Source organism: Sphingobium sp. TomTYG73 (assembly GCF_055394245.1).
In genome coordinates this window covers 832,543-1,060,789 of sequence record NZ_AP027339.1, presented here as the reverse complement: position 1 = coordinate 1,060,789, position 228,247 = coordinate 832,543, and the positions used below count along the sequence as shown (strand labels likewise).

Sequence of the window (228,247 nt, the reverse complement as noted above, 5' to 3'; positions counted from 1 at the left end):
TAGAGGTCCTGCGCGGCGTCGACCTGACCGTCGGAGAGGGAGAGATCGTGGCGCTGCTCGGGCCGTCAGGGTCCGGCAAATCGACCCTGTTGCAGGCGGTCGGTCTGTTGGAAGGCGGATTCGACGGGTCCATCCGCATCGATGGTGAGGAAGCTGCGCGCCTCGATAATGACGGACGGACGCGTTTGCGCAGGGATGCATTGGGCTTCGTCTATCAATTCCACCATCTGCTGCCGGATTTCAACGCGGCCGAAAATGTCATCCTCCCCCAGGTTATCCGCGACAAGGAGTTCCATGCGGCACGTGCACGTGCTGAGTCGCTCCTGACATCCTTGGGCCTTGGTCATCGTCTGGATCATCGACCGAGCCAACTTTCTGGTGGCGAGCAGCAACGCGTGGCGGTGGCTCGGGCACTCGCAAACCGGCCTGCCTTGATCCTGGCCGATGAACCCACGGGGAATCTGGATGAACGGACAGCCGATATCGTGCTGGCCGAATTTCTCCGCCTTGTGCGGGAGGAAGGCTCCGCCGCTCTGGTCGCGACCCATAATGAAAGGCTCGCGGAAAAGATGGATCGCGTAGTCCGTCTTCATGAAGGGTTGTTGGAGGAAGCTTCAGGCCTGAACTGAGGCATCTTCACGGACAGTGGCTACCACGATCTGGTCTCGTCCTTGCGCCTTTGCGCGAAGGAGCGCGGCGTCGGCGGTTTGGACGAGTTGTCCGGGTTTGCCATGATCGGGATAGGCGGCGAGCCCGAATGAAGCCGTGATAGGGCCAAGCTCTTGATGGCCATGCTGCACGCGCAGATTTTGAATCCTCGCTTGGACATGCCGCGCACGATCGATCGCCTGATCCAGCGAAAATCCGGGCATCAACAGCACGAACTCTTCACCACCCAAGCGGAAGGCGACACCGTCTTCACGGAGCGAGTCATCGAGCACACCGCCCACGGCCCGCAGCACCGCATCTCCGGCATCATGGCCATATGCGTCATTGAAGCGTTTGAAATGATCGATGTCGATCATGAGGCACGCCAGAGGAGAGCGATCGCGCGTGCTGACCGCCACCGCGTCTTCAAGTGCGGTGTCGAACCGCCTCCTGTTGGCGAGGCCGGTCAACGCATCGACCATCGCCATTTCTCGCAGCGCATCGCGGAGGCGGAGGTTTGCCAGCGCCAGCCCGATATTTTCGGCCAGCATCTCCAGATATTTCTCGGTCCTCTCGATCTGATCGGCTGCGAGGCTGCTGGGCTCTTCGAAATAAAGGAGACCGATGGTCTCACCTTGCGCAGCCAGCGGGATGCAGATGGTCGAAGCCGAACATTGCCCGCCCAGATGTTCGCAAGGAATGTCGATTATGTTCCCCGAAGGCCGGTGCGTCTGGCCGCGACGCAATCCCCAGCAGCTTGAAGGGGGAAACTCCTCGTTTGACCATAGTGGCGACAACCAGTCGCAGGCTTGGCGCATCGCATTTCGGCGTGCGTCGTGGATGTACAGCCTGCCCGCGAAACCAGGTGCGATTTCCGGAGCGAACCGTCGCACGACGTCGATGAGATCGGAGCTGTTGTCGCAACCCTGAAGGCGCTGTGTCATGCGGGAAAGAAGGTCCTGCATGATCCGGTCAGCGTCGCGTTCTTTCTCCAAACGTTGCCGCTCTAGGCCATTTTCGCGGAAGATCCGGATCGCCTGGGCCATATCTCCGATTTCGTCGACATGCGAAAATTCCGGCGGGATTGCTGCAAAATCCTGCGCGGCCAAGCGGGTAACTACATCGCTCAGGCGAACGACGGGGTGCAGGATGCGCTGTTTGAGAATGAAATAGAGAACGCAGAGAAAAACGAGCGCCGTGGCGCCGAGCATGATCTCGGACATGCTTCGCCATTGCCGCGCAGTCGTCGTGGCACGGGCGATCATCGCTTCGGTACGTTGATCGAGCATGTACTGGAACTTGCCAATCTGGGCACCGATGCGGTCGAGTTCGCGGCCATATTCATCGCCGAACAATATTGTCCGGGCAATGTCGTGGTTGCCGGCCTCGACGGCGCGTAAGGCCGCTTCCTGCTCATCGGTGAGAGCGTCGGTCCAATGTAGGGCGTCGCGAAGAGCACGAAGTTCGGCCTCAGTAGCACCCGCGTCACGCAACCTGTCGATACGCTGTTCGACCGAGCGCAGTGCAGCTTTCTCGCGCCGGTATGCAATGACGTGAGCGGGATCGCCGGTAATCGAGAATGCCCGCGCCTGCTCCGTCTGGCGGTAGCTGTCTTCGAGCAACGCGGCCGTGAGCTGATCAAAGACCGCGCGCTGCTCGACCGCGGTGCGTTCCGCCTTTTCGGCGCCTGATGCCATGAGCATCGTCGTGCCGGAAGCGAGCGTCAGGAGTACGGTGGCGCCATAAGCCCAGTTGGTGATCGTGGATAAACGCATATGCGTGCAATTATGTGCGATAAGTTGGAGAATGCTTAATCATGGGGCAAGCGGCCCGGAGATTGCGCCACAACGGTGCAGTTTGCGAGCCGACCGACGCCGCCGTTTATCCACAGCATTTCTCAAGAAGGACTGGCGCCCGAGGTGGTAGCGGCGCTATCAATGCAAAATGCCTCATGCCGGTTTTGTACCCCTTCGCATCTTTTCCTCTTTCACCATGCTGGAAGGCGCGATCGAGCCGAAGAAGATCGCGAAGCAAGCGCGAACGCTGGGCTTTCCGGCAGCAGCGATCACTGACCGCAATGGCCTTTATGGGTCGATGGCTTTTTCAGATGCCTGCAAGGGCGAGGGCGTTCAGCCGATAATCGGAGCCATGCTGGGCATATTGCGGCCGGGGCGCCCTGCCAATGCCGCTGCCGTGCATGATTGGCTGGCGCTTTATGCCCAGGATGAAGCTGGATATGATAATCTTTGTGCGCTGGTTTCGATGGCCCACCTCGACCGTCCGGTCGAAGAAGTTCCCCACGTTACCCTGGATGCGCTGGTTGGCCGGACGGAAGGGCTTATCGCTCTGACCGCTGGGGCGGAGGGAGCGCTTGCTCGATTGTTCGCGGAGGACCAGCCCGACGCCGCGTTTGCCTATGCTGACCGGCTTCAGACCCTCTTTCCGGATCGCCTATATGTCGAAATTTGCCGGAGGCTTGATCCCATCGAAGGCAGGGCGGAAGCTGAATTGCTCGAACTTGCCTATTCGCGTGATCTGCCGCTGATCGCTACCAATCCGACCTGCTTTGCTGAGCCTCACTTTCACGAGGCGCATGATGTGATGCTCTGCATCGCCGACGGGGCCTATGTTGAAACTCCCGACCGGCGGACGAGTTCGCCTGACGCCTGGATGAAACCGGCCGCAGAAATGAAGCGGCTGTTCGAGGATTTACCGGAGGCGCTAGCCAACACGCTTGTAGTCGCCCAACGTTGCGCGGTCGCTGCACCAAAACGCAAGCCTATCTTGCCGAGCCTCGCTGGCGACATCGAAGGCGAAGCACGGATGTTGCGGGAACAGGCAACGGCAGGACTAGAGTGGCGGCTGGAAAAGGCCGGGATCGAGGGAGATGAGGCCCGCCAGCCCTATTTCGACCGGCTGAAGTTCGAAACCGACATCATCATTCAGATGGGTTTCCCCGGCTACTTCCTGATCGTTGCCGACTTCATCAAATGGGCGAAGGAGCAGGATATTCCCGTGGGTCCGGGCCGCGGATCGGGCGCTGGATCGGTGGTTGCCTGGGCGCTCACTATTACCGATCTCGATCCCCTGCAACTGGGGTTGCTGTTCGAACGATTCCTCAACCCCGAACGCGTTTCCATGCCGGACTTCGACATCGACTTTTGCGAAACGCGGCGCGGCGAAGTGATCCGCTATGTTCAGCAGAAATATGGCTCCGACCATGTGGCGCAGATCATCACCTTCGGTAAGTTGAAGGCGCGCGCGGTGCTGAAGGATACCGGACGCGTTCTGCAGATGAGCTATGGCCATGTCGATCGGCTCGCCAAGCTGGTGCCCAATCATCCGACTGACCCCTGGACGCTGGAACGGTCCTTGAACGGCGTGGCTGAGTTCAAGGCCGAATATGACAATGATAATCAGGTCAAAAGGCTGATCGACTATGCGATGAAGCTGGAGGGCTTTCCCCGGCATAGTTCGACCCATGCTGCAGGCGTCGTGATCGGCGATCGGCCCTTGTCACAGCTCGTGCCTCTCTATCGCGATCCGCGGTCGGACATGCCGGTGACCCAGTTCGACATGAAATATGTCGAAGGCGCGGGATTGGTAAAGTTCGACTTCCTGGGTCTCAAAACGCTGTCTGTTCTGCAAAAGGCGGTCCAGCTGCTGGCCGGGCGCGGCGTCGAGATCGATTTGAGCATCCTCAGTTGGGACGATCCGGCAGTCTATGACCTTCTTCAGCGGGGCGACACGGTCGGCGTGTTCCAGCTGGAATCGGAAGGCATGCGCAAGACGCTGGCCGCCGTTCGGCCCACCAATTTCGGCGATATCATCGCGCTCGTTTCGCTCTATCGGCCTGGTCCGATGGACAATATCCCTATGTTCGGGCGCCGTAAAAATGGCCAGGAAGATATTGAATATCCTCATATTCTCCTGAAGCCTATCCTCGAAGAGACATACGGCATCTTCGTTTATCAGGAACAGGTGATGCAGGCCGCCCAGATCTTGGCGGGCTATTCCCTGGGGGACGCTGACCTTCTTCGTCGCGCCATGGGCAAGAAGATCAAGGCGGAAATGGATGCTCAGCGCGCGCGGTTCGTGGAAGGTTGCGCCGGGAGCGAAATTCCGGCCGCCAAAGCCAATGAGCTGTTCGATTTGATCGACAAGTTCGCGGGCTATGGCTTCAACAAGTCCCATGCTGCCGCCTACGCGCTGCTTGCCTATCAGACGGCGTGGTTGAAAGCGCATTATCCGGCGGAATTCTATGCCGCCTCGATGGCGTTCGATATCCATCTCACGGATAAGCTGACCATCTTTGTCGATGACATGCGGCGCATGGGCCTCAGCTGCCTTGCGCCCGACATCAATCGCAGCCTTGCCGACTTCTCCGTTGAACCGATCCAGCATGAGGGTGAGGATGCGCGCCTTGGTTTCGCGGTGCGCTATGCCTTGGGGGGGCTAAAGGGCGTCGGCGAAAAGGCGATGGAGCAGCTGGTTGCCGAGCGGGATGCGGGTGGGTCGTTCAAGTCCCTCGATGACTTTGCAGACCGGATAGAGCCGCGATTATTGAACCGCCGCCAGCTTGAAAGTCTCGCAGCATCAGGCGCGTTCGACGAAATCCATCCCGACCGGGCTGGAGTGCATGCAGCGGCGGATACTATCCTGAGCGTTGCCGCCAGTGCTGCTGAAGCGCGCGAAAGCGGGCAGGGCGGCTTGTTTGGCGACGTCGAGACGCCGCATGCAGACGTCCGAATTCCGCCCCATCAGACTTGGTCCACTGCGGACAGGATGGCGCAGGAAAAGGAAGCCTTTGGCTTCTACTTCTCGGCGCACCCTGTTGATCGCTATCGTCATCTGGCTGAGGCGCGTGGCGCGAGAAGCTACGGAGCGATCTGTGCCGAGCAGGTCGCGGAGGGCGGGCGCGCCAATGCGGTCATGGCCGCGATGGTGGAAGAGGTGCGCTGGCGCGAAACGCGACGCGGTGCGCGCTATGCGGCAGCGACATTCTCCGACAGCAGCGGGCAATTTCAGGCGAGTTGCTTCGATGAAGATGCATGCAAGGCTATCGAGGTTATGGCGCGGGACGGTGATTGCGCCCTGTTGATGGTAGAGCTGGATCGTATGCCGGGCGAGGAAACACCTCGCGTGACGATCAGAGGCGTGGAGCAGTTTAACCAACTCGCCAGCGCATCGCGGATGGAATTGGTCGTGGATGTGCAGGATGCATCAGCTGTCAACGCGTTGGCGGAACTGCTGCTACGCAACAGGGGCGGGCGCAGCGAAGTTTTCCTGCGTACCCCACTGGCGGGCGAAAAGGCTGCGCGGATGTTCGTTGGGGATGATTACCTGATCGGGGCGGATCAGGTGGACGCGATCGCGCTCATTCCGGGCTTGTCCATCCAAAGCTTCGAACGGATGGAGCCGAAAGCGGATGGGTATCGGGCACGGACTCGGCGCTCCGGCTTCAGGCTGGTCGCGGCAACGGCCTGATCAAAAGAGTTGAAGCTGTGGACCTGCGGGCGGACGGAACAGGTCGGTCCTGAGTGTAAGCCTCTCGCCTGAAAAGCCGACGCGTTTTCGCGCTTTGATGAAACGGGTGCGTATCAGGTCGGCCCAAACCCCCTGTCCTCGCATTCTGGTCCCAAAATCAGGATCATTGTCGCGGCCTCTCCTAATTTCACGAATGATTCCCATGACCTTCGCGGCTCGGTCTGGGTAATGTTCTTGGAGCCAAGCGCGGAATAGGGGCGCCACTTCGAAGGGAAGTCGCACCGGAATGAAGGTGGCGTCGCGAGCCCCGGCGGCAGCGACGGTGTCGATTATGGATTCTATCTCATGATCCGTGATGGCGGGAATGATGGGAGAAACGCTGGCGACGACCGGCACGCCCGCTTGCGCCAACTGACGGATAGCCTCCACCCGCCGAAGTGGATGGGCCGCGCGAGGTTCGAGAGTGCGCGCAACCTTTGGATCAAGGGTCGTTACGGAGATCATCACGGCAACGAGCCGGTCGCGCGCCATCTCTTTCAGCAGATCAAGGTCGCGAAGAACCCGGTCGGACTTTGTCGTGATGAAGAGTGGGTGGCGGCATTCAGCTAATATCTCAATAGATTGGCGGGTGATCTTCCAATCCCGTTCGATCGGTTGATAGGGATCGGTATTGGTCCCCATGGCGATTGGGGAGACTCTGTAGGACGGCTTTGACAGTTCGGCGCGGAGCAGGGCGGGCGCATCCGGCTTGGCGAAGAGGCGGGTTTCGAAATCCAGGCCGGGTGACAGATCGTGATAGGCGTGGGTTGGCCGGGCGAAACAGTAGATGCATCCATGTTCGCAGCCTCGATAAGCGTTGATCGATTGGCTAAAGGAGAGATCAGGCGACTTGTTGCGGCTGATGATAGCCCGGGGATGTTCGACGGTGACCTGTGTGCGACGGCGCGGTACGGGGCCATCTATGGCATCTAGCGTATCGAGCCAGTCGCCGTCAGCGATCTGTTCCGCGATATTGAAGCGGTGACTAGCGACATTCAACGTCGCGCCTCGACCCTTTTCAGCAACCATGCTCCATTAGAACATAATAGGAACATTGTAGCAAGGGCCAGTTCGTCAGCGCTCCATCAAGCGGGGCATCAGTTCGACGAAATTGCAGGGGCGATAACGGCTGTCGAGTTGGGTGGAGAGAATGCCGTCCCAAGCATCCTTCACCGCGCCGGTAGAACCTGGCAGTGCGAAGATATAGGTCCCGCGCGAGACGCAGGCGGTGGCTCGCGACTGTATCGTCGAGGTTCCGATTGTCTGGTAGCTGAGCCAGCGGAACAGTTCGCCGAAGCCAGGTATTTCCTTGTCCTGGACCTGGGCGATCGCTTCCGGGGTCACATCGCGACCGGTGACGCCCGTGCCTCCCGTGGAGATGATGCAATCAATCTGTGGATCGTCAATCCAGCTGTGCAGGCGCGCAACGATGGCGGCTCGATCATCTTTTTCGATATAGCGCGCAGCCAATATGTGGCCCGCAGCCTTTATCCGCTCGACCAAGGTGTCGCCGGATCGATCGTCTGCAAGGCCTCTGCTGTCGGACACCGTCAGGACCGCAATTCGCACCGGCAGAAATGGCCGGTCCTCATCGATCGGCATTAGTCAGAGCCGCCCGCGATGCTGGGTGCGGACAGATTGCTGTTCTGGCTCAGCCTGACCATGCGCGTCCCCTTGGCGGTGGGGAAAGTCGGCCACATGCCTTGCGCCATGCCGGTGAGGCAATCGGCGCTGCCCTTCGCCTGGATTTGGTACATCCAGTAGTTGCGCATGACGATGTTCACATAAGCGCGGGTTTCATAATAGGGCAGCGACTCCATGAACAGGAGAGGGTCGCCATTGTCCTTGACCTCGCTGTTCCACCGTTCGACGGGCAGGGGGCCTGCATTATAGGCGGCCATGACCTTGGGCAGCAGCCCGCCGGTGGCGCTCATGTTGCGGAGATTTTCCAGGTAACGCTGGCCATATTCCATGTTGGTCGATGGCACGAAGAGTTGGGCAGGGGAGGAAAGGCCCATGTCGCTGCCGGTGCCAGGCAGGACCTGCATCAGGCCGCGGGCACCTGCACTGCTGACGACGTCGCTACGGAACCCTGATTCCTGAAGTGTGTGGGCATAGATCAATGCGGGATCGACGCGCCATCCTCCATCCGGACGCCAGTCGGGCGTCGGGAAGCGGGCGAAGCTGCCAGGCTGTTTACCCGCCGGACCATTATGCGCGAGCCAAAGCTGGGTGGCGGGAAGGCTGAGAGCGTTGGCCAGCTTCAGCAGCGCGTCATATTGGGCCGCGCCGCCGATCCGTGCCTGATGGCGGATGAACTGGTCGGCCTTCGCGATCTGCCCGATGGACGCAAGAGCAATGGCCGCGCGGACATTCGGGCTGTCCTTGAGCTGTTGCCAATCGGCTGCGCCAAAGTGGGGCGCCATTTTGGCGCCGCCAACCGGTATGCCCAGCGTCTCGCGGGCAAGCAAGCCATAGAAGGTTTCATCGGATCGAGCTGCCGTCTTCAGAAGGCTTTCGACCTTTTCGGCCTGACCGCAGACCATATAGGCGCGGGAAGCCCAATAGGCTCCCGCTGCACGCATGTCGGCATTTCCAGCGAGAGCCGCAACATTGGCGAACGCAGGTGCGGCTGTGGCACAGTCATGCTGGCGCCACGACGCAAGGCCCAGCGTCCAGTGCGCTTGCACCGTCCAGTCGGTGCTCGAACGGGTTTCGAGCGCTCGGTTGGCCATGCGGCGTGCGTCGGCGTCGTTATTCTCGATATAATAGGACCAGGCGACACGCTGGCGCACTTCCGTCACGCCTTCAGGGGTGAGGCCGATTTCCCCGGACGCCAGCAGCGTTTCCGCTCCGACAGGATCATCATTCTTGATGAAAGGCGTGATCTGGCCAACCAGCGCCTGGGCCAGCAGGTCGGTCTTCGTCGTGGCGACATATTCGCGGCGGGGGGCCGAACCCAGCCATACCATCTTTTGGATTTGCGGGAGGGTTGGCAGGATCGTCGCCCCCCGCTTTTGCGCCAGACGCGAAAGTTGATCCGCATTGGGAAGCCAAGCTGCCTTGTTCACCAGGTCGAGCACATCGAACAGCTCAACGCGTGGAGAGTCCTTCGCCACATAGAGGTCGGAGAGAGCAACGAAACGCATCGGATCCTGCGGATCCAAAGCCAGGATCATGGCTTTTGCGTCAGCCCAACTCTGATTCGCCAGTGCGGCGTATATGGCTGAGTAACGCCCCTTGTCGGCCTCATTGATGGACAAGGCGGAGTTGAAGTCGGACCTGAACGCTGCGGTCGACGGCGCTTCATTCGCTTTTGCGGGCATGGCTGCGGCGGCACTCATGGCGGCCAGCGCGAGACAGGAAGATCGGGTGAGCGCGCGAATCACTGATGCATATCCTCGACCAGGCGTTGCAATGTTCGCCAACATTCCGCTTTCGCCGCGGGCTGCCCGAGCAGGAGCCGCGGGTGAAAAGTGGCTGAAGCAGGTACAATGCCGCCATCATGGTTAAAAAAGTGTAAACTTTCCATCCCTTGCTTGTCTTGTACGGGAAGGAATGTGCGGATCGTGCGGTCGCCCAGAAGCAGCAGCTTGCCGGGAGCGGCGAGGGAAACATGGGTGCGCATGCGATCGGCCGCAGCATTCAGATCCGCCGCCTCCACCATGCCGCCGGGTGGGCGCGCGCAAAAGAGGGAAGCGATGTAGACCGTTTCACGCGACAAGCCGATCGCAGAGAGCATGGCGTCGAACAAGCGTCCGGCGCGGTCGGCAAGCAATGTGCCTGCGTCCATGTCGGCCGGATCGGGCATGTCCGTGATCACCATCAGCGGAGATCCAGCTTGTCCCTGCGGCAATATGGGCGTTCCTGCCCAACGGCGCTCGGGTTGCCCCGCATCCTCAGCGAGCCAGGTCGTGAAATCCTGAAGCGATCCGGGCTTCTTCAGTGTGGCGGGAGAGGAGGTAGACGATGGCGGGGTGGCAGCTGGCGTTGGACGCAGCCAATTCACCGGCGTTTCCGTCGTCGCGCCATCAACGCCCGCCATGTCCCACCATGCCAGATAGGCGCTGGCAGCATCGGCCAAGTCTTCCGTTATTCCCCGCATCGTTCTTCTAGGGCCAGAGGTTGACGCCGGGGTCAAGAATCTTCATCGGCAACCAGTGGTAAATCGTTTGAGTAATGCGGCGGCCGGACAGGAGAGGGAAACTATCCGGTCCGTCTCGATGGAGGGATTATGAGCGAACGGGAATCGATGCCCTATGACATCGTCATCGTCGGCGGGGGACCGGCGGGGCTGTCCGCGGCGATCAGGCTGAAGCAGCTGGCCAATGACGCCGGTCAGGAACTGGCGGTGTGCGTTCTGGAAAAAGGGTCCGAGATCGGCGCCCATATTCTGTCGGGCGCGGTGATCGATCCCAAGGCGCTGGATGAATTGCTGCCGGACTGGCGCGACATGGGCTGTTCGCTTGCCGAGGTTCCCGTGCGCGATAACCAGCACTGGTTCCTGACCAAGCGCGGCAAATTGCCCGTGCCCCACATCGCCACGCCGCGATGGATGCACAACAAGGGGACCTATACCGGGTCGCTGGGCAATCTGTGCCGCTGGCTTGCCGAGCAGGCTGAGGGCCTGGGTGTCGAAATATTCCCCGGCTTCGCCGCCGCCGAAATTCTCTACAATGAAGATGGTAGCGTAAAAGGCGTTGCCACCGGCGACATGGGTATCGACCGGGAAGGCAATCGCAAGGGCGATTATCAGCCGGGGCTGGAACTGCACGCCAAATATACCTTCTTCGCGGAAGGCGCGCGCGGCCACCTGACCAAGATCCTCAAGCGCCAGTTCGAACTGGACAAGGATTGTGAACCGCAGGTCTATGGCCTGGGCATGAAGGAATTGTGGGATATCGATCCCGCCAAGCACAAGCCGGGCCTGGTCATCCACACGCAGGCTTGGCCGCTGACTGACGCCTACGGCGGCGGCTTCCTTTATCATCAGGCCAACGGGCAGGTTGCGATCGGCTTCGTGGTTGGCCTCGGATACCGCAACCCCTACCTCTATCCCTTCGAGGAGTTCCAGCGCTGGAAACAGCACCCGGCGATCCGCCAGTATCTGGAGGGCGGGCGCCGCGTGTCCTATGGCGCGCGCGTGATCAATGAAGGTGGTTGGCAGTCGGTGCCGAAGCTGGTGTTCCCTGGCGGGGCGCTGATTGGTTGCTCGGCAGGCTTCGTCAATGTGCCGCGCATCAAGGGCACGCATACGGCGATGAAGTCCGGTATGCTGGCGGCCGAGGCGGCGTTTGAAGCGATTCAGAACGAACGCTCGCGCGATGTCCTGCACGACTATGATGATCGCCTGCGGTCGAGCTGGATCGCGGACGAATTGAAGCTGGTCAAGAATGCCGAGCCGCTGCTGGCCAAGTTCGGCAATACGATCGGCACGTTGCTGGCGGGTGTCGATATGTGGATGCGCACGCTGAAGATCGGCCTGCCTTTCACGATGAAGCACAAGCCGGACAATGAAAAGATCTGGCCCAAGGAGATCGGGCACAAGATCGACTATCCCAAGCCCGATGGGGTGATCAGCTTTGACCGGCTGTCCTCTGTGTTTCTGTCGAACACCAATCATGAGGAGGACCAGCCGGTTCACCTCCAGTTGAAGGACCCGTCCATCCCGATCGCCTACAACCTCCCCATGTATGACGAACCGGCGCAGCGCTATTGCCCGGCAGGGGTCTATGAGGTGGTTGGGCAGGAAGAGGGCAATCCCCGGTTCCAGATCAACGCCCAGAACTGCGTCCACTGCAAGACATGCGACATCAAGGACCCAACGCAGAACATCAACTGGGTCGTGCCCGAAGGCGGCGGGGGGCCGAACTATCCCAACATGTAGGCGCCTGCTCTCTGCGATGTTGCTGCCGATGCTGCTGGCTTCCCCTGCTGGCGCATCGGTGGATCGGTCGAGCGCGCTGCATGCCTATGCGCGGGGCAGGTTGGCCGACAGTGATGGAGCGGCGCGCATTGCGCTTAATAGCTATCGCGCTGCGCTGGCCGGGGATTCGGACAGTGTGGAGGTGGCAAGGCGTTCCTATCTGCATGCTTTGATGAGCGGCGACATGGCTCTGGCCATGCGATCGGCGAGGCTGCTCGACGCCAAAGGCCTGATGCCGAGGGACGGGACGCTCCTGTTCCTTGGCGAAGCTTTGGCCCGAAGGGATTGGAAGGCGGCCGGTCAGATCACGGATCGGGTCGCGGCTGAAGGCAATTTCGGGTTTCTGGCGCCGATAATCCGCAGCTGGATTGCGGTGGGTGAAGGCCGGGTTGCGCCGCCGGAGATCGACCCGGCGGATCGCTATGCTTCCCTCGCGCGGCGATACATTGATGAGCATATCGCGCTCCAGGCGCTTGGCCGTGGAGACATTGCGGATGCTGGCCTGGCGATCAATCGCGCGCTGGGTTTGCGCACGGTCGAACTCGCCGAAATGCGGCTGACCTTCGCGGCGCAGCTTGCGGCTCGGGGCGCAAGAACGGAGGCGATGGCTTTGCTTCCTGATGGGCGGGCCGACTATGCTCTGGCGCGGAAGGATATCGCGCGCAAACGCGGAGTCGGGGAAGCAGGGCGAGCGCTGACGCCAGCGCAGGGGTTCGCCCGGCTGCTTGTGCGTTTGGCTGCCGACATTTCATCTGATGAGAGTACGCGTATGCTGGCGATCAGGCTGGCTCGCATCGCCAGCTTCGCCAATCCCGGCGGCGCTGATGGCAGGCTGGCCCTGGCGCAATTGCTGACCGAGGCCGGGCGCGGGGACCAGGCTGTGTCTGAACTGAACCAGGTCGCGCCAGAAGGTTGGTTTGGATCGCTCAGGCAGGCGGCGATGGTCAATGCACTCGCGGCGTCTGATGACAGCACGGCAGCAATATCGCTCGCCCGCTCCCTGGCTAACGCATCGGGTGCGGATGTGGATCATATGGTGAAGCTGGGGCAGTTGCTGGCGCAAGCGAAGGATTTCACCGGGGCTGCTGACGCTTTCCGGATGGCCGAAGGGCGCTACGGCGCGGACAATGTGCCTTGGGCTCTGTTGCTGATGCAGGGCAGTGCGCTTGAGCAGGCGGGCCGATGGGACGAAGCCCGTGGAGCCCTGGAGCGCGCTGCGAAGATCGCGCCCAATGAGCCGGCGGTGCTGAACTATCTGGGCTACGCTCAGGTCGAGCGGCGGCAGAATGTTACGGCTGCGCTGGAACTTCTGAAGAAGGCGAGCGCCCTGAAACCAGACGACCCGTCCATAACCGATTCTCTTGGGTGGGCGCATTTCGTGACCGGAGATGTGGAAACGGCTGTGCCTGTGCTGGAGCGTGCGGCGGAAGGCGCTCCGGCTGATGTGACCATCAACGAGCATTTGGGCGATGCGCTATGGGCCGCCGGACGCCGTTATGAAGCGCGCTACGCCTGGCGGGCTGCGGCTCTCTTTGCGGAAGGAGAAGTGGCGGCGCGACTTCATGCGAAGGCGAAAACCGGGATGACGCCAGAATATGTCGCGCCCTGAAGCCGCAATGTTGGTGGAAACCGCCTTCGCAAAGGTGAATCTCGCCCTGCACGTGCGAGATCGGCGGCCGGATGGCTATCATGCGCTGGAAAGCCTGTTTGTGTTTGCGAAGGACGGAGACCTCCTCAGCGGAAGTCTAGGCCATGGGGAGGAAATCAGCCTGACGCTGGATGGGCCGTTCGGTAAGGCATTGGGCTCCGGCATAGATAATCTTGTCATAAGAGCCGCCCGGGCGTTGCAGGACTATTTGGGTGAAACGCGCGGCGCTGCGTTGAAGCTGACGAAAAACCTTCCGGTAGCATCGGGCATTGGCGGCGGCTCCGCCGATGCGGCGGCGACGTTGCGATTGCTGAACCGGCTTTGGGACGCGCGAATCCCAGGCGCTGAATTGGAGCGCATCGGCCTGTCCCTGGGTTCGGACGTGCCGGCCTGCGTCGGCAGCGTCACGCAGATGGTGCGCGGTCGGGGCGAAGTGCTCGAGGCCCTGGATGTCCAAGGCTTGGAGGGGACAGCGATGCTCCTGGTCAATCCAGGTGTCGGCGTCTCCACGGCCGATGTCTTCAGTCGATGGGACCGGCTAGATCGAGGCCCCTTAACCGCTGCGACCCTCGACGATGTGATCGCAAGTGCGCGCAATGACCTGGAACCGGCGGCGATCGCGGTAGCGCCTGTCATTGCCGACGTGCTTTCCCTGCTACGGGAGCAAGTGGGTGTCAGGCTGGCTCGGATGTCGGGGTCTGGCGCAACCTGCTTTGCGTTGTTCGATGATCCGGGCGAGCGAGCTGTGGCCGCGCGCACAATATCAGCGATGCAACCCGGCTGGTGGGTAATGGAAACGGAGATCGGCGGAGCGTGAGCGAGGCATTTGCACAGGTGGAAGGCGGCCCCCTCGACCTGCTCATCATCGCGGATCATGCGTCGGCTCACGTGCCTGCCGACATCGATCTGGATATCGATCCTGCCCTGCTGAGCAACCACATCGCCATAGACATCGGAGCGGCCGAGGTCAGCCGGTTACTGGCGGAGCAGTTGGGATGCACCGCGATATTGGGTGGCATTTCCAGGCTTGTGATCGACCTTAATCGTGAGGATGACGCGCCGGGCCTGCTGCCCGTGATGAGCGATGGTCATGTCATTCCGGGCAATCGCCATGCAGACCTTTCCGATCGGATGATCCGCTTTCATCATCCCTATCATCATCAGATCGGCGGACTGCTCGACGGAATGACGTCGCCTTTCATCCTCTCAGTGCACAGCTTCACCCCGCAACTGGCAAGTGACCCTGAAGCAGAACGGCCATGGGACATTGGCGTGCTTTACAATGAAGATGACCGTGCGGCCCGCATCGCCATTCCGATGCTGGAGGAGGCTGGCCTGATTGTCGGCGATCAGCTGCCCTATTCGGGGCGGTTGCTGAACGCGACCATGAACCGTCATGCCGAAGCCAATGGCATACCTTATCTCGGCATCGAGATGCGGCAGGATCTGGTGAGCGACGGCAACGGGCAAAGCCGCTTCGCCAGCATAATTGGCCCCATCGTGCTACAATGCCGCAATAGCCTTGCGTGACTCGTCCCTTTTTGGAAAGGAGGCGCGCAAGAAGGGTAGGTTTTATGTCTCATACATTCGACAAGTCGAAACTCCCGAGCCGCCACGTCTCGGTTGGTCCGGAGCGCGCTCCGCATCGTAGCTATTATTATGCGATGGGCCTGACCGAAGAAGAGATTGGCCGTCCCTTCGTAGGCATTGCTTCGGCCGGCAATGACAGCGCGCCTTGCAACACGACGCTCGACATGCAGGCGGACTTCTGCCGTCAGGGCGTGAATGAGGCAGGCGGCATGCCGCGCCGGTTCAACACCATCACCGTCACCGACGGCATCGCGATGGGCCATCAGGGCATGAAGAGCTCGCTGGCGAGCCGCGAAGTCATCGCGGATTCGGTTGAGCTTTCGGTGCGCGGCCACTGCTATGACGCTCTCGTCACTTTTGCCGGATGCGACAAGTCGTTGCCCGGCATGATGATGGCGATGCTGCGCCTGAATGTGCCGTCGATCTTCGTTTATGGCGGGTCGATCCTGCCGGGCCGTTTTGAAAATCGCGACGTTACCGTCGTCGATGTGTTCGAGGTGGTCGGCAAATATGCAGCGGGCGCTTGTCCGCTGAAGGATGTGATCGCGCTAGAAAAGGTGGCTTGCCCCGGACACGGCGCTTGCGGCGGTCAGTATACGGCGAACACCATGGCCTGTGTGGGTGAGGCGATCGGCCTCTCGCTGCCGAACAGCAACATGGCGCCTGCTCCCTACAAGAGCCGCGAAGAGGTCGCCGTCGCAGCGGGCCGTCAAGTGATGGAACTACTGGCGAAGAACATACGTCCGCGTGATATCTGCACCCGTGAGGCCTTCGAGAATGCGGCCCGCATCGTCGCTGCGACGGGCGGCTCGACCAACGGAGCGCTGCATTTGCCCGCTATGGCGAACGAGTGCGGCATCGATTTCGACCTGTTCGACGTGGCGGAAATCTTCAAGTCGACGCCTTACATCGCTGACCTCAAGCCCGGCGGTAAATATGTCGCCAAGGATATGTACGATGCTGGCGGCATCTACATGCTGATGAAGACCTTGTTCGACAACGGCTTGCTGCATGGCGATTGCATGACCGTCACCGGCAAGACGATCGCCGAGAATATCGAGGAAGTGACCTGGAATCCTGACCAGAAGGTCATTTATGACGTCAAGTCGCCGATCACGCCGACCGGCGGGGTCGTGGGCTTGAAGGGGTCGCTTGCTCCCAATGGCGCGATCGTGAAGGTGGCGGGCATGCACCGCCTCCAGTTCGAAGGGCCTGCTCGCGTTTTCGATTGTGAGGAAGACGCTTTTGCGGCGGTCGAAGCGCGCGACATCGCCGAAGGATCGGTTATCGTCATCCGTTACGAAGGTCCCAAGGGCGGTCCCGGCATGCGCGAGATGCTGTCGACCACTGCCGCGCTGTACGGCCAGGGCATGGGCGAGAAGGTGGCGTTGATCACCGACGGGCGCTTCTCCGGCGCGACGCGCGGCTTCTGCATTGGCCATGTGGGGCCGGAAGCTGCCGAGGGCGGTCCGATCGCGCTGGTCGAGAATGGCGACGTCATCGCTATCGACGCCGAAGCAGGCACGATCGACCTCAAGGTTTCCGAGTCCGTGCTGGCCGAGCGACAGAAAAACTGGAAGCCTCGCCAGAATGATTATCAATCAGGCGCGCTCTGGCGCTATGCACAGAATGTGGGACCGGCTTACAAGGGGGCAGTGACGCATCCCGGAGCGAAGACCGAAACCCATGTCTATGCGGATATCTGAACAGATCGCCGGGGCGGGGCTCCTGTGCCTCGCTCTGGCAGGCTGTGATCAGGGCGAAGGGGCGCAGAGCCCCTTTGCGAACTCTGCATCGGAAAAGAGGGCTCTTGCGGACTGCGCGATCGGTGCCGACGCCAAATGGGCGCGTACTTGCGTGGTCGAACAGGACGGAGAGCTTCTAATCATCCGCCATCCCGATGGTGGGTTCCGCCGTTTTCATATTCTGGACGGCAGGCGGGGTCTGGCATCGGCTGATGGTGCGGAGGCCGCGAAGATCGCCGTAATTAGCGACGCTTTTATCGAAGTAAGCGCGGGCCAGGATCATTACAGACTGCCAGCGACTGTTACTCCGGCAAATATGCCATGATCGGGACGTCCATCCTGACCGCCGCCCAGATGCGGCAAGCCGAACAGGCCGTGTTCGCTAGTGGTATCCCAGAATATGAACTCATGGAGCGCGCGGGGGCTGCGGCGGCAGAGGTCATCTGGCGCGCGGGCGGTCGGCGGGACCTTCTGGTGCTGTGTGGTCCAGGTAATAATGGCGGCGATGGCTTTGTCGTTGCCCGTTTGTTGCGGGCGCGGGGCGTGCCGGTCCGTGTCGCCGCATTGGGGGAGAGCCGCACGGATTCGAGCCGCCGTGCACGGGCAGCATGGAATGGGCCGATCGAGTCCCTCAATGACGCGGGTTCGGCAACCCAGGTTGTCGATGCTCTATTCGGCACGGGGCTTTTGCGTGGGCTGGATACGGTTGTTGCCGAACGGCTGAACAGCCTCACGGAGCGAGCCGGTCTCAGCTACACCATCGACCTGCCGAGTGGGGTCGACACGAACAGTGGTGCGCTGCTGTCCCCGGTGCCGCAATTCGACGTTTGCATTGCGCTGGGGGCGCTCAAGCCTGCTCATGTGCTGCATCCTGCGGCCGGTACGTTCAAGCGGCTGATTTGTGCGGAAATTGGCGTGGGAGATGACGGAGCCGTTCATAGGCTTGCTCCGCCTCGCCTGACAGCGCCGGGAGCAACAGATCATAAATATAGCCGTGGACTGGTCGCCATAGTGGGCGGCAGCATGGTGGGGGCAGGGCGACTTGCTGCCGAGGCTGCGGCGCGCTCCGGCGCAGGCATGGTTCGTCATCTGGTCATGGACACAGCTTCTTCCACTGTGGACGCCATCGTGACGTTGCGGTCTGACGAGCCTGATCAGGTAAAGGCGCAACTTCAGGACGAGAGGTTTGCGGCGGTGTTGGTCGGGCCTGGCTTGGGCCATGATGAGCATGCAGCCGATCGTTTGAAAGCAGTGCTGCAATGCGGTCATCCACTGGTGCTCGACGCTGACGGGCTAACATTGTTGGCAACGGGGCGGGTAGGGCCAGTTCCGCCTTCGTCGATCCTGACCCCACATGAGGGAGAGTTCGTGCGGCTGTTTGGCGATCTGCCCGGCAGCAAGATTGATCGTGCGGCTGAAGCGGCACGGCGCACGGGGGCCATAGTGATCCTCAAAGGACCGGATAGCATCATCGCGGCACCCGATGGCCGCGTTGCTGTAGCAACCGGCGCGTCGTCCTGGCTATCGACCGCCGGGACGGGGGATGTTCTGGCGGGCCTGGCGGCTGGACGGCTTGCGGTAGGGGGAGACCCGTTTCGCGCGGCGAGCGAAGCCGTGTGGCTTCATGGCGAGGCAGCGAGACGTGCAGGAGCGGCGTTTGTTGCGGATGATTTGATCACCCGGTTGCCAGCGGCTATCGCCTCCCGCCTGTGACCGACATCGACAATGATCTTGTAATTCGCATCGCCGCAAAGGGCGATGGCGTAACCGCCGACGGGAGGCACGTGCCGCTCGCGGCGCCGGGAGACAGGCTTGCGGCCGATGGCCGTCTTTCAACTGGTCCCCATCATGTTGAAGCTCCCTGTATTCATTTCCCCGCCTGTGGCGGATGCGAACTGCAGCATGTCGATGAACAAAGCCTCGCTGAGTTCGTCACGGGGCGCGTGACCGGCGCCTTGATGGGACAGGGCCTTACGCTGGCGGCTGGATCATTGCTGCCGCCTCATTTGTCGCCGCCCAGGACACGGCGCCGGACATCCTTACGGGCCGTTCGGGAGGGGCGGCGGATCGCCATCGGTTTTGCTGAATCGGGTAGTCACAAGCTGATCGATCTTGCGATGTGCGAGATATTGGAACCCCGGCTTTTTGCCCTGATCGAGCCGCTGAGAGCGTTGCTGCCCCTGATCCTGCCGGATAGGCGGGCCGCGCATGTTCGCATGACCCTCATCGATCAGGGCGTGGACCTGCTTCTGGAAAATGTTCAGGTTTCCGGCTTGGCGGCGGATGAGGCGTTGCGTGACTTTGCTGCTGTTCACAGCCTGGCGCGATTGACGATCGATGAAGGCGATGGCCCGCAAACGCGCTGGGAGCCTGAGCCGGGCACGATGACATTTGGTGGCGTTGCCGTAGCCTTCCCTCCCTTCGCCTTTCTTCAGGCCACGCCGGATGGGGAAGCGGCTTTGCTGGAGGTCGTGAGAGAGGCTCTGCCTGCAGGCGGTGCGGTTGCCGACCTTTTTAGTGGGCTTGGGACATTCGCCCTGGGGGTCGGTAAGGAGCGTCCGGTTTATGCGGCCGAGGGCGCGCGCGATCTGGTGCTGTCGCTCAAACTGGCGGCCAATCGCGCTCAACGGCGCATGGTTGCCGACCATCGCGATCTGTTCAGGCGTCCGCTGGTTCCTGAAGAATTGAACCGGTTTGCAGCGGTGGTGATCGATCCGCCCCGGGCGGGCGCGCGGGAGCAGGTGATGCAGTTGGCGGCGTCAACAGTGCCGGTGATCGCCTATGTTTCGTGCAACCCGGCAAGCTTTGCCCGCGATGCGGCGCATCTTGTGGCGAGCGGATATGTTTTGGACAAGGTGAGGCCGGTCGGCCAGTTCCGATGGTCGACCCATGTCGAACTGGCGGCGGTCTTTCGCCGATCTTAAAGAAAATCCCTCGCCACATATTTGCGGCGAGGGACAGGCACCCTCTCCAAAGGGGAGCTTGAGCCTTTTAGCCCAGCTTGATGACAGTTGCGCGACGGCGTGCCGGAACCGGATCGGCATAGAGGCTTGCCATAGGCTCGTCCTCCACCTCAATGACCGCTTCTGATGTGAAGCCGTTGAACCCGGTGCGCATCGCCGCGCCATATGCGCCGAGCATGCCGATTTCGATATAGTCGCCCGCAGCCACATCGTCAGGCAGCATGAACGGACCCACCATGTGATCCATGTCGTCGCAGGTCGGGCCGTAGAAGGAGAAGCCGGTCAAATCCGCCTCGCTCTCGTCCTCGCGTAGCAAAGCGACTGGGAAACGCCAGCCGATATGCGCAGCGTCGAACAGCGCGCCATAGGCACCATCGTTGATGTAGAGTTCGGTGCCGCGACGGCGCTCTACCCGCACGATGATGGAGCTATATTCGGCCGAAAGCGCGCGGCCAGGCTCGCACCACAGTTCGGCGGAATAGCTGATCGGCAGGCTCTCAAAGCCGCGATAGATAGCGTCGAAATAAGCTTCCAGCGCAGGTGGTTCCATGCCGGGATAAACGGACGGGAAGCCGCCGCCGACGTCGATGATGTCGACCGTAACCGCCGCATCGACGATCGCCGCGCGGACGCGTTCGATGGCGTCGCTATAGGCTTGCGGGCTCATCGCCTGACTACCGACATGGAAGCAGATGCCGAGCGCATCGGCAGCCTGACGGGTGGCCATCAGCAATTCGCGGGTTTCGCCGAGTTCCGCGCCGAACTTGGACGCGAGGCTCAGTTCCGAATGTTCGGACGAGACGCGCAGGCGGACGCAGAGTTCAAGGTCCGTGGCGTCGTCGGTGGCACGCACAATCTTTTCCAGCTCGTCGATCGTGTCGAGCGAGAAGGTGCGCACGCCATGGACGTGATACGCCTCCGCAATGGCTTCTTCAGCCTTGACGGGGTGCATGAAGCACAGCTTCGCTTGCGGCAGCGTTTCCGCGACGAGGCGAACCTCGGCGATGGACGCAACGTCATAATGCGTGATTCCGCTGTCCCACAAAGTCCGGAGCAGGTCCGGCGAGGGATTGGCCTTTACAGCATAGAGCGAGCGCCCCGGAAACTTCTCAGCGAAGAATCGGGCGGCGCGGGCCGCAGCCTGCGGGCGGATCAGCGTTACCGGTGCTGCCGGTTTGAGGGCGGTCGCTACCCCCAGCGCGCTATGGTGCTTGTGCAACTCAAGGGACCTCCAGTGTAGTTCAGGGCATTAAAAGCTGCCTTGCGGTGGAAGTCCCATGGGGCAGCGGAACGGCGATATATGCGTAGGGGTCCCCCCTGTAAAGCGCATGCGTAAATTTTGTTGCGCGGGCGGGCATGAAGCGTGCGTCAGGAGAGACGGGACTTAAAATCCTCGTATGAAAACTGGCGGATTTGCTTGAGTTCGTCGGTTTGCGAGTTCCACAGCCAGATAGACGGGAGCGGTACACCGTTGAAGGTGTTGGTCTTTACCATCGAGTAGTGGGCTTGGTCGAGGAAGGCGATGCGCCGTCCCGGAGTCGCGCCGCCGGGGACCCGATAGTCGCCGATGATGTCGCCCGCCAGGCAGGAAGGGCCGCCGAGTCGCGTGGCGGGACCGTCCGCCTCTTCATGCAGCATGGCGGGGCGATAGGGCGCCTCTATGACGTCAGGCATGTGGCAGGTGGCTGAAATGTCGGTGATGGCGACGGGCATCCCATTGTCGATGACGTCCAGGATTTCGCCGATCAGGATTCCGGCATCGAGGGCCATTGCCTCGCCAGGTTCGATATAGAGTTCAAGTCCGGTCTGCGCCTTGATCCGCTGGAGAAAGGCGATCAGATCGTCGATCTGATAGTCGGCGCGGGTGACATGATGGCCACCGCCAAAATTCAGCCATTTGAGACCGCCCACATGCGGCATGATGCGGGATTCGATGGCTGCCCATGTGCGTTCGAGGGGCAGGAAATCCTGCTCGCAGAGATTGTGGACATGGAGGCCATCGACGCCTTCGAGATGCTCCGGACGCAGTTGGTCGATCGGAAAACCGAGGCGACTGTGGGGCTGCGAGGGGTCATATTTGGGGACTTCTCCCTCCGCGTGGAGGGGATTTATGCGCAAACCGATGTCGAAGTTCACACCGTTCATTCTGGCATCGTCGATGACGGGTTTGAGCCGCGCGATCTGGCCGGGGCTGTTGAAGATGACGTGGTCGGAGATTTTGAGGATCGCCGCCAGATCGTCTGGCTTATAGGCGGCGCAGTAGGTCGCGACCTCGCCGCCATATTCTTCGCGGCCGAGGCGTGCTTCGTAGATGCCTGAGGCGCAGACGCCGTCGAGATATTCCGCCACTACGGGGCCGAGGGACCACATGGAGAAGGCTTTTAGGGCGCCCAGCACCTTGATGCCCGCGCGGTCGCCTATGTCGCGCAGGATGGACAGGTTCCGGCGGATCGCGGCCTCATCCACCACAAAGGCGGGTGAGGGGACGCGGTGCAGGTCGAAATGCGCGAAGGCGGCGGGGTCGCCGGCTTTGGTTTCCATGTTCAATACTCCGTCATCCCAGCGCAGGCTGGGATCTCAGGTGGTCGGGCACGGCGTGACGGCACGAGACCCCGGATCAAGTCCGGGGTGACGATCCCTTACGGGACCGTCAGAAGTCCAGCGGCGCGGCTAGTTCCTTCACCTGCCAGGGCAGGCCGTGCTTGTTCAGCATGTCCATGAAGGGGTCGGGATCGAACTGTTCGATGTTGAACACGCCTTCGCCCTTCCATGCGCTGGTCAGCATCATAGCAGCGCCGATCATCGCCGGGACGCCGGTGGTGTAGCTGACCGCCTGATTGCCGGTTTCGGCATAGGCGTCCTCATGGTCGCAGACGTTGAGAACATAGACGGTCTTTTGCTTGCCGTCCTTCATGCCGGTCGCGATGTCGCCGATGTTGGTCTTGCCCTTGGTCGTGGAGCCGAGGCTCGACGGTTCGGGGAGAACGGCTTTCAGGAACTGGAGCGGGATGATTTCCTGCCCGTTGTAGGTCACCGGATCGATGCGGGTCATGCCGACATTCTGGAGGACTTCGAGATGCTTGAGATAGGCATCGCCGAAGGTCATCCAGAAGCGGATACGTTTGATTTCCGGGTAGAATTTGGCGAGTGATTCCAGTTCCTCATGATACATGAGGTACATATTCTTTTCGCCGACAGACTCGAAATTGAACGCCTGCTTGTGCTTGAGCGCCGGGCCTTCGACCCACTTGCCGCCTTCCCAGTGGCGCGAGGGCGCAGTGACTTCGCGGATGTTGATTTCCGGGTTGAAGTTGGTGGCGAAATGCTGGCCGTGGTCGCCGCCATTGCAGTCCAGAATGTCGAGCGTGTCGATCCGGTCGAGCAGATGCTTCTTGATGTAGCTGGCGAAGACGCTGGTGACGCCGGGGTCGAAGCCCGAACCCAGCAGCGCCATGATGCCCGCCTCCTTGAAACGGTCCTGATAGGCCCACTGCCAGCCATATTCGAACTTGGGCGTGTCGCGCGGTTCGTAATTGGCGGTGTCGAGATAGTCGGTCTTGGTCGCGAGGCAGGCGTCCATGATCGCGAGGTCCTGATAGGGCAGGGCCAGATTGACGACGAGCTTGGGCTGGACCTTCTCAATGAGGGCGATCGTCTCTTCGACATTGTCGGCATCGACCTGCGCCACGTCGATGGTGACGCCGGTACGCGCCTTCACCGATTCGGCGACCTTTTCGCAACTGACGATGCGGCGACTGGCGAGCGTGATATGGCTGAAAATGTCACTGTTCATCGCCATCTTGTGAACTGCGACAGACCCGACGCCGCCTGCGCCAATGACCAGAACCTTGCTCAATTCCACTGCTCCATGACTGAACCGCGCGCGCCGCGCGAAAGCGCCCATATAGGGGCTGTGCGTGACAGCGCAAAGTCAGTCTGGCAGAAGCGGGAACCTTCATCGAGGGATGGGCCGAACGGATGAGCGATGAACAGCAGGCTTCCGCACTGATCGACGCGCGGATCGCGGAACTTGGCGACTGGCGGGGCGCGATGCTGGCGCGGGTCCGGGGGCTGATTAGAGAGGCTGATCCGGCGGTTGTCGAGGAATGGAAATGGCGCGGCGTTCCGACCTGGAGCGATTCCGGGATCATCTGCACGGGTGAGACTTACAAGGCGGTGGTGAAGCTGACCTTTGCCAAGGGGGCTTCGCTGGATGACCCGGCGGGGCTGTTCAACGCGAGTCTTGAGGGCAATGTCAGGTGCGCGATCGATATCCGCGAGGGTGAGGATATCGATGCGGAGGCGTTCAAGGCGCTGGTGCTTTCGGCGGTTGCGCTGAATGAAGCGAAGCCGCCAAGGGGTAGGAAGAGGGCTTAGGCCACACTTTCATGCGCCTCTGCGCGAGCGGAAATGTGGTGCGCGCGGTGCCGTCCTAGAAGCTGGCGCCGTCGACCTTCTTGATCTTGAGCGCGTCGATATCGACCGAGGGCACGCAGCGCAGGTTGATGGCGCGGGTCGGGCCGTCGGGGGAATTGCCCTCAGCGAAGGACTGCGTGCCGCAGATATTGCAGAAGCGGTGCGTGATCTTGTGCTTGTAGAATTGATAGTCGGTCAGCTTGTCCTCGCCGCTGTCGAGGGTGAACTGGTCGGCGGGAATGAAGGTGAGGAGGAAGCCCTTGCGGCTGCAATGGGAGCAGTTGCAGGACATGGCTTCGGTGGGCCCGTCGGCGGCTACGGTGAAGGTGATTGCGCCGCAGTGGCAGCTTCCGGTGTAAGGCATTATCCGTTCTCCTAAGCTTGCAGGCTAGCGGAGGCGAGCTAAAAGGCGAAGCACCTTTTCCGAGCGGCACTCGCATGAATAGTATCGATTCCCTTCACGGCTTGGTTTGGCATCTTGAATGCATGTCGCTCTCAGGTAGGGAAATCGAGAATTTTCATCCTCCCGCTGATTCGTTTCAAATGCGGATGCATTATTCGCTTTACCTAACTAACTTGATGTCGGCGATCGACATGGTTGCTGAATGGTGCGGTGAGCCTTTTAATAGCGAATTGCTGGATGGTTTGAAGACTCCATCGCTGTCGGGGTCTGACATCCTTGGCTATGTACGCGAACTTAGAAACGGAGTGGTTCATAGAGGTGTAGATCCCACAAATGGAGGCACTCAAATAAGTGGATGTGTTTGGGCGGTATCTCCGCCTACGGTTAAAGATCGCAAAGGCGTTCGAAGTTATTCTGCACCCACGCCGTTGTTGCGCGATCTATTTATACATTGTGAAGTCCGGGCAAAGCCAATTATCAAGCGTTTCATACAACCGAATGTGGAAAGGCTTAATTCGATCTCCCCGGACGCCATGCTTGCCGATATATTCGGTACCATGGAAGCCTTTCCTCACGTGCCGGATTGGGTAACGGAGATGGCGCGTGAGCACATAACAACAGAAATATTAGAAATGGCTCGAACTCATCATTGGGGAAAGCTTGACGATTTGCTCAGGCCATCAGCGGATCAACCGCTCGTTCAAATGTAGATAGGATCAACTCACCAACCGCCGCAACCCCTCCACAGTATCCGCCTCCCCAGCAGGCTTATCCCGCCTAATCCGCGCGATCCTTGGGAAGCGCATGGCGAGGCCGGATTTATGCCGCTTGCTGTCGTGGATGCTGTCGAAGGCGACTTCGAGGACAAGTGACTTTTCCACCTCTCGCACGGGGCCGAAGCGGTTCACCGTGTTCGTGCGCACGAAGCGGTCCAGCCATTTCAGTTCCTCGTCGGTGAAGCCGCTATAGGCTTTGCCGACGGGGAGCAATTCGCCTTCCTCCGTCCAGCAGCCGAAGGTGTAGTCCGAATAGAAGGACGAGCGTTTGCCGTGGCCGCGCTGGGCGTACATCATGACGCAATCGGCGGTCAGGGGATCGCGCTTCCATTTATACCAGAGCGCGGCCTTGCGTCCGGCGACATAGGGGCTGTCGCGGCGCTTGAGCATGACGCCTTCGATGGCTGCGTCGCGGGCGCCTGCGCGGATTTCGGCGAGGGTGTCGAAGTCGGGGGCGGTGATGAGGGCGGAGATGTCGAAGCGGTCGGGGTTGAGGGTCGGGACGAGGGCTTCGAGGCGGGGGCGGCGTTGGTCCCAGGGGAGGGGGCGGAGGTCTTCGTCGGCGTGGAGGAGGATATCGTAGAGGCGGACGAAGGCGGGGTAGTCGGCCATCATCTTGGCGGTCACCGCCTTGCGGCCCAGGCGTTGCTGGAGGGCGTTGAAGCTCGCCGCTTCTCCGCCCTGAAATTCGCCTTTGACGAGGAGTTCGCCGTCGAGGACTGCGTGGGCGGTGAAGGCTTGTGCGATTTCGGGGAAGCTGCCGCTGATGTCGTCTCCGGCGCGGCTGTAGAGGCGGGTCTGCTCGCCCGTGCCGACGATCTGGATGCGGATGCCGTCCCATTTCCATTCGGCGGCAAAGTGGGTCAGGTCCACGCTGTCGGCTTCGAGCGGGTGGGCGAGCATGAAGGGGCGGAAGAAGGGCGTGCCTGCGGGGTCGGGGCGACCGGACCTGCCCTCGGCCCAGTCGAACAGGGCGGTGTAGGGCGGGGAGAGGGCGTGCCAGCATTCCTCCACATCATCGACATCGAGGTTGAAGGCTTGGGCGAAGCCGGTCTTGGCGAGGCGGGCGGAGATGCCGACGCGCAGGCCTCCGGTGGCGAGTTTGAGGAGGGCGAAGCGGCCGGAGGCGTCGAGATGGTCCATCATTTGCGCGAGGGTGTCGGGGGCGGCGGCGCGGCTGACATTGTGGAGGCGATCGACTATGGCGGAGAGGGTGAGGGTGGCGTCGTCTATTTCCGCGGGCTGGTCTTCGGGCTTGGGCCAGAGGAGGGCGACGGTTTCAGCGAGGTCTCCGACATAATCGCGGCTCATTTCGTAGAGGACCGGGTCGGTGCGGGCGCGGATCATTTCGCCGATGGCTGAGGCTTTGACGGCTTTTATGTCGAGATTGCCGGTTAGGGCGGCGAGCGCCCAGCCGCGATCTGGGTCGGGGGCGGTGCGCATGTAGCGGGCGATGAGGTCGAGCTTGCCGTTGCGGGAGCGGGTGTAGACGAGGCCGTCGAGGAGTTGGGAGAAGGCGCGCATTAGCCCTCATCCTCGTCTTCGCGGCCGACCAGTTCGAGGGCGCGGGCGCGCATCTGGTGGGTCATGCACCAGTGGAGCAGAGCTTCTTCGCGGCCGTGAGTGATCCAGGTTTCGGATGGAGCGACTTCGCGGATGGTGCTGGTCAATTCGTCCCAGTCGGCATGGTCGGATATGACGAGCGGCAGTTCGACATTTTTCTGACGCGCGCGCTGGCGCACGCGCATCCAGCCTGACGCCATGGCGGTGATGGGGTCGGGCAGGCGGCGGCTCCAGCGGTCGTTGAGGGCGGAAGGGGGCGAGACGATGAGGTGGCCTCGCATCTCCTTTGCCGGGATGCCCGTCGCGGGGCGGAGTTCGCCAAGGTCGATGCCGAAATCCTGATAGAGCGCGCACATGCGCTCCATCGCGCCGTGGATGTAGATGGGGTCATGATGGCCGCGCGCGCGGACTTCGCAGATCAGGCGTTGGGCTTTGCCAAGTGCATAGGCGCCGACGAGGACGCAGCGGTCGGGATGGGCGTGGAGGGCGGCGAGCAGGCGGTCGACTTCGCTGCCTGTGTCAGGGTGGCGGAAGACGGGCAGGCCGAAGGTCGCTTCGGTTACGAAGATGTCGCAGGGGACTGGTTCGAACGGTTTGCAGGTGGGGTCGGGGCGGCGTTTGTAATCCCCGGTGACGACCACCCTCTCCCCCGCATGTTCAAGCAGGATTTGCGCCGAGCCGAGTACATGGCCTGCGGGAATGTAGGAGATGTCCACCCCGCCCATGCGAATCTGCTCGCCGTAGCCGACGGGCGTCCCGCTCGCCGTGCCGTAGCGCAGCGCCATGATGGCGAGCGTTTCTTGCGTCGCCCAGACATGGCCATGGCCGCCGCGCGCATGATCGGCATGTCCGTGCGTGACGAGCGCACGCTCGGCTGGCTGTGACGGATCGATCCAGGCGTCAGCGGGGCGGACGTATATTCCGGAGGGGTGCGGTTCGATCCAATGGGGCATATCCATCCAAGAAGATGGGAAACGCCCCTATAGTTCCGCAAGAGGTCCGGTTAGGCGGCCTTCTTAAGTTCCAGCTCCAGCCGATCCCAGATTTCGACGAGCGCCTGAACCAGGTCCTGCATCATTTCCACCGTATGTGCGGGGCCGGGCGTGAAGCGCAGCCGCTCGGTGCCGCGCGGGACGGTGGGGTAGTTGATGGGCTGCACATAGGCGCCATATTCGGCGAGCAGGATGTCGCTGATCCGCTTGGCCTTGACTGGATCGCCGACCATCAGCGGGACGATGTGGGTGACGGACGGCATGACCGGCAAGCCCGATTCCGCCATCAAACGCTTGAGCGTAGCAGCGGCGACCTGCTGGCCTTCGCGCTCTTCATTGGACTGCTTGAGGTGGCGGACGCTCGCGAGGACGCCCGCGACGAGGACGGGCGAAAGTGACGTGGTGAAGATGAAACCGGGCGCGTAGCTGCGGATCACATCGACGATCATCTGATCGGCCGTGATATAGCCGCCCATGACGCCGAAAGCCTTGCCCAGCGTGCCTTCGATGATGGTGAGACGATGCGCGACGTCATCGCGTTCGGAAATGCCACCGCCATGCGCGCCGTACATGCCGACCGCATGGACTTCGTCCAGATAGGTGAGCGCGTTGAACTCGTCGGCCAGGTCGCAGATTTCGGCGATGGGGGCGACGTCGCCATCCATCGAATAGACGCTTTCAAAGGCGATCAGCTTGGGAGCGTCGGGATCTTCTGCGGCGAGCAGCTCGCGCAGATGATCGACGTCATTGTGGCGGAAGACGCGCTTTTCACAGCCGGAATTGCGGATGCCCGCGATCATCGACGCGTGGTTCAGCTCGTCGGAAAACACGATGCAACCGGGCAGCAGCTTGGCGAGGGTGGAGAGCGCCGCTTCGTTCGACACATAGCCGGACGTGAAGAGCAGGGCCGCTTCCTTGCCATGCAGATCGGCCAGTTCAGCTTCCAGATCGACATGATAATGGGTGTTGCCGCCGATGTTGCGGGTGCCGCCGGAGCCTGCGCCGACATCGTGCAGCGCCTCTTCCATCGCGGCGACGACCTTGGGATGCTGGCCCATGGCGAGATAGTCGTTGGAGCACCAGACGGTGATGGGCTTCGGGCCATTATGGCCGTGGAAGCAGCGGGCGTTAGGGAAGGCACCCTTGTTCCGCAGAATATCGATGAACACGCGGTAGCGGCCTTCGCTGTGAAGCCGGTCGATCGCCTGCGCGAAGATATGCTTGTAGTTCACGTAACGCCCTAGTCCCTTAGTGGCCCGCATTCCCCTCTTGCGGGCGTTTACCTGCTGCCGCGCGTCATTACCAGCGATAACCGTTCGCAGCGTTAGGGAGAAATACCTATCACGATGATAGAGGAAATTGGGAGTGGACCAAAGGTCTCACCCCTCAAAGCGCTTCCATCTGGGTAAGGCCGAAGTCAGCCAGCGCCGGGGCGAGCGTCGCGACGCTATTGTCGAGGCGCGTGAACACGGCTTTTCCGGACGGGGGGGAGGCTGGCCAATCCTGTCCTTGGGTCAGGTAGGCGATGCGGCGCGCGATGCCCTCCCCGCCGTGGACGAAGGTGAGGGGCCTGGGCGCGGCGGCCGCGAGTTCCGCCTCCACCAGCGGGAAGTGCGTGCAGGCGAGCACCACCGTGTCCATAAGGTCGCCGCCGGGCTGATCGAGAAGGCCAGCAAGAGCGTCGCGGGCGATAGCGGGGTTCAAAGGTTCGCCACGCAGCTTGGCTTCGGCCAGCTGGACAAGGGCGGCAGAACCGTGACGCAGGACGGTGCAGTCTGCTCCGAACTCGGCGGTGAGGCGATCGACATAAGGCTGGCGCACGGTGGCGTCGGTGCCTAGCACGCCGAATACGCGACTTTTGGAAAGAAGCGCGGCTGGTTTGATCGCGGGGACGGTGCCGACGACGGGGATGTCCAGCGCGGCGCGGACAGCGGACAGAGCGATGGTCGAGGCGGTGTTGCAGGCGATCACGGCCAGGCGGGGGCGGAAGCGTTCGACCAAGCGGCCGAGCAGCGCGGGCACGCGGGCGGCGATCTCCGCCTCGCCCTTCGTTCCATAGGGGAAGCCTGCGCTGTCGGCGGCATAGACGATAGGGGCGTTGGGCAACGCTGCGCGTGCTGGCGCGAGGATGGAGAGCCCGCCAACGCCGGAATCGAAGAAGAGCAGGGGGGCTGATGGGGCGACCTTCATTATGGCGCACATGTCGCGGGTGAGGATGAGGCTGTCAATATTGGGGTTTCCTGATCCTCCCTGCGCCGAAGGCGTGGGGAGGGGGACCGGCCGAAGGCTGGTGGAGGGGAAAAAGGCGCGACCTTTGCATTTCCCCTCCACCGCCCGCTTTGCGATCGGTCCCCCTCCCCATGCGCGGCATGGGGAGGATTTGTTTCGGTTGGAGCAGCTTCGCCATTGCCCCCCACGGCGGCAACGCTATGGTCGCGCCGCAATCATTTCGGCGAGATCATGAATCCTCCCTGGCTACTTCCCGCATTCGTCCTGCTGATATCCTATCTGTTGGGGTCCATACCCTTTGGTCTGCTATTGACGCGCATCACGGGTGCCGGAGATTTGCGGCAGATCGGGTCGGGCAATATCGGCGCGACCAATGTGCTGCGAACGGGGCGCAAGGGCTTGGCGGCGGCGACCTTGCTGCTTGACTTGCTGAAGGGTGCGGCGGCCGTACTGATCGGCGCGGCGTTGATAGACAATGGCGGGCCGATGGCCGGCGCGATGGCCTTTATCGGGCATTGCTATCCTGTGTGGCTGCGCTTTGCGGGGGGCAAGGGCGTAGCGACGATGATGGGCGTGGTGACGGCGCTGCACTGGCCTGCGGGAATAGTTTTTGCGCTTGTATGGCTCGCGGCGCTGTTCGGGACGAAATGGTCTTCAGTCGGAGGCATGGCGGCCGGGATCAGCGCCCCGATCGCGATGTGGTTCATGGGCCGGATCGACCTGATACCCGTCACGCTGGCAATGACGCTGATCCTGTTGTGGCGGCACCGGGCCAATATCGCGCGGCTTGCGAAGGGGACCGAACCCAAGATCGGGGCTGCCAGAGAGTGAGTGAGCAGGAGCGGTTCGATCGCCTCCGCCTGATCCGTTCGCCCCGCATCGGGCCGGTTACTTTCCGGCAGTTGATGGCGCGCTTCGGAAAGGCGGGAGATGCTTTGCGGGCGGTGCCGGAGCTTGCCGCAAGAGGCGGCGGGAAGGCGGCAGTGGCGGAGGCAGGCGCCGTCGAGCAGGAGATTGCCCGCAGCCGGGCGCTTGGCGCGCGCTACCTGCTGATGGGGGATCAGGATTATCCGTTTCTGCTGGAGCAGATGGATGGTTCGCCGCCTGCGTTGATTGTGCGCGGCGATGTGGGACTGGCGGGGCGGCAATGCGTGGCCATGGTGGGTGCGCGAAATGCTTCTGCCGCCGCTTGCCGTTTCGCGCGGACGCTGGCGCAGGAATTGGGGCAGCAGGGCGCGGTGGTGGTGTCGGGCCTCGCGAGGGGTATCGATACGGCCGCGCATCAAGGGTCGGTGGGAACCGGAACGATCGCGGTTATCGCCTGCGGCATCGATGTCGTGTTTCCGCCAGAAAATGGCGACTTGCAGGAGCAGGTCGCGAGTGAGGGTTTGCTGGTTACCGAGCATCCTCCCGGTACGCAGCCGCTCGCGCGTCACTTTCCGGCGCGTAATCGCATTATCGCCGGATTGGCCGCAGGGACGGTGGTCGTGGAAGCGGCGCCGAAGTCGGGATCGCTCATCACGGCGCGCCTTGCTGTCGAGGCCGGGCGGGAGGTCATGGCGGTGCCGGGATCGCCAGCCGATCCACGGGCGCAAGGTTGCAATCACCTGATCCGCGAAGGCGCGACGCTGGTGCAGAATGGCGCGGATGTGATCGAGGCAATTGGAGGCATCGACGCGCGCATGGTGCGGCAGGGGCGGCTCGACTTTAGCGGCGCGCCGGTCTCGTCTGATGTGGCGGGCCAGGAGCGGGAGGTCGTTCTGGGACTGCTGGGCCATGCGTCGGTGCCTGTCGATGAAGTCATTCGTCTATCCAGCCTTTCCCCAGCCATTGTTCAGACCGTGCTGCTGGAGTTGGAATTGGCAGGGCGGCTGGAACGTCATGCGGGCGGCAAGGTAAGCCTGTCGTGACGCTCTTGACGCGGGGGGCAACCGCCTTCCAGACTCGCGCGTGTACGTGAGAGAACTCAAAAACCGGGGCATTAATGCAGCTTGTCATCGTTGAATCGCCTGCCAAGGCGAAGACCATCGAGAAATATCTGGGCGGCGATTTCCACGTCCTCGCCAGCTATGGCCATATCCGCGACTTGCCGCCGAAGGACGGGTCGGTGGACCCCGACGCGGGCTTTGCCATGCAGTGGGAGAATTATGGCGACAAGGGCAAGCAGCTCAAGGCCATCACAGATGAGGCCAAGAAGGCGACCCGATTGATTCTCGCGACTGACCCTGATCGCGAAGGGGAAGCGATCAGTTGGCATGTGCAGGAAGTGCTGCGCGCGAAGAAGGCGCTGCCTGCGACCGTGGACCGGGTGACCTTCAACGCGATCACCAAGGCCGCAGTGCTGGACGCGATGGCGAAGCCGCGAGCGCTGGATGAAGATCTGATCGACGCCTATCGGGCGCGGCGGGCGCTGGACTATCTGGTGGGCTTCACGCTGTCGCCGGTATTGTGGCGTAAGCTGCCGGGGGCGAAATCCGCCGGACGCGTGCAGTCGGTGGCGCTGCGTCTGGTGGTTGAGCGTGAGCGTGAGATTGAGAGCTTCGTCGCTCAGGAATATTGGTCGGTCGCGGCTGAAATGGAGCAGGGCGGGCAGGGCTTCACTGCGCGGCTGGTGCGCTGGAAGGGCGAGAAGATTGACCGGCTGACCATCGGCAAGGAGGGCGATGCCATGGCCGCGAAGGCGGACGTGGAGGCCGGGCGCTTCACTGTCGAGAAGGTCGAGACGAAGCCCGTTTCGCGCAATCCTCCCGCGCCGTTCACGACATCGACTTTGCAGCAGGAGGCTGCGCGCAAGCTCGGCTTTTCCGCCAGCCATACGATGCGGATCGCGCAGCAGCTCTATGAGGATGGCGCGATCACCTATATGCGTACCGATGGCGTGCAGATGGACGGCAGCGCCATTTCCGCCGCGCGCAAGGCGATTGCGGAGCGTTATGACGGCGGTTACCTACCGGAGAAACCGCGCCAATATCAGACCAAGGCCAAGAATGCGCAGGAAGCGCACGAAGCCATTCGCCCGACCGAATTTAATCGCGACAAGGTTGGATCGGGCGATCATGCGCGGCTCTATGACCTGATCTTCAAGCGCGCGCTGGCGAGCCAGATGGCTTCGGCGCGGCTGGAGCGGACGGTGATCGATCTGGTCGATGGCACGGGGCAGCATGCGCTGCGCGCGACAGGTCAGGTTGTGATCTTTCCGGGCTTCCTCGCGCTCTACGAAGAAGGGCGCGACGATGCCGAGGATGATGACAGCAAGCTGCTGCCGCGTCTCGTGGCTGGCGACGCGCCTGCCAAGAAGAAGGTGACGGCGGAGCAGCATTTCACCCAGCCGTCGCCGCGTTATTCGGAAGCATCGCTGGTCAAGAAGCTGGAGGAGCTGGGGATCGGGCGGCCTTCCACCTATGCCTCGACTCTGCAGGTTCTCAAGGACCGCGACTATGTGCGGGTGGAGAAGAACCGATTCTTCGCCGAGGAGAGCGGACGGCTGGTGACGGCGTTCCTTGAGCGCTTCTTCGAACGTTATGTCAGCTACGATTTCACGGCGGGCCTTGAGGACGAGCTGGACGAAATTTCTGGCGGCCGAGCGCAATGGCAGGCCGTTTTGGAAGCCTTCTGGCGCGACTTCAAGCCCAAGACCGCTGAGGTCATGGAGCAGAAGCCGTCGGACATCACGGCCGAGCTGGACAAGTTCCTAGAGCCGATGCTGTTCCCGCCGAAGGCTGACGGCAGCAATCCGCGTGCCTGCCCTATATGCGGCGACGGACAGCTGGCTTTGCGTGGCGGACGGTTCGGGGCCTTCATCGCCTGCTCCAACTATCCGGAGTGCAAATTCACGCGCAAGTTCGGGCAGCCGGGCGGCAGCGATGGCGGTGATGACAAGGGGCCGGAGGTGCTGGGGCAGCATCCCGAAACCGGACAGGACATCGTGCGCAAGTCCGGGCGCTTTGGTCCCTATATCGAAATGGGCGAGGGCAAGGAGGCCAAGCGCGGATCGATTCCCAAGGACCTGCCCGATGGCGAGATGACTCTGGATTGGGCGGTGAAGCTATTGAGCCTGCCGCGTGAGGTCGGGCTGCATCCGGAAACGGGCAAGCCGATCGTAGCGAATATCGGACGCTTTGGACCTTATCTGCTGCATGACGGCAAATATGGTCGGCTGTCTTCCACCGCCGAAATTTTCGAGGTGGGGATGAATAGCGCCGTCGCCAAGCTAGCCGATGCGGCGAACAAGGGCGGGCGCGGTGGCGCGTCGCGCGAGCCGTTGAAGGTGCTGGGCAAGCATCCGCGTACCGAGGCCGAGATCAAGTTGATGGCGGGGCGTTATGGTCCTTATGTCACCGACGGCACGACCAATGCGACCTTGCCCAAGACGATCGAGCAGGATGCATTGACGCTGGAGGAAGCGGCGCAGTTGATCGATGCGCGGGCGGCTGCGGCGCCTGCGAAGAAGGGTAAGAAGAAGGCGGCGCCCAAGAAAGCTGTGGCTAAAAAGCCAGCGGCGAAGAAGGCTCCGGCTAAGAGGAAGGCGGCGGCGGAGTAATCCGCCACCGGAATAAGCAGCGTGCTCCTGCCTGCGCAGGAGCACGTGGCTCCAAGACTACTCCACCCAATCCAACCCGATGTCGCGGTAGATGAAGCGGTCGTCTTCCCAATCTTCCTTCACCTTGACGTGGAGGTAGAGGTGGACCTTGACGCCCAGCAGCTGCGCCAGTTCGGCGCGAGCCTTTGAACCGATTTCCTTGAGGCGCTGACCGCCCTTGCCGAGTACGATGGCACGCTGGCTGGAACGGCCGACAAGGATCTGCTGATGGATTTCGACCGAGCCGTCTTCGCGTTCCTTATACTGTTCCGTATCGACTGCGGCCGCGTAAGGCAGTTCGGCGTGGAGCTGGTGATAAAGCTGCTCGCGGGTGATTTCGGCGGCCAGCATGCGGTCGGTTGCGTCGGAGACCTGATCTTCCGGGAAGTGCCAGGGGCCTTCGGGCATGGCATTGGCGAAGGCGGTCTTGAGCTCGGGCAGGCCGTCGCCGGTCGCGGCGCTGATGAAGAATGTCTCTTCGAAGCCAATCCGTTCGTAAAGCTTCTGGGTGTGGACCAGCAGCTTCTCTTTGATAGCGATATCGACCTTGTTGAGGATCAGCCATTTGCGTTCAGGGCGATGTATCAGCGCTTCGATGATCGGCTCCATCTTTGAGCCGAGGCCCGCCTTCCCATCGACAATCAATGCGATCAGGTCAGCGCCTTGCGCGCCGCCCCATGCAGCCTGAACCATCGCGCGATCAAGGCGGCGCTTGGGGGCGAAGATGCCGGGGGTGTCGACCAGGACAATCTGCGTGTCGCCTTCGATAGCGACGCCCATGACGCGGGTGCGGGTCGTCTGCGCCTTGGGGCTGGTGATCGCGACCTTTTGGCCGACCAGTGCGTTGACCAGCGTGGATTTACCAGCGTTGGGGGCGCCGACTATGGCGATGACGCCGCAGCGTTGGTGAGGTTCTGAAACTTCCAAACTATACTCCGTTCGCGCTGAGCTTGTCGAAGCGCCTTACTTATCTTTGTTCGAGTGCGCGAGGATCGAAATGAGATCCCAGTCCTCGCGGATGAGCGCGAGCTTTTTTGCACGGCTCCAGCCCTTGATCTGGCGCTCTGCTTCAATCGCCTCGATACGCGTGCTGAAGTCTTGTGACCAGACCAGTTTAACGGGACGCCGAATTTGGGTGTAGCTTGCGATCCCTCCCGCTTCGTGTTGAGCTACGCGGATTTGTAGATCATCCGTGTGGCCGACATAAAAGCTTCGGTCGGCGCAATGGAGCATGTAGGTGTAGAAGGCCATCTTCGCTCAGAAAGGAAGTAAAGCGCTTCGACAAGCTCAGCGCGAACGGAGGTTGGGGAACATGGGAGAAACAGGACTCAGCCGTTCAGCTTATCCAACAACGCCTTCGCCGCAGCCGTCTCCGCCTCTTGCTTGCTTCCCCCCGTTGCGCTCGCTTCACCTGCGCCCTTGATGCTCACGGTCACCGTGAAGCGCAGCGCATGGTGTGGCCCGGAGCGGTCAGTCATCGCATATTCCGGGGGTTTGCGGCGGTTGGCGGCGGCCCATTCCTGAAGGGTGGACTTGGGATGCTTTGGCGCGCTTTCCTGCGTGTCCACGCGGTCGGCCCAGAGACGACGCACCAGCCCACGGGCATCGTCAATGCCTGCTTCCAGATAAAGCGCGCCGATCAGGGCCTCCATGACGTCACCCAGCACATTGTCGCTGTCGGCCGCGCCGTCGTCGCGGGCTTGTTTACCCAGGATAAGATGCGTGGGGACGCCAGCCGCGCGCGCTACTTCGGCGCACGTCTCACCCGACACCAGCGCGTTGAAGCGGCGCGACAGCTTGCCTTCGGGTTCCCCCGAGAAACGCTCATAAACCCATTCGGAGACGATCAGGCCAAGCACCCGATCGCCGAGAAATTCCAGCCGCTCATAATTGACGGCATTCGCGCTGCCATGGGTAAGCGCCTGACGGAAAGGCGCCTCGTCCTTCGGCGCTCGTCCGATCAGCCCGGCGAGCCAGCCAGACGTGTCGGCCTTTGTCAAAAGCCTTCCCCGATCCGGTTCCAGCGGGCTGCGGTGAACCATGTCCAGGGGAGCAACCAATTGGCGCTGCCATCGGTGGAGAAGACGGAGATCATCGCCTTTCCAACCAGATTTTCCTCGGGCACCAGCCCGATGCCGCCGCCTTCAACCGCCGGGAAGCGGCTGTCCGCGCTGCGATCACGATTGTCGCCCATCATGAACAGATGGCCCTCGGGCACCAGCACCGTGTCGCGGTCGTCGGCGGCGCCGTCCGGCACGAGATCGAGGACGTTGTAGCTTTTGCCGCCGGGCAATGTCTCACGATATTGCGGGTAACGGCACTGACGCCCGCCGCTCGCTGCATCTTCCTCAAACTTCGGGCGGTAACAGGGGGAGGGGCTGCCCTCCTTGGCTGCGGCATCGATCATGTTAGGTGAGACTGGGATGACGAGGTCGGCGACCCTCTGTTTCCGAATGGCCTGACCGTTCAGATAGACCGTGCCCCCGCGTACCGAAATCATGTCGCCGGGCAGGCCGATCACCCGCTTGATATAATCAATCTTCTGGGTAGGCGGCGCCTTGAAAACCACCACATCGCCGCGCTGGGGCGTGGATGCTAGGATGCGGCCGGGGATCAGCGGCAAGTTGAAAGGCAGCGAGTAGTGCGAATAGCCATAGGGCCATTTGGCAACGAGCAGATAGTCGCCGATCAACAGGCGGGGCTGCATCGATTCAGACGGTATATTGAACGGAGAGACGATGAAGCTGCGCAGGACAAAGACGAACACCGCCAGCTTAGCGAGAAACCAAAGGAAGTCCCGCGTTTCGGATTTTGCGCTCATGCTATATTGTCTAGTCCTTCGATCCGCCTTGAAAACAGGCCGTTGCGGCTTTTGCTGCGTTGTAAACCCGCCGTCAAGCATAGCGGGCGATGCATTGGCCGTCACGCTTGGGAAAGAGACGGAAGAATCGACAGGTGCGGCGTCGTCGCTAACCACGGAAAAAAGAGGATTTACCCTTCATGTCCAGCTCTGCACTGGAGGCCATTGCGGCCCTCCCGCAGCCCGAATTGAAGTCCATCTTCACAGCGGACCCGAACCGGCTGAGTAAGTTCACGCTGACCCAGGGGCCTATCCGTTTCGACTGGTCCAAGACGCATCTGACCAGCGATCTGCTGGACGGCTTTCTGAAGCTGGCCGAGGAGAAGGACTTCGCCAAATGGCGTGACGCTTTTTTCGCGGGTGAGCCCATCAATAATAGCGAAGGTCGCGCCGCCGAGCATCCTGCCGAACGGGGCGAAGGCAATGCGGAAAGCGTGTCGCGGGCAAAGATGCTGCATGCCCGCATGCGCGCGCTGATCGACGCGATCGAGGGGGAGGCGCTAGGCCCGATCCGTCACATCCTGCACATCGGCATCGGCGGGTCGGCGCTGGGGCCGGACCTCATCATAGACGCGCTGGGCGGCGACGGCGCGCGCTATGACGTGGCGATCGTGTCCAATGTTGACGGGACCGCGATGGAGCGGGCGATCGCGCGCTTCGATCCGGAAGCGACACTGATCGCCATTGCGTCCAAAACCTTCACCACCACCGAAACCATGCTCAACGCCGCAAGCGCGATCAACTGGCTTGTCGAGGCCGGGGTGGATGATCCCTATGGCAATGTGATTGCGCTGACCGCCAATCCCGACAAGGCGATCGAGTGGGGCGTGGATGAAACGCGAATCCTGCCATTTTCCGAGACGGTGGGTGGGCGTTATTCGCTCTGGTCGTCCATCGGCTTCCCTGCTGCGCTGGCGCTTGGCTGGGACGCGTTTGAAAGCCTGCTGGAAGGCGCGGCGGCCATGGATCGGCATTTCCGGCTGTCCGATCCTGCTCATAACGCTCCCCTGATCGCGGCTTTTGTGGACCAATATTATGCGCGTGTCGTGGGGTGCCAGACGCGCGCGCTTTTCGCCTATGACGAGCGGCTGCGGCTGCTGCCATCCTATCTCCAGCAGCTGGAGATGGAGAGCAACGGCAAGAGCGTGACGCGCGATGGCCAGCCTGTCGATGGGCCGACAGCGCCGATTACATGGGGTGGCGTGGGCACGGACGCGCAGCATGCCGTGTTCCAGCTTCTGCATCAGGGGACTATCGTGGCGCCGGTCGAATTCGTCGCTTCGATCGAGCCTGGCCATGCTCTGGATCCGGCGCATCATCGGGCGCTGCTGGTAAACTGCTTCGCGCAAGGGGCGGCGTTGATGCGGGGGAAGGAGAATGCGGACGATCCCGCACGCGCCTATCCGGGCAATCGGCCGTCCACCACGATCCTGCTGGAGGATGTGACGCCCGATGCGCTGGGCGCGCTGATCGCCTTTTACGAGCATCGTACCTTTGCCAACGCCGTGCTGATGGGGATCAATCCCTTTGATCAATTCGGCGTGGAACTGGGCAAGGAAATGGCCAAGTCGATCGAGGCGGAAGGGGCAAAGGGCTTTGACCCCTCGACCATGGCACTGATCGAGCTGGCGCTGGGTGGCGCGTAAAACCCCAAGATGATTGTAACTCCGCTGGATAGCCGCCATATCCGGCCTCCATCCAGCGGAGAGCAGCATGACCGACTACGATTTCGACCTTTTCGTCATTGGTGCGGGATCGGGAGGGGTTCGTGCGTCGCGCGTGGCAGCGGCGCATGGCGCGAAGGTCGCCGTCGCCGAGGAATATCGGGTCGGCGGCACCTGCGTGATCCGGGGCTGCGTGCCCAAGAAGCTCCTGATCTACGGCGCCCATTTCGCCGAGGATCTGAAGGATGCGCGACGCTTCGGCTGGCATGTCCCCGACTGCGATTTCGATTGGAAAGTCCTGCGCGACAATGTGCTGGCCGATGTCGATCGGTTGGAAGGGCTCTACAGGAACACGCTGGAGAGCCATAAGGTCGAGTTGATCGCGGAACGCGCCACGATCACCGGGCCGCATTCGGTGAAGCTCTCAAGCGGCCGTGAAATCAGCGCCAGATATATCCTGGTCGCGACGGGGGCCTGGCCCGCTATCCCGGAGATGGAAGGAGCGGAACATGGCATCACGTCCAACGAAGCCTTTCATCTGGAGGATGCGCCCAAGCGGATGGTGATTGTCGGCGGCGGCTATATCGCCAATGAATTTGCGGGCATATTCCATCAGCTTGGCAGTCATGTGACCATCGTCAACCGATCATCGACGCTGCTGCGCGGCTATGATGAGCAGATCCGCGATCGGCTGCTCCAGATATCCACGATGAAGGGCATCCAGTTCCGCTTCAATGCGGAGATGGATCGGATCGAGAAGAATGACGATGGCACGCTTTGCATGCATTTCAGCAATGGCGACCCCATCCCCTGCGACACGGTGATGTTTGCGACGGGACGCCAGCCGCACGTCGAGGGCTTGGGCCTTGAAAATGCAGGCGTGGAGCTGGACGACAAGGGTGCGATCAGGGTCGATGAATATAGCCGCACGAGTTGCGAGAGCATCTATGCGGTCGGCGACGTTACGAACCGGCTGCAATTAACGCCGGTCGCCATCCGGGAAGGTCATGCTTTCGCCGACACGGTGTTTGGCGACAATCCCAGGACCGTGGATTATGACTGCGTCCCGTCCGCCGTATTCAGTCATCCGCCCCTGGCTGGCGTAGGATTGACCGAAGCCCAGGCGAAGAACAAGCTGGGGACGGTGAAGGTCTATACTTCAGACTTCCGCCCCATGAAGAACGTTCTTGCGGGCCGGGACGAACGCGCGCTGTACAAGATGGTGGTGGATGCGACCACAAACCGCGTGGTCGGGTTGCACATGATCGGGCCGGATGCGCCGGAGATTCTACAGGCTGCGGCGGTGGCGGTGAAAGCGGGACTGACCAAGCAGCAGTTTGACGACACCGTGGCCCTTCACCCGAGCATGGCCGAAGAACTGGTCCTGCTGAAATAGGTCAGCGGGCCGCCGCGAAGGTCACGACCAGCGCGTCGCGCCACGCGGCTTGCCGTGGATCGATCGGACGGATTTCGGTGACGCCGTGCAGGATGCGGCGGTCGTCTATCAACACCGTATCCCCCGGCCGGGCGAGGGTGAACTCTCCCAGCGCCGTACCATCGGGCGCGCCGATGCGGGTCACGCCTTCGTCCACATTGCGCCGCTCGATCAGCATCACCAGGACCCAGTCCACTCCGTCGCGGTGGAGTCCCTCAGGCGTCGGGCGGCCGATATGGTCCTCGCGCGTTTCGATGCGGAACTGGTGCATTTCGACGTGCCACTCCCGTGCGCTATCGGCTCCGAAGTTTGCCGAGCAAAAAGCAAAGATCGCCTGCGTGACAGGATTGTCGATCGTCTCCTGATGGACAGGGTCGAACCAGCGCTGCACGTCTCCGTTAAGGGGGTTATAGTCGCGGCTCTGAAAATGTGGCTGGTGCGGCTTGCGCGTAAAATGTGCCTGCTCACAGCGAAATGCGGCATGCCGCCGCCGACGATAACGTCCCCCGTCTGCCATGTAGAGATCGGGACCAAGGTCATTCCAGCTATCGGCGAATTGCGCCCAGCATCCTGCATCGGCTTTCAGCATCGCCAGCATATGAGGTCCGGCGATGCGGGCAAAGCCATCGCGCATTAGGTCTGCCTGCAATTCGGCGCCGTGAAAAAGGCCGTGGTCCATAAGTCCGATCTTAAGCAGCCGGAGAAGCCCGCAAAGGGCCAGTTTTCGCAAGCTGGGTGCTGGCGTAGCGGATCAGCCGATCCAGTAAGGCACAATCTGGCGGTTGTCCGGATCGACCCGGATCGGCCGGTCGGCGGGCGGGAAGGCGCGCTGGTCGCAGCTTTGGCGCGGGCAGAGGCGGCAGGTTATGCCGATCGGCGTTGCTGCCCCCTCCATCTCCAACTGTAGCCCGTCGGCATAGACGAAGTTCGCCGCATGGGCGACTTCGCATCCCAAAACAACGGCGTAGCGGCGCGGGGTGCGCGAATAGCTGCCCGAAGGCTTTACCAAACCCTTGGCCATGGACACATAACGCACGCTGTCCGGCGTTTCGCCGAGCTGGACATTGATGCGGTCGGGTATCGCGACGGCTTCATGTACGTTCCACAAGGGGCAGGCGCCACCGAAACGGGCGAATTGCAGGCGGGTGGCGCTGTGCCGCTTGGTGATGTTACCCGCCATGTCGACGCGGCAGAAGAAGAAGGGGATGCCGCGCAGCCCCGGTCGCTGAAGGGTTGAGAGGCGATGGCAGGCCTGTTCAAAACTGACGCCGAAGCGACGGCTGAGGCGATCTATGTCATGGCGGACTTCCCGCGCGGCTTGCCGGAATTGGGCATAGGGCATCAGCAGGGCGCCCGCCGCATAATTGCCCAACCCTATGGCGAGGAGGCGGTCGGCGCCTTCCACCGGCAAGGCGGCCCGGTTCACGACGTCGGCAATCACGGCCTGCCCCTCCAGCATCATTAGCTGATGGGACAGCATGAACTTGCGGCTTTCCGTTGGGAGAGCCGCGTTCACGAACAGGCGGCGATCGTTCGATGAGTAGGCACGCAGGGCGGAATCGGGCGTGTCGGCGATCAGCGTTTCAATGCCGTGGCGGCGGGCGAGAGCCTCCACCAGCATGCCTTCGTCCAGAACTTGCCCGGCCGTGAAGCTGGAGGCCATGTCTTCCGCCAGGCAATCGAGCGCGTGGACATAATTGCCCGCCTCATGAAACCAGTCGCGCGCCGCTTCCCAAGGCAGGCGGGCCTGCACCTCATGATCGTTGGCAATCGCCTCCTCGATCATGTTGATGCGCTCATTCGCGCGCATATGGGCGTTGTAGAGGTCGATGTAGCGGGCTGCGAACTCCGGGAATTGGAGGTGCAGCTTCTCGATCCTTTCCGGCTCCATCAAAGGGCCGGGAAGCTCGGGATGGGCCAGCGCATAGGTGAAGGCGCCGAGCAACTGCTCTTCCTCGCGGCTGTCGAAGCTGGCCCAATCAGTGGGGAAGGCGCTGGCAACGGCAGCCTTTACCTTGGCGGTCAGGGGGCGGTCGTCATTTTCCAGCTGGCTGAGATAAGAGACGGAAATCCCCAGCGCCTGCGCCATGGTCGCCTGGTCCATGCGGTGGTCCAGCCGCAGCTGTCGCAGCCGTGGACCTGCGAAAATACGATTGCCTCTTGCCATGCCTGGCTCATAATTTGCGAAATGGTGATTTGCAAATTGGCAAATTTGCATTTGCGAAAAAGGTGAAAGCAGGGAAAGGGGGCAATATAGCCGACCGTGCCGTCACCGGAGAGATATTCTATATGTCGAAGCTCGCCATCATCGAACAGCTGGAAGCCAAGCGCGAGGCCGCGCGTCTGGGCGGTGGCCAGCGCCGTATCGACGCGCAGCATGCCAAGGGCAAGCTGACCGCGCGGGAGCGTCTGGAAGTCCTGCTGGACGAAGACAGCTTTGAAGAAGTCGACATGTATGTCGAACATAACTGCGTCGACTTCGGTATGGACGAGCAGCATATTCCGGGCGATGGCGTCGTCACCGGATCGGGCACGATCAACGGCCGCTTGGTCTTCGTCTTCAGTCAGGACTTCACCGTTTATGGCGGCGCGGTGTCCGAACGGCACGCGATGAAGATCTGCAAGATCATGGATATGGCGCTGAAGGTCGGCGCGCCCGTGATCGGCCTTAACGACTCCGGCGGCGCACGCATTCAGGAAGGCGTGGCTTCGCTCGCGGGCTATGCCGAAATCTTCCAGCGCAATGTGCTGGCATCCGGCGTGGTGCCGCAGATCAGCGTGATCATGGGGCCGTGCGCGGGCGGCGCCGTCTATTCGCCTGCTATGACCGACTTCATCTTCATGGTGAAGGATTCGAGCTTCATGTTCGTCACCGGCCCTGACGTGGTGAAGACCGTCACCAACGAGATCGTCACGCAGGAAGAGCTGGGCGGCGCGGTGACCCACACGACCAAGTCGGGCGTGGCGGACGTGGCTTTCGAGAATGATATCGAGGCGCTGCTGGCGACTCGCGATTTCGTGGACTTCCTGCCCGCATCGAACCGGGAGCCGGTGCCCGAGCGGCCGAGCGCTGATGCGTGGGACCGCATGGAGGAGAGCCTGGACACGCTCGTCCCGGCCAATGCGAACCAGCCCTATGATATGCATGAGCTGATCCGCAAGGTCGTGGACGAAGGCGACTTTTTCGAGGTTCAGCCTGCCCATGCGGGCAACATTCTCTGCGGTTTCGGACGGATCGAAGGCAAGACGGTTGGGATCATCGCGAACCAGCCGATGGTTCTGGCGGGCGTGCTGGACATCAACTCATCGAAGAAGGCGGGGCGTTTTGTCCGCTTCTGTGACGCGTTCGAAATCCCGATCGTGACCTTCGTCGATGTGCCGGGCTTCCTGCCGGGCACCGCGCAGGAGCATTCGGGCATCATCAAGCATGGCGCAAAGCTGCTGTTCGCCTATGCCGAGGCAACCGTGCCCAAGATCACCGTCATCACGCGCAAGGCCTATGGCGGCGCTTATGACGTTATGTCGTCCAAGCATCTGCGCGGTGACCTCAACTATGCGTGGCCGACTGCGGAAATCGCGGTGATGGGTGCGAAGGGGGCGGTCGAGATCATTTTCCGCGGCAAGACGCCGGAAGAAATCGCGGAAAAGACAAAGGAATATGAAGACCGCTTCGCCAATCCGTTCGTGGCGGCGGGCAAGGGCTTCATCGACGAGGTGATCCAACCGCATTCGACCCGCAAGCGGATCGCGCTGGGCCTGCGCAAGCTGCGCAACAAGAGCCTAGAGAATCCGTGGAAGAAGCACGACAATATTCCGCTTTGATTAGATAAGCGTCATGCCAGCGGAAGCTGGCATCTCGTGCCTCACGAGACCCCAGCTTTCGCTGGGGTGACGAAGTAGGGAAGATGTGATGAAACTCGGTCGCTTGAACCATATCGGCGTGGCGACGCCTTCGTTGGAAGTCTCGCTCGCTTACTATCGCGATGTGATGGGCGCGACGCTGACGCATGAGCCGTTCGACCTGCCCGCGCAGGGGGTGAAGGTATGCTTTGTGGATACGCCGGGGGAGAACGGCACTGAAGGCACCCAGATCGAACTGATCGAACCTTTGGGTGAGAACAGCCCGATCCACGGTTTCATCGCCAAGAACCCGGCGGGTGGGCAGCACCATATGTGTTATGAGGTGCCCGACATTCATGAAGCCAAAGCGTGGTTCGAAGGGCTGGGCAAGAAGGTGCTGGGCGAACCGCGCATCGGGGCGCATGGGACGCTGATCTTCTTCGTTCACCCCAAGGATATGAACGGGGTGCTGACCGAGATCATGGAGACGCCGAAAGAGGCGCATTGAATTCACCCCTCCCGCAAGCGGGAGGGGCAGCGAGACTTGGGTCTGCGCAGCAGGCCCTAGTCGCAGCGGGGTGGGCGAGACAGCCCGCTCCAACTTCGGCTAGGCGGCAAGCCGCCAAGCCTGCGTATCCTCTCCCGCCTGCGGGAGAGGAATAAGGGTAGGGACAAATGACCGACAAGCCGACGCTGGATCAGTGGGCGACCGCCGCCGCCAAGGAAGTGAAGGGCAAAGATTTGAACTGGGAGACCCCGGAAGGGATCACCGTCAAACCGCTCTACACTGCCGAGGACGTGACCGTCGATCCGGGCCTGCCGGGCTTTGCGCCCTTCACCCGTGGTGTTCGCGCATCCATGTATGCGGGGCGCCCCTGGACCGTCCGGCAATATGCGGGTTTTTCGACCGCCGAGGAATCCAACGCCTTCTATCGCCGCAACCTAGCCGCAGGGCAGAAGGGCCTCAGCGTCGCCTTCGATCTCGCCACCCATCGCGGTTATGACAGCGACCATCCGCGCGTCGTCGGCGACGTCGGCAAGGCGGGCGTGGCGATCGATAGCGTCGAGGACATGAAGATCCTTTTCGACGGCATTCCGCTTGACAAGATGTCCGTATCGATGACGATGAACGGCGCGGTGATCCCGATCCTCGCCTTCTTCATCGTCGCCGGTGAAGAGCAGGGCGTCGAGCGCAAGCTGCTCGACGGAACCATTCAGAACGACATTCTGAAGGAGTTCATGGTCCGCAACACCTATATCTACCCGCCCGAACCTTCGATGAGGATTATCTCCGACATTTTCGGCTATACCAGCCGCGAGATGCCCAAGTTCAACAGCATCTCCATCTCCGGCTATCATATGCAGGAAGCCGGGGCGACGCAGGTGCAGGAACTGGCCTTCACCATCGCGGACGGCGCGGAATATGTGCGCTACGGCGTGGCCTCGGGCCTCGACATCGACAAGTTCGCGGGGCGTCTGAGCTTCTTCTTCGCCATCGGCATGAACTTCTTCATGGAGATCGCCAAGCTGCGCGCAGCCCGTGTGCTGTGGCATCGTGTCATGACGAAGCTGGGCGCGCAGGACGAGCGTTCGAAGATGCTGCGCACCCATTGCCAGACATCGGGCGTCTCGCTGACCGAGCAGGACCCCTATAACAACGTCATGCGCACCACCATCGAAGCGATGGCGGCGATGCTGGGCGGCACGCAGTCGCTGCACACCAACGCGCTGGACGAGGCGATTGCACTGCCGACCGACTTTTCGGCCCGCATTGCGCGCAACACGCAGATCGTCATCCAGGAAGAGACCGGCATGTGCAATGTCGTCGATCCGCTGGGTGGCAGCTATTATGTCGAGGCGCTGACCCAGCAACTGGTCGATGCGGCGCAGGAAATCATCGACCGTGTGGAATCCGAAGGCGGCATGGCGAAGGCCGTTGCGGCAGGCTGGCCCAAGGCAATGATCGAGACGGCGGCGGCTGCCCGTCAGGCGCGGGTCGACCGGGGCGAGGATGTCATCGTCGGCGTCAACAAATATCGTTTGGCGAACGAGGACCTGCTCGAAACGCTGGAGGTCGACAACAGCAAGGTCCGCGAAGCGCAGATCACTCGCATCAACCGGGTCAAGGCGGAGCGGGATGAGGCGAAGTGCCAGGCCGCGCTGAAATCGCTGCGTCAGGCGGCTGCGGGTCCGCAGTCGATCGAGAATAACTTGCTTGCCCATGCGGTAGAAGCCGCGCGTGCGCGTGCGACGCTGGGCGAGATTTCGTCCGCCATGGAGGACAGCTTCGATCGTTACGGCACCGTGCCGACGCCGGTGAAGGGCGTCTATGGCAAGCCCTATGCGCAGGACAGCCGCTGGAAACAGGTTCTTGACGGCGTGCAGGCCGTCGAGCGGCGCCTCGGTCGCAAACCGAAACTCCTCATCGCCAAGATGGGACAGGACGGCCACGACCGGGGCGCTAACGTGATCGCGTCCGCTTTTGGGGACATGGGCTTTGACATCGTGTCCGGCCCGCTGTTCCAGACGCCGGAGGAAACAGTGGTGCTGGCGCTGGATAGCGGCGTAGATGTGGTGGGCGCTTCGTCGCTGGCTGCGGGGCACAAGACGCTGATCCCTGAGCTCATCAGGCAGCTGCGCGAAAAGGGCCGCAACGACATCAAGGTGATCGCGGGCGGCGTCATCCCGCCGCAGGACTATGACTATCTCCGTGACGCGGGCGTGCAGGGCATTTATGGACCGGGCTCCAATGTCGTGGAATGCGCCGCCGATGTGCTGCGCCTCCTTGGCCATAACATGCCCCCCGCCGGGCTGGAGGAAGCCGCTTGACCCACACTGCTGCCCGTACCGACTGGACCCGCGACGAAATCGCCGCGCTGTTCGACCTGCCTTTCAACGATTTGATGTTTGAGGCGCAGTCGATCCATCGCGCCAATTTCCCGCGCAATGAGGTGCAGCTCTCGACGCTGCTGTCGATCAAGACTGGCGGTTGCCCGGAAGATTGCGGCTATTGCAGCCAGTCGACCGAAGCGGAAAGCGGCTTGAAAGCTACCAAGCTGATGGACGTGCAGGCGGTGCTACAGTCGGCGGCGCAGGCGAAGGATCATGGTTCGGGCCGTTTCTGCATGGGCGCGGCGTGGCGCAATCCCAAGGAACGGGACATGCCCAAGCTCATCGAAATGGTGAAGGGCGTGCGCCAGATGGGCATGGAAACCTGCATGACGCTGGGGATGTTGTCGTCGGATCAGGCGAAGCAGCTCGCGGATGCGGGGCTGGATTATTACAACCATAATATCGACACCTCGCCGGAAAATTACGCCAACGTCATCACCACCCGGACCTTTGAGGACCGGATCGAGACGCTGGAAAATGTGCGTTCGGCGGGCATCAATGTTTGTTGCGGCGGTATTGTTGGGATGGGCGAGACGAGGGCGGATCGGATCGGCTTTCTCCATGCGCTTGGCGCCATGCCGCACCCCGAAAGCGTGCCGATCAACGCGCTGGTGCCGGTTGCCGGGACCGTGCTGGGCGACATGCTCAAGGACACGCCGCTCGCCAAGATCGATGAGGTCGAGTTCGTTCGCACGGTCGCCGTGGCGCGGATCGTGATGCCGCAGTCGATGGTGCGGCTCTCGGCGGGCCGCGAGAGCATGAGCGAGGCCTGTCAGGCGCTTTGCTTCATGGCGGGCGCGAACAGCATCTTCACCGGCGACAAGCTGCTCACCGCAGCCAATGCCGGGGATGACAAGGATAGCGCGTTGCTTGGGAAGCTCGGGCTGACGCCGATGATGGCGCAGCCGCACGGGCATCTGGAAGCGGCTGAGTAACCGACACACCCACCTGCTCGTCACCCCGGACTTGATCCGGGGTCCCGCTTCTTCTCTGCGTGGAGAGAAGGCAGCGGGATGCCGGATCAAGTCCGGCATGACGGAAGAGGTGAGCTTTGAATTAGCTCGGCCCGCACGGCCGAAAATAGGACTGGGGCAAGGATAGATAATGGCAATCACCAAGATCCTGATCGCGAACCGTGGCGAAATTGCGTGCCGCGTCATCCGCACAGCTCGGAAGATGGGCATCAAGACCGTGGCGGTCTATTCAGACGCCGACGCCCGCGCGCCGCACGTGCTGCTGGCCGATGAAGCGGTGCATATCGGCCCGTCGCCTGCCGCCCAGTCCTATCTGATCGCCGAGAAGATCATTCAGGCCTGCAAGGATACCGGCGCTGATGCAGTCCATCCGGGCTATGGCTTCCTGTCGGAGCGCGAGAGCTTTCGCAAGGCGCTGGACGCCGAGGGCATCATCTTCGTAGGCCCGCCCGCCAATGCCATTGCCGCGATGGGCGACAAGATCGAATCCAAGAAGCTCGCCATGGAAGCGGGCGTCAATGTCGTCCCCGGCTATGTCGGCGTGATCGAGGACACCGAACATGCCGTGAAGATCTCAAACGAGATCGGCTATCCGGTGATGATGAAGGCGTCGGCCGGCGGCGGCGGCAAGGGCATGCGCCTTGCTTATTCGGAACAGGATGTCCGCGAAGGCTTCGAGGCGACCAAGCGCGAGGGGCTGAACAGCTTCGGCGATGACCGCGTTTTCATCGAGAAGTTTATCGAAAGCCCGCGCCATATCGAAATTCAGATATTGGGCGACCAGCACGGCAACATCGTTTACCTCAACGAGCGTGAATGCTCGATCCAGCGCCGCCATCAGAAGGTGGTCGAGGAAGCGCCGTCGCCCTTCGTTTCGCCCGAAATGCGCAAGAAGATGGGCGAGCAATGCGTCGCCTTGGCACGCGCGGTGGGTTATTTCAGCGCGGGCACGGTCGAACTGATCGTGTCGGGCGCGGACAAGACCGGCGACGGCTTCTACTTCCTGGAAATGAACACCCGTTTGCAGGTCGAGCATCCGGTGACCGAAGAGATCACCGGCCTCGACCTGGTCGAGCAGATGATCCGCGTCGCCAATGGCGAGGAGCTCAGCTTCCGTCAGGAAGACGTGAAGATCAACGGCTGGTCGATCGAGAACCGCGTCTATGCCGAAGATCCCTATCGTGGCTTCCTGCCCTCAACGGGCCGCCTGATCCGCTACAATCCGCCCGAAACCGGCGATGGCGTGCGGGTTGATGACGGCGTGGTCGAAGGCGGCGAAGTGTCGATGTTCTACGACCCGATGATTGCCAAGCTGATCACCTGGGCGCCGACCCGTCTGGAAGCGATCGACAAGCAGATCGCGGCGCTCGATCAGTTTGAGATTGAGGGGCCGGGTCACAATATCGATTTCGTCTCGGCGCTGATGCAGCATGAGCGTTTCCGCTCGGGCAACATCACCACCGGCTTCATCGCGGAGGAATATCCGGATGGCTTCACCGGCGCGCCCGCTTCCGAAACGCTGCTGAAGAAGCTTTCGGCGATTGGCGCGTTCGCAGCGATGGCGCAGGCCGATCGTGCCCGCCGCATCGATGGACAGCTTGGCAAGAAGTTGCGCGCTCCCACCAGCTGGCAGGTGAAGATCGGCGAGGCGGTCCATGACGTGGTCATCAACGGGGATGACGTCACCGTGGATGGCGAAGCGATTGACCTTGCGCTGGAATATACGCCGGGTGATCGTCTAATCGAGGCGGAGTTTGGCGAGGAATTGCTGGCGGTGAAGATCGCGCCGGTTCGCTCCGGCTTCGTGCTGACGGCTCATGGCGCAAGCCACAAGCTGCGCATTTTGCCCGCCCATGCAGCGGTCCATGCCAAGCACATGATCGAAAAGATCCCGCCCGATCTGTCCCGCTTCCTGATCTGTCCGATGCCGGGCCTGCTCGTCGCATTGCACGTCAAGGAAGGCGACAAGGTCGAGGCCGGTCAGCCGCTCGCCGTGATCGAGGCGATGAAGATGGAAAATATCCTGCGCGCTGCCAAGGCGGGCGTGGTGAAGAGCGTCTCGGCCGCGCAAGGCGAAAGCCTGCCCGTGGACGCGATCATTCTGGAACTGGAATAGGAATTGGAGTTGGGCGCGGTGGGGATTGTCTCCTTTCCGCGCCCAGATCTTGTTGATGCCCAAACCCCGCGCTGCGTAAGCCGATAGGGGCTGCATCAGGCTCGGTCTTTCAGGGGCCGACGGGCTGTCCGCGATTGCATGACGGGTCCAGCTTTCAAAGGCTGTCACGTCGGCAGTGCCGCTGACCCCGGAGCAAGAAGCCGCGCCCTGGAAAACCTCGACGCCTGTACAGGATGCCGCTATCGCAACGGCGATGACCGCATTTACCGCTCCGCTGCGCCTTCGCCTTGATGGCGGCGCACTTGTGAATAACTGGCGCTGGTTGCAACGGCATAGCGGCGGCGCCGCATGTGGCGCCGCGATCAAGGCGAATGGATACGGCACCGGCGCGGTCGAGGTGATGCGCCGACTGCTTGTCGCGGGTTGTCGAGACTTTTTCGTATCAAACTGGGCTGAAGCGGCGTTGCTGGAGCCGATGCTGCAGGATGGGATCAACCTGTCCGTATTCCACGGCGTGCGCTCCGAGGATATGCAGACGGCGATTGCGTCGCGTGCGCGGCCCGTTCTCTGCACGGCGGATCAGATCGCGCGGTGGAAGGCGGCGGGCCGAGGCGCCTGCGACGTCATGGTCGATACGGGCATGAACCGGCTCGGACTGGATTGGCGGAGTGACGTCGCCGCCGCTCTGGACGGGTTGACGGTCGACACGCTGCTCAGTCACCTGGCGTCGGCCGATGAGGATAGCGGGCTCAGCAAACTGCAACTTGATCGGTTCGGCGCCCTAACAGGTAAAGCTACCGCGCGCCGTTACAGCTTGGCGAACAGCGCGGGCATTTGCTTAGGCCAAGCCTATGCATTTGACCTGACGCGGCCGGGGCTGGCGCTTTATGGGGGTATTCCCAGAACCGAAGCGGCCGGAAACATCGCGCAGGTCGTCTTTCCGCAGGCGCAGGTGCTGCAAAGGCGCCACGTGCCCGCAGGCGATGGGATAGGCTATAACGCGGTCCATATCGCCGAGCGCGACATGGAAATAGCCGTGTTGAACATCGGTTATGCGGACGGCTATTTGCGCTGCTTTTCCGGCCGAGGGATGGTTGGCGCGGGTGACGTTCAACTGCCGGTCGTGGGACGGGTTTCGATGGACCTCGTCGCGGTGGATGTCTCTGCGATGCCGTCAGTGTGGGAAGGGGACTGGCTCGACATCGCCTACGACTTGCCAGCGACCGCTACGCTATCCGGCCTGTCGCAATATGAATTGCTGACCGGCCTCGGTCCCCGTTACGATCGACTCTGGGAATAAGGACGTGGGATAGGCCGCCGAACTCGATCCGGCGGCCCCATTTACCAACTATCTTTCGATGCACATGGCGACGCCCATGCCACCACCGATGCAGAGGGTTGCAAGGCCCTTCTTCGCATCACGCTTCTGCATTTCATAAAGCAGCGTGGTCAGAACGCGCGCGCCCGATGCTCCAATCGGATGGCCGATAGCGATCGCGCCGCCGTTAACATTGACCTTTTCCGGGTCCCATCCCAATTCCTGACCAACCGCCAGCGCCTGGGCCGCGAAAGCCTCATTCGCTTCGATGAGGTCGAGGTCAGCCAGCGACCAACCCGCCTTGGCAAGCGCGTTGCGCGAAGCGGGGGCAGGGCCGATGCCCATGATGGCAGGATCAACCCCACAGGTGGCAAAGCCTGCGATGCGGCCAAGAATGGCAGCGCCCCGCTGGGCCGCATCGGCTGCGGTCATCAGGACCAGTGCAGCAGCGCCGTCATTGATGCCACTGGCATTACCTGCGGTTACGCTGCCGTCCTTCTTGAACGCCGGGCGCAGGCCCTGCATCGCTTCCAGCGTAGCGCCAGCGCGAATATATTCGTCGGCATCAACGATGGTATCACCCTTGCGACCCTTTACGGTCACCGGGACGATCTCGTCCCTGAACCGGCCCGAAGCCCGCGCGGCTTCCGCCTTGTTCTGGCTTGCCACGGCGAACTCATCCTGCGCTTCGCGGCTGATCTGATAGCGTTCCGCCAGATTTTCGGCGGTGACGCCCATGTGGTAGTTGTTGAACGCATCGGTCAGGCCATCATGCGTCATCGTGTCGATGAATGAGACCGGACCCATCTTCGCCCCGCCACGCAGATATTGCGCATGGGGCGCGAGCGACATGCTTTCCTGCCCGCCTGCGATCATGATGCGCGCATCGCCCGCCTTGATCGCCTGCGCCGCGAGCGCGACCGCGCGAAGGCCCGATCCGCACAGCTGGTTAATGCCGATGGCGGTGCGTTCCACAGGTATTCCGGCGTTAACGGCGGCCTGACGCGCGGGGTTCTGCCCCTGCGCCGCACTCAGGACTTGGCCCAATATGACCTCGTCGACTTCCTCAGCGGCTACCCCGGCCTGATTGAGCGCCGCGATGATGGCGGTGCGTCCCAACTCATGCGCAGGCGTGGACCCGAATGCGCCCATGAAACTGCCGACGGCGGTACGCTTTGCAGCGGTGATGACGATGTCTGACAAAGTCCTGTCCTCAATGAAGGGTTTCAGTTCGCAGTTGCAATATCATCAACCTCCATGGGTTGAAAGCCATAGAGACAGCGGGTCCCAGAGCAGGTGACGGGCGTTGCTTCCGACGATCATCCCGACATGGCCGAGTTGCAGTGTAAAACCATCGGCCAGTTCCGGCGCAGCGCTGGCCGGGACGATCCGGTCGGTGGCGGATCGGACGGAGAATGTCGGGCAGCGAAGGCTTTCAGGATCGACCGTCTTGCCATCGACTCGCCATTGCCGGTGGCCAGTGATATTTCGTCCGTAGAAGTTCTCGAACAGCTCTTGGCCTGCTGCGAAGGTTAGGGGTGATCCGCCGTTCGCCCAATCCTCCACGGCCAGGAAAGCGCGCTCCGCTTCAGAGCCTAGCTCCATTCCCGCGAATGCCGCATATTTCCGGATGGTGCGGGCCGGGTCCATTGCCCAGAAGCCCGATTGCAACACTTCCATCGGCACATAACCGAGCTGCTCACTGGTGGCTTTCGCGCCGCGCCAGAGCGACGCGATAAGGTTGCGGTCGGCATCGGGAAAGCCATCAAATTGCCACGGCGCCGCGATGGTGGCGACGGCCTTCACCTCGGCAACCGCCGCCGCGCCCAGCGCAAGGCTGCCCCCCAGGCAATAGCCCACGAGAATGGGCGGGTGGGGGAGCGCTTCCAGCAAAGTAAGAAGGCGCCTCGTCACATGATGCTCAAGGTCAAGGTGCGCGTCCTCGACACGGGGGCTGCCCCAATCGACCAGATAAGCGTCATGTCCTGCTGCGGCCATGTGGCGCAGCATGGATCGCCCTTCCGACAGGTCAAGAACCTGTGGCGGGTTGATTAGCGAAGGGATGAAGACGACGGGCGCACGGCCGTTTTCCGTGCGGTATCGCAGCAATCTGGCACTTCCGGCCGCAGCAAAGACGGTGGGCGCCGGTGGCGGAGACGGCCGGGTGGCGTCCTGATATTTACGCAGACCTTGGAAAGCTGCCCGTCGCAGATCAGGGTCATGTTCCGTTTCCCGCCATAAAATGTCGAGAAAGAGGGGCAACGGCCTAGGGCCATGTTGCGGTGCGGCAACACCTTGTGCTAATGCGGAATGTACAGGTGTGGGAGAGGAATCCATGGCCAAAACCAAGACCGCCAATGAATCAGAGCCGGTCATTATCAAGAAATATGCGAACAGGCGTCTCTATAACACGGAAACGTCCAGTTACATCACTCTTGATCTGCTGTCGCAAATGACTCGTGAGGGGCGCGAGTTCGTGGTGGTGGATGCCAAGACCGGGGAGGACATAACACATAATGTCCTCACGCAAATCATCATGGAGGAAGAGCAGCGGGGCAAGAACATGTTGCCCGTCAACTTCCTGCGGCAGCTGATCGCCATGTATGGCGATTCCATGCAGTCGATGGTGCCGCAATATCTGGAAGAGTCGATGAATGCCTTCCGCAAGAACCAGATGCAGTTCCAGGAAGCGATGAAGGGTGCCTTTGGCGGTGGCCCGCTGGCGGAGATCGCCAAGCGCAACATGCAGATGTTAGAAGCCGCGGCGAATGCCTTCGGCAACGTGCCGGGAATGCCTACCATGCCGGGAATGCCGGGCGCATCGGCGCCTGCGCAGCCTGCCTCCGAAAGCAGCAAGGACGACGAGATCGCGAATTTGAAGGCGCAGCTTTCCGCCCTCAATGCCAAGATCGACAAGCTGGGCTGAGCCCGCGCGTTCGGGGTCGACGGGACGGCGCGCTTCGCCTATGGCGCGCCATCCTTTAAGTCGAAGAACAAGGCCGGACCCGTGAAGCACGCCCTTTCCGTTACCCGCGAACAGGATTTCGCCGCCTGGTATCAGGCCGTCGTCAGCGAAGCCGACATGGCCGAGGAAAGCGGCGTTCGTGGTTGTATGGTCATCCGGCCATGGGGCTACGGCATCTGGGAACGGATGCAGAAGTTACTGGACGATCGGATCAAGGCGACCGGCCACGAAAATTGCTATTTCCCGCTCTTCATCCCGCTTTCCTACTTCGAAAAGGAAGCGGAGCATGTGGACGGCTTTGCCAAGGAAATGGCGGTCGTCACGCACCATCGTCTGATCCAGAAGGACGGCAAGCTGGTGCCCGATCCGGAGGCAAAGCTGGAGGAACCGCTGGTGGTTCGCCCGACTTCCGAAACGGTGATCGGCGCGGCTTTTTCCCGCTGGGTGCAGAGCTGGCGCGACCTGCCGGTGTTGATCAACCAATGGGCCAATGTCGTCCGCTGGGAAATGCGCACGCGCATGTTCCTGCGCACCGCCGAGTTCCTCTGGCAGGAAGGGCATACGGCGCACGCCACCGTCGATGAGGCGATGGAAGAGACGATGAAGATGCTGGAAGTCTATCGCAGCTTCGCCGAAGAATGCGTCGCGCTGCCGGTGGTCGCTGGCGAGAAGCCGGAGAATGAACGGTTCCCCGGTGCTGTCGCGACCTATTCCATCGAAGCGATGATGCAGGACGGCAAGGCGCTTCAGGCGGGCACGTCGCATTTCCTCGGCACGACTTTTTCGCGGGCGCAGAACATCAAGTTCCAGAATGCCGAAGGGCAACAGGAGCTGGCGCAGACGACCAGTTGGGGCATGTCGACGCGCATGATCGGCGGGCTGATCATGGTGCATGGCGACGATGACGGCCTGCGCGTGCCGCCTCGCCTTGCGCCCTATCAGATCGTGGTCGTGCCGATGCTGCGCGATAATGACGAGGATGGCGCGATCCTGGATTATTGCGCCGATCTGGTCGCCGAGTTGAACAAGCAGGACGTATTCCGTGAGCCCGTCCGCGCGCTTCTGGACAAGCGACCCGCCAAAGCAGCGAACAAGCGCTGGGGCTGGGTGAAGAAGGGCGCGCCGATCGTGATCGAGGTGGGCGGCCGCGACGTTGCGGGCGGGAACGTATCGGTTCTGCGCCGCGATCGCCTCTATCGTGAGGACGGGAAGCTCGACAGCCAGATCGTCGCAAAGGGCGATTTTCTGGCCGCTGCGTCCGGCATGCTGGAGGAGATTCAGCAGGCTCTGTTCGCCGATGCGCAGGCCCGGCTGCATGGGAACATCGACAAGTCGATCACGTCGCTGGATGCGCTGAAAGCCTATTTCGCTGCGAGCAAGAAGCAGGGCTGGGCGTTGGTACAATGGTCAAAGCCCACGGGTCCGGCGCTCGACAAGGTGATCGAGTGGCTGAAGGGCGAGAAGCTGACGCTGCGCAACGTGCCACTGGATGCAGATGCTGCTGACGGTGCGTGTATCTTCACCGGCGAGAAGGCGGTGGAGCGGGTGCTGGTCGGACGCAGCTACTAATCAATCTCCCCTCCCGCAGACGGGAGGGGAACAAGGGGTGGGGCCTCCGAAGGAGGCTCGCTACGCTCGCGCCCACCCCCGGCCCTTCAAACGAGTCACGTGCCTCGTTTGAACGCCTTCTGGAGGGGAGTAGTTACAGCACATATTTGCTGAGGTCGGTGTTCCGCGCCACCTCACTAAGCTGCTTCTCGACATAGGCTGCATCGACCACCAGCGTCTCGCCCTGACGATCCTCCGCCTCAAAGCTCACATCCTCCAGCAACTTTTCCATGACCGTCTGGAGGCGACGGGCGCCGATATTCTCGATTTCGCCATTCACCTCGGCGGCGATCTTCGCGACCGCGCGAATGCCGTCGGGCGTGAGGTCGATCGTGACGCCTTCGGTCGCCAACAATGCGCGATATTGCGCAACCAGGCTCGCCTTGGTGTCGGACAGGATCGAAACGAAATCGTCCTCTGTTAGCGCCTTCAGTTCGACACGGATGGGCAGGCGGCCCTGAAGCTCCGGCAGCAGGTCACTGGGCTTCGCCACATGGAAAGCACCCGATGCAATGAACAGGATGTGATCCGTTTTCAGCGGGCCATATTTGGTCGAGACCGTCGTACCTTCGATCAACGGCAGCAGGTCGCGCTGCACGCCTTCGCGGCTGACCGAGCCGCCACGCACGTCGCTGACGGCGATCTTGTCGATCTCATCGAGGAAGACGATGCCATTCTGCTCGGCGCTCGCAATCGCGACGCGGGCGACATCGTCCTGGTCCAGCCGCTTGTCCTGCTCTTCTTCGACCAGCTTGTCCCAGGCCTCGGCTACGCGTAGCTTGCGCCGCTTCTTCTGGGTTTGGCCGAATGCCTTTGACATCATGTCGGACAGGTTGATCATGCCGATCTGGCCGCCCATGCCGGGGATTTCCATCGGCATGGAGGGGCTGTCGGCGACTTCCACCTCAACCTCGACATCATTCATCTGGTCGTTTTCGATCCGCTGGCGGAAGGAGAGGCGGGTCGCCTCGCTCGCTTCCTTGCCGGTGAGGGCATCGAGCAGACGGTTCATCGCCGCCTCGGAAGCAGCTTCACGCACCGCTTCGCGGCGACGGTCCTTCTCCAGGCGCACCGCTTCCTCGACCAGATCGCGCACGATCTGCTCCACATCGCGGCCGACATAGCCGACTTCGGTAAACTTCGTCGCCTCGACCTTCACGAACGGCGCGTCTGCGAGCTTGGCAAGGCGGCGGCTGATCTCGGTCTTGCCGCAGCCGGTGGGGCCGATCATCAGGATATTCTTCGGCGTAACCTCATCGCGCAGATCGGGCGAGAGGCGCTGCCGACGCCAGCGGTTGCGCAGCGCCACGGCAACGGCGCGCTTGGCGTCGGCCTGACCGATGATGTGGGCATCGAGGGCGGAAACAATGGCCTTGGGTGTCAGATTGTCGTTCATCTTCTTCTCACTCCCCTCCCGCAAGCGGGAGGGGCCGGGGGTGGGGGCGATTGCGAAAGCAATCGACTTCAACTTTTAGGGATAGGGAAAATGCCCACCCCAACCCCTCCCGCTTGCGGGAGGGGCTTTACATCAACTCACGCTCGCCAGCTCTTCGATCACAAGCTGATCATTGGTATAGACACAGATGTCCGCCGCCACAGCCATCGCCTTACGCGCAAGTGTCTCTGCATCTTCCTCATACTCAACGAGCGCGCGAGCTGCTGCGAGCGCGAAATTGCCGCCTGATCCGATAGCCGCCACGCCGCCGACCGGCTCCAGCACGTCGCCATTGCCTGTCAGGATCAGCGTCACTTCCTTGTCGGCAACGATCATCATTGCTTCCAGATTGCGGAGATATTTGTCGGTGCGCCAGTCCTTGGCCAACTCCACAGCGGCGCGCATCAACTGCCCATTGTGCCGTTCCAGCTTCGCTTCAAGTCGTTCGAACAGGGTGAAAGCGTCAGCCGTCGCTCCAGCGAAACCGCCGATGACGGAACCATCATGCAAGCGCCGAACCTTCCGAGCATTGGGCTTCATCACCGTCTGGCCCATGGAAACCTGGCCGTCACCGGCCACGATCACCTTCCCATTTTTTCGTACGGACATGATGGTGGTGCCGTGCCAGACGGGCATGGCGGAGGAGCGTTGGTCGTTCATGGCGCGGCATATGGGTGCGAATGGGCTACCGCGCAAGCATAGTAGCGGAGGGCGTCGGATCGTGTCATTTTCTGGACGGGTTTATGACAATCCATTCAGGAACCGATCCCGGTCAATTGACTTTGTGCAGAGCAGCAAAGATCATGTCCGGACGGTGAATGGGAGGAAATTTCACATGTCTCTGAAAGCCAGAGCGCGAGAGAAGGTCGAGCGGGCGGGGATTTCCAACTATACCTTCGACCATGACGTCCTTGTGATGTGCGGGGTCCGCTACACCATCGCGGCATGCAACTGCGGCCAGCCGGATTGCGACGGCGTGAAGCTGGAAAGAAGCGCGGCCATGACTAACCGCGTCCTCCAATAATCGGTGTGAAAGAAGGGCCGACCTATCCTTACATCGCCCTCTCACCGGCCCGTCCGACCGATTCAATGTCCCGGCCAACGCCCTTGACCGTGTTGCAAGCCGCCAAGCTGGTGAGAAGAAGCCCAGTGATCATGAGGGCAATGGTCTGACGCATCGATAGTCACTCCCTTTATCGTTCCCGCCACTAAACTTTCATGCCTAAAAGGCAATGAGTGCAATTTGCAACTCCCCGTCTAAGCTCGTCTTGACAGGAGCCGTGGCCGATGCCAATGGCCGCATCCTCCTTTCAGGGGGCGCGTAGCTCAGCGGTAGAGCACACCCTTCACACGGGTGGGGTCACAGGTTCAATCCCTGTCGCGCCCACCATGATCTGCTCAGGTCATGGTGAGAAAGATTATGTCCCTACATTGATCTTTTCGTCCACTCCGCGTTAACTCGCGGCGATACATCCGGCTGTCTTGGCCGAGGCGAAAGGATAAGGATGTCCTCATTGTTGAAGGGCAGCGTAGCCGCTCTGGCACTGCTGGCCAGTGCTGCCATCCCGGTTTCCGCACAACAGCAACTGACGCTGGAGCGCATCTTCGCCAATCCCGACCTGTCGGGGCCTCAGCCGCGCGCGCTCAAACTTTCGCCGAATGGCACGCTTGTCACGCTGCTCAAGCCCCGCGCGGACGAGAAAGAACGGCTGGACCTTTGGGCGATCGACAGCGCGACCGGGGCTGAGCGCATGCTCGTGGATTCAAGGAAGACCGGCAGCGGCGCCGAACTTTCAGAAGCGGAAAAGATGCAGCGCGAACGGGATCGGTCGGTTGCAGGCAGCACCGGGATCATCAGCTATGACTGGGCTCCCAATGGCAGGAGCATCCTCGTCCCGGTGGATGGCGATCTTTACCTTGCATCGCTCGATGGCCAGGTCTCCCGCCTGACCAACACTCCGAGCAGCGAACTGAATGGCGTGGTCAGTCCCAAGGGTGGCTTTGTCTCCTTCGTGCGCGACGGCAACCTCTTCGTGCAGCCGATCGGTGCGCGGGAGCGGCAGGTGACGCAGGGGGCGAGTGACACGGTCAGTTGGGGCGTGGCCGAGTTCGTGGCGCAGGAGGAAATGGACCGGCGCACCGGCTACTGGTGGTCGCCCGACGACCAGTTGATCGCGGTTGCTCGCGTGGATGAGGGACCGGTAGGTATCGTCACCCGCACGGCGATCGGCGGCGAAGGCACGAAAGTCTATCAGCAGCGTTATCCCGCTGCGGGGAAGCCAAACGCGCTAGTCGACCTTTATATCATGAGGCCGGATGGCAGTGGCCAAGTGAAGGTCGACCTTGGCGATGACAGCGACATCTATCTGGCGCGGGTCGATTGGTCCAAGGACGGTCGGACGCTCTACGTACAACGTCAGACCCGTGACCAGAAGCGGCTCGATCTGCTGGCGGTCGATCCTGCGACGGGCAAGTCCAGGATCGTCCTGACAGAAAGGGCGAAAAGCTGGATCAACCTCAGCAATAATTTTAAGCCGCTGAATGACGGCAGCTTCCTGTGGTGGTCTGAGAAGACGGGGCACGGCCATCTCTACCATGTTCGCGGCGGCAAGTGGATTGCCCTCACGAGCGGTGCGTGGGAAGTGCGGGACGTGGTGGCGGTGGATGAACGGCAGGGCACCGTCTATTTCACCGGCAATCGCGAAACGCCTTTGGAGCAGCAGCTTTACGCAGGGTCCCTGTCGGGCAAGGGGCCGTTGCGGCAGTTGACCAGCAATGGCTGGTGGAACGATGCGGTGATGGACAGCGGCGCAACGCATCTGGTGATCTCTCGCAGCAACACGGACCAGCCCAAGCAGGTCTATCTGGCCGATGGCAGCGGCAAGCGGCTTCGATGGTTGTCGGAAAATGCCATGACCGGGGATCACCCCTACGCCCCTTACCTCGCCAGCCATGCCAAGACGCGCTTTGGCACGATCAAGGCGGCGGACGGATCAACGCTCTATACACGGATCATGACCCCGCCGCTGGAGCCGGGCAAGCAATACCCCGTCTTCATGCTGCATTATGGCGGGCCGGGAGCGGGTAGGGTCGTCACCAATCAGTGGGGATCGCCCGTCTATCAATATCTGGTGGATCGCGGCTGGATCGTCTTTGCAATCGATAACAGGGGCACGCCGGATCGCGGCAAGGCGTTCGAGGATCAATTATATCGTGCAATGGGCACGGTAGAGGTCGACGACCAGCTAAAGGGCGTCGAGTGGTTGAAATCTCAGCCCTATGTCGATCCGCAGCGGATCGCGACCTATGGTTGGTCCTATGGCGGCTATATGTCGGTCAAGCTGCTGGAAAAGGCGCCAGGCCTGTTCTCTGCCGCTATCGCGGGCGCTCCCGTAACTCGCTGGGAGCTTTACGACACGCATTATACTGAGCGGTATCTGGGCAAGCCACAGGATCGCCCAAGCGCCTATCCGGCGTCCGGCGCCATCGACGATGCCGTCAAGATCAAGGACCCGATGCTGCTGATCCACGGCATGTCCGATGACAATGTCGTGTTCGACAACGCCACCGCCTTGATGGCGCGGATGCAGGCAGAAGCCGTGCCGTTCGAGATGATGGTCTATCCCGGCCAGACGCACCGCGTGGGCGGCCCCGGCATCAGCATCCACCTGTGGCGCACGATCGAGGATTTCCTCCGCCGCAACGGAACCGCGCGCGAGGAGCCGCCGCCGGGTAAATAAAGGCTATCGGCCCGCAAAGCCGCTTCATGCTGGACAATTGCCGGGACAACGCTATGGCGCCCACTCCGCATTTTTGCATGGAGTGGAGTCTTTAGTCATGGGTTACAAGGTCGTCGTCGTTGGTGCCACGGGCAATGTGGGCCGCGAAATGCTGACCATTCTCGCCGAGCGCGAGTTCCCGATTGACGAGATCGCGGCGGTCGCATCGTCCCGGTCGCATGGCACCGAAGTTGATTTCGGTGACACCGGCAAGACTCTTAAAGTCAAGAATATCGAGCATTTCGACTTCACGGGCTGGGACATCGCCCTGTTCGCCGCAGGCTCTGGCCCGACGGCTGAATATGCGCCCAAGGCGGCTGCGGCTGGCTGCGTGGTGATCGACAATTCGTCGCTCTACCGCATGGACCCGGACGTGCCGTTGATCGTGCCCGAAGTGAACCCGGACGCGATCGATGGCTACAAGAAGAAGAACATCATCGCGAACCCGAACTGCTCGACCGCGCAGATGGTCGTGGCCTTGAAGCCCCTGCACGACGCCGCGAAGATCAAGCGCGTCGTCGTCGCTACCTACCAGTCCGTTTCCGGTGCTGGCAAAGAGGGCATGGACGAGCTGTTCGAACAGTCGCGCAATATCTTCGTGGGCGACCCGGCCGAGGCGAAGAAGTTCACCAAGCAGATCGCCTTCAACGTGATCCCGCACATCGACGTCTTCCTGGACGATGGTTCGACCAAGGAAGAATGGAAGATGGTCGCGGAAACCAAGAAGATCCTCGATCCCAAGGTGAAGGTGACCGCGACCTGCGTGCGCGTGCCCGTGTTCGTCGGTCACTCCGAAGCGCTGAACATCGAGTTCGAGAACGAGATTTCGGCTGAGCAGGCGCAGAACATCCTTCGTGAAGCGCCGGGCATCATGCTCGTCGATAAGCGTGAGGATGGCGGTTACGTCACTCCCGTCGAGTGCGTGGGCGACTATGCGACCTTCGTCAGCCGCGTCCGCGAGGATTCGACCATCGAAAATGGTCTGAACCTCTGGTGCGTCAGCGACAATCTGCGCAAGGGCGCGGCGCTGAACGCGGTGCAGATCGCCGAACTGCTGGGCCGCCGTCACCTGAAGAAGGGCTGAGGCCAACTGATGACGTCCGGCGCTGGCGCTGTTTGGAAAAGCCTTCCGATAGCGCAGCGCCGGATGATCCTGCTGCTGATCGGCGCCATCGCCGCCGTGCAGATCAATCAGCCATTTCCCGAACTCGCGCCGTTACAGCATGGGCCGACAATCGCGCTCGCCTTGGCTGCGCCATGGCTTCTGCGGCGCTGGCCTCTAAGCAATGGCGCAGTGGCCTGCATCACCCTGTTCCTGCTCCTGCATACATTGGGCGGGCGCTACATCTATTCTTATGTGCCCTATGACGATTGGGCGCGCTCGATGACAGGCCATGATTTTTCCAGCACCCTCGGATGGCGGCGCAATGGCTATGACCGGCTCGTCCATTTCGCCTTTGGCCTGCTTCTGACGCACCCACTGGCGCAGATCGCGCGGCGACGGGGTGGCATGGGATTGGGCTGGAGCCTGGCCTTCGGCTTCGTCACGATCGGATTCATCAGCGCCCTTTACGAAAGCTTCGAATGGCTGCTGACGTTGATGGCGGAAGGAGAAACGGCCGATTGGTATAATGGCCAGCAAGGCGACGTCTGGGACCCGCAGAAGGACATGGCCGCCGCTCAGGTCGGTGCACTAATCGCCCTGCTGATCCTTGGCCTACGCCGCCATCGACAAGGCGACGCCGAGGCCATATCGAGCAACGCCGACACAGTGAGGGAGTTATTATGACCGACCTTGAGCTACAGAAAGTGGAAGTTGAGGGGCTCGGCGGTCTTCCCATTGCGGTCCATATCGCGGGGGAGGGGCGTGACCTCGTCCTCATCCATGGCTATTTCTCCAACGCCTGGACCAATTGGATCCGTTACGGCCATGCCGCGCGGCTTGTGGAGGCTGGCTTCCGGCTGATCATGCCGGACTTGCGCGGACATGGCGAAAGCGGCAAACCGCATGATCCCGCCGCCTATCCGCCCGATGCTTTGACGGACGACAATCTGGCCGTCATCGACCAGCTTGGCCTGACCGATTATGACTTGGGCGGCTATTCGCTGGGTGCGCGGACGACGGTGCGGATGCTGGCGCGCGGCGCGACCCCGCGCCGGGTGATCCTGGCTGGCATGGGACTGCGCGGCCTCGTCAATACGCTCGACAAAGGCGGCTATTATCGCAACGTCCTCACCAATCTCGGCACGTTTGAGCGCGGCACGTCCGAATGGATGACGGAAGCCTTCCTGAAAACGACGAAGGGCGATCCAGTCGCACTACTGCATATCCTGAACACCTTCGTGGACACGTCCGCCGAAACGATCGCGACCTTCACGCAGCCGACCGAAGTCATCTGCGGCGTCGACGATCAGGATAATGGGATTGCGCAGGAGCTTGTCGATACTCTGCCCAATGGCCGCTATGTCGAGATACCCGGCAATCACATGGCTGCGGTCACGAAAAAGGAACTGGGCGAGGCCATGGTGGAGTTCCTGACCCCCTGACCGCCGCGCACGTACCTTACCGGAATGGTGGCTCGTTGAACGCCCGCAGCTTGCGGCTGTGCAGCTTAGGGCCTTCCTGCCGCAGCAGTTCGCACGTCATCAGGCCGATCCGCAGATGTCCCGCGATCGCTTCCTCATAAAAGCGGTTTGCCTGCCCCGGCAGCTTCAGTTCGCCATGGATCGGCTTGTCCGACACGCAAAGCAATGTCCCATAGGGAACCCGGAACCGATAACCCTGCGCGGCGATCGTCGCGGATTCCATGTCGATCCCGACCGCGCGCGACAGGCTGAACCGTAGTGCTGAACTGGAATAGCGTAGCTCCCAATTGCGATCGTCGGTCGTCACCACGGTCCCGGTGCGCAGCCTGCGCTTGAAATCTTCCTCGCTCCTACCGCCGAGCACCGCTTCGGCGGATTTGGCGAGGGCGACCTGAACCTCCGCAATGGCTGGCACCGGAATTTCCGGGGGCAGCATATCATCCAGCACCTTGTCGTCGCGCAGATAGGCATGGGCGAGCACATAGTCGCCGATCCGCTGGCTGGGCCGCAGGCCACCGCAATGACCGATCATCAACCAGGCTTCCGGCCGCAGCACCGCCAGATGATCGCAGATGGTCTTCGCATTGGCAGGACCGACGCCGATATTGACCAGCGTGATCCCGCTGCGATTGGGCGCGATAAGGTGATAGGCGGGCATCTGATGCTTGCGCCATGCGCTGTCCGCGATCATGCGCGCGGGATCAGCCGTCTCCCGCGTCACATAGACGCCGCCTGCCCCCGACAGGGCGGTGTAGGGAGAGCCCTCTCTTTGCAGTTCCGCGCAGGCCCAGGCCACGAATTCGTCGACATAGCGATGATAGTTGGTGAAGAGGATGTATCGCTGAATATGCTCGGCTGGCGTGCCGGTATAATGTTTCAGTCGGGCCAGCGAGAAATCGGTGCGCAGCCCGTCGAACAGCGCCAGCGGCCTTTGCCCTTCCGCATCAGGCGTGAACAGGCCATCGGCGATCTCGTCTCCGATCTCCGCCAACTCGGTTGCGGGGAAATGACGCGCCAGTTCGGTCGGAGGGGTGCCGTCAAGAGCGCTGATGTCCAGCCCATCCAGCACATAGGGAAAGGGGATCTGCTGATCGCTGACCGCTGTTTCGACCTCCACTCCATAATCCCGGACGAGCAAATCAATCTGCTCGGCCAGATAATCGCCGAACATCTCCGGTCGGGTGACCGTGGTTGTATAAAGGCCGGGCTTGGACAGGCGGGCGAAGGATCGCCCCGGCGGCGGGGCGTCGGTTTCGGCATGGTGGGTGATGCGCAGTTCGGGATAACAGAAGCGGCGATCGGACTTTGCCTCTGGCGGAGGCACGCTGCCATCGCGGGCATAGGCCTGCATGGCCTCGCGCAGATTTCCGATAGAGGTCTGGTAGATCCGGTCCAGTTGCGCGACCGCCGCGCTGCCGATGCTTTTCGTCATCGAACCTTGCTACCGCAGATATGTGACGGAAGGAAGGCGGGTAACCGCGCGACGGGGTTATCGTCGCGCGGCAATCGCGTCAGAGCTGCCCCAGCAGATGGTCCGCCGACGAAAGCTTGAACTCGCCCGGTGCCTCGACATTCAGTTCGGTCACCACGCCATCCTTTACGATCATGGAAAAGCGCTGGCCACGCGTGCCCATGCCAAACTTGCTGCCGTCCATCGTCAGGCCCACAGCCTTGACGAAGTCGCCATTGCCATCCGCCAGCATGGTGACCTTATCGTCTGCTCCGGCTGATTTGCCCCATGCGCCCATGACGAACGCGTCATTGACGGCGGTGCAGGCAATCTCGTCCACGCCCTTTTCCTTCAGCGCGTCGGCCTTTTCCACAAAACCGGGGAGGTGCTTGGCCGAGCAGGTCGGCGTAAAGGCGCCGGGAACGGAGAAGAACGCCACCGTCCGCCTCTTGAAAAACTCGTCGGAGGAAACCTGCTCCGGCCCATTTTCCGTCATCTTGGCAAAGGTGGTGGCGGGGATGCGATCCCCTTTTGCGATGGTCATATTCTGTCTCCTGCCGTTGATGGAGCGGGAGGTTGGCGCTTGGCGGTCCTGTGTCAAGGCGCGCTTACGTGTCGCATCGCCCCCGGTGAACGACAGCCCGCCATTGGCAAAGCCGCTGGGCAGCGTATATTCATCCTATGGATCAGCTTCGCTCCTATGCCGGTCAGTTCCTGCTCGCTTTGCCGGGCATGGAAGACATGCGCTTCGATCATTCCGTGATCGCCATTTGCGTCCATGATGAAAATGGCGCTCTCGGCATCGCGGTCAGCGATGAAATCGAGGGCGTGGGGCTGCATGAACTGCTCGAAAGCTTTGACATCAACCCTGCCAATGTCCCCGACATACCCGTGCTTCGCGGTGGGCCGGTCGAACCGCGCCGGGGCTTCGTGCTGCATTCCCTCGATTGGAAAGGGCATGACATGGTGGAGGTCGGGGAGGACTGGGGGCTTTCCGGCTCGCTGGAGATATTGAAGGCGATCGCGGAAGGCACTGGTCCCAGTCGCTACATCGTCGCCCTCGGCTATGCCGGTTGGGGCGCAGGACAACTCGATCAGGAGATGACCGGCGAAAGCTGGTTCCCGGCGACATGCAGCGCGGATATATTGTTCGACGTTCCGGCGGAAAAAAAATGGGCGGCGGCCTATGCCGCTGCCGGAGTCGATGCGTCTCATCTTGTGAGCGGCGCTGGCTCCGCCTGATCAGGTCGCATAATTTGCGAGATATTTTTCCGGTTCAACTGTGTAACGATGGCGCGGAACATAGCTTGTTTCCGCATCGTAACTGAACATTTCCAGGTAAATTCCCGCTAACTGCCTTCATTTACAACGCGGCAAGCGCGCGGGCGCACCTTCATCCTCGGGAAATTGCTCGGGGGTTCAAATCATGAAGAAGTTTGTCGCGGCTATGATTGCCGCAGCGATGCCGCTCGCGCCTGCCAGCGCCGCGCCTTGCTGGAAAAAGGTCGCGGTAGAGGCGGCGCAAATTCGGGATTTTGAGATGATGCTGATGGTGTCGGCGCTGCGTTGCCGCTCCACGGGCAGCAACTTCCTGGCCGACTATAACCGCTTCATCAGGGAAAAGCGTGACGCGCTGACGCAGGTCAATGACGAACTGCGCGAACATTTCCGTTCCGTCGCAGGACCGGTGGGCGCGCTGGGAGCTTATGACAATTACGTAACCAGCCTCGCCAACGTTTATGGCGCCGGAGCCGAAGGGCTCGCCTGCCGCGACCTACAGTCGATCACGGATGCGGCTAACGCGCTACCCGCGACCCGGGCGGCGCTGCTTGAACTGTCGGACGCTGCGGGCATCAATCCGCATCTTTCGGGCGCGCGCTGCGACGTTGTCATGGCGATTGCGGGTCGGGAAGCGGAGCCGTCGGCCGATCTGGGCGAAACGAGGGTCGCGGTCGCCTCTCGACCCGGAGAAGAGTGACATAAAGAAAACTTTATATTGAGTTGCCATCACCGGCGGCGATTGGTAAAGCGCAGACCATCGCCGCCGTTTCGCCATGCGAGCGGCTCCGGCACATTCTAAACCGATGGAGACACGCTCGTGGCCACAGCACCCGCCACCCAGGCGCAGGACTATGTGATCGCCGACATCAACCTTGCCGCGTTCGGCCGCAAGGAAATCGAGATCGCCGAAACCGAAATGCCCGGCCTGATGGCCCTGCGCGACGAGTTTGGCGCTGCCAAGCCGCTGAAGGGCGCGCGCATCACTGGATCGCTGCACATGACGATCCAGACCGCCGTGCTTATCGAGACGCTGGCTGAGCTGGGCGCGGAAATCCGCTGGGCTTCGTGCAACATCTTCTCGACCCAGGACCACGCCGCCGCCGCCATCGCCGCGCGCGGCATCCCCGTCTTCGCCGTCAAGGGCGAGACGCTGGAGGAATATTGGGATTACGTCATCCGCATCTTCGACTGGGGTGATACACCCTGCAACATGATCCTGGACGACGGCGGCGACGCCACCATGTTCGCTCTGTGGGGCGCGCGCGTCGAGGCTGGGGAAGAGCTGTTCACGCCCGGTAACGAGGAAGAGGAAATCTTCGTCGCCACGCTGAAGCGCTTCCTGGCCGATCGTCCGGGCTACCTCACCAAGACCGTTGCCGCGATCAAGGGCGTGTCGGAAGAGACCACCACTGGCGTCCACCGCCTTTATGAGCTGGCGAAGAAGGGCAAGCTTCCCTTCCCGGCGATCAACGTCAACGACAGCGTCACCAAGTCGAAGTTCGACAATCTCTATGGTTGCAAGGAATCGCTGGTCGACGCCATCCGCCGCGCCACCGACGTGATGCTGGCTGGCAAGGTCGCATGCGTCGCGGGCTTCGGCGACGTTGGCAAAGGCTCGGCAGCCTCGCTCCGCAATGGCGGCGCCCGCGTGCTGGTGACCGAGGTGGATCCCATCTGCGCGCTTCAGGCGGCGATGGAAGGCTATGAAGTCGTGACGATGGAAGAGGCCGCCACCCGCGCCGACATCTTCGTCACCGCGACCGGCAATGAAGCCGTCATTACCGTCGATCACATGCGCGCCATGAAGAATATGGCGATCGTGTCCAACATCGGTCACTTCGACAGCGAAATCGAGATTGCCGGTCTTTCGAACATGAAGTGGACCGAAATCAAGCCGCAGGTCGACGAAGTCGAATTCCCCGACGGCAAGAAGATCATCGTCCTTGCCAAGGGCCGCCTGGTGAACCTGGGCTGCGCCACCGGCCATCCGAGCTTCGTCATGTCGTCCAGCTTCACCAACCAGGTGCTGGCGCAGATCGAACTGTGGACCAAGTCGGACCAGTATAAGAACGACGTCTACGTCCTGCCCAAGCATCTGGACGAAAAGGTGGCGGCGCTTCACCTCGAAAAGCTCGGCGTGAAGCTGTCGAAACTGACCCCCAAGCAGGCCGCCTATATCGGCGTGACGCCGGAAGGTCCGTTCAAGCCGGATCATTACCGCTACTAAGCAAACCGGAAAGGGGGAGGCGAAAGTCTCCCCTTTTTTAAGCTTAGCCTCTCGTCATCCCAGCGAAAGCTGGGATCTATTGCCAACGGCGTCCGGCTGAGATGCCAGCTTCCGCTGGGATGACAAAGATGGGGACGTGTCCGTCTTGAAGGATCCGCGCATTTCTTCAAACTCCCCGCTTCACGCTGCTCCCGACTTGGGTTAGTCCCCTGATAATCATGCAAAGGGGTGGCAGGTCGCGATGAGGGGTGAACAGGCGCAATGACGTCATTGACCCCATTTGCCGCAGTCATATTGGGGATCGTGCTGGCCGCGTGGCTGGCCGCCGCGGTGTGGGCGCTTTCGACCGGGCAGCGCATGCGTCGCGAAGGCACGCAAGTGCAGGGCAAGTTCGATCGCCTGTCCAGCCTGCTCGCCTCGGCACCCGCTGCACCCATCATCATTCATGCCGATGGCCGGATCGAGGCCGCCGACCGGCTCGCCAAATGGCTTGGCAAGGACCGGGTGCCCGCATTCGTATCCGAACTGACCGCGCCCGACGGCGGCCTGGAGCCGGAGGACGCGTCGGCCCTCGCGCAGGAAATAGCGGCGGCCCAGCGCGCCGGACGCAGCTTCGCCCTGCCTGTGCGGGGGGAGGGTTCCTCCCGGCTCCTGCTGGTGCGCGGCGCGCCTGCCGGGCCAGTGCTTGCCGAAAGCGGCGGCGTAGTCCTGTGGATATTCGACGCGACCGACAGCCAGTCGGAAATCCAGGCGCTGAAGAGCAAGGTCGAGCAACTGCGCGAAGCCCTGGAAGCGCTCGCGGGCCTTGTGGAAGCCGCGCCGTTTCCAATGTGGCATCGCACCGCCGACATGCGCCTCAGTCTCGTCAACGCAGCCTATGTCCAGGCGGTGGATGGGGCCAATGCGGCAGATGTCATCGCTCAGGGCACGGAGTTGGTCGAGGCGGTGGGCGGCCTCGGCCCTCAGTCATCAGCAGAGCAGGCGCTGACCGAGGATCGGGTGGTCGAACGCATGGTGCCAGCGACCATAGATGGCGAACGCCGCACGATGCGGGTCGTCGATGTGCCGCTTGGCGAGGCCGGCGTCGCCGGTTTCGCAATGGACCAGAATGAGCTTGAACAGGCCCGCGTCGAGCACCGCCGCCTTGAAGCGGCTCAGCGCGACCTTCTCGATCGCCTCTCCGCTGGCGTGGCCCGCTTTGGCCCGGATCGCACCCTGCGTTTCTGGAATCAGCCATTCATGAGTCTGTTCGGGTTGGACCAGGAACATCTGGCGGACCAGCCCGTGTTCGAACGCGTCCTTGATCGCATGCGGGAGGCCCGCCGCCTGCCCGAACATCGCGACTTTCCGGCCTGGCGGGCGGAACGCCGGGACTGGTTCCTCTCCCCCGACCCGCGCGAGGAAAACTGGCTGCTCGCCGACGGCACGCATCTGCGCGTCTATGGTCAGCCATTGCCCGACGGCGGCCTGCTCCTGATATTCGAGGATCGGACGGAGCAGGTCCAGCTTTCCAGCGCGCGCGACACGCTGCTGCGAGTCCGCACGGCGACCTTCGACAATCTGTTCGAGTCGATCGGCGTCTTTTCTTCCGATGGCCGCCTGTCTCTGTGGAACAGCCGTTTCCGCTCGATCTGGGAAATCTCCGAAGATCTTCTGGCGCAACACCCGCGCATCGACGAACTTCTCCGCGCCGTCCAATCCCGCCTCGCCAAGCCGCAGCAAGCCAATCTTGTCCGCGAACTGGTCCGCGCCGCGACAGTGGAGCGCAAGCAGCGCGTCGGCCATGTCGGTTTCGCGGACGGCCGCATCTTCGAATTTGCCGCCATCCCTCTGCCCGACGGCAATGCGCTTTTCACGATGCTGGACGTGACCGACAGCCGCCGTGTCGAGCAGGTGCTGCGCGACCGCAACGAAGCGTTGGAGCAGGCCGATCGGGTCAAGACGGCCTTCGTCACCAATATGAGCTATGAATTGCGCACGCCGCTCACCACCATCGCCGGCTTCGCCGAGATGATGAGCGCGGGCTACGCCGGGGACATGAGCGATTCCGCCAAGGAATATGTCGATGGCATTCTCCAGAGTACCAGCCGCCTGTCGATGTTGATCGACAATGTGCTGGACCTGACACAGGGAGAAGCCGGGACACTTCCGATCGATAGGGTGCCTGTCGATCTCGCCGCCCTCGCAAAGGAAAGCATCGAGCGGATCAAGGCCGAGGCAACGGCCAAGGGCATCGACCTTGCCATCTCCCTGCATGAAACATTGGGGAAGGTGGAAGGCGACAGCCGCCGGATCGGCCAGGCGCTCGACCATCTGCTGGAAAATGCGGTCTGCTACAGCGGACGCGGCGCGCGGGTATTGCTGCACGGCGACGGCAGCAGCGATTCCGCGCGGCTCGTCGTCTCCGACAACGGTCCCGGGATCAGCGTCAAGCGCCGCGCCACGATCTTCGATGCTGCGGCGCGCGCGGAACAGGCACGAAGCGGTGAAAAGGCCGGGATCGGCCTACCGCTCGCCAAGCAATTGGCAGAGGCGCATGGCGGCACCCTCCAGCTCGTGTCAGAGCCGGGGCAGGGCACCATGGCCGTGATCGAGCTACCCCGTGGCTGAGCAGAGCCTGACCATGCCCGACGAAGCGGCGATGCTGGCCCTCGGCCGCCGTCTGGCTGACTTGGCGCGCATCGGTGACGTCATCGCGCTGGAGGGCGGCCTTGGCGCGGGAAAGACGACGCTCGCGCGCGGCATATTGGAGGGGCTTGGCCTTGCAGGCGAGGCGCCAAGCCCCAGCTTCGCGATCGTCCAGCCCTATGATGTGCCGGAGGTGAAGCTGCCCGTCGCCCATGTCGACCTCTATCGCCTTGACGATGCGGAAGAGGCGCGGGAACTGGCTCTGGACGAATATCTGATGGACAGCCTGCTGATCGTCGAATGGCCGGATCGCCTGGGTCCGGATGCATGGCCGCATGCGCTGCGGCTCCACATCGACATCGAACCCGACGGCGCTCGGCGCTTGACAGTGCGCGTGCCGGACGCTTGGACAGAGCGATGGTCGCAGATATGATCCCGCCCGCTTCCGCTCCCGCCTTTCTCTCAGCTGCGGGGTGGGGGCATGCCGCTATTGTCCCGCTGGCGGGTGATGCGTCGTTTCGCCGCTACTTCCGCGTGGTCGATGGCGCGCGCCGTGCCGTCCTGATGGATGCGCCGCCGCCACATGAGGACCCGCGTCCGTTCATCGCCATAGCCGAACATCTGGTTCAGCAGGGTTTTGCTGCCCCGGCGATCCTTGCCCGCGATCTGGAACAAGGTCTGGTGCTCATCGAGGATTTCGGCGACTTGCGGGTCAAGGAACATCTGGACGATGTCCCCGCCGACGAGAAAGGCGTTTATAGCCGCGCAGTCGAACTGCTCGCGGATCTCCATCGCCAGCCTGCCGCCGACCTGCCGCCCTATGACCGCGCGGTCTATCAGCGCGAGGCAGGGCTGCTCACCGAATGGTACTGCCCCGCGATCGGCCTTTCCGTTGATACAGATGCCTATACGCGGGCCTGGGATGCCGTGCTGCCGATCGTGGAGCAATCCGCCAGCCCCACAGTCACAGTGCTGCGCGATTATCATGCCGAAAATATCATGCTGATCGACCGGCCCGAAGTACGCGGGCTTGGCCTTCTTGACTTTCAGGACGCTCTGGCCGGGCATCCCGCTTATGATCTCGTGTCGCTGCTTCAGGACGCTCGGCGCGATGTGCCGCCGGAGGTGGAGGCAGCTATGATCGAGCACTACAAGGCAATCGCAAATCCCCCGGCGGACTTCGATGCTGCCTATGCTGTGCTGGGCGCGCAGCGGAATGCGAAGATCATCGGCATCTTCACGCGCCTTTGGAAGCGGGACGGAAAGCCACGCTACCTGTCCTTCCTGCCGCGCATGTGGGACCTGCTGGAACGCGACCTCGCTCATCCTGCATTGGCACCTGTTGCAGAGTGGTTCGCGGCCAACATCCCAGCGGAAAAGCGCCATCTCGCGCTTCAGGATAACGTCCCCGCATGATCGACACCGCAATGCTGATGGCGGCCGGCCTGGGCAAGCGGATGCGCCCGCTCACCGCCACGCGCCCAAAGCCGCTGGTCAAGGTAGCTGGCAAGCCGCTGATGGACCATGCGCTGGACCGGCTGTCCGCTGGCGGCATCCGCAAGGTCGTGGTCAATGTTCATTACCTCGCCGACACGGTCGAGGCGCACCTGAACGCCCATTCGAACGGCATGCAGGTGCTGATTTCGGACGAACGCCCCAAGCTGCTGGAGACGGGCGGGGGCTTGATCCATGCGCGTTCGCTGCTGGGGGATAAGCCCTTCTTCTGCGCGAACAGCGACAATCTCTGGATCGACGGGCCGCAGGAAACGCTGAGCATGATGCAGCGCCTGTGGGACCCCGATCGCATGGATGCGCTGCTGCTGCTGGTGCCGCTCGCCCGCGCCCATTGCCATACGGGACCGGGCGACTTTCACATGGACGCCTCTGGCCGGTTGAGCCGCCGCAAGACGAGCCATGTGGCGCCCTTCGTCTTTACCGGCGTGCAGATCCTTTCGCCCAGCCTGCTGGTCGATCCGCCATCCGACGTCTTCTCGACCAATATCTTCTGGAACCGCGCTATCGAAGCGGGGCGCCTCTACGGCGTTTCCCATCAGGGCCTCTGGTTCGACGTCGGCACGCCGCGCGCTATTCCTTTTGTGGAATCGATGCTCGCCTATGGGTGACCGCACCCGGCCTGCCTTGTTCAACATCCCAGCTCACCGCGCCTTTTCCGACGCCTTGGCAGCGGGCATAATTGCGCAGCATGGCGGCGACCCGATGGCGCTGGCGCAGGGCATGATCCTGCTACCCACCAACCGCGCGATCCGTGCTGTAAGCGACGCTTTCGTCCGCCGGTCAGGCGGCGGCCTGCTTCTTCCCCGATTGGTCGCGATCGGCGATCCCGATCTTGGCGAACAGGCGGGCGGCGCGCTCGATCCTCTGGCGGAGGGGGAGGCCATTCCCCCCGCGATCGCGCCCATGCGCCGCCAGATGATCCTGGCCCGCATGGTTCAGCAGGCATCCGGCCAGCCAATGGACGCCGCGCAGGCGATCAAGCTCGGCCAGGCGCTCGGCACCGTTCTCGACCAGATGCAGGTGGAGCGGGTGCCCATCACCGCGCTTTCCGAACTCACGCTCTCGGATGAATTGTCGGGCCATTGGCAAAGATCGCTCGATCTATTTTCCATCCTCATTCGCCGCTGGCCAGAAGAATTGGCAAGGCTTGGCCTTATTGATCTGGCTGACCGGCGCAATCGCCTGTTCGATCGTCTCGCCACACGTTGGGCCTCAGAGCCGCCGCCCGGTTTCGTCATCGCCGCTGGCATAGCCACAACCGCCCCCGCTGTTGCCGGTCTGTTGCGACGGATTTCCGTCCTGCCGCGCGGCAGCGTCGTCTTCGCTGGCCTAGACCATGAAATGGACGAAGCCGCATGGGACGCCATCGGTCCTTTCGCGCCGGACCCTGTCACCGGCCGTGCGCCTCCTGCGCATGAAACCCATCCCCAATATGCCATCAAGCGCTTGCTCAATGGAATGAGCGCCACGCGCGATGACGTAGCGCTGTGGCGCTGGGGCAGCGAGCATGATGCGCGTGCCGTCCGCAGCCGCAACATCTCCAACGCCATGCTCCCGCCGCGCTTGACCAGCCGTTGGCGCGATCTCAGGACGGCCGAGCGGTCGCTCGCCGGGGTCGAGGCGCTGGAAGTCGCAACGCCGGGTGAGGAAGCTCAGGCGATCGCCATCGCCCTGCGTGAGGCGGTGGAAACGCCCGGCCGCACCGCCGCGCTGGTCACGCCCGACCGCCAACTTGCCACGCGGGTGTCGGCGCATCTCACGCGATGGGGAATCGCGGCTGACGATTCCGCGGGCCTTCCGCTGTCCCGCTTGCCGCCGGGCACATTGCTCATCGCGCTGGCCCAGGCGGTGGCAGAACGCTTCGCGCCCGTCGCGCTGCTGACACTGCTCAAGCATCCGCTGGTCATGCGCGGTGAAGGGCGGCTTCCATGGCTGGAAGGCGTGCGCGGCCTTGATTTATTACTGCGCGGCCCGCGTCCTCCTGCGGGCCTTCAAGGGATCGACTTACTCCTCGCCGAACGGGAAGGAGAGGATCGCCAGCAGGCGCTGCGAAACCAGACACGGCAATGGTGGTCACAGGCGCGCGCGCTGCTCGAACCGCTGGAGCAAGCCTGCGCCGTCGCCCCGACCTTTGCCGCGCAACTGGCGGCCCTCCGCGAACAAGCCGGAGCATTGACCGGCGATGCCATATGGTCGGGTGTTCAGGGCCACGCCGCCGCCGATCTGTTCGCGGAGTTGGAACAGGCGGCCCCTGAAGGCCCTCAACAGTCTGACATCCGCTCCCTCCCGACCCTGCTCGACAATATGCTAGGCGGTGTTTCGGTGCGCCCGGTTCAGGGCGGCCATCCGCGCATTTCCATATTGGGCCTTATCGAAGCGCAACTGGTTCAGGCCGACCTCATGATCCTGGGCGGCCTCAACGAAGGCACATGGCCCGGCCTGCCGTCGCCCGATCCCTGGCTTGCTCCCCGCATCCGGCGGGAACTCGGCCTGCCGGGCCTGGAAACCCGCATCGGCCGCGCAGCCCATGACTTTGCCAGCGCACTGGGCGCTCCCCATGTCCTCATCACCCGCGCGCGCAGAGGATCGGGCGGTCCCGCCATAGCCTCCCGCTTCTGGTTGCGTCTCAAGGCCATGGCCGGTCCACAATGGAAGAGCGCCGATCGTTACGCGGCGCTGGCACAGGCACTCGACCGCCCAGCGCGGCACCAGCCCAGCCGCCGTCCCGCGCCAGTGCCACCCGCCTCCGTCCGCCCGAAGCTGATCCCCGTAACGGATGTGGACCGCCTAAAGGCTGACCCCTTCGCCTTTTACGCCAAGCGGATATTGCGCCTAAATCGCCTCGACCCGGTCGATGCCGATGCTGGCCCTGCATGGCGCGGTACGGCTGTCCATGAAATCCTTCAGCACTGGGCAGAGGCCGGGCGGCGCGATCCCGCCGATCTGGAAGCCCGCGCCCGCGCGATGTTCGACCGGCCCGATGTCCATCCGCTGCTGAAGGCGCTCTGGCAGCCAAGGTTGATCGAGGCCATCCGCTGGATCGCTGCCGAGGTGGCTGCCGATCAGGCAGCAGGGCGCTCCATCCTGGCGGTGGAGACGGACGGCCGTGCGGAGATCGCTGGCGTGACCCTCACCGGCAAGGCTGACCGCATCGATCGCATGCCGGACGGCTCGCTCGCCATAGTCGATTACAAGACCGGCAAACCGCCCAGCGCCAAGCAGGTCAAGGCGGGCTATTCGCTCCAATTAGGGCTACTGGGCCTCATCGCCGAACAGGGTGGCTTCCCGGCCATTGAGGGCGCAAAAACCGCAGGATGTTTCGAATATTGGTCGCTGGCCAAGAAGAACGACGCCTTCGGCTATCGGGAAAGCCCCGTCGATCCGATGGGGAAGCGAGATAAGATCGTAACGGCCTCCTTCACATCGCTCGTCCACGAATGGTTCGAAAAGATCGCTGGCGATTATCTGACGGGTAACGCCCCCTTCGACGCGCAGGTGAATCCCGAAGTCGCAAACTATGGCGACTATGACCAGCTCATGCGGCTGGAGGAATGGTATGGCCGCGACGATGTCTAGAAAGACCTCCGCGCTTCAACCCCTCGCGGGAGCGCAGGCGCGCGCCGCGTCGCCTGACGCCCATGTGTGGCTGTCGGCTTCGGCAGGCACTGGCAAGACGCATGTGCTGACCGCTCGCGTATTCCGCCTGCTGCTACAGGGCGTGCGGCCCGAAAATATCCTCTGCCTCACCTTCACCAAAGCGGGCGCGGCGGAAATGGCCGACCGCATCCATGATCGCCTCGCCGCCTGGGTCCAGATGGAGGAAGGCGAACTGTTCGAGGATCTGGAGGCGCTACACGAGGATAGCGGCCCGGAAGCACGCGACCGTGCCCGCCGCCTCTTTGCGGAGGTGTTGGAATCCACCGGCGGCGGCCTTCGAATCCAGACCATCCATGGCTTCTGCCAGCAACTGCTGACCGCCTTTCCCCTCGAAGCCGACCTGCCGCCGGGCTTCCGCCCGCTCGACCAGCGGGAGCAGGCGGCGCTCGCCCGCCAGACCCTGGCCGATCTTGCCGTCCGTGCGCAGGATCAGGGCGACGACCGGCTCATGGAAGCGCTACAAGCGATCAGCCTGCGTCTGGGGGAAGGCGGCGCCGAACAATTCCTCCTGCGCTGCGCCGCCCATCTGCCCGCGCTGGAGCAATTGCCGGAAGACATCGCCGCCTCGCTCTATCGCGAACTCGGCCTTCCCGAGGGTGACGTCATCACGCACCTCGCCAGCCAGTGCGAAGACGCGCAGTTCGACATGCGAACCCTCAGCTGGATCGCTCAGGCCAATGCCGATTGGGGCACCGGCCGCGCCCTGGAGCGCTGTGACCGCATAGCCCGATGGAGGGCTCTAAACCCCCGCGACCGCGCGGAGGCTTTGGACGATCTGCACGCCGCTTGGGCGAAGAAGGACGGCGACCTCATTTCGACCAAGGGCTGGGTGCCCCCGGTCGATGGCTATGGAGAGGCAAGCGCGCGCCTTCACTCACGCTGCGCCGAGCTTTTGAATCTCAAAGCGCTCGCCGCCTATGCCGATTTGCTCGCCGAGGGGCTGCATGCAGGCCGCGCCTATGCCCGCGCCTATCATGAGGCGAAGCAGCTTGCCGGCGCCGTGGATTTCAACGACCTCATCGCCCGCACCGCCGACCTTCTGTCCCAACCCGGCATCGCCGACTGGATTCGCTACAAGCTGGATCAGCGCATCGATCACATCATGGTCGATGAAGCGCAGGACACGAACGTCAGCCAATGGCAGATCGTCGGCGCGCTCGCTGCCGAGTTTTTCGCAGGGGAGGGGGCCAAGGGCGATCGCGTCCGCACCATCTTCACCGTCGGCGACTTCAAGCAGGCGATCTTCGGCTTCCAGGGCACCAGCCCTCAGGCGTTCGCCGCCGCGCAAATAGCATTCCAGCGCCATGCGGAAAATGCCGACCATATCTTCCATGACCTGTCGCTCGAACGCAGCTTCCGCTCCACGCCCGCCGTCCTCGACGTAGTGGACCGGACAATCGCGACCTTGAGCGCCGAACGGCTCGGTCTAAACTCGGGCGCCGTCCAGCACATCAGCGCCAACCGCTTCCCCGGCGAAGTCTTACTATGGAAACCAGCCATCGCTGGCCTGTCCGACGACGCGGAAGGAGAGGAGGATTGGGCCGCCGATCAGGAACGCCAGCTCGCCCAGAATATTGCGCGGCAGATTCGCCAATGGATCGACGACGGCATGATGCTCGAAAGCCGTGGCCGCCCGGTCACGGCAGGCGACATCATGATCCTCGTCCGCCGTCGCAGCGAACTAGCCCGCCTGATCGTTGCCCGCCTCTATGAGGAAGGCGTCGCCGTCGCAGGCATCGATCGCCTTCGCCTCAATGCACCGCTTGCCGTGCGCGATCTCCTCGCCGCGCTCCGTTTCGCGGTGCAGCCGGAGGATGATCTCAACCTCGCCTCGCTGCTGGTATCGCCGCTGATAGGCTGGTCGCAGGATGATCTTATGGTCCGCGCCATGAACCGCCGCGTTGGCCTCTGGCAGCATCTCACCCGCACCCAGGACGAAGAGTTGCTCGCCCCGCTTCGCACCCTGCTGAATCGGGCGGACCTCACCACGCCCTACCGCTATCTCGAATCGATCCTGTCCGGCCCGATGGAGGGGCGCCGCCGCCTCATCGAACGGCTCGGTATCGAAGCCGCCGATCCGATCGAAGAACTGCTCAACGCCGCGCTTGCTTTCGAAACGGACGATCACCCCTCCTTGCAGCGTTTCGTGGACTGGTTCGACCGAGGCGAAGTGGAGATCGTCCGCGACGCGGCGGCGCAGGGGGATTCGCTCCGCCTTCTCACCGTCCACGGAGCAAAGGGTTTGCAGGCGCCCGTCGTCATTCTGGCGGACGCCTGCCTTGATCCCGATGCCGGAACACGCAGCGATTCCCTTGAATGGAACGGTCTGCCCATCCTCGCTCCCCGCAAGTCCGAGCGTCTTGGCCCCATCGGGCAGGTTCTTGAGGAAGCCCGCGCCGCCGAACGGGAGGAGCATTGGCGGCTGCTCTATGTCGCACTGACCCGTGCCGAGGAAAGGCTGGTCGTCACCGGCTCGCTAGGCCCGCGCGCCCGAGGCATGCCGCAACCCGAAAGCTGGTTCACGGCCGTCGAGAACGCCATGGCCGCCCTTGGCGCGGAATGGGAGGACGATCATCTGTGGGGCGCGCGACGGCGGTGGCTGGGCGCGGAAACCCTGCCTCCGCGCGCTCTCGAAAAAGCTGCCGCGATTGAAGCGGCGTCGCATGCCGAACCCGCTTGGCTCCGTCGGCCCGCGCCAGAGGAAGCGCGTCCCCCCCGGCCCCTCGCACCTTCCGCTCCGGTAGAGGATGACGTGCCCTATCCCCCGCCCACGCCTGCCATGCGGGCGGCGAGCGAGCGCGGACGTTGGCTGCACGCCTTGTTCGAACGGTTGCCTGATGTTTTGCCCGAACAACGCCGTCAACGCGCCGACCGCTGGCTCGAACAGCAAGGCGCGGCGGATGCATCATTGCGCCATGACGTCATTTCACAGGCTCTTCGCGTGATCGAGGATAGCGACTTCGCGCCGCTCTTCGCCCCCGGCGCCCTTGCTGAAGCGCCTGTCGCCGCGGTCGTCGGCGACATGGTGATCTCCGGCACCGTGGATCGGCTATGCATCGGCCCCGACCGCGTGCAGGTCGTGGATTTCAAAACGGGCCGCATAGCGCCGCTCAGCGTGGAGGAAGTGCCCGCCGCCCATGTCCGCCAGATGGCAGCCTATGCCGCCGCGCTTCAGGTGATCTTCCCCGACCGGCGGATAGAAGCCGCGCTGCTCTACACCAGCGCCCCGCGCCTCATCACGCTTCCGCACGATCTTCTCGCCGCGCACAAGCCGGGCTTTCCCCCCGCGCAGGAGAATTTGCCGCTTTCACCCGTTGAGACGGACGCGTCACCGTCCTAGATATCCGCCCAACTGAAGGAGAAATATAACATGGCTACCAAGGCAGTCACCGACACCAGCTTCCAGGCGGACGTGATCGACGCAGACAAGCCCGTGCTTGTCGATTTCTGGGCAGAATGGTGCGGCCCCTGCAAGATGATCGGCCCGGCCTTGGAAGAAATCTCCGAGGAACTCGCTGACAAGGTCATTATCGCCAAGATCAACATCGACGAAAATCCCGACGCGCCCGGCAAATATGGCGTGCGCGGCATCCCCACGATGATCCTGTTCAAAAATGGCGAAGCAGCCGCCACGAAAGTCGGCGCCGCGCCCAAGAGCGCGCTCAAAGGCTGGATAGAAAGCGTCCTCTAACGCACACCTAACTCCCTCTCCCCTTCAGGGGAGAGGGCTGGGGAGAGGGGAACGCGCAACCTCTCCACCACTCCGGCCCCCAAGCCTTACCGAAACAACACCCCCGCCGCAGCCTCCCACAACCGCGGCGACGAAGCCCCAAGCAATCCCCGTCGCAAATCGCCCACCACATAGGGCGACCCATCCAACCGCTGACAGCATCCGCCAGCTTCGTTCAGGAACAGCGTCCCGGCGGCATGGTCCCACGGCAATGTTCGCGCAAAGACCGAAACATCATTCTGCCCCAGCACCAGCCGAGGATATTGCTCCGCCGCACAGCGCGGAATGTCCACAAGCGCGAACACCCCTTCCGCCCGCCGTTGAATGTCAGCTCGCTCCTCGTCCGACATGAAATAAACCGCCAGCGCCGCTATCGGCAACGGATCGCCGCTCTCCCGCGCCCGGACCTGCTCGCCATCGATATAACTGCCAGCGCCCAGCGTGGCGTGACACAAGCGTCCGGTAAGCGGGTCCAATATCCATCCCGCCAATGTCGTCCCGGCATCTGCCAAAGCGATCATTATGCCGAAGGGCGGCCGCCCCGCTGCGAAATTGCCTGTCCCGTCGATCGGGTCTATGATCCAGTTGAGCCCGTCACCCGCCCGATCCAATATCGCCGGGTCCGCCGCGCAGGCTTCTTCGCCGATGATTCCCGCTTCGGGCAGGATCTGGCTCAGCCCTTCGGCCAGCCTGATCTCGCTTTCCTTGTCGGCAATGGTAACGAAGTCGTCGATGGCCTTCTCGCTGATCTCGTCGGCGCGCAAATTCTGGAAGCGCGGCATGACGATGTCTCGCGCCACCTCACGCATCAACGTGACGACATCGTCATGCAGCTCGATCGGCATCAGCTACGGTAATCCGCGTTGATCGAGATATATCCATGCGTCAGGTCGCAGGTCCAGACCGTCGCGCGGCCCTCGCCAAGGCCAAGGTCCACGCCGATCTGGATATCCTGCCCCTTAAGGTGCGCGGCAACCGGCGCCTCGTCATAGCCTTCCGCCGCGAGCCCGCCCGAGGCCACCTGCGTCACGCCGAACCGGATGGACAGCTTGTCGCGATCAGCCGGTTCGCCCGCCTTGCCGACCGCCATGACCACGCGCCCCCAATTCGCGTCCTCGCCCGCAATAGCGGTCTTCACGAGCGGAGAATTGGCGATGGACAGTGCGATCCGGTGCGCGCTCGCATCGCTCTCCGCGCCTTCGACGCTGATCTCGATGAACTTCGACGCGCCCTCGCCATCGCGCACCACCAGATGCGCCAGTTGCAGGCAAAGGTCGCTCAGCGCCGCCTGAAACGCATCCGCTCCCGCATCGTCCATCGACGCCAACGGGGCGTTGCCCGCCTTGCCCGTGGCAAAGGCCAGCACCGTATCGCTGGTCGACGTATCACTATCGACCGTGATGCAGGAGAAAGTCCGCCGGTTCGCCGCCGACAGCATCTGCTGCAACAGTTTCGGCTCGACCGCTGCGTCGGTAAAGATATAGCCGAGCATCGTCGCCATATCCGGCGCGATCATGCCCGATCCCTTGATGATCCCCACCAGCTCAACGCGCGTCCCGCCAATCATGGCGCTCGTGCGCGCACCCTTGGCATAGGTGTCGGTCGTCCCGATCGTATTCGCCGCCTCTTCCCACTCGCAAGGCGCGGCGGAGAAAGCTGCCTCCAGCCCAGCCTCAGCCTTGTCCACCGGCAAGGGAACACCGATCACCCCAGTCGAAGACACGAACACATCCGAAGGCAGGCACCCAAGATGATTGGCGACCTTCGCCGCGATCGCTTCGACAGCCGCCCGCCCGCGATGGCCGGTGAAGGCATTGGCATTGCCCGCATTCACCACCAGCGCCCGCGCCGACCCGAGCGGAATGGCGTCCCGGCACCATTCGACCTCGGGGGAAGGGCACTTGCTCTGCGTCGTAACGCCAGCAACCGCCGTACCCTCGGCCAGTTCCACATAGGTCAGGTCGCACCGATCCCAATTCTTGTACCGCGCCCTGGCAACGCGCGCGGTCACGCCCGAAATCGCGGGAAGTTCAGGAAAGGCTAAGGGGGCGAGGGGAGAGCGCTGTGTCATGAGCGCGGATTAGCGCATATCATCCGCCCGTCAATCATTGCCTCGATCGAAGCGTTCAGGCCGCTCATCAATTGACTATCCCACAGCCAAACCCTAAATCGCCGCGCATATCCGTGTGCGTTGCTTTAAAAGGGCGCGCGCCCCCCTATTGTCAGGAACTTGCATGTTCGGCGCACTCGCCAAGTCCATCTTCGGATCGTCCAACGAACGTTACGTAAAGTCGTTGGGCAAGATCGTCGAACGCATCGCATCTTTCGAACCCGTCATTTCGGCGATGAGCGACGAGGAACTGACGGCCCAGACGGCCCGATTCCGGGAACGCCTGGCGCAGGGTGAAACGCTCGATGACCTGCTGCCCGAAGCCTTCGCCACGGTTCGTGAGGCCGCCAAGCGCACCCTTCACCAGCGCCACTATGATGTGCAGATGGTCGGCGGCATCGTCCTCCACCGCGGCGAGATCGCCGAAATGCGCACGGGTGAGGGTAAGACGCTGGTCGCGACGCTCGCCACCTATCTGAACGCGCTGGAAGGGAAGGGCGTCCATGTCGTTACCGTCAACGACTATCTCGCCAGCCGCGACTGCGAGTGGATGGGGCAGGTCTATCGTTTCCTCGGCCTGACCACGGGCGTGATTGTGCCGAACCTCAGCGAGGATCAGCGGCGCGAAGCCTATAACGCTGACATCACCTACGCGACGAACAACGAACTCGGCTTCGACTATCTGCGCGACAATATGAAGTACGACCGCGCATCGATGGTGCAGCGGCCCTTCAACTTCGCCATCGTCGATGAGGTGGACTCGATCCTGATCGACGAAGCGCGCACCCCACTGATTATCTCCGGTCCGACCGACGACAAGTCGGAACTCTATGTAGCCGTCGATGCTATCGTGAAGAAGCTGGACGAAGCCGATTATGAGAAGGACGAGAAGCAGCGCACCGTCACCCTGACGGAGGACGGGACGGAAAAGATCGAGCGTCTGCTGGAAGATGCTGGCCTGCTGGAGGGCGCCAACCTCTACGATTTCGAAAACACCGCCGTCGTTCACCACGTCAACCAGGCGCTGCGCGCGGTCGTGATGTTCCGCCGGGACATCGATTACATCGTCAAAGACGGCAAGGTCATCATCATCGATGAGTTCACCGGCCGCATGATGGATGGCCGCCGCTGGTCGGACGGCTTGCACCAGGCGGTGGAAGCCAAGGAAGGGGTGAATATCGAGCCTGAAAACCAGACGCTCGCCTCCATCACTTTCCAGAATTTTTTCCGCATGTACCCGAAGCTCGGCGGCATGACCGGCACGGCCGCGACCGAAGCGACCGAATTCTACGAAATCTACAAGATGAACGTCGTCACCATTCCGACCAACCGGCCGGTTCAGCGTGTCGATGAAGAAGACAGCTTCTACAAGAATCTGGAAGACAAGTTCCGCGGCATTGCAAAGACGATCAAGGTCCATGCCGAAAAGGGCCAGCCCGTCCTTGTCGGCACGGTGTCGATCGAAAAGTCGGAAATGCTGTCCGAATTCCTCAATCAGGAAGGCGTCAAGCACGCCGTCCTCAACGCCCGCTTCCATGAAAGCGAAGCGCACATTGTCGCGCAGGCGGGCCGGAAGGGCGCCGTCACCATCGCGACGAACATGGCGGGTCGCGGCACCGACATCAAATTGGGCGGCAACCTGGAAATGCGCGTCGAGGACGAACTGCGCGACATGCCGGAAGGGCCGGAGCGCGAAGCCGCCATCGCCCGCATCGACGCAGAGATCGAGGCGGAGAAGGCCGAAGTGCTCGCCGCTGGTGGTCTCTTCGTCCTCGCGACCGAACGGCATGAAAGCCGCCGCATCGACAACCAGCTGCGCGGTCGTTCAGGGCGTCAGGGCGACCCCGGCCTCTCGCGCTTCTACCTCAGCCTCGACGATGATCTCATGCGCATCTTCGGCCCGGACACCATGTTCGCCAAGATGATCCGTTCCAATCTTGAGGATGGCGAGGCGCTGCCCCCCTCGAAATGGCTGAGCAAGGCGATCGAAACCGCGCAGAGGAAAGTCGAAGCGCGCAACTACGACATCCGCAAGCAGGTCGTCGAATATGACGACGTCATGAACGACCAGCGCAAGGTCATTTATGAACAGCGCGCCGACATCATGGACGCTGATACCGTTGATGACGTCGTGACGGACATGCGGCACGAAACGGTCAACGACCTTGTCGGCGCATCCTGTCCTCCGGGTACGTATCCCGAACAGTGGGATATCGACCGGCTGAAGGCGCGCACCGCCGAAATCCTTGGGCTTGAACCCGACTTCGACGCATGGCTGACGGAAGATGCCGTCGATCCGGAATTGATCGAGGAACGCCTCAAGGCTCTTGCCGATGAAGCGGTCGCCGAAAAGATTGGCGGGATCGATCCGGAAAACTGGCACATGATCGAAAAATCGATCCTGCTCCAGAGCCTGGACCATCACTGGAAAGAGCATCTGTCGACCCTCGACGCGCTGCGCCAGGTCGTTCACCTGCGCGCCTATGCGCAAAAGACGCCGATCAACGAATATAAGCAGGAAGCCTTCGCCCTGTTTGAGCGCATGCTGAGCAACATCCGTGAGGATGTGACCGGCTCGATCGCGCGCGTGCAGTTCAGGATGGAAGAACCGCTGCCTGAGTTCGACCTGCCCGTGCTTCCCGACTTCATCACCACGCACATCGACCCCTTCTCGGGCGAAGATAATAGCGGCGACATTGACGCGGGCCAGTTGGGTGGCATCACCACCACGCTCCCGCGTCCGCCGGTCGGCAATGCACAGCCCGGCGAGTTCACCAATCTGGATATCAGCCGCAACGCGCCATGCCCGTGCGGCTCCGGTCAGAAATACAAGCACTGCCATGGCGCGCTCGCCTGAGCGCCAACCGCTAGCGGCAGTTCTGGCAGCTTATCGAATCACCGTCATGCCAGCAAACTGGCGCGGCGGGGCTCATATCTGAAACGAGGCGGGCGCGCACGGGGCCTTCTGGAGGGGCGATCCATATCGCCCCCATCCCTCAATCCCGCTTGTCTGCCCCATCTCCGTGCAGCTTGGCCCATAGGTCCGCCGTCCCTGCCTCCTGCGCCTTCGTCACATATTGGGCGGCGACCAGCCAGCCCTTGATCGGGCGTAACGGCAACACTGTCGTCAATATGAGCACCGGGATACCGACGGCGATGTGCACCCATAAAGGCGGCCGCGCCAATATCTCCAACATCACGATAAAGATGACGCCGGGAACGCAGGCGAACAACTGCACGAACACCGCTGGGCCATCCGCCGGGTCCGCAAAGGAATAGTCCAGTCCGCAAACCTCACACCGATCGCGGACGGTAAGAAATCCCTTGAAAATATGCCCGTCGCCGCACCGGGGGCAACGGCCCAGCGCGCCGGTTTCGATCAGCGAACGCCGTGGCGACTTATCCGACGGTTGAACCATATCTGCTTCCCCTGTGCACGTTCCGGGCCTTCGCCTAGCAAGTCCATGTGATGATAGAGGAGCCTAATTCAATTGGCCTTTTTGTCCCACCTGCATATTGCCTCGCTCCAAAGGGCGTCGTCCGCATTGACGTTACGGCATGGCCGCTGGAAAGTTATCACTGGATTGCAGTCGTCAACAATGTCTGTTAAACGCGCCGCGATTTGGATGCCCGACAGCATACAAGTCGCGCCCCCGGCATCCCTTGCCCGGGGGCGCTTTCATTTTTATCGGCTGCAATCCCCCTAGGTTATTGATGCGCAGGCTTTCCGCCTACGGGGTCGCTCGGCACGTCAAAATTTTCCATGGCGTCATGCAGGACCTGATCGGGACAGGAAGCGGCCAGCGCCCTAACCTTGTACCGCAACGCCAATTCCCGATGCGCCGCAACCTCTTCGGCAGGAGCGTGCCTTGCCAAGGCGTCGTTGACCTTGGCAGCTTCTTCCCGCGCGCGCCGGAACAAATAAGGTGCATCCGTTTGCCCAGACATTGCAACCTCCAGATGGTGAGGTGGAAGTGATAGCATGCTGGTTCACAATACTCCTTAACGAGGGTTAAGGCGAGGCGCAGGTGCGATCATCTCCAAAATCGGCCCCAGGATGCGCATACGGCCGAATTCGCGCTCCGTTCCTGCTCCAGATGGCGACCATAGTTTCGCTCTATGAACTTCCGCCCGATCCAGTGTAGATGACAGCATGCAGACGCGCCTTGTCGAATATTTCCTGGCGTTAGAGCGCGAAGGTCATTTCGCGCGCGCCGCCTCCTATTGCAATGTCTCGCAACCCACCTTGTCCGTGGGCATCGCGTCACTGGAAGCGCAGCTGGGAAAGCGGCTGATCCGGCGCGATCGCAAATATGTGGGATTGACCGCGGAGGGTGAGGCTATCCTGCCATGGGCACGGCAATTGATCGCCGCTGCCGAAGCCCTTGGTCACGCGGCGGAAACAGCCCGTGGTCCGCTGAAGGGCGAATTAAGGCTGGGCGCGATCCCGGCTGCCATGCCGGTGATCGGCCATCTCACCGAAGCGATGCTGGAGCGCCATCGGGGCCTTAACATCTCCGTCCGCGCGCTCACTTCGCGGCAGATCGAGCGGGGCCTTGCTGCGTTCGAACTGGACGCCGGCATCACCTATCTCGATTTCGAGCCACCGGCCCACGCCTTGTCAGTGCCCCTTTATACAGAGCGGGCGATCCTCATCGGTGCGGTCGGCTGCGCTCCGATACCCGATCCGCTGGACTGGGCCGATCTTGCGGACCTGCCGCTGTGCCTGTTGCATCAGGGCATGCAGAACAGGCGTATCCTGGACGCGCGTCTGGCTGAACGCGGGCTTGCCCTGCGCCCGGTGGTCACGGCGGACAGCTATGTCGCACTGCTCGGCCTCGTGCAGCAGGGGCGGCTCTGTTCCATCATTCCGGAAAATCATGCGACCTTGCTGGAGGGGCTGGCCTGGGCGCGGACCTATCCGCTGCCCGCCACGGCGGAGGGCAGTCGGGTGGGCGTGATAGTGTCGGATCGCGCACCGATGGGGCCTTTGGCTCAAGCGGTCCTCAGCGTCGCGCGCGACCTGCGCTTGCCCAATGGCTATCGCACCGCTTCATAGAATATCTCTATCATCCATTAGGGGCTTCAATTTGACCCGAGCCGGGTGGCCCGGCACGATGGCGTCTGATCGAAGGCTGCAGGCAGGGCAGGATGGAAGCATTTATCGAAAGCTGGACCGCGCGTCATGGCGCCACGCGCGACCAGTTACTGCCCCTTCTGCATGCGGTGCAGCACGAGGTGGGCTATATCGACGATGCGCAGGTCCCGATAATTGCGCGGGCGTTGAACCTCACCCGCGCGGATGTGCATGGCGTCATCACCTTCTACCATGATTTTCGCCGTGTTCCGCCCGGCCGCCACATTGTGAAGCTCTGCCGCGCGGAAAGCTGCCAATCACGCGGCGGCGCGGCGATCGAACATCAGGCGGCGCAAATTCTGGGCGTCGCCATGGGGGAGACCCGAGTTGACGGCCAGCTAAGCCTGGAGCCTGTCTACTGCCTGGGTCTCTGTGCGATCGGCCCGAACGCGCTGGTGGACGGCCGACCGGTTGCAGGGATCGATGCCAAAGCCCTGGAGCGGATCGCGGCGGAGATGGCGGCATGAGCCGGGTCTTCATCAGCCGGGATATGGCCTCCGTCGCGCTCGGTGCAGACGAAGTGGCGCGCGGCTTCACGCAGGCAGGGTGCGAAGTGGTGCGCACTGGATCGCGCGGCTTGTTTTCCATCGAGCCATTGGTCGAAATGGAGACTGACGGGGGCCGTATCGGCTATGGGCCGGTCGGGACGCAGGATGTCGCGGCGGTACTAGACGGCACGCATCCTGCCAGGCTGGGCAAGGTGGACGATTTGCCCTTCTTCGCTGGTCAGCAACGCTTTACCTTCGCACGGTGCGGCATCATCGATCCGCTGAGCCTTACCGATTATGCGGCCCATGATGGCTGGAAGGGGCTGGAAAAGGCTCGCGCCATGCCTCCGCAGCAAGTGGTCGATGCGGTCAAGGCGTCAGGGCTGCGCGGGCGCGGCGGCGGCGGTTTCCCGACCGGGATCAAATGGCAGACGGTGCTGGATGCGCCGGGCGCGCCTAAGTTCATCGTCTGCAACGCCGATGAAGGTGACAGCGGCACCTTCGCGGATCGGATGCTGATGGAGGGCGATCCCTTCTGCCTGATCGAAGGGATGGCGATCGCCGCCCATGCCGTCGGCGCGGCCCATGGCTATATCTACATCCGCAGCGAATATCCCTACAGCATCGCCACCATGCGCGCGGCGATCGATGCCAGCGCGCATCTCATCACGCCCTTCACGCTGGAGGTGCGCGAGGGCGCGGGCGCCTATGTCTGCGGCGAGGAAACAGCGCTGCTCGACAGTATCGAGGGCAAACGCGGGCAGGTGAGGGCAAAGCCGCCGCTCCCGGCCTTGCAGGGGCTATTTGGTCAGCCGACCGTCATCAACAATGTGCTGTCGCTGGCTGCGGTGCCCTTCATCCTGGCGGAGGGGCCGGATGCCTATGCGACGGTTGGCTTTGGCCGCTCGCGCGGAACCATGCCGGTGCAGCTCGCGGGCAATGTAAAGCATGGCGGCCTTTATGAGATTGGCTTCGGCATAACGCTTGGCGAGTTGGTGAACGACATTGGCGGCGGCACGGCGAGCGGTCGCCCTGTGCGGGCGGTGCAAGTGGGTGGACCACTCGGCGCTTACTTCCCGCCATCGATGTTCCATCTGCCGTTCGATTATGAAGCCTTTGCGCAAGCTGGCGGGCTGATCGGCCATGCCGGCATCACCGTCTTCGATGACAGCGTCGATATGGCGCATATGGCGCGCTTTGCCATGGAGTTCTGTTCGGTCGAAAGCTGCGGCAAATGCACGCCCTGTCGGATCGGATCGACGCGGGGGGTGGAGATCATGGATCGGCTGCTGACCCGCAGGGCGGAGGGGCTGCCTCCAGCGAACCCATCAATTTCGGCAGGACTGAGCAAGGCGCTCTATTCACGAGCGCCCGGTACCATGCAACGCAGCGTGGACGAGGATCTGCAACTGCTGCGCGACCTGGCCGATACGATGAAATATGGCTCGCTCTGCGCGCTGGGTGGGTTCACACCCTATCCGGTGTTGAGCGCGCTCGATCATTTCCCCGAAGACTTTGGCGCGGCTGCGTCTACCAAGGAAGCTGCGGAATGACCTTCACCCGCGAAGCCGATCATGGCACCCCGCCAGCCATAGCCAACGGCAGGTCCGTCACGCTCACAATAGATGGCGAGCGCGTCACCATGCCAGAGGGCACGAGCATCATGCGCGCCGCTTCGCTGACCGGCTGCTCCATTCCCAAACTGTGCGCCACCGACAATCTGGAGAGTTTCGGCTCCTGTCGCCTATGCCTGGTCGAGGTGGAAGGACGCAGCGGCTATCCCGCCTCCTGCACCACGCCCATCGCCGAAGGCATGGTGGTTCGCACCCAAAGCGATCGGCTGAAGCAGCTCCGCCGGGGCGTGATGGAGCTTTACATCTCCGACCATCCACTCGACTGCCTGACCTGCGCCGCCAATGGCGACTGCGAATTGCAGGATCAAGCCGGTGCAGTGGGACTGCGCGAGGTCCGCTACGGCTATGACGGCGCAACCAATATGGGGCAGGCCAAGGACCAGTCGAACCCTTATTTCGACTTCGACCCCAGCAAATGCATAGTCTGCTCCCGCTGCGTGCGCGCCTGTGAAGAGGTGCAGGGCACCTTCGCGCTGACTATCGAGGACAGGGGCTTCGGATCGAAAGTCTCGGCGTCGCAGGGCGAGGATTTCCTCGGCTCCGAATGCGTGTCCTGCGGTGCCTGTGTGCAGGCTTGTCCCACCGCCTCGCTGATTGAAAAGAAAGTGGTTGAGGTCGGCACGCCCGACCGGGCCATCGTCACCACCTGCGCCTATTGCGGCGTCGGCTGCACCTTCCGCGCGGAAATGCGTGGCGAGGAGCTGGTGCGCATGGTGCCGTGGAAAGAGGGCAAGGCCAATCGCGGCCATAGCTGCGTCAAGGGCCGGTTCGCCTGGGGCTATGCCCAGCATCAGGATCGGATACTCAATCCCATGATCCGCGCGTCCGTGGACCAGCCATGGCGCGAGGTGTCGTGGGACGAAGCCATTGCCCACACGGCAGCGGAGTTCCGCCGGATCCAGGCCAAATATGGTACGCGCTCCATCGGCGGCATCACATCAAGCCGCTGCACCAATGAAGAAACCTTCCTCGTCCAGAAGCTCGTCCGCCAGGGTTTCGGCAACAACAATGTCGATACCTGCGCCCGCGTCTGCCACTCGCCGACCGGCTATGGGCTCAGCACGACCTTCGGCACCTCTGCCGGGACGCAGGATTTCGACAGCGTGATGCAGTCCGACGTGATCCTCGTCATCGGCGCCAACCCGACTGACGGCCACCCCGTATTTGCCTCGCGCATGAAGAAGCGGTTGCGGCAGGGCGCCAAGCTGATCGTCATCGACCCGCGCCGCATCGATATGGTGAAGTCCCCCCATGTCGAGGCGGAACATCATCTGCCGCTGCGCCCCGGCACCAACGTCGCCATGCTGACGGCTCTTGCTCATGTCGTCGTGACCGAAAAGCTGTACGACGAACCCTTCATTCGCGCGCGCTGCGATTGGGACGAATTTGCCGAATGGGCCGAGTTCGTGTCACAGCCAGCCCGTTCTCCCGAAGCCATCGAACCGCTGACAGGAGTAAAGGCGCAGGAGGTCCGCGCCGCCGCTCGCCTCTACGCCACCGGAGGCAACGGCGCGATCTATTACGGCCTCGGCGTCACGGAACATAGCCAGGGCAGCTCGACCGTCATGGCGATCGCCAACCTCGCCATGGCGACCGGCAATGTCGGGCGCGAGGGCGTGGGCGTGAACCCGCTGCGAGGACAAAATAATGTGCAGGGCGCCTGTGACATGGGCAGCTTCCCGCACGAATTTTCCGGCTATCGCCACGTTTCCGACGGCGCCACGCGCGCGCTGTTCGAACAAAGCTGGGGCGTGGCGCTGGACCCCGAACCGGGGCTTCGCATCCCCAACATGCTGGATGCGGCGACCGACGGCACCTTCAAGGGCATTTTCATCCAGGGCGAGGACATTCTCCAATCCGACCCCAATACGCATCATGTCGCGGCCGGGCTGGCGGCGATGGAGTGCGTCGTGGTGCAGGACCTCTTCCTCAACGAGACCGCCAATTACGCGCATGTCTTCCTGCCCGGCTCCACCTTCCTGGAAAAGGACGGAACCTTCACCAATGCCGAACGGCGCATTCAGCGCGTGCGCAAGGTGATGGCGCCACTCAACGGCTATGAAGATTGGGAGATCGTGCAACTGGTCGCCAACGCCATGGGACTCGGCTGGACCTACAGCCACCCGTCGCAGATCATGGACGAAATCGCCGCGCTCACCCCGACCTTCGCGGGCGTGCATTATGACCGCCTGAACGCAGAGGGATCGCTGCAATGGCCCGCGAACGACCGGGCTCCTCACGGCACGCCGACCATGCATTTAGACGGTTTCGTGCGCGGCAGGGGCAAGTTCGTCGTCACCGACTATGTGCCGACCGATGAAAAGACCGGCCCACGTTTCCCGCTACTGCTGACCACAGGGCGCATCCTTAGCCAATATAATGTCGGCGCGCAGACCCGCCGCACCGCCAATGCCGCCTGGCATCCCGAAGACCGACTGGAAATCCATCCCAGCGACGCGGAAAACAGGGGCCTTAAGGACGGAAATTGGGTAACGCTCCGCAGCAGGGCAGGGGAAACCACCCTGCGAGCGCTGGTGACCGAACGGGTAGCACCGGGCGTTGTCTATACGACCTTCCACCATCCCGAAACGCAGGCGAACGTCATCACCACCGACTATTCGGACTGGGCCACCAACTGCCCGGAATATAAGGTGACGGCGGTGCAGGTGTCCGCATCCAACGGACCCAGCGACTGGCAGAAAAGCTATGACGCGCAAGCCCGGCGTAGCCGGCGCATCGACATGATCCACGCAGCGGAATGACGGCATGACTGAAGACCACTCGATGATGTCCAATCAGGACCGGCTGGTCTATATGGCCAACCAGATCGCCAGAAACTTCATGACCATGGGCGAAGAGAAAGCGGCGCAGGCAGTCGCTGATCACATCGCCAAATTCTGGGAACCGCGAATGCGGACGCAGATATTCGCTCTGCACGAGAAGGGGGAAGCGACATTCGCTCCGGTTGCCGCCAGGGCGATCACTCTCTTGCGTGCGGGAGGTTCGCCGCCGCCGCAGACGCGAGCTACGGAGCTTAACAGCGTGAACGAAGTCGGTCGCTCCGACACAGGCTGAAGCTCGTATGCAAGCCGTGTTCAAAGGCAATGGAGGTCACCATGCGCCCCAAATTTGGAACAATCGCAGCGACAAAGGATGCAGGAACCGTCCCCCTATGCTGAAGGGAGGCGCTGCTTCGATTTGTGAAAATTAAGGCCCCTCAATCCTTTACTGTCGAATCTTGTGATTATCCAAAAAAACAGAACCTGAATTGTTTAGTTACCAGAGAATCTCGTGAATGGCGTTCAGAAGCGGGGAACCGTTTAGTTCACCCTTTAGTAAGCCGTAGATAATGGCAGCAACGACGCCCCCGACAATGGTAATGCCCCAAGACAATACACCCGGGCCAAGGCGTCCTATCAAACTAGATTTTCGCGTGGTCGGAAAAAGGATGAAATTCGGTACATACTGGCGATGAAAATAGGTAATCAGGGATTGGACAGCGAGTGCGCTTGCCGCAAATGCTAACCTTTGGCTGAATGTCGGCAAACCCGGTAAAGCCGCTAACGCAGCCGCTAAGATGACGATATTAACGGTTAACCCGAATTTGCGGAATTGTGTCGCCAGTTTCCGTTGAAACCCATTAACATGCCTTGAGAGAGCTTCCGCTTTCCCGATGGCCCACGCCTCTTGAACGCTTTGAACGCGGATTATGTTCTCTCCCCAAGCGGTAAGTTCCACCATCGCGTTTCGGTTTAGTCCATACATTTCGGGTTCTTGTACAGAGATCTTGAGATATCGGAGTTCTGGGAGATTATCTAAGATGGCCTCAAACTCGTCCGAATATATGTTCTTCTCATTTCCTTTGTCGTTGAACGTAACCACGGCGCGCTTTTGAGCAAAATCCTTGACTAGTTGGGCGACGAGACTCCGCACGTCGTCGGCATAAAGTCGAATTGCGCCCATAGAGCGGGCAGAGGTATTCATTTGTTCGGGGATTGCACCAACGTTGCTCGCTCGCACTTGAAACGTATGTGGCCAAAGCTGAAAAGTCCCGCCGGTTCCAATTGTAGAGGACCATTCGCCATCCAATCGGCCTTCAGGAGTAAGCGCCCCGACAACAGTTAGTTGGCCTAACTCCACGCCCTCCGGCGCTTCGCCTTGCGGTGTTCCGGCAAGAGTTATGTTCCCCGCCTCGAACTTGCCAGTCACATCGTAGACTGCAACTCCCAATTTGTCGTCATTAAGCCGGATGATGCCTGTTAATGAGTCGTCCTCGCCATTGAGTATGACCGAAACATTGCCGGTGTTGGTTCCTAAGACGCGACCATTCCAGTTTTTCTCGATACCAGCCATGAAATTCCCCCTATCAGGTAAGTTACGGAGGTAAGGCGATTTCGCCAAGCGAAAGGATATTTGCTCGACCTTAATGATGGCGGGTATGTTGGCCACACACCAAATTTATGAGAAACATAATAATATCAATGGATTTTGGCGGACAGGGTGGGATTCGAACCCACGGTGAGCGTAAACCCACGGCGGTTTTCAAGACCGCTGCCTTAAACCACTCGGCCACCTGTCCGTCCGCTCGCTTCCTAGCGAAGCTTTGCGTCATGCCAAGCGTAAAATGACCAAAATCCGCTTTCGACGCGTTCTTGGCATGAATGCAGCGACAAGGGGGATTTCGCCTCCTGCTGTCGCTGTGCCACAAAGGGCTGAGGGAGATTCTCTAATGCGTTCAACCATTCACTCGCTTCTACTGCGTCTTGCCGTCGTCACGGCGGGCAGCTTGATGGCGGGGCCTGGCATGACGCAGGACATGGCTCAGGACGCCGGTTTCCGCAGCTATCTGGAAACGCTTCGGCCAAAGGCGCAGGCGATGGGCATCCGCTCTTCCACGCTGGATTCCGTCTTCCCCACGCTCACGCCGAACCCACGGGTTGTCCAACTGGATCAGAACCAGCCGGGGGGAGGCGCCTATTCCCCCATTCCCAATTTCGAACCCTATCGGCGGCAGCATGTCGATGCCGCGCGCATCAGCCGTGGCCGCACCGCTTATCAGGCGAACCGCGCCCGGCTTGCCCGGATAGAGGCGGAAACCGGCGTGCCTGAGGAAATCATGGTCGCGATCTACGGCCATGAAACCAATTACGGTTCCTATACCGGCGATTTCGACCTCATCCGCTCGCTTGCGACGCTATCCTATGAAGGCCGTCGCCGCACCCTGTTCGAACCGGAATTGCTGGCGACGCTCAAGATGCTGGACAATGGCGTGCCCCGCAGCCGCCTGGTCGGCAGTTGGGCAGGGGCGACGGGCTATCCCCAGTTCCTTCCCAGCGTCTATCTGCGTCTGGCCAAGGATGGCGACGGCGACGGCCGCGCCGATATCTGGAACAGCGAAGCCGATGCGCTGGCCTCCATCGCCAACTATTTCGTCAACGCAGGCTGGCGGCGTGGCCAACCCTGGGGCGTGGCCGTTTCGGTGCCGACCGGGTTCAACCGGGCTAGCGTATCGGCACGGCTTTCGCCTGCCCGCTGTCCCCGCGTATTCAACCGTCACAGCCGCTGGCTGACGATGGCCGAATGGCGCAGCCGGGGCATCGTTCCGGCGGGCGGCAGCTGGCCAGCGGACACGGTGCTGGCGACGCTGCTCGAACCCGATGGTCCGGGCAAGACCGCCTATCTGCTCACCAGCAATTATCGGGCGATCCTCGATTATAATTGCTCGAATTTCTACGCCCTGTCCGTCGGGCTGCTCGCCGACGCCGTCCGGCAATAAGGGCGCAGCCGCGTCACCTGTTGCGCCAGCCCTCTTGAGAATGTGTCTGTCATGGCTAATGACAGGGGCAGGGCATTCTCATCACCCGAATCCATCAGTGCGAAGGCAGTCCTCATGAACAAGTCACTAGCCGCCATCCTCTTCGTCGGATTGCTGGCGCAGCCTCTCACGGCTGCCGCGCCTCCTTACACCAGTGAGGCGCCCATCGCTTACATGAAGGATCTGTCGTCGGGCGCCGTACTGTATGACAAGGGCGGCGAAACGCGCATCCCGCCAGCGTCGATGGCGAAAATGATGACGGCGCACGTCGCCTTCCGCCTGATCCAGAAGGGCGACCTGAAGCTGGACACGAAATTCACCGTCCGCCCCGAAACCTGGAAGCAGTGGCATGGCCCGGCGGCCGGTTCGACCATGTTCCTGTCGGCGGGCGAGCAGGTGTCGGTCGAAAATCTCCTCCACGGCATCGTGACCCTATCCGGCAATGACGCCTGCGTGGTGTTGGCCGAAGGGATCGCCGGAACGGAGCAGGCTTTCGTGGCGCAGATGAATGACGAAGCCAAGCGCCTCGGCCTCAAGAACAGCCATTTCGGCACCAGCAATGGCTGGCCGGATGAAGGCGTCACCTATGTGACTGCGCAGGACCTTGCCCGTCTCGCCGAAGCGACGATCGAGGAGACGCCTGACCTCTACAAGCGCTTCTACGCCACGCGCGCCTTCACCTGGGGCAAGACCATGGGCGGCTCCGACATTGCGCAAGCGAACCGCAACCCGATCCTCGGCAAGGTTGCCGGTGCCGATGGCCTCAAGACCGGCCATACGGAGGAAGCGGGCTTTGGCTTTACCGGCTCGGCCGAACAGGACGGCCGCCGCATCGTCATGGTTGTTGCTGGCCTGCCGACCTACAATGGCCGCGTTTCGGAATCCGTCCGCTTCATGGACTGGGGCTTCAAGGCATGGAAAGCGCAGCCGCTCTTCAAGAAAGGCCAGACCGTCGAAACCGCTGAAGTTCAGCTGGGCAGCGCCACCAGCGTGCCGCTCGTCGCCCCGCAGGACATGGCTGTAACGCTGCCCCGCACCGCGTCGGGCAACATCTCGGTCAAGGTCGCCTATACCGGCCCGATCAAGGCGCCGATCGCCAAGGGGCAGAAGATCGCCGAACTCATCGTCTCCACCCCCGACACCCCGCCGCAGGTCTTGCCTTTGGTGGCAGGTGAGGAAGTGTCCGAAGCGGGCATCTTCGGTCGCCTCTGGAACGGCCTGAAGTCCTTCTTCGGGTGACACGCGGCCGGTTCATCTCTCTGGAGGGCGGGGAGGGCGCCGGTAAATCGACGCAACTCCGCGCCCTAGCCGCCGCTTTGCGGGCGAAGGGCCTGGAAGTCGTCGAAACCCGCGAACCCGGCGGCAGCGAAGGCGCGGAAGCCATCCGCGCGCTTCTTCTCACCGGCGCCGCCGACCGCTGGAGCCCGCGCGCCGAAGCGCTCCTCTTCGCCGCAGCCCGCGCCGATCATATCGAAAAAACCATCCGCCCCGCGCTGGATCGCGGCGCATGGGTGCTGTCCGACCGCTTCCTCGACAGCAGCCGCGCCTATCAGGGCATGGGCGAACTCACCGACGCCGACATTCTGACCCTCCACCGCATCGGCAGCGCCGACTTTCTCCCCGACCGCACCTTCTTCCTGACCCTCCCCGAAGCCGAGGCGCAGCAGCGCGCCTGGTCCCGCGACGGAGACGCCGCCGACCGCATCGGAGGCCGCGACGCAGCCTTCCACGCCAATGTCGCATCCGCCTTCACCCGCTTCGCCGATCAGGACCCCGCCCGCATCCGCACCGTCGATGCATCGGGCCACCCCGAAGCCGTAACCTCGCGCCTCCTCGCAGCGCTCGACGACCTGCTGCCATGACCACCATCCTCGGCCATGACACCCAAGCCGACATGCTGCTCGCCGCCGCGCGCAGCGGCCGCATGCATCATGGCTGGATCCTCGCTGGCCCGCGCGGCATCGGCAAGGCCAGCTTCGCCCGCGCCCTGGCCCTTCGTCTCCTAGCGGAAGCAGCAGGTCCCGCGCCCGAAGGCGAAGGCCTGTCAGTCCCCACCGATCACCCCGTCCGTAAACTGATCGAAGCCGAAGCCCATCCCGACTACGCCGAACTCTACTGCCTGGAAAAGGAAACCGGCACTGCCCGCAACATCTCCGTCGATCAGGTGCGCGGCCTCCAGCGCCTCGTCCAGTCCGCCCCGTCCCTGTCGCAACGCCGCATCGTCGTCATCGACAGCGCCGACGATCTGGAGCGCGGCGCCGCCAACGCCCTCCTCAAGACGCTGGAAGAGCCGCCCGCCGACATGCTCTTCTTCCTCGTCAGCCACGCGCCCGGCCGCCTTTTGCCCACCATCCGCTCGCGCTGCCGCACCCTGCGCTTCGACACGCTCGACGGCGAGGCGATGCGCACCATCCTGCGCCGGGAGCAGCCCGACCTGCCACCCGCAGACATAGAGGCGCTCGCCGCCCTGGGAGAGGGCGCGCCCGGCCGAGCCCTGCGCTACGCGGGCCTAGACGTAACCGACCTGGACCGCATGCTCCGCGCGATCGCAGCCGACGGCGACCCCGGCAACCGACACCGCCTCATCCTCGCGAAGCAGCTCTCGGGCAAAGCCGCACGCCCCCGCTATGAAGCCTTCCTCGAACGCGTCCCCGCCTTCATCGCCGACGCCGCCCGCCAGCGCAGCGGCCCGGCGCTCGGCACAGCGCTGGACCACTGGGAAGCCGCGCGCCAACTCGCCAGCGGCGCCATCATCCTCTCGCTCGACCCCGCAGCCGTCGCTTTCGAACTCGCGGGCCATGTTGCCGCACTCGCCCCGGATCAGCGTTGAAAAGCAGGCTTTGCGCGCGCCTTAACAGCCGCTAGGGAAGGCGCATGTCGCAGCCCTACACCATCACCACCGCCATCAGCTATCCCAACGGCCGCCCCCATATCGGCCACGCCTATGAGGTGATCGCCACCGACGCGATCGCCCGGTTCCAGCGGATGATGGGCCGCGACGTCTTTTTCCAGACCGGCACCGACGAACATGGCCTGAAAATGGATCAGGCCGCCCGCACGCGCGGCATCGAACCGCGCGCCCTTGCTGATGAAATGTCCGGCTATTTCAAGGATATGAACGACAGTCTGAACATCAGCTATGATCGGTTCATCCGCACCAGCGAGCCTGACCATCACCGCGCATCCCAAGCCATCTGGCAGGCGATGGAGGCCAATGGCGACCTCTATCTCGGCCGCTATGAAGGTTGGTACTCCGTCCGCGACGAAGCCTTTTACGACGAAAAGGAACTGGTCGATGGGGAAGGGGGCGAAAAGCTCTCACCCCAGGGCACGCCGGTCGAATGGACCGTCGAGGAAAGCTGGTTCTTCCGCCTGTCCGCCTACCAGCAAATGCTGCTCGACCTCTACAACGGCCAGCCCGACTTCATTCAGCCCGACAGCCGCCGCAACGAAATCATGCGCTTCGTTGAGGGCGGCCTTTCCGACCTCAGCGTCTCGCGCACCAGCTTCGACTGGGGCGTCAAGGTGCCCCGTAGCGACGGCCATGTCATGTATGTCTGGGTTGACGCACTCACCAATTATTTGACCGGCTGCGGCTATCCCGACGACGCCGAGCGCATGGCGCGCTACTGGTCAGAAGGCGGCGACATAACGCACATCATCGGCAAAGATATCGTGCGTTTTCATACTGTTTACTGGCCAGCCTTTCTGATGAGTGCAAAGCTGCCTTTGCCCAAGCAGATCTTCGGTCACGGCTTCCTCCTCAACCGGGGTGAGAAGATGTCGAAGTCGGTCGGCAACGTCGCCGACCCGATGGAATTGGCCGAGCGTTTCGGCGTGGACCAACTCCGCTATTTCCTCCTGTCCGAAGTCACTTTCGGCAATGACGGCAGCTACAGCGCAGAGGCGATCGTCGCCCGGTCGAACAGCGACCTGGCCAACAGCTTCGGCAATCTGGCGCAGCGAACCCTGAGCTTCATCGCCAAGAATCTCGAAGGTCGCTTGCCCGAACCCGCGCCGCAGGATGTCGACAATGATCTGCTAAAAACTATCAGCGACGCCGCACAGACGTTCCAGACCGCCATGGCCGATCTCGCGCCTTCCACGGCTATCGAAGCATGGATGCGGGCGGTATTCGCCTGCAATGCCTATATCGATGCGCAGGCGCCCTGGGCCTTGCGCAAGACTGACCCGGCGCGGATGGAAGCGGTGCTGGCGACGCTCTACGAAGCCATTGCCAACCTCGCCATCATCATTCAGCCCGTGATCCCGGCCAGCGCCACCGCGCTGCTCGACCAGATGGGCGTTCCGCAGACGAGCCGGACCTACGAAGCGATCGGCAGCAACACCTACGCCGATCTCCGCGCCAGCGGGTTCACGCTCGCCGCGCCCAAGCCACTCTTCCCGCGCCTCGAACTCACCGAAGCGGACGCCTGATCCATGCTGATCGACAGCCATTGTCACTTGAATTACAAAGGCTTGATCGAAGATCAGCAGAATGTGCTTGAACGCGCGCGCTCCGCTGGCATCGAACTGATGCTCAACATCGCGACCCGCGAAAGCGAATGGGACGCCGTGCTCGCAACAGCCGAACAGGAACCCGATGTCTACGCAACTGTGGGAATCCATCCCCATGAGGCCGACGAGCATCCCCATATCGACACCGCCAAGCTGATCGAACGCGCTGCCCACCCTCGCGTGGTCGGCATCGGGGAAACCGGCCTCGACTATTATTACGATCATAGCGACCGCGCCCGGCAGCAGAACAGCTTCCGCGCCCATATCGCAGCGTCCCGCGCGACCGGCCTTCCGCTCATTGTCCACACCCGCGATGCCGAGGAGGATACGCTCGCCATCCTGCGCGAGGAAATGGAGCAGGGGGCCTATTCCGGCGTGATCCACTGCTTCACCGCCAGCGGAGCCTTCGCCGATGCAGCCCTGGACCTCGGCTTTTACATCAGCATTTCGGGCATCGTGACCTTCAAGAGCGCGAAGGATCTTCAGGAAACCGCTGCCCGTCTGCCGCTCGACCGGCTGTTGGTTGAAACGGACTCCCCCTTCCTCGCGCCCGTGCCCCACCGTGGCAAGTCCTGCGAACCGGCCTTCGTCGCCGATACCGCGCGCTTCCTGGCAAACCTGCGCGGCGAAAGCGTCGAGCAACTGGCCGCCGCAACCTCAGCCAACTTCCGCACCTTGTTCAGCAAGACCGGAGCAGCGCAAAAGGCATGAGCCTCAAGCTCACTATCCTGGGTTGTGGCACCTCATCGGGCGTCCCCCGGATCGGCAATGACTGGGGCAGCTGCGATCCGAACGAGCCGAAGAACCGGAGGACACGGGTATCGATCCTGGTGGAAAGCCCCACCACGCGCCTCCTGATTGACACGTCGCCAGACATGCGCGCCCAACTGCTGGCCGCCGATGTCATCCATATCGACGCCATTCTCTGGACCCACGACCATGCCGATCACTGTCACGGCATCGATGACGTGCGCCAGCTTTACCACCACCGCCGCACGCCCGTCCCGGGCTATGCCCGCCGTCAGACATTGAAACTCCTGAAGGAACGCTTCGCCTACGCCTTTGAAGGACGGCAGGGCTATCATCCGACCATAGAGCCGCATGTGCTGCCCGATGGCCTGCGCATCGGTGACATCGACATCGCTTGTACAGACCAACCCCATGGCGAGATTTACTCGACCGGTTTTCGCTTCACATCGGGTGGCAGGTCGATAGGATATGCTACTGATTTCCATGATCTTACGGCCGACATGATCAGCCTTTACGACGGGTTGGATGTCTGGGTTGTCGACGCCCTCCGCGAAAAGCCGCATCCGACCCATCCGCATCTGGCCCTTACCCTCGATGGCATCTCGGCCGTCCGTCCCGGCCGCGCCGTCCTTACGCATATGGATCAAAGCATGGACTATGCGGCTCTGTTGAAAACGCTGCCGGACGGCGTGGAACCCGGCTATGACGGCATGTGCATCGAATTGAACGGGGATGGGGGCTGACGGCATGAATGGGGATCAGGCGGCTTCCAGCATCTGGTATGTGCTCGCGCTTGTTCTCGTCGGCTCCGCCTTGCTGGCTCGCCGCATGCCCATGGCTGGCATGCTGCGCCTTGCACTGGTCTGGGTCGCCATATTTGCGGCCCTGCTGGGATTGTTCAAAATTGGTGAGAAAGCCGGACTTTTCTCCGCCCGAATGTCTGGGGCAGGGGCAGGGCCGGTTTCGCAGAAAACGCCGCCAACACCGCCTCCTGCCCGCGCCGAAGGTCAGGCACTTCGCATTCCCATGGCACCTGATGGCCATTTCTGGGTCGAAGGAACGGTCAACGGCACCGCCACCCGTTTCCTCATCGACAGCGGCGCCAGCATAACGGCCCTTTCCGTCCCCTCCGCTCGTGCGGCCGGGCTCAATTTTGACCTGAACGCACCGGGCGTGTCGATGATGACCGCGAACGGCCAGATTGACGCCAAGCGTTCCTCCATCTCCACTTTGGCCATCGGCCCGGTCCGGTCGAGCGATCTGCCCATCGTCATATCACCCGCTTTTGGTGAGGTGAACGTCATAGGGATGAATATGCTGTCCCGGCTCAAAAGCTGGGGCGTCGAAAATGGTGAGATGGTGCTGAATCCATGACGGCATCGCTGGCGCTGCGCGCGCCGACCCAGCGCGAAAGGCTAAAGGCGATCGTCGGTGGGTCCACCGGCAATCTGGTGGAATGGTATGATTGGTACGCCTATTCAGCATTCACCCTCTATTTTGCGCCGCATTTCTTCCCGAGCGAGGATCGCACGGCACAGCTTTTGAGCGCTGCCGGGATATTCGCCGTGGGCTTCCTGATGCGGCCTATCGGCGCCTGGTTGATGGGCATTTATGCCGACCGGCATGGACGCAAAAGCGGTCTCACCCTGTCCGTGGCTCTCATGTGTGCGGGTTCGCTGCTCATTGCGGTGACGCCAGGCTATGATGTGATCGGGATAGGGGCGCCCCTGCTGCTCGTCCTTGCCCGCCTGATGCAGGGTCTTTCGATCGGCGGCGAATATGGTGCCAGCGCGACCTACCTGTCTGAAATGGCGGGACGTGATCGGCGCGGTTTCTTCTCCAGCTTTCAATATGTTACGCTGATCGCCGGGCAGCTTGTGGCAATTTGCGTGCTGCTCATCCTTCAGGGTGTGCTGACCACTGAGCAGCTTGACGATTGGGGGTGGCGGATACCTTTCCTGATTGGCGGCGCTCTCGCCGTGATCGTCTTCTGGCTCCGCCGTGGGCTAAGTGAAACGCAAAGCTTCCATGCAGCGAAAGCCGAAGGAGCGCCGCGATCCGGCTTTGTTGAACTGGTCACGAAGCATCCTCGCGAAACACTGACCGTCATGCTGCTCTCGGCCGGCGGCACGATCGCCTTCTATGCCTATTCCATCTACATGCAGAAATTCCTGGTGAACACGTCGGGCCTCAGCCGGGAAATAGCATCACAGATCAATGGGATAACCTTGTTCTTTTTCATGGCTCTGCAACCGCTCGCAGGCGCGCTCTCCGACCGGATCGGGCGCAAGCCTTTAATGATCGGCTTCGGCATCCTGGGCATGCTGTTCACCTATCCAATATTCGCCACGCTCGCCGTAACTCGCGATCCACTGGTTGCGGGGCTGCTGGTGATGGCAGGCTTGATTATCGTCACCGGCTACACCTCGATCAACGCCGTCGTGAAGGCGGAGCTTTTCCCGGCCCATATCCGTGCCCTTGGCGTCGCGCTGCCATATGCCTTGGCGAACACATTGTTCGGCGGCACGGCCGAATTCGTGGCGCTCTATTTCAAGCAGATCGGCATTGAACAGGCATTTTACATCTATGTAAGCGTCATGATCGCCATATCGCTCATCATCTACATCAAAATGCCTGACACCCGTCGCCACAGCCAAATCCTGGAAGACTGAAACGGGGCGTTCTCGGTATCGCCTGATATGAGGGGGCTCACCTTTCGTGGCAGGTGACTAATTGGCTCATCTGGGTACGCTACGAACGGTCATCCCAAGTCGAATTTAACATAATATATATTATCGTACAAATATCAGTCCGGAAAGGATAGCCTTCCCCCAACCAAAACTCTATCTTCTCGCCACCTCCTTCTTGATTTCAGGACCCCCATGTCATCCAGCACCAAAGCGAGCCCCGCCGACATCATGCCGCTCGCCAACGTCATGGCTCGTCTCCGCGATCCGGACACCGGATGTCCCTGGGACATCCAGCAGGATTTTGCCAGCATCGCGCCCTACACAATCGAGGAAGCCTATGAAGTCGCCGACGCGATTGAGCGCAACGATATGCCCGCGCTCTGCGACGAACTCGGCGACCTCCTTCTACAGGTAGCTTTCCACAGCCGGATGGCCGAACAAGCCGGGCACTTTAATCTCCAGGACGTGATCGACGGCGTCACCGACAAGATGATCCGCCGCCATCCGCACATCTTCGGCGAAGGTGCCGAACGCGAACATGGCCATGCTCAATGGGAAGCGATCAAAGCAGCCGAACGCGCTGCCAGAGAACCCGACAGCAGCGCTCTCGCTGGCGTCGCCAACGCGCTTCCCGCACTACTCCGCGCCGAAAAGCTCCAGAAGCGCGCAGCCCGTACCGGCTTCGACTGGCCCGACACCCAAGGTGTGGTCGCAAAGATCCAGGAGGAATTGCAGGAAGTTCACGACGCCGCATCGCCAGAAGAACATCAGGAGGAGGTTGGCGACCTGTTGTTTGCCGTGGTCAACCTGGCCCGACACCTGAAGGTCGATCCGGAAGCTGCGTTACGGGCCGCAAACGCGAAATTCGAAGCCCGCTTCCGCGTCATGGAACAGGCCGCAGGATCACACTTCCAGAGCTTGGACCTCGATGGAAAGGAAGCTCTTTGGCAGCAAGCCAAATGCGAATTGGCCCGCCGATAACCGATCAAGAGCTCGCGCGTTTGGTGAACCGGGCAAGCGCAGAGTCAGACAGCCGAACTTTAACGACGAGGTCGCTGTCCACCGTTTCGCTAGCTATCACTTCACCCTGCTCGTGCAGCCAGGCAACGGCAGCGCCATCTGCCAACGGCACTCGAAGTTGATGGATTTGCGCCCCAGCAGTCAGTCTGGCGCTGATGCTTCTTTGCAGATCGTCCACGCCCTCGCCGGTCAGAGCGGAAAGGATCACGACATCTCCGCGCCGCTCCGCGATTTCCCGAAGTTGCGCAGCTTCTTCCTCACCCAGCAGATCAAGTTTGTTCCACGCCTCGATAATCGGGGGGACGTCGTCCCCCGCTCCAGCACCCTCTCCCGCCACACCAAGCTCACTCAGCACATCCAGCACATCATCGCGCTGCGCCTCACTATCAGGATGTGCGATGTCGCGGACATGTATGATGAGGTCAGCCGACAGAACCTCTTCCAGCGTCGCGCGAAACGCTGCGATCAACTGCGTGGGAAGATCCGACACAAAACCGACCGTGTCCGACAAGATCGCCTTGTCCAATCCCGGTAATGCGATCTGGCGCATGGTCGGGTCCAGCGTCGCGAACAGCAAATCTTCCGCCATGACATCGGCGCCCGTCATCCGGTTGAAAAGCGTGGACTTGCCAGCATTGGTATAGCCGACGAGCGCGATCACGGGCCAGGGAGCCCGCTGCCGCCGCGCCCGATGCAAGCTGCGGGTACGGGTCACATGGTCAAGTTCACGCCTGATCTTTGCCATGCGATCCCGGATCATCCGCCGGTCAGCCTCAATCTGCGTTTCACCAGGACCACCCAGGAACCCAAAGCCGCCACGCTGCCGTTCAAGATGGGTCCAACTGCGCACCAGCCTGCCCGCCTGATAATCGAGATGGGCCAGTTCGACCTGAAGGCGTCCTTCATTGGTGGCCGCACGTTCGCCGAAGATTTCCAGGATCAACCCCGTTCGGTCGATCACCTTGGCTTCGGTCGCCTTTTCAAGATTGCTCTGCTGAACCGGGCTCAACGCGTTGTCGACAATGACCAGTTCGGCATCTTCCATTCGCGCAAGCGTCGCAATCTGATCGACCTGGCCACTTCCGAACAGCGTTGCGGGCTTCCGATCCCGCACACGAAACGCCTGCGCGGCGCGCACATCAATGCCGATAGCCAGAGCGAGGCCTTTCGCCTCCTCCAGCCGGGCATCACTGTCGCGCCGTTCCACCCCATGAGTTTCAGCGCGCACGACCACGGCCCGCGCGCCGCGCGATACTTCGTCGGCAGAGTCCCTGTTGAAGACGGCCATAAGCGGCTAACGCATCAAGCGCCGACCCGCCTCATCAGAAGGCGGGCCGTACCGAAATAGATTGATCAATTCTCGCCCTCGCCTTCGCCACTCAGGTCGAGCGCATGGAGAGGTTGGACAGTGGAGATGGCATGCTTGTAGACAAGCTGCACCATGCCGTCGCGCTCCAGCAGCATGCAGAAAAGATCGAAAGCAGCGATCTCGCCCTGCAACATCACGCCGTTGACCAGAAACATGGTGACCGGGCTACCGGACTTGCGAACGGCGCTCAGGAATATTTCCTGAAGCAGCTTGGGCTTTGAATTGCCGTCGCTCGCTTTGCGAAGGTCGGTCAGGTCCATCGACTGAGCGGGCATCACTGTGGAAATCGCGTGCTTGTAGACAAGCTGCGATTGCCCGTCGCGCCGCAACAGAACCGAAAAGTTGTCAAACCAGGTGATGATCCCTTGCAACTTAACGCCCTTTACCAGGAACATGGTCACGGGCGTCTTGCTCTTGCGCAGGTTGTTCAGGAATATGTCCTGAAGATTATTGAGTTTTTCTGCCATGGTCTTCACCTTATTGGCGGGACGTTACCCGCTCTTGCACCCCTGGGCAGGGTGTCTTGCCCGCCCCCGCTCACCGGGGGCAATCAGAAAGCTACCGCAATTGCGAAGGGGCGTCCATGCCCCAGATGGGCTATCGTTCATCCCCTTGCATCAATTGTCTTTGCCGTCCGTGATCCCAAGCAGCTTGAGCTTGCGGTGCAATGCAGACCGTTCCATGCCGATGAATGTGGCCGTTCGGGATATGTTGCCGGAAAATCGCCTGATCTGGATACGCAGATATTCACGTTCAAAACTTTCCCGCGCTTCCCGCAACGGCGCCCCCATGATCGCGGACTGACCCATCCCTTCACCCGCGCCATTGCTCGAAAGTTCGCTAGGCAGCATGTCGAGCTCGATCCGGCCAATCCGCTCGCCCGGAGCGAGGATCATCGTTCGTTCGATGACGTTGCGCAGCTGGCGAACGTTGCCGGGCCATTCGTTCGCTTGAAGCGCGGCCATGGCATCACTGGCGATCTCGGGCGACGGCACCCGCCGTTCGGCCGCGAAACGTGCGAGATAATGCTCGACCAGCGGTGGTATGTCATCTCGCCGTTCCGACAAGGAAGGGATGATCAGGGGCACGACGTTGAGGCGATAGAACAAGTCTTCCCGGAACCGCCGTTCCTCAATTTCCGCCGCCAGGTCCCGCGCGGTCGAAGAGATGACGCGTACGTCCACCTTCACCTGCCGTTGCCCGCCCACGCGCGTGAAGCTCTGATCGGTCAGAACCCGCAATATCTTGCCCTGCGTCGTGACGGGCATGTCTGCGATCTCGTCAAGGTAAAGCGTGCCGCCATGCGCCTGCTCAAGATAGCCGGGACGCACAAGGCCGCTGGGGTCTTCGACGCCAAACAGCTCCTCTTCGACCCGGTCGGGGTCCATGCGCGCCGCCGCCACGACGATGAAGGGCGCGTCGGCCCTCCCGCTCCAGCTGTGAAGCATGCGCGCCGCGACTTCCTTGCCGACGCCCGCAGGACCCGAAATCAGAACCCGGCTGCCCGTTCCGGCGACCTTCTTTATCGTCGCTCTCACCGCATTGATCGCGGCTGAAGTGCCCGTCAGTTCGTCATCCTGTCCAAACCGGGCACGCAGGACCTGATTTTCCCGCCGTAATCTCTCGGTCTCGGTGGCGCGTGCGACCAGATGCAACAGCCGGTCGGCTTCGAATGGCTTTTCGATAAAGTCCGCCGCGCCCTTGCGGATCGCGGCCACGGCCGTGTCGATATTGCCATGACCTGAAATCATCAGCACCGGAATGGTCGCGTCGCGCTGCTTGATCACGTCCAGCAATTCAAGACCATCCAGGGTCGATCCCTGTAGCCAGACGTCCAGCAGGACCAGCGAAGGACGCCTGGTATCCAGCGCCTCGATCGCGCTGTCGCTGTTGGCAGCAGTGCGAGTGGTAAAGCCCTCATCCTCAAGCACGCCCGCGACCAGATCACGGATGTCCTCTTCATCATCGACTACCAGAATATCAAGCGCCATTGGCTGTCACTTTTCCCTTGGGCAATGCTACGACCTGCCCTTCTTCCAATTTCTCAAGAGCGGCAGTGGGGAAGCGCAACGTAACGCTCGTCCCTCCGCCTTCCGCATCTTCCAGGCGGATTTCGCCCATATGTTCCTCGACGATCTTCTTGACGATGGCGAGGCCCAGGCCCGTCCCCTTGCTGCGGGTCGTCATATAGGGTTCCAGCACCCTCTCCCGCTCCGGCGGAAGCCCAACCCCATCATCGCTGACGTTGATGAGCAAATTGCCGTCCTCCTGGCCGACCGTCATGCGAACATGACCACGGGCTCCGCCCTCGGCAGGTTCGGGCTTGGGTTCGATAGCCTCCACGGCATTTTTGACGATATTGGTCAGCGCTTGCCCAAGCTGTCGCCGGTCGCAGACAAGTTCCATATCATGAGGCCCACCACGGAATTCAAATTTGACGTCGGGATGCGCGACTTCGTGCAGGAACAAGGCATGACGGGCGATATCCGCAACAGCCTCGCGGCGGAACACAGGTTTGGGCATCCGGGCGAACGAGGAGAATTCATCCACGATCCGCCGCAGATCGCCTACCTGCCTGACGATGGTCCCGGTCAGGCGTGTGAAGGTCGCCTTGTCGCTTGTCACTTCCTCGGCATAGCGGCGCTGCAAGCGCTCTGCCGCGAGCTGGATAGGCGTCAGCGGGTTCTTGATTTCATGCGCGATCCGACGGGCCACGTCGGACCATGCGGCTCGCCGCTGATCGGACAATTGCTGCGTGATGTCGTCGAACGTCAGGATATGGCGCGATGCGTCTTCGGACACTTTGACCGCCAAGGTCCGCATTTCGCCATGCGCGCGCGTCTGCACGATCCCCGCCCCCTCCTCCGAAGCAATGAGAGCCGCCAGTTCCGGCGAAACGGCGCTCAGCGGTCGCCCTACCGGATCATCGCCGTCCTTCACCAGAATAGCGGCGGCCGAACTGTTGAGAAGCAGGATCACCCCTTCCCTGTCCACCGACAACACGCCTGCGGAAACGCCTGACAGGATGGCTTCGATGAAGGCGCGACGTTCATCCAACTGGCTGTTCGCGGCGACGAGCGCGCCTGTCTGCGCCTCCAGCCTCTGGGTCATCCTGTTGAATGCAGATGCGAGCGTTCCGATTTCATCGCGGGACTGCGGGCTGGTGACACGGGCGGACAAATCACCTGCCGTCACCCGCCGGGCGGCGGTCACCAACTCGTTCACTGGGCGAACCATCCAGTCCGCAACCGCCAACGCGATATAGACCGCTATACCGACCAGCAGAAGCGATCCTACGAACAGAGCGACGTTAAATCGCAGCTGAAGCGCGCGTGATTGGGCAGCGAAGATATCGTAGTCGGACAGGACCTTCTGCGCGCGCTCCACATTGCTGAACGCGGTCGAACCGGAATCCCGAGTGGCATAAAGATAGATTTTCGCGCCGGGGTAGAGCAGCGTCACCGCCTGAATCTGGTTTGGCTTTGCTGCAACAACCACATTTTCGCCTGCCTCCAGTCTCTTGATGACATCAGGCGACAGCATTTCTGAGGCAGGTCGGCTATCCGGGTCGACCGTCGCAGCGGTGCGAGCCACGCCATCCTTGCCCACCTCGATGATTGCCGAACGATTGAGTTTTCGCGTGACGACCTGGTAGATATAGCCTTCGGCGAAGCGCGGGCTCGATACTTTCGACTGGCCGAGATAATCCCGCAAGTCGCTCGCCATGGTGACCGTTTCGTCCCCCACCTCGCGAAGATTCTGCTCATAATAGCCGCGCGCGAGGTCGCTGGCATTTTGCAACATCCCGCGCGCGCTGTCCGAAAACCAGAATTGCACGCCATATTGGAACAACAGCGAGGCAAAGATGACGACCAGCAACATCGGGACGCTGGCTACGATCGAGAAGATGGCCACCAACCTGACGTGAAGTTGCCCGTCGCTGCCTATCGCGGACTGGGCGGCGCGGCGCTTCGCGACCCGGCGTCCAAGCAGCACGAGAAGCGCGATCGCCGGAACCAGATTTCCCACCAGCAGCAACGCGACGATCGGCGGCGTAAGCAGCGTGTATGACTGCCCCTGGCCTGACAACAGGAAATAGGTGATGCCCGCCGTTCCAAGGAACAGCATCAGCGTAACGGCCTCCACCAGCGGAGCGAGATGACGTCGAAGGAAGGGCGGAAAATATCTCTTCCATGCCCGACCTCGCGTGGAGAGAGTCACTGCACCTTCCATAGTGGCTTTCTTACAACAACGCCGTGCCTGATCAAACACAGTATTTGGGACAGATTGTCCCTTGGCCGAACACCTGTGTCGTTTCGTCCCGGCTCAGTCCGACACGCGCAGTTGCAGCGGGTCCAAACCATAGTCGGTCAACTTCTTGCGCAATGTGTTACGGTTGATCCCCAGCAACCCGGCCGCCCGGATCTGGTTACCATCCACGCTCGCCAGCGTTTCCTGCAACAGGATCGGTTCGACGACCGCCAGCATATCATCATGCAGATTGCGGTTGGGCTGTCCGATGCCGATCCCCAACTGCCGCTTTGCCCATTCGCGCACGGCCAGGACCAATTGATCGGCGGGCGCGGCATAATCCGGAGGCACAAGGTCCAGCGGCAAGCTGTTGCGCAACACCTCCCCCGCGATCACGGTCTCACGGCTCAGCACCGCCAGCCTCTGCATCAGGTTCTGAAGCTCACGCACATTGCCCGGCCAATGATAGGCCATCAGCAATTGCGCGGCATCGTCCGACAGCGTTTTTCGGGGCAGCCCCTCCTGCGCGGCGCGTTCCAGGAAATGCTTTGCGAGCAGGATCACATCCTCCCGCCGCTCGCGCAACGCAGGCAAGGGGATGGGCACGACATTCAGCCGGTAATAAAGATCTTCCCGGAACCTGTTTTCCTCGATCAGCTTGGGAAGGTCCTTGTTCGTCGCCGCAACGATGCGGACATTCACCCGCACCGGCTTCGATCCACCGACCGTGGTCACCTCACCTGATTGCAAGACTCGCAGCAGGCGCGTCTGCGCCTCCATCGGCATGTCGCCAATCTCGTCTAGGAATAGGGTTCCGCCCTGCGCCTGCTCGAACTTCCCGGCGGTCCGGACATTGGCTCCCGTAAACGCGCCCTTCTCATAACCGAACAGTTCGGCCTCGATCAGTTCGCGTGGAATCGCCGCCATGTTGATGGCGACAAATGGCTTGGTCCGGCGCTGCCCCAGCCCATGGATTGCTTCGGCGACAAGTTCCTTGCCCGTGCCCGACTCTCCCAGCACCAGGATGCTAAGATCGTTGGACAATACCCGCGCGATCGTCCGGTAAACCTCCTGCATGGCAGGGGACCGGCCAACGAGAGGCAGTCCGTCGTGGGGAAGGCCATCTTCCTGATTGCCCTCCTCGGCCTTGTTCATGCCAAGGGCATCACCAACCGCCCGCGCTAATTCATTGAGGTCGAACGGCTTGGGGAGATATTCGAAGGCCCCCTTCTCCGTGGCGCGGATCGCCGTGTTCAATGTGTTCTGTGCCGACAATATGATCACGCTCAGGTCTGGCCTGCGCTCCAGGATCTCCGCGACGCCGTCCAGACCATCGCCATCCGGCAGCATGACGTCAGTTATGAGCACATCCGGCGCGAAACTGTCGATCAGGGCGCTACGCTCCCGAATGGACGACGCGGTCTTTACCTTATGCCCCTGCCGACGCAGCGCTTCCCCGACCACCATGCAAATGGCGGGATCGTCATCGACGACCAATATCGACCCCGTGGTCGTCATGCTCCCATCCCCATGGGAAGCAGGATTCGGAACGTCGATTCGCCCGCGTCTGGATCGCGTGAATATTGGACGAACCCATTCATGTCCCGCACCAGCTTGTCGACCAGCGCCAGCCCCAGCCCCTGCCCATCGCGCTTGCCCGTGATGAAGGGGTTGAAGAGGTGATCTAATATATGTTCCGGCACGCCCGGCCCATTATCGATGACCAGTATCTCGATCGGCAGTACCGCGCTGCCCTTTCCATCGCCCAGCACGACCGACACGCCATGGCGGAACGCGGTTTCAACGCGGATGCAGGGCTCTTCGACTTCATCCAGCGCCTCGGCGGCATTTTTCAGCAGGTTGAGCATGATCTGCACAAGCGCATCGTCATTGATGACGGCAAATGGCAATGATGGATCGTAACGTTTTATGATCCTGATATTTCTTGCAAAACCGGCAGCGGCGATGTTTGCCGCCCGATCGATCATGGGATAGATGTTGCCCGGTCGGCATTCCAGCCTGTGATCGGTCGTGAAATCCTGCATACGGTCGATCAGGGCGGCGATCCGGTCGACCTCATTGCAGATCAGCTGGGTCAGCACGGCGTCGCGTCCATCGTTGCCGGACTCCAGAAGCTGCGCCGCGCCACGGATGCCCGACAGCGGATTCTTGATCTCATGGGCCAATATGGCCGCGGCGCCCATGGCCGATCGCGCGCCGCCTGGGGTGCCACGATGACCTATTTGCCGCGCATGGCTTTGAGCGTGAATCGACACCACCCGCCACCCTTCATGGTCGACAATCGGGGCGATCATCAGATCGACTTCCATCTCAGCCGTTCGCCCCGCATGCACCTTGACGTCATAGGCGGCGATCGGCTTGCTGCTATGCCAAATGTCGAAGCGCGAACTCGCATCCGCCATGCGAACCGTGCGCGTGACGTCACTTCCCACGATCGCGGATCGCGCCATGTTGAGCAGAGTTTCCGCCCGGACATTCGCATCGGCAATGCTGTTGTCCGGCGCTACGATCAATGTCGCCACGGGGAGTGCGATCATCAATTCCGACGGTGATGGTACATCCTGCTGCATCGGGGGCGGCGGGATGGTGCTTAGTGGCATCGTCATGCCGCCTTGCGCGTCTCGATCGCTCCGTCCTGTGCAATCAGCGGTTCGTAAAAGCGCGCCAGCATATCAAGCACCACGTCGCCATCCGGCTCCTGATTGACAGCGTTACGAAACTCCGCCGATCCGGTGAGCCCCTTGGTATACCAACCGATATGCTTGCGAGCCATGTTGACGCCCGTCAGGCCGTCATAATGCTCGATCATCGCACGATAATGCTCTGTTATCAGCTGATATTGCTCGGCTAGCGAAGGATCGGGAAGGCGCTGCCCTGTGCGGAACCAGTGCATCACTTGTCCGATCAGCCAGGGCCGCCCATAAGCGCCCCGGCCAATCATAACGCCGTCCGCGCCGCTCTGCTCCAGCGCCGTTTCCGCATCTTCGATCGAGCAGATGTCTCCGTTGACGATCACGGGCAACGACACTGCATCCTTCACATTCCGCACGAACGCCCAATCGGCGCTACCCTTGTACATCTGGCAACGGGTCCGCCCATGCACAGTGATCATCTTCGCACCCAGATCCTGCGCAATCCGCGCCAGTTCAGGGGCATTCAGGCTGGCATGATCCCACCCCATGCGCATCTTGACGGTCACGGGAACATCGACGGCCTTCACCGTCGCATCGATCAACGCGGCGGCCAGAGGCAGGTCGCGCATCAGAGCGCTACCGGCGTCGCCATTCACCACCTTCTTGACCGGACAACCCATATTGATGTCGATGATCGCCGCGCCACGATCGGCATTCAGCTTCGCCGCTTCGGCCATCTCCTGCGGTGAGCAGCCCGCAAGCTGCATCGACACCGGCTCTTCCACCGGATGCCACGCCGCTTTCTGCAAAGACTGCCGCGTCTCGCGGATCATCGCCGCGCTCGCGATCATCTCCGTCACGTTCAGACCCGATCCGTAACGGCGGACCAAAGTGCGGAACGGCATATCCGTGACGCCAGTCATCGGCGCCAGGATTACGGGCATGTCGATCGTCACCGGACCGACGGAGATGGGGGAAATTATGCGCATCACCAGCTTTGCCTAAAAAACAGGCAGCCCTTAGCGGAAAAGCGGCGATGCGGCAAGCAAGCCGTCTGGCGGAGCGATCCGCCGTTCGCTACACGCGCTGCGATGACAAGGAGCAATCACAGGGTCGCCGCGCTGGTGCTCGCCGCCGGACAGGGCAGTCGCGCCGGGGGCGATACACCCAAGCAATTTCGTCACTTGGGGGGCAAGGCCATCATCGCCCACTCCGTTCAGGCGCTGGCGGCTCATCCGCTAGTCGGTGCGGTCTACTTGGTCGTCGGCGCCGGGCAGGAGGAAACAGTCCGATCCCTGATTGACGAGGATCAGGTCACGTCCATCGTCCAGGGTGCGGACAGCCGCCGCGGATCGGTTCGTGCCGGGCTTGAGGCTATCGCTGCCGCCGGTGGTGCCGACAGGGTGTTGATCCACGATGCTGCCCGCCCTTTCCTGTCCGCTTCCATGATCGATCAACTACTGGCCGCGCTCGACTTCGCGCCGGGCGCCATCCCCGCCCTGCCCGTTGCTGACACATTGGTAAGGTCAGCGGGCGACCTCGCAGGCGACATTGTCGACCGATCAGCGCTGTTCCGCGTGCAAACCCCACAAGCATTTCACTTCGACGCCATCCTCGCCGCGCATCGCGATTGGGACGATGGGCGCGAAGCCACCGATGATGCCCAGATGCTGCGACACGCGGGCCATGACGTCACTCTGGTTCCCGGCGACGAAAGGCTGGAAAAATTGACCTACCCCCAGGATTTCATCCGGGCCGAAGCGCTTCTGGCATCACAGCGAACGACCCGCGTCGGCATGGGCTATGATGTGCACCGGTTCGCTGTGGATGAGGAGCTTTGGCTTTGCGGCGTTCAGGTCCCCCATGAAAAGGGACTGGCGGGGCACAGCGATGCGGATGTTGCGATCCACGCGATCGTCGATGCCATGCTCGGCGCTCTTGCCGAAGGGGACATCGGCAGTCACTTCCCCCCGTCAGATCCACAATGGCGCGGTGCGGCATCCTCCCGATTCCTCGAATATGCCGGGGAACGCGTAACATCCCGGGGCGGCCGCATCGATCATATCGACGTCACGATCATCTGTGAGGCTCCGAAGATCGGCCCCCATCGCGATGCAATGCGCCAGCGCATCAGCGAACTGTTAGCCATCCCCCTTGACCGGGTAAGCGTGAAGGCCACCACCACCGAACGCCTGGGCTTTGCCGGACGCCGCGAAGGCATCGCTGCACAAGCCGTTGCAACCATCTCCCTCCCCGCGCTATTCTGACCCCATGCCAGATCGCATCCTCCCCGCCCCGTTGGTTGACCTCGCCGAGCGAGTCATCATCGCCAATCGCCGCGCTGGCCGCACCATCGCCGTTGCGGAAAGCTGCACCGGCGGTCTTGTGTCCGCTGCTCTTACCGAAATCGCCGGGTCTTCGGAGGTCTTTGAAGCGGGATTCATCACCTATTCCAATGACATGAAGAATGAGCTGCTGAAGGTTTCTCAGGATGTATTGGAAACCTTCGGGGCCGTTTCCATCGCCACCGCTTGGGCAATGGCGCAGGGCGCTCTCACCAAAAGCCACGCCAATGTAGCCGTTGCCATCACGGGCATCGCTGGTCCCGGCGGCGGATCAGAGCAAAAACCGGTGGGCACCGTCGTTTTCGCCCGCGCCGAACGCGGCGGCAACCCGGACAAGGTCGTCGCTGATATGCGACATTTCGAAGATAGCGGCCGGGGCGGCGTGCGCCTTCAGGCGGCGCTTTGCGCGCTTGAGCTTCTGCTGCCTGAGTCGCCGTAAAGTTCAGCCGCTCGCGTTTCGAACGCCCCGATCATCTTGCGCAGCGCCTTGTCGAACATTTGCCCGGCGATCATCTCGAACAGCCGATTCTTGAACTCAAATTCCACCTCGAAATCGACAAGGACGCCGCCCTTCCCGTCATCGCGGAACCGCCACAGGTTGTGCAGATGCTTGAGCGGGCCTTCCAGATAGTCCACGCGCACGAAATCAGGCCGATGCTTGTGCACGCGCGACGTAAAGCTTTCCTTGATGCCTTTGAAGCCGACGATCATGTCAGCGACCATCTCCGAATCACTGTCCTGACGAACGCGTATCGCGCTGATCCACGGCAGGAATTCAGGATAGGACGCCACATTCGAAACAAGGTCGAACATCTGGTCAGGCGTGTAGGGAAGTGGCCTTGTTTCGTGATGCTTCGGCATGTTTTCAGCGCGCTGCCCGTGCCAACTGAGCTTCACGCGCCGCCCGCATCTCGGCGAAGTCCTTGCCCGCATGATAGCTGGAACGGGTCAACGGGCTCGATGCCACCTGCAAAAAGCCCTTGGCGCGCGCGATCCCTGCATAGGCATTGAATGCCGCGGGGGTCACGAACTCCATCACCTTGGCATGCTTTGGCGTAGGTTGCAGATATTGTCCCATGGTCAGGAAATCGATGTCGGCCGAACGCATGTCGTCCATCACCTGATGGACCTCCAGACGCTCTTCACCCAGGCCCAGCATGATCCCCGACTTGGTGAAGATCGACGGGTCCAGCTTCTTCACCGTCTCCAGCAACCGCAGCGACGCGTAGTAGCGGGCACCGGGGCGAATCGTCGGATACAGACGGGGCACCGTCTCAAGGTTGTGATTATAGACATCCGGCCGCGCAGCCACGATCATCTCGACTGCGCGTTCATGCTTGTTCCGGAAGTCCGGGGTCAAAATCTCGATCGTCGTATCCGGAGTCGTCCGCCGCAACGCTTCGATCACCTTCACGAACTGCGAAGCGCCGCCATCAGGCAGATCGTCGCGATCGACGGAGGTGATGACAATATGCTCCAGCCCCATTTCCGCGCAGGCGTCGGCCAGGTTCTGCGGCTCGTTCGGATCAACCTTGCGCGGCATGCCGGTCTTGACGTTGCAGAAGGCGCAGGCCCGCGTGCACACGTCGCCCAGGATCATCACGGTCGCATGCTTTTTGGTCCAGCATTCCCCGATATTCGGGCAAGCCGCCTCTTCGCAGACCGTGGCCAGCCCCTTTTCCCGCATCAGCTTTCGGGTTTCGTTATAGCCCGGGCTCGTCGGCGCCTTCACCCTGATCCAATCGGGCTTGCGCGCACGTTGCGGAGTGGCTTGCACAGGTAGCGGAGCGGTGTCTGTCATGCGCCATCAAATAGCGATGCATGCCCACTCTTGCCAGCCCCCAGATTGTTGGGCAGAGACTTGGGCATGACCGACTTTTCCGACATGCTCGAAGGCTATCGCCGCTTCCGCAACACCGGCTGGACTCAACAGCGTGGCCGATGGGATGAATTGAGCGAAGGGCAGAGCCCTCGCGTCATGGTCATCGCCTGCTCCGACAGCCGAGTCGATCCGGCGCAGATCTTCGACACCAGCCCCGGCGAAATATTCGTGGTCCGCAATGTGGCCGCGCTCGTGCCCCCCTTTGAAACCAATCCGGGCCATCATGGCGTTTCGGCCGCGCTGGAGTTCGCCGTGCAAGTTCTCAAGGTCGGCGAAATCGTCGTCATGGGCCACGGCAAGTGCGGCGGCTGCAAGGCGGCCCTCAGCCAGGAATTGAAGGACGCCCCTCCCGGAGAAGGGGGCTTCATCCATAACTGGATCGACATGCTTGATGGCGCGCGGGAAAAGGTCGTCGAACGCTTCGGCGATGATCACGGCCGCGACGCGCATCGCGCCATGGAGCAGGAAGGGGTCAAGGTCAGCCTTGCCAACCTTCGCACTTTCCCCTGCGTCCGCACCAAGGAACGCAATGGCGAATTGAAGTTGGTCGGCGCATTCTTTGCCATTGCAGACGGGCAGCTTCATCTGCTGGATGAAGTGACCGGAGAATTCCATCCGGCGGCGCTGGAATCGGCCTGATGCCCTCGGCGATCCCCAGCGGCAATGTCGCCCTGTTGATCGACGCAGACAACGCCTCCGCCGACCATTTCGACCCGGTGCTGACTGTTCTCGCAGAGCTGGGAACAGTCAACATCCGCCGCGCCTACGGCAATTGGAGCAAGCCTTCGCTAAAGGGCTGGGCGCGGCAGGCTGTGACCCAGGCCATCGAAACGCAGCAGCAATTCGACCTCACCAAGGGGAAGAATGCGACCGATATGAAGATGACGATCGACGCCATGGACCTGATGGCGGGCGGCCGGGTCACGGGCTTTGGCCTCATGTCGAGCGACAGCGATTTCACGCCTTTGGTGACGCGTATCCGTCAGGAAGGGATCGACGTCTATGGCTTCGGTTCGGACAAGACTCCCGAGGGCTTCCGCCGGGCCTGCACCCGCTTCATCGACGTAGCCGCGCTAGCCCGCTCTCTGACGGCATCGGCGTCCGAAGCGATGCCGGAACCGACGCCGCTCGACGTCTCGACCAAAGCCGCCGCGCCAGCCAGGAATGAATACAAGAAGGTGGATGATGAAGTCATCCGCCTCCTGATAGAAGCCTATGATGCGGCCAAGCGCGATGAGAAAGGCTTCGCCGCGCTGGGACCAGTCGGGCAACGCGTCGGCAACCGATCCAGCTTCGATGTGCGCAATTACGGTTTCAAGCGCCTGTCGGACCTGGTGCAGGCGATCCCCAATTTCATCACGGAAACGCGGGCAGACGGCCAGACCTGGATCAAACGGGTTCACTGACGATGGTCGTCGCCCGGCATCTCATGATCCTTGGTCGGGTGCAGGGGGTGTTTTACCGCAACTGGGCAAAACAGACCGCTACCGAGTTGGGCTTGGCCGGATGGGTCCGCAATCGTCTGGACGGCAGCGTCGAAGCGGTGATCGAAGGCGCCGATGATGCCGTAGAACGGTTCACGGCCTTGGCGGCTGAAGGCCCACCGGCGGCCCAAGTGTTCCGCGTCGACGTGGCCGACATGCCTGTCGAAGGCTTGAAGTCGTTCGAAAAAAAGTCAACCTGTTAGGGCCGATCTACCCTCTCAAACCGTTCGCCCTGAGCTTGTCGAAGGGCTCTACTTCCTTTTAAAGCGCGACCCTTCGGCTGTTTGCAACAAACGCCCAGGTGAGCTGGCCTCGCTTTCCAAATGTGAACCGATTGAGTGACCCAAACAAATTCAAGGAGCCATTCACTCGCCCCTCGACCAAAAAAATGGCCGACCCAATCGGGCCGGCCTGAAAGTTTTAGGAGAGGATGCCTGAAAGGCCTCTCCGATATGTGGTTCGCACCTTCATTGTGCAAGTGCGAAGGGCGAAGATATCGTTGCGCTGAATGCAATCACCCCTCACCCGACGCGCCGCACAACTTCCGTCAGCGCGTGAGTTTCTTGTAAGCCAGGCTGGTCGGCCGGTCGGCGGCATCACCCAGCCTCCGCCGCTTGTCTTCTTCATACATTTCGAAGTTGCCCTCGAACCACTCAACATGGCTGTTGCCTTCGAAAGCAAGAATGTGCGTGGCAAGGCGATCGAGAAAGAAGCGATCGTGGCTGATGACCACGGCGCAGCCCGCGAAGTTTTCGATCGCCTCTTCCAGCGCAGCCAGCGTTTCGACGTCAAGGTCGTTGGTCGGTTCGTCGAGCAGCAGCACGTTGCCGCCCTTCTTCAGCATCTTGGCCATATGCACGCGATTGCGCTCACCGCCAGACAGCTTGCCGACATTCTTCTGCTGGTCCTGCCCCTTGAAGTTGAAGGCGCCGACATAGGCCCGCGTCGACATGTCGTGGCCATTGACCTTCACATAATCAAGGCCGTCCGACACTTCTTCCCAGACGTTCTTTGATGGGTCCAGATGATCACGGCTTTGGTCGACATAGCCCAGGCGGACGGTCGAACCGATGTCGACCTCACCCAAATCCGGCGTCTCCTGACCAGTGAGGATGCGGAACAGCGTGGACTTACCCGCACCGTTCGGCCCGATAACGCCAACGATGCCGCCGGGCGGCAGAGTGAAGGACAGGTCCTCGAACAGCAGCTTGTCGCCATAGGCTTTTGAGATGTTCTTCGCCTCGATGACCTTGCCACCCAGTCGCTCCGGCACCTGGATAACGATCTGCGCCTTGCCGGGCGTGCGGCTTTCCTGGCTGGCGACCAGTTGTTCGAACTTGGCGATACGCGCCTTCGACTTGGTCTGGCGCCCCTTCGGCCCCTGCCGGATCCACTCCAGCTCGTCCTTGATCGCCTTCTGGCGGCCCGATTCCTCGCGCGATTCCTGCTCCAGACGCTTCGACTTCTTTTCAAGATAGGTCGAATAATTGCCCTCGTACGGGAAGTATTTTCCGCGATCGAGTTCCAGAATCCAACCCACGACATTGTCGAGGAAGTAGCGATCGTGGGTGATCATCAGCACCGCACCCGCATATTCCTTGAGGTGGTTTTCCAGCCACTCCACGCTCTCCGCGTCAAGATGGTTGGTCGGTTCGTCGAGCAGCAGAATGTCCGGCTTCTGGATCAGCAGGCGGGTCAGCGCGATACGGCGCTTTTCACCGCCCGACAGGCTCTCCACCGACCAGTCCGACGGCGGGCAGCGCAGGGCCTCCATCGCGATCTCAAGCTGATTGTCGAGCGTCCAGCCATCGACCGCGTCGATCTGCTCCTGCAACTCGCCCATCTCGGCCATCAGAGCGTCGAAATCGGCGTCTTCCGGCGGATCGGCCATGATCATGCTGATCTCGTTGAACCGGTCGAGCTTGTCCGCGACTTCCCGCGCGCCGTCCTTCACATTCTCAAGCACATTCTTGGCGGGGTCGAGTTGCGGCTCCTGCGCCAGATATCCCACGGTGATGTTCTCACCCGGCCATGCCTCACCGCTATAATCCGTGTCGATGCCCGCCATGATCTTGATCAACGTCGATTTACCGACGCCGTTGGGACCGACGATGCCGATCTTGGCACCGCGATAAAATTGCAGGTTGATACCGTTCAGCACCGGCTTTGGCGCGCCGGGGAAGGTCTTGGTCATGTTCTTCATGACGAAGGCGTATTGCGAGGAGGCGGACATGGCTTGAAGACGCTCCGAAGGACGAATGAGGTAAAATCGCGCCGGAGTTAGCGAAGCCCGGCGCCATTGGCAAATGCGGGATGGCTGGGTAAGCCTTCATCCATGCAGAAAATCCGATCGGGCACCTTCGCCGCGCTCCTTCTCGGCAGCATCGCCTCCCCCCTTCCCCTCGCCGCCGCGCCTGCGGATACGACGGCGATTCGAGAGGCGGCGTTGCAGGACAACATAGCCTGGGACTTCATCGAAGGGCTGACGACGGAAGTCGGTCCCCGCCCAGCCGGAACGCCTCAGGAAGCGCGCGCCCGCGAGTGGGCCGTGGCGAAGCTCAAGGCGCTCGGCTTCTCCAATGTGCGATCCGAACCCTATAAGATGCCAGCCTGGGTCCGCGGCCATGACGATGCGCGCATCATCTCCCCCTTCCCACAAAATCTGGCGCTCGCGGCGCTGGGAAATAGCGCGTCCACTTCTGCCAATGGCATCGAAGGCGAAGTCATATATTTCCCCACCCTTTCAGCCCTGCAAGCAGCACCCGACGGCAGTCTGAAAGGCAAGATCACCTTCGTCAGCCACGCCATGGCGGCAACGCAGGATGGCAGTTCCTACAGCCATTTCGGCACCACACGTCGGCAGGGGCCAAGCATTGCATCGAAAAAGGGTGCAGCTGCCATCCTGATACGGTCGATCGGCACGGACAGCCACCGCCTGCCCCACAGCGGCATTCAGATGTGGGCCGATGGCGTGAAGCCGATCCCCGCAGCCGCGCTCAGCACCGTGGACGCAGACCAACTGACGCGCATCCTCTCCAGAGGGCAGCGGGTTCGCCTGCATCTAACCCTCACATCAAAAATGCTGAAGGACCAGCCATCGGGCAATGTCATTGCCGAACTGCCGGGCACGGACCCGACGGCCGGGATCGTCCTTGCCGCCTGTCATATCGATAGCTGGGATCAGGGCACCGGAGCGATAGACGACGCTTCTGGGTGCGGGATCATCACCGCCGCCGCGCTCCATGCCGCAAAGGCTGGCCAGCTCCGTCGCACCATCCGCATATTGATGGCCGGGGCAGAGGAAGTAGGCGGCGACGGAGGCCGCGCCTATTTCACGGCACATGGCAGCGAAAGGCACGCCGTCGCCATGGAGTCCGACTTTGGCGCCGACCGGGTCTGGCGCGTCGATTTTAAATTACCCACAGGGAACGAAGCGCTTTCGGATCGAATTGCCAGCACCCTCTCTCCGCTCGGGATCGCGCCCAGCCGTCTGGCGGCAGGAGGTGGATCCGACATCGAACCGCTGGTCAAGGCAGGAGTCCCCGTCATTGATTTGCAGCAGGACGGCACCCGCTATTTCGACATTCACCACACCGCCGACGACACCTTGGACAAGGTCGATCGCGCTCAATTGCAACAAAATGTCAGCGCCTGGGCGGTTACACTTTTTGCAATGGCCAGCGCCACAGAATCGCTAGCGGTTAAGTGAACTTCTGTAGTAGACAACATTCCGTCGCGTGATTCCGTCGCTTCACCGACGCAGAAAAGCATTGATTTGTGCAGCGCACACGTTAATGCGGGTCGCTCGCGTCGGGCGTGTTACGAATATGCCGACGCGGCAATATGCTATGGGAGCCGTACACAATGAAGAAGATCGCTGTTGTTTTCGCTTCGGCCGGCCTGATGGCCCTCGCCGCTTGCGGTGAGAAGCCGGCCAACGAGACCGCGAACGCTTCGAACGCTGTCGTCGAAAACGTTGTTGAGAACGCTGCTAACGCAGCCGACAACGCTGCGAATGCCGCTAACGCTGCTGACAACGCCGCGAACGCTGCTTCGAACGCTGCAAACGCCGAATAATCTTCGCGTCAGCAAGATTTTTAAGAGGGCGGGCCGTCTAACGGTCCGCCCTTTTTCTATGTGCAAGACTTCAGCGACGCGCAGACATGAAGACCGTAAAGCGCAGAGGGGCACCATTGCTGTCTGAAGCGCGGGGATCGCAAGGCGCTGGAGAGTGCTGCGCGGCTACACATGATGAATGAAGTTTTCCTGAGGGTTGGCCGAGGGTAACTAGGGAGCGTTTGCGAAGGTTGCGGCTATTCTCGGGCGTTTCTCTGCTTTTCAATAATCGTCATCGGTGGCGAGGCCGATAGCTCTTAGAAGAAGTCGGCCTGTCGGAGCCAAGATGAGCGTCCCTCCGGCGACCTTCCCCTCACGGTCGAACTTGGGGACTTGTCCCGGCTTCAGAATAGGCAGGCTGAGAGTTATTAGGCCGAGCCGCTTCAATCCGTCCCGCGCTATCTGGTGAAGGGTTGCAGTATCGCGCGCGTCCTGAGAGTCCGCTAGCGAGACGAAAGGTGTTCTGATGATCGGGTGATGCTTCTCCAGAAACTCATCGTTTCTCCGGTTCTTCTGCAGATAACTCGCCAGCAATATGATTTGATCGTCGTCCAACTCCCCGAGGAGACGCAATAAGCGCTTGCTTTCGATACGCTTCCGTTCGTCGCCTGAGAGGCCATCCGAAACCACACGGGCGATATAATCCAGTCGGTCGTTTGATAGCGCCCGCGCAGATTGGAAGCCGCCTTCCTCAATTAAATCGATGGCTTCGGGAGCCGTTAGTGGCGCATCGCCCCCGCTTTGGACATCCCTAAGACGCTCATCAAGCCGCCCAAGATATTCCTCGATCCGGCTGAGGCGCTGATTGGGGATGAACTGGCCTATTATCTCCGCGAGGATAGAGCCGACGCCCGGGATAGTTCCGATGCCACCTTTTACCAGAGCTGCCACCCGATCGGGCACAGTGTCGCCCAGCCTTGGCATTTCGTCCCGCTCTGCCCCGTCCATCGGCTCCAACCTTTTCGTTCCTATTTTGTTCAGGGTATTTGAAGGAACGGATGGCGTCAATGACGCGCTGACGCGCGGCAAGATGTTCAGGGCGGGAATGTGAGAGATGCGAAGGCGAGCCGCAGCCATACTAAGCCGCCCTACGAGGAACCAAAATTTTATATTAAGGCGTTGAAAACCGGCATTTCATGAAAGTGGTCGGGGAGACAGGATTCGAACCTGCGACCCTCTGCTCCCAAAGCAGATGCGCTACCAGGCTGCGCTACTCCCCGACGTAAGGCGCCTTAGCGGCGAATAACGCGTCCCGTCAATCGGCCATCACCGGAACAGCAGCCACAATATGATGATTACCGGTATCGGAATGCCGATCAGCCACAGCAATATACCCTTGCCCATGATCATTCGCCTCCATCCATCTGCCCTAGGGCTGAAATGGATGAGTGGGTGCCGATGTTCCGGCCCCGTTCGGACTAGCATAGCGGGAAAGGAGATATTGGTGGGCCCGGCAGGACTCGAACCCGCAACCTAGCCGTTATGAGCGGCCAGCTCTAACCGTTGAGCTACAGGCCCCACCTGCCCGACCGGATAAGCAGCATCACGCCGCTTGGCAAGCCTGTCTCGGCACCGGCACTGCTGCCAATAATTGATCCAGCGACGCGGTCCCGATATTACGCCGGGCAAGGTGATCCAGAACCGTGTCCCACCACCGGTAAAAGGCCGCCTGATCTGCCGCATCGCGGACATAGGGCGTATGGCCCGGCTCCAGCGTCGGCGAATGAAAACTGAAGCTCAGCACTGCCGCGCCTTCTTCGATCAGAGCGTCGATCGCCCTTATCGCGTCACGCACCGGCACGCCTTCCGGCGTCAAGGGAATGCGGCTGAACATGCCCGTTCTCGCCAATCCCGATGCCAGGGGGCTGACATTCCGCAAATGCTCATAAAGCCGATCGCCCCCACGCCGCAGCAGGCCGGTGAAGGCGGTCGAAAGCGGCAGTTCCACAAGCGATCGTTCCGGCCCGGCCCAATAGGGATTGATCGGCAGGCCGCGAAAATCGGGTCCATGCTGGCCGCTATAGTCAAACCGGCTTCGCACAGAGCTATCCAGACGAAATCCAGCCTGCTCCAACAATCGCGCACTATTATGGCCCACGCCATAACGCCCCGCGCGATAGGCGACGGGGCGTTGTCCGAAACGCTCGGCAATGCGCTGGCACAGCGCTTCCAGCTTGGCCCGTTCCAACGCTTCGGGAAGGAAACCGGCATAGCTGTTCGCCTCCGTCACCTCCTCCACATGCGGGGGATTGACCCAGGGATGCAGATGAGCGCCCACATCGGCCGCACCGTCCGCGACCCATTGCCCCATCATGCCCGCAGCAGCATCGCTATCGATCACCGGATAATCGGCGACATAGATGGGCTTCACTCCAGCCGCCTGAAAATAGGCTTGGCCGCGCGCCATCCCGGCCAGCGCGGTCACGGCATGACCGTTACGGCTGAATGGCGCGTTCCAGTCAAACTCCTCCTCGGTATCAACGAACAGCATGAACCGCGTCCCGAAATCGGGGGATAGCGTGATCATTTCGTACGGCGTCGGCGCGCGCAGCAGACTGCCGTCATGGGGCAAAGCGTTCATGCCCTCCCCTAGCCCCTCAATGGTTGCGATAGGGTTTCGCGCGGGGATCAGAGGCTCCCTGCCGCGTCCTCCGCAGATGTTATGGCGGGCATCGAAAGCAGGAATCGGTCAGCTTCGATCTGCAACGCGCCGCCGCATCCTGCCGCCAGGCTCCGGATCAGCCGCAATGAAAAGCCAAGGCCCAGTAGCGGCCCGTCGGCCCAGTCGCCATCGGCGGTGTAGCCGGGGTCGAGCAGGCGCTCATCCTCCATCCCGTCCAGGCTCGCGGGTCTGTCGACCGCCAGCATCACGCACCCATGCCCGCCATCCGGCTGGAACCAGCAAGCCCCGCTTAGCGCTTCCCCCGGCGCCGCAACGGAAACGACAGTCCGCATCAGATGCTGCACCATGCGTTCACCCTGCACCGGGTCGATCCGCACCATCGGCAGTGCCCGTGCCAGATTGATGTCGATCTGCGCGCCATTGCCTTCGCCCTGCTCGCGGAACCGGGCGGAAACCTGCGCGATCAGCAACGCCGGATCGACGGCGCTCGGCGCTTCCGCCCCTTCGCCTCGCGATACGCGGGCGGCCAGGTCGAGGTCATCGAACGCCGCCAGCAAATGCCGGGCGTCCAGCGCGATCTTTCCCGCCATCTCGCGATATTCCGGCCCGCTCGGCCCAAACAGCTCCTGCTCGATAATGTCCGCAAAGCCCAGTATGGCGTTCAACGGCGTGCGCAGTTCATGCACCAACTGACGCAGCGAGTCCGCCGAAAGCCCTGCGACAGACACGGGTTCGGCCTGTGGCGGGGCGGCGACTTCATGCAGATAGGGGCGACGAGCCTGACCGCGATAGCCCTGGAATCGGCCTGATCTTGGATCAAAGAATGGCGTTGCGGACAGGCGCCATTCCCCGGCCATCGCGCCGCCGACAACGGTATAGCGCCCATTCTGAAACCCGCTCCGCCGCATGAAAGCGCCCGCGACGCTGCCGTCCGGCCCGCTCGCCCCAACAACAGCCACCTCACCCAGCGACAGCCCCACCAGCGCCGCGCGCGGCCCCTGATCGACCCAGATGATCATGCCCGTGGCGTCAGTCTCGAACGCAAAGGCGTTGACGACCTCCGCCTGCCCGGTGTCAGCCCGCGGAACGACCACGTCGGGCACCCGCCGCGCACTCGTAAAGCGTTCGATCCGGTCCACAAGGTTCCGGATCTGATCATCGCCGACCGGAACGTCATCCGCCGCAACATCGGCAGGCTCCTCGACCGGCGCTTCCTCTACGTCCGCCGAGGGAGGCAACTGCTCGGCAGGCGCCATCATCGCGGGCGTCAGCAGCATGTCGTCCGCCTGCTCGCCGGGTTCCACCGTCAAGTCGCTCGTCAGTACAAGGTCGGCCGCGCCAAATGCTTCCAGCGCCTGCTGCGTCCCGGTTCCCAAATCTCGCCTACCACGCAGCACACCGCGCGCGGTCGGGGTAAGGCGGGGCAGCAGGGCGATCCACGCGTCATCCGGCAGCCGCGCGCGCGACATCGCCGCCGCCGCGATCGCCGGACGATCATTGGCGAAAAATTCCACCAGCGCGGGCGAACGAAGGCGGCCGCCCAGTTCGACCACCGTGGCGATCCGCTGCGTTTCCGACAATTGGGATTGCAGCGCCGCAAGCCGGTCGAGCAGCGCGGCACGTTCCTCATCCGGCAAAGTGCCGCGATCCGCGCGATCATTCTGCGCGAGCAGGTCGACGCACTGACGCCACAGCGTCACCGCGCCCAGGCCGCTTCTATTCTCTGCGGCCAGAACCGTCTGCATCAGATCGTTGAAGCGCACTCTATTCCCCTTGAGGACTTCCAGCGATGCGCAGAACTTCATCGCGGAAGGAAATCATGCCGCAGGAATAAGCCTTCCCGCCGGTTAGGGAAAGGGGGCGGACGTGGCGATTTCGGATCGTCGCATAGTGGGACAATTGCATTGCTCTGAAATATTATTATGATGTTGGGCACGAAATGAGAAAGGAAATAATCAGGCGAATGGCTGGCCCGAATATCGACGACATCGATCTGCACATCCTGGGCGAGCTGCAACAGGACGGCCGGATGACCAATGTGGAACTGGCTCGAAAGGTCGGATTGACCGCCCCGCCCTGCCTGCGCCGTGTCCGCGCGCTTGAGGAAAGCGGTGCGATCAACTCCTATCACGCCGTCGTCAACCCGGCCATGCTGGGCTACACCATCACCGTCTTCGCGATGGTCAGCCTGAAGAGCCAGGCGGAAGCTGACCTGAAAGCCTTTGAGGATCATGTCGCGACCCTACCCGAGGTGCGCGAATGCTACATGCTCAATGGTGAGATCGATTTCATCCTGAAGGTCGTGGCTAAGGACCTCCAGAGCTTCCAGCAGTTTCTCACCTCGAAACTAACGCCCGCGCCAAATGTGGTGAGCGTCAAGACCTCTCTCACCATCCGCATGGCGAAGAACCTGCCGGGCGTCCCGCTGCCGCTTTGATTAGCAAGATGGCGGCGATCGCTCGCCGCCACTAGACCAGCAGCGCTTCTGTGTCGCGCGCTGGCCCTGGATCAATCGCTTAGCTTAGCTCGCAGGCGGAGCCGCCACCGGCTGAAACGCCGTCTTGCGGCTCTGCTGATCGACCCAAACGCTCCAGAATCCAGCGACGTTGGCCCAATTACCCGTCACCTGGGCCAGCGCCGTCTTGGCCCCCGCAAGATCGCCCGAACGCGCGAGAGCTATGCCGAGCCGCGCATTGACCTTCCCCTGATCAACCCCACCCTTCGACAGGGCCAACCGGTACATCTCGACCGCCTGCGGGAACTGGCTGAGCGAGAAATAGCTGTCGGCCACCGCCAACGCCGCCGACCCATCCTTCGCGCCTGCGGCCTTCTTCGCCGCAGCGGGCAGCGCCGCGATTTCCTTGGCGGCCTTTGGCGTCACGCTCTTCATCAGGCTGGCGGTCGCGGCCTGCGTCGTCGTCAGCTTGCCCGCCGAACGCCCCGCTTCGATGATCGCTTTCGCCTCGGCATAATTGCCCGCCTTTTCGGCAAGCTGCGCATAGGCCTGATAGTCCCGCTCGCTCGCCATCGCGCCGTTCGCCGCCTGCAAACGATACAGGTCCAACTGCGACTGCGCGTCGGTGCCGGGCGCCGTCAGATAGTTGGCAAGCGCCGACCGCCATTCCCCCGCCGAACCATAATGGGTCAGCCGCTCGCGATAGAGCGAACCAACCTCCGCCCAATCCCCGGCCGCATAGGCAAGCGAAATCGCCCGATCATACCAGGCCGCCGGAATGGCTTGCCCTGACGCCCGCTGCCGGGCTAGCGCATTCTGCACGAAGGGGCGCGCTTCCTTGGCTTTGTTCTTGCGAAGGTAGATGTCGGCGCGCAGCATCGTCGCGTCGATCCCGTCATAACCCAGCGTCTGGGCATAATCGAGCTGCGCGAACGCATCGTCATAATTGCCAACCACATAGGACAGATAGCCCGCGACGTAGCGCAATCGCGGCGCATCCTCCTTGGGCACGGAATTGGTCTTGAACATGTCCGTCAACGCGATCCGCTGCGCCTGGAAATTCTGCCTGAGCACGGCCAGCTCGAACCGCAGCCCTGCCGCTGCATAGGCCTCATAATCGCTCGTCGGCATCAAGCCGCTGATCTGCGCCTGAGCCGTATTGACGTCACCTGCCTTGATCGCGCTGTCGGCTGCTTGAGCCGCTGCACGAAACCCTTCGCTCATGACGATGACCGGCCCACCGGCCGACTCCTTTTTCGCCGCCGCCGGCGTTGAAAAAGCCGCAACGGCGGTGATCGCAAGAAGGCCTGATTTCAGCATGGATTGTCGCAGCGCGATCATGTCGGCCGTCCCCTTTATATCATGCGCCATCTGGCGCAGGTCCCTGTTATATCGATGATAGGAAAGAAGGTGCGCCCATCACCCGATAGGCGCACCCTGTTTCAAATCAGGCCTTGGTGGCGAGATAGGCCAGCCAGAGATCGGCTATCTTCTTGCGCGTCCCGGCCTGAACCGACTGGAAAGCCGCCTTGGCCGAAGCGACATCGCCGCCCAGTGCCTTGGCGATGCCCATGCGCGTATTCACTTCGTCCGCATCGACGCCGCCCTTCTGCTTGGCGAGGTCGAACATCGCAGCCGCCTTGGCATAATCGCCATAGCCGAGGTAGGCGTCCGCCGTGGCCGCCGCGATCTTGCCAGTGGCAGCCTTGCGGGCATCAGCTTCCGCGGAAGCCAGCGATGCCTTGTCGCCCGCAATCTTCGGCGTTGTGGTCTGGTACAGGTCCGCACCTGCCGTGCCCTTCAGCACGCCCTTGGCGCGGCCCTGATCGATCGCCGACTTTACCTCGCCATAGATGCCGGTCTTTGACGCCATTTCACCATATTCAAGGAAGTCGCCCGCGACCACCAGGCCGCCCGATGCAGCCATCAAGCGGAGAACATCCAGATTCTCGCGTGCCGTGATGTTGGGGTTGGATTGCTGGAACAGGCGGATAAGCGTGCGAAGATTCTCGCCGTTTGGAGCCGCCTGATAAGCCAATGTCGCCCATTCGGTCACTTCGGGCAGGCGCGATGCCGCCGCGCGGCTCACGCCGATCTGATACCATTGGGCTGGCACCTGACCGCCCGCCGCCTTGGTGGCGTCGGCTGCGGCTTTCAGGGCAGCAAGGCCTTTCTGATTGAGCCCGCGAGCAGGTTCAGCGGAAGGATTGGCCGTCCCTGCCTTCCCGAAATAGGCCTGCGCCAGCGTCGCGTTGACCGCTTCAGGCTTGTAACCCGCCTGAGCCGCCGCCTGCGCCCGCTGGATCGCCAGATCATAATTCTTCGCCTGCATCGCCTGATCGGCGGCAACCGCGTTGAATTGTCCAACCTGGTCCGCCGGGGTAAGGCCGCTGTCCAGCATCTGCGCCAGCGCTTCGCCCTGCATCGCGCTGTCCTTGGCGGCGATGGACGCATTCAGCTTGACGGCACCAATCTGATATTTGTCATCGTTCGACTTGGCCTTGCTGTCCGCATCGGCCAGCGCCGCCTTGGCTGCGGCAAAGTCATTCTTCGCCGCCGCCGTCTGCGCTGCCTGCAATGCCTTTATCACATCGGGAGAGACGTTGAGCTTGGGCGCGCCGCCCTTCTTCTCGTCCTTCTTCGCCGCCATCGCGGGCGCGGAAATGGCGCCTCCAGCCAGCGCGAGCGTCAGCGCGAGCGCCACGGGGGATACAAAACGCATGATCATCTTCTCCTCTGCGCCTTGGGGAAAGGCGCCCTTGATTAAGCGCCGATTAGGGGGCGGCGCGTGAATGACGTTTGAACATCGTATATGCAGCAGTTTTCCGCCTGTCAGCCCTTTCTTACAGCTTGATCTGACGCGAGCGCGCGTGCGCGCGAGGGGTGACAGAATTGTTTCGCTCCGCTAGTGCATGAGCAACGAAACAGTTCCATCCAAAAAGAGAATCGCATTGACCGACGAGACTGCCCTCGCCGACCCCTCGGACATCAGCCCCATCTCCATCGTCGATGAGATGAAGGCCAGCTATCTCGACTATGCCATGTCGGTCATCGTCGCCCGCGCCCTGCCGGACGTGCGCGACGGGTTGAAGCCGGTGCATCGCCGCATTCTCTTCTCGGCCCATGAATCGGGCTTCCAGCACAACAAGCCCTACCGCAAGTCGGCCCGCATCGTCGGTGACGTGATCGGTAAATATCACCCGCATGGCGACAGCGCGATCTATGACGCCTTGGCGCGCATGACGCAGGACTGGTCCATGCGCGTGCCGCTGATCGATGGTCAGGGAAACTTCGGTTCCATGGACCCCGATCCGCCAGCGGCCATGCGATACACCGAAGCGCGCCTTGCCAAGGTCACGACCGCGCTCTTGGAGGATCTCGACAAGGACACCGTCGATTTCCAGCCTAACTATGACGCTTCGGAAAGCGAACCGCAGGTCCTGCCCGCCCGCTTCCCCAACCTGCTTGTCAACGGCGCGGGCGGCATCGCGGTCGGCATGGCGACCAACATTCCGCCGCATAATCTGGGCGAAGTGATCCGCGCCTGCCTCGCCTATATCGATAATCCGGCGATCACGATCGATGAACTGATCCAGATCGTTCCCGCCCCTGACTTCCCGACCGCCCCGCTGATCCTGGGCCAATCCGGCGCCCGCAACGCCTATCATACCGGCCGTGGCTCCATCATGATGCGCTCGCGCCATGTGATCGAGGAAGGGCGCGGCGACCGCCGCTCCATCGTTTTGACCGCCATTCCCTATCAGGTCGGCAAGAATGGCCTGGTCGAAAAGATCGCCGAAGCCGCCAAGGACAAGCGGATCGAGGGCATCAGCGATATTCGCGACGAATCGAACCGCCTCGGCGTTCGCATCGTCATGGACCTGAAGCGCGACGCCACACCGGAAGTCGTGCTGAACCAGCTGTGGCGCAACACCCCCGCCCAGTCGAGCTTCCCGGCCAACATGCTCGCCATTCGCGGCGGGCGCCCGGAACTGCTCAACATCCGCGACATTATTGAGGCGTTCGTCCGCTTCCGCGAAGAGGTCATCACCCGCCGTACGAAGTACGAGCTCAACAAGGCTCGCGATCGCGCGCATATCTTGCTGGGTCTCGTCATAGCGGTCACCAACCTCGACGAAGTCGTCCGCATCATCCGTGGATCGGCCAGCCCCGCCGAGGCGCGCGAAACCTTGCTCGCCCGCGATTGGCCGGTGGCGGAAATCGCGCCCTACCTGAAGCTGGTCGAAGCGATCGAAACCGAAGCGGGCGGCGAAACATACCGCCTGTCGGACATTCAGGTCCGCGCCATCCTGGACCTCCGCCTCCATCGCCTGACCGCGCTCGGTCGCGACGAAATCGGCAATGAACTGGCCGAACTGGCCGCAGCCATCGCTGAATATCTCGCCATCCTCGGCGACCGTCAGAAGCTCTATGCCGTGATGCGCGAGGAGTTCGAGGCGATCGAACGCGACTTCGCCACCCCGCGCATCTCGGAAATCACCGCTGCCGCTGACGGTATCGAGGACGAAGACCTGATCGAGCGCGAGGAGATGGTCGTCACCGTCACCGTGCAGGGCTATATCAAGCGCACCCCGCTCGAAAGCTTCCGCGCCCAGGCGCGCGGCGGCAAGGGCCGCTCCGGCATGGCGACCAAGGATGAGGACGCGATCACCGAACTGTTCGTGACCTCCACGCACACGCCGGTCCTCTTCTTCTCCACGGCGGGCAAGGTCTATCGCATGAAGGTCTGGCGCCTTCCCGAAGGCGGCCCGGCAACACGCGGCCGCCCGATGGTGAACCTGCTGCCGCTCGGCCCCGGCGAAACGATCCAGACCGTCCTGCCGTTGCCAGAGGATGAGGACAGCTGGAAGGACCTCCACGTCATGTTCGCGACCGCGAACGGCACCGTGCGCCGCAACAGCATGGACGCCTTCGCCAACGTGCCAAGCAACGGCAAGATCGCAATGCGCTTCGATGAGGGCAGCGAGGATTGCCTGATCGGCGTGGCGCTGCTCAGCGAAGAGGATGACGTCCTTCTCGCCACCCGTCAGGGCAAGGCGATCCGCTTCAAGGCGACTGACGTCCGCGAATTCCAGAGCCGCACGTCAACCGGCGTGCGCGGCATGACGCTGAAGAAGGATGACGAGGTCATCTCGCTCTCCATCCTCCACCGCTCCGGCGCCAATCAGGAAGAGCGCGACGATTATCTCCGCTTCGCCCCCTGGAAGCCCGAAAAGGAAGGCTCGCCGCAGATGAGCGAGGAGCGTTTCGCCGATCTACAGGCGAAGGAACAGTTCATCCTCACCGTCTGCTCCAATGGCTACGGCAAGCTGTCCTCGGCCTACGACTATCGCCGCACCGGCCGTGGTGGTCAGGGCATCACCAACATCGACAATATCGGCCGCAACGGCCCGGTTGTCGCCAGCTTCCCCGCGCGCCACGGCGATCATCTGATGCTCGTCACCGATCAGGCAAAGCTGATCCGCATGGGCCTCGACACGCTGCGCGTCATCGGCCGCAACTCGGCAGGCGTGCGCCTCTTCAACGTGTCCGACGACGAACATGTCGTCAGCGCCGCGAAGATCGAGGAAAGCGATGAGGAAACCGAGGTCAGCACCCCCGCAGGCCTCGAAACCTCACCCGAAGTCAGCCCCGAAACCGACCCGGACCTCACCGAAGAGTGACCGACCTCTTCGCCTACAAGATCCTGACCAAGGATCAGTATGACCAGCTAAAGACCGACGGCGTGTTCAAAGGAGCGCCCGTCGATCTCGCCGACGGCTACATCCACATGTCCACCCGCGAACAGGCCGCCGAAACAGCGGCCAAGCACTTTGCGGGTCAGGACAATCTGGTAATGCTAATGGTCGATCTGGCCCCCTTCGGCGAAGCGCTGAAATGGGAAGAGTCACGCGGCGGCGCGCTGTTCCCGCACCTCTACACCGACCTGCCGCTGAGCGCGGTGGCAGGGAAGGTCGTATTGCGGCTGGATGAGCAGGGCAAGCATCTGTTTCCGGCGGGGTTTTAATCCCGTTCGTTTCGAGCAAAGTCAAGAAATGCTCAGCGACGCGCACCTCTCCCCCTCCCGTCATTCCGCGAAGACGGGAAGCCATCTCCCGACATGTGGCCTAGACCCTGCTTGTGCGAGATAGATTCCCGCCTTCGCGGGAATGACGAAATGGGGCGGTTAGCGGACGATCTGCTATAATTACAGCGCAGCCTAAAGCGGACGCTCAGTTAGCCGGACCTATCTAGGCCATCCCTGATGCCGCACCCCATTTAAAAAGTGGGCAGCCACGCAACGCCGCTTCTCACACCGCTTTATTAGATGCTCATTGTATCCGATAAGTAGTGGTCGAGATGATGCCGAACGGCTGCGAGGGCATGGCGGAGTCAACTCGAACTCTTACTTTACCATCCTCGCGTGCGAGAACAGTCACTTGCGCGCCTAAAACATTGAACGATTGCGGAAAGGTGGATGCAGAAGTTCGACTATAGTCGCTCAGGCAATCAGTCTTCGATCCGCTACCGTAGCAAACCTGAAAGTTCTGCCAGTCGTAAATAGTAGCCTTACCGGCATTGCGAATGCCGACGAAATAGCTCGATTCGATCTGCGCAGGATCAATGCGCGAATAGGCTACTGGCTCAATCACCTTCGCCTTCTTGGGATACGCGCCTTGCACAGTGGGCAGGCCGCCACCCTTGGAAATATTAGCTACAGGGAAAATGCCATCGAACGCGCCGTCTTTGTCGTAGTCCACTAAGCAAAACTGGCTTGCCCCTACAAGCTTCTGTCGTCTAGCCACGGCATCGCACGCGATGGTCGCTCCTTCGGCTCTAATTTCGATTAATTGGGTTCCAGCTTGCAGAAGCGGGAGTCCGCCAGCCACGCTAGCTGGACCTTCCAAACGGAAAAGGCCCTCTGGCAAAAGACGCTGCTGGATTACCCATTCGTTGGACGCAATGAATCGCTCCCCAGGCAATTCCGCTGCGGGCAAGATCGTCCAAATCGTGCTCATCGCGCGGGATTGAGCGAAGGCAGGCAATGGCGCGTTGAAAGCAACCAAACCAATACCGCTCAACGCAGCCTTCCAGTACTTGTTCAAAACAGCCCCCTGCCAAATCAGCGTATCGTGAGGTTGGTACCGATTTCGCTAGGCGGATAATGTCGTATTTGTAGGAAGGCAAGCCCAGGTAGCTGGGAGCATTGCGGACCTATTAACGGCCGCTTCGATGCGTTTTCTTGGGTGATCGAAGCGTCAACAAATGGTCGTTAGCGGTCAGTTGCTCCTCTCCATCCTCTCTACCCTCCCACTCTTCACCCAATAATCAAACCCGCCCCACCTGATCCGTCTCGAACAAGCCGCCGCCAACTGCATGCCCCAATGCACCCAGCACACCGCAAACGGCGCCAACACATCCCCCCAAAGCGACCGCCGCGCCGTCCGAGCCTGCTCCGGCTCCACCACGCCCGCGATAATCTGCCGCCGCACCAACGCCCGTCCAACCGCCGCCGTGTAGCCGACAGCCAGAGCGCTCAAACCACCCCAACCCAGCGCCCAAACCCAGCCCAAAGCCTGCACCCCAACCACCAGCATAGCGACCAACCACATCCCCACGCTGTTAGTCACGATATGCCGATACTGCCGCACACCAAACGCAATCGCCCCCCGCCCCTCCAAGGGCGAAGCCACCAGCAAATCCCGCACCGGCCGCAACCGCAGCTTCGCGCGCCACCCGGCCAGCCCGATCGCCATGTCATCCGACAACCGCCCCGCCAGCGCCGCATCCAGATCAAGCCGCTCCGCCACCTCCCGGCTCAACGCCATCGCCCCGCCCCAGGGCATGGTCGCACTCGCAGCGCGCGGCAAAGTCGCCAACTGCATCTCCACCGCCCCCACCAGCGCGGCCACCGCACTTCGCTCGGGCAACAGCAAGCGATAGCCAGTCACAATATCCGCCTTCCCCCGCACCAGAGGAAAGAGCAACCGCCCCACCAGCCGCACCGGCGGCTCAATATCCGCGTCAACGAACACCAGATAGCGATCCTCCGGCCGCAAAGCCCGCAAAGCCGCCCGCAATTTATGAACCTTCTGCCCTTCATCCACCGCGACACCCGCGCGGACGATCTGCACCCAATCCTCCTCGCGAGCCGCCAAAGCCTCCGCCGCCGCGCACCAGCCACTCGAAGCAATCACCAACCGAAACCGAGCCGTCTGCGCCTTCAACCGCGCGATCAATTCCGCCCCGCCGTCCCAGTCATCCCGCACGGACAACAGCACGACCACGCCATCAGGCGCCTCCTCCTGACGATCGACCGGCAGATGCCGCCAGTAGTTCAGCACCCCCAGCAGCGTCAGCCCCTGCAACAGCACCCACGCCCAAAAGGCCCAACCCATCGTAAATCCAAGCCCTTTACCCTCTCGACCGCTGCTGTATGACGCTTGGCAAGATGCTCTCCAACCCTTTTCTCTTCACCCTTCTGCGCCTGCTCCCCGCATCCGCCGCCTCATGGCTGGGCGGCTGGCTGTCGGCGAACGTCGCACGCAGGACCATGAAGGTGCGCGACCAGCGCGCCCGCGCCAACCTCGCCGTCTTGCGCCCGGACCTGGACGAAACTACCCGCGAGGCCATGCTCACCCGCCGCTGGTTCAATCTCGGTCGCACGATGGCCGAACTCGCCAATATCGACCGCCTCGTGAACAACCAGCATGTCAGCATCACGAACGAACCAGCCTATCGGGAAGCGCTGGCCTCGCCCCGCCCCATGATCTTTCTGACCACCCATATCGGCAACTGGGATTTACTCGCCGCCCATTTGAAAGCGTCAACGGATCGTCCCGGCCTCGGCGTCTACGACCCTCCTTCGGACCCTGCTCAGGCCAAGATGCTGAAGCGGGCACGGGAAAGCTATATGGGTGAAGCCATCACCGGCAGCGGCGCCGCCCGATCGATCCTGCGTCACCTTGCGGAAAAGGACAGGGCGATGCTCTACATCTTGGTGGACGAACGGCGAGATCGACAGGTCTGGTTCCCGCGCTTCGGCAGAAATGTGGAACCGTCGGGAAATCTTTCCATCGCCCTACGCCTCGCCCGGCGCAGCAACGCCCGATTCCTGCCTTTCACCTTGGCAAGAACCCAGGGCGCTCATTTCCGTCTCGATTGGCACCCGCCGCTTGATCCTCTGATCATGGACGAAACCGATCTGCTGGATCAGGTCGACGCCTTCCTGGGCAAAGCCTGCATCGACCATGCGGACCAATGGCTCGCCCTGCATGACATGGATTTGACGACGCCTTGAGTAGCACGGAGCATATGGTTCTCGGTGACCTCACCCGCTAAAGCCCCCAAATGTCCCGACTCGCCATCAAGATTTGCGGCCTTTCCACCCCCGACACAGTCGGCGCAGCTATCCGCGCAGGCGCGACCCACCTTGGCTTTGTCCATTTCGCAAAAAGCCCCCGCCATGTCGAAGCGGACCAGCTGCGCGCTCTCGCTGCAACAGTCCCCGCCAATATCGAGCGTGTCACCGTCCTCGTCGATCCAACCGACGAAACCCTCGCCGAACTCACGGCAACAAACGCCCTCACCGCCCTGCAACTCCACGGCAAGGAAAGCCCGGAGCGCACCGCCGCCATCGCTAAGCGCTTCAAGCTCCCTGTCTGGAAAGCCATTTCCGTCAAAACCCGCGCCGACATCGACGCTGCAAAAGCCTATACCGGCGCGGCCGACCTCCTGCTCTTCGACGCCAAGACACCGGACGGCGCGGCGCTGCCCGGCGGCATGGGCCTACGCTTCGACTGGACCCTGCTGCGCGGCGTCCCCATATCCATGCCCTGGGGCCTTTCCGGAGGTCTCGGCATCGACAATGTCGCCGAAGCGATCCGCATCACCGGCGCCCCGATGATTGACGTTTCTTCCGGCGTGGAAAGCGCGCCGGGCATCAAGAGTGTGGACAAGATCATGGCCTTCTGCAAAGCGGCACAGCAATCATGACCATCAATAACTCCCTCCGCTCGCAACCCGATGCTTCGGGCCATTTCGGCTCCTTCGGCGGCCGCTATGTCGCGGAAACGCTGATGCCGCTCATCCTGGAGTTGGAGAAGGTCTATAAGGAAGCGAGGCAGGACCCCGCTTTCGAGGAAGAGTTTGAGGAACTGCTGCGCAACTATGTCGGCCGTCCCAACCCGCTTTACTATGCCAGCCGCCTGACCGAAGCGCTCCGCGCCGATGCGCCCGAGGGTAAAGGCGCGAAAATCTATCTGAAGCGCGAAGAACTCAACCATACCGGCGCGCACAAGATCAACAATTGCATCGGCCAGGCGCTGCTCGCCCGCCGCATGGGCAAGAAGAAGGTCATCGCCGAAACCGGCGCGGGCCAGCATGGCGTCGCCACCGCGACGGTCGCCGCCCTGTTCGGCATGGAATGCAAGATTTTCATGGGCGCGAAGGATGTCGAGCGGCAAAAGCCCAACGTCTTCCGCATGAAGCTATTGGGCGCGGAAGTCATCCCCGTCGTATCCGGATCGCAGACGCTCAAGGACGCGATGAACGATGCCCTGCGTCACTGGGTCTCGAACGTCCACGATACCTTCTATATCATCGGCACGGCGGCAGGCCCGCACCCCTATCCGGAACTGGTCCGCGACTTCCAGTCGGTGATCGGCCGCGAAGCGCGCGAGCAGATTCTCGAGATCGAAGGCCGCCTGCCCGACATGCTGATTGCTCCGGTCGGCGGCGGCTCGAACGCGATCGGCCTCTTCCATCCGTTCCTCGACGATGTCGAGGTCAAGATGATCGGCGTGGAAGCCGCAGGCGAGGGCCTCACCGGCAAACATGCCGCGTCCCTCGCAGGCGGCGCGTCCGGCATCCTGCACGGCAATCGCACCTATCTGCTCCAGGACGAAGACGGCCAGATCACCGAAGCGCACAGCATTTCGGCGGGTCTCGACTATCCCGGCATCGGCCCGGAACATAGCTGGCTGCACGAGATCGGCCGCGTCGAGTACATGCCGATTACCGATGACGAAGCGCTCGCCAGCTTCCAGAAGCTCGCCGCTCTCGAAGGCATCATTCCGGCCCTGGAGTCCGCCCACGCCATCGCCAGCGCGGAAAAGATCGCGCCGACCATGGACGCGGACCAGATCATCATCGTCAACCTCTCGGGCCGGGGCGACAAGGACATCTTCACCGTCGCCGACGCGCTGGGAGTGGAGATGTGAGCGGGTTTCCCAACATCTCAACCCCTCCCCCGTTCGGGCTGAGCTTGTCGAAGCCCTTCACTTCTCTCAAAGAAAGAAAAGCCCTTCGACAGGCTCAGGGCGAACGGATGTTGGAAATTCACTGTGACCGCTGACCGCCTCGCCACCCGCTTCGCCACCTGCAAGGAAGCAGGCCGCGCCGCCCTCATCACCTTCGTGACCGCAGGCGACCCGACCGTTGCCGCCACCCCGGCAATCCTTGACGCGCTCGTCGCGGGCGGCGCGGACATCATCGAACTCGGCATGCCCTTCACCGATCCGATGGCGGACGGCCCCGCGATCGAACTCGCAAACCTGCGCAGCCTCGGGTCAGGCACGAAGACGAAGGATATCTTTCACCTCGCGACCACCTTCCGCGCCCGCCACCCGCATATACCGCTGATCCTCATGGGCTATGCCAATCCCATGCTGATCCGCGGCTCCGAATGGTTTGCGCAGCAGTGTCGCGAAGCAGGCGTGGACGGCGTGATCTGTGTCGATGTCCCGCCTGAAGAGGACGCGGAGATCGGCCCGGCCCTGCGCGCGGCAGGCGTTCACCTTATCCGCCTTGCCACACCGACCACCGACGCTGCTCGCCTGCCCGCCGTGCTCAACGGCGCCAGCGGCTTCCTCTACCATGTCGCCGTCGCAGGCGTGACCGGCAAGCAGCAGGCTGCGCAGACCGCTGTCGAGCAGGCGGTTGAGAAGCTGAAGGCCGCAACTGACCTGCCCATCGCAGTCGGTTTCGGCGTCCGCTCCGCCGAACAGGCCGCCGCCATCGGCCGCGTCGCTGACGGCGTGGTGGTCGGGTCAGCCATTGTCGATATAGTCGGCTCGCACGGCGATGCCGCCGCCCCCTTCGTTCAGGAGTTCGTCGCCACATTGAGCGGCGCTCTCAAAGCCAACAGCCCCCATTTCCGGGAGACCGCCGCATGAGCTGGATCAACCGCGTCCGCAAGGCCGTTCCCTTCCTCGCAAAGAAGGAAACCACCGCCGAGACGCTGTGGCACAAATGCCCGTCCTGCACCGAGATGATCTTCATCAAGGAGTGGGAGGATAATCTCTCCGTCTGCCCGCGCTGCGACCATCACGGCCGCATCGGCCCGTCTGAACGGTTCGAGCAGATTCTCGACGCAGGCTTCATCCTGCTCCCCACCCCGCCGGTGCAGGAAGACCCGCTCAAATTCCGCGATTCCAAGCGCTATCCCGATCGCATAAAGGCTGCCCGCGCGCAGACCGGCGACCAGGACGCGCTCATCAACGCGCGCGGCGCGATCGACGACGTTCCGCTGGTCATGGGCGTCCAGAATTTCGCCTTCATGGGCGGCTCCATGGGCATGGGCGTCGGCGCGGCGTTCATCCAAGGGGTCAATGAAGCCATCGGCCACAAATGCCCCTATGTCATCTTCACGGCGGCAGGCGGCGCACGCATGCAGGAGGGCATCTTGTCCCTCATGCAGATGCCGCGCTCGACTGTCGCCATCCAGAAGCTGCACGCAGCGGGCCTCCCCTATATCGTCGTCCTTACCGACCCGACGACCGGTGGCGTCACCGCAAGCTACGCCATGCTGGGCGACGTCCAGATCGCCGAACCCAACGCGCTGATCGGCTTCGCAGGCCAGCGCGTCATCGAAAGCACGATCCGCGAAAAGCTGCCGGACGGCTTCCAGCGCGCCGAATATCTGCTGGAACATGGCATGCTCGACATGGTCGTGCATCGCAGTGAATTGCGCGACACGCTGGCCCGAGTGATCGGCTATCTAGCCCCTCGCGCAGCCGCCTGACGCGATCGCGCGAGGAACATAGGGCCATGCCCGACCACGCCATTTCGGACGACCCGGCGGTCCAATCGCAGTTGGACCGCCTGGCCACGCTGTCGCCGGGCGCGGACATATTGGGTCTCGAACGCATCACCAGCTTGCTTGATCGGCTCGACAATCCGCACCGCGCACTGCCTCCCATCTTCCATGTCGCAGGCACCAATGGCAAAGGCTCGACCTGCGCCTTCTTGCGCGCCGCGCTCGAAGCGGACGGCCGGAGCGTCCATGTCTTCACCTCCCCCCATCTCGTCCGTTTCAACGAACGCATCCGCATCAACGGCCAGCTGATCAGCGACGAAGCGCTCGCCCACTATCTCTCCCGCGTCCTGGACGTGGCCGAAGGCATCGGCGCCAGCTTCTTCGAGGTCACCACCGCCGCCGCCTTCCTCGCCTTCGCCGAGCATCCTGCAGACGCCTGCATCCTTGAAGTAGGACTAGGCGGCCGTCTCGACGCTACCAATATCATCGAAAACCCCGCCGTCTGCGGCATCGCCCAACTCGGGATCGACCATCAGGCCTTCCTCGGCAACACGCTGCGCGCCATAGCGGCGGAGAAGGCGGGCATCGCCAAACCCGGCGCCGCCCTGGTAACCCAGCGCTATCCCGAGTCACTCGCTCCCGCGATGCGCGAAGCCGCAGCCCGCGCCCGCACCGACTGGCTCCCCATGGGCCAAAGCTGGGACGCGGCCAGCTACCGCGACCGCCTCCATTATCGCGACGAACAAGGCCGCATCGAAACCCCGCTCCCCCGCCTCCCCGGCGCGCATCAAGTGCAAAACGCCGCCCTCGCCTTCGCCATGCTGCGCCATCAAACTGCCCTGCCCGTCAGCGAAGCCGCGCTCAAAGCCGCGCCCCTCTGGGCGCACTGGCCCGCCCGGCTCCAACACCTCGACCACGGCCCGCTGCTCGCCCCCCTCCCCCCCGAAAGCGAAGCCTGGCTCGACGGCGGCCACAATGCCGGAGCCGGAGAAGCCATCAGCGCCTTCTTCACCGCCGACAAGCTCGCCGGACGCAAACTGCACCTCATCATCGGCATGCTCGCCAACAAGGATGCCGAGGCCTTTCTCGCCCCCTTCGCCGGACGCATAGCCCACATCCACGCGCTGCCCGTTCCCGGCCACGAGCATCATCCCGCCAGCCGCTTCGCCACCATCGCGGAGCGCTGGGGCATCGGCTGCACAGCACACGCAGATCCCGCCGCGGCCATCCACGCGGTCGCGGCGTCATGCAAAACCGAAGCCCCGCTCCTGCTCATCGCCGGGTCGCTCTACCTCGCAGGCGAAATTTTGCGCCTGAACGAGCAATATCCCGACTGAATCTACTTGCGATTGACTCGCAATAGCGTACCTTGCTCTCCGTAACGCAACGGATAAAAAGGTGCTCGCATATGCCCCGTGGAGAGATCACCCCCCTCGACCTGCCCGGCGCAATGCCTCCCGGCTACGGCAACCGCCTGTTCCTCTATGCGATGCGCCGCATGGCCAGCGCCGGGGTCGATGATGCCCACGCAGCCAACGCCATGCTCGGCGCGTTCGGGCGCAGCTACCGCCGCCCCCTCGTCCTCATGCGCGCCATGATGCTGGAACTCGCCCGCTGCGCCACCCGCCGGATACTCGTCGCGCCCTGCTGCTGCGCCCGCATGACCGCCGATGAAGCATCGCTCATGCACTCCATCAGCACCGCCCTGCAGGACCCACCTGCATCCTATGAGCAACTCGCCTCGCTGCTCGGCACGGACGATGTCCTCGGCGCCCTGACCTGCCTGCAAGCCGTCTCCCAGGCCCATAGCGACCTAGGCCGACCGCTGGACCTCTACGCCGGAGCCTGACCACCTTCGTCCGTAGCGGCGCTGCCCACACTCGCATCCACCAGCCCGCTGCGCATCATCAGCCAGAACAGGATGATGCCCGGCAGCGCCAGCACGGTCGTGAGCAGATAGAAATCGACATAGCCGAACCGCTCGATCAACGCGCCCGCCGACGTCCCCGTCAGGAACCGCCCGACAATGCTCGCCGCCGCCGAAATCATCGCATATTGCGCAGCGGTAAAGCGCAGGTCGCACAGCGCGGAGAAATAGGCGACCACCGAAACGCCGCCGATCCCGCTCGCGAAATTCTCGAACCCGATGGCCCCCGCCATGCCCACATTGCTCTTGCCGGTCGCCGCCAGCAGGGCAAAGCTGAAGTTCGACACCGCCATCAGCACCAGGCTGATCAGCACCGACTTCTTCAACCCCAACCGCGCATACAGCACCCCGCCCACGAAAATCCCGGCCAGCAAAGCCCAGAAACCCACGCCCACATCGTAGATCGCGATCTCCTCATTGCTGTACCCCAGATCGTTGAACAGCAGCCGGAATGTCAGGTTCGCCAGCGTATCGCCAATCTTGTGGACGATGATGAACAGCAGGACGAGCAGCGCACCCTTGCGCTTGAAGAAATCAACGAACGGCCCAATGATCGCCTGCACCAGTTCCCCGCCCGTCTTCCGGGAAGCAATCTCCCGATGCCGTTCAGGCTCGCCAACGATCAACGCCGCCAGCATGGCGGGCAGCGCGAACAGCGCGCAAACGAGATAGGCCAGCGTCCAGTCCCAATATTGCGCCACCACCAGCGCCAGGGCACCCGCCGCCGCCGCGCCGATGCGCCAGCCATATTGCGACATGCCCGCGCCAATGCCCAATTGCTCGGGCCGCAATATCTCGATCCGGTAACCGTCAATGATGATGTCGAACGTCGCGCCCGCAATCCCCAGCAGGATCGCCGCCCGCACCGTCCCCATCAGATCGGTCGCCGGATCGACAACGGCCAGATTGACCACCGCCGCCATCACCAGCAGCCCCGCCACCAGCATCCACGACACCCGCTGACCCAACCGATGCAGCAGAGGCAGCTTCACGCCCTCGATCACCCAGGCCCACAGCCATTTGAGATTATAGGCGAGCAACACCAGGCTGAACGCCGTAACGCTCTTCTTGTCGATCCCATCCTGCGCCAGCCGCGACGCCAGGTTCGCGCCGATCATCGCAAAGGGAAAGCCCGATGAAATCCCAAGGAACAGCGCAGCCAGCGGCGCCTTCTCCACATAGGGCTTCACCGCATCCAGCCAGCCTCGGGTGCCCACGGCAATGTCAGTCATGAAAAAGGCGCGCCCCCAAAATGCTTATCGCGCCACCATATGGCCAATCATCGGAGAAACAAGCAGAACTCGCCCCCGACATATGACCGGCTCAGGCCATGCAACCCACAGACACCGGCTTTCCCCGAAATGATGCTTTGGGAGCCTTCCTATCATCTCCCCTCCCGCAGGCGGGAGGGGTCGGGGGTGGGCTAGCGCAACACCGGCCTCATCAAATGGGCTCACGCAAGGCTCGCTACGCTCGCGCCCACCCCTAACCCCTCCCGCCTGCGGGAGGGGAATGTCTTGGATGGGTGGATAGGGGAATGTCGGCATTTGAAACCACTTTGCTGATAAGCCGACATCGTTGTGATAGTATCACTCCGTCAGCCGAGGAACATGCCAGAATGTCAATGTATGCGAAAGGATGGATATACCAGACTTGGCTGATAGCCTCTGTGCCGCTTTGTATTCTCATTGAACCTCTTGGCGGCAACGTCCCCTTGGCGGCGATGGCGCTGATCGTTTCACCAGCTGCGATCATGTTTACCTTGCTGCGCTGCGCCGAGTGCAGAACTTCCATATTTCGCGTCGGCCCTGATTACTTTCCGATGTATACCACGTGGCCGCATCGTGTTTGCCGTGGCTGTGGAGCGGACAATCGCGCCAGTGACGTCCGCACTTAAGTCTGTTTGAATCAGCATCTGACGGCAACAAATGGTCGTTAGTCGCTTCGGTCTATTGATGAACAAGCATCCGCCGCCGAGTTCCATGCGCCACCGGCGTCAAGGCAGCGGTCTGCTGCAACGAAACCCCGCGCCCACCAACCCATCATTGTCCCTACCATGAGGATCATGATGAAAGCGAAGACGTGGCGCAGATTCATCTTGGGATGATGCGATTCGACACGCCAGCGGTCAACGTCCGCTTTCGAAACTCGTGCCATTGGGCTCGTATGTCCAGAAATGGTCGTTAGTGACCTGTTCCCAATTGAACCTGTCATCAACCAACAGCGCGTCCGCGCCGCACCAACCTCACCCCACCCGATCAAACAAATGCAACCCACGCGGCACGCGCGGCAGATCCCCACCACGCAGCACCGCCTCAATCACCCCGATCGAAGCCAGCAGATCACGCGGCAAATAAGGTTTCGCCAGACACCCTACCGCCATCTCATGCGCATCAATCGGACAGGCGCCGCTGACGAACAGCACCGCCAGCCCCTTCGCATAGGCATGACGCGCCACATCAATGCCCGTCTTGTCACCATGCAAGGTGATATCGGCGATCACCAGATCGACCTCATCCTGCTCAATGGCGCTGATCGCATGGTCATAATCCTCGACCGTCGCGGCCACGCGGTAGCCAGCCTGTTCCAGCACATGCTCATTGTCAAAGGCGACCAAAGGCTCATCTTCCACCACCAGCACGCTGATTATGGCCTGTGCCTGCTGCCGTGGCTTCGAGTCCCCTTTGACTAGCCCGAAAAACATTTGCCGATCCGCCCCATATGCGCCATGCACCCGATCAAACGCGCGACCCCTTAAGGGAGTTGCGGCCGTTTCTGCGCACTCGGCGACAGGACGGCACTATTCGTCATTTTCCCGGCAGCTCCGATATGGGAATGCCGCCGCTTCGTTAAAAGGAACCGAGCGTGGAGCCGCCGAAAAAATCAGCACCGCCGCGCAGGGCAGGACCGGGCGGCCCCCGGCGCCCCACGGACGGCAAGCCCGCCGGTTCGTCGCGCCCTGCCCGCCCGCCCTTCAAGAAAAGAAACGCTGCTCCAGCCAAGCCCGCAAATCCCCATCCGGCGCGCATGGCCGCGGCCGCCAGCGGCACGAACGAACCGCAACGCATCGCCAAACTGCTTGCCCGCGCCGGAGTAGCCTCGCGCCGGGAAGTGGAACGGATGATCGAGGAAGGCCGGGTCACTCTCGATGGTCAACTGATCTCGACCCCGGCAACGCTGCTGACCTCGCTCAATGGCGTGTCGGTGGATGGCAACCCGGTGGCGCAACCCGCTCCCGCTCGCCTCTTCCTGTTTCACAAGCCTTCCGGCTATTTGACGACCGAGCGCGACCCGCGCGGCCGTCCGACCATCTACGACCGTTTGCCCGCCGATCTGCCCCGCCTCATGCCGATCGGTCGTCTGGACATGACCACGGAGGGGCTGCTGCTCCTTACCACCGATGGCGAATTCAAACGGCAGATGGAATTGCCCGCGACCGGCGTACCGCGCACCTATCGCGCCCGCGCCTTTGGCGAAATCAGCCAGGCCCAGCTTGAAGACCTGTTTATGGGCATAGAGATTGACGGCATTCGCTATGGCCAGATCGAGGCCAATTTGGAACGCCGCACCGGTCGTAACCAGTGGATCGAAATGACCCTGACCGAAGGCAAGAACCGCGAAGTGCGGCGCGTTCTGGAGCATCTGGGCCTACAGGTAAGCCGCCTCATCCGCACCAGCTATGGCCCCTTCCATCTCGGCGAACTCGCGTCGGGCGCGGTGGAGGAAGTGCGCCAGCACGACCTCATCGTCTTCCGCAAGAGCTTGAAGACGCCCAAATCCTGAAGCTAAACCCGTTCGCCCTGCGCTTGTCTCAGGGCTTTCCTTCTGCACGGACGCCAATCATGAGAATCATCGCAGGCCAATGGCGCGGCCGCCCGCTGGCAGCTCCCAAGGGCGACGCCACTCGTCCTACGGCCGACCGTACGCGCGAAACACTCTTTTCCATGCTCGTGAGCCGTATCGGATCATTCGAGGGGCTGGCCGTCGGCGATTTCTTCGCGGGATCGGGCGCCTTGGGCTTTGAAGCCCTGTCCCGTGGCGCAGCTAGCTGCCTCTTCGTCGAACAGGATCAGGCGGCTCTGAATGTGATCCGCGCCAATGGCGACAAGCTCGGCATCCGGCCCGACATTCGGCAGAGTAGCGTGCTCTCACTGGGGCCAGCGCCGAAACCGCTGGACCTCATTTTCATGGACCCGCCTTACAATAGCGGTGCAGGCGTCGTAGCTCTCGACAAGTTGAGCCGTCTGGGCTGGACCGGCCCCGCGACCTGGATCAGCATCGAAACCGACCGCCGCGAAGATGTGGAGGTCAAGGGTTTTGTCGTGGACACAACTCGAGACGTCGGCAAGGCGCGCATTACTCTGTTAAGAGCGATTCCCTCTCCCCTTTAGGGGTCGATGAGAGGCGCGTGACTCTCAACGAGGCTAGGGAGAGGGGAACGCCCCAAGCTCCCCACCCATCAATCAAGCCGCTTCAGCATCCTCATAAGCCTGCGCTTCCTTGCCAATCAGTATCTCGGCGAGGAACCAATAGGCCTTGCCCCAGGCTTCCAACACAGCGTCCGTGGCAACTTCCGCGCCCAGAACATCGCGGATCGCGGGCAGCAACGCTTCGGCAACCTTGGGATAATGTTCGGCCTTCACGCCGGTTTCGATGTGCCGCTGCACCATGCGCTCGACCGCGCCGGTCAAAGCCTGCAACTTGTCGATATTCTCGGCATAACCCAGGATGGCCGCAGCCAGACGCTTGGGCTGTTCGCCGCTGTCCTGTGCCGCCTGATCGAACATGTCCTTGATCGACGCATCCTGGAACAGGCGCGCATACATGGCGGTCGTGATCTCCACCCCGTGGCTCCGCAGCGCGGGAGCGGTTGCCTTGACGATCGCGATGGTTTCAGCGCTGAGCTGGCTCATATATGCACCCCTTTTGAACTAAGACTCGGTAAAGACGCATTTACGGTACATCTTTAAACATGTAAACCATCTACATGTTTGATCTGCAAACCCCGTTCAATTAACGCATTCCCTCATGCAATTGACCCGCCACACCGACTACGCCCTGCGCGTCCTCATCCATCTGGCCGTCACGCCAACAGGTCGCGCAACCATCCCCGAGGTCGCCAACGCCTACGCTCTTTCGCGCAATCATTTGATGAAAGTGGTTCACCACCTCGGCCAAGGCGGGTTCATACTAACCCAGCGCGGCAGAGGCGGCGGCTTCACCCTGGCCCATGCTCCTGAAGCAATCAGGCTGGGCGATGTCGTCCGTCACACCGAAACGGACATGAACCTGGCGGACTGCGCAGGCTGCGGCCTCCGCCTCGCTTGTGGCCTATCGGGCATTTTGAAGGCCGCAACTACAGCTTTTCTGGCAGTGCTTGACCAGCACAGCCTGGCGGACGCCGCCAAAGACAGAACCGGGCTGGCAGCGCTTATTGCTGCCCTGCCCGCTTCTGTCTCTCCGGTCAGCGATGCCTGCGCGCCATCTTCTTCGAACGCGGTGCCTCGCCTGGATTGATGCAGCTATCTTGTACCGTGCGACTGCATAGCGGATAGTCTTTACCGCCCGCAGGCGGAGGGGTCATGTTGCCGCCAACGGTCACCGGATTAGCCGAACTGCCCACAGGCGCGGAAGGGTCCTTGGGCATCCCCGGCGTTGCGGGCATCATGCCGGTGTCGGCTGGAACCTCTCCAGTCGGCTGACCAGCATTGGGATCTGCCGCTGTCGCAGGACTCGCAGGCGTAGCTGGAACCGCCGGCATGCTATCAGTGGCTGGGGGTTGGGCCGTATTGTCCGGCACACCCTGAGCGATCGCAATGCCAGTAGCGCCGGTGGTAAAGGCCAGCATGGCGGCACCCGCAAGCATGATCGATTTCATGGGTAATCCTTTCCTGTTCATCACCCCGTTCTGCCTCTTGGCGGGTAGAGAACCAGATCGGTGACGCACGCGTTCCGATATCGGCGACGAACTGTGGCTCTGCTGCTATCAGGCGAATGACGGCTGTCTTTTAGCAAAGCGCTCAAGCTCTGAATTGCTCGCCCCTTTCCCTCATTGGAACCACTGGGGCCTCCTTGACCTAATGACACAACGAGAGGACGAGGGGGTGAAGGCCGTGGCGTTCCCCCTTGCATGATTCCTCTTTTGTTCTCATAGATTGCCATCAATCGCACGCGGTCAAGCCCTTGCTCCCCCTATCCATGCTCCCTAGTTGTTGACCATGACCCTCCCTGCTCCCTCGCCTGATGATCCGCCCTATCTTCAGGGCCTCAATGAGCCCCAACGGGAAGCCGTCCTCACTGCCGAGGGGCCGGTTCTTGTTTTGGCGGGTGCCGGAACGGGCAAGACGGCTGCGCTGACCGCACGACTGGCGCATCTCATCGCTACGCGCCGCGCCTATCCGTCGGAAATCCTGGCGGTCACCTTCACCAACAAGGCCGCGCGCGAAATGCGCGAGCGTGTCGGACGTATGATCGGTCCGGCCGTGGAAGGCATGCCGTGGCTCGGCACATTTCATGCCATCGCTGCCAAAATGCTTCGCAGACATGCCGAATTGGTCGGCTTGCAATCCAACTTCACCATTCTTGATACAGACGATCAGCTTCGGCTGATGAAGCAACTGATCCAGGCTGAGGGGATTGATGAAAAGCGCTGGCCAGCGCGGCAGCTGGGTGGCTTGATTGATCAGTGGAAGAATAAGGGGCTGACGCCTGACGAAATCAGCGCGGGAGATAGCGAATCTTACGCAAACGGGCGCGGGCAGAAATTATATGCTGCCTATCAGGCCCGCCTTCGCGATGTGAATGCCTGCGACTTCGGCGACTTGCTGCTCCATGTGCTCACCATATTGAAGCGCCACCGGGATGTGCTCGAAAGCTATCAACAGCGGTTCCGCTATATCATGGTGGACGAGTATCAGGACACCAACAGCAGCCAGTATCTCTGGCTCCGCCTGCTCGCTCAGCAGCGCAAGAATATCTGCTGCGTGGGTGATGATGACCAGTCCATCTATTCCTGGCGGGGCGCGGAAGTCGCCAACATCCTGCGATTTGAAAAGGACTTTCCGGGCGCCAAGATTGTTCGGTTGGAGCAGAATTACCGATCCACGCCTCATATCCTTGGCGCCGCTTCCGGTGTGATCGCCGAAAACGGCAACAGGCTAGGCAAGACGCTGTGGACCGACATCGACATCGGGGAGAAAGTCCGCGTCATCGGCGTTTGGGACGGGCCAGAAGAGGCTCGCCGCGTCGGCGACGAAATCGAGGCGATCGAGCGCTCCGGACGATCATTGGAAGATGTGGCCATCCTCGTCCGGGCACAGCACCAGACCCGCGAATTTGAAGATCGTTTCATCCAGATCGGTCTTGCATATAGGATTGTGGGCGGCTTTCGGTTTTACGAGCGGGCTGAGATCCGCGACGCGCTTGCCTATCTTCGCCTCGTCAACCAACCGGCCGACGACCTGGCGTTTGAAAGGATCGTCAATGTTCCCAAGCGCGGCTTAGGTGACAAAGCCGTGGAGAAGCTTCACCGCCTTGCTCGGGCCGAGGCTACACCCTTGGCGCTCGCTGCTGCAAGAATTCTCGATACCGACGAAATGACTCCGCAAGCGCGCCGCAGCCTTGGCGCCTTTATCGGGGATTTGGCCCGCTGGCGCGACCGTGCGACCCAGCTTCCCCATGCCGAACTCGCGCGTCAGATACTGGATGAAAGCGGCTACACGGCCATGCTTCAGGCAGAACGCACAGCCGAAAGCGCAGGCCGCCTCGAAAACCTGAATGAACTTACTCGCGCGATGGAGGAATATGAAACGCTGGGCGCGTTCCTCGAACATGTGTCGCTAGTCATGGACAATGATGCGCAGGCCGAGGAACGGAAGGTCACGATCATGACCATCCATGCGGCAAAAGGGCTCGAATTCGACACCGTCTTCCTGGCGGGCTGGGAAGAAGGTATTTTTCCTTCTCAACGAGCGTTGGACGAAGGCGGTCTCAACAGTCTGGAGGAGGAACGTCGGCTCGCCTATGTGGCGATTACTCGCGCTAGGAAGCTGTGCGTCATCCTTCATGCGGCGAACCGGAGAATATATGGCCAGTGGACCAGTTCCATCCCGTCGCGGTTCGTAGGAGAGCTACCTCCTGAACATGTCGAGGAGGAAAGCAGCATGGCGGGCGGTGCGTCCCTATGGCGTGCCAACTGGTCCGAGCGCGCTGATCCCTTCTCCAACGTGCAACGAGGTAGCGGGCGTGGCCCAGGCTGGCAGCGGGCGCAACAAAGTGGCCAGTTCTCCCGCGAACCCGTACGGATCGTGGAAGCTCGCGCCTCGGCAGTATCCCTCGGCAACAAGGGTCGAGATGATATGCACCTGGGGTTGCGCGTATTTCACCAGAAATTTGGTTACGGCACGATTGCGGAGATCGAGGGCAACAAACTCGAGATCGATTTTGAAACGGCTGGCCGTAAGCGCGTGATGGATAGCTTCGTGCAGCCAGCTTGAACTTGACCAAGTCAGTTTCCGTGCGGGTCATGCGCGTCAACCATCCGCTTGGGCAGAGTTTTTAAAATATCTCGTCGTTTTGCAGGAGTAGCACCACTACCCCTGCGCCCTCCGCCTCCACCACTGGTCGAAGCACGATGGTCGAGGGCTATATAGCATGATCGTGAGAGCGGAGGAAACGCTCGCAGGCTTGGAGCAAACGTCGCCGATCTTCTGTCGCTCGCAATGATATGGGTCTCCTCCCCCATCACTTCCTCGCTGCCTAACGGAGATTGGCATATTGGAATGTGGTGTACGTCGATGCCGGAGAGCTATGCCAACTGGCGGGTCGTCGCGCGGAGAAGCATTTGCTGATGACTAGCCGCAGCCTATCGCGAAGGAAGATGGTGGAGCCTAGCGGGATCGAACCGCTGACCTCCTGCATGCCATGCAGGCGCTCTCCCAGCTGAGCTAAGGCCCCATCGTTGCACGGCATCATACCGCATCCCAATGGATTGGGCCATGTCGGCATGGAGCCGTCGGCCAATATAGGATGCCAAGCACCCGCTTGATAGCTTCCGGCTATACAGGTGAGGCTTGGACCGTCCGGAAAACTGGTGGAGCCTAGCGGGATCGAACCGCTGACCTCCTGCATGCCATGCAGGCGCTCTCCCAGCTGAGCTAAGGCCCCGTTACCAGTGTCAGCGCCGCTTGGGACCGGCGCTTCGGAGGTCGCTGCCATTAGGAGGCAGCAACTTCCTTGGCAAGCACAAAATTACTTAATTGTCGTCGTCGCCGTCGTCGGCGGCGGCATCCACGCCGAGGTCGTCGTCACCGCCCAGGTCAACGTCATTGTCCGGCGAATCGCCATCATCATCGACATCCAGATCAAGATCCAGATCGTCATCTGCCGTCTCCAACTCCCCGTCGGCGGTTTCGATAACCTTCTTCGGCGCTTCCTCGTACGGCAGCGGCTGCTTCGACTTCAGGACCGGTTCGGGTTCCCAAGCGGTGTTGCAGTTGATGCAGGAGACCGGGTCGTCCTTGCCCAGGTCATAGAAGCGCGTGGCGCATTTCGGGCAGGTACGCTTCGTGCCCCATTCAGCCTTGACCATGTCCGGCCTTGTCCTTCTTACGAGTGCTTCAACGAATATCACGCGGCACGACCATGTCGCCCGCGAAGCGACGGGCGCCTTGCCATAGCGGAACCGCGCTGTCAAAAGCCGGGCACAATTTTTCAGTTTCCTGACAAACGGATTGACCCGTGACCACTTCTTCCGATCAGCCTGTTCCCATGACCTTCTCCAGTGCTCCTCCCCTTTCGGGCAGTCTAAGAGTGCCGGGTGACAAAAGCATTTCGCACCGTTCACTCATGCTCTCTGCACTGGCCGTTGGGGAAAGCCGCGTCGAAGGTCTGTTGGAGGGAGAGGATGTGCTGGCCACTGCCGCCGCAATGCGTGCGATGGGCGCGCATATCCAACGAGACGATGATGGCATCTGGCACATTCGGGGCGTGGGCGTGGGCGGATTGCTGCAACCCCAAACAGCTTTGGACATGGGCAACAGTGGCACGTCGACCCGCCTCCTCATGGGCCTGGTCGCAAGTCATGGTATCACCGCGACTTTCATCGGAGACGCATCGCTGAGCAAGCGCCCGATGCAGCGCGTCACCGAGCCGCTGTCCCATATGGGCGCCAGCTTCACCACCAGCCCTGGGTACCGGTTGCCGCTCACCATGCGGGGCGCCTGTCCGGCTGTGGCGCTTGATTATCGCCTCCCGGTCGCGTCAGCGCAGGTAAAGTCCGCGATCTTGCTGGCGGGTCTGAACACCCCCGGCATCACGCGCGTCGTCGAGCCGGTTCCGACTCGCGATCACAGCGAGCGGATGCTCAAGGGTTTTGGTGCTGACCTGGACGTAGAAATCGATGCTGATGGAACACGGATCATCACATTAAAAGGCGAGGCCGAACTTCATCCCCAAGCCATCACCGTCCCCGGCGACCCCTCGTCGGCAGCCTTCCCCATGGTCGCCGCGCTGCTTGTCCCCGGCTCGAAGATTACCATTGAAAATGTCGGCCTGAATACCACCCGGGCAGGACTGATCGATCTGCTGCGCGAGATGGGCGGCGACATCGTCATCGAGAACCCGCGCGAAGTCGGCGGGGAGCCGGTGGGAGACATCGTCGTCACTGCGTCCCACCTGACGGGCGTCGAACCAGACCCCGCCCGAGCGCCCTCCATGATCGACGAATATCCGGTCGCCTTCATCGCGGCCGCCCTTGCCGAAGGCCGTAGCACCTTCCGAGGTCTTGAAGAATTGCGGGTGAAGGAATCTGATCGCATCGCCACTATGGCGGCGGGCCTTCGCGCCATCGGCGTGGGAGTGGAGGAACTGGAAGACGGCATCGTCATCGAGGGAAGCGGAGGTACGCTCCTGCCCGGCGGCGGCCCCATCGCGACGAAGCTGGATCATCGTATCGCCATGAGCTTTGCGGTGGCCGGTCTTGTGTCCAAAAGCGGCGTCACCATCGATGACATGCGCCCGGTCGCGACCAGCTTCCCCGGCTTTACCGCGCTCTTGCAAACACTCGGCGCGATGGCGTGAATTTCGATTTCCCCAACGTGGTTGGCCTTGTTGGTAGCGGCCTCATGGTTATTGCTTACGCCTACAGCAATATGGCGAAAGTGCTGAACTTCACGCTCTTCAACTTTCTCAACCTGATCGGTTCGTTGCTGCTGATCTACTCACTGACGGTTCATTTCAATGTCGCATCGATGGCGCTGGAGGTCGTCTGGGCTTTTATAGCCGTCATTGGCCTCGCCAAGACGTTGCGGAAAGGCAAAGCAGAATGATCATCGCCGTCGACGGTCCCGCAGCATCGGGCAAAGGTACGATTGCGAAGGCGCTCGGACGCCATTACGGCTTGCCTGTGCTGGACACCGGCCTGCTCTATCGTGCGGTTGGGCTTGCTGTGCTAAAAGCCGGAGGCGATCCGGACCACGAAGCCGATGCGGTTTCCGCTTGCGATTTTGACGATGCAGTCCTGTGCGACCCTGCGCTGCGGAGCGAAGCCGTCGGCTCACTCGCTTCCCGCGTTTCCGTCCACCCGAGCGTTCGCCAGGCGCTCGTCCAGCGACAGCGCGATTTTGCGACCCGACCGGGTGGCGCAATACTTGACGGCCGCGATATCGGGACGGTGATCGCACCAGATGCGGATGCGAAGATCTTCGTCACCGCGAGCGTTCACGTGCGCGCCGAGCGACGCTATGATGACGCGCTTTCCCATGGTGGACACCCGGACATGGATAGCTTGATCGCGGATATTCAGGCACGCGACACTCGCGACATGAGCCGGGATCATGCGCCGTTGCGAATGGCTGATGGCGCAGACTTGCTCGACACCAGTAATTTGACTATAGACGCCGCCGTCCAGCAGGCGATTGCTCTGGTGGACGCCCAGTTGGAACGTCGGCAACATGCCTGACGCGATGACGGCGCTTGGGATTCCCGGGCGCCCTTTTCGCTTATCCAAAGAGCGTCTCACCCGACATGGCCGAACGGATGTTCGCGCGGCAATCCGGCCGTGCGGACGGTTTGGCCTCAAAGACCACCGGATACAACCGGTAGGCCAGCAATGACGAGTGAAGGACTTAAACATGGCCTCTACGGCATTCCCCTCGCGCGACGATTTCGCCGCGCTTCTCAATGATTCTCTCGGTGGCGAGGACGGCGGCTTCGAAGGTCGCGTCGTAAAGGGCACCGTTACCGGCATCGAAAACGACATGGCGCTGATCGACGTCGGCCTGAAGTCGGAAGGCCGCGTGCCGCTGCGCGAATTCGCTGCGCCGGGCCAGAAGGCTGATCTGAAGGTCGGTGACGAAGTCGAAGTCTATGTCGATCGCGTTGAAAACGCCCATGGCGAAGCCATGCTGTCACGCGACCGCGCTCGCCGCGAAGCCGCCTGGGACAAGCTGGAATCCGAATTCACCGAAAATGCCCGCGTCGAAGGCGTCATCTTCGGCCGCGTCAAGGGCGGCTTCACCGTCGACCTCGACGGCGCCGTGGCGTTTCTCCCCGGTTCGCAGGTCGACATTCGCCCCGTGCGCGATGTAACCCCGCTGATGGACATTCCGCAGCCTTTCCAGATCCTGAAGATGGATCGCCGCCGCGGCAACATCGTCGTGTCACGCCGTGCCATCCTGGAAGAAACCCGCGCCGAACAGCGCAGTGGCCTTATCCAGACGCTGGCCGAAGGTCAGATCATCGAAGGCGTCGTCAAGAACATCACCGATTATGGTGCGTTCGTTGACCTGGGCGGCATCGATGGCCTGCTGCACGTCACCGACCTCAGCTACAAGCGCATCAACCACCCGAACGAGATGATCAACATCGGCGATACCGTCCGCGTGCAGATCATCCGCATCAACCGCGACACCCAGCGCATCAGCCTTGGCATGAAGCAGTTGGAAAGCGATCCGTGGGAAGGCGCCGCTGCCAAGTATCCGATCGGCGCCAAGCTTTCGGGCCGCGTCACGAACATCACCGAATATGGTGCATTTGTCGAGCTGGAGCCGGGCATCGAAGGTCTGGTTCACGTTTCGGAAATGTCGTGGACCAAGAAGAACGTTCACCCCGGCAAGATCGTTTCGACCAGCCAGGAAGTCGAAGTTCTGGTTCTGGAAGTCGATCCCGAAAAGCGTCGTATCTCGCTCGGCCTCAAGCAGGCCCAGAACAACCCCTGGGACAGCTTTGCCGAACGTCACCCGATCGGTTCGACCGTCGAAGGCGAAGTCAAGAATGCAACCGAATTCGGCCTGTTCATCGGCCTGGACGGCGACGTCGACGGCATGGTTCACATGTCGGACATCGCATGGGGCATTTCGGGCGAAGACGCGCTGGCTCTGCACCGCAAGGGTGAGTCGGTTCAGGCCGTCGTTCTCGACATCGACGTCGAGAAGGAGCGCATCAGCCTTGGCATGAAGCAGCTTGAGCGTGGCGGCCCGGCCGCTGGCGGCACCACCGCCGCTGCAGCCGGCCTCAACAAGAACCAGACGATCACCGTCACGGTTCTGGAAGTTCGCGACGGCGGTCTGGAAGTCCAGGCTGGCGACGACGGCGCAACCGGCTTCATCAAGCGCAGCGACCTCGGCCGCGACCGCGACGAACAGCGTTCGGAGCGCTTCCAGATCGGTCAGAAGTTCGACGCACTGGTCACCGGCTTCGATCGGGCCAAGAAGCCGACCTTCTCGATCAAGGCTCTGCAGATTGCAGAAGAGAAGCAGGCAGTCGCTCAATATGGTTCGTCCGACAGCGGTGCATCGCTCGGCGACATCTTGGGCGAAGCGCTGAAGGCCAAGAACGAAGGCTAATCCCTTCGGATATAACTAAAGTAATAGGCCCGTCGGAACTTCTTCCGGCGGGCTTTTTATATCCCAAAATGAGAAAACAACTACCGACATTGGATAATTGTCATGTGGGTAGGGACTCACTATGACCAAACTGGGAACCAGAAGGGGGAGCTGGAGGACCAATGATACGCTCGGAATTAATTCAGACTCTGGCAGAGGAAAATCCAGACCTTGGCCTTCAAGAGGTCGAGAGGATTGTAGACCTCTTCTTCAAGGAGATTGTTGACCGCCTGTCGGGTGGTGGCCGGGTAGAATTGCGCGGTTTCGGCGCCTTTACCACTCGTGCGCGAGACGCGCGGACGGGGCGCAATCCGCGTACGGGGGAACAGGTCCCTGTCTCGGCCAAGCGGGTGCCCTACTTCAAGCCGGGCAAGGAAATGCGCGAACGGCTGAACAGCAAGACTCAGTGAACTCCAGCACATCTTGACCTACGCGTTCGGAAAGGTCAGTGGGAGCGCCACGCGGACGTGGCGAAATCGGTAGACGCAGCGGACTTAAAATCCGCCTCCCCCTGGGAATGCGGGTTCAAGTCCCGCCGTCCGCACCAAGGGTATCACGCATCGCACGTGAAGTTGCCGCAAGGCTGGATATTTTGCCGCGCTTACCGCAATGATGGCGCATGGCCGGTGCAATCAATCCACAAAGTTTCAGCGATTCCCTCGTCATCTTGGGGGCCGCCGGGCTGGTTATCCCCGCCTTTGCACGCTTGAGGATCAGTCCCGTCATTGGCTTCATCCTGGTCGGGCTAGCTGTCGGCCCATCGGGCCTTGGCGCGCTAGTCGCCGAATATCCGTGGCTTTATCATGTCACCATCTCAAACAGAGGAGCGATTGAACCATTCGCTGAGCTTGGTGTCATATTACTTCTCTTCTCGATCGGGCTTGAGCTCAGCTTTCGCCGCCTCTGGACAATGCGCGCCCAAGTGTTCGGGGTCGGCGCCGCCGAACTAATCGGCGGCGCGTCCCTGATTGCTTTGGGCCTCTACTTTCTGGGACAACCGACCGCAGGGGCTGTTGGATTGGGTCTTGCCCTGGCCCTTTCCTCAACGGCCGTGGTGCTCCCTATGGTCGGCACGCAAAGCGCCGTGGGCCGGGCCGCCTTCGCAATGCTATTGTTTGAGGATCTGGCGCTGGTCCCCATAATATTCATGCTCGGCGCCCTCGCGCCGTCAGTAGCCTCCAGTCCCGACGGTGCCTGGGGCGAGCTGGCCGATACGTTGATAAAAGGCGGCATCACGATCGCGGTGATGCTCGTTCTTGGCCGCATTTTCCTGTCACATATCTTCAGCCAGGCAGCGCGGACCAAAAGCCCTGAAGTGTTTCTTGCAGCCAGTCTGCTAGTGGTCATCGTTTCGAGCATCGCGACTTCGCTCGCAGGCCTTTCGCCAATCGTCGGCGCACTGCTGGCAGGCCTACTTATCGCAGAGACCGAATATCATGGTGAGGTCGAAGTGATGACGGCGCCCTTCAAGGGGCTGGCGCTTGGTGTGTTCCTTATCACTGTGGGTATGAGCCTGGATGTCCGGGTGATCCTGGCGAACTGGCCTAGCCTTGTTCTTGCGGTTGTCGGGGTTGTCCTGGTCAAAACACTGGTCACCGCCGCGCTCCTCTATTTTTCGGGCGCGCGAAAGGGCGTGGCTCTGGAAGTTGGCGTGCTGATGGCCAGTCCTTCTGAAACGACCCTCATCGTACTTTCGACAGCAGCAGCAGCCAAGCTCATTCTCCCCTCCACCGCAGCCTTTTGGCAGATCGTCACGGCCATCGGCCTGACGATCACGCCACTTCTCGCGCGTATCGGTCACGACATTGCGCGCAGGCTGGAAATGGCGCTGGGCGAGGAAGCGCCAGACCTACAGCAGGAAAGTACCGAGGCGGCCGCTGTCGTAATCGGGTTCGGGCGCGTCGGGCGAATGGTGTGCGATCTGCTTCGCCTCCACAACCAGCGTTTCACCGTTGTTGAATCCGACCCGGACGTAGTGGCGGAGGGGCGTCGTGGCGGCTACCCAATCCTCTTCGGGGACGTCGCGCGCGTCGAAATGCTCGACAAGCTCCGTTTGGGCCATGCGCGAGCGTTGATCCTTACCATGGACGATCCCGTGCTTTCGGTGCGTGTCACGAAACGGGTGCGTGGATGGGTGCCGGATTTGCCGATCATCGCCCGTGCGCGCGATACTGATCATGCGGCACAGCTCTACCAGGCGGGCGCAAGCGATGCGGTTCCCGAGACGCTTGAAAGCTCGTTACAACTCGCAGAAACCGCGCTCATCGATCTGGGCGTGGCGATGGGGCCGGTTATTGCCTCGATCCATCAAACGCGTGAGGACTTGCGCATGGGCATTAAAGATGCGGCGCAAATGGATACCGCTCCAAAACTGAGGCGACTCCGCCCTGACGAGGTCGCTTAAGGTCCAATAGCTACAGCATTGTCAGGCCCCGTACCCGACATGCCGCTCCCATCCCAGTTCGGTTCCTTGTCCATCCGTTCCAATACTGTGCTTGCGGTCTCAGCAAGGTTGCCGCCATGGGGGTTATAGGCCACGGGTAGTAAATTGCGTCGCGCCTCTTTGCGGTCACCGATACGCAATTGCTGCATCGCCAGGGTCATGCGCAGGCCGAGATCAAAGGGCGCCAGTTCCGACGCGCGCTCCAGTCCTTGAAGTGCGAGCGAAGATGGCGTTTTCCCCTGCCGGGCGAAGCTGTCATAATAGTAGAAGAGCGGCAGCGGATGGTCATTTTCGATGCGATTGAGTGCAATGAAAGTGGCGCGCGCTTGCTTATAGCCCTCGTCCTGATCCGGGGCATCCGGCGCCATGCGATAAAGGGACAGCCCCTTCTGGACATAGGCGTTGACCTGCTTCGGGTCGTTAGCCAGGGCAGCATCTGCTGCGGCGATCGCTTCCTTGTCGTTCCCAGCGTCGTGTTCGGCCTCCGCCAACGCGGATAGGACCGCTGGATCTTTCGGGAAGCGCGAAGCTATGGCGCGCGCGTCCGCCAGAACGGCCTTGGCCCCTTCATCGTCGACGCCGCGCCTGGAACGAATGATGACCGGCATCATTGCGTTTGCTCCCGCACTTACTCCTTGCACGACAACGGGGCCGGTTTTGATCATGCTGGCTGGCAGCTTAAGCATGGTCATGCGGGATTTGAGCAGATAGCGGTCTAACTCGTGTTCGAGCTGGCCGAAATCTCCAAACGCTTCGATCGCGGCGGACCGTGGGTCCTTACCCTGGGACATAAGGGTGAGGTAGCGCGAAAGCTGGCCTTTCCTGTCGGGGCTGAAAGTCAGGTAATGATAAAGCAGCCAGCTCTTGCCGTAGAACGCATCATACCCCTTGCCTCGGCGCTTTTCATAGGCGGCGGGATCAAGCAGATCGTTCGCGGTCACGTCGATCGCCATATAAAGCTCATAGGCGCGATGCTGCGCGGGCCGCCCGAGTTCAACCCCGCCATCGGTGGGAAAAGCGGCTGATGAAAAAAACTCCGCCGCACCTTCCGACATCCAGCGCGGCATCGGGAAGTTGCTCGATCCGATCAGAAAATAATGTGCATATTCATGGAGCAGCGTGATCATCGACGTGTCGATTTGACCGTGCGTCGCTCTGACCCGCGGAACGATCGCGACCGATCCTCCAGCACGGGGTATATAAAATCCGCCTATATATTGCGAATTGGCCCCATACAGCTTTCGGACCTGGGCTTCACTGCTCACCACATAGATAGTGAGGCGATTGGAGGGGCTAGGACGGAGGTTCGGCGTTCCCGTGATCGCCGCCATGGCCGCATGGTAGCTTTCAAGCTGCTGTGAGAAGAGACGAGCGTCCGTTGCCCGAGCTTCGGCATAAACAACGAAATGGTCGCTCGAAGCTTCCAGCCATTCAGCACGCGCTGCAGCGGGAACCAGCAGTAAACAGATAGCAACAAGAAACCGCATGATCCCCCCGATCATTGTCTCTCATCAGATTAGCGGTGATGACAGCAGAAACAAGGTGGCGAAAGCGCAGCTTAAGCATCGCCTCCTTGCCGGCGGTCTTCGAATCCTGGAATTTTTACGCCGGGACGCTGGCCAAGGCCGCCTTGACCGCGTCAATCGCGGCCCCCGCCTTTTCTGCTTCCGGTCCACCGCCCTGAGCCATGTCCGGACGGCCGCCGCCGCCCTTCCCGCCTAGCGCTTCCACGCCCGCACGGACAAGATCGACGGCGCTGATCGTGCCGGTAAGATCATCCGTCACGCCAACCGCGATGCTGACGCGGCCGTCCACCACGGCGAGCACGGCGGACACCCCACTGCCCAGCGCGGCCTTGTTCTGGTCAACGATCCCGCGCAGTTCCTTGGGATCAAGCCCTTCGATCACCTGGCCGATGAAGTCGATCTGGCCGACCTTTTCAGGCCCCGCCACCTGAGCGCTGCTGCCCCCGCCGAGGGCCAGAGCCTTCTTCGCTTCGGCCAATTCACGTTCGAGCTTACGGCTCTGTTCCACCAGAGCGGCGATGCGCGCGGGCACCTCTTCAGCGGTGGTCTTGAGCGCGGCGGCCGATTGGCGCAGGCGATCTTCGCGGTCGGTCAACCACAGGCGGGCCGCTTCTCCGGTCAGTGCCTCAATGCGGCGAACTCCTGAAGATACCGCGCTTTCGGAGATGATCTTGAAAATCGCGATGTCGCCCGTCGCGCGGACATGGGTGCCGCCACACAACTCAACCGAATAGCTATTCGCGTCGCCTTTGCCCATGGAAAGAACGCGGACCTCGTCGCCATATTTTTCGCCGAACAGAGCCATAGCGCCCGCCGCGATAGCGTCATCGGGCGTCATGAGGCGCGTCGTGACGCTCTCATTGTGGCGGACCTGTTCGTTCACCAGGCTTTCGATCGAGGCGATCTGGCTGTGGGTCAGCGCTTCGGGATGCGAGAAGTCGAAGCGGAGACGATCGGGCGCCACGAGGCTCCCCTTCTGCGTCACATGAGCGCCCAGAGTGTTCCGGAGCGCGGCATGGAGCAGGTGGGTAGCGCTATGATTCGCCCGGATGCGATCGCGGCGGTCGGTGTCGACGGTGAGATGCACCGTATCGCCAACCTTGATGCTGCCCGTCCCAATTTTTGCCCGATGCGCGTGCAGTCGACCAAGTGGCTTTGCGGTATCTTCTACATCAGCCACCAGACCGGACAGCGACGTAATCGTGCCAGCGTCGCCCATCTGGCCGCCGCTTTCGCCGTAGAATGGCGTCTGATTTGTGACGATCGTAACCGTATCACCGGCCGATGCACTGTCGAAGTTCACACCGTCCTTGACGATCGCCAGCACCTCGCCCTCGCCCTCGGTCGAGCTGTAGCCGATGAACTCGGTATTGCCCGTCCTTTCGGCGATGTCGAACCAAATTTCGTCCGATGCCTTTTCACCCGAGCCCTTCCATGCGGCGCGAGCGGCGGCTTTCTGCTCGGCCATCGCGGCGTCGAAGCCTTCACGATCAACGCCCAGGCCGCGTGAACGCAGCGCGTCTTCGGTCAGGTCATAAGGGAAGCCAAAGGTGTCATAGAGCTTGAACGCGGTTTCGCCCGGCAACGTGCCGCCTTCGGAAAGATCGACCGTCGCTTCGTCGAGCAGCTTGAGGCCCTTTTCCAAAGTCTGGCGGAAGCGAGTTTCCTCACGCAGCAGCGTTTCCTCGATCAGCGGTTGGGCGCGGACCAGTTCCTGATAGGCACCACCCATTTCGGAGACGAGGCTGGGCACCAGTCGGTGCATCAACGGATCCTTCGAGCCGATGATGTGGGCGTGGCGCATGGCGCGGCGCATGATGCGACGAAGGACATAGCCGCGGCCTTCGTTCGCGGGCAGCACGCCGTCCGCGATCAGGAAGCTGGTGGAGCGGAGGTGATCCGCGATGACGCGGTGGCTGGCCTGATGCTCGCCATCGATGGCGGTCTTGGTCAGCGCGCCCGATTCCTCGATCAGCGCCTTGAACGTGTCGGTGTCGTAATTGTTATGGACGCCTTGCAGCACAGCGGCGATGCGCTCCAGACCCATGCCGGTGTCTATGCTGGGCTTGGGCAATTCGCCGACGATCTCGTTCGCTTCCTGCTCATATTGCATGAAGACGAGGTTCCAGATTTCTACGAAGCGGTCGCCATCCTCTTCCGGCGATCCCGGAGGGCCGCCCCATATATGATCGCCATGGTCGTAGAAGATTTCCGAACAGGGACCGCAGGGACCACTGTCGCCCATGGCCCAGAAATTATCCTTGGTCGGAATGCGGATGATCTTATGCTCAGGAAGCCCGGCGATCTTCTTCCACAGGTCGAAGGCTTCGTCGTCGGTATGATAGACAGTCGCGGTCAGCTTTTCCGCCGGGATGCCCCATTCTTTGGTCAACAGGGTCCAGGCGTGAGTGATCGCCTGTTCCTTGAAATAATCGCCGAAGCTGAAATTGCCCAGCATTTCAAAGAAGGTATGGTGGCGCGCGGTATAGCCGACATTGTCGAGATCGTTGTGCTTACCGCCTGCACGAACTGACTTCTGGCTGCTGGTCGCGGTTTTGTAGGGCCGTGTTTCCAGGCCCGTAAAGACATTCTTGAACGGCACCATGCCCGCGTTGACGAACATCAGCGTCGGGTCGTTATGCGGCACCAGAGGCGCTGAAGGAACGATGGTGTGGCCGTTCGCCCCGAAATAGTCGAGGAAGGAGCGGCGAATGTCGTTGGTCGATGTCATGCGCGCGATTTAGTGGGAAGCGCCCCGGCGCACAAGCGGGGCTTTTCATCGCAGCGGTCAAGTGGGGTCTCTTATCCGACAAGACACGCAAATCGGCCATTTACGGGCCTGTCGGCATTGCCCCTATTCCAAATCAATAATAAGGCCGCGTCATGGACGACAACACCCGCCGCGCAGCCCTGGATTATCATCGCTTTCCCCAGCCGGGGAAGCTACGGATAGAACCTACCAAGCGCATGGTGAACCAGCGCGACTTGGCGCTGGCCTATTCGCCCGGCGTGGCCGCCCCCTGCCTGGAAATCGCCGAAGATCCCGACAAAGCGATGGACTATACGGCGCGCGGCAATCTGGTCGCGGTGATCTCCAACGGCACGGCCGTGCTGGGGCTGGGTGCCATCGGTGCGCTTGCCTCCAAGCCGGTGATGGAGGGCAAGGCTGTCCTTTTCAAGAAATTCGCCGACATCGATGTGTTCGATATCGAGGTGGACACGACCGACCCCGAAAAGTTCATCGAGGCCGTGGCGCTGCTGGAGCCGACATTCGGCGGCATTAATCTCGAAGATATCAAGGCGCCGGAATGTTTCGCCATCGAGGCGGAGCTCAAGAAGCGGATGAAGATTCCGGTCTTCCACGACGACCAGCATGGGACGGCGATCGTCGTGGCGGCCGCCGTGCGAAACGCGCTGGTCTTGCAGGGCAAGACATTGTCAGAAGCGCGACTGGTTACATCCGGGGCGGGAGCCGCGGCGTTGGCCTGCGTCGATCTGCTGGTGTCGATGGGCCTTCGGCAAGAGCATGTGACGCTGACGGACAAGGATGGCGTCATCCATTCCGGTCGTGAGGGCATGTTGCCGAACATGGCCCGTTACGCGCGCGAGACCAATGCGCGGACTTTGCCCGAAGTGCTGCCGGGGGCTAATATTTTCCTGGGCCTGTCGGCGCCGGGGGTGTTGAAGCCTGAATGGCTGCCCCTGCTCGCGCCGAATCCGCTAATCTTCGCGCTGGCCAATCCGGAGCCTGAAATCCGGCCAGAGGTCGCACGCGAGGCACGGCCCGACGCGATCGTTGCCACCGGGCGCTCCGACTATCCCAATCAGGTCAATAACGTCCTGTGCTTCCCCTATATGTTCCGAGGGGCGCTGGACGCGCGAGCGACCGAGATCAACGAGGCCATGAAGGCCGCAGCGGCGGAAGCGATCGCCGCGCTCGCCCGGTTGCCTGCGCATGACAGCGTTGCGCAGGCCTATGGTGGGCGGCGGCTGGCGTTCGGGCCGGACTATATCATTCCGACGCCCTTCGATCCCCGGCTGATCGCGGAGATCGCCCCTGCGGTCGCCAAAGCTGCGATGGACAGCGGCGTGGCGAAGCGATCACTGGATATCGAAGCCTATCGCCGGTCACTGGCCCAACAGAACACGCGATCAGCGCAGCTGATGCTGCCGGTGTTCGAGGCCGCGCGGGGCACCTGCCGCCGCATCGCCTATGGCGAAGGCGAGGATGAGCGCGTGCTGCGCGCGATTCAGGACGGTCTGGACGAGGGGATCGTTCGTCCCGTCATCGTCGCGCGGCGGCGGATATTGAAGGATAAGCTGCCCAGCCTTGGTCTGCGGTTCGAGCTGGATCGCGATGTGGAAGTGGTCGATCCCGAAACCGATCATGAACTGCTCGGGCAACTGGTGGATGCGTATCGCGCCATCGCAGCGCGCAAAGGCGTCCCTACAGCCGAGTTGTTGCGTCACGTATATCGGCGCCCGACGGTCACGGCGGCGATGCTGCTGCGCACCGGGCGCGTCGATGCGGCGCTGGTTGGCGGCAACAGCGAATATTGGGGTCAGGTGGAACATGTCCTGCGGATCATCGATCGTCGGCCGGGGCATAGTCGCGTCTATGCGCTGTCGGGACTGATTCTGGACGCAGGCGCGCTGTTCATCACCGATACGCATATGGTCCCCGATCCGACACCCGAGCAGGTGGCCGAGATGGCTATAGCGGGTGCGACCGAGCTTCGGCACTTCGGCCTTTCGCCGCGCGTGGCGCTTCTTTCGCATTCGAACTTTGGAGCTTCGCACAGCCCCAGCGCGCGGAAGATGCGGACGGCCTTGCAACTGGTCCGCGAACAGACGCCGGACCTGCTGGTCGACGGTGAAATGCACGCGGATGCCGCACTCAGCCAATCGCTGCGGGAACGATTGGTGCCAGATGCTCGCTTTGAAGGACCTGCCAATCTGCTGGTGATGCCCAACCTCGATTCGGCGAATATCACCCTCACCGCGCTGTCCGCGTCGTCCAGCTCACCGACCGTGGGGCCGATGCTGATGGGGCTGGCACAACCCATTCACGTGCTGACGCCGGGTGTCACCGCTCGCGGTGTCCTGAACCTGACCGCAATCGCGGCGGCCGAGGTGGATCGGGAAGGCTGAGCTTAACCTTTTGCATGCAATAGAACGGGCATGGCGCGACTGATCCGGAATGTAGCGAAAGCAGCGGGACCGAAGCTGATCATAGGCGGCGTGCTTGGCGCTGCCGGTTTGCTGGTGAACATTTATATGGATCACGGGCGCGATCTAGAGTCCTCGCCGCAGAAGGTCGCCTCACCTGAAAGCACCCTTGCCAAGGCACCGATCGAGCGAAGCCGGTCACAGCCGCTGCCCGTCAATCCGCACGCGCTGGTGGTAAAAAGCGTGCTCCCGATCGAGGGGCCGTTCCGCCATGGCGACTATGTCTGGGATGAGAGCCAAGCGCCCGCGAAGGGGCCGATTATCATCACGGTGGACCTGAAGGCTCAGACGCTGTCAGCCTTTCGCGCTGGCCATGAAATCGGCGCGGCAGTGATCCTATATGGTGCCGATGACAAGCCCAGCCCCTTGGGCGCCTTCCCCATTACGCAGAAGGACGCGGACCATGTGTCCAGCCTTTATGATGCGCCGATGCCCTACATGCTGCGACTGACGAATGATGGCGTGGCGATCCATGGCAGCGACGTCAAATGGGGCAGCGCCACCCACGGTTGCATCGGCGTGCCAACGGCCTTCGCGCGCAAACTGTTTTCCGCCGTGAAGCTGGGGGACCTCGTGATCATCACGCAGGGCAAAATGCTGGACACCAGCCAGGTTCGAGACGCGGGCTGAACCGCGTCAATCCTGTTCACAAAGCGGATTGCCATTGCGCCCGGTGGCGCGCAGCGCAGCGCTGGCTTCGCTCGATGCGCGGGGGAAGCTGACGCCTTCGAGTGAACCCCGACCCTCGCAAAGATCAGCGCACTTCAGGTCGAGCACACCGGGGAAGGCGATCTGATCGCCATCATATTGGGCGACGATGATGCAGCGCCCCGCCCGATCGAAGCTGAGTATCAGCTTGTCTCCGGCTCGCTTTGCGGAACCCCGCCCACGACAGCGTTGATCCTCGCCGAAAATGGCTTCCGCGCCGAAGCGGAAATCGCCGGATCGACCAGGAATGATGCACAGGCTGTCACTGCCCGCCTCATGACGCCGCTGGAAAAGTCCGACGGGAGACGATCTGGAGGTGTCCGCGATGACGCCGCTTTCGATGGCTGCGCGTTCGAGCCCGGACGTCGAGGCGGTATTGCCTGCCGAACTCGCGGAGCCCCCGCCGTCCCCCTGGCACCCGACCAGTAGCGGCAGAATGACGAGGCTATTCCACCGTATCGACAGCAGTCAGTCCTTCCGGGCCTAGGTGGCGAAAGAAGCAGGATCGCGCGCCTGTGTGGCATGTTGGACCTGCCGGAACCGCCTTCACCCAAACCGCGTCCTGATCGCAATCGATCCGGATGTCGCGCACCTCCAGCATGTGGCCCGACGTCTCACCCTTTTTCCAGAGCGACTGGCGGCTGCGCGACCAGAAATGCGCCAATCCTGTTTCCAAGGTCAGGGCCAGCGCTTCCGCATTCATATGGGCAACCATCAGCACTTCGCCGCTGCCAGCATCAGTTACGACTGCTGTAATCAGCCCGTCACGATCATATTTTGGATTGAGGGTCAGGCCCTTGTCACGCGCATCGTCCATAGTCGGGCTATAGTCCGGTGGAGGGCTCATGCGAAGCCCATCGCGTCAGAAAAAGGAGGAAAATGGGGCGATCGAGGGGATCCGAACCCCCGACCTCTGGTACCACAAACCAGCGCTCTAACCAACTGAGCTACGATCGCCACAGGGCCGTTCGGCCCAAGAGAGATGCGGCACATATGCGGCGATTGGATAGTCGTCAAGCTGGCAAATGCGTACGCACGATGGAAAAAGAAACGGGGCGCCGACCGATTGGTCCGCGCCCCTCTTCCCTCTGTTCAGTACATGATCGCAACGAGGCTTTCTCACCTTCGGCGACGCTACTCTCCTAAACCAATCAGGCCGCGATGCCCAACATCTTGGTTCTGGATCAGGCGCCCTGCAAGGCGCCGTCCTGCTTGTTAGTTGACCGAGTCCTTCAGACCCTTGCCCGCCTTGAACTTGGGCTGGGCCGACGCCTTGATGGTCATCGTTTCGCCAGTACGCGGATTGCGGCCGGTGGACGCCTTGCGCTGCGAAACGGAAAAGGTGCCGAAGCCCACGAGCCGGACTTCGTCGCCCTTCTTAAGTGCAGACGAAATGGAATCGAATACGCCTTCAACCGCCTTGCTGGCGTCGCTTTTGCTAAGACCGCTGCTTTCGGCAACAGCACTGATCAAATCCTGCTTGTTCATACCTTGGGAACCCCCTTCTAACTGTGTGAATAGCTAAGGAATCGCGGCGTCGGCGGCGCAATAAGGCCCAGCTTTGATCGGCTGTCAAAGGGAAAGCGACAAAGCCACCACCTCCAATGAGATTTTCAACCATAGGCCTAAATCTCACTGAAAGTGGCGGCTAATCACCGTTGTGCTTGCAATCAGTGGCGAAGCGTCGCGTCGCCATCCCGCCCCGCAGCCGGACTCGGCTGTGCGGCTAGGTCATCTTCTTCTGTCCAGGCTATCGCTTCAGGCACCGAAATCAACGCGCGGGCAAGCACCTCATCCACATGGGAAACGGGAACGATTTCCAGCCCTTCCCTAATATTTGCCGGAATTTCCGCCAGATCCTTTTCATTCTCCGCCGGGATCAGCACCGTCTTGATACCGCCCCGCAACGCTGCGAGGAGCTTTTCCTTGAGGCCGCCGATCGGAAGTACACGGCCACGCAGCGTCACCTCGCCCGTCATAGCCACATCCTTGTGAACAGGGATGCCGGTGAGCGTCGAAACGATGCTGGTCACCATGCCGATGCCTGCGGAAGGGCCGTCCTTTGGCACAGCACCTTCGGGAAGGTGGATGTGAATGTCCTTCCGGGTGAAGAGGCTGGGCTTGATACCATAACCCGGTGAGCGCGCCTTCACATAGGAAAAGGCCGCCTGCACGGATTCGGTCATCACTTCGCCAAGCTTGCCGGTCGTCCGGATCGCGCCTTTGCCCGGTACGGTGACAGCTTCGATGGTCAGCAGCTCGCCACCCACTTCGGTCCAGGCAAGACCAGTCACGGCACCGATCTGGTTCTCTTCCTCACCGACGCCGTGGCGGAATTTCCGCACCCCGGCATATTCGGCAAGATTTTCCGGCGTGATCGTAACCTTCTCGAAAACGCCTTCCAAAATCTTGCGGAGCGCCTTGCGGGCAATCCGTGCCACTTCACGTTCAAGCGTGCGGACGCCCGCCTCTCGCGTATAGTAGCGGATAAGATCGCGGATCGCGGCTTCGGTGACTTCCACCTCGCCTTCCTTGAGGCCGTGAGCGTCGATCTGCTTCTGCAGCAAGTGGCGCTGCGCAATCTCGACCTTCTCATCCTCGGTATAGCCTTCGAGCCGGATGATCTCCATGCGGTCCAGCAATGGCTGCGGCAGGTTCAGCGAGTTGGCGGTCGTGACGAACATCACGTCCGACAGATCGACATCGATCTCCAGATAATGGTCCTGGAACTTGCTGTTCTGCTCCGGATCCAGAACCTCCAGCAGCGCCGAAGCCGGATCACCCCGGAAATCCTGGCCCAGCTTGTCGATCTCATCCAGCAGGAAGAGCGGGTTCATCGTGCCCGCCTTCTTGAGGTTGGTCACGATCTTGCCCGGCAGAGACCCGATATAGGTGCGGCGATGGCCACGGATTTCGGCTTCGTCGCGCACGCCGCCGAGCGACTGGCGCACAAACTCGCGGCCCGTAGCCTTGGCAATCGATCGGCCGAGCGAGGTCTTGCCGACGCCGGGAGGGCCGACGAGGCACAGGATCGGCCCCTTGAGCTTGTTGGTCCGGGCCTGCACCGCGAGATATTCGATGATCCGGTCCTTGACCTTCTCCAGCGCGAAATGATCCTCGTCCAGGATCGCTTGCGCGCGCTTGAGGTCGGTCTTGACCTTGCCCTTCTTGCCCCATGGCAGGCCCAGGAGCACGTCGAGATAATTACGCACGACCGTGGCTTCGGCGGACATGGGCTGCATGCCCTTGAGCTTCTTGAACTCCGCCGTCGCCTTTGCTCGCGCTTCCTTGCTGAGCTTTGTCTTGGCGATCTTCTCGGCCAGTTCAGCGAGTTCATCACCCTCTTCGCCTTCGCCATTACCCAACTCGCGCTGGATCGCCTTGAGCTGCTCGTTCAGATAATATTCGCGCTGGGTCTTTTCCATCTGCCGCTTCACGCGGCCGCGAATCTTCTTTTCAACCTGAAGCACGCCAAGCTCGCCCTCCATGAAAGCGAAGACCATCTCCAGACGCTTTACGGGATCAGCCTCGACCAGCAGCGACTGCTTGTCGGCCACCTTCACGTTGATATTGGCAGCCACGGCATCGGCGAGACGGCCTGCATCCTCGATCTCACGCAGCTGAACCGGCGTTTCGGCAGGCAGCTTCTTGTTCAGCTTTGCGTAGTTTTCGAATTGCTCGGCGACGGAGCGCATCAGCGCCTCGGCTTCAGGCCCTTCGGCTGCGACCTCATCGACTGGATCGACTTCAGCGATCAGATGGTTATCGGCCGAGCTGATCGACTGCAATTGCGCGCGATGCTTCCCTTCGACCAACACGCGGACGGTGCCGTCCGGCAGCTTCAGCAGTTGCAAGACAATCGCGACGACCCCGGTGTCGTACAGCGAGTCGCGGTTCGGATCATCCTCCGCAGGGTCAAGCTGCGACACGAGGAAGATTTCCTTATTTCCTTCCATCGCCGACTCAAGGGCAGAGACGCTCTTGTCGCGACCGACAAAAAGCGGGACGATCATCTGCGGGAAAACCACAATGTCGCGCAACGGAAGGAGGGGATATTGCGTAGTCATTCAATCTCCGGGGGGCCGCACGATTATTTGCTCTGCCATGCTGTTCATGGCTTTATGGGGACAATCAGGGCCTCATTCAATTGGTGCCGTCCTTTTGAACGGACTGTTATCCGAGTGCCGATCAGAAAGGCAGCTTGAACCCCGGCGGAAGCGGCAGGCCGCTCGTCATCTTCGACATTTCCGCAGAACTTACCTCGTCCGCTTTTTTGCGAGCGTCGTTGAAAGCTGCAGCCACAAGGTCTTCCAGCATCTGCTTTTCGCTAGGCGCGAGCAGGCTGTCGTCGATCGACACGCCCACGATCCGGCCCTTGGCCGAAGCGCGGACCTTTACCAGACCGCCCCCTGCTGCTCCCTCAACTTCGATCTTGTCGAGATTGTCCTGTGCGCGTTGCAGCTCTTCCTGCACGCGGCTGGCCATGCCCAATATTTCGTTCAGATCCTTCATCGCTCTGCGCTCCATGCTTCGGTCCGATCAAGATCGGCTTCGGGGAAAGCCGCAAGCACGGCCTTCACCACGGGGGTATCGAATATTTCGGCGCGCTCTTGCGCCTGACTTGCCTGTTGCTGCTCCAGCAATGACGGAGCGGCACCGCCTTCACTTCGCTTGATCTGCCACGGGGAACCCGTCGCCCTCTGCAATTCCATCGAGAGCGTACGGCAGAAATCACCGTCGGCCCACTCCTGCATTAGTTGTAATTCCAATTCAGGTGGATCGAACCGGACGATGCGCACGCAATCATGAAGGAAGTCAGCGAGCCGACCCTTCTTTTGTTCCCAAAGCAGATCGACGAGGGCCTTAGCATCCTGGGGCAGCGATGCGGTAGGAGCCGAGGCGGATGAGGCCGAAACCGAAGCCGTTTGCGCAGCCGGAACAGAGCCTTCGCGCAGGAGGCGCGCGATCTCGCCGGGGTCGGGCATGGTCGCGGCGTGCATGACGCGCAGCAGCGCCATCTCGCAGGATTCGATCGGGAATGCGGCGCCTGCAACCTCGTCATGGCCCTTTAGGAGCAACTGCCAGAGCCGATGAAGCGGCGCGAAACCGATTTGCGAGGCCCAGGTGGCGAGCGCCTCACGCTCCTCCGCGGATTGGCCGGGATTGGCGATGTCCCGTCCTGCTTTCGCCAGCGTCACGGCATGCACCAGTTCAAGCAGCCCCCGAACCAGCGAGAGGGGCTCAATACCGAGCGCATATTGTTCGCGCACCGCAGCCAGCAGCGCGGCGGTATCGCCCTCCAGCAGCAGGCCGAGCAGGCGGCGAACGGCGCCACGATCCGACAGGCCGAGCATATCGCGGACCTGAGCAGCAGTGACGAGCGGGGCGCCCTCCCCCATTTCCGCATGGGCGATTGCCTGATCCAGGATGGAAAGGCCGTCGCGGGCGGAACCCTCTGCCGCCTGAGCGATCAGCGCGAGAGCATCGTCTTCGGCGGCAACCTGTTCCGTCTCGACCACATGGGCAAAGTGGGCCGCGAGCAATTCCGCGGGAATGCGGCGCAGGTCGAAACGCTGGCAACGGGAAAGGACGGTGACGGGAACCTTGTTCACTTCGGTCGTGGCGAACAGGAATTTTACATGCGCGGGCGGCTCTTCGAGCGTCTTGAGAAGCGCGTTGAACGCGTTCTTCGAAAGCATGTGGACTTCGTCGATGATGTAGATTTTGTAGCGGGCAGAGACTGCGGCGTAGCGCACTGCCTCGATGATCTCGCGCACGTCATCGACGCCGGTGTGGCTGGCGGCGTCCATTTCGACCACGTCGATGTGGCGACCCTCTGCAATTGCCTGGCAGGGTTCGCAGACGCCGCAGGGATCGATCGTTGGGCCGCCCTGCCCGTCCGGCCCTACGCAGTTCAATGCCTTGGCGATCAGGCGAGCGGTCGATGTTTTCCCGACGCCTCGCACCCCGGTCATCAGGAACGCGTGGGCCAGCCTGCCCCGACGGATGGCGTTACCCAGCGTCTGGACCATGGCATCCTGCCCGATCAGTTCGCGAAAGCTACGCGGCCGGTATTTGCGCGCAAGCACGCGATAGGGCTGAGATGAATCGGACATGGTAACAATCTAGCGGCTTGAGGAGCGGCTGTCGAAGCCGGAAAGCCGAATAAAGGTGGGAGCCGGAACGACCCGCGGCGAAATCGTTGTGGCTGCTTCCGTCAGGACCTGACCAGGTTGGCGACGACCACGTCCGCCCGACTCCCGGCGCGGCATATGGCGAAAGGCTGCGGCGATGGCAAGGGCCGGGTTACTCAAGCCCGGTTCGCTGCGCCTTCGCGACGAAATCAAGTGCGGCGCGGGCCGCTTCGGCGATTGCTGTTTCGGCAGTCTTGGCATCGGTGGTCGGCCGATCGAGATAGACGGCCAGCACATATTCCTCGCCCGACGGCGCCTTGACCAACGCCACATCATTATAGGCGGTGCCGCAGCTTCCCGTCTTGCTGCCCGAGGTCCAGCCTTTGGGAAGGCCCGCCTTGATCCGCTTATCGCCCGTTGTGCTGGCGTTGAGCCATGTTCTCAGGCGATCGGCGCTCTCGCTCTTCATGTCGCGGAAGATCAGACGAGCCATGAGGTTTGCCATGGCGGCCGGACTGGTGGTGTCACGGGGATCACCTTCTACATTTTCGTTCAGCGCCGGTTCGGTCCTGTCGAACCTCGTCACCGTATCGCCATGTGCGCGGGCGAAGGCCGTCAATCCTTCCGTGCCGCCAATCATCGGCAGCAGCAGGTTTGCGGCACTATTGTCGCTAACCTCCACCGCCGCCTCGGCCAGTTCCGCCATGGACAGGCGACCGCGTTTGCGGTTTGCCTTCACCACCGGCGCATAGTCGAGAATGTCCTCGTCAGTGAACGCCACCTGTCCTTCCAACCCGAACCGCCCTGCGTCGGCGCCCATCAACACCGCCGCTGCGAGAGGCGCCTTGAAGGTCGAGCACATGGCGAAGCGTTCGTCCCGGTTGAAGCCGAGAAGCAGTCCGCCCTTGTTGTCGACCAGCGCGACGCCGAGGCGGCCGCCGGTCTCCTTTTCGATCTCGCGCGGGTTGCGAACGGACTTCATCGCCGATTCGCTAACCATGTAACGCGGCGCAGGTGGCAAGAGGGATTGGCGCGCGCCATCCTGTTGCGCCATGAGTGGCCCAGAGAGCGACAACATAATCCCCGCCGTGACACCGATGCGAAGGCGCATGAACTACATGCCCTGCATATTGTAGGATTCACCGGGGATGCGGACCGTGAGGCCGTCGAGCTTCTCTTCCAATATGATCTGGCAGGACAGGCGGCTGGTCCGGGTGGCTGCTGCGGCTAGGTCCAGCATATCTTCCTCCGCCTCGCTGGCGGGCGGCAGCTTAGAAAAATCTTCTGCTTCAACAATCACATGGCAGGTGGAACAGGCCATCTGTCCCTCGCACGTCCCTTCCAGCGGCTGGCCTGCCGCCTGAGCTACCTCCAGAAGCACCGAGCCTGCGGCGGCATCGACCTCCTGACGATTTTCGCCATCCGCACTGACGAACGTGACCCTGATCATGATTGCGACTCCCTTGGCTACGGCGCCGCTTGTACGGCTGCCGCGTCGTTCATTATCTTTGCGGCACTCTCCAATTCGGCCAGTGTCGTGTAGCGGCCAAAGCCGATCCGCACCGATCCGCGCGCCTCTCGTTCCGACAATCCGATGGCGCGCAGCACATGGCTTGGCCGCCCGGAGCCGCTCGCGCAAGCACTTCCCAGCGAAAATGCGACTTCACGGCATTCCGACAACAGCCGGGCGCCATCGATCCCGTCGCGGCGAAGATTGAGATTGCCGTGGTAGCGCGCGTCCACGCCGCCGTTGAGGGTCCATGTGTCAAACAGTTCGCGCGCCTGTTGCCATAGCGCCTCTACATGGGCGTGGTCCTGCTCCGCCCTCTCCCGCATGAGCCGGGCGGCGACGCCGAAACCGGCGCACAAGGCAGGCGATAGCGTGCCTGATCGCAGCCCCGCCTCTTGCCCGCCGCCGTGCATGACTGGCTCCAACTTCACCTCGTCCCGTAGCCAGAGAGCGCCTACACCCTTGGGTCCGTGAATCTTGTGGGCACTGATGGCGATCATGTCACAGCTGTCGGGGATCGGGACGCGGCCATAGCCTTGCACCGCATCGCAGAGGAATATCGCGCCGATGCGGTGAGCAAGGGCGGCGAGTTTGTCCACGGGCTGGATGACGCCGATCTCATTGTTCACGAGCATGGCAGCGACGAGTCCCACGCCGGGTTTGATCGCGGCTTCCGCTGCGTCCAGATCGACAAGGCCGTCGCTGCTGACTGGCAGGATCGTGACACGTCGTCCCTTGGTTCCAAGCGCGGACACCGTGTCAAGAACGGCCGCATGCTCGGTCGCCAGCGTCACGATGTCACCGGCGGGCGCTCCTAGAATGGCCAGGTTCAGCGCTTCGGTCGCGCCCGATGTGAAGATCAGCCGCCCTCCCTGGGGCAAGAGCCTGATGACTTCTTCGCGTGCCAGCTCGACTTGCGCCGCAGCGGCTCTCCCCAAGCGATGGGCGCTGTGGGGGTTGGCGAACTGGTCGCGCAGAAGTGGGACCATGACGTCAAAAGCCTCGGGCGCGAGAGGCGTCGTGGCCTGATAGTCCAGATAGATGGTCATGGCCGCCTGCTCGCCATCCTTGTCCATTGGTCCAGGAAGCGGTCAATGTCGGCATCGCTGGTCGATGGACCGAAGCTGACCCGTATGACTTCACCGGCCGCAGCCTCGTCCCAACCCATGGCGTGGAGGACGTGACTGGTCTTGAGTGAGCCGGATGAGCAAGCGCTACCCGCCGAAACGGAAATTCCGGCAAGGTCGAACTGAATGAGTTGGGCGCGGGCCGAAACGCCTGGCATGCGGTAGCTGGCAATCGCGGGGCTGCGCGGCGCAGCGCGTGCAACGATTTCGCCGCCCGTTTCCTCGATGGCTTGGTCCAGTCGCTCCCGGAGCCGCGCAGCCACTGGCAGCCAGTTCGGGCGATCTTCCAGAGCAGCCGTCATGGCAAGAACGCCGGGAAGATTTTCAGTGCCGGGCCGGTAGCCCTGCTCCTGACCACCGCTGGGTTGCAGGAGCGCCAAATCCCGGACGAGAAGAGCGCCTACACCGGGCGGCCCTCCGAATTTATGGGCACTGATCGCGATCATGTCCGCATCAGGCAAGGGGAGCTTGCCTGCGCTCTGTGCGCAGTCGGCAAAGAGGATCGATCCTTGACGATCCCATGCTGCGAGCCGCTGGATGACGCCGGTTTCATTATTCACATGCTGGATGGCGAGGAGCGTGCCGGAGCCAAATGCAGTTGAAGCAAGCGCCACGGCGCCTTCTGCGGTGACTTTCAGCCGCTGGGCCTCAGGCGTCACGCGGAGAACCGAATCATGTTCTACAGGAGACGTGAAAATATGGGCGGCCTTTGCTCGCGTCAGGCCAATGACGATCGCCTCGCTCGCGCCCGAGGTGAACAGGACATGCCCCCTCCATCCCAAGGCAGCAGCGATCCGCGCCCTTGCATCCTCCAGCGCAGCGCGTGCCGCGCGTCCCTCCGCATGCGGGCTGGATGGATTTGCCCACAGGTCCATTGCCTCCCGCATGGCAGCTTTCGCCTGCGGCAGCATGGGGGTTGTCGCGGCGTGGTCCAGATAAAGGCGATCAAGGGCCACGAGGGGATGTTACTCATTGATTGCGAAAATGGCGGTGGCTTCTATATAGGCGGTCTGCCGCGCAACGCCAGCATTGGCTTTCGCGCGCCCGCATCCAACCGCCGGCCTCCTTTCTCCGGGTGGCGGCCAGAACCATAACAGGTGCCATGCCCGACGTTATTTTCCCCGGACCCGAAGGCCGCCTCGAAGGCCGTTTCAGCCCTCCGCCTCGCCCCCGCGCGCCAGTCGCGATGATCCTGCATCCCCATCCGCAAGGCGGCGGCACGATGAACGACCGCATCACGCAGGCGCTCTACAAGACCTTTGTGAAGCGCGGCTTTGCCGTGCTGCGTTTCAATTTCCGGGGCGTGGGCCGCAGTCAGGGGACGTTTGACAATGGCATCGGCGAGCTAAGCGATGCCGCCGCGGCGTTGGACTGGGTACAGAGCTTCCACCCCGAGGCGCAGACCACCTGGATCGCAGGCTTCTCGTTCGGCGCATGGATCGGCATGCAGCTGCTGATGCGCCGTCCGGAAATACGCGGCTTCATCTCGGTCGCGCCGCCCGCAAACATGTATGACTTCTCCTTCCTCGCTCCCTGCCCTGCTTCCGGCATCATTGTGCAGGGAACAGCGGATGAGGTCGTGACCGCCAATGCCGTGCAGAAGCTGGTCGATAAGCTGCGCACGCAAAAAGGCATCACCATCCATCATGACGAAATCCGTGGCGCGAACCACTTTTTCGAACATGAGCTGGATCAGTTGATGAAGTCGGTCGACAATTATCTGGACATGCGCCTGTCGCCTGACTCGCCGATCCGCTGAGACACTCCATAGGTTGCTGAAGAGGGGCCGCTCGCAACGCGGCCCTTCTTTGTTTCCGGCCAAATCAACTATCAAGAAAATATATCTTGGCCTGCGCGGTCGCCGCGACTAGCGGCAGCGGGCCATGAGTGACGAGAAGAACAACGACGTTCGCCTGATATGGAGCCGCTATTACAGCGCCTTCATACCTGCGCCGCCCGGGCCAGGTTTCTTCGACCGGTTGAAAGCGGCGAGCGGCGCCATCGGCGGCATCGCGATCACGGGATTGCTTTGCGGCCTGATGCTGGGGAACGGCATAGCACATCCGTTGCTGGTTGCCCCGATGGGCGCTTCGGCGGTGCTGTTGTTCGCTGTGCCGGCAAGCCCGCTTGCACAGCCATGGTCCGTTTTCGGCGGCAATGTCGTATCGGCGCTGGTCGGGATTACCGTCGCGCGACTAATCCCTGATCCTACGATAGCTGCTGCTCTGGCGGTAGGTTGCGCCATTGGGGGCATGTCCCTGCTGCGCTGCCTCCATCCACCGGGCGGCGCGGTTGCACTTTCGGTCGTGCTGGGCGCTGCCAACGGTGCGCCGAGCTATATGTTCGCTTTTATCCCGGTGGGGCTGAACACTGCGCTGCTGGTGACGGTGGCAATCATCTTTCACCGGATCGCGGGGCACAGCTATCCTCATGTCGCGCCCAAATCTCCGAGCGCCCATGGGACGAACGATCCGGCGCCCTTGCTGCGAACGCCGCCGTCCGAACAGGATGTCGAGGAAGCGTTGCAGGCCTATGGCGATGTTCTGGACGTTAACGCCGCCGATTTGCAGGTCGTGCTGCATGATGCGGAGGTACGCGCGGCCGAACGCAGCCATGCCACGCTGACGTGCGGCGAGATCATGTCGCGCGACATCCTGTCTATTCGTGAAAGCCAGTCCGTGGCCGAAGCGGCCGAACTGCTGCATGCCCGGCGTCTATTGTCGCTGCCGGTGCTGGATGACGCTGGGCGCGTTCAAGGTCTGGTCGGTCCGCTCGACCTTTCGCGGGCAGGTGAGACGGCCCGCGACATTGCGTCGGAGCCGCTGCTCGTGTCGGAACATACACCGGTTTCGCAATTGCTTCGTCCGCTGACGAGTGGACTGACGCATGAAGCCATCGTCGTGGATGGCGCGGGACAGCTGCGTGGAATGGTGACGCAAACCGATCTTCTGGCGGCGATGGCGCTGCGCGCCTAGGATCAGTCGCGGTGGCGTTCCAGCATCGGTACATCGGGGCCGGGGATAGCGGAAATCGCTACATTGGCGAACATGACCAGTCCAGCTATGATCATCAGGACGCCACGCTTGCGATCGCCCTTTTTCACGATCGCGTAGATGCCGCCGCCCGTGAGAAACAGTCCCGCGAGCATGAGAATGGATAATATTGTCGATGCCATGAAGCAGGCCATAAGCGGCCAGCTGGACTGTGGCAATTGGCTGCCTCTGCCCCTAAGAGGCGCGGGATACGAATCACCCTTTGTGTGACAGGACAATTTCGCCGTGAAAATCGCCCTAGCTTCCGATCATGCCGCCGTTGATCTGAAAGCCGAGCTCGCCGATTGGCTGCGTGATGAAGGTCATGAGGTTAATGACCTCGGCCCAACGACAGCCGACCGCGTCGATTACCCCGATTTTGGCTATAAGCTCGCCAGCGCCGTCACATCGGGCGCGGCCGAGCGCGGCATAGCGCTGTGCGGTTCTGGCATCGGCATTTCCATCGCGGTCAACCGCAATCCGGCGTGCCGCTGTGCGCTGGTGTCGGAACCATTGTCGGCGGCGCTATCCCGCGAACATAATGACGCAAATGTCCTTGCCTTAGGCGCGCGCCTGACCGGCGTGGACATGGCCAAGGCCTGCGTCACCGCCTTTCTTTCCACCGAATTCGGCGGTGGCCGCCATTATGGCCGTGTCGAAAAACTCTCTCAGCCCGCGCTTTAAGGAGCCAGCCCTATGAGCACCGCCACCCTCGCCCAGCCCGACCTCTCCGATATCCGCGCGGAAGGCTATTTCACGCGCAGCTTGGCCGATGCCGATCCGGCGGTCTTCGCTGGCGTCACCAAGGAACTGAAGCGCGAGCAGAACCAGATCGAGCTGATCGCTTCGGAAAATATCGTGTCGAAGGCAGTGTTGGAGGCGCAAGGCAGCGTCTTCACCAACAAATATGCCGAGGGTTATCCGGGCAAGCGTTATTATCAGGGCTGCGCCCCTTCGGATGAGGTCGAGCAGCTGGCTATCGACCGTGCCAAGCAGATCTTCAACTGCGGCTTCGTCAATGTGCAGCCCCATTCGGGCGCGCAGGCGAATGGCGCGGTGATGCTGGCGCTGACCAAGCCGGGCGATACGATCATGGGCCTGTCGCTCGACGCCGGTGGTCACCTGACGCATGGCGCGAAGCCCGCGCTTTCGGGCAAATGGTATAACGCCGTGCAGTACGGCGTGCGCGAGGATACGCACGTCATCGACTATGACGCCCTCGAAGCCCAGGCGATCGAAGCCAAGCCAACGCTCATAATCGCGGGAGGATCGGCTTATCCGCGTCACCTCGACTTCGCCCGGTTCCGTGCGATCGCGGATAAGGTGGGCGCGTTGCTGATGGTCGATATGGCGCACTTTGCAGGCCTCGTCGCCGGTGGCGCGCACCCGACGCCTTTCGGTTTCGCCGACGTCGTGACGACGACCACGCACAAGACCCTTCGCGGGCCACGCGGCGGCATGATCCTGACCAATGACGAAGCCATTGCGAAGAAGATCAACTCGGCAGTGTTCCCCGGCCTTCAGGGCGGCCCGCTGATGCATGTCATCGCCGCCAAGGCGGTCGCTTTCGGCGAAGCACTGCGGCCTGAGTTCAAGACCTATGCTCAGGCGATCGTGACCAATGCCAAGGCGCTCGCGGGCAAGCTGGAGCAGCGCGGCCTTGCCGTCGTTTCGGGCGGCACGGACACGCATCTGGCGCTGATCGACCTACGTCCCTACGGCATTTCGGGCAAGGATGCTGACGAGGCGTTGGAGCGCAGCTTCATCACCTGCAACAAGAATGGCGTGCCGGGCGACCCGCTGCCCCCGACCAAGACCAGCGGCATTCGCGTGGGTTCGCCCGCCGGTACGACGCGCGGCTTTGGTGTGGCTGAGTTCGAGGCGATTGGCGACATGATCGCTGATGTTCTGGAAGGTTTGCGCGATCATGGCGAGCATGGCGACGCTGCGGTTGAAGCCAATGTTCGGGAACGCGTTTCGGCACTCTGCGCCCGCTTCCCGATCTACGAAGGCTGATCGCTTCGTTCTGTCAGGGGTGGTCGAGGCGCGGCGGCTGTGCCATCTCGTGTCTCGACTCATCCGAACGAACGGAGCTTATTACTGAATGCGTTGCCCCTTCTGTGCTCACGACGACAGTCAGGTAAAGGACAGCCGCCCCACCGAAGATGGCGCCGCCATTCGCCGCAGACGGCAGTGCGAAGCCTGTGGCGCGCGCTTCACCACGTTCGAGCGCATCCAGCTGCGCGACATCTGGGTGGTGAAAAGCGAGGGACGTAAGGAAGCGTTCGACCGTGACAAGCTGGCGCGCTCCATCGACATCGCCTGTCGCAAGCGGCAAATCGATCCCAGCAGGCTGGAAAAGCTCATATCCGGTATTCAGCGGCAGCTGGAAACCAGCGGCGACGGCGAAGTGCCCGCGCGCGCCATCGGCGAGATGGTGATGGAAGGCCTCAAACGGCTCGACAGCGTCGCCTATATTCGCTTCGCCAGCGTGTATAAGGACTTCACCGATGCTCAGGACTTCGAGGATTTCGCGGGCTCGGTGAAAGAGGTTGGGAGTGAGTGAGGGCGGCGGCTACCCCAATTCCCCATTCGTCACTTCGCAAAAAACCTTCGATAACGAGCTGCAATAAGCTCGGCCACTTTTCAGAGCAAACGGGATAATGTCAGAGCCTTCAGCACCCCGCCCCGTCATCGTCCTCGTGCGCCCGCAACTCGGTGAGAATATTGGCAAGGCCGCGCGGGCCATGCTGAATTTCGGGCTTACCGAGATGCGACTGGTCAGCCCGCGTGATGGGTGGCCCAATCCTGATGCTGGCCCGTCGGCGGCTGGAGCCGATGTCGTGCTCGACAAGGCGGAGGTTTTTGAAAGCCTTGCCGACGCTGTCGCGGACTGTTCGCACGTTTATGCGACCACGGTGCGCAAGCGGGGCGTGACCAAGCCGGTGGTGACGCCGGAAGAAGCGGCACGCGAAATTCACGAGGCTGCGGGAAGGGCGGCCTATGTTTTCGGGCCGGAGCGATCAGGGCTTGAAACGGAGGATGTGGCGCTCGCCCGCAAGATTCTGACTGTGCCGATCAACCCTGAATTCGGATCATTGAACCTGGCGCAGGCGGTCATCCTGTGCGCCTATGAATGGTCGAAACAGGCCCAGTTGGAACAGCCGACGGTCGTCGACCTTGGCGAACCGGCGCCACAGGTGGAACTGGAAGGGATGATAAACCAGTTCGAAACTTTGCTGGAAGGTGCGGGCTATTTCTTCCCGCCCGATCGGGCACCCGCGACCAAGCGGACGTTGCGGAACCTGCTGACGAAGCCCGGCTGGAACCATCTGGAGGTGCGGACACTGCGCGGCGTACTTTCCGCCCTGAGCAATCCGCGATCGCGCTAGGCTTTGAGGCGATCGAATTCCTTCATTTCATAGGCGATCGAAGCTTCAACCAACTGGTCCCACAAAGCAGCTATAATGTCAGCGGGAATGCCTAGACGATCAGCTTCAGCGCGAACATTGTCGATCACCTCCGCCTTTCGCGCTTCGTCGCGTACGGCGCTTCTTTCCGGCTTGATACGGGCGGCCGCGCGCATGTGGGCGAAGCGTCGAGCGAGCAGCGCAACGAGCTGACGGTCGATTTCATCCACGCCGGTCCGGACTTGCGCCATGCTGGTGTAGTTTTCGGGGTCCATGGCGACGCTGACTAGGCGCGCCGAGGGCAGCTGTCGAGGGTTGACATGCCACTTTGCCTTCTTCATAGGCGCGCCTTCGTGATTGGCCCCGCACCCCGGTGAAGCGGCGGCCCTGCCCCTTTATGGCAAGCAGGCGAGTACCGGGAATAACTTTCACCCTCCCCGAAAAGTGGGAACCGGTTTTCGGATCAGGAGGGTGAACAAACGTTGTTAGCGATTGTAAGGAATTATCATGTCGAAGCGTTCCAGCGCCAAGTATAAACTCGACCGCCGCATGGGCGAGAACATCTGGGGTCGCCCGAAGAGCCCGGTCAACAAGCGTGAATATGGTCCCGGCCAGCACGGTCAGCGCCGCAAGGGCAAGATGTCCGACTATGGCATCCAGCTCAAGGCGAAGCAGAAGCTGAAGGGCTATTACGGCGACATCACCGAAAAGCAGTTCAAGAAGAACTACACCGAAGCCGCCCGCATGAAGGGCGACACCGGCCAGAACCTGATCGGTCTGCTGGAGCGCCGCCTAGACGCGGTCGTCTATCGCGCCAAGTTCACGCCCACCATCTGGTCGGCGCGTCAGCTGGTTTCGCACGGTCACGTCTATGTGAACGGCGTGAAGTGCAACATCGCAAGCCGTCTGGTTAAGCCGGGCGACGAAATCACCCTGGGCAAGAAGGCACAGGAAATGGCGCTGGTTCTGGAAGCACAGAGCCTGCCCGAGCGCGACATCCCTGACTATGTGTCGCCCGATGGCGCTGCCAAGGTCACCTATGTCCGCGTCCCGTCGCTGGACGAAGTGCCCTACCCGGTGAAGATGGAACCGAATCTGGTCGTCGAATTCTATTCGCGCTGATCAGTCAGGGTCATGATTTACGGAAAGGCGGTCCTTCGGGGCCGCCTTTTTTGTTTGTTCAACAAGCCTTGTACCGTGTGAGGGCTGCTGGCAGAAATGCTGCGCCCTTCCCTTTTCAAGGCTGTTGCGATGCGTTCGTTTATTTCAATTTCGCTGATGGCCCTAGTTGCTGGCAGTGCCGCGGCGGCTGGGCCGTCGGACGTAAGCCCGTCGATCGAAACCATGAAGGAGGTGGTGAAAGAAATTTCATCGGACGCCTATGAGGGGCGGGCGCCGGGGACTGCGGGTGAGGAGAAGACGCTTTCCTATTTGGTGCGGCGGTTCGAGGCGATCGGGCTGAAGCCGGGCAACAAGGGCAGCTGGTTCCAGGATGTCCCGCTCGTGGAGATCGCGGCGAAGAATGTTTCGCCGCTGCGTTTCATTGGCGGCAAGGGGCCGGTTTCGGCCGATTATGGATCGCAGATGGTGATCGCCACCTACCGCACGGCTGCGCCGCATATCGAGGTCCAGGATAGCCCGGTCGTATTCGTCGGCTATGGCATCAAAGCGCCTGAAAAGAAGTGGAACGACTATGCCGGGGTGAACGTCCGGGGCAAGACGGTCATCATTCTGGTCAACGATCCCGATTATCAGAACCCTACTCTTAGTGGGCCGTTCAAGGGCCGCGCCATGACCTATTATGGTCGTTGGACCTACAAGTTCGAAGAGGCTGCGCGGCAGGGCGCGGCGGCCGCGATCATCGTCCATGACACTATGCCCGCCGCCTATGGCTGGAACGTCGTTCAATCGAGCTGGACCGGGGCGCAGCATGTCGCGGACAGCGCGGACGGCAACGCGAAGCAATCGGCGGCTATCGGGTGGATGCAGAAGGACAAGGCTGCGGCGCTGATGGCGAGCGCAGGCCTTAATCTGAATAGATTGAGCGCGGCGGCGAAGAAGCGCGGGTTCAAGGCGGTGCCGCTGAAGGGCATCAAGGCGAGCGTCTCCTTTGACAATGCCATCCGCAAGCACATGTCCAAGAATCTCGTGGCCCTGCTGCCCGGCAAGACCCGGCCTGATGAATATGTGCTCTATGCGGCGCATTGGGACCATCTTGGTCGCTGCGAGGCCGCACCCGATGGCGACGACATCTGCAACGGCGCCATCGACAATGCGACCGGGACGGCAGCGCTGGTCGCGCTGGCGGAGGCGAATGTGAAAGCAGGGCCGAGCGCGCGTAGTCAGGTGTTCCTGGCGGTGACTGCGGAGGAGTCCGGGCTTCTGGGATCAGCCTATTATGGGAACCACCCCGTCTTTCCGCTCAGGCAGACAGTGGGCGGCGTCAACATGGACGCGCTCAGCATGGCAGGGCTGGCGAAAAACGTCGTGGTGATCGGCAAGGGCAAATCGCAATTGGACGCCTATCTGGATCGTGCCCTGGCCGCGCAGAAGCGTGTAGCCAGCCTGGAGCCCACCCCCGAAAAGGGATTCTACTATCGGTCTGACCATTTCAGTTTTGCCAAACATGGTGTCCCGATGCTCTATTTCGAAGGGGGGCAAGACCTGGCGAAGGGCGGGATTGAAGCGGGCGCCGCTGCGGCGAAAGATTATGAGGAACATCGTTACCACAGCCCAAAGGACGAATATGATCCAAAATGGGACTGGAGCGGCGTGAAGGCTGACCTCAAACTTTACTACGAGGTCGGCAGGGCACTGGCGAACACCACCGAGTGGCCGAACTGGATGGCAGGGGACGAATTCCGCGCGATCCGGGACAAAAGTCGAGCCAGCAATCAGCATCATTAAGCGCGACCGACACGCTATTTTTCATCCGATCCGATGCAGAACATCAAGCTGCGCGCTGCCCAATTATCCAACAAGGCCAGCCGGTTAATTATTTCCCTTACGGAAACTTGATCCCTATGACCACAATGTCCGAAGAATCGGATACGTAACGATAAAAAAATGGGGATGGGTCGTGGAAGTCAACAAGTCAGTCACAATCTTGCATGTCGGCAAGTTGGTGACGGCGCACAAGGAATGCCTGTGCGTCGTCCATTCGCTGTCACCGCGTGAAGCACTCGTGCGCACGAGCCTGCCGATGACGGCGGGCGAGAGCGTCACGCTGGGGCTGCGAAACGGTTTTTCCGTTTCGGCTGTCGTCGGCATGAACATGGGCGATCATGTGTCTTTGCTGTTCGAAGAGCATATCGCCATTTCGACCATCATCGCGGAACAGAGGCAGGGTCGCAGCGAACGGGAAGCCGTTCGGCTGAACATCGTCATGCCTATTACCGTATCCGCTATCACCGGCACGCATTCCTGTATGATGCAGGACATTTCGCTGTTCGGGATCAAGGTCCTCGACGAGGCAGGGCTTCGGGAAAACATGAAGGTGCAGGTCATCGTCGAAGGGCTGGGCAAGCGGGATGCCATGGTCCGTTGGCGTCAGGATACATATGCAGGATTGAGTTTCGAGGTAGCCCTTGGATTCAAGTTGCTCGACCAGTGGGCGGCGCAGATAATGGGCTGACGCCGTTGAATTTGGCGCTGTCACACTGACCGCAATCCTGTAGAGCGCAGGGGACAACGCCATCTCAGCAGGAGAAAGCCGATGACATTCCGTATGCCTGCCGAATGGGCGCCGCATGAATGGACCTGGATCGGCTTTCCCACTTATCCGGAGGAATGGCCGGACGCGTTCGCAGATGCGCGGGTGCAGATAGCTGCTTTTGCCAGGGCGCTTCATGCCGATGGCAGGGGTGAAGAGGTGCGGCTGGTCTGCGCCAATGAGGGCGACGCGGCAGTGGCGCGATCGCTGGCTGGACCGGATGTGACGATCGTCGTCCAAAAGCTGGGCGACGTATGGCTGCGGGACACGGCGCCGATCGCGGTGATGCGCGGGGGCGAGCGGGCTCTGGTCGATTTCGGCTTCAATGGCTGGGGTGGCAAATATCAGATGCCGGGCGATGAAGATATCGGTGCGCGTCTCGCCGCGACCACCGGGTTGGCGACATCTTCGCAGCATTGGATATTCGAAGGCGGCGCCGTCGACACGGATGGCACCGGCCTGTTCGTGACGACTGAGCAATGCCTGCTCAATCCCAATCGCAATCCGGACCTGGATCGGGGCAAGATCGAAACGCTGCTGGCGGGATCGCTGGGGCTGTCCGACATGCTGTGGCTGGGCGACGGGTTGCTGAACGATCATACGGACGGCCATGTCGATAATCTGGCGCGCTTCGTTGCTCCGGGGGTGCTGGCGCTGCCCGAAGCAAGCACGGATGATGATCCCAACGCCGCCATCTACGCCGATGCCCGCGCCCGCGCCAAGGCGTTCGGCGTCGAGGTGGCGTCCATCCCCTCCCCCGGCCGCGTGCTGGTGGATGGTGAAGTGATCCCCGCCAGTTACATGAATTTCTATATCGGCAACGCTGCCGTCATCGTGCCCGTCTATGGCAAGCCCAATGATCAGGCGGCGCTGGACGCGATCAAGCCGTTCTTCCCCGATCGCGAGATCATCGGGCTCCGCAGCGACGCCATCCTGTCGGGCGGCGGCAGTTTCCATTGTTGCAGCCAGCAGATGCCGTCGGCATGATGAGCGGGACGCTGGCGATACGCGCGCTTTTGTCGGGCGTCATCATCGCCATCGTTTCTGTCGTATCCCGGCGCTATCTCCCCGCGCTGCTGCGGCGGGGCATTTTCTTTCCCCCAGCATTGATCGCCGGTTGCGCAATGACGATCCTTCTCTATCTCGCAACCGTCGCCATCACCGCCCGATTGGGCATTCGCCTCTAGGACCACCGAGGATATGACCAAAGTCACCGTTGCCGCCCTTCAGCTCGCCTTTTCAGAGGATCTGGATGACAATGTCGCCATGGTGTCGGACCATGTGGTGAAGGCAGCGGCACGGGGCGCGAAGATCGTCCTGCCGCCCGAGCTGTTCGAAGGGCATTATTTCTGCAAGGTCGAGGATGAGGCCCTGTTCGCCAATGCCAAGCCGATCGGCGAACATCCCGCCGTGGCCGAGATGCGCAAGGTGGCAAAGGCGGAGCGCGTCTATATTCCCACCAGCTTTTTCGAACGCGACGGCCAGCATCATTATAATTCTCTCGCGATGATCGATGATGAAGGCGAGATCATGGGCGTCTATCGCAAGAGCCACATTCCGGACGGGCCGGGTTATGAGGAAAAATATTATTTCCGTCCCGGCAATAGCGGATTCAAGGTGTGGGAGACGCGCTACGGCACGATCGGCGTCGGCATCTGCTGGGACCAATGGTATCCGGAGGCGGCGCGGGTCATGGCGCTGATGGGGGCCGAGCTGCTCTTCTACCCTACCGCGATCGGATCTGAACCCTATGATGCGGATCTGGACACTAGCCGCATGTGGCGTCGGGCGATGATCGGCCATGCCGTCAGCAATTGCATGCCGGTCATCGCGGCGAACCGGATTGGCGACGAGGAAGGCCAGAAATTCTACGGCCACAGCTTCATCAGCGATGAGTGGGGCGATTTCGCGGCGGAAGCCGATGCCAAGGACAATGGCGCTCTGGTCGCCACGATCGATCTGGCCCAGGCGCGCAAGCATCGGGCAGGCATGGGGTTCTTCCGCGACCGGCGGCCGGAGCTTTATTCCCGGATCGCACAAGACATCTGATTGGGAGAATGACGCCATGACGGTAGCACGCCATTATGTGATGCACGCCCGAGAGGGATCGGACGCCGCGCTGGAAAGCGCCCTTCGCGCACTTGCCGACGCCGTCCGCCCGCTTCCCGGTTGCGAGGGTGTCGAGATGCTGCGCGACCTGGGGAATGAGCGGCGCTTTGTTTTTATCGAGCGCTGGGCTGATGTCGAAGCGCACAAGGCGGCGGGGCCGATGCTGGACAAGGGGCTGTTCGGGCCAATGATGGCCGCGTTGGATGGGCCGCCGGAAGGTGCTTATCTCGATTATCTGATAAGCTGAGCGGCCCGCGTCAGAGCAGCGTCACCGCCCTTTCGAAAACGGCCGCAAACATCTCATTCGTCAGGCGGCCAGTCATTATGTTTCTTTGGGAACAGTGATAGCTGTCGATGACGATCTTGCCGCTGGGCATGCGATGTTCCGCCATATGGGCGAAGCGGGCCTTTGGGAGCTTGCCGCCTAACACCTTCACGACCGATTGATGCGCGATTTCGCCAAGCGCGATGAATATCCGTGCGTTGGGCAGTGCTTCCACGGCGGACTTCAGGAATATGCGGCAATTATGCGCTTCCTGCGGTACGGGCTTATTCTGCGGCGGGAGGCATTTCACGACATTGAGGATGATGGCGTCGTTCAGGACGAGCTGATCATCGGGCCGAGCCTCATAGGTGCCCTGGGCTAGGCCGACATTCAGCAGCGTCGCGAAGAGAAGATTGCCGGCGAAATCTCCCGTAAAGGCCCGGCCGGTCCGATTGGCTCCCTGCTTGCCGGGAGCCAGGCCGACGATGACGATGCGGCCGAGCGGATCGCCGAAGGCAGGCACAGGAGCGTTCCACCAGTCTGGATGCTGGGTCCGGCATTCCTCGCGCAAAGCGACGAGGCGCGGGCAGAGCGGACAATCGAGCGGAGCTTCCGCATGAGCTATGGGGCTTTGCAGCGTCATGCGTAGCGGTTAGGCGCAGTGCGATGGTCAAGACAAGCACTCTTCATCTTTACGCGCTTGCACTAGGGTCGAACCGGCCGCTTTCGGGGAAGCGGACGCCGAAGGTGCTGGTGCAGGAAGCTGCGGCCCGCTTGCGGCGGGTTGGCCGGGTGCTTGCGATGGCGCCGACATTGACGTCATCACCGGTCGGGCCTTCGTTGCGGGAATATGCGAACAGCGCCTTGTTGATCGAGAGCCACTTGCCACCGAAGGCAATGTTGAGCGCGCTCAAGATGATTGAAGCGGGACTTGGCAGGCGCCGCCATCGCCGATGGGGGGCGCGCAGCATCGATATCGACATCATCCTGTGGTCCGGCGGGCGCTGGGAAAGCAGGACGCTGGACATTCCGCACCCGGCATTTCGGGCGCGCGATTTCGTGCTGTCACCGCTTTGCGCGATCGCACCCGGCTGGCGCGATCCCGTTTCCGGCCTGTCCATCCGGCAGCTGCGGGCAAGGTTGCGAAAAGCACAAGTTTTGCTGCGTCCTAGAGGTTGACCAGTCGCATAACGGCCTCTAGTGCGTGCGGACCTCGCATGAGAGGGCCCTTAGCTCAGTCGGTAGAGCAACTGACTTTTAATCAGTAGGTCGCTGGTTCGAATCCAGCAGGGCTCACCATACTTCGCCATCGTCGGTTTGACATGGCGAGCCGCGCTTTCTCCTTAGACGCCTGTGATCCGGATGCCGGAGCCCGGTACTTTATATTTGCGGTTGAGCGCGATGAGGACGGAGGTCAGCCCTTCCGCCACGACGGAGTTGCAGAGCGGCCCCGCGTTCCAGGCGCGTAGGCCGATTTCCTGCGCCAGCGCCACTACCTGATCAGCGGCGGCAGGGTCGTCAGCGCAAACCAGAACGTCGCATTCCACATCTTCGTCCAGCTTGGTGAGATGATGGGCGCTGATATTCTGGAAGGCGGACACGACGCGAACGCCCTCGCCCAGCATCTTTTGCACAGCCTCCACCGCCGATCCGCCATTGGGAAGCTGTACGCGGCTCACCTTGGGCGGCATTAGGGGGACGGTGACGTCGATGAGGATCTTGCCTGCCAAGGCCGTTGCGACCTCTTGCACGGTGGACTGCTGTGCGGCGTAGGGGACGGCTAGAACGACGATCTCGCCCTGCGCGGCAGCCTCTGTATTGGGGGCGCCGGTGACGCGGTTGTCGCCAAGCACCTCGTTCATCTGCGCGGCGGCTTCCATTGCTCGTTCGGCCGTGCGACTGCCGATGATGACCCTGTGCCCCTTGTGCGCCCAGCGCATCGCGAGCCCGCCGCCTTCCTTGCCGGTTCCGCCCAGCACGGCGATCGTCGCCAGTTGTTCATTTTGCATCAGACATACTCTCCAATATTCGCGGCGCGGTTTTGGGCGCCATTTGATCTTTTTGTCGTCCCATCCTTGGGCAAAGCTGGCAGTTCCACGGTCCAGTAGCGTGGGGATGGTTTGGCTGAAAGTCGTTGTCTCTGCCCCGTGAACCGGAAGCAGAAGTTTAAGCTGCTATCGCCTTTGCGCTATGGGGCACAGGGATCGCATCCTCGCCGCGTTCAGCGATGTCCTTAAGAAGCGTCTCTACATCCTTGCGGGCGTTGCCTTTCAGCGCGCCCGAAAGGCAGCCCAGATAGCTGCTAACAAGCCGGACGACGACTTCATCGTCAGCGATGCGGCCCTGCGCCCATTCGTTGATCGTCGCGAATTCGAACCGCACCAGATCATCGACAAGCTTATCGACATCGACCCATGGCTGAAGCTGCTTCTTCGCTTCAAGCGCTGCGATCCAGCTGCGATTATGATGGACGGCGGGCGCGTGGATGGCGGTCCAGATATCGTGGTCGACATCGGAGCTGAAATAGAGGGACATGACCGCCTTAACGTAATTCCGCAGTTTTGCGTTGCGTTGAAGGACGGAAATCATGCGTTCGATATTATGCTCCATCGTGCCAGGTTCGCTGACATAGGAGAGATTGCTCACATATTCGTCGAAATATTCCTGGATCGCCGCCGCGATCATCCGTTCTCGGGTCTGGAACGCATTATAGAGTGTTCGCTTGGCAACGCCCGCGCGGTGCCCAATCTCGTTCATGCTGAAGGCGGCGATGCCCTGTTCAGCGATTACTTTTCGCGTTTCTTGCAGAATGCGCTTGCGCCGTTCGATGATGGCGGGGCTGGAATAGGTTTGCGGACGATCACCTACATCCTTCAGCATCGGCTTACCCTTGACGGTCAATCTCGTGCCTCATTCTGTGCATTTCATCCCCCGCTGCCTAGCATAGCGGGAATGCATGAAGGCGCAAATTTCGGTTTGAGTGGATGCGAGATGAAGCGGATCTCATCGGCTCAGGCCTTGCTTGTCGCAATCGCTGCCCGCACGCCATCGCGCAGTTCCCGGCGGATCGGATAGTTGTTCGACGGCAGATGCTGCGTCATCAGCAGCCCGATGATTTTTTCCATGGGGTCGATGAAGAAGAAGGTGGAGAACAGGCCTCCCCAAAAATATTCTCCGGTCGCAAGGTCAGTGGCCAAGCCCAGCCCGAAGCCTACCCCCACATAATCCGCCTCGCTGAACAAGGACAAGGAATGGCGGGCAAGATCGCCCCCGCCTGGAAGGTGATTTGCGTGCATGGCCGCAACGGTCTGCGGTTTGAGCAAGCGCGTGCCGTCCAGCTCACCGCCCCGCAACAGCATCCGGGCAAAGCGGTGATAGTCGTCCGCGGTCGATATGAGACCGCCTCCGCCGGAGCGCAGCTTCAAACTTCGCCGCCAACCGCTGCGCGCGCCACGATCGTAGAGCGACAGGCCGCCGTCGGGACGCAGCTGCCATGCGTCGGTCATCCGCTCTACCTTGTCGCCGGGCAGCTCGAAAAACGTGTCGGTCATCCCGAGTGGACGGAAGATGCGCTGAGTGAAGAAGCTGTCCAGATCAAGGCCGCTCAGCCGTTCGACCACCACGCCCAGAACGTCGGTCGCGACCGAGTAATTCCAGCGCTCACCGGGAGAAAATTCCAGAGGCAGTTGGGACAATGCCGCGATGAACTCGTCGGAACTGCGCTTCTGCTGAAACTCGTCAAGCCCGAGCCGACGATATTCGGCGTCGATCATCGTCTGCCGCTGGAGGCCGTAGGTCAGCCCAGACGTATGGCGGAGCAGATCGATCATTCGCATCGGCTGCTTTAAGGGCGTCCGATCCAATCCCACGAAGAGACTGGCAAATTCCGGCAGGACATCCGTCACGGGATCGTCCAGCGAGACCAGCCCCTGTTCGACCAGCATCATGAAAGCGACCGACGTGACCGGCTTCGTCATGGATGCAATCCGGAACAGCGAGTCTTTCTCAAGCACTTCCTGGCTGGCGCGTGCGACGCCACTGACATGCGACAGCAGAAAGCGCTCGTCGCGCGAGACAAGCAGGCGCAAATGAGGCAGCTTGCCGGTCGCTACATATTTTTCGTGCAGCGATGTGGCGAGCAGCTCCAGTTTCTCCGGATTCATGCCCGTCGCCGTCGCTGCCCTTACGTCAACCTGCGTGGTCGCCTGCATCCCGCCTCCGGTCACTCACCCGATTTGCGCTAGAGCAGTGGCGCTTTGAGAACAATCCCGGCGGCGACTATTCGCTTGTCCATTGCCAAAGACCTGTGGAGCCATCTATTTCGGGCGGCCTCACCTGCACTGGACCCACAACGGCATGGCCAGCGGCCTATCTGCGATATTTCTGGCGAACCGGGGCGCGCTGCTGCGCTTCCTGCGCGCGCGTGGCGCGGGGGACGATGCAGAGGATCTGATGCAGGACATGTGGATGAAGCTGGAAGCGAGGGATGTTGGTCCAGTCGCTGACCCCCTGCCCTATCTGTATCGCGCGGCCAACAATCTGATGCTGGACCGTTATCGTTCCAGCACGCGCCGGGGAAAGCGGGAGCAGGATTGGGCGGAGAGCGCTGGCGGCCTCATGGCCGATCCGGGCGAGGACATGGCCGTTGATGAGCGGCTGATCCTGGCCGAGATCGTGGAGAACGCGCAGGAGGTGCTGCGCGACCTGGGGCCACGCGTCGAACTGGTGTTTCGTCGATTTCGGATCGAAGGCGTCGGACAGCGGGGGATCGCCGAGGAACTGGGGGTCAGCCTGACGACTGTGGAAAAGGATTTACAGAAGGCTTACCGCGCGTTGACCGTCCTCAAGCAGAAGCTGGATACGGAATGACCTGCGCGGCGGCGTCTCGCCCGGTAAGGGGCAATATATGACCGGGGCGAATGCCATGCTTCACGAGGAGGCGCTCGGATGGGTCATCCGAACGCGCGATCCCGATTTTGTCGAATGGGACGCCTTCACCGTCTGGCTGGAGGCTGATCCGGCGCATGCAACGGCCTATGACGCCGTGATGGTGGCTGATGCCGGACTGGGTGCGATCATGGCGGCAGCCCCCGAAGCCACGCCTGCCGCCGCAAATGATCCGGGGCCGCCCAGATCGCGGCCCGGACGCTGGATTGCAGGAGGCGCGATAGCCGCAGCAATCGTGGCGGCCGTCTCCATCGGCAACTGGACGAGGAGCGACATCTATACCGTAACCACCCGTCCGGGTGAGGTGCGCAACATCGTCCTGGACGACGGCACGCGCATAGACCTGAACGGTGGATCGACGTTGCGCCTCGATCATGAGAATGATCGCTTCGCCGCGCTCGATGGCGGCGAGGCCGCCTTTACCGTCCACCACGACAGCGGTGATCCATTCCGGGTAACCGTGGGCAAAGCCGTGTTCGAGGATGCGGGCACCATCTTCAACATCGTCCATAGCGGCAATGCGACACGGATCGGCGTTGCGGAGGGCAAGGTGATCTTCGATCCGCAAGGGCAGGCGATCGCCCTGCCCGCAGGCCGAGGGTTGTCCAGCGACGCAACCGGCGTCCGCCTTATGACCATCGCGCCCGACAGCGTGGCAAGCTGGCGCGAGGGGCGGCTGAGTTACGATAATATGCCGGTGGCGCAGATCAGCGCGGATATCGCACGATCGCTGGGAGTGAAGCTGGACACGACGCCTGCGGCAGGCGGCACGCGGTTTACGGGCACGATCCGGCTGGACCGGAACTTGCCGCGCTTTTTCGCAGCCGCCGCTCCGCTCATGGGTCTTTCGGCCGTGCGACAAGGTGACGGATGGCTGCTGAAGGAAAAGGATGGCTCGATCCGCTGACATCCTTATCGTCACTGCCGTAGCCGTTGCAGCCACATCCCCGGCAAACGCTGCGGACAGGCAGATGATCAGCCTCGCCCCGTCCCGGCTGGGCGAAGCTGTCGTCGTGCTTGGCCGTCAGACGGGCGCCTCTATCGGCATGTCGGACCAGTCGCTCGCAGGGCTTGCCACGCCTGCGATCGAAGGCCGTTTGTCGGTTGAGACGGCCCTGCGCCGACTCCTGCGCGGGACCAATGCTCGTGCCGAGCGGATAAACGCCAGCACATGGCGCATCGTCCGCGCGCCTGTGACGCCTGCGCCGGCCGTTGCCGCCCGCGCCAGGTCAGCAATTCCCGAGCCGCCGCCGTCCGCCGAGATCGTCGTCACAGCCTCCAAGCGCGACGTCCCGTTGCCCCGCTATCCCGGCGTCGTGGAAGCCCTGGACTATGCCTCGCTCACCAGCGCAGAAGCCGCGGCTGGCACCGCAACTCTGCTGAGCCGTGTCGCCAGCCTGAGTTCCACCCATGCGGGTCCGGGCCGTAACAAGCTGTTCCTGCGCGCGATCGCCGATTCTGCCATCGCTGGTCCGACGCAGGCGACGACAGGGCAATATCTTGGCGACATGCGCCTCAACTATGCGGCGCCTGATCCCGACCTGCGCCTCTATGACATGCAGGGCGTCGAAGTGCTGGAAGGGCCGCAGGGCACGCTGTACGGTGCGGGGTCGCTGGGCGGGATCATCCGTCTGGTGCCCAATCCGCCCAATCTGGCACGGATCGGCGGGCAGCTGTCCACCGGCTTCAGCATCACCCAGCATGGCGATCCGGGTGGGGATGTTTCCGCGATGTTGAACGTTCCGGTCATTCCGGAACGGCTGGCGCTGCGCCTTGTCGGCTACGGCGTTCGGGAGGGCGGCTATATCGATGACCTCCAGCGCCGACGCAATGACGTCAATCGGACGGATATATATGGTGGCCGCGCCGCACTGCGTTATGCGCCCAATGAGGATTGGGTGATTGATCTCACGGGCCTCTACCAGCGGATCAACGGGGATGATGCGCAATATGCGGATCGGACGGCGGGTCCCCTCGACCGGAGGTCGAGCTTGGCCCAACCCTCGTCCTCCGACTATGCGCTCGGCAACGTGCGTTTCGAGAGGCAATGGGATGACCTGCGTTTCGTGTCGTCGACCGGCTATGTCCGAAACAGTCTGACCGAAAGCTATGACGCGACGCAGCCCTCCACGCCGCCTGCGCTGTTCACCCAGCATAATCGGGTTTCCATCTTTTCGACAGAGAACCGCCTGACTCGCGACAGGGAAAATGGTCTCGGGTGGATTGTCGGCCTCTCTTATCTGGAAAGCATATCGCGGCTGAGCCGGTCGCTGGCTTCCTTCGGCTCCGGCTTCGTGGAGGATGAGATCATCCCCGGCGTCCCGCTCTACGGCAGCGGCACTCCGGCAGTCGCGACGGGGGTGCGCAATCGCATCCGGGAAGCGACGATATTTGGCGAAACGTCTTTTGAACCCGTGGTCGGGCTGGTCGCCACACTGGGCGGTCGGTTGACGAACAGCAGCCTGTCAGGCGAGGCAGTCGATCCCGTCGCCCTGCTGGCCAGTGACGAGATCGCGCGGGCAGAAGCGGAGGCGAAGCGGCATGAGACGATCTTTCTGCCGTCCATTTCCCTGCTGAGCGATGCGATTCCGGGCCTGACGCTCTATGCCCGCTACCAGCAGGGATTTCGGCCGGGCGCGCTGGCGGTGGACGACCAGCATGTGATGCGGTTCAGTAACGACCGGGCATCGACGCTGGAGGTCGGCTTTCGCAAGGGCGTTTCCGGCGATCTGGTCGCGATCAGCGGGAATTTCGCCTATACGGACTGGCGCGATATTCAGGCGGATGTGATCGACAGGATCGGCCTGCCAGCCACGGCCAATATCGGTGACGGGCGCATCTTTACCGTCGAAGGCCGCATCGTTGTACGGCCGCTCCCGACGTTGAGCATCGATGGCAGTTTTATATATAATGACAGTCGGCTCAAAAGGGCCGCACCCTATGTCCGGGCGCTGGTGGCCGCAGACAAATCCATGACTTTGCCCAATGTCGCCAACCTCGGCGCCCGGATCGCGATCGATTATCGAGCCCGGTTGAGTGGTGACATGACCCTGCACCTGAACGGGTCCGCCAGATATGTCGGCAAGTCTCGGCTGGGCGTTGGCCCTGTCCTTGGGCGCGGCCAGGGTGATTATGTCGATACGGCGATGAGCGCGAGCGTTTCGCGTGGGCAGCTGCAATTCTCGCTGTCGCTCAGCAATCTGCTGGACAGCCGCGGCAATCGCTTTTCGCTGGGCACGCCATTTAATCTGCGCGGCGATTATGTGACGCCGATGCGTCCGCGAACGCTAAGGATTGGAATGGACTTCGCTTTTTGACGCCAGCGGTTACGGCAAAGATCCTATGGTGACGTCATGCCAATGAACGCTGGCGGGCGCCACCCCTCCTTTGCCCGCCAGACCTGCCATGAGGCCGTCTCGTCCCCCGGGACAGCCTTATGGACGGGACGCCGCTTGCTCCTCAGGCGGCGTCCCATTCGTTCACGGGTGGACGGCGAAATCGAAAATCCGTGCCGAGCCTGTGCCGTTGCCCCACATGCCGGGGCCAGCGACCGCGCTTACCGAATAAAGGAAGCCATATTCGCCAGCGGCCAGGTCCGATGACGGGGTGACCTTGAACACTCCCGGCGTCACCTGCTCATAATCGAAGGGGATGCGGTCCTTGTCCATCACCCCTGCCTTCGCGCCCGCCAGGTTCATGCTGCCCACGCGTGTTTCGCGACGATCCTTCTTCACTTCGAAGCGGATGAGGCTGAATTCATTGGGAGAGGTGATGGCGCTTGCCGGACCCGACAGCCACAATGAGCCGCCGGACTGGGAAAGGCCGCGCGTCGCCTCGTCGAAGTAGAAATAGAATGCCGGGCGCGTTCGGCCGGTGCGGACCCGCGCGGTGATGTTCGGGATGACTGCCTTGATACTGAGCGAAGCGATGCCGCCCGTAAAGGCGTAGCCCAATATGCCGCCGGTCTTGCTCTGGTTCGACGTCGTGGGATCGATCCGCACCATGCGCGCGTCGGTTGCCAGATACACGCCGGATGGGTGCGGGACCAGTGGGTCAGGCGAGTCAGCGGAGAAAACAGCCTTGGACGAAACCGCGCCTTCAGCGCCGGATTGGATCATGGCTGCTATGACCGGGCCAGAAACGCCCCGCTTTTTCAGGGCGATCAGATCGTCGGTCGACAGAGCGTAATGACCGGCGGACGCCCTGATCTTGGCGATCACGGCATCATCGCCCAAACCCGCCTGAACGAGCGACACGACCATGTCATTGGTCAGCGTTTCGGCCTGCACGCTCAGCGGCGCGCAGGCCGCCAATAGCGCAAGTCCCGCGATCAGTCCGCGTAGCTTCATGTCTCACCCCCTGTGGACGGAAGCGCCCCCGCTTCCCCTTTCCATTCAGGGCGTTTAGACAGCGGGCTTCGATTTAGGCAAGCGCCTTGCGGACGAGGTCGTTGACGACCTGGGGATTGGCCTTGCCCTGCATGGCTTTCATTGTCTGGCCGACGAAGAAGCCGAACAAGGCTTCCTTACCCGCCTTATATTGTTCAACCTTGTCGCCATTGTCGGCAAGGACCTTGGCCACCGCAGCTTCTATCGCGCCCGTGTCGCTGGTCTGCTTCAGGCCCTTTTCCTCGACGATCTTCGGCGCGCGATCGCCGGTTTCGAGCATGATCTCGAACACTTGCTTGGCGATGGTGCCGCTGATCGTGCCATCGGCGACGAGCGCGAGCAGTTCCGCGCCCTCTTCGGGGCCGACCGGACTGTCCTCAAGGCTTTTCCCGAGGCGGTTGAGAGCGCCGTACAGTTCGGACAGCAGCCAGTTGGCCGACGCCTTGGCGACCTCGCCCTCGCTCTTCTTCTGAATGCGCGCGGCTTCGGCCAGCAGCGCTTCGAACCAGCGCGCCGTGTCGGCGTCGGCGGTCAGCGTGGCGGCATTGTAGGCCGAAAGACCCAGCTGCTCCTCATACCGGCGGCGCTTGGCGTCCGGCAGTTCGGGCAACGACTGGCGGCATTCCTCCAGAAAGGCGTCTTCCAGTTCCAGCGGCAGAAGGTCCGGATCGGGGAAGTAGCGATAGTCGTGCGCATCTTCCTTGGACCGCATGGACCGCGTTTCATTCTTGTCCGGATCGTAGAGGCGCGTTTCCTGAACGACCTTGCCGCCCGCTTCCAGCACATCGACCTGACGGCTGGCCTCATATTCCACCACCGCCATGACGAAGCGGACGGAGTTGACGTTCTTCGTTTCGGTTCGCGTGCCGAACTCATGGCCGGGCTTGCGCACCGACACGTTGACGTCGGCGCGCATCGAACCCTGATCCATATTGCCATCGCACGAGCCAACATAACGAAGGATCGTGCGGAGCTTCGACAGATAGGCGCCAGCCTCGGCCGGTGAGCGCATGTCGGGCTTCGACACGATCTCCATCAGAGCGACGCCCGAGCGGTTGAGGTCGACATAGGAGCGCGTCGGGTGCTGATCGTGCATCAGCTTGCCCGCATCCTGTTCGACATGGATACGTTCGATCCCGATCCGCTTGGTCGCGGCGTCTGGGTTCTTCTCATCGAGATTGATCTCGATCTCGCCTTCGCCGACCAGCGGGTGGTAGAGCTGGCTGATCTGATAGCCCTGCGGCAAATCGGCGTAGAAATAATTCTTGCGGTCGAAGCGCGACCATTTGTTGATCTTTGCATTGATAGCCATGCCGGTGCGCACCGCCTGACGGATGCACTCCCGGTTGAGCACCGGCAACATGCCGGGCATGGCCGCGTCAACCAGCGACACCTGCGTGTTCGGTTCCGCACCGAACGCTGTCGCGGCGCCGGAAAAGAGCTTCGCATGGCTCGTCACCTGCGCATGGACTTCCAGGCCGATCACGACCTCCCACTCGCCGGTTGCGCCCTGAATGCGGTATGCTGTCTCGGTCATCTTTTACACCGTCATCCCAGCGGAAGCTGGGTCTTTCTCGTATGTTGTTCAACCTCGCCTGAGATGCCAGCCTGCGCTGGCATGACGGGACTGATTACCACCACTTCTCCGGCCGCGCAGTGAAGCCCGCGCGCTCTTCGATCGCCAAGCCTGCGTTCAGCACGGTCTGCTCATCCAGCGCCTTGCCGATGATCTGGAGTCCCAGCGGCAACCCCTGCGAGTCCAGTCCGCCCGGCACCGCCATGGCGGGCAAGCCAGCGAGCGAGGCAGGCACGGTGAAGACGTCGTTCAGATACATGGCCAGCGGATCGGCCTGCTTCTCTCCCAACGCAAACGACGCACTCGGCGCGGTCGGCGTCAGCAGTAGGTCGCACTTTTCGAAAGCCTGATCGAAGTCGCGCGCGATCAGCGCCCGCACCTTCTGCGCCTGCGTATAATAGGCGTCGTAGAAGCCCGCAGACAGCACATAGGTGCCGATCATGATGCGGCGCTTGACCTCTGGCCCGAAGCCCAAGGCGCGCGTGGCGGCATACATGTCCTGGAGGCCCGCTCCGTCGGGAAGGTCGCGTTGGCCGTAACGCACGCCATCATAGCGGGCGAGGTTCGAGGAAGCCTCGGCAGGGGCGATAATATAATAGGTTGGCAGCGCATATTTGGTGTGGGGAAGCGATACCTCCACGACCTCGGCGCCTGCGTCCTTCAACCAATCGATGCCCCGATCCCACATGGCGGAGATTTCCGCGTTCAGGCCATCGGGGCGATATTCCTTGGGGATGCCGACCTTCTTGCCCTTGAGACTGCTTGTGAGGTTGGCTTCCCACTGCGGCACGGCCAGATCAAGCGAGGTCGAATCCTTGGGATCGAAGCCCGCCATCGTTTCCAGCAGGATCGCATTGTCGCGCACCGTCCGCGCCATCGGCCCGGCCTGATCCAGCGAGCTTGCGAAGGCCACGATGCCCCAGCGCGAACAACGGCCATAGGTCGGCTTGATACCGCTGATGCCGGTGAAGGCGGCAGGCTGGCGGATGGAACCGCCGGTATCGGTGCCGGTCGCCGCCGGGCAGAGCCGGGCGGAGATCGCCGCCGAAGAACCGCCCGAGGAGCCACCCGGCGCCAGCGCGGCGTTGTCGCCACCGCCCCGCCGCCAGGGCGAGATCACATTGCCGAAATAGCTGGTCTCGTTGGATGAGCCCATGGCGAACTGGTCGAGGTTGAGCTTGCCCAGCATCCCCGCGCCCGCATCCCACAGCTTTTGGGAGACGGTGGATTCATAGGTCGGCTTGAACCCTTCCAGCATGTGGCTGGCGGCGGTCGTCTGCACGCCTTCGGTGCAGAACAGGTCCTTCATGCCGATCGGCACGCCCGACAGCGGCTTGAGCGCTTCGCCCGCAGCCTTTGCCTTGTCGGCGGCATCGGCGGATGCCAGCGCCTTTTCCGGCGTTTCCACGATGAAGGCATTTAGTGCCTTGGCCGCAGCGACATTGGCGTTGAACGCCTCGGCCACTTCGCGCGCGGAGAAGTCGCCGACGCGGAAACCGTCGCGGATTTCGGCTACTGTAAGATCGGTAAGATCAGTCAAACTCTTTCCCCGGTCGGACTGAGCCTTTCGAAGCCCAGTCCTTTCTTGAAGAGAAGTAGAGCCCTTCGACAAGCGCAGGGCGAACGGAATAACAGATGTTATTCAATGACTTTTGGCACAGCGAAGAAGCCATGTTCGGCTTGAGGGGCATTCGCCAGCACCTTGTCGCGAACATTGCCGTCGGTCACGGCATCCTCACGCAGGCGCAGATGGTTGGGGATGACGGCGGTCATCGGCTCTACGCCGGTCACATCCACCTCGCCCAATTGCTCCACCCAGCCAAGGATGTTGTTGAGTTCAGGCACCATCGCTTCGGCTTCGGCTTCGGTCACCGAAATGCGCGAAAGGCTGGCAATCTTCTTTACGGTCTGAAGGTCTATCGACATGGGCCGCCGCTACCACCCGCTCACGTCCGCTTCAAGTCCGCACTTGCGCATGAGGGGTGCCTGCGCCAGACAGGCGCCGTTCGACGCAGGCCATGGGGGTTCTGGCGATCGGCGGAGAGCAAAGCATTGGCCCGCAAGTTCCTCTATGTCGTCGCCAGCCTTATCGTGCTGGTCCTTGCGGCATTGCTGGTTTACCGCATCTGGGGGATGCAGCTGATCCGCGCGGTCATGGTGCCGCGAGAAGCCTTCACCCCGATCGCGCCGCTTCCGGCCAATGCCTATGATGATCCCAAGATGTGGATCGCTAGGCCAGACATCGCGCAAGGCAATCCGGCTTTGTGGAAACCCACCGGACAGAAGGATGAAGCGGTCACCCAGAAGGCGGCTGTGTTCTTCATCCATCCGACTTCCTACATCACCGCTTTCGGCGGCGCGCATTGGAACATGCGGCTGGACGACAAGGATGCGCTGACGACTGCCCGTCGTTTCGTGCAGGGACAGGCGAGCGCCTTCAACGCGGTCGGCGATGTCTGGGTGCCTCGCTATCGGCAGGCCAATTATGGCGCTTTCCTCACCGACAAGCCTGCTGGCGAACAGGCGCTGGCGGCGGCCTATCGCGATGTGCGCCAGGCCTTTGCGGCGTTTCTCAAAGCCAATCCCAAGGGTCCGCTGATCCTTGCAGGGCACAGCCAAGGGTCGCGCCACCTGCTCCAGTTGCTGCGCGATCAGGTTGCGGGGACGCCTGTCGCTTCCCGCATCGTGGCCGTTTATGCCGTTGGCTGGCCGGTATCCGTGGAGGCGGATTTGCCCGCCCTCGGCCTGCCCGCCTGCGCCCGGCGCGATCAGGCGCGGTGCATTGTCAGCTGGCAAAGCTATGCCGAGCCTGCTGATCCGGCTCCGATGGTGGAAAGTTTCGAGCGCTTGCGCGGTTTTACGGGCCGCCCTCGCAAGGGCACGCATATGCTCTGCACCAATCCCATTACCGGCACCTTCAACGGGGCCGCTCCGGCAAGCGCCAATATGGGTACGATCGATGGCCGGGATGAAGGCAAAGCGCCGCGGCTGCTGAAGGGCGTAGTTCCAGCCCGTTGTGATAGCAGCGGCATATTGATGATCGGGGAGCCGGTGGACATGGGGCCGTTCACGCTGCCGGGCAATAACTATCACGTCTATGACTATGGACTGTTCTGGGGTGACGTTCGGGAAGATGCGCGCCAGCGGGTGGCGAGTTTCCTGAAGAAATGAGCACGCTGCTCACCACCGACCGCGCGGCCTTCCGCGAGGCGCTGCCGTACGGCGGCCGCCTGCTCGGCATGGATGTTGGCACGAAAACGATCGGGCTTGCCTTGTGCGACGCGGGTTGGTCCATCGCGAGTCCGGCGCACACGGTGGCACGTGGGAAGTTCAGCAAGGACAAGGTCGCGCTCGCCGCTTTCATGGAGCAGCAGCAGGTGAAGGGCGTCGTCATCGGCCTCCCACTCAATCTCGATGGCAGCGAGAGTCCACGCAGCCAGGCGAGCCGTGCCTTCGGCCGCAACATTGCGGATCTTGGCCTGCCGATCCTGTTGTGGGACGAACGCTGGTCGACGCAGGCGGTTACGCGCACCTTGCTGGAAGCAGATGCGAGCCGTGCGCGGCGGGGCGAGTTGGTCGACAAGCTGGCCGCGAGCTACATTCTGCAAGGGGCGATCGACGGGTTGATGGCCGGGTTCTGACAGCCGTTCCGGTGAAGAACTACCCCTCGAAAGCCGAAATGATGGGACAAGGCCCCTCATCGGATGCGTGACATGCACTGGCGAGTTGGCTTTCCATCCCTGTGGCGCTGTTCATTGGCGGCATCGGCGCGGTATCAGTGTTCAAGGCTGTCTATATCGACAAGCGGGAACTGAAATGCGCCTGCGTCGGTGGCGGCAGCAACGTACCGTTGGGGTTCGTCTCCCTGACGGAAAACGTCATGATGGTTGCGATGGCGCTGTGGATGCTTGTTCATATCTGACCTCAGATGCCATCCCGATCGCTGTCTGAGAGCGACTGCGCCTTGACCCATTCTGCCGAAGAGATGCCCTGCGCATACAGAAGTACCGAGAGGTCGCCATAGACGATCTCCGCAGCGGCTGCTTCCCGCGTTTTGGGCTTGGCATGATAGGCAACGCCAAGACCCGCGCCCTGGATCATAGGTATGTCGTTGGCGCCGTCACCCACCGCGAGCGTCAATGCCCGATCAATGCCTGCTTCGATCGCGGCTTCCAGTTCCGCACGCTTGCGCGAGGCATCGACGATCGGCAGCGTTACCGTGCCAACCAGCGCTCCATCAGCAATCTCCAGAACATTCGCCACCGCACGATCAAACCCGATTTCCTCGGCCACGGGTCCGGTGAAGCGGGTGAAGCCGCCGGATACAAGGAGGGTTTCAGCCCCCCTCGCCTTCATTGTACGGACAAGTGCTCCCGCGCCCGGCATGATCCTCACGCGCTCTGTCCGGCATCGGTCGATCGCTTCATCGGCGAGGCCCTTGAGCAAGGCGACGCGCTCATGCAGCGCGCCTGCGAAGTCGAGCTCGCCGCGCATCGCCCGCTCGGTGATATCGGCGATCTGCGGCTTGATGCCCGCATAGTCGGCGAGTTCGTCGATGCACTCGACCGTGATCATCGTGGAGTCCATGTCCGCGATCAGCAGCTTCTTCTCGCGCCCCTCGGCAAGCTGAACGATGACATCGATCCTGTCGCCGATCCCGGTTAGCGCCGCGCGGGCCAACACAGCATCACCGCCGAAGAAAATATCGGCAGCCTTGCCCTCATCCAGCCACTTGCTATCCACCGGCGCGCAGCCAGCCGTCGCCAGCCGAGCCACGGCATCTTCAATATCCCGCTGACTCAAGGCCGCACTTGCCACTAAGGTTGCGACGAACATGGACACTCCTGAAACATCTATGGGCGAATCCCGCCCCCGCGTCGCGCTTATTGCCGGGCCTACCGCCAGCGGCAAGAGCGCGCTGGCACTCCGGCTGGCCCAAGCGACCAATGGCATCGTCATCAATGCCGACGCCAGCCAGGTATATGACGATCTCCAAGTCCTTTCCGCGCGCCCGAGCAGGGAGGAAATGGGTGGCATCCCGCACCGCCTTTTCGGCCATATTGACGGGGCGGAAGCCTGTACGGCTGCGCGGTGGGCGGCAGAAGCGCGCGAGGAGATCGGCAAGGCGCATGCCGAAGGACGCCTGCCCATTCTGGTCGGTGGCACGGGGCTTTACCTGCGCACATTGTTTGATGGTATCGCTCCGGTGCCGGACATCGATCCCGCCATTCGTTCCGCTGTCCGCGCCATGCCGGTCGCCGATGCCCATACCGCATTGTCAATTGAGGACCCGGCAGCTGCCGCCCGGCTGGCGCCTGCCGATAGCACAAGGGTCGCCCGTGCATTGGAAGTGGTGCGCTCGACAGGCCAGCCGCTTGCCTATTGGCAACAGCAGAAGGTGGGAGGCATCGGCGAACAGATCCACCTTTCACCGCTGATCCTGCTGCCCCCGCGCGATTGGTTGATCGGACGTTGCGACCAACGCTTCGAGCAGATGGTAGAGGGTGGCGCCGTAGCCGAAGTAGAGGCCCTGCTTACCCGCAATCTCTCGCCCGATCTTCCCGTCATGCGCGCTATCGGCGTGCCTGAAATTGCGAGCTGGCTTGCCGGTGATATGGACCGCGAGATGATGCTGGAGCGCGGCCGGATTGCGACCCGGCAATATGCCAAACGCCAATATACCTGGTTTTCGCGGCAGCCCCCAGCCATTTGGCCCAGGGAAACACGCCCTGTTGATGACAATTCAGCATCTAAAATCGTAATTAAATTACGTGAATAGATATTGACTAGCCATTTTATGTCTAATAGAGGCACCCACCTTGCCTTCGCTCCTCATCTGGAGCAGAGGGCGCAACCTGCATCCAGTGGAAGGATTTCATCGTGGCCGAAAAGAGCGGCGCGGACATTTTGGTTGAGTGCCTGATCGACCTGGGGGTCGAGGTCGTGTTCGGTTATCCGGGCGGGGCGGTGCTGCCCATTTATGACGCACTTTTCGATCATCCGAAGATCCGCCACGTGCTTGTCCGCCACGAACAGGGCGCGACCCATATGGCGGAAGGCTATGCTCGTTCGACCGGTAAACCCGGCGTCGTTCTCGTCACCTCCGGCCCCGGCGCGACCAATGCGGTCACCGGCATCACCGATGCGCTGATGGATTCCATCCCGATGGTCGTCATCACCGGGCAGGTCGGCACGCCGCTGATAGGCACTGACGCCTTCCAGGAAGCTGACACGGTCGGCATCACGCGCCATTGTTCAAAGCATAATTATCTGGTGAAGAAGCCCGCCAAGCTGGCGAGCGTCATCCACGAAGCCTTTCATATCGCCACCACGGGCCGCCCCGGCCCGGTTGTCGTCGATATTCCCAAAGACGTGCAGGTCGCCACTGCGCCCTATTCCCGTCCGCTTGGCTTTGAGCATGCCAGTTACAAGCCGCAAACCAAGGCGGATGCGTCTGCAATCGCTCAGGCCGTCGAAATGCTGGCCAAGGCAGAGCGGCCGGTCTTCTACACTGGCGGCGGGGTCATCAATTCGGGTCCCAAGGCATCGATCCTGCTGCGTGAACTGGCGGAGCTGACTGGTACGCCTGTTACCTCAACCTTGATGGGTCTGGGCGCCTTCCCCGCTTCCTCGCCGCAATGGCTGGGCATGCTGGGCATGCATGGCACGTATGAAGCCAATTGGGCGATGAACAAGGCGGACCTGATCGTCTGCATCGGTGCGCGATTTGACGATCGCGTCACCGGCCGCCTCGATGCCTTTGCGCCGAACAGCAAGAAAATCCACATCGACATCGACCGCAGCTCGATCAACAAGACGGTCGAGATCGATCTTCCGGTTATTGCTGACGTCGGCAACGCGCTGACGGACATGATCGCTGCGTGGAAAACCCATGGTCACAAGGCTGTGGACCTCAGCGAGTGGTGGGCCAGGATCGAAGGCTGGCGCGCGCGCAACAGCCTGGCCTATCCGGAGAGCCGCGAAGAGATCATGCCGCAGGAGGCGATCGCGGAGCTCTACCGGGCTTCCAAGTCGGCCGATGACGTCATCATCACCACCGAAGTCGGCCAGCACCAGATGTGGGCTGCGCAGCATTTCGGTTTTGAAGAGCCGAACAAGTGGCTGACTTCAGGCGGTCTTGGCACCATGGGCTATGGCTTCCCTGCCGCGATCGGCGCGCAGGTCGGCAATCCCGACAGCCTGGTCGTCTGCGTCGCGGGTGACGCATCTATCCAGATGAACATTCAGGAGATGGGAACCGCGAGCCAATACCGGCTGCCCGTCAAGGTGCTGATCCTCAATAACGAATATATGGGCATGGTCCGCCAGTGGCAGGAACTGACCTATGAAAGCCGTTATTCCAACAGCTATTCGGACAGCCTGCCGGACTTCGTGAAGCTGGCAGAGGCTTACGGCTGGACCGGCATCCGCATCGAAGAGCCGCAGGAGCTGGCGGCAGGCATTCGTCAGATGATCGACACACCCGGCCCTGTCATCGTGGACTGCCGCGTGGCGAAGCTTTCCAACTGCTTCCCGATGATCCCGTCGGGCGCGGCGCATACCGACATGCTGCTCGACCCCAGCCAGGTCGCTGGTATCATGTCGGACGAGGCAAAGGCTTTGGTGTGAGGGTTATGGCGTGACTGGGCATCTGAAGCTCCGCATCCATGTGAGCGAACCCTTTGACTTCGAACGGATAAGCGGCACGGCCGAGCTGAAAGGCTGGACCGTGGATCATAGCGATCCGGAGAATGAAGATTGGGAAGTTCACCTGGATGAGGGCTTCGATTTTCACGAACGCCGGATAGGCCGCCTGTTGATCAGCCCGCGCTATGTGGGTGAACATCTGAGCCGCATGTTCGATGCGATAGCCGGATTTCCGGTTCGCATCGCTCATCGCGACGATGGCAGCTGGCACTACGCCTTTACTGGCATGATTTCCGAGCGCCATGAGCGCGAAAAAGAACCGGACAACGGAACGAACATCTGATGCACATTCAGGAAGAATATAGCGAGCGGCACGTCCTGTCGCTGACGGTCACCAACGAGGCGGGTATCCTTGCTCGCATCGCGGGGCTTTTCACCGCGCGCGGATATAATATCGACAGCCTGACGGTGGCGGATATCACGCATGATCATGCGATCAGCCGCATCACAATCGTCACCAACGGCCCGCCCAAGGTGATCGACCAGATCATTGCCCAGCTCGATCGGTTGGTGCCCGTTCACAAGGTGACGGACCTGACCGCCAACGGCCCCTTCGTCGAGCGCGAGCTGGCGCTGGTCAAGGTTTCGGGCACTGGCGAGGACCGGATCGAGGCGCTGCGCCTTGCCGACGTATTCCGCGCCAAGGTGGTGGACACGACGATCGAAAGCTTCATCTTCGAGATCACCGGCACGACTGACAAGATCGACAATTTCATCGGCCTGATGCGTCAGATCGGCCTGGTCGAAGTCGGCCGCACCGGCGTCGTTGGCCTGATCCGCGGCAAGGAGCCGAACTGAACTGAATATCCTCTCTCCTTCAGGGGAGAGGAAGCGAGACTTGGTGGCTTTGCCGCCTAGTCGCAGCTGGAGAGGGGGCAGCGCCCTCACTGTGGCGAAAAGCCCCTCTCCAACTTCATCTAGGTCCGGCTTCCGCCGAACCGAGATTTCGTATCCTCTCCCCTGAAAGGGCGAGGAAAAGGCACGGTCTGAAGGAAGAACGGACATGAAGGTTTATTACGATCGCGACGCCGACATCGGCCTCATCAAGGGCAAGAAGGTTGCCATCCTCGGCTACGGCTCGCAGGGCCACGCCCACGCCCAGAACCTGCGCGACAGCGGCGTAGCCGAAGTCGCCATTGCGCTCCGCCCCGGCTCGGCGAGCGCCAAGAAGGCAGAAGGCGCAGGCTTTAAGGTCCTGCCGAACGCCGAGGCCGCCGCATGGGCCGACGTCCTCATGATCCTCGCCCCCGACGAGCATCAGGCCGCCATCTACGCCGACGACATTCACGCCAACCTGAAGCCCGGCGCCGCGCTCGCCTTCGCCCACGGCCTCAACGTCCATTTCGGCCTGATCGAACCGCGCAAGGACGTGGACGTGATCATGATCGCGCCCAAGGGCCCCGGCCACACCGTCCGCAGCGAATATCAGCGCGGCGGCGGCGTCCCCTGCCTGATCGCCATCGCGCAGGACGCGACCGGCAACGCCCATGACATCGCCCTGTCCTACGCTTCGGGCGTCGGCGGCGGCCGCAGCGGCATCATCGAAACCAACTTCCGCGAGGAATGCGAAACCGACCTGTTCGGCGAGCAGGCCGTCCTGTGCGGCGGCGCGACCGCGCTGGTTCAGGCTGGCTTCGAAACCCTGGTGGAAGCTGGTTACGCGCCGGAAATGGCCTATTTCGAATGCCTCCACGAACTGAAGCTGATCGTCGACCTGATGTATGAAGGCGGCATCGCCAACATGCGCTATTCGATCTCGAACACCGCCGAATATGGCGATATCAAGACCGGCCCGCGCATCATCACCGAAGAAACGAAGAAGGAAATGAAGCGCGTCCTGGCCGACATTCAGTCGGGCCGCTTCGTCAAGGACTTCGTCCTCGACAACCGCGCCGGCCAGCCTGAACTGAAGGCCAGCCGCATCGCCGCCCAGCGTCACCCGATCGAGGAAACCGGCGCCAAGCTGCGCGCGATGATGCCCTGGATCGCCGCCAACAAGCTGGTGGATCAGGAAAAGAACTGAAGCTCCAGCTTCGTCACCCCAGCGAAAGCTGGGGTCTCGGGCCTCGTTGCGCACCTTCTGCTGAGATCCCAGCTTGCGCTGGGATGACGGAACAGGCGCGAAGCCCAGAATTTCAATCCGGTAACTCTCCGTTTCCGGTTACGCCTCTGGAACAATCAAGGGACGCCGCTATGGTAGCGTGTCCCTTGACTGCTTCTGGAGAACGCATCCATGCGCAAGTTCCTGATTTCCGCCGCTGCCCTTCCCGCCCTGACCGGCGGCGCCGTCATCGCCCAGCAGATGCCCGCCGCGCCCGGCGCAAGGGACCCGGCCCGCGTAACCGGCGGCACCTATCAGGTTGATCCGGGTCACACCCAGGTCGCCTTCGCCTATGACCATATGGGCTTCTCCAACAATTTCGGCATCATCTCTGGCCCGGTCGGCACATTGACTCTGGACCCCAAAAATGTGGCCGCTGCAAAGGTCTCGATCGAAGTCCCCATCGCCAATGTCCGCACCGGCATCACCGCGCTGGACGAACATCTGATGAAGGCGGACTTTTTCGATAGCGCCAAATTTCCAAAGGCGACATTCGTCTCCACGAGCGTGAAGCCCGATGGCGCGACCAGCGCAGAGATCACCGGAAATCTTACGATCAAGGGTGTCACCAAGCCGGTGACGCTCGATGCTGACTTTTACGGCGCGGGCAAGGCTCCGGCCATGGCAGGCGGCAAGGAAAATATAGGGTTCGTCGCGACCACAACGGTCAAGCGAAGCGACTTCAATATGGGTTACGGCGTCCCGATGGTCGGCGATAATGTGGAACTGAAGATCGTCGCCGCTTTTCAGAAGTAAGCTGTCAGGTCCGGGTGATGAGCCGTCATCACCCGGGCCGTTCCCCGGAATAAATCCTATCCGACTTGGGACCGGCGTAGCCGCCCCGCGTGACTATGGGCTTTAGCCGGTCGGCATTGTTCCCGGCCGTATATATGGGAACATATGCGCGATATAATCCGCCTTGCCCAACTCTACCCCCTGGTTGCGCAAGATTGCGTAGGCGGTCATGACGTGGAAGTAGAATTGGGGCAACGTCCAGTCGCGAGCATATTGCTCGGCCGTGAGGTCGAAAATGATGCCCATCGGCAATGCATGCTCAATCGGGCTTTGCGGGTCGGTATCAAGCGCATCGGGAGCGAGATCGTCCAACAGGGCGAGCGTTTCTTCAATTCTGGCCTTTGCGCTAGCAATCGAGCCGGGATTTTCCTCCGCGTTCCGGCCCTCGTCCAGAAGAGCCTGGATCGATAAGGGAAACGCCTCTCCCTTTAGCCGAAACACGCCTTCCCAAGCCTGCACACAAGCGAACCGGATTTGGGTGGACAGCGGAAACATGTCGGGAGCAAGCCGCGCGGACAGAAGCGCGTTGGCCGCATCGCCCCCCATTTGCCTTTCAGCCTTGTCGAGCCAGCCAGAGAGAGTTTTCAGCATCTGGCTGTAGGTCGGTATAAGGAGGTTGGTCAGGGACATGAGGGCCTCGCGATGGGATGGATCATTGTGATGGCGAGGTAAATGAACCTTCTTCCAAACGCCTTCCACAACAAAAGCTGGACGCGGAGCCACGAAAACGGTTAAGGCAGATACATCATGCAGCGCGCGCTTCTTCCCCTGCTACGACTTACACGCCCTTAGGCGTGGCATTTCTGCTGCTCTTCGCTTGAATGACGCAGCAATCCGCCTAAGGGCATACCCAAGCAGATAGTCGTTCCACCGGGCAGGCCGCGCCTTTGTTTCAAATAGGGGCCGCCCGTTTGCAGAAGAAGTAGCTTTCCCATGATGCTGACCGACCCTTCGCAGAAATACCGCCCCTTCCCCCAAGTGGATCTGCCAAACCGCCAGTGGCCGAGCGCCGTCATCACCTCGCCGCCGCGCTGGCTCTCGACCGACATGCGCGACGGCAATCAGTCGCTGATCGACCCGATGAACGCGGAAAAGAAGCGCCGCTTCTTCGACCTGCTGGTCCGGGTCGGCGTCAAGGAGATCGAGGTCGGCTTTCCCTCGGCGGGCGCGACCGAGTTCGACTTCATCTCCGGCCTGGTCCGTGACGGCGCGATCCCCGATGACGTGTTCCCGCAGGTGCTGACGCAGGCCCGCGATGACCTGATCGCCACGACCTTCGAATCCCTGCGCGGTGCGAAGCAGGCGATCGTCCACGTCTATAACGCCGTGTCCCCCGCCTGGCGTAACATCGTGTTCCAGATGGACCGGCCGCAGATCAAGGATATCGCGATCAACGCGGCCAAGCTGCTGCGCGACAATGCAGCGAAGCAGCCGAACACCGACTGGCATTTCGAATATTCGCCCGAAACCTTCTCAACCGCCGAGCTGGATTTCAGCCTGGAATGCTGTGAAGCGGTGATGGAGATTCTCCAGCCCACGGCGGATCGTCCGCTGATCCTGAACCTGCCCGCCACGGTCGAGGCGGCGACGCCCAACATCTATGCCGACCAGATCGAATGGATGTGCCGCAACATTTCACGCCGCGACAGCGTCGTCATTTCGCTGCACACCCATAATGACCGCGGCACCGGCGTCGCTGCGGCCGAGCTGGGCCTGATGGCGGGCGCGGACCGCGTCGAAGGCTGTCTGTTCGGCAATGGCGAGCGGACCGGCAACTGCGACCTCGTGACCGTCGCGCTCAACATGTACACGCAGGGCGTCAATCCGGGGCTGGATTTCTCCGACATCGACGAAGTCATTCAGACCGTCGAATATTGCAATCAGCTGCCGGTTCATCCGCGTCATCCCTATGCGGGCGAGCTGGTCTTCACCGCCTTCTCCGGCTCGCATCAGGATGCGATCAAGAAGGGCTTCGCCGTTCAGGAAACCCGCAACGACCAGATTTGGGACGTGCCCTATCTGCCGATCGACCCCAAGGATCTGGGCCGCGACTATGAAGCCGTGATCCGCGTCAACTCGCAGTCTGGCAAGGGCGGCGTCGCCTGGGTGTTGCAGCAGGATAAGGGGCTGAAGCTGCCCAAGCGGATGCAGGCCGACTTCTCCAAGGTTGTGCAGGCGCTGGCCGACCAGTCGAGCCGCGAACTGAACGCCGCCGACATCTGGACCGCCTTCGAGGATCATTACCGCCTCTCCGGCGACCAGCCTTACACGCTGATCGACTATAATGAGACCGGCCATGCGGGCGACCGCATCTTCACCGGCAAGATCGCGCACAAGGGCGGCGAACGCTCCATTTCCGGACGCGGCAACGGCCTCATCTCCTCGGTTCTAGCGGCGCTGCGCGATGACCTCGGCGTCGATCTGGAGGTCGCCGACTATAGCGAACATGCGATAGGCGCGGGTACGGACGTCGCCGCCGCCGCCTATGTCGAATGCCGCACGCCGGACGGCCGCACGGTCTTCGGCATCGGCACCGACACGGACATCGCGACTGCCTCGGTTCAGGCTGTATTGTCGGCCGCGAACAGTGTTGCAGCGGGCTGATCGATAGAATGCAGGCAGCGGCTCGCCGCCGCGAGCGCTGCCTGCGACAGGTTTAAGATTTATGCTCGGCGGCGCTCAAATCGACCTCCGCGTGACAAACGGCTTCCACGTTGATGCCGTCAGGGTCCAGGATGAAGGCAGCGTAATAGCTTGGCCCGTAATGCGGCCTGAGCCCCGGCGCGCCATGGTCCCGCCCACCGGCACGCAGGCCCGCTGCGTGAAAGGCATGAACCTGCGCCCGGTTTTCGACGCGAAAGGCGACATGGGTGCCCTCACCTACCCTTTCATTGTCGCCGATCCAGAAGAAGGCGTCATCGTCCCGGCCATAGCCGTGCGTCTCACCGCCGCGCTCATTATCCGCCGGGGGGATGGTCACCAAACGCCGCAGCCCAATCGCGCCAAGCAGTTCGTCGTAAAAGTCGCGCGACCGTCCCGCGTCACTCACGGCGATGCCGATATGGTCGATCATTTTGCGCTCTCCTTTTGCCGCCAATTGACCTAAACGCCAGCCACCAACGCATGGACGGACAAATGGACGAAGCGACAGATCATCGGGTGCATATTATCGGTGGCGGGCTGTCCGGGTCGGAAGCGGCCTGGCAGTTGGCGCAGGCTGGTGTGAAGGTGCGCCTGTCGGAAATGCGGGGGGCTGGCGACATGACCCCGGCGCACCAGACGGACGGCCTTGCCGAACTGGTCTGCTCCAACAGTTTCCGGTCGGACGATGCGGACAAAAACGCCGTTGGCCTGCTCCATCAGGAAATGCGACGGCTGGATTCGCTCATCATGGCGCAGGCCGAACCCGCAAAGGTCCCCGCCGGATCGGCCCTGGCCGTCGACCGAAACCTGTTTTCCGATGGCGTCACCCGCGCCCTGTCCGATCATCCCAATGTTGAGATCGTGCGGGAGCGCATCGATCAGTTGCCGCGCGAAGGGATGACCATCGTCGCCACCGGGCCGCTGACCGCACCAGCGCTCGCGGAGAGTATAGGCTCCGCTGCGGGCATGGATCATCTTGCGTTCTTCGACGCGATTGCGCCAGTGGTACATTTCGACAGCATCGACATGGACAAATGCTGGATGGCCAACCGCTGGGACAAGATCGGCCCCGGTGGTGGCGAGGGCAAGGATTATATCAACTGCCCGATGACCAAGGACGAATATCAGGCATTTGTACAGGGACTGATCGACGGCGAGAAGACCGAATTCAAAGAGTGGGAAACGAACACGCCTTATTTCGAAGGCTGCATGCCGATCGAGGTGATGGCGTCCCGAGGCCCCGAAACGTTGCGGCACGGCCCGATGAAGCCAATGGGGCTAGACGATCCGCGCACCGGCCGCTGGCCCTATGCCGTCGTCCAACTGAGGCAGGACAATGCGTCGGGTACGCTGTGGAACATGGTTGGGTTCCAGACAAAGCTCAAACATGGCGCGCAGGTTGATCTGTTCCGCACCATTCCCGGACTAGAGAAGGCCGAGTTTGCGCGGCTGGGCGGGCTACACCGCAACACCTTCATCCAGAGCCCCAAACTTCTGGACGCAACCCTGCGCTTGAAGAGCGCGCCGCACATCCGCTTCGCTGGTCAGATGACCGGGTGCGAAGGATATGTGGAAAGTGCGGCCATAGGCCTGCTGGCCGGCCGTTTCGCCGCTGCCGAACTGCTTGGCCAGCACATGCCCCCGCCGCCTGGGGATACGGCCCTTGGGGCATTGCTGGGTCACGTCACGGGCAATATCGCGACGGCGGACTATCAGCCGATGAACGTGAATTTCGGGCTTTTCCCGACCCTGGACGATGTGAAGAAGAAACAGCGCAAGGAGGCTTATACTGCTCGCGCCCGCGCTTCCTTGGCGCAGTGGTTTAGTCAGTTTGAAATGAACTGAGCGCCCTCTTGTTCAGCAACGGCATTTCGGTTTCGCCGTTCGCTTGGGCGCGGTCGTTGCAAATTCAGCAGGGGTCAGCTTCCCGTCCGCATTAGCGTCAGCGCTGGCAAACCGATCCGATGTGGCGACTGCCCATTCCTCGAAGGAAAGGAGGTTGTCCTTGTCCTTGTCGAGCGCCTTGAACGCTTTGACCCGGCTGCCCAGCATCTCGATCCGGGTGATAAAGCCGTCACGATTCCGATCATAGCGGCCGAAGCGCTTTTGCTCGCGGCTTTGCGGACTAGCCTCTCCGGGTGAGGGAGGTGCCTTGCCAACGGCGTCGGGATTTCCCTCTGGCAATGCGTCTATCGCAGGCGGCGGCGGTGAAGCGATTATGGCCTCCGGCGCAGCGCTGCTGGCCGCGCGCCCTTGCCACCAGAAAAGCCCCCCCGCCACAAGAAGCAGCGCAGCCCCGGCGCCAGCCATGATACGTCCCACGAAATTCCCCCTCAACGCGCACTGAGCGCGACGCGCAATAGCCGAAGATATAGGCCGGGAGTCAACCGGTTAGGAGCGGCCTTACCCCGCCTGATGTCCCCTTGCGCCAAGCCATAGGCAATCCGCATTGGCCGCCATGATGCAGGCCAGATCGGATCGCATGAAAAAAGCTTGTGCCGGGCAAGATCGATCGCCTTGGCGGCGAGATTAGGGCTGCTGACATGGCCTGAAAAATCCCACAGTGCCCATGCGGCCCCTGCCTGGATCAGCCAATCCGGGACTTCTGCTTCACCCGTGAGCGATTGGAACAACCCTCCCCCTCTTCCGATCGCATAAGCATCCAGATCATCGTCGGCGATGAGCGCTTCCCAGCCATCAAGCCATGCTATCAGGCCCGCCGGTGGAGCTTCGCCAGCCGCGCGCAACGCATCGACCAGCGGATCACCCCTGCCCTTCATGCCCACTGGATCGGTCAACGCTTCCTGCCACCATGCAAGCCGCAACTGACCGATCATCGCTTCTGTCGTGGTAGCCACGACACGACCAAGACGTGCGTCCAAAGCCCATAGCAAGCGGTGGCGCGGGTTGTCGCGCCCCGCATAGGAGCTAAGTAATGCAGCTAATACCGAGGGCCGATCTTCTGCCTGGTCATTCATGAAGCATATACCGGCCGCTAGAGTTTATCGGCATTTTAATCAGTTCTCGAATATGGATACTTCATCATTTCAAGCAGCACGTCACCCGGTCGGGTGGGCCGATGACCATGGGTGGGAGGTAATATGAGGGACAGGATCAAGCGCACGCTGTTCATTTTAATGCGGCTCTATCACAACCAGGCAGGGAACGCGCTGCCGATTGTGGCTGCTGCAACGATACCGTTTGCGGCGATCACTGGCGTGCTGTTGATCTCAGCCGGGGGTATCTAGGCAATCATGTGCGACTGACTATCGGCCTAATCAATATTCGTAAGGGATCGATTTTCTGGTGAAGGGAGAGGAGCGGCCCGATGCCGCTCCTCTCGCCCTTCATCGATAACATACCTTCTTAACCGCAGCGATCACCCGAGCCGCGTCGATAAGCGCGGCCTTTTCGAGGTTCGCGGCGTAGGGCAGCGGCACGTCTTCGTTCGTCACGCGTAGTACCGGGGCGTCCAAGTCGTCGAAGCCCTGTTCCATCACGACCGCCGCAATTTCGGAGGCGATGGAACAGACAGGCCAGCCTTCCTCGACCACCACGATGCGGTTGGTCTTTTTCAGGCTTTCCAGCACCGTTGCCGTATCGAGCGGGCGGAGGGTACGCAGGTCGATGACTTCGGCATCGACACCGTCTGCCGCCAGTTGTTCGGCAGCTTCCAGCGCGATGCCCACGCCGATCGAGTAGCTGACCAACGTCACGTCCTTGCCGGCGCGCATGATGCGGGCCTTGCCGATCGGCAAAACATAATCATCGACCTTGGGCACATCGAAGCTGCGGCCGTAAACGAGCTCGTTTTCAAGGAAGACGACCGGATCTTCTGATCGGATCGCTGCTTTCAACAAGCCCTTGGCGTCGGCAGCGTCATAGGGAGCGATGACGATCAGGCCAGGGACAGCCGCATACCAGGGACCATAATTCTGGCTGTGCTGGGCGCCCACACGGCTCGCGGCACCATTGGGGCCACGGAACACGATCGGACAGCGCATCTGCCCACCGGACATGTAATTGGTTTTGGCCGCCGAGTTGATGATGTGGTCGATCGCCTGCATGGCGAAGTTGAACGTCATGAACTCGACCACGGGGCGCAGACCGCCCATTGCTGCGCCAGCACCAATGCCTGCAAAGCCATATTCGGTGATCGGGGTATCGATAACCCGTCGGTCGCCAAATTCGCCAAGAAGGCCCTGCGTGACCTTGTAGGCACCCTGATATTCGGCGACTTCTTCACCCATCACGAAGACGCGCTCATCGCGGCGCATTTCCTCCGCCATGGCGTCGCGGAGAGCTTCGCGAACCGTGGTTTTCACATATTCGGTGCCTTCCGGAAGAGCGGGGTCGGCAACGCTGGCCTTCGCTTCCGAGGCAAGCTTGGCTGTACCGCTTTCCGCCTGCTTCGGGGCCTCGGGAGCAGCTTCGGCCTTTGCCGGTGACGCGCTCGCCTCAGCCTTGGGAGCAGCAACTTCACCGCCCTCGCCCGCCATCGTGGCGATGACAGTGCCCACCTTCACCCCTTCGGTGCCTTCAGGAATGACGATCGCGCCGATCTTTCCTTCATCGACCGCTTCAAATTCCATGGTCGCCTTGTCCGTTTCGATTTCGGCAAGAATGTCGCCAGAACGGACTTCGTCGCCTTCCTTCACAAGCCATTTGGCCAGCGTGCCTTCCTCCATCGTGGGAGAGAGCGCCGGCATCTTGATTTCGATACCCATTAATATTGCTCCACCAGCACGTCGGTATAGAGTTCGGACATATCCGGTTCGGGCGACGTTTCGGCGAAGTCCGCCGCGTCGCTCACGACCTTGCGAATGTCCTGATCGATCTTCTTGAGTTCGTCTTCACTCACCCCGGCGTCGGTCAGATATTTCTTTGCGCCCTCGATCGGGTCAGATTTGTCCCGCATCGCCTGCACTTCCTCGCGCGAGCGATATTTGGCAGGATCGGACATGGAGTGGCCGCGATAGCGATAGGTCTTCATTTCCAGCAGGATCGGGCCATTGCCCCCCTGCACCCATTTGAGCGCTTCTTCCGTGGCACCGCGCACAGCGAGCACATCCATGCCGTTGACCTGGATACCCGGAATGCGGAAGCTTTCGCCACGGCGATAGAGTTGATCTTCCGCCGAGGAGCGATTGACGCTCGTGCCCATGGCGTACTGGTTGTTCTCGATCACGAAGATGATCGGCAGCTTCCACAGCTCGGCCATGTTGAAGCTTTCGTAGACCTGCCCCTGGTTGGCAGCACCGTCGCCGAAATAGGCCACGCAGACGCCGCCATCACCATTATATTTGTGCGCAAATCCGAGGCCCGCCCCCAGCGACACCTGAGCGCCAACGATGCCATGGCCGCCGAAGAACTTATGTTCGACGCTGAACATGTGCATCGAACCGCCCTTGCCGCGCGAAATGCCAGCTTCACGGCCCGTCAGTTCAGCCATGATGACATTGGGATCAATCCCATAGGCGAGCATGTGGCCATGGTCGCGATAGCCGGTGATAACGCTGTCTTTGCCAGGCTTGAGCGCGGATTGGATGCCGACGGCTACAGCTTCCTGGCCGATATAGAGGTGACAAAAGCCGCCGATCAGGCCGAGGCCGTAAAGCTGGCCCGCCTTTTCTTCGAAGCGGCGGATGAGGACCATCTGCCGATAGAATTCCAGCAACTCTTCCTTCGTGGCCTTGTAATCCGAAGGAGTTTCGGGGCGAGGCCGGTTGTGATCCGCGCTGGCAGGGCTTTGTGCCTTTGCCTTTGCACGCGAAGGACGCGGCGTCGTTGGTTTCGCCAAGGCTCTTATCCTTTTGCCTGGTGATGGATGGAAGGAAGCCCGATATAGCGGCAGACCGGGCCGGATTGCAACGCCACAGCCCGCCTAATAACGCCATGCGACGTTGTGGCTCAGTTGAGCGGGACGATTACTTCGTCGTGGTGGATCACGCCAAGTTGGCGACGGATCAATTCGTCACTCAGGTCTGGGTCGACGCGGCGCGGGTTGAGCAGGTCAACACGGTTATGAAGCTCGTTCCGTTGCGCCTCAACCGACTTAAGCTCGCCCTGCGCGCGGTGTAGCTGGCGGGTATAATCCCCCCACGCAAGAACGCCGTTTGAACCGAGCACGACATATCCGGCAAAGAACAGCAACAGCAGAACCGCAATAGCAGGCCCGAACGCCGAAAATAACAACATGCGGAGCTTAGCGATGTGCGCCATGGAACAGTTGAATCACAGGCCGGAGCCGGCCGCAAGCAAAAACTGGTTAACTTGCGGCCGGTTGTTGAAATGAATTTAGCGGAAGATGGAACGTCCGGCGTAGACCGCGACGTCACCCAGTTCCTCTTCGATGCGGATCAACTGATTATATTTGGCAAGCCGATCCGACCGCGCCAGCGATCCTGTCTTGATCTGACCGCAATTGGTGGCAACCGCGAGGTCGGCGATGGTCGCGTCCTCGGTTTCACCGGAGCGGTGCGACATGACAGCGGTGTAGCCCGCGCGGTGAGCCATATCGACTGCCGCCAACGTTTCAGTGAGCGAACCGATCTGGTTCACCTTCACCAGCAGCGAATTGGCAAGTCCCTTGCCGATACCCATCTCCAGACGCTTGGGATTGGTAACGAACAAATCGTCTCCAACCAGCTGCACCTTGCCGCCGATCTTGTCGGTCAGCGCCTTCCAGCCTTCGAAATCATCCTCGCTCATGCCGTCCTCGATCGACTTGATCGGATAGTCAGCACAGAGCGCAGCCAGATAATCGGCCATTTCGATCGGGTTCAGCGACAAACCCTCGCCGGAGATTTCATATTTGCCGTTCTTGAAGAACTCGGTTGCGGCGCAGTCCAGCGCCAGCACCACGTCATCGCCGGGCTTATATCCAGCTTTTTCAACAGAAAGCATGATGAAGTCGAGCGCGTCACGCGTGGAGGCGATGTTGGGTGCAAAGCCGCCTTCGTCACCCACCGAAGTCGCGAGACCCTTGTCATGAAGCCCCTTCTTCAGCGTGTGGAAGATTTCCGCACCAATGCGAACTGCATCGGCGATGCTTTCCGCGCCGACGGGCATGATCATGAATTCCTGGAAGTCGATCGGGTTGTCGGCATGCTCGCCGCCGTTGATGATGTTCATCATCGGCACCGGGAGGACATGAGCCGAAACGCCGCCAACATAACGGTAGAGCGGCAGGCCCCGAGCATCAGCGGCGGCCTTCGCTGTGGCCAAGCTGACGCCCAGAATGGCGTTCGCGCCCAGACGACCCTTATTTTCAGTACCGTCGAGCGCGATCATCACCGCGTCAACCTCTGCCTGATCTTCCGCATCGAGGCCGATCAGTTGTTCGGCAATCTCATCATTGACGGCCGCCACTGCCCCCAGCACGCCCTTGCCAAGATATTTGCTCTTGTCGCCGTCCCGCTTTTCGACCGCTTCATAAGCGCCCGTCGAAGCGCCAGAGGGAACCGCCGCGCGGCCAAAGCTGCCATCTTCCAACATGACATCGACTTCGACGGTCGGATTCCCCCGGCTATCGAGAATCTGACGAGCGTGGATATCGAGAATGGCGGTCATGGTCGCTCCCTGAATGCTGAAATGCGCCTTGAAATCGCGCCCCGCTTAGACAGCGCCTTCAGGATTAGCAATGCAGGGCTTGCATGGACTCGAAAAATGCCGATGCTCAAATTAGTAACGGCAACGGAACTGTGGCCCGCCGCGAGCATTGAGGACGGATATCCATTCGCCCGCATCGCGACCCCACAAAATCTGAGGAGACATAGGACGATGGCCGACACCCCGGAAACCCCGCCCGTCAAGCGCGCTAAGAAGGCTACTCCGGCAAAGCCCGCCAAGGGAAAGCCCGTTGCGACCCGCGAAGCGACACCCACCGCGCCCGCTCCCGTCAAGACGGCGGCGACGCGGCCTGCACCGACCACCAAGCCCGGTAACGGCGCTGCTTCGCATGGTTGGGCAGCACAGATCGCACCATTGAAGGCGCAGGCAGAGAAGGCTGCCCGGACGGCAGCTGACAAGTTCAACACCGTTGACTGGAAGACGCATATCGATCCGTTGAAGGATCAAGCAACGAAGACCGCCATGTCCGCAGCGGTCGTCGCTAAAGACAAGACTGGCACCGCGATGCAGAGCCTTGCCAAGCTGATCACGGACACGGCCGGAACTGTCGATGCGAAGCTGGGTCCGCAATATGGCGACTATGCACGGCAGGCAGCCGAAGCCGTGGCGGGAGCTGCCGACACATTGGACAGCAAGGACGTCGATCAACTGATGACCGAAGCGCGCGATTTCGTGCGCAAAAGCCCTGCTGTGGCAATCGGCGCGGCAGCGGTGGTCGGCTTCGTCCTGATGCGGTTGGCCAAGGGTTCAGACGACAAAGCTTGAACCCGACGCACCTTCAATCACGCAAAAGCCCCGAAGCGGGGGCGGAGGGGTTTTTGACTGACGAACCTAGTCTGATAGCAGAGCCCCCCGAAGCCGGGCATGAGCAGGAGGACGGCGTCCGCGCGACGTTCGCCAAGCTGTACACGGATGGTCGAGCCTATGCCGATGCGGAGATAGAGCGGCAGAAGCTGCGCGTCGGCATAGCTGGTGCTGGTGTTCGAGATGCTGCGATTTTCGCAATTGTTGGCGTCATGCTCAGCTTCGCGGGCCTGATCGCATTTCTGGTGGGGCTCGTAATGGCGCTTAGCCCCCATCTGGGAGCAGGCTGGTCGGCGCTGGCGGTGTTCGGCGTGGCGTTGCTCATCGCTGCCATATTGCTGGTACTCGCAAAGGCCAGGATCTCGCGTATGCGGAAGGCCATCAAGGCATGAATGGAACCGAAAAATATCGGCAAGCCGCGATTGATGCGGAGCAGCGGAAGGCGCACTTCCTCTCCAGTCTGTCCGCGGCGAAGGCTCGCATAGCGCCGGGACGGCTGAAGCAGGACCTCAAGGAGAAGGCGGCAAGAGGGATCACCAATGGTCGCACCTATGTATCGACCAAGGTTCAAGAGCAGCCGATTGCCGTTGGAGCGACAGGGGCGGCTTTGCTGATCTATCTTTTCCGCAATCCGATTTCGGCACTTTTCAAACGGACATACGTTCGGATTACTAACCGTAACCCGGAAAGAGCGGAGACTGACCATGGCTGATATTCATGCCCAGATCACTCGCGTGCGCGACGCAGCGAACGACATTGCCGGAACTGCCACAGGCAAATTCCGGGATTCTACAGAGAAGGCTCGGGAAAATGCCGCTGAGCTGATCCAGACCGGCCGCGAACGCGCCGGTGGCGCCTATAGCGATGTGCGCGATCGCACTCAGCGGGTTGCAACTCGAGCCAATGAGATCGTTCAGGAGCATCCTGTTGCCGCCGTCGCTGGCGCAGTGGCTGCTGGAGCCGTCGTGGCCTGGCTGTTCCCCAAGAGCCGCAGGGCGATGAAGGCTCTTCCCGCTATTGCCATGACTGCGGGGAGCCGTGTCGTGGAAGCGGCCATGGCAGCGAGCGCGGCCGCCGCCCAAGGCGCGGAGAATATCAAGGCCGGTGCAACTGACGCCCTCCACAATGCTCAAGATAGCGCCGCCAAGACCGCTGCTTCCGCTCGCGATGCCGCTGCCTCCGCCGATATCGCCGGAACTGCCTCGCGCCTGGCTGATGACCTTGTGTCGCTTGTCACCAGCAAAATTGATGCTGTCAGCGAGGCGCTCAAGGCTCGATTGCCGAAACGCTGACCGCCGGAACGTTCGAAAGCTGTAGCTTTCGTGACGAAGCCTTGGACAGGAGTGGAGCCGTTGCTAAGGTGACCACTCCTTCCAAGGGAGACAGATTACATTATGAGCAAACTCCACCTCGTTATGGGCGGACGCGTCAAGGATCCTCAGACGCTGGAATTTGAAGATTTGAACTCAATTGATGTGGTCGGCGTCTTTCCTGACTATGCATCTGCTGAGAATGCATGGCGAGGTGCGGCACAGCGAACCGTTGATGACGCCGAAATGCGTTATGTGATCGTGCACCTGCATCGCCTGCTGGAACCGGATTTGCCGCCAGCCTGAACCATCACACGATTGGCCGTGGTCCTTTGCGAAATCGCCAGAGCAGCAAGGGACGGGTCAGCACCAAGCCTACAAGGAAGCCTCCGATGTGAGCGGCTATGGCGATTTGACCAAGATCGCCAAAGCCGCCACGCGACGATGCGATGCCGATCATAAGTTGAAGGATGATCCAGCCAGCGGCCAGCCAGATCACGCGCAGAAAGTTGGCGGAAAATGGGCCGATCCGCCGTACCGCACGCTGGCCATAGAGTAGAGCATAGGTCGCGAGAACGGCCGATATGGCGCCGCTCGCGCCAACCATGGGGCTAGGCGAAGCGGGTCCTGCCGCCCATTGCAATAAAGCCGCGCCATAGGCACCGGCGATATAGAGGATCAGGACCGCACGCATTTGCAGCACCTGCTCGACCTGCCGCCCGCAAAAGACCAGCATCAAAAGGTTGAAACCAATGTGCAGCCAACCCGCATGGATCAGCGTGCAACTGAGGGGCGTCAGCCACACAGGTACAGCAACCACGCCTGCAAAAAGCTGAGGATCGTCAATCCTGGCCGGAATAAAGCCGCCGAGGATGGCGGCGGTGTCCACCTGGCCAGTCAGAGACAATATTAGGAAGGCGGCGAAAGTGATCACCGCGATCCCATTTGTCATACGGCCCGATGGCAATTTCACCGGCTTAGATGAATTCGATCTTGTCGATCAGGTAGAATTTGTCGCCTGCCGGAACCGACACCTCAATTTCCTCCCCGACCTGACGGCTGATGAGGGCACGTCCCAGCGGGCTGTTGTAGCTGATCATGCCAAGCTTCGCGTCGGCTTCCGCCTGCCCCACGATCTGGTAGCGAACCGGCTTTTCATCCTCATCCAGCAACGTAACGGTCGCACCGAACACGACCTTGTCACCCGACAGTGATTTGGGATCGATGATCTGGGCGCGCGACAGCTTGTCCTCGAGATCGGCGATGGTGGCTTCAACCTGCCCCTGCCGTTCCTTAGCCGCGTGATATTCCGCATTTTCGGACAAGTCACCGTGGGCACGAGCTTCCTCGATGGCGTCCACGATCAAAGGCCGTTCGGCCTTCAATTCGCGGAGCTGCGTATTGAGCTTGTCATAGCCCATTTGCAGCATCGGCATCTTTTCGACGGTCGCCATTATTGCAAATCCTTCGTCAAAACTTCCCTTTGGCGGCTCCAACTCGGAGCCACCCGCAGCGTGCTTCCTTGTGCAGGGGATCAGGCTTGCGACACGGGATAATAGGACTGGAGCGATCGCACTTCAAGGGCATGGCCTCGAAGAGCCTCGATCGCATCGGCCGCCGCGACTGATGCTGCCGCCGTGGTGAAGCTGGCCACCTTGGCACGCAGCGCGCTGGTGCGGATCGCCTTGCTGTCCTTCAGCGACTGCCAGCCTTCGGTCGTGTTGAATATCAGGTCGATGTCGCCATCGGTGATCTTGTCCACGATGTGCGGACGGCCTTCGGCGACCTTGTTCACCGGCTGGACCGCGATGCCCTGTTCTTCCAGATAGCGCGCAGTTCCGCCAGTGGCGACGATGGTGAAGCCCAGCCCTGCCAGCTTCTGCACCGCAGGCAGGACCACCGGCTTATCGCTGTCCTTGACGGACACGAAGGCCGTGCCGCTTTTTGGCAGAACGGTGCCGGCCCCAAGCTGAGCCTTGGCGAAGGCGGTGGCGAAATTGCTGTCGATGCCCATGACTTCGCCGGTGCTTTTCATTTCGGGCGAGAGGACCGGATCGACGCCGGGGAAACGGGCGAAGGGGAAGACGGCTTCCTTAACTGCAATATGAGTTATAGAATTGCGGTCGATTTTTGGGAGGTCGCGAAGCATCTCTCCGGCCATTACCCGGCTGGCGATTTTGGCGATGGGGGTGCCGATTGCCTTGGCGACGAAGGGGACGGTGCGGCTGGCGCGGGGGTTTACCTCGATTAGGTAAACAATGTTGTCCTTTACCGCGAACTGGATGTTCATGAGGCCGCGAACCGACAAAGCACGCGCGAGAACGTCCGTTTGGCGCTCAATTTCGGCGATTACGTCAGCGGAAAGGCTGTAGGGCGGCAAGGAACAGGCGGAATCGCCGGAGTGGACGCCCGCTTCTTCGATATGCTGGAGCACGCCTGCCACAACGACATCTTCGCCGTCGCAGAGTGCGTCTACGTCCACCTCGGTAGCGTCGCGCAGATATTGGTCGATCAACACCGGGGAGTCGCCGGACACCTGAACGGCGGTGGCGATATATTCCTCAAGCTGCGCTTGGCCGTCCACGATCTCCATGGCGCGGCCGCCAAGGACGTAGGACGGGCGCATGAGGACCGGGTAGCCGATGCGGTTGGCCACGGCGATGGCTTCCTCACGGCTGCGGGCGATGCCGTTGGCGGGCTGCTTAAGCTTCAGCTTGTCGATGAGGGCGGCGAAACGCTCGCGGTCTTCGGCTAGGTCGATCGCGTCGGGCGATGTGCCGAGGATGGGTACGCCCGCATCTTCCAGCGCCTGCGCCAGCTTGAGCGGGGTCTGGCCGCCGAACTGGACGATGACGCCCGCAAGGGTCCCATTCGACATTTCGACGCTCAGGATTTCGAGCACGTCCTCAGCGGTCAGCGGCTCGAAATAGAGGCGGTCGGACGTGTCATAATCGGTCGAAACCGTTTCCGGGTTGCAGTTGATCATGATCGTCTCATAGCCCGCGTCCGACAGCGCGAAGCAGGCGTGGACGCAGCAATAGTCGAACTCAATCCCCTGCCCGATCCGGTTGGGTCCGCCGCCAAGGATGACAACCTTTTTGCGGTCGCTGGGCTGCGCCTCATTCTCCGCCTCCCCGAACAGCGGGGCTTCGTAGGTGGAGTACATGTAGGGCGTCTTGGCCTCGAACTCGGCGGCGCAGGTGTCAATGCGCTTGAAGACCGGACGCACGCCGAGCTTGTGGCGCAGGCTGCGGACTTCGGCTTCGGTGACGCCGCCGGTCATCGCCTTGACCGCTTCGTGGATCAGGCCCGAACCGCGTGCGATGCCGCGTTCCATGCCGCGCAGATTGGCCGACTTGAGCGCCATATGGGCAAGGCGCTGGTCGGAAAAGCCCATGGACTTCAGGCGGCGCATGCCGTCCGCATCCTGCGGCAGGCCGTTCGCCAGCACTTCGGCTTCCGCGTCGATGATTTCCTTGATCCGCTCCAGGAACCAGGGATCGAACTTGGCGATGTTGTGGATTTCGGCGACCGTCAGGCCTTCGCGCAGTGCCTGGGCAGCGACCAGCAGGCGGTCAGGCGTCGGTGAGGCAAGCGCGGCGACGATGTCATCCTTGGGCGCGCCCACCAGATGCGCGACCTCGTCGAAGCCGCAGAGGCCCGTTTCGAGCCCGCGCAGCGCCTTCTGCATCGATTCATGGATATTGCGGCCGATCGCCATCACTTCGCCCACCGACTTCATCGCGGTGCCGAGCAGCGGCTCGCTGCCCTTGAACTTTTCAAAGGCGAAGCGGGGGATCTTGGTCACGACATAGTCGATGGTCGGTTCGAACGAGGCCGGGGTCGCGCCGGTAATGTCATTCTCGATCTCGTCGAGAGTGTAGCCGACGGCGAGCTTCGCCGCGACCTTGGCGATCGGGAAGCCGGTCGCCTTCGAAGCGAGCGCCGAGGAGCGCGACACGCGCGGGTTCATTTCTATGACGATCAGGCGGCCGTCCTTCGGATTGACCGCGAACTGCACGTTGGAACCGCCTGTTTCCACGCCAATTTCACGCAGCACCGCGATACTCGCGTTGCGCATGATCTGATATTCCTTGTCGGTCAGCGTCAGCGCGGGCGCGACGGTGATGGAGTCGCCGGTATGGACGCCCATCGGATCGACATTTTCGATCGAGCAGATAATGATGGCGTTGTCGTTGCGATCCCGCACGACCTCCATCTCATATTCTTTCCAGCCGAGAAGCGATTCCTCGATCAGGACTTCGGTGGTGGGTGACGCATCCAGCCCCCCGCGCACGATGTTCATGAACTCGTCGCGATTATAGGCGATGCCGCCGCCGGTGCCGCCCATGGTGAAGCTGGGGCGGATGATCGCGGGCAGGCCCGTGAACTCCAGCGCCTCCATCGCCTCTTCCATGGTGTGGGCGATGCGCGAGCGGGCGGATTCCAGCCCGATCTTGTCCATGGCGTCGCGAAACTTGATCCGGTCTTCTGCCTTGTCGATAGCTTCTGCGTCGGCACCGATCATCTGGACGCCGTATTTCTCCAGCGTGCCGTCGTTGAATAGGGCGAGCGCCGTGTTGAGCGCGGTCTGGCCGCCCATGGTCGGGAGGACAGCGTCGGGGCGTTCCTTCTCGATGATCTTCGCCACGATTTCTGGCGTGATCGGCTCGACATAGGTCGCGTCGGCAAATTCCGGGTCGGTCATGATGGTGGCCGGGTTGGAATTCACCAGAATGATGCGATAGCCCTCTTCCTTGAGCGCCTTCACCGCCTGCGTGCCCGAATAGTCGAACTCGCAAGCCTGGCCGATAATGATCGGGCCAGCGCCGATGATGAGGATGGAGGAGATGTCGGTGCGTTTGGGCATTGTTATCTCAACTAAATATGAGGGCAGCAACGCCCAGGATAATTGTAGCGAGCAAAGTCCACATGGGCCAATTTGCTCTCGCCAGCTTCTTCTTTAGATCAGGTTTAACTGTCTCTCGACGCAGGCGGGCCGCCTCTAAGAGGCCTTCTCCATGAAGTTCGAACCCCACTTCATCTCCGTCCCAATCGACGTAAGCCCAACGCTTTTGCTCAAGTTCCATGCGCAATGCGTCTATCCAAGACTCGCTTTCTAAAAGACCGAGTTCCCGAGCTAATTGCCGAGCGCCGATGACCTCTCCACCATCATGCGGCATAGCGTCGGCTAACCCGACTATCATGCGCGAACGCCAATCAATGAAGTCAATTTCGCTGACGACCGGGGTCAATGCACGCTCCCCGTCCGGGCCTCGCAACCCCAACCGTCATATTCGACGCCGCAGAGGACTTCGATCTGGAGGCATTTCTTCGTTAGTGCGCGGATCGATTGTTCGTCGACCGGCTGTTCGCATTCGAGGAAGAGGAACAGGTCGCCATCCTCATCCTCTTCGCGGTCCAGTTCGACGAAACCGAACTGGCTGGCGATGGTGAGAACGCGCTCGAAATCCTTTTCGCTGCCCTTGAAGCTGACATCGACCGGGCGCGCCAGACGCGCCACGTCGCCATTGGCGGCGAGATTGGCGAGGACTTGCCTATCCGCCTCCCACTCCTGCGCAAGGCGGGCTTCGTCAACCGGGGGCAGGTTGAGGCTCACTTAAGCCCCTCAACGAAGCGCTGAAACAGGTAGAAGCTGTCCTGCGGGCCGGGCGAGGCTTCGGGGTGGTACTGGACCGAGAAGGCCTTCTTATCGGTCAGTTCGATGCCACAATTGCTGCCGTCGAAGAGCGAGACATGGGTCGGCTTCACATTGGCGGGCAGCGTGGCGCTGTCCACCGCGAAGCCGTGGTTCATCGAGGTGATCTCTACCAGACCGTCAGACAGGCGCTTGACCGGGTGGTTGGCGCCGCGGTGGCCCTGGTGCATCTTGATCGTCTTGGCACCGGCGGCGAGCGCCAGCATCTGATGGCCGAGGCAGATGCCGAAGACGGGCTTGTCGGCTTCCAGAACCTTGCGGATCAC

The 228,247-nt window shown here is 61.6% G+C and carries 206 protein-coding genes, 9 tRNA genes, 1 other RNA gene and 2 pseudogenes (2 of these 218 running past the window's edge); 122 read left to right on the top strand and 96 right to left on the bottom strand.

All coding sequences use genetic code 11. The features are described 5' to 3' along the window. Window positions 1-629, top strand: partial view of an ABC transporter ATP-binding protein gene (locus tag ACZ5TH_RS05335; protein ID WP_464794868.1) — the 3' portion only. 61 nt of this gene lie to the left of the window's left edge; only the last 629 of its 690 coding nucleotides appear in the window; the start codon falls outside the window, past its left edge; its stop codon occupies window positions 627-629. Here the strand turns inward: ACZ5TH_RS05335 and ACZ5TH_RS05330 are convergent. Then, entirely contained in the window at window positions 615-2,423 is a 1,809-nt protein-coding gene (locus ACZ5TH_RS05330) for a diguanylate cyclase (protein WP_464794867.1), read from the bottom strand. The two genes, ACZ5TH_RS05335 and ACZ5TH_RS05330, sit on opposite strands and share 15 nt — an antisense overlap. A gap of 169 nt (window positions 2,424-2,592) precedes the next feature. On the opposite strand from ACZ5TH_RS05330, the gene dnaE reads away from it, so the two are divergent. After that, window positions 2,593-6,135, top strand: coding sequence for a DNA polymerase III subunit alpha (dnaE, locus tag ACZ5TH_RS05325; RefSeq protein WP_464794866.1), 3,543 nt, complete (start codon window positions 2,593-2,595; stop codon window positions 6,133-6,135). Here dnaE and ACZ5TH_RS05320 read toward each other — a convergent pair whose 3' ends face one another. The 4 genes from ACZ5TH_RS05320 to ACZ5TH_RS05305 are packed head-to-tail and all read right to left on the bottom strand — an operon-like array spanning window position 6,136 to window position 10,279. Then, the gene (locus ACZ5TH_RS05320; protein WP_464794865.1) at window positions 6,136-7,203 is read right to left on the bottom strand and encodes a PA0069 family radical SAM protein; all 1,068 of its coding nucleotides are present in this window, start codon (window positions 7,201-7,203) and stop codon (window positions 6,136-6,138) included. Window positions 7,204-7,248: 45 nt separating this feature from the next. Continuing rightward, the gene (gene moaB, locus ACZ5TH_RS05315) at window positions 7,249-7,776 is read right to left on the bottom strand and encodes a molybdenum cofactor biosynthesis protein B (RefSeq protein ID WP_196226019.1); all 528 of its coding nucleotides are present in this window, start codon (window positions 7,774-7,776) and stop codon (window positions 7,249-7,251) included. Continuing rightward, window positions 7,776-9,563, bottom strand: coding sequence for a lytic transglycosylase domain-containing protein (locus tag ACZ5TH_RS05310; protein ID WP_464794864.1), 1,788 nt, complete (start codon window positions 9,561-9,563; stop codon window positions 7,776-7,778). Before ACZ5TH_RS05310 ends, moaB begins: the two co-directional genes overlap by 1 nt. Continuing rightward, window positions 9,560-10,279 (bottom strand): uracil-DNA glycosylase family protein, encoded by a 720-nt coding sequence (locus ACZ5TH_RS05305; RefSeq protein WP_464794863.1) that lies wholly within the window; start codon window positions 10,277-10,279, stop codon window positions 9,560-9,562. The genes ACZ5TH_RS05310 and ACZ5TH_RS05305 overlap by 4 nt, the downstream gene beginning before the upstream one ends. Window positions 10,280-10,408: 129 nt before the next feature. Here ACZ5TH_RS05305 and ACZ5TH_RS05300 point away from each other — a divergent pair, with 129 nt between their 5' ends. The 8 genes from ACZ5TH_RS05300 to ACZ5TH_RS05265 are packed head-to-tail and all read left to right on the top strand — an operon-like array spanning window position 10,409 to window position 20,007. Then, a complete protein-coding gene (locus ACZ5TH_RS05300) occupies window positions 10,409-12,061 on the top strand; it encodes an electron transfer flavoprotein-ubiquinone oxidoreductase (RefSeq protein ID WP_464794862.1) in 1,653 nt (550 codons plus the stop codon). A gap of 16 nt (window positions 12,062-12,077) precedes the next feature. Continuing rightward, complete coding sequence (locus tag ACZ5TH_RS05295) at window positions 12,078-13,709, top strand: tetratricopeptide repeat protein (RefSeq protein ID WP_464794861.1); 1,632 nt, start codon at window positions 12,078-12,080, stop codon at window positions 13,707-13,709. After that, window positions 13,696-14,565, top strand: coding sequence for a 4-(cytidine 5'-diphospho)-2-C-methyl-D-erythritol kinase (locus ACZ5TH_RS05290; RefSeq protein ID WP_464794860.1), 870 nt, complete (start codon window positions 13,696-13,698; stop codon window positions 14,563-14,565). The genes ACZ5TH_RS05295 and ACZ5TH_RS05290 overlap by 14 nt, the downstream gene beginning before the upstream one ends. Next, complete coding sequence (locus tag ACZ5TH_RS05285) at window positions 14,562-15,278, top strand: N-formylglutamate amidohydrolase (RefSeq protein ID WP_464794859.1); 717 nt, start codon at window positions 14,562-14,564, stop codon at window positions 15,276-15,278. Before ACZ5TH_RS05290 ends, ACZ5TH_RS05285 begins: the two co-directional genes overlap by 4 nt. 44 nt (window positions 15,279-15,322) lie before the next feature. After that, on the top strand, window positions 15,323-17,044 hold the full coding sequence (gene ilvD, locus ACZ5TH_RS05280) for a dihydroxy-acid dehydratase (RefSeq protein WP_464794858.1): 1,722 nt from the start codon (window positions 15,323-15,325) through the stop codon (window positions 17,042-17,044). After that, on the top strand, window positions 17,025-17,408 hold the full coding sequence (locus tag ACZ5TH_RS05275) for a hypothetical protein (protein WP_464794857.1): 384 nt from the start codon (window positions 17,025-17,027) through the stop codon (window positions 17,406-17,408). The genes ilvD and ACZ5TH_RS05275 overlap by 20 nt, the downstream gene beginning before the upstream one ends. Continuing rightward, the gene (locus ACZ5TH_RS05270) at window positions 17,405-18,796 is read left to right on the top strand and encodes an NAD(P)H-hydrate dehydratase (RefSeq protein WP_464794856.1); all 1,392 of its coding nucleotides are present in this window, start codon (window positions 17,405-17,407) and stop codon (window positions 18,794-18,796) included. The genes ACZ5TH_RS05275 and ACZ5TH_RS05270 overlap by 4 nt, the downstream gene beginning before the upstream one ends. Beyond that, a complete protein-coding gene (locus ACZ5TH_RS05265; RefSeq protein ID WP_464794855.1) occupies window positions 18,793-20,007 on the top strand; it encodes a class I SAM-dependent RNA methyltransferase in 1,215 nt (404 codons plus the stop codon). Before ACZ5TH_RS05270 ends, ACZ5TH_RS05265 begins: the two co-directional genes overlap by 4 nt. Window positions 20,008-20,074: 67 nt before the next feature. Here ACZ5TH_RS05265 and ACZ5TH_RS05260 read toward each other — a convergent pair whose 3' ends face one another. From ACZ5TH_RS05260 to ACZ5TH_RS05250, 3 genes are all read right to left on the bottom strand, one after another. Beyond that, the gene (locus ACZ5TH_RS05260) at window positions 20,075-21,265 is read right to left on the bottom strand and encodes a type III PLP-dependent enzyme (RefSeq protein ID WP_460985870.1); all 1,191 of its coding nucleotides are present in this window, start codon (window positions 21,263-21,265) and stop codon (window positions 20,075-20,077) included. A 149-nt stretch (window positions 21,266-21,414) separates the two neighbouring features. Beyond that, complete coding sequence (locus ACZ5TH_RS05255; RefSeq protein WP_464794854.1) at window positions 21,415-22,587, bottom strand: carboxynorspermidine decarboxylase; 1,173 nt, start codon at window positions 22,585-22,587, stop codon at window positions 21,415-21,417. A gap of 109 nt (window positions 22,588-22,696) precedes the next feature. Continuing rightward, complete coding sequence (locus ACZ5TH_RS05250; RefSeq protein ID WP_464794853.1) at window positions 22,697-23,902, bottom strand: saccharopine dehydrogenase family protein; 1,206 nt, start codon at window positions 23,900-23,902, stop codon at window positions 22,697-22,699. Window positions 23,903-24,024: 122 nt separating this feature from the next. Here ACZ5TH_RS05250 and ACZ5TH_RS05245 point away from each other — a divergent pair, with 122 nt between their 5' ends. Further along, window positions 24,025-24,423, top strand: a complete 399-nt coding sequence (locus ACZ5TH_RS05245) for a DUF1801 domain-containing protein (protein WP_464794852.1) — start codon at window positions 24,025-24,027, stop codon at window positions 24,421-24,423. A 55-nt stretch (window positions 24,424-24,478) separates the two neighbouring features. Here the strand turns inward: ACZ5TH_RS05245 and ACZ5TH_RS05240 are convergent, their stop codons facing one another. After that, window positions 24,479-24,826 (bottom strand): GFA family protein, encoded by a 348-nt coding sequence (locus ACZ5TH_RS05240; RefSeq protein ID WP_464794851.1) that lies wholly within the window; start codon window positions 24,824-24,826, stop codon window positions 24,479-24,481. 74 nt (window positions 24,827-24,900) lie between these two features. Between ACZ5TH_RS05240 and ACZ5TH_RS05235 the strand changes: the two genes are divergently transcribed. Next, the gene (locus ACZ5TH_RS05235; RefSeq protein WP_464794850.1) at window positions 24,901-25,575 is read left to right on the top strand and encodes a hypothetical protein; all 675 of its coding nucleotides are present in this window, start codon (window positions 24,901-24,903) and stop codon (window positions 25,573-25,575) included. 6 nt (window positions 25,576-25,581) lie between these two features. Here ACZ5TH_RS05235 and ACZ5TH_RS05230 read toward each other — a convergent pair whose 3' ends face one another. The 4 genes from ACZ5TH_RS05230 to murI all read right to left on the bottom strand — a co-directional run bounded on the left by ACZ5TH_RS05230 (window position 25,582) and on the right by murI (window position 30,386). Beyond that, entirely contained in the window at window positions 25,582-27,165 is a 1,584-nt protein-coding gene (locus ACZ5TH_RS05230) for a cisplatin damage response ATP-dependent DNA ligase (RefSeq protein ID WP_464794849.1), read from the bottom strand. Next, window positions 27,165-28,157, bottom strand: coding sequence for a ligase-associated DNA damage response exonuclease (locus ACZ5TH_RS05225; protein WP_464795065.1), 993 nt, complete (start codon window positions 28,155-28,157; stop codon window positions 27,165-27,167). Before ACZ5TH_RS05225 ends, ACZ5TH_RS05230 begins: the two co-directional genes overlap by 1 nt. Window positions 28,158-28,207: 50 nt before the next feature. Next, entirely contained in the window at window positions 28,208-29,428 is a 1,221-nt protein-coding gene (hemA, locus tag ACZ5TH_RS05220) for a 5-aminolevulinate synthase (RefSeq protein WP_464792112.1), read from the bottom strand. A 154-nt stretch (window positions 29,429-29,582) separates the two neighbouring features. Next, window positions 29,583-30,386, bottom strand: coding sequence for a glutamate racemase (gene murI / locus ACZ5TH_RS05215; protein ID WP_464795064.1), 804 nt, complete (start codon window positions 30,384-30,386; stop codon window positions 29,583-29,585). A 270-nt stretch (window positions 30,387-30,656) separates the two neighbouring features. Here murI and plsY point away from each other — a divergent pair, with 270 nt between their 5' ends. The 3 genes from plsY (at window position 30,657) to topA (ending at window position 34,965) form a co-directional block, all read left to right on the top strand. Further along, window positions 30,657-31,256 carry a glycerol-3-phosphate 1-O-acyltransferase PlsY gene (plsY, locus tag ACZ5TH_RS05210; RefSeq protein ID WP_464794848.1) on the top strand — a complete coding sequence of 200 codons (600 nt, stop codon included), beginning with the start codon at window positions 30,657-30,659 and terminating at the stop codon, window positions 31,254-31,256. Beyond that, window positions 31,253-32,335, top strand: coding sequence for a DNA-processing protein DprA (dprA, locus tag ACZ5TH_RS05205; protein ID WP_464794847.1), 1,083 nt, complete (start codon window positions 31,253-31,255; stop codon window positions 32,333-32,335). The genes plsY and dprA overlap by 4 nt, the downstream gene beginning before the upstream one ends. A gap of 74 nt (window positions 32,336-32,409) precedes the next feature. Further along, on the top strand, window positions 32,410-34,965 hold the full coding sequence (gene topA / locus ACZ5TH_RS05200) for a type I DNA topoisomerase (RefSeq protein WP_464794846.1): 2,556 nt from the start codon (window positions 32,410-32,412) through the stop codon (window positions 34,963-34,965). A gap of 57 nt (window positions 34,966-35,022) precedes the next feature. On the opposite strand, the gene era is transcribed toward topA, so the two are convergent. The 4 genes from era to lepB all read right to left on the bottom strand — a co-directional run bounded on the left by era (window position 35,023) and on the right by lepB (window position 37,825). Further along, a complete protein-coding gene (era, locus tag ACZ5TH_RS05195; protein ID WP_464794845.1) occupies window positions 35,023-35,931 on the bottom strand; it encodes a GTPase Era in 909 nt (302 codons plus the stop codon). A 36-nt stretch (window positions 35,932-35,967) separates the two neighbouring features. Next, window positions 35,968-36,255, bottom strand: a complete 288-nt coding sequence (locus ACZ5TH_RS05190; RefSeq protein WP_464794844.1) for a GIY-YIG nuclease family protein — start codon at window positions 36,253-36,255, stop codon at window positions 35,968-35,970. 77 nt (window positions 36,256-36,332) lie between these two features. Continuing rightward, entirely contained in the window at window positions 36,333-37,046 is a 714-nt protein-coding gene (gene rnc / locus ACZ5TH_RS05185) for a ribonuclease III (RefSeq protein WP_449472417.1), read from the bottom strand. Further along, window positions 37,001-37,825, bottom strand: coding sequence for a signal peptidase I (gene lepB, locus ACZ5TH_RS05180; RefSeq protein WP_464794843.1), 825 nt, complete (start codon window positions 37,823-37,825; stop codon window positions 37,001-37,003). Before lepB ends, rnc begins: the two co-directional genes overlap by 46 nt. Before the next feature lie 179 nt (window positions 37,826-38,004). On the opposite strand from lepB, the gene pgi reads away from it, so the two are divergent. Further along, window positions 38,005-39,510 carry a glucose-6-phosphate isomerase gene (gene pgi, locus ACZ5TH_RS05175; RefSeq protein WP_464794842.1) on the top strand — a complete coding sequence of 502 codons (1,506 nt, stop codon included), beginning with the start codon at window positions 38,005-38,007 and terminating at the stop codon, window positions 39,508-39,510. Between the two features lie 67 nt (window positions 39,511-39,577). After that, complete coding sequence (gene gor, locus ACZ5TH_RS05170; RefSeq protein ID WP_464794841.1) at window positions 39,578-40,924, top strand: glutathione-disulfide reductase; 1,347 nt, start codon at window positions 39,578-39,580, stop codon at window positions 40,922-40,924. 1 nt (window position 40,925) lies between these two features. Here gor and ACZ5TH_RS05165 read toward each other — a convergent pair whose 3' ends face one another. Beyond that, on the bottom strand, window positions 40,926-41,642 hold the full coding sequence (locus ACZ5TH_RS05165) for a 2OG-Fe dioxygenase family protein (protein WP_464794840.1): 717 nt from the start codon (window positions 41,640-41,642) through the stop codon (window positions 40,926-40,928). Window positions 41,643-41,714: 72 nt separating this feature from the next. After that, complete coding sequence (locus ACZ5TH_RS05160; protein ID WP_449472408.1) at window positions 41,715-43,130, bottom strand: helix-turn-helix domain-containing protein; 1,416 nt, start codon at window positions 43,128-43,130, stop codon at window positions 41,715-41,717. Window positions 43,131-43,252: 122 nt separating this feature from the next. On the opposite strand from ACZ5TH_RS05160, the gene ACZ5TH_RS05155 reads away from it, so the two are divergent. The 6 genes from ACZ5TH_RS05155 (at window position 43,253) to alr (ending at window position 52,085) form a co-directional block, all read left to right on the top strand. Then, the gene (locus ACZ5TH_RS05155) at window positions 43,253-44,785 is read left to right on the top strand and encodes an acyl-CoA carboxylase subunit beta (RefSeq protein WP_464795063.1); all 1,533 of its coding nucleotides are present in this window, start codon (window positions 43,253-43,255) and stop codon (window positions 44,783-44,785) included. 88 nt (window positions 44,786-44,873) lie between these two features. After that, window positions 44,874-45,311, top strand: coding sequence for a methylmalonyl-CoA epimerase (gene mce, locus ACZ5TH_RS05150; protein WP_464794839.1), 438 nt, complete (start codon window positions 44,874-44,876; stop codon window positions 45,309-45,311). 167 nt (window positions 45,312-45,478) lie between these two features. Beyond that, entirely contained in the window at window positions 45,479-47,632 is a 2,154-nt protein-coding gene (scpA, locus tag ACZ5TH_RS05145; protein WP_464794838.1) for a methylmalonyl-CoA mutase, read from the top strand. Continuing rightward, a complete protein-coding gene (gene bioB / locus ACZ5TH_RS05140) occupies window positions 47,629-48,630 on the top strand; it encodes a biotin synthase BioB (protein ID WP_464794837.1) in 1,002 nt (333 codons plus the stop codon). Before scpA ends, bioB begins: the two co-directional genes overlap by 4 nt. A 169-nt stretch (window positions 48,631-48,799) precedes the next feature. Next, on the top strand, window positions 48,800-50,785 hold the full coding sequence (locus ACZ5TH_RS05135) for an acetyl-CoA carboxylase biotin carboxylase subunit (protein ID WP_464794836.1): 1,986 nt from the start codon (window positions 48,800-48,802) through the stop codon (window positions 50,783-50,785). Window positions 50,786-51,038: 253 nt separating this feature from the next. Beyond that, window positions 51,039-52,085 (top strand): alanine racemase, encoded by a 1,047-nt coding sequence (gene alr, locus ACZ5TH_RS05130; protein ID WP_464794835.1) that lies wholly within the window; start codon window positions 51,039-51,041, stop codon window positions 52,083-52,085. Between the two features lie 48 nt (window positions 52,086-52,133). Here alr and ACZ5TH_RS05125 read toward each other — a convergent pair whose 3' ends face one another. Together ACZ5TH_RS05125 and ACZ5TH_RS05120 are read right to left on the bottom strand one after the other, a co-directional pair. Continuing rightward, complete coding sequence (locus tag ACZ5TH_RS05125; protein WP_464794834.1) at window positions 52,134-53,306, bottom strand: acetyl-CoA C-acetyltransferase; 1,173 nt, start codon at window positions 53,304-53,306, stop codon at window positions 52,134-52,136. A gap of 45 nt (window positions 53,307-53,351) precedes the next feature. Further along, a complete protein-coding gene (locus ACZ5TH_RS05120) occupies window positions 53,352-54,440 on the bottom strand; it encodes an alpha/beta fold hydrolase (RefSeq protein WP_464794833.1) in 1,089 nt (362 codons plus the stop codon). Here ACZ5TH_RS05120 and phaR point away from each other — a divergent pair. Then, the gene (gene phaR / locus ACZ5TH_RS05115) at window positions 54,439-55,029 is read left to right on the top strand and encodes a polyhydroxyalkanoate synthesis repressor PhaR (RefSeq protein ID WP_449472391.1); all 591 of its coding nucleotides are present in this window, start codon (window positions 54,439-54,441) and stop codon (window positions 55,027-55,029) included. The genes ACZ5TH_RS05120 and phaR overlap by 2 nt on opposite strands. Window positions 55,030-55,110: 81 nt before the next feature. Then, a complete protein-coding gene (gene proS / locus ACZ5TH_RS05110) occupies window positions 55,111-56,637 on the top strand; it encodes a proline--tRNA ligase (RefSeq protein WP_464772345.1) in 1,527 nt (508 codons plus the stop codon). Between the two features lie 133 nt (window positions 56,638-56,770). On the opposite strand, the gene hslU is transcribed toward proS, so the two are convergent. Both hslU and hslV read right to left on the bottom strand, forming a co-directional pair. Then, entirely contained in the window at window positions 56,771-58,072 is a 1,302-nt protein-coding gene (hslU, locus tag ACZ5TH_RS05105) for an ATP-dependent protease ATPase subunit HslU (protein WP_449472387.1), read from the bottom strand. Between the two features lie 132 nt (window positions 58,073-58,204). Then, entirely contained in the window at window positions 58,205-58,747 is a 543-nt protein-coding gene (gene hslV / locus ACZ5TH_RS05100) for an ATP-dependent protease subunit HslV (protein WP_449474625.1), read from the bottom strand. Window positions 58,748-58,946: 199 nt separating this feature from the next. Between hslV and ACZ5TH_RS05095 the strand changes: the two genes are divergently transcribed. Next, window positions 58,947-59,135 (top strand): hypothetical protein, encoded by a 189-nt coding sequence (locus tag ACZ5TH_RS05095; RefSeq protein ID WP_449472385.1) that lies wholly within the window; start codon window positions 58,947-58,949, stop codon window positions 59,133-59,135. A 28-nt stretch (window positions 59,136-59,163) separates the two neighbouring features. On the opposite strand, the gene ACZ5TH_RS05090 is transcribed toward ACZ5TH_RS05095, so the two are convergent. Then, window positions 59,164-59,289 (bottom strand): entericidin A/B family lipoprotein, encoded by a 126-nt coding sequence (locus ACZ5TH_RS05090; protein WP_097091531.1) that lies wholly within the window; start codon window positions 59,287-59,289, stop codon window positions 59,164-59,166. 137 nt (window positions 59,290-59,426) lie between these two features. Here ACZ5TH_RS05090 and ACZ5TH_RS05085 point away from each other — a divergent pair. From ACZ5TH_RS05085 to ACZ5TH_RS05065, 5 genes are all read left to right on the top strand, one after another. Further along, a tRNA-Val gene (locus ACZ5TH_RS05085) sits at window positions 59,427-59,501 on the top strand. A 115-nt stretch (window positions 59,502-59,616) separates the two neighbouring features. After that, on the top strand, window positions 59,617-61,851 hold the full coding sequence (locus tag ACZ5TH_RS05080; RefSeq protein WP_464794832.1) for a S9 family peptidase: 2,235 nt from the start codon (window positions 59,617-59,619) through the stop codon (window positions 61,849-61,851). 97 nt (window positions 61,852-61,948) lie between these two features. Then, entirely contained in the window at window positions 61,949-62,974 is a 1,026-nt protein-coding gene (locus tag ACZ5TH_RS05075; protein ID WP_464772343.1) for an aspartate-semialdehyde dehydrogenase, read from the top strand. 9 nt (window positions 62,975-62,983) lie between these two features. Next, the gene (locus ACZ5TH_RS05070) at window positions 62,984-63,679 is read left to right on the top strand and encodes a DUF2238 domain-containing protein (protein ID WP_464794831.1); all 696 of its coding nucleotides are present in this window, start codon (window positions 62,984-62,986) and stop codon (window positions 63,677-63,679) included. Then, entirely contained in the window at window positions 63,676-64,437 is a 762-nt protein-coding gene (locus ACZ5TH_RS05065) for an alpha/beta fold hydrolase (protein ID WP_464794830.1), read from the top strand. Before ACZ5TH_RS05070 ends, ACZ5TH_RS05065 begins: the two co-directional genes overlap by 4 nt. Window positions 64,438-64,453: 16 nt before the next feature. On the opposite strand, the gene ACZ5TH_RS05060 is transcribed toward ACZ5TH_RS05065, so the two are convergent. Together ACZ5TH_RS05060 and ACZ5TH_RS05055 are read right to left on the bottom strand one after the other, a co-directional pair. Beyond that, window positions 64,454-65,908: an AMP nucleosidase gene (locus ACZ5TH_RS05060; protein WP_464794829.1), complete on the bottom strand. Its 1,455-nt coding sequence runs from the start codon at window positions 65,906-65,908 to the stop codon at window positions 64,454-64,456. Window positions 65,909-65,987: 79 nt separating this feature from the next. After that, window positions 65,988-66,470 (bottom strand): redoxin family protein, encoded by a 483-nt coding sequence (locus ACZ5TH_RS05055; RefSeq protein ID WP_464794828.1) that lies wholly within the window; start codon window positions 66,468-66,470, stop codon window positions 65,988-65,990. A gap of 137 nt (window positions 66,471-66,607) precedes the next feature. Between ACZ5TH_RS05055 and ACZ5TH_RS05050 the strand changes: the two genes are divergently transcribed. The 10 genes from ACZ5TH_RS05050 (at window position 66,608) to trxA (ending at window position 80,925) form a co-directional block, all read left to right on the top strand. Continuing rightward, window positions 66,608-67,168, top strand: a complete 561-nt coding sequence (locus tag ACZ5TH_RS05050) for a YqgE/AlgH family protein (RefSeq protein WP_449472372.1) — start codon at window positions 66,608-66,610, stop codon at window positions 67,166-67,168. A 184-nt stretch (window positions 67,169-67,352) separates the two neighbouring features. Further along, on the top strand, window positions 67,353-67,904 hold the full coding sequence (locus ACZ5TH_RS05045; RefSeq protein ID WP_464794827.1) for a hypothetical protein: 552 nt from the start codon (window positions 67,353-67,355) through the stop codon (window positions 67,902-67,904). 120 nt (window positions 67,905-68,024) lie between these two features. Further along, a complete protein-coding gene (gene ahcY, locus ACZ5TH_RS05040) occupies window positions 68,025-69,434 on the top strand; it encodes an adenosylhomocysteinase (protein WP_464794826.1) in 1,410 nt (469 codons plus the stop codon). A gap of 261 nt (window positions 69,435-69,695) precedes the next feature. After that, window positions 69,696-72,044, top strand: a complete 2,349-nt coding sequence (locus tag ACZ5TH_RS05035; protein WP_464794825.1) for a PAS domain-containing sensor histidine kinase — start codon at window positions 69,696-69,698, stop codon at window positions 72,042-72,044. 13 nt (window positions 72,045-72,057) lie between these two features. Continuing rightward, complete coding sequence (tsaE, locus tag ACZ5TH_RS05030; protein ID WP_460988072.1) at window positions 72,058-72,495, top strand: tRNA (adenosine(37)-N6)-threonylcarbamoyltransferase complex ATPase subunit type 1 TsaE; 438 nt, start codon at window positions 72,058-72,060, stop codon at window positions 72,493-72,495. Continuing rightward, on the top strand, window positions 72,492-73,478 hold the full coding sequence (locus ACZ5TH_RS05025) for an aminoglycoside phosphotransferase family protein (RefSeq protein ID WP_464795062.1): 987 nt from the start codon (window positions 72,492-72,494) through the stop codon (window positions 73,476-73,478). Before tsaE ends, ACZ5TH_RS05025 begins: the two co-directional genes overlap by 4 nt. Beyond that, the gene (locus ACZ5TH_RS05020; RefSeq protein WP_460985834.1) at window positions 73,475-74,185 is read left to right on the top strand and encodes a nucleotidyltransferase family protein; all 711 of its coding nucleotides are present in this window, start codon (window positions 73,475-73,477) and stop codon (window positions 74,183-74,185) included. Before ACZ5TH_RS05025 ends, ACZ5TH_RS05020 begins: the two co-directional genes overlap by 4 nt. Then, the gene (gene addB, locus ACZ5TH_RS05015; RefSeq protein ID WP_464794824.1) at window positions 74,178-77,153 is read left to right on the top strand and encodes a double-strand break repair protein AddB; all 2,976 of its coding nucleotides are present in this window, start codon (window positions 74,178-74,180) and stop codon (window positions 77,151-77,153) included. The genes ACZ5TH_RS05020 and addB overlap by 8 nt, the downstream gene beginning before the upstream one ends. Then, a complete protein-coding gene (gene addA, locus ACZ5TH_RS05010; RefSeq protein WP_464794823.1) occupies window positions 77,134-80,574 on the top strand; it encodes a double-strand break repair helicase AddA in 3,441 nt (1,146 codons plus the stop codon). The genes addB and addA overlap by 20 nt, the downstream gene beginning before the upstream one ends. A gap of 30 nt (window positions 80,575-80,604) precedes the next feature. Beyond that, the gene (trxA, locus tag ACZ5TH_RS05005) at window positions 80,605-80,925 is read left to right on the top strand and encodes a thioredoxin TrxA (protein ID WP_449472362.1); all 321 of its coding nucleotides are present in this window, start codon (window positions 80,605-80,607) and stop codon (window positions 80,923-80,925) included. A gap of 86 nt (window positions 80,926-81,011) precedes the next feature. Here trxA and ACZ5TH_RS05000 read toward each other — a convergent pair whose 3' ends face one another. Both ACZ5TH_RS05000 and argJ read right to left on the bottom strand, forming a co-directional pair. Further along, a complete protein-coding gene (locus tag ACZ5TH_RS05000; RefSeq protein WP_464794822.1) occupies window positions 81,012-81,809 on the bottom strand; it encodes an inositol monophosphatase family protein in 798 nt (265 codons plus the stop codon). Continuing rightward, entirely contained in the window at window positions 81,809-83,035 is a 1,227-nt protein-coding gene (argJ, locus tag ACZ5TH_RS04995; RefSeq protein ID WP_464794821.1) for a bifunctional glutamate N-acetyltransferase/amino-acid acetyltransferase ArgJ, read from the bottom strand. The genes ACZ5TH_RS05000 and argJ overlap by 1 nt, the downstream gene beginning before the upstream one ends. Before the next feature lie 163 nt (window positions 83,036-83,198). Between argJ and secA the strand changes: the two genes are divergently transcribed. Then, window positions 83,199-85,931 carry a preprotein translocase subunit SecA gene (gene secA, locus ACZ5TH_RS04990; RefSeq protein WP_464794820.1) on the top strand — a complete coding sequence of 911 codons (2,733 nt, stop codon included), beginning with the start codon at window positions 83,199-83,201 and terminating at the stop codon, window positions 85,929-85,931. Between the two features lie 139 nt (window positions 85,932-86,070). Here secA and ACZ5TH_RS04985 read toward each other — a convergent pair whose 3' ends face one another. Together ACZ5TH_RS04985 and ACZ5TH_RS04980 are read right to left on the bottom strand one after the other, a co-directional pair. After that, entirely contained in the window at window positions 86,071-86,493 is a 423-nt protein-coding gene (locus ACZ5TH_RS04985; RefSeq protein ID WP_464794819.1) for a DUF983 domain-containing protein, read from the bottom strand. A 289-nt stretch (window positions 86,494-86,782) separates the two neighbouring features. Further along, window positions 86,783-87,022, bottom strand: a complete 240-nt coding sequence (locus ACZ5TH_RS04980) for a hypothetical protein (RefSeq protein WP_464794818.1) — start codon at window positions 87,020-87,022, stop codon at window positions 86,783-86,785. A gap of 205 nt (window positions 87,023-87,227) precedes the next feature. On the opposite strand from ACZ5TH_RS04980, the gene ACZ5TH_RS04975 reads away from it, so the two are divergent. From ACZ5TH_RS04975 to ACZ5TH_RS04955, 5 genes are all read left to right on the top strand, one after another. Further along, complete coding sequence (locus ACZ5TH_RS04975) at window positions 87,228-88,133, top strand: LysR family transcriptional regulator (protein WP_464794817.1); 906 nt, start codon at window positions 87,228-87,230, stop codon at window positions 88,131-88,133. A gap of 92 nt (window positions 88,134-88,225) precedes the next feature. Further along, the gene (locus tag ACZ5TH_RS04970) at window positions 88,226-88,678 is read left to right on the top strand and encodes an NAD(P)H-dependent oxidoreductase subunit E (protein WP_464794816.1); all 453 of its coding nucleotides are present in this window, start codon (window positions 88,226-88,228) and stop codon (window positions 88,676-88,678) included. After that, window positions 88,675-90,252: a formate dehydrogenase beta subunit gene (locus ACZ5TH_RS04965; RefSeq protein ID WP_464794815.1), complete on the top strand. Its 1,578-nt coding sequence runs from the start codon at window positions 88,675-88,677 to the stop codon at window positions 90,250-90,252. The genes ACZ5TH_RS04970 and ACZ5TH_RS04965 overlap by 4 nt, the downstream gene beginning before the upstream one ends. Further along, the gene (gene fdhF, locus ACZ5TH_RS04960; RefSeq protein ID WP_464794814.1) at window positions 90,249-93,095 is read left to right on the top strand and encodes a formate dehydrogenase subunit alpha; all 2,847 of its coding nucleotides are present in this window, start codon (window positions 90,249-90,251) and stop codon (window positions 93,093-93,095) included. Before ACZ5TH_RS04965 ends, fdhF begins: the two co-directional genes overlap by 4 nt. A gap of 4 nt (window positions 93,096-93,099) precedes the next feature. Beyond that, a complete protein-coding gene (locus tag ACZ5TH_RS04955; RefSeq protein WP_464794813.1) occupies window positions 93,100-93,408 on the top strand; it encodes a formate dehydrogenase subunit delta in 309 nt (102 codons plus the stop codon). Between the two features lie 201 nt (window positions 93,409-93,609). On the opposite strand, the gene ACZ5TH_RS04950 is transcribed toward ACZ5TH_RS04955, so the two are convergent. Together ACZ5TH_RS04950 and ACZ5TH_RS04945 are read right to left on the bottom strand one after the other, a co-directional pair. Further along, window positions 93,610-94,686, bottom strand: coding sequence for a hypothetical protein (locus tag ACZ5TH_RS04950; RefSeq protein WP_464794812.1), 1,077 nt, complete (start codon window positions 94,684-94,686; stop codon window positions 93,610-93,612). A 136-nt stretch (window positions 94,687-94,822) separates the two neighbouring features. Beyond that, window positions 94,823-94,912: transfer RNA gene (locus ACZ5TH_RS04945), tRNA-Ser, on the bottom strand. Between the two features lie 150 nt (window positions 94,913-95,062). Between ACZ5TH_RS04945 and ACZ5TH_RS04940 the strand changes: the two genes are divergently transcribed. From ACZ5TH_RS04940 to mazG, 10 genes are all read left to right on the top strand, one after another. Beyond that, window positions 95,063-96,109: a lytic murein transglycosylase gene (locus ACZ5TH_RS04940; RefSeq protein ID WP_464794811.1), complete on the top strand. Its 1,047-nt coding sequence runs from the start codon at window positions 95,063-95,065 to the stop codon at window positions 96,107-96,109. 114 nt (window positions 96,110-96,223) lie between these two features. After that, window positions 96,224-97,387 (top strand): D-alanyl-D-alanine carboxypeptidase family protein, encoded by a 1,164-nt coding sequence (locus tag ACZ5TH_RS04935; protein WP_464772323.1) that lies wholly within the window; start codon window positions 96,224-96,226, stop codon window positions 97,385-97,387. Beyond that, window positions 97,384-98,010 carry a dTMP kinase gene (tmk, locus tag ACZ5TH_RS04930; protein WP_464794810.1) on the top strand — a complete coding sequence of 209 codons (627 nt, stop codon included), beginning with the start codon at window positions 97,384-97,386 and terminating at the stop codon, window positions 98,008-98,010. The genes ACZ5TH_RS04935 and tmk overlap by 4 nt, the downstream gene beginning before the upstream one ends. Beyond that, the gene (locus ACZ5TH_RS04925; RefSeq protein WP_464794809.1) at window positions 98,007-98,978 is read left to right on the top strand and encodes an AAA family ATPase; all 972 of its coding nucleotides are present in this window, start codon (window positions 98,007-98,009) and stop codon (window positions 98,976-98,978) included. The genes tmk and ACZ5TH_RS04925 overlap by 4 nt, the downstream gene beginning before the upstream one ends. A gap of 44 nt (window positions 98,979-99,022) precedes the next feature. Then, window positions 99,023-100,585 carry a methionine--tRNA ligase gene (gene metG, locus ACZ5TH_RS04920; RefSeq protein ID WP_464794808.1) on the top strand — a complete coding sequence of 521 codons (1,563 nt, stop codon included), beginning with the start codon at window positions 99,023-99,025 and terminating at the stop codon, window positions 100,583-100,585. A gap of 3 nt (window positions 100,586-100,588) precedes the next feature. Continuing rightward, complete coding sequence (locus ACZ5TH_RS04915; RefSeq protein ID WP_464794807.1) at window positions 100,589-101,377, top strand: TatD family hydrolase; 789 nt, start codon at window positions 100,589-100,591, stop codon at window positions 101,375-101,377. Then, window positions 101,374-102,159 carry an MBL fold metallo-hydrolase gene (locus ACZ5TH_RS04910; protein WP_464794806.1) on the top strand — a complete coding sequence of 262 codons (786 nt, stop codon included), beginning with the start codon at window positions 101,374-101,376 and terminating at the stop codon, window positions 102,157-102,159. Before ACZ5TH_RS04915 ends, ACZ5TH_RS04910 begins: the two co-directional genes overlap by 4 nt. Before the next feature lie 4 nt (window positions 102,160-102,163). Next, window positions 102,164-102,790 carry a retropepsin-like aspartic protease family protein gene (locus ACZ5TH_RS04905; protein ID WP_464794805.1) on the top strand — a complete coding sequence of 209 codons (627 nt, stop codon included), beginning with the start codon at window positions 102,164-102,166 and terminating at the stop codon, window positions 102,788-102,790. Beyond that, entirely contained in the window at window positions 102,787-104,088 is a 1,302-nt protein-coding gene (locus tag ACZ5TH_RS04900) for an MFS transporter (RefSeq protein WP_464794804.1), read from the top strand. Before ACZ5TH_RS04905 ends, ACZ5TH_RS04900 begins: the two co-directional genes overlap by 4 nt. A 210-nt stretch (window positions 104,089-104,298) precedes the next feature. Then, the gene (gene mazG / locus ACZ5TH_RS04895; RefSeq protein ID WP_464794803.1) at window positions 104,299-105,087 is read left to right on the top strand and encodes a nucleoside triphosphate pyrophosphohydrolase; all 789 of its coding nucleotides are present in this window, start codon (window positions 104,299-104,301) and stop codon (window positions 105,085-105,087) included. Between the two features lie 4 nt (window positions 105,088-105,091). On the opposite strand, the gene hflX is transcribed toward mazG, so the two are convergent. From hflX to dusB, 7 genes are all read right to left on the bottom strand, one after another. After that, a complete protein-coding gene (gene hflX / locus ACZ5TH_RS04890; RefSeq protein ID WP_464794802.1) occupies window positions 105,092-106,414 on the bottom strand; it encodes a GTPase HflX in 1,323 nt (440 codons plus the stop codon). A gap of 65 nt (window positions 106,415-106,479) precedes the next feature. Then, on the bottom strand, window positions 106,480-106,962 hold the full coding sequence (hfq, locus tag ACZ5TH_RS04885) for an RNA chaperone Hfq (RefSeq protein ID WP_464794801.1): 483 nt from the start codon (window positions 106,960-106,962) through the stop codon (window positions 106,480-106,482). Between the two features lie 150 nt (window positions 106,963-107,112). Further along, a complete protein-coding gene (gene ntrX, locus ACZ5TH_RS04880) occupies window positions 107,113-108,486 on the bottom strand; it encodes a nitrogen assimilation response regulator NtrX (RefSeq protein ID WP_449472322.1) in 1,374 nt (457 codons plus the stop codon). Further along, entirely contained in the window at window positions 108,476-110,728 is a 2,253-nt protein-coding gene (locus tag ACZ5TH_RS04875) for a sensor histidine kinase (RefSeq protein WP_464794800.1), read from the bottom strand. The genes ntrX and ACZ5TH_RS04875 overlap by 11 nt, the downstream gene beginning before the upstream one ends. A 93-nt stretch (window positions 110,729-110,821) precedes the next feature. Further along, a complete protein-coding gene (ntrC, locus tag ACZ5TH_RS04870; RefSeq protein WP_464794799.1) occupies window positions 110,822-112,264 on the bottom strand; it encodes a nitrogen regulation protein NR(I) in 1,443 nt (480 codons plus the stop codon). Further along, window positions 112,261-113,373 carry a two-component system sensor histidine kinase NtrB gene (locus ACZ5TH_RS04865; protein ID WP_449472316.1) on the bottom strand — a complete coding sequence of 371 codons (1,113 nt, stop codon included), beginning with the start codon at window positions 113,371-113,373 and terminating at the stop codon, window positions 112,261-112,263. Before ACZ5TH_RS04865 ends, ntrC begins: the two co-directional genes overlap by 4 nt. After that, on the bottom strand, window positions 113,370-114,389 hold the full coding sequence (dusB, locus tag ACZ5TH_RS04860) for a tRNA dihydrouridine synthase DusB (protein ID WP_460988067.1): 1,020 nt from the start codon (window positions 114,387-114,389) through the stop codon (window positions 113,370-113,372). Before dusB ends, ACZ5TH_RS04865 begins: the two co-directional genes overlap by 4 nt. Window positions 114,390-114,491: 102 nt before the next feature. Here dusB and ACZ5TH_RS04855 point away from each other — a divergent pair, with 102 nt between their 5' ends. Continuing rightward, window positions 114,492-115,667 carry a bifunctional 2-C-methyl-D-erythritol 4-phosphate cytidylyltransferase/2-C-methyl-D-erythritol 2,4-cyclodiphosphate synthase gene (locus tag ACZ5TH_RS04855; RefSeq protein ID WP_464794798.1) on the top strand — a complete coding sequence of 392 codons (1,176 nt, stop codon included), beginning with the start codon at window positions 114,492-114,494 and terminating at the stop codon, window positions 115,665-115,667. Window positions 115,668-115,671: 4 nt separating this feature from the next. Next, complete coding sequence (locus ACZ5TH_RS04850) at window positions 115,672-116,184, top strand: CinA family protein (protein WP_196226101.1); 513 nt, start codon at window positions 115,672-115,674, stop codon at window positions 116,182-116,184. Here ACZ5TH_RS04850 and ACZ5TH_RS04845 read toward each other — a convergent pair. Then, window positions 116,136-116,606, bottom strand: a complete 471-nt coding sequence (locus ACZ5TH_RS04845) for a type II toxin-antitoxin system RatA family toxin (protein WP_464794797.1) — start codon at window positions 116,604-116,606, stop codon at window positions 116,136-116,138. The two genes, ACZ5TH_RS04850 and ACZ5TH_RS04845, sit on opposite strands and share 49 nt — an antisense overlap. Window positions 116,607-116,610: 4 nt before the next feature. Continuing rightward, window positions 116,611-117,568: pseudogene (gene lipA / locus ACZ5TH_RS04840) on the bottom strand (lipoyl synthase). 44 nt (window positions 117,569-117,612) lie between these two features. Between lipA and ACZ5TH_RS04835 the strand changes: the two are divergent. From ACZ5TH_RS04835 to ACZ5TH_RS04825, 3 genes are read left to right on the top strand one after another with little or no spacing between them, the layout of a single operon-like run. Beyond that, window positions 117,613-118,266: a carbonic anhydrase gene (locus ACZ5TH_RS04835; RefSeq protein WP_464794796.1), complete on the top strand. Its 654-nt coding sequence runs from the start codon at window positions 117,613-117,615 to the stop codon at window positions 118,264-118,266. Then, window positions 118,266-119,033 carry an NYN domain-containing protein gene (locus ACZ5TH_RS04830; RefSeq protein WP_460988064.1) on the top strand — a complete coding sequence of 256 codons (768 nt, stop codon included), beginning with the start codon at window positions 118,266-118,268 and terminating at the stop codon, window positions 119,031-119,033. Before ACZ5TH_RS04835 ends, ACZ5TH_RS04830 begins: the two co-directional genes overlap by 1 nt. Before the next feature lie 2 nt (window positions 119,034-119,035). Further along, window positions 119,036-119,314, top strand: coding sequence for an acylphosphatase (locus ACZ5TH_RS04825; protein ID WP_464794795.1), 279 nt, complete (start codon window positions 119,036-119,038; stop codon window positions 119,312-119,314). A 344-nt stretch (window positions 119,315-119,658) separates the two neighbouring features. On the opposite strand, the gene ettA is transcribed toward ACZ5TH_RS04825, so the two are convergent. Further along, entirely contained in the window at window positions 119,659-121,344 is a 1,686-nt protein-coding gene (ettA, locus tag ACZ5TH_RS04820; protein ID WP_449472309.1) for an energy-dependent translational throttle protein EttA, read from the bottom strand. 102 nt (window positions 121,345-121,446) lie between these two features. Between ettA and ACZ5TH_RS04815 the strand changes: the two genes are divergently transcribed. Next, window positions 121,447-122,820 carry a M28 family peptidase gene (locus ACZ5TH_RS04815; RefSeq protein ID WP_464794794.1) on the top strand — a complete coding sequence of 458 codons (1,374 nt, stop codon included), beginning with the start codon at window positions 121,447-121,449 and terminating at the stop codon, window positions 122,818-122,820. A 155-nt stretch (window positions 122,821-122,975) separates the two neighbouring features. Further along, complete coding sequence (locus tag ACZ5TH_RS04810) at window positions 122,976-123,188, top strand: hypothetical protein (protein WP_066523849.1); 213 nt, start codon at window positions 122,976-122,978, stop codon at window positions 123,186-123,188. Window positions 123,189-123,449: 261 nt separating this feature from the next. Here ACZ5TH_RS04810 and ACZ5TH_RS04805 read toward each other — a convergent pair whose 3' ends face one another. The 5 genes from ACZ5TH_RS04805 to ACZ5TH_RS04785 all read right to left on the bottom strand — a co-directional run bounded on the left by ACZ5TH_RS04805 (window position 123,450) and on the right by ACZ5TH_RS04785 (window position 127,613). Continuing rightward, window positions 123,450-124,175 carry a hypothetical protein gene (locus ACZ5TH_RS04805; protein WP_464794793.1) on the bottom strand — a complete coding sequence of 242 codons (726 nt, stop codon included), beginning with the start codon at window positions 124,173-124,175 and terminating at the stop codon, window positions 123,450-123,452. A 195-nt stretch (window positions 124,176-124,370) separates the two neighbouring features. After that, window positions 124,371-124,447 (bottom strand) — tRNA-Pro (locus tag ACZ5TH_RS04800). A 222-nt stretch (window positions 124,448-124,669) separates the two neighbouring features. Continuing rightward, window positions 124,670-124,745, bottom strand: a tRNA-Ile gene (locus ACZ5TH_RS04795). A gap of 25 nt (window positions 124,746-124,770) precedes the next feature. Continuing rightward, on the bottom strand, window positions 124,771-125,808 hold the full coding sequence (locus ACZ5TH_RS04790; RefSeq protein WP_464794792.1) for a polysaccharide deacetylase family protein: 1,038 nt from the start codon (window positions 125,806-125,808) through the stop codon (window positions 124,771-124,773). A 47-nt stretch (window positions 125,809-125,855) separates the two neighbouring features. After that, window positions 125,856-127,613 carry a sensor histidine kinase gene (locus tag ACZ5TH_RS04785; RefSeq protein WP_464794791.1) on the bottom strand — a complete coding sequence of 586 codons (1,758 nt, stop codon included), beginning with the start codon at window positions 127,611-127,613 and terminating at the stop codon, window positions 125,856-125,858. A gap of 200 nt (window positions 127,614-127,813) precedes the next feature. On the opposite strand from ACZ5TH_RS04785, the gene ACZ5TH_RS04780 reads away from it, so the two are divergent. Then, window positions 127,814-128,287, top strand: coding sequence for an Lrp/AsnC family transcriptional regulator (locus ACZ5TH_RS04780; RefSeq protein WP_449472300.1), 474 nt, complete (start codon window positions 127,814-127,816; stop codon window positions 128,285-128,287). 84 nt (window positions 128,288-128,371) lie between these two features. Here ACZ5TH_RS04780 and ACZ5TH_RS04775 read toward each other — a convergent pair whose 3' ends face one another. After that, window positions 128,372-129,625, bottom strand: coding sequence for a tetratricopeptide repeat protein (locus ACZ5TH_RS04775; RefSeq protein ID WP_464795061.1), 1,254 nt, complete (start codon window positions 129,623-129,625; stop codon window positions 128,372-128,374). A gap of 127 nt (window positions 129,626-129,752) precedes the next feature. Continuing rightward, on the bottom strand, window positions 129,753-131,033 hold the full coding sequence (locus ACZ5TH_RS04770) for a hypothetical protein (RefSeq protein ID WP_464794790.1): 1,281 nt from the start codon (window positions 131,031-131,033) through the stop codon (window positions 129,753-129,755). Window positions 131,034-131,256: 223 nt separating this feature from the next. Here ACZ5TH_RS04770 and gyrA point away from each other — a divergent pair, with 223 nt between their 5' ends. Together gyrA and ACZ5TH_RS04760 are read left to right on the top strand one after the other, a co-directional pair. Beyond that, window positions 131,257-133,989: a DNA gyrase subunit A gene (gene gyrA / locus ACZ5TH_RS04765; protein WP_464794789.1), complete on the top strand. Its 2,733-nt coding sequence runs from the start codon at window positions 131,257-131,259 to the stop codon at window positions 133,987-133,989. Beyond that, window positions 133,986-134,333, top strand: a complete 348-nt coding sequence (locus ACZ5TH_RS04760; RefSeq protein WP_464794788.1) for a DUF952 domain-containing protein — start codon at window positions 133,986-133,988, stop codon at window positions 134,331-134,333. Before gyrA ends, ACZ5TH_RS04760 begins: the two co-directional genes overlap by 4 nt. A 304-nt stretch (window positions 134,334-134,637) precedes the next feature. Here ACZ5TH_RS04760 and ACZ5TH_RS04755 read toward each other — a convergent pair whose 3' ends face one another. Then, entirely contained in the window at window positions 134,638-135,411 is a 774-nt protein-coding gene (locus tag ACZ5TH_RS04755) for a hypothetical protein (RefSeq protein WP_464794787.1), read from the bottom strand. 174 nt (window positions 135,412-135,585) lie between these two features. After that, complete coding sequence (locus tag ACZ5TH_RS04750; protein ID WP_464794786.1) at window positions 135,586-136,704, bottom strand: glycosyltransferase; 1,119 nt, start codon at window positions 136,702-136,704, stop codon at window positions 135,586-135,588. Between the two features lie 53 nt (window positions 136,705-136,757). Between ACZ5TH_RS04750 and ACZ5TH_RS04745 the strand changes: the two genes are divergently transcribed. From ACZ5TH_RS04745 to ACZ5TH_RS04715, 7 genes are all read left to right on the top strand, one after another. Further along, a complete protein-coding gene (locus ACZ5TH_RS04745; RefSeq protein WP_464795060.1) occupies window positions 136,758-137,606 on the top strand; it encodes a lysophospholipid acyltransferase family protein in 849 nt (282 codons plus the stop codon). A 50-nt stretch (window positions 137,607-137,656) separates the two neighbouring features. Further along, window positions 137,657-138,301, top strand: a complete 645-nt coding sequence (locus tag ACZ5TH_RS04740) for a phosphoribosylanthranilate isomerase (protein WP_464794785.1) — start codon at window positions 137,657-137,659, stop codon at window positions 138,299-138,301. Then, the gene (gene trpB, locus ACZ5TH_RS04735; protein ID WP_464794784.1) at window positions 138,298-139,527 is read left to right on the top strand and encodes a tryptophan synthase subunit beta; all 1,230 of its coding nucleotides are present in this window, start codon (window positions 138,298-138,300) and stop codon (window positions 139,525-139,527) included. The genes ACZ5TH_RS04740 and trpB overlap by 4 nt, the downstream gene beginning before the upstream one ends. 123 nt (window positions 139,528-139,650) lie before the next feature. Beyond that, entirely contained in the window at window positions 139,651-140,481 is an 831-nt protein-coding gene (gene trpA, locus ACZ5TH_RS04730; RefSeq protein ID WP_464794783.1) for a tryptophan synthase subunit alpha, read from the top strand. Continuing rightward, window positions 140,478-141,329 (top strand): acetyl-CoA carboxylase, carboxyltransferase subunit beta, encoded by an 852-nt coding sequence (gene accD, locus ACZ5TH_RS04725; protein WP_449472282.1) that lies wholly within the window; start codon window positions 140,478-140,480, stop codon window positions 141,327-141,329. The genes trpA and accD overlap by 4 nt, the downstream gene beginning before the upstream one ends. A 26-nt stretch (window positions 141,330-141,355) precedes the next feature. Then, window positions 141,356-142,681, top strand: a complete 1,326-nt coding sequence (locus ACZ5TH_RS04720) for a bifunctional folylpolyglutamate synthase/dihydrofolate synthase (protein WP_464794782.1) — start codon at window positions 141,356-141,358, stop codon at window positions 142,679-142,681. Between the two features lie 71 nt (window positions 142,682-142,752). Then, on the top strand, window positions 142,753-143,193 hold the full coding sequence (locus ACZ5TH_RS04715) for a DUF6628 family protein (RefSeq protein WP_464794781.1): 441 nt from the start codon (window positions 142,753-142,755) through the stop codon (window positions 143,191-143,193). Here ACZ5TH_RS04715 and ACZ5TH_RS04710 read toward each other — a convergent pair. After that, entirely contained in the window at window positions 143,178-144,503 is a 1,326-nt protein-coding gene (locus tag ACZ5TH_RS04710; RefSeq protein ID WP_464794780.1) for an AmpG family muropeptide MFS transporter, read from the bottom strand. The two genes, ACZ5TH_RS04715 and ACZ5TH_RS04710, sit on opposite strands and share 16 nt — an antisense overlap. Before the next feature lie 1,013 nt (window positions 144,504-145,516). Then, on the bottom strand, window positions 145,517-145,975 hold the full coding sequence (locus tag ACZ5TH_RS04705; RefSeq protein ID WP_464794779.1) for a response regulator: 459 nt from the start codon (window positions 145,973-145,975) through the stop codon (window positions 145,517-145,519). Window positions 145,976-146,136: 161 nt separating this feature from the next. Here ACZ5TH_RS04705 and ACZ5TH_RS04700 point away from each other — a divergent pair, with 161 nt between their 5' ends. After that, window positions 146,137-147,054, top strand: coding sequence for a pseudouridine synthase (locus ACZ5TH_RS04700; protein ID WP_464794778.1), 918 nt, complete (start codon window positions 146,137-146,139; stop codon window positions 147,052-147,054). 59 nt (window positions 147,055-147,113) lie between these two features. Next, window positions 147,114-147,662: a 16S rRNA (guanine(966)-N(2))-methyltransferase RsmD gene (gene rsmD / locus ACZ5TH_RS04695; RefSeq protein ID WP_464772297.1), complete on the top strand. Its 549-nt coding sequence runs from the start codon at window positions 147,114-147,116 to the stop codon at window positions 147,660-147,662. A gap of 72 nt (window positions 147,663-147,734) precedes the next feature. Here rsmD and ACZ5TH_RS04690 read toward each other — a convergent pair whose 3' ends face one another. Beyond that, window positions 147,735-148,184: a globin domain-containing protein gene (locus ACZ5TH_RS04690; RefSeq protein ID WP_449472266.1), complete on the bottom strand. Its 450-nt coding sequence runs from the start codon at window positions 148,182-148,184 to the stop codon at window positions 147,735-147,737. Window positions 148,185-148,299: 115 nt separating this feature from the next. On the opposite strand from ACZ5TH_RS04690, the gene ACZ5TH_RS04685 reads away from it, so the two are divergent. Beyond that, window positions 148,300-148,788, top strand: coding sequence for an Rrf2 family transcriptional regulator (locus ACZ5TH_RS04685; RefSeq protein WP_464794777.1), 489 nt, complete (start codon window positions 148,300-148,302; stop codon window positions 148,786-148,788). Here ACZ5TH_RS04685 and ACZ5TH_RS04680 read toward each other — a convergent pair. Beyond that, a complete protein-coding gene (locus ACZ5TH_RS04680; protein WP_449472262.1) occupies window positions 148,736-149,149 on the bottom strand; it encodes a Fe-S oxidoreductase in 414 nt (137 codons plus the stop codon). The genes ACZ5TH_RS04685 and ACZ5TH_RS04680 overlap by 53 nt on opposite strands. 340 nt (window positions 149,150-149,489) lie before the next feature. Here ACZ5TH_RS04680 and ACZ5TH_RS04675 point away from each other — a divergent pair, with 340 nt between their 5' ends. After that, complete coding sequence (locus tag ACZ5TH_RS04675; protein WP_464794776.1) at window positions 149,490-151,766, top strand: ATP-dependent helicase; 2,277 nt, start codon at window positions 149,490-149,492, stop codon at window positions 151,764-151,766. A gap of 384 nt (window positions 151,767-152,150) precedes the next feature. Here ACZ5TH_RS04675 and ACZ5TH_RS04670 read toward each other — a convergent pair. From ACZ5TH_RS04670 to ACZ5TH_RS04660, 3 genes are all read right to left on the bottom strand, one after another. Beyond that, window positions 152,151-152,226 (bottom strand) — tRNA-Ala (locus tag ACZ5TH_RS04670). Between the two features lie 134 nt (window positions 152,227-152,360). Then, window positions 152,361-152,436, bottom strand: a tRNA-Ala gene (locus ACZ5TH_RS04665). Window positions 152,437-152,524: 88 nt separating this feature from the next. Next, window positions 152,525-152,860, bottom strand: coding sequence for a TIGR02300 family protein (locus tag ACZ5TH_RS04660; protein ID WP_449472261.1), 336 nt, complete (start codon window positions 152,858-152,860; stop codon window positions 152,525-152,527). 149 nt (window positions 152,861-153,009) lie between these two features. Between ACZ5TH_RS04660 and aroA the strand changes: the two genes are divergently transcribed. The 7 genes from aroA (at window position 153,010) to ACZ5TH_RS04625 (ending at window position 159,558) form a co-directional block, all read left to right on the top strand. Beyond that, entirely contained in the window at window positions 153,010-154,350 is a 1,341-nt protein-coding gene (gene aroA / locus ACZ5TH_RS04655) for a 3-phosphoshikimate 1-carboxyvinyltransferase (RefSeq protein ID WP_464794775.1), read from the top strand. Next, window positions 154,347-154,598: a CBU_0592 family membrane protein gene (locus ACZ5TH_RS04650; RefSeq protein ID WP_460988037.1), complete on the top strand. Its 252-nt coding sequence runs from the start codon at window positions 154,347-154,349 to the stop codon at window positions 154,596-154,598. Before aroA ends, ACZ5TH_RS04650 begins: the two co-directional genes overlap by 4 nt. Then, on the top strand, window positions 154,595-155,230 hold the full coding sequence (cmk, locus tag ACZ5TH_RS04645; RefSeq protein ID WP_464794774.1) for a (d)CMP kinase: 636 nt from the start codon (window positions 154,595-154,597) through the stop codon (window positions 155,228-155,230). Before ACZ5TH_RS04650 ends, cmk begins: the two co-directional genes overlap by 4 nt. Before the next feature lie 172 nt (window positions 155,231-155,402). Then, window positions 155,403-157,115: a 30S ribosomal protein S1 gene (rpsA, locus tag ACZ5TH_RS04640; protein ID WP_460988199.1), complete on the top strand. Its 1,713-nt coding sequence runs from the start codon at window positions 155,403-155,405 to the stop codon at window positions 157,113-157,115. 161 nt (window positions 157,116-157,276) lie between these two features. After that, on the top strand, window positions 157,277-157,564 hold the full coding sequence (locus tag ACZ5TH_RS04635) for an integration host factor subunit beta (RefSeq protein ID WP_449472252.1): 288 nt from the start codon (window positions 157,277-157,279) through the stop codon (window positions 157,562-157,564). Window positions 157,565-157,615: 51 nt separating this feature from the next. Continuing rightward, window positions 157,616-157,701: transfer RNA gene (locus tag ACZ5TH_RS04630), tRNA-Leu, on the top strand. Window positions 157,702-157,773: 72 nt separating this feature from the next. Beyond that, entirely contained in the window at window positions 157,774-159,558 is a 1,785-nt protein-coding gene (locus tag ACZ5TH_RS04625; protein ID WP_464794773.1) for a cation:proton antiporter domain-containing protein, read from the top strand. On the opposite strand, the gene ACZ5TH_RS04620 is transcribed toward ACZ5TH_RS04625, so the two are convergent. Beyond that, window positions 159,555-161,099: a hypothetical protein gene (locus ACZ5TH_RS04620; RefSeq protein ID WP_464794772.1), complete on the bottom strand. Its 1,545-nt coding sequence runs from the start codon at window positions 161,097-161,099 to the stop codon at window positions 159,555-159,557. The two genes, ACZ5TH_RS04625 and ACZ5TH_RS04620, sit on opposite strands and share 4 nt — an antisense overlap. 100 nt (window positions 161,100-161,199) lie before the next feature. After that, on the bottom strand, window positions 161,200-163,854 hold the full coding sequence (gene alaS, locus ACZ5TH_RS04615) for an alanine--tRNA ligase (RefSeq protein WP_464794771.1): 2,655 nt from the start codon (window positions 163,852-163,854) through the stop codon (window positions 161,200-161,202). 152 nt (window positions 163,855-164,006) lie between these two features. On the opposite strand from alaS, the gene ACZ5TH_RS04610 reads away from it, so the two are divergent. Next, window positions 164,007-166,274 carry an NADP-dependent malic enzyme gene (locus ACZ5TH_RS04610; RefSeq protein ID WP_464794770.1) on the top strand — a complete coding sequence of 756 codons (2,268 nt, stop codon included), beginning with the start codon at window positions 164,007-164,009 and terminating at the stop codon, window positions 166,272-166,274. Between the two features lie 30 nt (window positions 166,275-166,304). Continuing rightward, on the top strand, window positions 166,305-166,982 hold the full coding sequence (locus tag ACZ5TH_RS04605) for a L,D-transpeptidase family protein (RefSeq protein ID WP_464794769.1): 678 nt from the start codon (window positions 166,305-166,307) through the stop codon (window positions 166,980-166,982). 523 nt (window positions 166,983-167,505) lie between these two features. Here the strand turns inward: ACZ5TH_RS04605 and hisI are convergent. The 11 genes from hisI to ACZ5TH_RS04550 form a co-directional block, all read right to left on the bottom strand. Beyond that, the gene (gene hisI / locus ACZ5TH_RS04600; RefSeq protein ID WP_464795059.1) at window positions 167,506-167,877 is read right to left on the bottom strand and encodes a phosphoribosyl-AMP cyclohydrolase; all 372 of its coding nucleotides are present in this window, start codon (window positions 167,875-167,877) and stop codon (window positions 167,506-167,508) included. 63 nt (window positions 167,878-167,940) lie between these two features. Then, window positions 167,941-168,017, bottom strand: a tRNA-His gene (locus ACZ5TH_RS04595). Window positions 168,018-168,275: 258 nt separating this feature from the next. Further along, entirely contained in the window at window positions 168,276-168,548 is a 273-nt protein-coding gene (locus tag ACZ5TH_RS04590) for an HU family DNA-binding protein (protein WP_196226204.1), read from the bottom strand. Window positions 168,549-168,730: 182 nt separating this feature from the next. Beyond that, the gene (gene lon, locus ACZ5TH_RS04585) at window positions 168,731-171,127 is read right to left on the bottom strand and encodes an endopeptidase La (protein ID WP_460988030.1); all 2,397 of its coding nucleotides are present in this window, start codon (window positions 171,125-171,127) and stop codon (window positions 168,731-168,733) included. Between the two features lie 121 nt (window positions 171,128-171,248). Then, complete coding sequence (locus ACZ5TH_RS04580; RefSeq protein WP_196226206.1) at window positions 171,249-171,572, bottom strand: YbaB/EbfC family nucleoid-associated protein; 324 nt, start codon at window positions 171,570-171,572, stop codon at window positions 171,249-171,251. Next, on the bottom strand, window positions 171,569-173,176 hold the full coding sequence (locus tag ACZ5TH_RS04575; RefSeq protein ID WP_464794768.1) for a DNA polymerase III subunit gamma/tau: 1,608 nt from the start codon (window positions 173,174-173,176) through the stop codon (window positions 171,569-171,571). The genes ACZ5TH_RS04580 and ACZ5TH_RS04575 overlap by 4 nt, the downstream gene beginning before the upstream one ends. 51 nt (window positions 173,177-173,227) lie before the next feature. Beyond that, an RNA gene (gene ffs, locus ACZ5TH_RS04570) (signal recognition particle sRNA small type) lies at window positions 173,228-173,325 on the bottom strand. Between the two features lie 41 nt (window positions 173,326-173,366). Beyond that, window positions 173,367-174,272, bottom strand: a complete 906-nt coding sequence (gene blaSGM / locus ACZ5TH_RS04565; protein ID WP_464795058.1) for an SGM family class A beta-lactamase — start codon at window positions 174,270-174,272, stop codon at window positions 173,367-173,369. Window positions 174,273-174,308: 36 nt separating this feature from the next. After that, window positions 174,309-174,644 carry a 2Fe-2S iron-sulfur cluster-binding protein gene (locus ACZ5TH_RS04560; protein WP_464794767.1) on the bottom strand — a complete coding sequence of 112 codons (336 nt, stop codon included), beginning with the start codon at window positions 174,642-174,644 and terminating at the stop codon, window positions 174,309-174,311. A 17-nt stretch (window positions 174,645-174,661) separates the two neighbouring features. Then, window positions 174,662-175,753: a cysteine desulfurase family protein gene (locus ACZ5TH_RS04555; RefSeq protein WP_464795057.1), complete on the bottom strand. Its 1,092-nt coding sequence runs from the start codon at window positions 175,751-175,753 to the stop codon at window positions 174,662-174,664. Next, window positions 175,750-176,787: a cysteine desulfurase family protein gene (locus tag ACZ5TH_RS04550; protein WP_464794766.1), complete on the bottom strand. Its 1,038-nt coding sequence runs from the start codon at window positions 176,785-176,787 to the stop codon at window positions 175,750-175,752. The genes ACZ5TH_RS04555 and ACZ5TH_RS04550 overlap by 4 nt, the downstream gene beginning before the upstream one ends. Window positions 176,788-176,933: 146 nt before the next feature. Here ACZ5TH_RS04550 and ACZ5TH_RS04545 point away from each other — a divergent pair, with 146 nt between their 5' ends. Both ACZ5TH_RS04545 and ACZ5TH_RS04540 read left to right on the top strand, forming a co-directional pair. Beyond that, window positions 176,934-177,590 (top strand): alpha/beta hydrolase, encoded by a 657-nt coding sequence (locus tag ACZ5TH_RS04545; RefSeq protein WP_196226211.1) that lies wholly within the window; start codon window positions 176,934-176,936, stop codon window positions 177,588-177,590. Between the two features lie 124 nt (window positions 177,591-177,714). Next, the gene (locus ACZ5TH_RS04540; RefSeq protein WP_464794765.1) at window positions 177,715-178,806 is read left to right on the top strand and encodes an HPP family protein; all 1,092 of its coding nucleotides are present in this window, start codon (window positions 177,715-177,717) and stop codon (window positions 178,804-178,806) included. A gap of 2 nt (window positions 178,807-178,808) precedes the next feature. Here ACZ5TH_RS04540 and ACZ5TH_RS04535 read toward each other — a convergent pair whose 3' ends face one another. Next, window positions 178,809-179,006, bottom strand: coding sequence for a hypothetical protein (locus tag ACZ5TH_RS04535; protein ID WP_460988024.1), 198 nt, complete (start codon window positions 179,004-179,006; stop codon window positions 178,809-178,811). A gap of 103 nt (window positions 179,007-179,109) precedes the next feature. Here ACZ5TH_RS04535 and rpiB point away from each other — a divergent pair, with 103 nt between their 5' ends. From rpiB to ACZ5TH_RS04515, 4 genes are all read left to right on the top strand, one after another. After that, on the top strand, window positions 179,110-179,547 hold the full coding sequence (rpiB, locus tag ACZ5TH_RS04530) for a ribose 5-phosphate isomerase B (RefSeq protein ID WP_464794764.1): 438 nt from the start codon (window positions 179,110-179,112) through the stop codon (window positions 179,545-179,547). Between the two features lie 12 nt (window positions 179,548-179,559). Then, window positions 179,560-180,879 carry a serine hydroxymethyltransferase gene (gene glyA / locus ACZ5TH_RS04525; protein ID WP_460988023.1) on the top strand — a complete coding sequence of 440 codons (1,320 nt, stop codon included), beginning with the start codon at window positions 179,560-179,562 and terminating at the stop codon, window positions 180,877-180,879. Between the two features lie 88 nt (window positions 180,880-180,967). After that, window positions 180,968-181,429: a transcriptional regulator NrdR gene (gene nrdR, locus ACZ5TH_RS04520; RefSeq protein WP_196226215.1), complete on the top strand. Its 462-nt coding sequence runs from the start codon at window positions 180,968-180,970 to the stop codon at window positions 181,427-181,429. A 97-nt stretch (window positions 181,430-181,526) separates the two neighbouring features. Further along, window positions 181,527-182,255: an RNA methyltransferase gene (locus ACZ5TH_RS04515; RefSeq protein ID WP_464794763.1), complete on the top strand. Its 729-nt coding sequence runs from the start codon at window positions 181,527-181,529 to the stop codon at window positions 182,253-182,255. On the opposite strand, the gene ACZ5TH_RS04510 is transcribed toward ACZ5TH_RS04515, so the two are convergent. Continuing rightward, entirely contained in the window at window positions 182,252-182,548 is a 297-nt protein-coding gene (locus ACZ5TH_RS04510; RefSeq protein WP_464795056.1) for a chorismate mutase, read from the bottom strand. The genes ACZ5TH_RS04515 and ACZ5TH_RS04510 overlap by 4 nt on opposite strands. Before the next feature lie 232 nt (window positions 182,549-182,780). Between ACZ5TH_RS04510 and rpsD the strand changes: the two genes are divergently transcribed. The 7 genes from rpsD to ACZ5TH_RS04475 all read left to right on the top strand — a co-directional run bounded on the left by rpsD (window position 182,781) and on the right by ACZ5TH_RS04475 (window position 188,341). Continuing rightward, window positions 182,781-183,395 carry a 30S ribosomal protein S4 gene (rpsD, locus tag ACZ5TH_RS04505; RefSeq protein WP_449472226.1) on the top strand — a complete coding sequence of 205 codons (615 nt, stop codon included), beginning with the start codon at window positions 182,781-182,783 and terminating at the stop codon, window positions 183,393-183,395. A 129-nt stretch (window positions 183,396-183,524) separates the two neighbouring features. Further along, window positions 183,525-185,180, top strand: coding sequence for a M28 family peptidase (locus tag ACZ5TH_RS04500; protein WP_464794762.1), 1,656 nt, complete (start codon window positions 183,525-183,527; stop codon window positions 185,178-185,180). Window positions 185,181-185,352: 172 nt separating this feature from the next. Continuing rightward, window positions 185,353-185,907 (top strand): PilZ domain-containing protein, encoded by a 555-nt coding sequence (locus ACZ5TH_RS04495; protein ID WP_460988021.1) that lies wholly within the window; start codon window positions 185,353-185,355, stop codon window positions 185,905-185,907. Window positions 185,908-185,988: 81 nt separating this feature from the next. After that, on the top strand, window positions 185,989-186,972 hold the full coding sequence (locus ACZ5TH_RS04490; protein ID WP_464794761.1) for an agmatine deiminase family protein: 984 nt from the start codon (window positions 185,989-185,991) through the stop codon (window positions 186,970-186,972). Next, window positions 186,972-187,172, top strand: a complete 201-nt coding sequence (locus ACZ5TH_RS04485) for a hypothetical protein (RefSeq protein WP_464794760.1) — start codon at window positions 186,972-186,974, stop codon at window positions 187,170-187,172. Before ACZ5TH_RS04490 ends, ACZ5TH_RS04485 begins: the two co-directional genes overlap by 1 nt. A gap of 13 nt (window positions 187,173-187,185) precedes the next feature. Then, window positions 187,186-188,034, top strand: a complete 849-nt coding sequence (gene aguB / locus ACZ5TH_RS04480) for an N-carbamoylputrescine amidase (protein WP_464794759.1) — start codon at window positions 187,186-187,188, stop codon at window positions 188,032-188,034. Between the two features lie 16 nt (window positions 188,035-188,050). Next, entirely contained in the window at window positions 188,051-188,341 is a 291-nt protein-coding gene (locus tag ACZ5TH_RS04475) for a putative quinol monooxygenase (RefSeq protein WP_464794758.1), read from the top strand. Window positions 188,342-188,351: 10 nt separating this feature from the next. Here ACZ5TH_RS04475 and ACZ5TH_RS04470 read toward each other — a convergent pair whose 3' ends face one another. Then, window positions 188,352-189,002 carry a uracil-DNA glycosylase gene (locus tag ACZ5TH_RS04470; RefSeq protein WP_464794757.1) on the bottom strand — a complete coding sequence of 217 codons (651 nt, stop codon included), beginning with the start codon at window positions 189,000-189,002 and terminating at the stop codon, window positions 188,352-188,354. Between the two features lie 23 nt (window positions 189,003-189,025). On the opposite strand from ACZ5TH_RS04470, the gene folK reads away from it, so the two are divergent. Beyond that, on the top strand, window positions 189,026-189,538 hold the full coding sequence (gene folK / locus ACZ5TH_RS04465; protein ID WP_464794756.1) for a 2-amino-4-hydroxy-6-hydroxymethyldihydropteridine diphosphokinase: 513 nt from the start codon (window positions 189,026-189,028) through the stop codon (window positions 189,536-189,538). Between the two features lie 44 nt (window positions 189,539-189,582). Next, a tRNA-Lys gene (locus ACZ5TH_RS04460) sits at window positions 189,583-189,658 on the top strand. 44 nt (window positions 189,659-189,702) lie between these two features. Here the strand turns inward: ACZ5TH_RS04460 and npdG are convergent. The 3 genes from npdG to ACZ5TH_RS04445 all read right to left on the bottom strand — a co-directional run bounded on the left by npdG (window position 189,703) and on the right by ACZ5TH_RS04445 (window position 192,570). Further along, the gene (gene npdG / locus ACZ5TH_RS04455) at window positions 189,703-190,368 is read right to left on the bottom strand and encodes an NADPH-dependent F420 reductase (RefSeq protein WP_464794755.1); all 666 of its coding nucleotides are present in this window, start codon (window positions 190,366-190,368) and stop codon (window positions 189,703-189,705) included. Window positions 190,369-190,525: 157 nt separating this feature from the next. After that, on the bottom strand, window positions 190,526-191,260 hold the full coding sequence (locus ACZ5TH_RS04450) for a TetR/AcrR family transcriptional regulator (protein WP_464794754.1): 735 nt from the start codon (window positions 191,258-191,260) through the stop codon (window positions 190,526-190,528). 110 nt (window positions 191,261-191,370) lie between these two features. Further along, on the bottom strand, window positions 191,371-192,570 hold the full coding sequence (locus tag ACZ5TH_RS04445; RefSeq protein WP_464794753.1) for a serine hydrolase domain-containing protein: 1,200 nt from the start codon (window positions 192,568-192,570) through the stop codon (window positions 191,371-191,373). Window positions 192,571-192,715: 145 nt separating this feature from the next. Between ACZ5TH_RS04445 and ACZ5TH_RS04440 the strand changes: the two genes are divergently transcribed. From ACZ5TH_RS04440 to ACZ5TH_RS04430, 3 genes are read left to right on the top strand one after another with little or no spacing between them, the layout of a single operon-like run. Next, window positions 192,716-193,228: an RNA polymerase sigma factor gene (locus ACZ5TH_RS04440; RefSeq protein ID WP_464795055.1), complete on the top strand. Its 513-nt coding sequence runs from the start codon at window positions 192,716-192,718 to the stop codon at window positions 193,226-193,228. Window positions 193,229-193,283: 55 nt separating this feature from the next. Then, window positions 193,284-194,213, top strand: a complete 930-nt coding sequence (locus tag ACZ5TH_RS04435) for a FecR family protein (RefSeq protein ID WP_464795054.1) — start codon at window positions 193,284-193,286, stop codon at window positions 194,211-194,213. Next, the gene (locus ACZ5TH_RS04430) at window positions 194,197-196,623 is read left to right on the top strand and encodes a TonB-dependent receptor (RefSeq protein WP_464794752.1); all 2,427 of its coding nucleotides are present in this window, start codon (window positions 194,197-194,199) and stop codon (window positions 196,621-196,623) included. Before ACZ5TH_RS04435 ends, ACZ5TH_RS04430 begins: the two co-directional genes overlap by 17 nt. 162 nt (window positions 196,624-196,785) lie before the next feature. Here the strand turns inward: ACZ5TH_RS04430 and ACZ5TH_RS04425 are convergent, their stop codons facing one another. From ACZ5TH_RS04425 to gatC, 4 genes are all read right to left on the bottom strand, one after another. Next, window positions 196,786-197,655 carry a hypothetical protein gene (locus ACZ5TH_RS04425; protein ID WP_464794751.1) on the bottom strand — a complete coding sequence of 290 codons (870 nt, stop codon included), beginning with the start codon at window positions 197,653-197,655 and terminating at the stop codon, window positions 196,786-196,788. 73 nt (window positions 197,656-197,728) lie between these two features. After that, window positions 197,729-199,231 (bottom strand): Asp-tRNA(Asn)/Glu-tRNA(Gln) amidotransferase subunit GatB, encoded by a 1,503-nt coding sequence (gene gatB, locus ACZ5TH_RS04420; protein WP_464794750.1) that lies wholly within the window; start codon window positions 199,229-199,231, stop codon window positions 197,729-197,731. Window positions 199,232-199,325: 94 nt separating this feature from the next. Next, the gene (gatA, locus tag ACZ5TH_RS04415) at window positions 199,326-200,810 is read right to left on the bottom strand and encodes an Asp-tRNA(Asn)/Glu-tRNA(Gln) amidotransferase subunit GatA (protein ID WP_464794749.1); all 1,485 of its coding nucleotides are present in this window, start codon (window positions 200,808-200,810) and stop codon (window positions 199,326-199,328) included. Between the two features lie 98 nt (window positions 200,811-200,908). After that, entirely contained in the window at window positions 200,909-201,196 is a 288-nt protein-coding gene (gene gatC, locus ACZ5TH_RS04410; RefSeq protein ID WP_464772272.1) for an Asp-tRNA(Asn)/Glu-tRNA(Gln) amidotransferase subunit GatC, read from the bottom strand. A 126-nt stretch (window positions 201,197-201,322) separates the two neighbouring features. On the opposite strand from gatC, the gene ACZ5TH_RS04405 reads away from it, so the two are divergent. From ACZ5TH_RS04405 to ACZ5TH_RS04395, 3 genes and pseudogenes are all read left to right on the top strand, one after another. Beyond that, the gene (locus ACZ5TH_RS04405) at window positions 201,323-202,441 is read left to right on the top strand and encodes a DUF3089 domain-containing protein (RefSeq protein WP_464794748.1); all 1,119 of its coding nucleotides are present in this window, start codon (window positions 201,323-201,325) and stop codon (window positions 202,439-202,441) included. Next, window positions 202,438-202,911, top strand: a complete 474-nt coding sequence (gene ruvX / locus ACZ5TH_RS04400) for a Holliday junction resolvase RuvX (RefSeq protein WP_460987990.1) — start codon at window positions 202,438-202,440, stop codon at window positions 202,909-202,911. The genes ACZ5TH_RS04405 and ruvX overlap by 4 nt, the downstream gene beginning before the upstream one ends. A gap of 77 nt (window positions 202,912-202,988) precedes the next feature. Further along, a pseudogene (locus ACZ5TH_RS04395) lies at window positions 202,989-203,192 on the top strand (glutaredoxin); the annotation flags it as partial. A gap of 2 nt (window positions 203,193-203,194) precedes the next feature. Here ACZ5TH_RS04395 and serB read toward each other — a convergent pair. Beyond that, entirely contained in the window at window positions 203,195-204,106 is a 912-nt protein-coding gene (gene serB, locus ACZ5TH_RS04390) for a phosphoserine phosphatase SerB (protein ID WP_464794747.1), read from the bottom strand. Here serB and miaA point away from each other — a divergent pair. The 6 genes from miaA to ACZ5TH_RS04360 all read left to right on the top strand — a co-directional run bounded on the left by miaA (window position 204,105) and on the right by ACZ5TH_RS04360 (window position 209,834). After that, entirely contained in the window at window positions 204,105-205,049 is a 945-nt protein-coding gene (gene miaA / locus ACZ5TH_RS04385) for a tRNA (adenosine(37)-N6)-dimethylallyltransferase MiaA (RefSeq protein WP_464794746.1), read from the top strand. The genes serB and miaA overlap by 2 nt on opposite strands. Window positions 205,050-205,150: 101 nt before the next feature. Beyond that, on the top strand, window positions 205,151-206,899 hold the full coding sequence (locus tag ACZ5TH_RS04380) for an acetolactate synthase 3 large subunit (RefSeq protein WP_464794745.1): 1,749 nt from the start codon (window positions 205,151-205,153) through the stop codon (window positions 206,897-206,899). 10 nt (window positions 206,900-206,909) lie between these two features. Then, window positions 206,910-207,260: a hypothetical protein gene (locus ACZ5TH_RS04375; protein ID WP_464794744.1), complete on the top strand. Its 351-nt coding sequence runs from the start codon at window positions 206,910-206,912 to the stop codon at window positions 207,258-207,260. Continuing rightward, window positions 207,260-207,775, top strand: a complete 516-nt coding sequence (gene ilvN / locus ACZ5TH_RS04370) for an acetolactate synthase small subunit (RefSeq protein ID WP_464794743.1) — start codon at window positions 207,260-207,262, stop codon at window positions 207,773-207,775. The genes ACZ5TH_RS04375 and ilvN overlap by 1 nt, the downstream gene beginning before the upstream one ends. Window positions 207,776-207,980: 205 nt before the next feature. Then, window positions 207,981-209,000 carry a ketol-acid reductoisomerase gene (gene ilvC, locus ACZ5TH_RS04365; RefSeq protein ID WP_037463071.1) on the top strand — a complete coding sequence of 340 codons (1,020 nt, stop codon included), beginning with the start codon at window positions 207,981-207,983 and terminating at the stop codon, window positions 208,998-209,000. Window positions 209,001-209,210: 210 nt separating this feature from the next. Beyond that, entirely contained in the window at window positions 209,211-209,834 is a 624-nt protein-coding gene (locus tag ACZ5TH_RS04360; RefSeq protein ID WP_464794742.1) for a YceI family protein, read from the top strand. A 102-nt stretch (window positions 209,835-209,936) separates the two neighbouring features. Here ACZ5TH_RS04360 and ACZ5TH_RS04355 read toward each other — a convergent pair whose 3' ends face one another. Then, entirely contained in the window at window positions 209,937-210,503 is a 567-nt protein-coding gene (locus ACZ5TH_RS04355) for a DUF1993 domain-containing protein (protein ID WP_464794741.1), read from the bottom strand. A gap of 303 nt (window positions 210,504-210,806) precedes the next feature. Here ACZ5TH_RS04355 and leuA point away from each other — a divergent pair, with 303 nt between their 5' ends. Beyond that, window positions 210,807-212,477: a 2-isopropylmalate synthase gene (gene leuA, locus ACZ5TH_RS04350; protein WP_464794740.1), complete on the top strand. Its 1,671-nt coding sequence runs from the start codon at window positions 210,807-210,809 to the stop codon at window positions 212,475-212,477. Between the two features lie 52 nt (window positions 212,478-212,529). Here the strand turns inward: leuA and ACZ5TH_RS04345 are convergent, their stop codons facing one another. Beyond that, window positions 212,530-212,946 (bottom strand): VOC family protein, encoded by a 417-nt coding sequence (locus tag ACZ5TH_RS04345; protein WP_464794739.1) that lies wholly within the window; start codon window positions 212,944-212,946, stop codon window positions 212,530-212,532. Window positions 212,947-212,996: 50 nt separating this feature from the next. Here ACZ5TH_RS04345 and trmFO point away from each other — a divergent pair, with 50 nt between their 5' ends. Further along, entirely contained in the window at window positions 212,997-214,361 is a 1,365-nt protein-coding gene (trmFO, locus tag ACZ5TH_RS04340) for a methylenetetrahydrofolate--tRNA-(uracil(54)-C(5))-methyltransferase (FADH(2)-oxidizing) TrmFO (protein WP_464794738.1), read from the top strand. A 12-nt stretch (window positions 214,362-214,373) separates the two neighbouring features. On the opposite strand, the gene ACZ5TH_RS04335 is transcribed toward trmFO, so the two are convergent. Beyond that, the gene (locus ACZ5TH_RS04335; RefSeq protein WP_464794737.1) at window positions 214,374-214,838 is read right to left on the bottom strand and encodes an EF-hand domain-containing protein; all 465 of its coding nucleotides are present in this window, start codon (window positions 214,836-214,838) and stop codon (window positions 214,374-214,376) included. 11 nt (window positions 214,839-214,849) lie between these two features. After that, on the bottom strand, window positions 214,850-215,374 hold the full coding sequence (locus tag ACZ5TH_RS04330) for a hypothetical protein (RefSeq protein ID WP_464794736.1): 525 nt from the start codon (window positions 215,372-215,374) through the stop codon (window positions 214,850-214,852). A 243-nt stretch (window positions 215,375-215,617) separates the two neighbouring features. Here ACZ5TH_RS04330 and ACZ5TH_RS04325 point away from each other — a divergent pair, with 243 nt between their 5' ends. Next, window positions 215,618-215,764: a hypothetical protein gene (locus ACZ5TH_RS04325; RefSeq protein WP_464772263.1), complete on the top strand. Its 147-nt coding sequence runs from the start codon at window positions 215,618-215,620 to the stop codon at window positions 215,762-215,764. 99 nt (window positions 215,765-215,863) lie between these two features. On the opposite strand, the gene ACZ5TH_RS04320 is transcribed toward ACZ5TH_RS04325, so the two are convergent. From ACZ5TH_RS04320 to eno, 4 genes are all read right to left on the bottom strand, one after another. After that, window positions 215,864-217,243: a pyruvate dehydrogenase complex E1 component subunit beta gene (locus ACZ5TH_RS04320; protein ID WP_464794735.1), complete on the bottom strand. Its 1,380-nt coding sequence runs from the start codon at window positions 217,241-217,243 to the stop codon at window positions 215,864-215,866. Beyond that, the gene (gene pdhA, locus ACZ5TH_RS04315) at window positions 217,243-218,316 is read right to left on the bottom strand and encodes a pyruvate dehydrogenase (acetyl-transferring) E1 component subunit alpha (protein ID WP_460987975.1); all 1,074 of its coding nucleotides are present in this window, start codon (window positions 218,314-218,316) and stop codon (window positions 217,243-217,245) included. The genes ACZ5TH_RS04320 and pdhA overlap by 1 nt, the downstream gene beginning before the upstream one ends. Before the next feature lie 110 nt (window positions 218,317-218,426). Next, the gene (locus ACZ5TH_RS04310; protein WP_464779649.1) at window positions 218,427-218,738 is read right to left on the bottom strand and encodes an FtsB family cell division protein; all 312 of its coding nucleotides are present in this window, start codon (window positions 218,736-218,738) and stop codon (window positions 218,427-218,429) included. A gap of 75 nt (window positions 218,739-218,813) precedes the next feature. After that, entirely contained in the window at window positions 218,814-220,088 is a 1,275-nt protein-coding gene (gene eno / locus ACZ5TH_RS04305; protein WP_464794734.1) for a phosphopyruvate hydratase, read from the bottom strand. A gap of 210 nt (window positions 220,089-220,298) precedes the next feature. Between eno and ACZ5TH_RS04300 the strand changes: the two genes are divergently transcribed. The 5 genes from ACZ5TH_RS04300 to ACZ5TH_RS04280 all read left to right on the top strand — a co-directional run bounded on the left by ACZ5TH_RS04300 (window position 220,299) and on the right by ACZ5TH_RS04280 (window position 222,568). Then, entirely contained in the window at window positions 220,299-220,913 is a 615-nt protein-coding gene (locus tag ACZ5TH_RS04300; RefSeq protein WP_464794733.1) for a hypothetical protein, read from the top strand. Window positions 220,914-220,966: 53 nt separating this feature from the next. Next, a complete protein-coding gene (locus ACZ5TH_RS04295) occupies window positions 220,967-221,344 on the top strand; it encodes a phage holin family protein (RefSeq protein WP_464794732.1) in 378 nt (125 codons plus the stop codon). Beyond that, window positions 221,341-221,664 (top strand): hypothetical protein, encoded by a 324-nt coding sequence (locus ACZ5TH_RS04290; RefSeq protein WP_449472162.1) that lies wholly within the window; start codon window positions 221,341-221,343, stop codon window positions 221,662-221,664. Before ACZ5TH_RS04295 ends, ACZ5TH_RS04290 begins: the two co-directional genes overlap by 4 nt. Then, the gene (locus ACZ5TH_RS04285; RefSeq protein WP_464794731.1) at window positions 221,657-222,244 is read left to right on the top strand and encodes a hypothetical protein; all 588 of its coding nucleotides are present in this window, start codon (window positions 221,657-221,659) and stop codon (window positions 222,242-222,244) included. The genes ACZ5TH_RS04290 and ACZ5TH_RS04285 overlap by 8 nt, the downstream gene beginning before the upstream one ends. A gap of 102 nt (window positions 222,245-222,346) precedes the next feature. Continuing rightward, entirely contained in the window at window positions 222,347-222,568 is a 222-nt protein-coding gene (locus tag ACZ5TH_RS04280; RefSeq protein WP_449472159.1) for a DUF4170 domain-containing protein, read from the top strand. 4 nt (window positions 222,569-222,572) lie between these two features. Here the strand turns inward: ACZ5TH_RS04280 and ACZ5TH_RS04275 are convergent, their stop codons facing one another. From ACZ5TH_RS04275 to carA, 6 genes are all read right to left on the bottom strand, one after another. Beyond that, window positions 222,573-223,214: a rhomboid family intramembrane serine protease gene (locus ACZ5TH_RS04275; RefSeq protein WP_464794730.1), complete on the bottom strand. Its 642-nt coding sequence runs from the start codon at window positions 223,212-223,214 to the stop codon at window positions 222,573-222,575. Window positions 223,215-223,239: 25 nt separating this feature from the next. Then, the gene (gene greA / locus ACZ5TH_RS04270; RefSeq protein WP_449472156.1) at window positions 223,240-223,716 is read right to left on the bottom strand and encodes a transcription elongation factor GreA; all 477 of its coding nucleotides are present in this window, start codon (window positions 223,714-223,716) and stop codon (window positions 223,240-223,242) included. 80 nt (window positions 223,717-223,796) lie between these two features. Then, the gene (carB, locus tag ACZ5TH_RS04265; protein WP_464794729.1) at window positions 223,797-227,132 is read right to left on the bottom strand and encodes a carbamoyl-phosphate synthase large subunit; all 3,336 of its coding nucleotides are present in this window, start codon (window positions 227,130-227,132) and stop codon (window positions 223,797-223,799) included. A 7-nt stretch (window positions 227,133-227,139) separates the two neighbouring features. Continuing rightward, a complete protein-coding gene (locus ACZ5TH_RS04260; RefSeq protein WP_464794728.1) occupies window positions 227,140-227,517 on the bottom strand; it encodes a hypothetical protein in 378 nt (125 codons plus the stop codon). Next, window positions 227,514-227,882 (bottom strand): ribonuclease E inhibitor RraB, encoded by a 369-nt coding sequence (locus ACZ5TH_RS04255; RefSeq protein WP_464794727.1) that lies wholly within the window; start codon window positions 227,880-227,882, stop codon window positions 227,514-227,516. The genes ACZ5TH_RS04260 and ACZ5TH_RS04255 overlap by 4 nt, the downstream gene beginning before the upstream one ends. Beyond that, window positions 227,879-228,247, bottom strand: the 3' portion of a protein-coding gene (carA, locus tag ACZ5TH_RS04250) for a glutamine-hydrolyzing carbamoyl-phosphate synthase small subunit (RefSeq protein WP_464794726.1). 795 nt of this gene lie beyond the right edge of the window; the window shows 369 of its 1,164 coding nt (coding positions 796-1,164); its start codon lies off the right edge, out of view; it ends in the stop codon at window positions 227,879-227,881. Before carA ends, ACZ5TH_RS04255 begins: the two co-directional genes overlap by 4 nt.

Excerpts from the sequence above, each read along its gene's own strand:
- ACZ5TH_RS05330 (WP_464794867.1), bottom strand. The coding sequence starts at position 2,423 with ATGCGTTTATCCACGATCACCAACTGGGCTTATGGCGCCACCGTACTC.
- dnaE (WP_464794866.1), top strand. The coding sequence starts at position 2,593 with ATGCCTCATGCCGGTTTTGTACCCCTTCGCATCTTTTCCTCTTTCACC.
- ACZ5TH_RS05320 (WP_464794865.1), bottom strand. The coding sequence starts at position 7,203 with ATGGTTGCTGAAAAGGGTCGAGGCGCGACGTTGAATGTCGCTAGTCAC.
- moaB (WP_196226019.1), bottom strand. The coding sequence starts at position 7,776 with ATGCCGATCGATGAGGACCGGCCATTTCTGCCGGTGCGAATTGCGGTC.
- ACZ5TH_RS05305 (WP_464794863.1), bottom strand. The coding sequence starts at position 10,279 with ATGCGGGGAATAACGGAAGACTTGGCCGATGCTGCCAGCGCCTATCTG.
- ACZ5TH_RS05300 (WP_464794862.1), top strand. The coding sequence starts at position 10,409 with ATGAGCGAACGGGAATCGATGCCCTATGACATCGTCATCGTCGGCGGG.
- ACZ5TH_RS05295 (WP_464794861.1), top strand. The coding sequence starts at position 12,078 with ATGTTGCTGCCGATGCTGCTGGCTTCCCCTGCTGGCGCATCGGTGGAT.
- ACZ5TH_RS05290 (WP_464794860.1), top strand. The coding sequence starts at position 13,696 with ATGTCGCGCCCTGAAGCCGCAATGTTGGTGGAAACCGCCTTCGCAAAG.
- ilvD (WP_464794858.1), top strand. The coding sequence starts at position 15,323 with ATGTCTCATACATTCGACAAGTCGAAACTCCCGAGCCGCCACGTCTCG.
- ACZ5TH_RS05275 (WP_464794857.1), top strand. The coding sequence starts at position 17,025 with ATGTCTATGCGGATATCTGAACAGATCGCCGGGGCGGGGCTCCTGTGC.
- ACZ5TH_RS05270 (WP_464794856.1), top strand. The coding sequence starts at position 17,405 with ATGATCGGGACGTCCATCCTGACCGCCGCCCAGATGCGGCAAGCCGAA.
- ACZ5TH_RS05255 (WP_464794854.1), bottom strand. The coding sequence starts at position 22,587 with ATGGAAACCAAAGCCGGCGACCCCGCCGCCTTCGCGCATTTCGACCTG.
- ACZ5TH_RS05245 (WP_464794852.1), top strand. The coding sequence starts at position 24,025 with ATGAGCGATGAACAGCAGGCTTCCGCACTGATCGACGCGCGGATCGCG.
- ACZ5TH_RS05240 (WP_464794851.1), bottom strand. The coding sequence starts at position 24,826 with ATGCCTTACACCGGAAGCTGCCACTGCGGCGCAATCACCTTCACCGTA.
- ACZ5TH_RS05235 (WP_464794850.1), top strand. The coding sequence starts at position 24,901 with ATGAATAGTATCGATTCCCTTCACGGCTTGGTTTGGCATCTTGAATGC.
- ACZ5TH_RS05230 (WP_464794849.1), bottom strand. The coding sequence starts at position 27,165 with ATGCGCGCCTTCTCCCAACTCCTCGACGGCCTCGTCTACACCCGCTCC.
- ACZ5TH_RS05225 (WP_464795065.1), bottom strand. The coding sequence starts at position 28,157 with ATGCCCCATTGGATCGAACCGCACCCCTCCGGAATATACGTCCGCCCC.
- murI (WP_464795064.1), bottom strand. The coding sequence starts at position 30,386 with ATGAAGGTCGCCCCATCAGCCCCCCTGCTCTTCTTCGATTCCGGCGTT.
- plsY (WP_464794848.1), top strand. The coding sequence starts at position 30,657 with ATGAATCCTCCCTGGCTACTTCCCGCATTCGTCCTGCTGATATCCTAT.
- topA (WP_464794846.1), top strand. The coding sequence starts at position 32,410 with ATGCAGCTTGTCATCGTTGAATCGCCTGCCAAGGCGAAGACCATCGAG.
- ACZ5TH_RS05190 (WP_464794844.1), bottom strand. The coding sequence starts at position 36,255 with ATGGCCTTCTACACCTACATGCTCCATTGCGCCGACCGAAGCTTTTAT.
- rnc (WP_449472417.1), bottom strand. The coding sequence starts at position 37,046 with ATGGTTCACCGCAGCCCGCTGGAACCGGATCGGGGAAGGCTTTTGACA.
- lepB (WP_464794843.1), bottom strand. The coding sequence starts at position 37,825 with ATGAGCGCAAAATCCGAAACGCGGGACTTCCTTTGGTTTCTCGCTAAG.
- pgi (WP_464794842.1), top strand. The coding sequence starts at position 38,005 with ATGTCCAGCTCTGCACTGGAGGCCATTGCGGCCCTCCCGCAGCCCGAA.
- gor (WP_464794841.1), top strand. The coding sequence starts at position 39,578 with ATGACCGACTACGATTTCGACCTTTTCGTCATTGGTGCGGGATCGGGA.
- ACZ5TH_RS05165 (WP_464794840.1), bottom strand. The coding sequence starts at position 41,642 with ATGGACCACGGCCTTTTTCACGGCGCCGAATTGCAGGCAGACCTAATG.
- ACZ5TH_RS05160 (WP_449472408.1), bottom strand. The coding sequence starts at position 43,130 with ATGGCAAGAGGCAATCGTATTTTCGCAGGTCCACGGCTGCGACAGCTG.
- ACZ5TH_RS05155 (WP_464795063.1), top strand. The coding sequence starts at position 43,253 with ATGTCGAAGCTCGCCATCATCGAACAGCTGGAAGCCAAGCGCGAGGCC.
- mce (WP_464794839.1), top strand. The coding sequence starts at position 44,874 with ATGAAACTCGGTCGCTTGAACCATATCGGCGTGGCGACGCCTTCGTTG.
- scpA (WP_464794838.1), top strand. The coding sequence starts at position 45,479 with ATGACCGACAAGCCGACGCTGGATCAGTGGGCGACCGCCGCCGCCAAG.
- ACZ5TH_RS05135 (WP_464794836.1), top strand. The coding sequence starts at position 48,800 with ATGGCAATCACCAAGATCCTGATCGCGAACCGTGGCGAAATTGCGTGC.
- alr (WP_464794835.1), top strand. The coding sequence starts at position 51,039 with ATGACCGCATTTACCGCTCCGCTGCGCCTTCGCCTTGATGGCGGCGCA.
- phaR (WP_449472391.1), top strand. The coding sequence starts at position 54,439 with ATGGCCAAAACCAAGACCGCCAATGAATCAGAGCCGGTCATTATCAAG.
- ACZ5TH_RS05120 (WP_464794833.1), bottom strand. The coding sequence starts at position 54,440 with ATGGATTCCTCTCCCACACCTGTACATTCCGCATTAGCACAAGGTGTT.
- hslU (WP_449472387.1), bottom strand. The coding sequence starts at position 58,072 with ATGAACGACAATCTGACACCCAAGGCCATTGTTTCCGCCCTCGATGCC.
- hslV (WP_449474625.1), bottom strand. The coding sequence starts at position 58,747 with ATGCCCGTCTGGCACGGCACCACCATCATGTCCGTACGAAAAAATGGG.
- ACZ5TH_RS05095 (WP_449472385.1), top strand. The coding sequence starts at position 58,947 with ATGTCTCTGAAAGCCAGAGCGCGAGAGAAGGTCGAGCGGGCGGGGATT.
- ACZ5TH_RS05090 (WP_097091531.1), bottom strand. The coding sequence starts at position 59,289 with ATGCGTCAGACCATTGCCCTCATGATCACTGGGCTTCTTCTCACCAGC.
- ACZ5TH_RS05080 (WP_464794832.1), top strand. The coding sequence starts at position 59,617 with ATGTCCTCATTGTTGAAGGGCAGCGTAGCCGCTCTGGCACTGCTGGCC.
- ACZ5TH_RS05075 (WP_464772343.1), top strand. The coding sequence starts at position 61,949 with ATGGGTTACAAGGTCGTCGTCGTTGGTGCCACGGGCAATGTGGGCCGC.
- ACZ5TH_RS05070 (WP_464794831.1), top strand. The coding sequence starts at position 62,984 with ATGACGTCCGGCGCTGGCGCTGTTTGGAAAAGCCTTCCGATAGCGCAG.
- ACZ5TH_RS05065 (WP_464794830.1), top strand. The coding sequence starts at position 63,676 with ATGACCGACCTTGAGCTACAGAAAGTGGAAGTTGAGGGGCTCGGCGGT.
- ACZ5TH_RS05060 (WP_464794829.1), bottom strand. The coding sequence starts at position 65,908 with ATGACGAAAAGCATCGGCAGCGCGGCGGTCGCGCAACTGGACCGGATC.
- ACZ5TH_RS05055 (WP_464794828.1), bottom strand. The coding sequence starts at position 66,470 with ATGACCATCGCAAAAGGGGATCGCATCCCCGCCACCACCTTTGCCAAG.
- ACZ5TH_RS05050 (WP_449472372.1), top strand. The coding sequence starts at position 66,608 with ATGGATCAGCTTCGCTCCTATGCCGGTCAGTTCCTGCTCGCTTTGCCG.
- ACZ5TH_RS05045 (WP_464794827.1), top strand. The coding sequence starts at position 67,353 with ATGAAGAAGTTTGTCGCGGCTATGATTGCCGCAGCGATGCCGCTCGCG.
- ACZ5TH_RS05035 (WP_464794825.1), top strand. The coding sequence starts at position 69,696 with ATGACGTCATTGACCCCATTTGCCGCAGTCATATTGGGGATCGTGCTG.
- tsaE (WP_460988072.1), top strand. The coding sequence starts at position 72,058 with ATGCCCGACGAAGCGGCGATGCTGGCCCTCGGCCGCCGTCTGGCTGAC.
- ACZ5TH_RS05025 (WP_464795062.1), top strand. The coding sequence starts at position 72,492 with ATGATCCCGCCCGCTTCCGCTCCCGCCTTTCTCTCAGCTGCGGGGTGG.
- ACZ5TH_RS05020 (WP_460985834.1), top strand. The coding sequence starts at position 73,475 with ATGATCGACACCGCAATGCTGATGGCGGCCGGCCTGGGCAAGCGGATG.
- addB (WP_464794824.1), top strand. The coding sequence starts at position 74,178 with ATGGGTGACCGCACCCGGCCTGCCTTGTTCAACATCCCAGCTCACCGC.
- addA (WP_464794823.1), top strand. The coding sequence starts at position 77,134 with ATGGCCGCGACGATGTCTAGAAAGACCTCCGCGCTTCAACCCCTCGCG.
- trxA (WP_449472362.1), top strand. The coding sequence starts at position 80,605 with ATGGCTACCAAGGCAGTCACCGACACCAGCTTCCAGGCGGACGTGATC.
- ACZ5TH_RS05000 (WP_464794822.1), bottom strand. The coding sequence starts at position 81,809 with ATGCCGATCGAGCTGCATGACGATGTCGTCACGTTGATGCGTGAGGTG.
- argJ (WP_464794821.1), bottom strand. The coding sequence starts at position 83,035 with ATGACACAGCGCTCTCCCCTCGCCCCCTTAGCCTTTCCTGAACTTCCC.
- secA (WP_464794820.1), top strand. The coding sequence starts at position 83,199 with ATGTTCGGCGCACTCGCCAAGTCCATCTTCGGATCGTCCAACGAACGT.
- ACZ5TH_RS04985 (WP_464794819.1), bottom strand. The coding sequence starts at position 86,493 with ATGGTTCAACCGTCGGATAAGTCGCCACGGCGTTCGCTGATCGAAACC.
- ACZ5TH_RS04980 (WP_464794818.1), bottom strand. The coding sequence starts at position 87,022 with ATGTCTGGGCAAACGGATGCACCTTATTTGTTCCGGCGCGCGCGGGAA.
- ACZ5TH_RS04975 (WP_464794817.1), top strand. The coding sequence starts at position 87,228 with ATGCAGACGCGCCTTGTCGAATATTTCCTGGCGTTAGAGCGCGAAGGT.
- ACZ5TH_RS04970 (WP_464794816.1), top strand. The coding sequence starts at position 88,226 with ATGGAAGCATTTATCGAAAGCTGGACCGCGCGTCATGGCGCCACGCGC.
- ACZ5TH_RS04965 (WP_464794815.1), top strand. The coding sequence starts at position 88,675 with ATGAGCCGGGTCTTCATCAGCCGGGATATGGCCTCCGTCGCGCTCGGT.
- fdhF (WP_464794814.1), top strand. The coding sequence starts at position 90,249 with ATGACCTTCACCCGCGAAGCCGATCATGGCACCCCGCCAGCCATAGCC.
- ACZ5TH_RS04955 (WP_464794813.1), top strand. The coding sequence starts at position 93,100 with ATGACTGAAGACCACTCGATGATGTCCAATCAGGACCGGCTGGTCTAT.
- ACZ5TH_RS04950 (WP_464794812.1), bottom strand. The coding sequence starts at position 94,686 with ATGGCTGGTATCGAGAAAAACTGGAATGGTCGCGTCTTAGGAACCAAC.
- ACZ5TH_RS04940 (WP_464794811.1), top strand. The coding sequence starts at position 95,063 with ATGCGTTCAACCATTCACTCGCTTCTACTGCGTCTTGCCGTCGTCACG.
- ACZ5TH_RS04935 (WP_464772323.1), top strand. The coding sequence starts at position 96,224 with ATGAACAAGTCACTAGCCGCCATCCTCTTCGTCGGATTGCTGGCGCAG.
- ACZ5TH_RS04925 (WP_464794809.1), top strand. The coding sequence starts at position 98,007 with ATGACCACCATCCTCGGCCATGACACCCAAGCCGACATGCTGCTCGCC.
- metG (WP_464794808.1), top strand. The coding sequence starts at position 99,023 with ATGTCGCAGCCCTACACCATCACCACCGCCATCAGCTATCCCAACGGC.
- ACZ5TH_RS04915 (WP_464794807.1), top strand. The coding sequence starts at position 100,589 with ATGCTGATCGACAGCCATTGTCACTTGAATTACAAAGGCTTGATCGAA.
- ACZ5TH_RS04910 (WP_464794806.1), top strand. The coding sequence starts at position 101,374 with ATGAGCCTCAAGCTCACTATCCTGGGTTGTGGCACCTCATCGGGCGTC.
- ACZ5TH_RS04905 (WP_464794805.1), top strand. The coding sequence starts at position 102,164 with ATGAATGGGGATCAGGCGGCTTCCAGCATCTGGTATGTGCTCGCGCTT.
- ACZ5TH_RS04900 (WP_464794804.1), top strand. The coding sequence starts at position 102,787 with ATGACGGCATCGCTGGCGCTGCGCGCGCCGACCCAGCGCGAAAGGCTA.
- mazG (WP_464794803.1), top strand. The coding sequence starts at position 104,299 with ATGTCATCCAGCACCAAAGCGAGCCCCGCCGACATCATGCCGCTCGCC.
- hflX (WP_464794802.1), bottom strand. The coding sequence starts at position 106,414 with ATGGCCGTCTTCAACAGGGACTCTGCCGACGAAGTATCGCGCGGCGCG.
- hfq (WP_464794801.1), bottom strand. The coding sequence starts at position 106,962 with ATGGCAGAAAAACTCAATAATCTTCAGGACATATTCCTGAACAACCTG.
- ntrX (WP_449472322.1), bottom strand. The coding sequence starts at position 108,486 with ATGGCGCTTGATATTCTGGTAGTCGATGATGAAGAGGACATCCGTGAT.
- ACZ5TH_RS04875 (WP_464794800.1), bottom strand. The coding sequence starts at position 110,728 with ATGGAAGGTGCAGTGACTCTCTCCACGCGAGGTCGGGCATGGAAGAGA.
- ntrC (WP_464794799.1), bottom strand. The coding sequence starts at position 112,264 with ATGACGACCACGGGGTCGATATTGGTCGTCGATGACGATCCCGCCATT.
- ACZ5TH_RS04865 (WP_449472316.1), bottom strand. The coding sequence starts at position 113,373 with ATGACGATGCCACTAAGCACCATCCCGCCGCCCCCGATGCAGCAGGAT.
- dusB (WP_460988067.1), bottom strand. The coding sequence starts at position 114,389 with ATGCGCATAATTTCCCCCATCTCCGTCGGTCCGGTGACGATCGACATG.
- ACZ5TH_RS04855 (WP_464794798.1), top strand. The coding sequence starts at position 114,492 with ATGACAAGGAGCAATCACAGGGTCGCCGCGCTGGTGCTCGCCGCCGGA.
- ACZ5TH_RS04850 (WP_196226101.1), top strand. The coding sequence starts at position 115,672 with ATGCCAGATCGCATCCTCCCCGCCCCGTTGGTTGACCTCGCCGAGCGA.
- ACZ5TH_RS04845 (WP_464794797.1), bottom strand. The coding sequence starts at position 116,606 with ATGCCGAAGCATCACGAAACAAGGCCACTTCCCTACACGCCTGACCAG.
- ACZ5TH_RS04835 (WP_464794796.1), top strand. The coding sequence starts at position 117,613 with ATGACCGACTTTTCCGACATGCTCGAAGGCTATCGCCGCTTCCGCAAC.
- ACZ5TH_RS04830 (WP_460988064.1), top strand. The coding sequence starts at position 118,266 with ATGCCCTCGGCGATCCCCAGCGGCAATGTCGCCCTGTTGATCGACGCA.
- ACZ5TH_RS04825 (WP_464794795.1), top strand. The coding sequence starts at position 119,036 with ATGGTCGTCGCCCGGCATCTCATGATCCTTGGTCGGGTGCAGGGGGTG.
- ettA (WP_449472309.1), bottom strand. The coding sequence starts at position 121,344 with ATGTCCGCCTCCTCGCAATACGCCTTCGTCATGAAGAACATGACCAAG.
- ACZ5TH_RS04815 (WP_464794794.1), top strand. The coding sequence starts at position 121,447 with ATGCAGAAAATCCGATCGGGCACCTTCGCCGCGCTCCTTCTCGGCAGC.
- ACZ5TH_RS04810 (WP_066523849.1), top strand. The coding sequence starts at position 122,976 with ATGAAGAAGATCGCTGTTGTTTTCGCTTCGGCCGGCCTGATGGCCCTC.
- ACZ5TH_RS04805 (WP_464794793.1), bottom strand. The coding sequence starts at position 124,175 with ATGGACGGGGCAGAGCGGGACGAAATGCCAAGGCTGGGCGACACTGTG.
- ACZ5TH_RS04790 (WP_464794792.1), bottom strand. The coding sequence starts at position 125,808 with ATGAACGCTTTGCCCCATGACGGCAGTCTGCTGCGCGCGCCGACGCCG.
- ACZ5TH_RS04780 (WP_449472300.1), top strand. The coding sequence starts at position 127,814 with ATGGCTGGCCCGAATATCGACGACATCGATCTGCACATCCTGGGCGAG.
- ACZ5TH_RS04775 (WP_464795061.1), bottom strand. The coding sequence starts at position 129,625 with ATGCTGAAATCAGGCCTTCTTGCGATCACCGCCGTTGCGGCTTTTTCA.
- ACZ5TH_RS04770 (WP_464794790.1), bottom strand. The coding sequence starts at position 131,033 with ATGATCATGCGTTTTGTATCCCCCGTGGCGCTCGCGCTGACGCTCGCG.
- ACZ5TH_RS04750 (WP_464794786.1), bottom strand. The coding sequence starts at position 136,704 with ATGGGTTGGGCCTTTTGGGCGTGGGTGCTGTTGCAGGGGCTGACGCTG.
- ACZ5TH_RS04745 (WP_464795060.1), top strand. The coding sequence starts at position 136,758 with ATGCTCTCCAACCCTTTTCTCTTCACCCTTCTGCGCCTGCTCCCCGCA.
- ACZ5TH_RS04740 (WP_464794785.1), top strand. The coding sequence starts at position 137,657 with ATGTCCCGACTCGCCATCAAGATTTGCGGCCTTTCCACCCCCGACACA.
- trpB (WP_464794784.1), top strand. The coding sequence starts at position 138,298 with ATGACCATCAATAACTCCCTCCGCTCGCAACCCGATGCTTCGGGCCAT.
- accD (WP_449472282.1), top strand. The coding sequence starts at position 140,478 with ATGAGCTGGATCAACCGCGTCCGCAAGGCCGTTCCCTTCCTCGCAAAG.
- ACZ5TH_RS04720 (WP_464794782.1), top strand. The coding sequence starts at position 141,356 with ATGCCCGACCACGCCATTTCGGACGACCCGGCGGTCCAATCGCAGTTG.
- ACZ5TH_RS04715 (WP_464794781.1), top strand. The coding sequence starts at position 142,753 with ATGCCCCGTGGAGAGATCACCCCCCTCGACCTGCCCGGCGCAATGCCT.
- ACZ5TH_RS04710 (WP_464794780.1), bottom strand. The coding sequence starts at position 144,503 with ATGACTGACATTGCCGTGGGCACCCGAGGCTGGCTGGATGCGGTGAAG.
- ACZ5TH_RS04705 (WP_464794779.1), bottom strand. The coding sequence starts at position 145,975 with ATGTTTTTCGGGCTAGTCAAAGGGGACTCGAAGCCACGGCAGCAGGCA.
- rsmD (WP_464772297.1), top strand. The coding sequence starts at position 147,114 with ATGAGAATCATCGCAGGCCAATGGCGCGGCCGCCCGCTGGCAGCTCCC.
- ACZ5TH_RS04690 (WP_449472266.1), bottom strand. The coding sequence starts at position 148,184 with ATGAGCCAGCTCAGCGCTGAAACCATCGCGATCGTCAAGGCAACCGCT.
- ACZ5TH_RS04685 (WP_464794777.1), top strand. The coding sequence starts at position 148,300 with ATGCAATTGACCCGCCACACCGACTACGCCCTGCGCGTCCTCATCCAT.
- ACZ5TH_RS04680 (WP_449472262.1), bottom strand. The coding sequence starts at position 149,149 with ATGAAATCGATCATGCTTGCGGGTGCCGCCATGCTGGCCTTTACCACC.
- ACZ5TH_RS04675 (WP_464794776.1), top strand. The coding sequence starts at position 149,490 with ATGACCCTCCCTGCTCCCTCGCCTGATGATCCGCCCTATCTTCAGGGC.
- ACZ5TH_RS04660 (WP_449472261.1), bottom strand. The coding sequence starts at position 152,860 with ATGGTCAAGGCTGAATGGGGCACGAAGCGTACCTGCCCGAAATGCGCC.
- cmk (WP_464794774.1), top strand. The coding sequence starts at position 154,595 with ATGATCATCGCCGTCGACGGTCCCGCAGCATCGGGCAAAGGTACGATT.
- rpsA (WP_460988199.1), top strand. The coding sequence starts at position 155,403 with ATGGCCTCTACGGCATTCCCCTCGCGCGACGATTTCGCCGCGCTTCTC.
- ACZ5TH_RS04635 (WP_449472252.1), top strand. The coding sequence starts at position 157,277 with ATGATACGCTCGGAATTAATTCAGACTCTGGCAGAGGAAAATCCAGAC.
- ACZ5TH_RS04625 (WP_464794773.1), top strand. The coding sequence starts at position 157,774 with ATGGCCGGTGCAATCAATCCACAAAGTTTCAGCGATTCCCTCGTCATC.
- ACZ5TH_RS04620 (WP_464794772.1), bottom strand. The coding sequence starts at position 161,099 with ATGATCGGGGGGATCATGCGGTTTCTTGTTGCTATCTGTTTACTGCTG.
- alaS (WP_464794771.1), bottom strand. The coding sequence starts at position 163,854 with ATGACATCGACCAACGACATTCGCCGCTCCTTCCTCGACTATTTCGGG.
- ACZ5TH_RS04610 (WP_464794770.1), top strand. The coding sequence starts at position 164,007 with ATGGACGACAACACCCGCCGCGCAGCCCTGGATTATCATCGCTTTCCC.
- ACZ5TH_RS04605 (WP_464794769.1), top strand. The coding sequence starts at position 166,305 with ATGGCGCGACTGATCCGGAATGTAGCGAAAGCAGCGGGACCGAAGCTG.
- hisI (WP_464795059.1), bottom strand. The coding sequence starts at position 167,877 with ATGGACGATGCGCGTGACAAGGGCCTGACCCTCAATCCAAAATATGAT.
- ACZ5TH_RS04590 (WP_196226204.1), bottom strand. The coding sequence starts at position 168,548 with ATGAACAAGCAGGATTTGATCAGTGCTGTTGCCGAAAGCAGCGGTCTT.
- lon (WP_460988030.1), bottom strand. The coding sequence starts at position 171,127 with ATGACTACGCAATATCCCCTCCTTCCGTTGCGCGACATTGTGGTTTTC.
- ACZ5TH_RS04580 (WP_196226206.1), bottom strand. The coding sequence starts at position 171,572 with ATGAAGGATCTGAACGAAATATTGGGCATGGCCAGCCGCGTGCAGGAA.
- ACZ5TH_RS04575 (WP_464794768.1), bottom strand. The coding sequence starts at position 173,176 with ATGTCCGATTCATCTCAGCCCTATCGCGTGCTTGCGCGCAAATACCGG.
- blaSGM (WP_464795058.1), bottom strand. The coding sequence starts at position 174,272 with ATGTTGTCGCTCTCTGGGCCACTCATGGCGCAACAGGATGGCGCGCGC.
- ACZ5TH_RS04560 (WP_464794767.1), bottom strand. The coding sequence starts at position 174,644 with ATGATCAGGGTCACGTTCGTCAGTGCGGATGGCGAAAATCGTCAGGAG.
- ACZ5TH_RS04555 (WP_464795057.1), bottom strand. The coding sequence starts at position 175,753 with ATGACCATCTATCTGGACTATCAGGCCACGACGCCTCTCGCGCCCGAG.
- ACZ5TH_RS04545 (WP_196226211.1), top strand. The coding sequence starts at position 176,934 with ATGCCCGACGTTATTTTCCCCGGACCCGAAGGCCGCCTCGAAGGCCGT.
- ACZ5TH_RS04540 (WP_464794765.1), top strand. The coding sequence starts at position 177,715 with ATGAGTGACGAGAAGAACAACGACGTTCGCCTGATATGGAGCCGCTAT.
- ACZ5TH_RS04535 (WP_460988024.1), bottom strand. The coding sequence starts at position 179,006 with ATGGCATCGACAATATTATCCATTCTCATGCTCGCGGGACTGTTTCTC.
- glyA (WP_460988023.1), top strand. The coding sequence starts at position 179,560 with ATGAGCACCGCCACCCTCGCCCAGCCCGACCTCTCCGATATCCGCGCG.
- nrdR (WP_196226215.1), top strand. The coding sequence starts at position 180,968 with ATGCGTTGCCCCTTCTGTGCTCACGACGACAGTCAGGTAAAGGACAGC.
- ACZ5TH_RS04515 (WP_464794763.1), top strand. The coding sequence starts at position 181,527 with ATGTCAGAGCCTTCAGCACCCCGCCCCGTCATCGTCCTCGTGCGCCCG.
- ACZ5TH_RS04510 (WP_464795056.1), bottom strand. The coding sequence starts at position 182,548 with ATGGACCCCGAAAACTACACCAGCATGGCGCAAGTCCGGACCGGCGTG.
- rpsD (WP_449472226.1), top strand. The coding sequence starts at position 182,781 with ATGTCGAAGCGTTCCAGCGCCAAGTATAAACTCGACCGCCGCATGGGC.
- ACZ5TH_RS04500 (WP_464794762.1), top strand. The coding sequence starts at position 183,525 with ATGCGTTCGTTTATTTCAATTTCGCTGATGGCCCTAGTTGCTGGCAGT.
- ACZ5TH_RS04490 (WP_464794761.1), top strand. The coding sequence starts at position 185,989 with ATGACATTCCGTATGCCTGCCGAATGGGCGCCGCATGAATGGACCTGG.
- ACZ5TH_RS04485 (WP_464794760.1), top strand. The coding sequence starts at position 186,972 with ATGAGCGGGACGCTGGCGATACGCGCGCTTTTGTCGGGCGTCATCATC.
- aguB (WP_464794759.1), top strand. The coding sequence starts at position 187,186 with ATGACCAAAGTCACCGTTGCCGCCCTTCAGCTCGCCTTTTCAGAGGAT.
- ACZ5TH_RS04475 (WP_464794758.1), top strand. The coding sequence starts at position 188,051 with ATGACGGTAGCACGCCATTATGTGATGCACGCCCGAGAGGGATCGGAC.
- ACZ5TH_RS04470 (WP_464794757.1), bottom strand. The coding sequence starts at position 189,002 with ATGACGCTGCAAAGCCCCATAGCTCATGCGGAAGCTCCGCTCGATTGT.
- folK (WP_464794756.1), top strand. The coding sequence starts at position 189,026 with ATGGTCAAGACAAGCACTCTTCATCTTTACGCGCTTGCACTAGGGTCG.
- npdG (WP_464794755.1), bottom strand. The coding sequence starts at position 190,368 with ATGCAAAATGAACAACTGGCGACGATCGCCGTGCTGGGCGGAACCGGC.
- ACZ5TH_RS04445 (WP_464794753.1), bottom strand. The coding sequence starts at position 192,570 with ATGCAGGCGACCACGCAGGTTGACGTAAGGGCAGCGACGGCGACGGGC.
- ACZ5TH_RS04440 (WP_464795055.1), top strand. The coding sequence starts at position 192,716 with ATGGCCAGCGGCCTATCTGCGATATTTCTGGCGAACCGGGGCGCGCTG.
- ACZ5TH_RS04435 (WP_464795054.1), top strand. The coding sequence starts at position 193,284 with ATGCTTCACGAGGAGGCGCTCGGATGGGTCATCCGAACGCGCGATCCC.
- ACZ5TH_RS04430 (WP_464794752.1), top strand. The coding sequence starts at position 194,197 with ATGGCTCGATCCGCTGACATCCTTATCGTCACTGCCGTAGCCGTTGCA.
- ACZ5TH_RS04425 (WP_464794751.1), bottom strand. The coding sequence starts at position 197,655 with ATGAAGCTACGCGGACTGATCGCGGGACTTGCGCTATTGGCGGCCTGC.
- gatB (WP_464794750.1), bottom strand. The coding sequence starts at position 199,231 with ATGACCGAGACAGCATACCGCATTCAGGGCGCAACCGGCGAGTGGGAG.
- gatC (WP_464772272.1), bottom strand. The coding sequence starts at position 201,196 with ATGTCGATAGACCTTCAGACCGTAAAGAAGATTGCCAGCCTTTCGCGC.
- ruvX (WP_460987990.1), top strand. The coding sequence starts at position 202,438 with ATGAGCACGCTGCTCACCACCGACCGCGCGGCCTTCCGCGAGGCGCTG.
- miaA (WP_464794746.1), top strand. The coding sequence starts at position 204,105 with ATGGACACTCCTGAAACATCTATGGGCGAATCCCGCCCCCGCGTCGCG.
- serB (WP_464794747.1), bottom strand. The coding sequence starts at position 204,106 with ATGTTCGTCGCAACCTTAGTGGCAAGTGCGGCCTTGAGTCAGCGGGAT.
- ilvN (WP_464794743.1), top strand. The coding sequence starts at position 207,260 with ATGCACATTCAGGAAGAATATAGCGAGCGGCACGTCCTGTCGCTGACG.
- ilvC (WP_037463071.1), top strand. The coding sequence starts at position 207,981 with ATGAAGGTTTATTACGATCGCGACGCCGACATCGGCCTCATCAAGGGC.
- ACZ5TH_RS04360 (WP_464794742.1), top strand. The coding sequence starts at position 209,211 with ATGCGCAAGTTCCTGATTTCCGCCGCTGCCCTTCCCGCCCTGACCGGC.
- ACZ5TH_RS04355 (WP_464794741.1), bottom strand. The coding sequence starts at position 210,503 with ATGTCCCTGACCAACCTCCTTATACCGACCTACAGCCAGATGCTGAAA.
- leuA (WP_464794740.1), top strand. The coding sequence starts at position 210,807 with ATGATGCTGACCGACCCTTCGCAGAAATACCGCCCCTTCCCCCAAGTG.
- ACZ5TH_RS04345 (WP_464794739.1), bottom strand. The coding sequence starts at position 212,946 with ATGATCGACCATATCGGCATCGCCGTGAGTGACGCGGGACGGTCGCGC.
- trmFO (WP_464794738.1), top strand. The coding sequence starts at position 212,997 with ATGGACGGACAAATGGACGAAGCGACAGATCATCGGGTGCATATTATC.
- ACZ5TH_RS04325 (WP_464772263.1), top strand. The coding sequence starts at position 215,618 with ATGAGGGACAGGATCAAGCGCACGCTGTTCATTTTAATGCGGCTCTAT.
- ACZ5TH_RS04320 (WP_464794735.1), bottom strand. The coding sequence starts at position 217,243 with ATGGGTATCGAAATCAAGATGCCGGCGCTCTCTCCCACGATGGAGGAA.
- ACZ5TH_RS04310 (WP_464779649.1), bottom strand. The coding sequence starts at position 218,738 with ATGGCGCACATCGCTAAGCTCCGCATGTTGTTATTTTCGGCGTTCGGG.
- eno (WP_464794734.1), bottom strand. The coding sequence starts at position 220,088 with ATGACCGCCATTCTCGATATCCACGCTCGTCAGATTCTCGATAGCCGG.
- ACZ5TH_RS04300 (WP_464794733.1), top strand. The coding sequence starts at position 220,299 with ATGGCCGACACCCCGGAAACCCCGCCCGTCAAGCGCGCTAAGAAGGCT.
- ACZ5TH_RS04290 (WP_449472162.1), top strand. The coding sequence starts at position 221,341 with ATGAATGGAACCGAAAAATATCGGCAAGCCGCGATTGATGCGGAGCAG.
- ACZ5TH_RS04285 (WP_464794731.1), top strand. The coding sequence starts at position 221,657 with ATGGCTGATATTCATGCCCAGATCACTCGCGTGCGCGACGCAGCGAAC.
- ACZ5TH_RS04280 (WP_449472159.1), top strand. The coding sequence starts at position 222,347 with ATGAGCAAACTCCACCTCGTTATGGGCGGACGCGTCAAGGATCCTCAG.
- ACZ5TH_RS04275 (WP_464794730.1), bottom strand. The coding sequence starts at position 223,214 with ATGACAAATGGGATCGCGGTGATCACTTTCGCCGCCTTCCTAATATTG.
- greA (WP_449472156.1), bottom strand. The coding sequence starts at position 223,716 with ATGGCGACCGTCGAAAAGATGCCGATGCTGCAAATGGGCTATGACAAG.
- carB (WP_464794729.1), bottom strand. The coding sequence starts at position 227,132 with ATGCCCAAACGCACCGACATCTCCTCCATCCTCATCATCGGCGCTGGC.